At 54.7% G+C, this 212,695-nt stretch carries 151 protein-coding genes, 2 pseudogenes, 1 CRISPR repeat array and 1 riboswitch (1 of these 155 cut by a window edge); of the genes and pseudogenes, 72 read left to right on the forward strand and 81 right to left on the reverse strand.

What is annotated here, in order from left to right:
• The 4 genes from BN2106_RS01655 to BN2106_RS01670 all read right to left on the reverse strand — a co-directional run.
• A protein-coding gene (locus BN2106_RS01655; protein WP_195891750.1) for a hypothetical protein crosses the window boundary here: on the reverse strand, positions 1 to 235 show its 5' portion. The gene continues 149 nt to the left of window position 1, outside the view; only the first 235 of its 384 coding nucleotides appear in the window; its start codon is at positions 233 to 235; the stop codon falls past the left edge of the window.
• Between the two features lie 110 nt (positions 236 to 345).
• On the reverse strand, positions 346 to 1,179 hold the full coding sequence (locus tag BN2106_RS01660; protein WP_050696832.1) for a helix-turn-helix domain-containing protein: 834 nt from the start codon (positions 1,177 to 1,179) through the stop codon (positions 346 to 348).
• Between the two features lie 123 nt (positions 1,180 to 1,302).
• Complete coding sequence (locus BN2106_RS01665; RefSeq protein ID WP_050696833.1) at positions 1,303 to 2,655, reverse strand: DUF6179 domain-containing protein; 1,353 nt, start codon at positions 2,653 to 2,655, stop codon at positions 1,303 to 1,305.
• Positions 2,652 to 3,143, reverse strand: a complete 492-nt coding sequence (locus BN2106_RS01670) for a DUF6323 family protein (protein WP_050696834.1) — start codon at positions 3,141 to 3,143, stop codon at positions 2,652 to 2,654. The genes BN2106_RS01665 and BN2106_RS01670 overlap by 4 nt, the downstream gene beginning before the upstream one ends.
• 318 nt (positions 3,144 to 3,461) lie before the next feature.
• On the opposite strand from BN2106_RS01670, the gene BN2106_RS01675 reads away from it, so the two are divergent.
• A complete protein-coding gene (locus tag BN2106_RS01675) occupies positions 3,462 to 3,950 on the forward strand; it encodes a cysteine hydrolase family protein (RefSeq protein ID WP_050696835.1) in 489 nt (162 codons plus the stop codon).
• Between the two features lie 238 nt (positions 3,951 to 4,188).
• Positions 4,189 to 4,455: a hypothetical protein gene (locus BN2106_RS16575; protein WP_154666381.1), complete on the forward strand. Its 267-nt coding sequence runs from the start codon at positions 4,189 to 4,191 to the stop codon at positions 4,453 to 4,455.
• Here the strand turns inward: BN2106_RS16575 and BN2106_RS01680 are convergent.
• From BN2106_RS01680 to BN2106_RS01690, 3 genes are read right to left on the reverse strand one after another with little or no spacing between them, the layout of a single operon-like run.
• On the reverse strand, positions 4,424 to 5,338 hold the full coding sequence (locus tag BN2106_RS01680) for an alpha/beta fold hydrolase (protein WP_050696836.1): 915 nt from the start codon (positions 5,336 to 5,338) through the stop codon (positions 4,424 to 4,426). The two genes, BN2106_RS16575 and BN2106_RS01680, sit on opposite strands and share 32 nt — an antisense overlap.
• Before the next feature lie 22 nt (positions 5,339 to 5,360).
• Positions 5,361 to 5,858: a GNAT family N-acetyltransferase gene (locus BN2106_RS01685; protein ID WP_050696837.1), complete on the reverse strand. Its 498-nt coding sequence runs from the start codon at positions 5,856 to 5,858 to the stop codon at positions 5,361 to 5,363.
• Between the two features lie 37 nt (positions 5,859 to 5,895).
• Positions 5,896 to 6,756 (reverse strand): alpha/beta fold hydrolase, encoded by an 861-nt coding sequence (locus BN2106_RS01690; protein WP_050696838.1) that lies wholly within the window; start codon positions 6,754 to 6,756, stop codon positions 5,896 to 5,898.
• A 316-nt stretch (positions 6,757 to 7,072) separates the two neighbouring features.
• Between BN2106_RS01690 and BN2106_RS01695 the strand changes: the two genes are divergently transcribed.
• Complete coding sequence (locus BN2106_RS01695; protein WP_050696839.1) at positions 7,073 to 7,246, forward strand: DUF6364 family protein; 174 nt, start codon at positions 7,073 to 7,075, stop codon at positions 7,244 to 7,246.
• Between the two features lie 548 nt (positions 7,247 to 7,794).
• Here the strand turns inward: BN2106_RS01695 and BN2106_RS15490 are convergent.
• The 3 genes from BN2106_RS15490 to BN2106_RS01715 all read right to left on the reverse strand — a co-directional run bounded on the left by BN2106_RS15490 (position 7,795) and on the right by BN2106_RS01715 (position 12,928).
• Positions 7,795 to 11,928, reverse strand: a complete 4,134-nt coding sequence (locus BN2106_RS15490; RefSeq protein WP_074017371.1) for a discoidin domain-containing protein — start codon at positions 11,926 to 11,928, stop codon at positions 7,795 to 7,797.
• A 175-nt stretch (positions 11,929 to 12,103) separates the two neighbouring features.
• Positions 12,104 to 12,325, reverse strand: a complete 222-nt coding sequence (locus BN2106_RS01710; RefSeq protein ID WP_050696841.1) for a helix-turn-helix domain-containing protein — start codon at positions 12,323 to 12,325, stop codon at positions 12,104 to 12,106.
• A gap of 273 nt (positions 12,326 to 12,598) precedes the next feature.
• Positions 12,599 to 12,928 carry a helix-turn-helix domain-containing protein gene (locus BN2106_RS01715; RefSeq protein WP_050696842.1) on the reverse strand — a complete coding sequence of 110 codons (330 nt, stop codon included), beginning with the start codon at positions 12,926 to 12,928 and terminating at the stop codon, positions 12,599 to 12,601.
• Between the two features lie 153 nt (positions 12,929 to 13,081).
• On the opposite strand from BN2106_RS01715, the gene BN2106_RS01720 reads away from it, so the two are divergent.
• On the forward strand, positions 13,082 to 13,435 hold the full coding sequence (locus tag BN2106_RS01720) for a helix-turn-helix domain-containing protein (RefSeq protein WP_050696843.1): 354 nt from the start codon (positions 13,082 to 13,084) through the stop codon (positions 13,433 to 13,435).
• Between the two features lie 392 nt (positions 13,436 to 13,827).
• Here BN2106_RS01720 and BN2106_RS01725 read toward each other — a convergent pair whose 3' ends face one another.
• From BN2106_RS01725 to BN2106_RS01740, 4 genes are all read right to left on the reverse strand, one after another.
• A complete protein-coding gene (locus BN2106_RS01725) occupies positions 13,828 to 17,739 on the reverse strand; it encodes a glycerophosphodiester phosphodiesterase family protein (RefSeq protein ID WP_050696844.1) in 3,912 nt (1,303 codons plus the stop codon).
• A 312-nt stretch (positions 17,740 to 18,051) separates the two neighbouring features.
• Entirely contained in the window at positions 18,052 to 25,155 is a 7,104-nt protein-coding gene (locus BN2106_RS01730) for a 3-keto-alpha-glucoside-1,2-lyase-like domain-containing protein (protein WP_050696845.1), read from the reverse strand.
• A gap of 350 nt (positions 25,156 to 25,505) precedes the next feature.
• Positions 25,506 to 26,027 (reverse strand): GNAT family N-acetyltransferase, encoded by a 522-nt coding sequence (locus tag BN2106_RS01735; protein WP_050696846.1) that lies wholly within the window; start codon positions 26,025 to 26,027, stop codon positions 25,506 to 25,508.
• 49 nt (positions 26,028 to 26,076) lie between these two features.
• Positions 26,077 to 26,478: a MerR family transcriptional regulator gene (locus BN2106_RS01740; RefSeq protein ID WP_242846234.1), complete on the reverse strand. Its 402-nt coding sequence runs from the start codon at positions 26,476 to 26,478 to the stop codon at positions 26,077 to 26,079.
• Between the two features lie 129 nt (positions 26,479 to 26,607).
• Between BN2106_RS01740 and BN2106_RS01745 the strand changes: the two genes are divergently transcribed.
• The gene (locus tag BN2106_RS01745) at positions 26,608 to 27,459 is read left to right on the forward strand and encodes an aldo/keto reductase (protein ID WP_050696848.1); all 852 of its coding nucleotides are present in this window, start codon (positions 26,608 to 26,610) and stop codon (positions 27,457 to 27,459) included.
• A 46-nt stretch (positions 27,460 to 27,505) separates the two neighbouring features.
• Here BN2106_RS01745 and BN2106_RS01750 read toward each other — a convergent pair whose 3' ends face one another.
• Positions 27,506 to 28,513, reverse strand: coding sequence for a YeiH family protein (locus BN2106_RS01750; RefSeq protein ID WP_050696849.1), 1,008 nt, complete (start codon positions 28,511 to 28,513; stop codon positions 27,506 to 27,508).
• A gap of 117 nt (positions 28,514 to 28,630) precedes the next feature.
• Between BN2106_RS01750 and BN2106_RS01755 the strand changes: the two genes are divergently transcribed.
• From BN2106_RS01755 to BN2106_RS01765, 3 genes are all read left to right on the forward strand, one after another.
• Entirely contained in the window at positions 28,631 to 29,533 is a 903-nt protein-coding gene (locus BN2106_RS01755; protein ID WP_050696850.1) for a LysR family transcriptional regulator, read from the forward strand.
• Positions 29,534 to 29,604: 71 nt separating this feature from the next.
• Positions 29,605 to 30,084, forward strand: coding sequence for an RNA polymerase sigma factor (locus BN2106_RS01760; protein WP_050696851.1), 480 nt, complete (start codon positions 29,605 to 29,607; stop codon positions 30,082 to 30,084).
• Positions 30,081 to 30,830, forward strand: coding sequence for a hypothetical protein (locus BN2106_RS01765; RefSeq protein ID WP_050696852.1), 750 nt, complete (start codon positions 30,081 to 30,083; stop codon positions 30,828 to 30,830). Before BN2106_RS01760 ends, BN2106_RS01765 begins: the two co-directional genes overlap by 4 nt.
• A 141-nt stretch (positions 30,831 to 30,971) precedes the next feature.
• Here BN2106_RS01765 and BN2106_RS01770 read toward each other — a convergent pair whose 3' ends face one another.
• On the reverse strand, positions 30,972 to 32,234 hold the full coding sequence (locus BN2106_RS01770) for an ROK family transcriptional regulator (RefSeq protein WP_050696853.1): 1,263 nt from the start codon (positions 32,232 to 32,234) through the stop codon (positions 30,972 to 30,974).
• A gap of 317 nt (positions 32,235 to 32,551) precedes the next feature.
• Positions 32,552 to 39,178 (reverse strand): glycoside hydrolase family 3 N-terminal domain-containing protein, encoded by a 6,627-nt coding sequence (locus tag BN2106_RS16660; protein WP_074017372.1) that lies wholly within the window; start codon positions 39,176 to 39,178, stop codon positions 32,552 to 32,554.
• A gap of 538 nt (positions 39,179 to 39,716) precedes the next feature.
• On the opposite strand from BN2106_RS16660, the gene BN2106_RS01785 reads away from it, so the two are divergent.
• Positions 39,717 to 41,978 carry a helix-turn-helix domain-containing protein gene (locus BN2106_RS01785; RefSeq protein WP_050696854.1) on the forward strand — a complete coding sequence of 754 codons (2,262 nt, stop codon included), beginning with the start codon at positions 39,717 to 39,719 and terminating at the stop codon, positions 41,976 to 41,978.
• Between the two features lie 116 nt (positions 41,979 to 42,094).
• Here BN2106_RS01785 and BN2106_RS01790 read toward each other — a convergent pair whose 3' ends face one another.
• Positions 42,095 to 42,433, reverse strand: a complete 339-nt coding sequence (locus BN2106_RS01790) for a helix-turn-helix domain-containing protein (protein WP_050696855.1) — start codon at positions 42,431 to 42,433, stop codon at positions 42,095 to 42,097.
• A gap of 183 nt (positions 42,434 to 42,616) precedes the next feature.
• Here BN2106_RS01790 and BN2106_RS15965 point away from each other — a divergent pair, with 183 nt between their 5' ends.
• The 23 genes from BN2106_RS15965 (at position 42,617) to BN2106_RS01900 (ending at position 61,158) form a co-directional block, all read left to right on the forward strand.
• Positions 42,617 to 42,793, forward strand: coding sequence for a hypothetical protein (locus BN2106_RS15965; RefSeq protein ID WP_154666382.1), 177 nt, complete (start codon positions 42,617 to 42,619; stop codon positions 42,791 to 42,793).
• Between the two features lie 80 nt (positions 42,794 to 42,873).
• On the forward strand, positions 42,874 to 44,334 hold the full coding sequence (locus BN2106_RS01795) for a WG repeat-containing protein (protein ID WP_050696856.1): 1,461 nt from the start codon (positions 42,874 to 42,876) through the stop codon (positions 44,332 to 44,334).
• Positions 44,335 to 44,734: 400 nt separating this feature from the next.
• Positions 44,735 to 45,028 (forward strand): head-tail connector protein, encoded by a 294-nt coding sequence (locus tag BN2106_RS01800; protein WP_050696857.1) that lies wholly within the window; start codon positions 44,735 to 44,737, stop codon positions 45,026 to 45,028.
• A complete protein-coding gene (locus tag BN2106_RS01805) occupies positions 45,025 to 45,609 on the forward strand; it encodes a hypothetical protein (RefSeq protein ID WP_050696858.1) in 585 nt (194 codons plus the stop codon). The genes BN2106_RS01800 and BN2106_RS01805 overlap by 4 nt, the downstream gene beginning before the upstream one ends.
• 28 nt (positions 45,610 to 45,637) lie before the next feature.
• Entirely contained in the window at positions 45,638 to 46,093 is a 456-nt protein-coding gene (locus BN2106_RS01810) for a phage tail terminator family protein (protein WP_050696859.1), read from the forward strand.
• A 48-nt stretch (positions 46,094 to 46,141) separates the two neighbouring features.
• Positions 46,142 to 47,275 carry a phage tail sheath C-terminal domain-containing protein gene (locus BN2106_RS01815; RefSeq protein ID WP_050696860.1) on the forward strand — a complete coding sequence of 378 codons (1,134 nt, stop codon included), beginning with the start codon at positions 46,142 to 46,144 and terminating at the stop codon, positions 47,273 to 47,275.
• 14 nt (positions 47,276 to 47,289) lie between these two features.
• A complete protein-coding gene (locus BN2106_RS01820) occupies positions 47,290 to 47,724 on the forward strand; it encodes a phage tail tube protein (protein WP_050696861.1) in 435 nt (144 codons plus the stop codon).
• A 1-nt stretch (position 47,725) separates the two neighbouring features.
• On the forward strand, positions 47,726 to 48,097 hold the full coding sequence (locus tag BN2106_RS01825) for a phage tail assembly chaperone (protein WP_050696862.1): 372 nt from the start codon (positions 47,726 to 47,728) through the stop codon (positions 48,095 to 48,097).
• 141 nt (positions 48,098 to 48,238) lie between these two features.
• Positions 48,239 to 49,609 (forward strand): hypothetical protein, encoded by a 1,371-nt coding sequence (locus tag BN2106_RS01830; protein ID WP_154666384.1) that lies wholly within the window; start codon positions 48,239 to 48,241, stop codon positions 49,607 to 49,609.
• Positions 49,610 to 49,636: 27 nt separating this feature from the next.
• A complete protein-coding gene (locus BN2106_RS01835; RefSeq protein ID WP_050696864.1) occupies positions 49,637 to 50,278 on the forward strand; it encodes a LysM peptidoglycan-binding domain-containing protein in 642 nt (213 codons plus the stop codon).
• Positions 50,279 to 50,291: 13 nt separating this feature from the next.
• Positions 50,292 to 51,284, forward strand: a complete 993-nt coding sequence (locus tag BN2106_RS01840) for an XkdQ/YqbQ family protein (protein WP_050696865.1) — start codon at positions 50,292 to 50,294, stop codon at positions 51,282 to 51,284.
• A gap of 17 nt (positions 51,285 to 51,301) precedes the next feature.
• Positions 51,302 to 51,568, forward strand: a complete 267-nt coding sequence (locus BN2106_RS01845) for a DUF2577 family protein (RefSeq protein ID WP_050696866.1) — start codon at positions 51,302 to 51,304, stop codon at positions 51,566 to 51,568.
• The gene (locus BN2106_RS01850; RefSeq protein ID WP_050696867.1) at positions 51,565 to 52,029 is read left to right on the forward strand and encodes a DUF2634 domain-containing protein; all 465 of its coding nucleotides are present in this window, start codon (positions 51,565 to 51,567) and stop codon (positions 52,027 to 52,029) included. The genes BN2106_RS01845 and BN2106_RS01850 overlap by 4 nt, the downstream gene beginning before the upstream one ends.
• Positions 52,022 to 53,287 (forward strand): baseplate J/gp47 family protein, encoded by a 1,266-nt coding sequence (locus BN2106_RS01855; RefSeq protein ID WP_050696868.1) that lies wholly within the window; start codon positions 52,022 to 52,024, stop codon positions 53,285 to 53,287. Before BN2106_RS01850 ends, BN2106_RS01855 begins: the two co-directional genes overlap by 8 nt.
• Positions 53,284 to 53,874 carry a putative phage tail protein gene (locus tag BN2106_RS01860; RefSeq protein WP_050696869.1) on the forward strand — a complete coding sequence of 197 codons (591 nt, stop codon included), beginning with the start codon at positions 53,284 to 53,286 and terminating at the stop codon, positions 53,872 to 53,874. Before BN2106_RS01855 ends, BN2106_RS01860 begins: the two co-directional genes overlap by 4 nt.
• Positions 53,855 to 54,406: a hypothetical protein gene (locus BN2106_RS01865; protein ID WP_050696870.1), complete on the forward strand. Its 552-nt coding sequence runs from the start codon at positions 53,855 to 53,857 to the stop codon at positions 54,404 to 54,406. The genes BN2106_RS01860 and BN2106_RS01865 overlap by 20 nt, the downstream gene beginning before the upstream one ends.
• Complete coding sequence (locus BN2106_RS01870) at positions 54,406 to 55,725, forward strand: hypothetical protein (RefSeq protein ID WP_050696871.1); 1,320 nt, start codon at positions 54,406 to 54,408, stop codon at positions 55,723 to 55,725. The genes BN2106_RS01865 and BN2106_RS01870 overlap by 1 nt, the downstream gene beginning before the upstream one ends.
• A gap of 40 nt (positions 55,726 to 55,765) precedes the next feature.
• Positions 55,766 to 56,992 (forward strand): Kelch repeat-containing protein, encoded by a 1,227-nt coding sequence (locus tag BN2106_RS15500; protein ID WP_074017373.1) that lies wholly within the window; start codon positions 55,766 to 55,768, stop codon positions 56,990 to 56,992.
• Positions 56,993 to 56,994: 2 nt separating this feature from the next.
• Positions 56,995 to 57,255, forward strand: coding sequence for a hypothetical protein (locus tag BN2106_RS01880; protein ID WP_050696873.1), 261 nt, complete (start codon positions 56,995 to 56,997; stop codon positions 57,253 to 57,255).
• Positions 57,252 to 57,986, forward strand: coding sequence for a peptidoglycan recognition protein family protein (locus tag BN2106_RS01885; RefSeq protein WP_050696874.1), 735 nt, complete (start codon positions 57,252 to 57,254; stop codon positions 57,984 to 57,986). Before BN2106_RS01880 ends, BN2106_RS01885 begins: the two co-directional genes overlap by 4 nt.
• The gene (locus tag BN2106_RS01890) at positions 57,973 to 58,470 is read left to right on the forward strand and encodes a phage holin family protein (protein WP_050696875.1); all 498 of its coding nucleotides are present in this window, start codon (positions 57,973 to 57,975) and stop codon (positions 58,468 to 58,470) included. Before BN2106_RS01885 ends, BN2106_RS01890 begins: the two co-directional genes overlap by 14 nt.
• A 4-nt stretch (positions 58,471 to 58,474) precedes the next feature.
• Positions 58,475 to 60,661 carry a collagen-like domain-containing protein gene (locus BN2106_RS01895; RefSeq protein ID WP_050696876.1) on the forward strand — a complete coding sequence of 729 codons (2,187 nt, stop codon included), beginning with the start codon at positions 58,475 to 58,477 and terminating at the stop codon, positions 60,659 to 60,661.
• Positions 60,661 to 61,158, forward strand: a complete 498-nt coding sequence (locus tag BN2106_RS01900) for a hypothetical protein (protein ID WP_050696877.1) — start codon at positions 60,661 to 60,663, stop codon at positions 61,156 to 61,158. The genes BN2106_RS01895 and BN2106_RS01900 overlap by 1 nt, the downstream gene beginning before the upstream one ends.
• 69 nt (positions 61,159 to 61,227) lie before the next feature.
• On the opposite strand, the gene BN2106_RS01905 is transcribed toward BN2106_RS01900, so the two are convergent.
• From BN2106_RS01905 to BN2106_RS01935, 7 genes are all read right to left on the reverse strand, one after another.
• Positions 61,228 to 61,830 (reverse strand): cytidylate kinase-like family protein, encoded by a 603-nt coding sequence (locus BN2106_RS01905; RefSeq protein ID WP_050696878.1) that lies wholly within the window; start codon positions 61,828 to 61,830, stop codon positions 61,228 to 61,230.
• A complete protein-coding gene (locus BN2106_RS01910; protein ID WP_050696879.1) occupies positions 61,823 to 63,217 on the reverse strand; it encodes an MATE family efflux transporter in 1,395 nt (464 codons plus the stop codon). The genes BN2106_RS01905 and BN2106_RS01910 overlap by 8 nt, the downstream gene beginning before the upstream one ends.
• Before the next feature lie 407 nt (positions 63,218 to 63,624).
• Entirely contained in the window at positions 63,625 to 64,203 is a 579-nt protein-coding gene (locus tag BN2106_RS01915; RefSeq protein WP_154666385.1) for a hypothetical protein, read from the reverse strand.
• Between the two features lie 362 nt (positions 64,204 to 64,565).
• Positions 64,566 to 66,572, reverse strand: coding sequence for a thioredoxin domain-containing protein (locus BN2106_RS01920; protein ID WP_050696881.1), 2,007 nt, complete (start codon positions 66,570 to 66,572; stop codon positions 64,566 to 64,568).
• Positions 66,547 to 67,449: a hypothetical protein gene (locus tag BN2106_RS01925; protein ID WP_050696882.1), complete on the reverse strand. Its 903-nt coding sequence runs from the start codon at positions 67,447 to 67,449 to the stop codon at positions 66,547 to 66,549. The genes BN2106_RS01920 and BN2106_RS01925 overlap by 26 nt, the downstream gene beginning before the upstream one ends.
• Positions 67,442 to 68,881, reverse strand: a complete 1,440-nt coding sequence (locus BN2106_RS01930; protein WP_050696883.1) for an FAD-dependent oxidoreductase — start codon at positions 68,879 to 68,881, stop codon at positions 67,442 to 67,444. Before BN2106_RS01930 ends, BN2106_RS01925 begins: the two co-directional genes overlap by 8 nt.
• Positions 68,882 to 69,203: 322 nt before the next feature.
• Positions 69,204 to 69,452 (reverse strand): AbrB/MazE/SpoVT family DNA-binding domain-containing protein, encoded by a 249-nt coding sequence (locus BN2106_RS01935; RefSeq protein WP_050696884.1) that lies wholly within the window; start codon positions 69,450 to 69,452, stop codon positions 69,204 to 69,206.
• 182 nt (positions 69,453 to 69,634) lie between these two features.
• Between BN2106_RS01935 and BN2106_RS01940 the strand changes: the two genes are divergently transcribed.
• Positions 69,635 to 69,964: a helix-turn-helix domain-containing protein gene (locus BN2106_RS01940; protein ID WP_050696885.1), complete on the forward strand. Its 330-nt coding sequence runs from the start codon at positions 69,635 to 69,637 to the stop codon at positions 69,962 to 69,964.
• Positions 69,965 to 70,337: 373 nt separating this feature from the next.
• Here the strand turns inward: BN2106_RS01940 and BN2106_RS01945 are convergent, their stop codons facing one another.
• Positions 70,338 to 76,622 carry an MGH1-like glycoside hydrolase domain-containing protein gene (locus BN2106_RS01945; RefSeq protein WP_195891751.1) on the reverse strand — a complete coding sequence of 2,095 codons (6,285 nt, stop codon included), beginning with the start codon at positions 76,620 to 76,622 and terminating at the stop codon, positions 70,338 to 70,340.
• A gap of 412 nt (positions 76,623 to 77,034) precedes the next feature.
• Between BN2106_RS01945 and BN2106_RS01950 the strand changes: the two genes are divergently transcribed.
• The 3 genes from BN2106_RS01950 to BN2106_RS01960 all read left to right on the forward strand — a co-directional run bounded on the left by BN2106_RS01950 (position 77,035) and on the right by BN2106_RS01960 (position 92,236).
• The gene (locus tag BN2106_RS01950) at positions 77,035 to 84,312 is read left to right on the forward strand and encodes a glycoside hydrolase family 2 TIM barrel-domain containing protein (RefSeq protein WP_050696887.1); all 7,278 of its coding nucleotides are present in this window, start codon (positions 77,035 to 77,037) and stop codon (positions 84,310 to 84,312) included.
• 687 nt (positions 84,313 to 84,999) lie between these two features.
• Positions 85,000 to 91,710 (forward strand): NPCBM/NEW2 domain-containing protein, encoded by a 6,711-nt coding sequence (locus tag BN2106_RS01955; RefSeq protein ID WP_082236319.1) that lies wholly within the window; start codon positions 85,000 to 85,002, stop codon positions 91,708 to 91,710.
• Positions 91,649 to 92,236: a hypothetical protein gene (locus tag BN2106_RS01960; RefSeq protein ID WP_050696889.1), complete on the forward strand. Its 588-nt coding sequence runs from the start codon at positions 91,649 to 91,651 to the stop codon at positions 92,234 to 92,236. The genes BN2106_RS01955 and BN2106_RS01960 overlap by 62 nt, the downstream gene beginning before the upstream one ends.
• 319 nt (positions 92,237 to 92,555) lie before the next feature.
• A CRISPR array of direct repeats spans positions 92,556 to 93,052; the repeat unit is 32 nt; unit sequence GTCAGGCTCCATGCGAGCCTGCGGATTGAAAT.
• A gap of 409 nt (positions 93,053 to 93,461) precedes the next feature.
• Here the strand turns inward: BN2106_RS01960 and BN2106_RS01965 are convergent.
• Positions 93,462 to 100,049, reverse strand: coding sequence for a polysaccharide lyase family 8 super-sandwich domain-containing protein (locus tag BN2106_RS01965; RefSeq protein ID WP_050696890.1), 6,588 nt, complete (start codon positions 100,047 to 100,049; stop codon positions 93,462 to 93,464).
• Positions 100,050 to 100,456: 407 nt separating this feature from the next.
• On the opposite strand from BN2106_RS01965, the gene BN2106_RS01970 reads away from it, so the two are divergent.
• Positions 100,457 to 102,715, forward strand: coding sequence for a sensor domain-containing diguanylate cyclase (locus tag BN2106_RS01970; protein WP_050696891.1), 2,259 nt, complete (start codon positions 100,457 to 100,459; stop codon positions 102,713 to 102,715).
• Between the two features lie 338 nt (positions 102,716 to 103,053).
• Here the strand turns inward: BN2106_RS01970 and BN2106_RS01975 are convergent, their stop codons facing one another.
• The 17 genes from BN2106_RS01975 to BN2106_RS02055 all read right to left on the reverse strand — a co-directional run bounded on the left by BN2106_RS01975 (position 103,054) and on the right by BN2106_RS02055 (position 127,111).
• The gene (locus tag BN2106_RS01975) at positions 103,054 to 106,266 is read right to left on the reverse strand and encodes a lectin like domain-containing protein (RefSeq protein ID WP_050696892.1); all 3,213 of its coding nucleotides are present in this window, start codon (positions 106,264 to 106,266) and stop codon (positions 103,054 to 103,056) included.
• Positions 106,267 to 106,705: 439 nt separating this feature from the next.
• Complete coding sequence (locus BN2106_RS01980) at positions 106,706 to 109,954, reverse strand: lectin like domain-containing protein (RefSeq protein WP_050696893.1); 3,249 nt, start codon at positions 109,952 to 109,954, stop codon at positions 106,706 to 106,708.
• Positions 109,955 to 110,287: 333 nt separating this feature from the next.
• On the reverse strand, positions 110,288 to 112,078 hold the full coding sequence (gene aspS, locus BN2106_RS01985) for an aspartate--tRNA ligase (protein ID WP_050696894.1): 1,791 nt from the start codon (positions 112,076 to 112,078) through the stop codon (positions 110,288 to 110,290).
• Positions 112,079 to 112,120: 42 nt separating this feature from the next.
• Positions 112,121 to 113,410 carry a histidine--tRNA ligase gene (gene hisS / locus BN2106_RS01990; RefSeq protein ID WP_050696895.1) on the reverse strand — a complete coding sequence of 430 codons (1,290 nt, stop codon included), beginning with the start codon at positions 113,408 to 113,410 and terminating at the stop codon, positions 112,121 to 112,123.
• 1,317 nt (positions 113,411 to 114,727) lie between these two features.
• Entirely contained in the window at positions 114,728 to 115,132 is a 405-nt protein-coding gene (locus tag BN2106_RS01995; RefSeq protein ID WP_050696896.1) for a methylglyoxal synthase, read from the reverse strand.
• Between the two features lie 40 nt (positions 115,133 to 115,172).
• Complete coding sequence (locus BN2106_RS02000; protein ID WP_050696897.1) at positions 115,173 to 115,913, reverse strand: nucleotide-binding protein; 741 nt, start codon at positions 115,911 to 115,913, stop codon at positions 115,173 to 115,175.
• Between the two features lie 114 nt (positions 115,914 to 116,027).
• Complete coding sequence (locus BN2106_RS02005) at positions 116,028 to 118,247, reverse strand: penicillin-binding transpeptidase domain-containing protein (RefSeq protein ID WP_050696898.1); 2,220 nt, start codon at positions 118,245 to 118,247, stop codon at positions 116,028 to 116,030.
• Positions 118,248 to 119,577: 1,330 nt separating this feature from the next.
• The gene (gene mreD / locus BN2106_RS02010) at positions 119,578 to 120,099 is read right to left on the reverse strand and encodes a rod shape-determining protein MreD (RefSeq protein WP_242846227.1); all 522 of its coding nucleotides are present in this window, start codon (positions 120,097 to 120,099) and stop codon (positions 119,578 to 119,580) included.
• On the reverse strand, positions 120,099 to 121,061 hold the full coding sequence (gene mreC / locus BN2106_RS02015; RefSeq protein ID WP_050696900.1) for a rod shape-determining protein MreC: 963 nt from the start codon (positions 121,059 to 121,061) through the stop codon (positions 120,099 to 120,101). Before mreC ends, mreD begins: the two co-directional genes overlap by 1 nt.
• A gap of 99 nt (positions 121,062 to 121,160) precedes the next feature.
• Complete coding sequence (locus BN2106_RS02020; protein WP_050696901.1) at positions 121,161 to 122,174, reverse strand: rod shape-determining protein; 1,014 nt, start codon at positions 122,172 to 122,174, stop codon at positions 121,161 to 121,163.
• A 289-nt stretch (positions 122,175 to 122,463) separates the two neighbouring features.
• Positions 122,464 to 123,012 carry a Maf family protein gene (locus tag BN2106_RS02025; protein ID WP_050696902.1) on the reverse strand — a complete coding sequence of 183 codons (549 nt, stop codon included), beginning with the start codon at positions 123,010 to 123,012 and terminating at the stop codon, positions 122,464 to 122,466.
• 4 nt (positions 123,013 to 123,016) lie between these two features.
• Positions 123,017 to 123,283: a DUF4321 domain-containing protein gene (locus BN2106_RS02030; protein ID WP_050696903.1), complete on the reverse strand. Its 267-nt coding sequence runs from the start codon at positions 123,281 to 123,283 to the stop codon at positions 123,017 to 123,019.
• A 36-nt stretch (positions 123,284 to 123,319) separates the two neighbouring features.
• Positions 123,320 to 123,760 (reverse strand): dUTP diphosphatase, encoded by a 441-nt coding sequence (gene dut / locus BN2106_RS02035; RefSeq protein WP_050696904.1) that lies wholly within the window; start codon positions 123,758 to 123,760, stop codon positions 123,320 to 123,322.
• Between the two features lie 793 nt (positions 123,761 to 124,553).
• On the reverse strand, positions 124,554 to 125,495 hold the full coding sequence (locus BN2106_RS02045) for an IS3 family transposase (protein ID WP_082236322.1): 942 nt from the start codon (positions 125,493 to 125,495) through the stop codon (positions 124,554 to 124,556).
• On the reverse strand, positions 125,411 to 125,758 hold the full coding sequence (locus BN2106_RS15505; protein WP_074017374.1) for a helix-turn-helix domain-containing protein: 348 nt from the start codon (positions 125,756 to 125,758) through the stop codon (positions 125,411 to 125,413). The genes BN2106_RS02045 and BN2106_RS15505 overlap by 85 nt, the downstream gene beginning before the upstream one ends.
• A 316-nt stretch (positions 125,759 to 126,074) precedes the next feature.
• Positions 126,075 to 126,305, reverse strand: coding sequence for a helix-turn-helix domain-containing protein (locus BN2106_RS02050; protein WP_050697005.1), 231 nt, complete (start codon positions 126,303 to 126,305; stop codon positions 126,075 to 126,077).
• Positions 126,306 to 126,310: 5 nt separating this feature from the next.
• The gene (locus BN2106_RS02055; RefSeq protein ID WP_195891753.1) at positions 126,311 to 127,111 is read right to left on the reverse strand and encodes a U32 family peptidase; all 801 of its coding nucleotides are present in this window, start codon (positions 127,109 to 127,111) and stop codon (positions 126,311 to 126,313) included.
• Positions 127,112 to 127,239: 128 nt separating this feature from the next.
• Here BN2106_RS02055 and BN2106_RS02060 point away from each other — a divergent pair, with 128 nt between their 5' ends.
• Entirely contained in the window at positions 127,240 to 128,856 is a 1,617-nt protein-coding gene (locus tag BN2106_RS02060; RefSeq protein ID WP_050696907.1) for a zinc ribbon domain-containing protein, read from the forward strand.
• 10 nt (positions 128,857 to 128,866) lie between these two features.
• A complete protein-coding gene (locus tag BN2106_RS02065; RefSeq protein ID WP_050696908.1) occupies positions 128,867 to 129,154 on the forward strand; it encodes a hypothetical protein in 288 nt (95 codons plus the stop codon).
• On the opposite strand, the gene BN2106_RS02070 is transcribed toward BN2106_RS02065, so the two are convergent.
• Positions 129,140 to 129,532: a hypothetical protein gene (locus tag BN2106_RS02070; protein WP_050696909.1), complete on the reverse strand. Its 393-nt coding sequence runs from the start codon at positions 129,530 to 129,532 to the stop codon at positions 129,140 to 129,142. The two genes, BN2106_RS02065 and BN2106_RS02070, sit on opposite strands and share 15 nt — an antisense overlap.
• Positions 129,533 to 129,650: 118 nt before the next feature.
• Between BN2106_RS02070 and BN2106_RS02075 the strand changes: the two genes are divergently transcribed.
• Positions 129,651 to 129,896, forward strand: a complete 246-nt coding sequence (locus tag BN2106_RS02075; RefSeq protein WP_242846228.1) for a helix-turn-helix transcriptional regulator — start codon at positions 129,651 to 129,653, stop codon at positions 129,894 to 129,896.
• 137 nt (positions 129,897 to 130,033) lie between these two features.
• Entirely contained in the window at positions 130,034 to 132,955 is a 2,922-nt protein-coding gene (locus BN2106_RS02080) for a hypothetical protein (protein ID WP_050696911.1), read from the forward strand.
• A 653-nt stretch (positions 132,956 to 133,608) separates the two neighbouring features.
• Here the strand turns inward: BN2106_RS02080 and BN2106_RS02090 are convergent.
• On the reverse strand, positions 133,609 to 134,550 hold the full coding sequence (locus BN2106_RS02090) for an IS3 family transposase (RefSeq protein ID WP_082236322.1): 942 nt from the start codon (positions 134,548 to 134,550) through the stop codon (positions 133,609 to 133,611).
• On the reverse strand, positions 134,466 to 134,813 hold the full coding sequence (locus BN2106_RS15510) for a helix-turn-helix domain-containing protein (RefSeq protein ID WP_074017374.1): 348 nt from the start codon (positions 134,811 to 134,813) through the stop codon (positions 134,466 to 134,468). Before BN2106_RS15510 ends, BN2106_RS02090 begins: the two co-directional genes overlap by 85 nt.
• Positions 134,814 to 135,453: 640 nt before the next feature.
• Here BN2106_RS15510 and BN2106_RS02095 point away from each other — a divergent pair.
• Positions 135,454 to 135,867 carry a DUF3788 domain-containing protein gene (locus tag BN2106_RS02095; RefSeq protein ID WP_050696913.1) on the forward strand — a complete coding sequence of 138 codons (414 nt, stop codon included), beginning with the start codon at positions 135,454 to 135,456 and terminating at the stop codon, positions 135,865 to 135,867.
• Positions 135,868 to 135,899: 32 nt separating this feature from the next.
• On the opposite strand, the gene BN2106_RS02100 is transcribed toward BN2106_RS02095, so the two are convergent.
• The 3 genes from BN2106_RS02100 to BN2106_RS02110 form a co-directional block, all read right to left on the reverse strand.
• Positions 135,900 to 136,151, reverse strand: coding sequence for a TIGR04076 family protein (locus tag BN2106_RS02100; RefSeq protein WP_050696914.1), 252 nt, complete (start codon positions 136,149 to 136,151; stop codon positions 135,900 to 135,902).
• Positions 136,152 to 136,814, reverse strand: coding sequence for a CatA-like O-acetyltransferase (locus BN2106_RS02105; protein WP_050696915.1), 663 nt, complete (start codon positions 136,812 to 136,814; stop codon positions 136,152 to 136,154).
• 203 nt (positions 136,815 to 137,017) lie between these two features.
• Positions 137,018 to 137,305, reverse strand: coding sequence for a helix-turn-helix domain-containing protein (locus BN2106_RS02110; protein ID WP_050696916.1), 288 nt, complete (start codon positions 137,303 to 137,305; stop codon positions 137,018 to 137,020).
• Positions 137,306 to 137,492: 187 nt separating this feature from the next.
• On the opposite strand from BN2106_RS02110, the gene BN2106_RS02115 reads away from it, so the two are divergent.
• Together BN2106_RS02115 and BN2106_RS15515 are read left to right on the forward strand one after the other, a co-directional pair.
• On the forward strand, positions 137,493 to 137,744 hold the full coding sequence (locus tag BN2106_RS02115; protein WP_050696917.1) for a hypothetical protein: 252 nt from the start codon (positions 137,493 to 137,495) through the stop codon (positions 137,742 to 137,744).
• 152 nt (positions 137,745 to 137,896) lie between these two features.
• Complete coding sequence (locus tag BN2106_RS15515; protein ID WP_242846229.1) at positions 137,897 to 138,199, forward strand: hypothetical protein; 303 nt, start codon at positions 137,897 to 137,899, stop codon at positions 138,197 to 138,199.
• A gap of 30 nt (positions 138,200 to 138,229) precedes the next feature.
• On the opposite strand, the gene BN2106_RS16665 is transcribed toward BN2106_RS15515, so the two are convergent.
• On the reverse strand, positions 138,230 to 138,577 hold the full coding sequence (locus tag BN2106_RS16665; RefSeq protein WP_242846230.1) for a hypothetical protein: 348 nt from the start codon (positions 138,575 to 138,577) through the stop codon (positions 138,230 to 138,232).
• On the opposite strand from BN2106_RS16665, the gene BN2106_RS16670 reads away from it, so the two are divergent.
• The 4 genes from BN2106_RS16670 to BN2106_RS02135 all read left to right on the forward strand — a co-directional run bounded on the left by BN2106_RS16670 (position 138,564) and on the right by BN2106_RS02135 (position 143,557).
• Positions 138,564 to 139,022, forward strand: coding sequence for a hypothetical protein (locus BN2106_RS16670; protein ID WP_242846231.1), 459 nt, complete (start codon positions 138,564 to 138,566; stop codon positions 139,020 to 139,022). The genes BN2106_RS16665 and BN2106_RS16670 overlap by 14 nt on opposite strands.
• Before the next feature lie 338 nt (positions 139,023 to 139,360).
• The gene (locus BN2106_RS16390) at positions 139,361 to 139,654 is read left to right on the forward strand and encodes a hypothetical protein (RefSeq protein ID WP_050696918.1); all 294 of its coding nucleotides are present in this window, start codon (positions 139,361 to 139,363) and stop codon (positions 139,652 to 139,654) included.
• Positions 139,655 to 139,847: 193 nt separating this feature from the next.
• Positions 139,848 to 140,477 (forward strand): CatB-related O-acetyltransferase, encoded by a 630-nt coding sequence (locus tag BN2106_RS02130; RefSeq protein ID WP_050696919.1) that lies wholly within the window; start codon positions 139,848 to 139,850, stop codon positions 140,475 to 140,477.
• A gap of 368 nt (positions 140,478 to 140,845) precedes the next feature.
• A complete protein-coding gene (locus tag BN2106_RS02135) occupies positions 140,846 to 143,557 on the forward strand; it encodes a sensor domain-containing diguanylate cyclase (protein WP_050696920.1) in 2,712 nt (903 codons plus the stop codon).
• A 169-nt stretch (positions 143,558 to 143,726) separates the two neighbouring features.
• On the opposite strand, the gene BN2106_RS02140 is transcribed toward BN2106_RS02135, so the two are convergent.
• The 5 genes from BN2106_RS02140 to BN2106_RS02160 all read right to left on the reverse strand — a co-directional run bounded on the left by BN2106_RS02140 (position 143,727) and on the right by BN2106_RS02160 (position 152,009).
• Positions 143,727 to 144,293, reverse strand: a complete 567-nt coding sequence (locus BN2106_RS02140; RefSeq protein ID WP_050696921.1) for a DNA-3-methyladenine glycosylase I — start codon at positions 144,291 to 144,293, stop codon at positions 143,727 to 143,729.
• A 225-nt stretch (positions 144,294 to 144,518) separates the two neighbouring features.
• Positions 144,519 to 147,032: a hybrid sensor histidine kinase/response regulator gene (locus tag BN2106_RS02145; protein ID WP_050696922.1), complete on the reverse strand. Its 2,514-nt coding sequence runs from the start codon at positions 147,030 to 147,032 to the stop codon at positions 144,519 to 144,521.
• A gap of 21 nt (positions 147,033 to 147,053) precedes the next feature.
• Positions 147,054 to 148,361 carry an ABC transporter substrate-binding protein gene (locus tag BN2106_RS02150; protein WP_050696923.1) on the reverse strand — a complete coding sequence of 436 codons (1,308 nt, stop codon included), beginning with the start codon at positions 148,359 to 148,361 and terminating at the stop codon, positions 147,054 to 147,056.
• 497 nt (positions 148,362 to 148,858) lie between these two features.
• Positions 148,859 to 150,412, reverse strand: a complete 1,554-nt coding sequence (locus tag BN2106_RS02155) for a Na+/H+ antiporter NhaC family protein (protein ID WP_050696924.1) — start codon at positions 150,410 to 150,412, stop codon at positions 148,859 to 148,861.
• Positions 150,413 to 150,557: 145 nt separating this feature from the next.
• Entirely contained in the window at positions 150,558 to 152,009 is a 1,452-nt protein-coding gene (locus BN2106_RS02160; RefSeq protein ID WP_050696925.1) for a helix-turn-helix domain-containing protein, read from the reverse strand.
• Positions 152,010 to 152,175: 166 nt separating this feature from the next.
• On the opposite strand from BN2106_RS02160, the gene BN2106_RS02165 reads away from it, so the two are divergent.
• The 7 genes from BN2106_RS02165 (at position 152,176) to BN2106_RS02195 (ending at position 162,570) form a co-directional block, all read left to right on the forward strand.
• Positions 152,176 to 153,837: a hypothetical protein gene (locus BN2106_RS02165; RefSeq protein WP_050696926.1), complete on the forward strand. Its 1,662-nt coding sequence runs from the start codon at positions 152,176 to 152,178 to the stop codon at positions 153,835 to 153,837.
• A gap of 358 nt (positions 153,838 to 154,195) precedes the next feature.
• Positions 154,196 to 154,279: riboswitch (cyclic di-GMP riboswitch) on the forward strand.
• A gap of 158 nt (positions 154,280 to 154,437) precedes the next feature.
• Complete coding sequence (locus BN2106_RS02170; RefSeq protein WP_050696927.1) at positions 154,438 to 158,949, forward strand: NPCBM/NEW2 domain-containing protein; 4,512 nt, start codon at positions 154,438 to 154,440, stop codon at positions 158,947 to 158,949.
• Between the two features lie 237 nt (positions 158,950 to 159,186).
• Positions 159,187 to 159,477, forward strand: a complete 291-nt coding sequence (locus tag BN2106_RS02175) for a hypothetical protein (RefSeq protein ID WP_050696928.1) — start codon at positions 159,187 to 159,189, stop codon at positions 159,475 to 159,477.
• A 1-nt stretch (position 159,478) separates the two neighbouring features.
• Positions 159,479 to 159,694: a helix-turn-helix transcriptional regulator gene (locus BN2106_RS02180; RefSeq protein ID WP_195891757.1), complete on the forward strand. Its 216-nt coding sequence runs from the start codon at positions 159,479 to 159,481 to the stop codon at positions 159,692 to 159,694.
• A 48-nt stretch (positions 159,695 to 159,742) separates the two neighbouring features.
• Positions 159,743 to 160,234 carry a GNAT family N-acetyltransferase gene (locus BN2106_RS02185; RefSeq protein WP_050696930.1) on the forward strand — a complete coding sequence of 164 codons (492 nt, stop codon included), beginning with the start codon at positions 159,743 to 159,745 and terminating at the stop codon, positions 160,232 to 160,234.
• 420 nt (positions 160,235 to 160,654) lie between these two features.
• Positions 160,655 to 160,879, forward strand: a complete 225-nt coding sequence (locus BN2106_RS02190; RefSeq protein WP_050696931.1) for a hypothetical protein — start codon at positions 160,655 to 160,657, stop codon at positions 160,877 to 160,879.
• A 1,181-nt stretch (positions 160,880 to 162,060) separates the two neighbouring features.
• A complete protein-coding gene (locus BN2106_RS02195) occupies positions 162,061 to 162,570 on the forward strand; it encodes a helix-turn-helix domain-containing protein (protein WP_050696932.1) in 510 nt (169 codons plus the stop codon).
• Positions 162,571 to 162,755: 185 nt separating this feature from the next.
• On the opposite strand, the gene BN2106_RS02200 is transcribed toward BN2106_RS02195, so the two are convergent.
• From BN2106_RS02200 to dnaA, 22 genes and pseudogenes are all read right to left on the reverse strand, one after another.
• Positions 162,756 to 164,225 carry a DUF4340 domain-containing protein gene (locus tag BN2106_RS02200; RefSeq protein ID WP_050696933.1) on the reverse strand — a complete coding sequence of 490 codons (1,470 nt, stop codon included), beginning with the start codon at positions 164,223 to 164,225 and terminating at the stop codon, positions 162,756 to 162,758.
• Positions 164,226 to 165,878 (reverse strand): Gldg family protein, encoded by a 1,653-nt coding sequence (locus tag BN2106_RS02205; RefSeq protein WP_050696934.1) that lies wholly within the window; start codon positions 165,876 to 165,878, stop codon positions 164,226 to 164,228.
• Positions 165,879 to 165,890: 12 nt separating this feature from the next.
• Positions 165,891 to 166,598: an ABC transporter permease gene (locus BN2106_RS02210; protein WP_050696935.1), complete on the reverse strand. Its 708-nt coding sequence runs from the start codon at positions 166,596 to 166,598 to the stop codon at positions 165,891 to 165,893.
• On the reverse strand, positions 166,595 to 167,569 hold the full coding sequence (locus BN2106_RS02215; RefSeq protein ID WP_050696936.1) for an ABC transporter ATP-binding protein: 975 nt from the start codon (positions 167,567 to 167,569) through the stop codon (positions 166,595 to 166,597). The genes BN2106_RS02210 and BN2106_RS02215 overlap by 4 nt, the downstream gene beginning before the upstream one ends.
• A gap of 1,494 nt (positions 167,570 to 169,063) precedes the next feature.
• Positions 169,064 to 170,062: an aldo/keto reductase gene (locus BN2106_RS02220; RefSeq protein ID WP_050696937.1), complete on the reverse strand. Its 999-nt coding sequence runs from the start codon at positions 170,060 to 170,062 to the stop codon at positions 169,064 to 169,066.
• 93 nt (positions 170,063 to 170,155) lie between these two features.
• Positions 170,156 to 171,427 (reverse strand): DUF1015 domain-containing protein, encoded by a 1,272-nt coding sequence (locus tag BN2106_RS02225; protein WP_050697007.1) that lies wholly within the window; start codon positions 171,425 to 171,427, stop codon positions 170,156 to 170,158.
• Between the two features lie 139 nt (positions 171,428 to 171,566).
• Entirely contained in the window at positions 171,567 to 171,749 is a 183-nt protein-coding gene (locus BN2106_RS02230; RefSeq protein WP_050696938.1) for a hypothetical protein, read from the reverse strand.
• Between the two features lie 120 nt (positions 171,750 to 171,869).
• Positions 171,870 to 173,201: an MATE family efflux transporter gene (locus BN2106_RS02235; RefSeq protein ID WP_050696939.1), complete on the reverse strand. Its 1,332-nt coding sequence runs from the start codon at positions 173,199 to 173,201 to the stop codon at positions 171,870 to 171,872.
• Positions 173,202 to 173,742: 541 nt separating this feature from the next.
• Positions 173,743 to 174,087, reverse strand: a complete 345-nt coding sequence (locus tag BN2106_RS02240) for a TIGR04076 family protein (protein ID WP_050696940.1) — start codon at positions 174,085 to 174,087, stop codon at positions 173,743 to 173,745.
• 404 nt (positions 174,088 to 174,491) lie between these two features.
• Complete coding sequence (locus BN2106_RS02245; RefSeq protein ID WP_050696941.1) at positions 174,492 to 175,037, reverse strand: NUDIX hydrolase; 546 nt, start codon at positions 175,035 to 175,037, stop codon at positions 174,492 to 174,494.
• 993 nt (positions 175,038 to 176,030) lie between these two features.
• The gene (locus BN2106_RS02255) at positions 176,031 to 176,681 is read right to left on the reverse strand and encodes a lysozyme inhibitor LprI family protein (RefSeq protein WP_050696943.1); all 651 of its coding nucleotides are present in this window, start codon (positions 176,679 to 176,681) and stop codon (positions 176,031 to 176,033) included.
• A gap of 13 nt (positions 176,682 to 176,694) precedes the next feature.
• A pseudogene (gyrA, locus tag BN2106_RS02260) lies at positions 176,695 to 179,246 on the reverse strand (DNA gyrase subunit A).
• A gap of 53 nt (positions 179,247 to 179,299) precedes the next feature.
• The gene (locus BN2106_RS02265) at positions 179,300 to 179,845 is read right to left on the reverse strand and encodes a YcxB family protein (protein WP_050696944.1); all 546 of its coding nucleotides are present in this window, start codon (positions 179,843 to 179,845) and stop codon (positions 179,300 to 179,302) included.
• A gap of 13 nt (positions 179,846 to 179,858) precedes the next feature.
• Positions 179,859 to 180,431 (reverse strand): hypothetical protein, encoded by a 573-nt coding sequence (locus BN2106_RS02270; protein WP_050696945.1) that lies wholly within the window; start codon positions 180,429 to 180,431, stop codon positions 179,859 to 179,861.
• A gap of 911 nt (positions 180,432 to 181,342) precedes the next feature.
• Positions 181,343 to 182,026, reverse strand: coding sequence for a hypothetical protein (locus tag BN2106_RS02275; RefSeq protein WP_050696946.1), 684 nt, complete (start codon positions 182,024 to 182,026; stop codon positions 181,343 to 181,345).
• Positions 182,027 to 182,073: 47 nt separating this feature from the next.
• The gene (gene gyrB, locus BN2106_RS02280) at positions 182,074 to 184,014 is read right to left on the reverse strand and encodes a DNA topoisomerase (ATP-hydrolyzing) subunit B (protein WP_050696947.1); all 1,941 of its coding nucleotides are present in this window, start codon (positions 184,012 to 184,014) and stop codon (positions 182,074 to 182,076) included.
• Between the two features lie 75 nt (positions 184,015 to 184,089).
• Positions 184,090 to 184,536, reverse strand: coding sequence for a hypothetical protein (locus BN2106_RS02285; RefSeq protein WP_154666394.1), 447 nt, complete (start codon positions 184,534 to 184,536; stop codon positions 184,090 to 184,092).
• Positions 184,537 to 184,548: 12 nt separating this feature from the next.
• Positions 184,549 to 184,821, reverse strand: a complete 273-nt coding sequence (gene remB, locus BN2106_RS02290) for an extracellular matrix regulator RemB (protein WP_050696949.1) — start codon at positions 184,819 to 184,821, stop codon at positions 184,549 to 184,551.
• A complete protein-coding gene (gene recF / locus BN2106_RS02295) occupies positions 184,781 to 185,902 on the reverse strand; it encodes a DNA replication/repair protein RecF (protein WP_154666395.1) in 1,122 nt (373 codons plus the stop codon). Before recF ends, remB begins: the two co-directional genes overlap by 41 nt.
• Positions 185,853 to 186,092 (reverse strand): RNA-binding S4 domain-containing protein, encoded by a 240-nt coding sequence (locus BN2106_RS02300; RefSeq protein ID WP_050697009.1) that lies wholly within the window; start codon positions 186,090 to 186,092, stop codon positions 185,853 to 185,855. Before BN2106_RS02300 ends, recF begins: the two co-directional genes overlap by 50 nt.
• 1,251 nt (positions 186,093 to 187,343) lie before the next feature.
• Positions 187,344 to 188,456 (reverse strand): DNA polymerase III subunit beta, encoded by a 1,113-nt coding sequence (dnaN, locus tag BN2106_RS02305; RefSeq protein ID WP_050696950.1) that lies wholly within the window; start codon positions 188,454 to 188,456, stop codon positions 187,344 to 187,346.
• 1,464 nt (positions 188,457 to 189,920) lie between these two features.
• Positions 189,921 to 191,234 carry a chromosomal replication initiator protein DnaA gene (dnaA, locus tag BN2106_RS02315; RefSeq protein ID WP_050696952.1) on the reverse strand — a complete coding sequence of 438 codons (1,314 nt, stop codon included), beginning with the start codon at positions 191,232 to 191,234 and terminating at the stop codon, positions 189,921 to 189,923.
• Between the two features lie 430 nt (positions 191,235 to 191,664).
• Here dnaA and rpmH point away from each other — a divergent pair, with 430 nt between their 5' ends.
• The 10 genes from rpmH (at position 191,665) to BN2106_RS02370 (ending at position 202,529) form a co-directional block, all read left to right on the forward strand.
• Positions 191,665 to 191,799: a 50S ribosomal protein L34 gene (gene rpmH, locus BN2106_RS02320; RefSeq protein WP_038322395.1), complete on the forward strand. Its 135-nt coding sequence runs from the start codon at positions 191,665 to 191,667 to the stop codon at positions 191,797 to 191,799.
• 103 nt (positions 191,800 to 191,902) lie between these two features.
• On the forward strand, positions 191,903 to 192,232 hold the full coding sequence (gene rnpA, locus BN2106_RS02325; RefSeq protein ID WP_050696953.1) for a ribonuclease P protein component: 330 nt from the start codon (positions 191,903 to 191,905) through the stop codon (positions 192,230 to 192,232).
• Complete coding sequence (gene yidD, locus BN2106_RS02330) at positions 192,229 to 192,471, forward strand: membrane protein insertion efficiency factor YidD (protein WP_050696954.1); 243 nt, start codon at positions 192,229 to 192,231, stop codon at positions 192,469 to 192,471. Before rnpA ends, yidD begins: the two co-directional genes overlap by 4 nt.
• Positions 192,472 to 192,614: 143 nt before the next feature.
• Positions 192,615 to 193,676, forward strand: a complete 1,062-nt coding sequence (locus BN2106_RS02335; protein ID WP_050696955.1) for a YidC/Oxa1 family membrane protein insertase — start codon at positions 192,615 to 192,617, stop codon at positions 193,674 to 193,676.
• A gap of 53 nt (positions 193,677 to 193,729) precedes the next feature.
• Complete coding sequence (jag, locus tag BN2106_RS02340) at positions 193,730 to 194,605, forward strand: RNA-binding cell elongation regulator Jag/EloR (RefSeq protein ID WP_050696956.1); 876 nt, start codon at positions 193,730 to 193,732, stop codon at positions 194,603 to 194,605.
• A 658-nt stretch (positions 194,606 to 195,263) separates the two neighbouring features.
• Entirely contained in the window at positions 195,264 to 196,628 is a 1,365-nt protein-coding gene (gene mnmE / locus BN2106_RS02345; RefSeq protein ID WP_050696957.1) for a tRNA uridine-5-carboxymethylaminomethyl(34) synthesis GTPase MnmE, read from the forward strand.
• A gap of 1,579 nt (positions 196,629 to 198,207) precedes the next feature.
• A complete protein-coding gene (mnmG, locus tag BN2106_RS02355) occupies positions 198,208 to 200,079 on the forward strand; it encodes a tRNA uridine-5-carboxymethylaminomethyl(34) synthesis enzyme MnmG (RefSeq protein ID WP_050696959.1) in 1,872 nt (623 codons plus the stop codon).
• Positions 200,076 to 200,795, forward strand: coding sequence for a 16S rRNA (guanine(527)-N(7))-methyltransferase RsmG (gene rsmG / locus BN2106_RS02360; RefSeq protein WP_050696960.1), 720 nt, complete (start codon positions 200,076 to 200,078; stop codon positions 200,793 to 200,795). Before mnmG ends, rsmG begins: the two co-directional genes overlap by 4 nt.
• 91 nt (positions 200,796 to 200,886) lie before the next feature.
• Positions 200,887 to 201,456, forward strand: a complete 570-nt coding sequence (locus tag BN2106_RS02365; protein WP_050696961.1) for a flavodoxin family protein — start codon at positions 200,887 to 200,889, stop codon at positions 201,454 to 201,456.
• Between the two features lie 179 nt (positions 201,457 to 201,635).
• Positions 201,636 to 202,529, forward strand: coding sequence for a ParB/RepB/Spo0J family partition protein (locus BN2106_RS02370; protein WP_082236337.1), 894 nt, complete (start codon positions 201,636 to 201,638; stop codon positions 202,527 to 202,529).
• Between the two features lie 330 nt (positions 202,530 to 202,859).
• On the opposite strand, the gene BN2106_RS02375 is transcribed toward BN2106_RS02370, so the two are convergent.
• Positions 202,860 to 203,099, reverse strand: a complete 240-nt coding sequence (locus tag BN2106_RS02375; protein ID WP_050696962.1) for a helix-turn-helix domain-containing protein — start codon at positions 203,097 to 203,099, stop codon at positions 202,860 to 202,862.
• A 130-nt stretch (positions 203,100 to 203,229) separates the two neighbouring features.
• Here BN2106_RS02375 and BN2106_RS02380 point away from each other — a divergent pair, with 130 nt between their 5' ends.
• The 7 genes from BN2106_RS02380 (at position 203,230) to BN2106_RS02415 (ending at position 210,961) form a co-directional block, all read left to right on the forward strand.
• Complete coding sequence (locus tag BN2106_RS02380) at positions 203,230 to 203,469, forward strand: hypothetical protein (protein WP_154666397.1); 240 nt, start codon at positions 203,230 to 203,232, stop codon at positions 203,467 to 203,469.
• A gap of 1,080 nt (positions 203,470 to 204,549) precedes the next feature.
• On the forward strand, positions 204,550 to 205,314 hold the full coding sequence (locus BN2106_RS02385) for a ParA family protein (RefSeq protein ID WP_050696964.1): 765 nt from the start codon (positions 204,550 to 204,552) through the stop codon (positions 205,312 to 205,314).
• Positions 205,315 to 206,205: 891 nt separating this feature from the next.
• On the forward strand, positions 206,206 to 207,063 hold the full coding sequence (locus BN2106_RS02395; protein ID WP_050697010.1) for a ParB/RepB/Spo0J family partition protein: 858 nt from the start codon (positions 206,206 to 206,208) through the stop codon (positions 207,061 to 207,063).
• Positions 207,064 to 207,105: 42 nt separating this feature from the next.
• Complete coding sequence (serS, locus tag BN2106_RS02400) at positions 207,106 to 208,383, forward strand: serine--tRNA ligase (protein ID WP_050696966.1); 1,278 nt, start codon at positions 207,106 to 207,108, stop codon at positions 208,381 to 208,383.
• Positions 208,384 to 208,727: 344 nt separating this feature from the next.
• Positions 208,728 to 209,462: an acyl-[acyl-carrier-protein] thioesterase gene (locus tag BN2106_RS02405; RefSeq protein WP_050696967.1), complete on the forward strand. Its 735-nt coding sequence runs from the start codon at positions 208,728 to 208,730 to the stop codon at positions 209,460 to 209,462.
• A 27-nt stretch (positions 209,463 to 209,489) separates the two neighbouring features.
• Positions 209,490 to 210,113, forward strand: a complete 624-nt coding sequence (locus tag BN2106_RS02410; RefSeq protein ID WP_050696968.1) for a hypothetical protein — start codon at positions 209,490 to 209,492, stop codon at positions 210,111 to 210,113.
• 332 nt (positions 210,114 to 210,445) lie between these two features.
• Positions 210,446 to 210,961, forward strand: a complete 516-nt coding sequence (locus BN2106_RS02415; protein WP_050696969.1) for a VanZ family protein — start codon at positions 210,446 to 210,448, stop codon at positions 210,959 to 210,961.
• Positions 210,962 to 211,090: 129 nt separating this feature from the next.
• Here the strand turns inward: BN2106_RS02415 and BN2106_RS16675 are convergent.
• Together BN2106_RS16675 and BN2106_RS16880 are read right to left on the reverse strand one after the other, a co-directional pair.
• Positions 211,091 to 211,630, reverse strand: a pseudogene (locus BN2106_RS16675) (DUF6273 domain-containing protein); the annotation flags it as partial.
• Positions 211,631 to 212,087: 457 nt separating this feature from the next.
• A partial coding sequence (locus BN2106_RS16880) for a BclA C-terminal domain-containing protein (protein ID WP_407921735.1) occupies positions 212,088 to 212,695 on the reverse strand: 608 nt, incomplete at its 5' end.

Genomic DNA, 212,695 nt, shown 5'->3' on the forward strand with positions numbered 1-212,695 from the left:
GATCCAGACGCTCGTTGGTTTTCTGTTGGTTATCCGCTAACTTCTGCTGGTTCTCTTCCAGCTGATCCAAGCGCTTATTTGTGGCCTGCTGGTTCTCTTCCAGCTGATCCAAACGCTTATTTGTAGCTTGCTGGTTCTCTTCCAGCCTTTTTTGCCCTGATACAAGATCATTTTGTCCAGCTTCCAGAGATTCCATCTTCTTAAGGATCAGTTCTAACATTTCCTTTTCCATCATTGTATCCCCCCGTTGACGTTATTATAGCATATCTATTTATACTGAGCAATTACAATCTGGTACGATGCTTCCGTTTTTATTGTACCGCAGATTCGCTCTTTATTTTTTAATCAAATTTCTTTCCGTCTTTCCCTTCGTTTTCCAATACTAAAGAGCACGGCAGCCGTCAAAAGGCCGACCAGGACCGACAAAAGATTTTGCACCCATTCCATCGGCGTCCCCAACGCCTGCGCGACCACCAGGTCCAGGCCGAAATCCAGCGCCGGCATCAACAGCATGGCGATGCTGGCACAGCTCCAGCGGTTCCATTTTGTATAGCAGAACAGCCAGCAAAGCACCCATAGGTACGCCAGCCCCATCAGCGACGCCGGCACGCCCATCGGCAGCAGCCAGCCGGTTACCGGGCTGTTCACCTCTATGATCCATAAAAATGGTACGATCCAAACCGTCAGGGAAAGCAGGGCTTTTGCTACCCGGTGTCTTTTACACCAGATCAGTGGCGTGAGCACCAGCCATGTGAACGCAATGGCGCTGATCGGAAAAACCGACCAGGTCAGGTTCGCATGCAGCGCATAGTCGCAGATGCCGCATACGAGCATCGCCAGCAGGAACACGGTGGTCATGACGGTCATCACCAGCTCCGTTGTAATACGTTTCTTCTTTTTTACAACCTGATCCGCATATTCCAGCGCGTTTTGCACCACCCGTTCCGTCTCCGGCGCGGGCTGTTCCTCCGGTTCGCCGCTGAGCAGCTCGTTCATACTGACGCCCAGTTCTTCTGCCAGCACCGGGATCGTTTTAATATCGGGGTACCCCTGTCCCCGCTCCCATTTTGATACCGCTTTGTCCGTCACATGCAGGCGGTCCGCCAACTGCTTCTGTGTCATGCCCAGTTTTTTTCTCTGCTGCATGATCCGCAGCCCAATCTGATTTTCTTCGTTCATGGTATTCATCCTTTCCTGCATGCCCGCTCTGCGTCGGTCTGCTCTTCCAGTGTACCAGCAGCCCGCGCAGAAAACAACCGACAATGCATGGAAAACCGCCGGGTAAACGAATCGTAGAGTCGTTTATTCGTCCTCCGGCAGGGAAATATGTGCTGCCAGAGCCAAAATCCGGGCACGGCGGGCCTCCGGCTGCTGTTGGAGCCAAACTGAAAAAGCCTGCTGCCATTCTTCGTCTCCGCGCGTGCGGTGCAGGTCATTCTCCACCTGGGGGAGCTGATTCCAGAGCAGCGCCAGCTCAATTTCTTCCAGTACGGCAAACAGCGCGACGTATTCCGGGCCGAACAGGCAGCCGCCTGCCAGCGTGTCCGTCAGGTCCTGCATGCTGTGCACCCGTTCCCGGACGCGCCTGATTTTATCAGAAAGATCGCGGCAAGCGCTCACCTCATCTATGAACGCGCGGAACACCTCGTCCGGCATCCGTTCGCCATCCATAAACTGAATGACTTTCTCTGTCGCCTCCATCGGAACGACAAAAAAGCTTTCCAGTGCATTGTGGTCCAGCGCCAGCCGCAGCTTTGCCGCCAGCTGCGACGCGCTCTCCCGTACGTACCGGGCCAGCGTCCCGTCCGGTATCTGCAACTGTTCCACCGCACCTGTCAAAACCGGCCGGATTTCTTCCAGCGTTTTTCCTGTAAACTGCGCGCGCAGAGATTCCCGGTCCCCGGATGTGAGACAGAGCAGCGCCGGGTCCTTCCTGCAAAGCACACAGGCCAGCGCGTGGATCAGCACATGTTCAAAGAGGTTGAACAGAAGCTCCGGATACGATTGGTCATAGGCGCGCAGCAGCGTGTCAATCCGCTCCGGCGCAAAGCGCTGCAAAAAACGGTTTTCCTGTAGGAGGTGATACAGGTACCGGCGCAGGAAGGAACACCCCGTCTCGCCCTGCACCTCCATACAGAGCGGATAGTCGATCATTGCGCCCGGCGTCTCATGCCCGGTAAACTCTAAATCGTACGTACTGAAAAAGGGTTGGATGCCGTCTATTGTGTCGTTGTAGGCGCGGCTTTCTGTCGGCAGGCGGGTTTCCAGTACCTGCCGGTACAGGTCCTTTAACTCCTCCACCCGTTTCAGCAAACAAGCTTTTCCCCGCTGGAACAGCGTGTGCAGGGGCTCTTTTTGCAGTTGCCGCAGGGCGGACGCCGCGTCCGGCAATGTCTTCAGATACTCCCCCACGCCGTAATACACCGATTGCAGCAGGCTCTGCGCCGTTTCCACCGGCAGAGAGCTGCTCTCTCCATGCGTGAAGCGCTGAGTCTGTTCCGCCAAAAGGGCAACCAGTTCCAATTGCATGCGCTCCATCTCCGCATCGGAAAGCAAATGCGCCCGGTATGCGGCGCTCAACAGCGACTGGAGATATTGTGCGCGGTTCAGGTGTTCTCCCTTCAGCACGCTTTGGGCTTCCAGTTGGTGATTCATTCTTCTATCTCCTCCCAAAAATACGAATCCAGTTCGTCCGGCTCCTCCTCCGGAGAACCCCCAAACCGAACGCAGTGGGCCAGCCACTCCAGTTCCCGCCCCTGCAACAGCTCCACAGAGCCGCGGCACTCGCCGTCAAACGACGCTTTCATGGCGGCCAGCAGCTCGGCGTCGTTCAGCTTGTCCAGCGATTCATTTTTAAAATAGTAAAACAGTTCCAACAGCGCATGGAGGGTCTCTGTGTAATTGCGCTGATGCAGGAACGGGGAATCGCAGAACACATCGATCAGCTTGTCGATGATTCCGCCGCCGAATTCCACGCGCCCGCTGGTGCGCAGGGCCTCTCCGCGCGTCTCCACCAACGCCTTTGCGTCGGCGGGGGTCAGCGTGAGGCCAAACGGTGCGGTCCGTTCGTTGTATTGGACAATCTCCGCGACTGCCTGCCGCTCCAGCAGGCCGGGGGGAAATAAAGGAACCATCCATTCCATTGGCGCCGCCTCCTTTTGTCATCCGTTTGCTTGACAATTAAAAAAATAGTTTGCCAAAGGGGTTGACACGGCGCAAATTATATGATATAGTGTATATGTAATAGTGTTTATATTTTTAATATGTGCCGTGTTGTTTTAGTATACCATCGGTGGCGGCCGTTGTCAAGATTGTTTTTGACCGGGAATCCATGCGGGCATTTGACTCGCAATGGGTTCTTATTTTTTTTGCGCAAATTTCTATTACACCGGGTTTTGTTATACCACGCCAAGGGCGAACAACAAATGATTTAACAATCCAGAATTTAAGGAGTAAAAAACGTGAAAAACAAAGCATTAATTGTGATCGACATTCAAAATGATATTACAAAGAATTACAAGGAAATTATTGAAAATATCAACAAGGCCATTCATTGGGCAACTGTAAATAATATTCATGTTGTTTACATAAAACATAATAATTTATCTGCTGGAACAAGAACCTTCAAGCCTGGCACACATGGCGCTGAATTGGTTCCAGATATGAAAATTGAATCTGGAAATATCTTTACAAAAACCAAGGGAAATGCATTAACAAGTGAAGAATTCGCTGATTTTGTAAGGGAACATGAAATTGGTGAATTCTACATTGCTGGCGCAGATGCCATAGCCTGCGTAAAATCCACTTGCTACAATATGGCTAAAAAAGGTTACCATGTTCACGTTCTGTCTGATTGCATCACCAGTTATGATAAAAGAAAAATCGATGAAATGCTTCAATATTATGAGAGCAAAGGGTGCATGATTGAGAAACTGGATGAAGTGATGTAAGGCTTTCAAGTACCGGATTTACCAACTGGAGAAAAAAGCGTTGTAGCGCCCAACTATACAAAGCCACGCTGTTACAGATTACGCCGCATAATTCGCTGGATTTGAGAAAAGCCCATTCCATGCGGGTTTGCGGCGTCTGCCTGCGAAACGATTTCCCCCCTTATGATGGCCATTTAACGATACAGGCAATAAAAAAGCCACTGCGCGGATCAGCAAGAAAGCCACAGCAGTCCATTTTATGTTGCGCGTGGATATCTCGGAATCTTCTAAAAAACATGGGCGCAATAAAAGAATGCCTGCAAAATCCGCATCAGATTGGATTTTGCAGGCATTTTTCTATCGTTTGAGTCAATTCGTTCTCCCGGCACAGGGGGAGAAATTGACAACCGCACACGAGAGCATTTTCTCAGCTTTGCCAAAGCATACGCATCCCGCAAAGCCGGCGCAGCTTTTGCCGCTCATAACAGGCAGCTTTATTCCAGCAAACCGATCAGCAGTTTGCTGAACCGGTCGTTTTCGCTCCACTGCGGAAAATGGCAGGACTTCTCAAACCAGAAGAACTGCTTCTCCGTTTCGATCGTGTCGAAGTATTCCTTTGCAAGAGCGGACGAAACATGGCTGTCATACCGCCCTTCCACAAAAAGAACGGGCGATTGATATTGCGTTACGCCCTCAAAGTCGACCTGCATCAGCTCCTGCCACAAAGCTTGAATCGACCGCAGGCTTCCCTTCTGCCGCCGGTAGAGGTCAAAAAGCGTATAGTGCTTTGAAAACAGGAATGGTTTGATCAGATCGTTATAATTTGATCTGCCATAAAGGGAACCCTGATGCTTTACCACCTGTTTTGTGACAAAAAGCAGATCGTTCAGCCAGTTGTCCGCCGTATAGGAGCAGTCAATTTTCTCCAGCCGCTTCAGCGCCTTCTGATCCGCGTGATCGACCGCATACGCATAAGCAATCCGGCAGGATTTTTTCATATTGACCACCTGGCCACAGCCAATATACGCGCGGACCAGCTCTGGATGGGATTGGGTAAACTTCAGCCCCAAAACGCTTCCCCAGGAGTGCCCCACCAAATATAAGGACTCCTGTTTAAAGCATGCCAGCAGCGTTTCCACCAAAACTTTGAGGTCTTCTAAAAACATATTCAACGTCAGCGCGCCGCCGTCATATGCATCGTACGACTTTCCCGCGCCGCGCTGTTCCCATACCACAACGGTAAAGCGCGTCTCCAGCTCTTTGTTATACTGCAAAACCAACGGCAGCGCGGCGTCTCCCGGCCCGCCGTGGAGATAGAGCAGAAGGGGCGCATTCTTCCTTTCCGCCCGAACCGAAAGATACTGCCATGTGCCGTTTATAGGCATTTTTCCTTGTTGATTGATATACATTTTTTCTCCTGATCCCGCGTGTTCACGCGTTTGGTGTAGGGTACCGTTCCAAACGGTGAACCATGATGTATTCTTCTTCGTTTTCCGCCACAATCTGAAAACCGACCGCCAGATACATCCGCAATGCGTAATTGTCCTTTTGCACCGCCAGAGAAGCCTGCGCATAGCCGGCATTTTTTAAATGCGCCAACATTTGGCGCATCAAATCGGTCCCGATTCCGTGGCCCCGGTATTCCGGATAAAGGGAAATTGCAAACTCCGGCGTTTCACTGTCCACACTGCCGTATCCGGGGATATTGCGCACCCAGACCGCGCCGACCACCGTTTGCCGCACCTCGGCGCACAGGCAAGCATCGTCTTTCTGTTTTCCAAAATCCCTGATATACACCTGTAACTGGGGATCCTTGATGATTTCCCGGGGAAGCCTGTTCGCCGCGTCCCTCTGGAAGATTGCTTCATATAGAAAGTCTTCCAGCAGCGGATACTCCGCCCGCGTCATTTCCCGTATGGTATATTCCATAGCCGCCGCCTTTCGCGCTTCTTCCGCAGATAAAACATCACTTTAGAAATTGGATGATCCTGCTCTTTTCCTCTTCCGTCAGAATATGCATATGCCCCCGGCCCTTCAGCTCATACAGAGTATTGTCAGGAACTATTTTTTCCGCTCTTTTCAGCACCTTTCTTGCAGGGAACAAGCAATCATATTCGCCCGCCATCACAAGAACCGGCGCTGTGCATCGCCTCATCTTTTTTCCACTGACATTGGAGGGCATCCCGATCTTCGTTTTAACATACTGAAAGCTGTTCTTCACGGTATCAAGCGTGTCCGTATCCAGAACTTCCCTGGTGATCGCCATATACAGGGCCGCCCGCGTTATATATTGATCATCCTTTGTCAAAACGTATTGGAGCAACGGAAGCATCATTTTGGCAGAGCCGACCGGCAATGCGTTGTTGATTCCCGACGGAACAAGCAATACGCTCTTCACGATCTTTTCCGGGGCGACACACATGAACTTCGCCAAAACGCCGCCGCCAAACGAACCGCCAAAGCAGCGAATCTGGTTAAAACCCAGTCCGCTCACCACCTCATTTGCCCATTCTCCATAATCGTAGCCATGGGGAGACAGGCTTACTTCCGCGCTCTTTCCGGGATGGCCGATGATGTCAACCGCGTAAACATGGAACTCGTCCAGCAAAAACCTGCAAAGCAAAAGTTGATAGGCAGTGGTGGAATTCCCCCCGTGGAAGACCAACAGCGAAGGCCCATTCAAATTTCCCGTTTCCACCAGATGCGTTCGTCCATAGGAAGTCGCAACGTATTGATCCTGATAGCTACAGCCGAGCTTTTCCAACTGGCTGTCATAGAGTTGTAACACGGCATTTTTTCCGTCTTCACTCTTATAGATCGTTTTCAATTTTCTACCTCGCAATCATTCCCTTGCTCCGCCCATTCTTCCCGGCAGATTTGTTTTTATTGTAACGGCTCCCCGCCGCAATGTCAAACTGGAAATTTCCGGGCCAGCAATCTGACGCAGGCCATGCACAGCAAAGAGAGGCGGCCGGTTTTCCACCGTCCGGCGCTTTTCGGTGGAAAACATTTTTCTATCCCTCTTTGGCAGTCTGTGGAAATCCTCTAAACCCTTATGTAGGATTCCATACTACTTTGTACTATTTTAAGCGATTTGCCAGCATATAGTAGCATTCTGTGATATTCTAAAGCAGGGTGGTACAATGAAGCCTTTGAAACAAAAAGTAAGTATAACTTTGGATGAAGAGGTCATTCAGAAAGTCAATTTTTTGGCAGAAGAACACGATCGCTCCCTTTCCCAATACATAAATCTGGTTTTAAAAGACCATTTAAAACAATCCGGGGAATTCAGCACAGACATGGAACAGGTCATTTGAAACAAATCCGAAATGCTCAAGCCGTATGTTTACTTTATTGTGGGAGCAGAAAGCAAACAGATAGGGGCCGTTGCAGTTTTATTCTGCAACGGCCCCCGAAATTTGTCCGGTAGCACAAAAGATTAATAAAGGAGCATATCACTCGTTCCCACTCGCTCTTCTCAGGAAGAGAGTTCCGTTCTCTGCGGAGAACGGCAAAGGGCTCTGCCCTTTGATCCCGCCACTTTTCAGAAAAGTGGAAAAACACTCTTTAACCATTACCTGTAAGGTGAAAATGGTTCCCGCCATAGGCGCGTCCCGACTGGAAGTCCGCGAAAGACGTTGCACGTCCCGCTCCTTGCTAGGAGCGGCAAAGGGCTCTGCCCTTTGAACCCGCCGCTTTTCAGAAAAGCGGAAAAATGCATTTAAGCCGTTACCTGCAAGGTATGAAAGCCCCGGGAGCTTGTCCCGTCCGTCCTGCCACAGGCGAGGGTATGATTTCAGAAACACGACAGGGCGGGCCGTGCTGACCGCAGGTCTGGAAAAACACATTTTGCCCTACGCCACCATCAGCCAATCGTCACGATACAATGCTTTACTGCATTCTGGCCCGGCAGAGTGGTATACACGCCGGTGCTCTGGCCCGGTGCGCCAACCGCCCAGACTCTGTAATAGTAGTCGTTGCCAATCTGCGCCACGAACTGGGTCTTGAGCACACTGCCGTCACCGACGGTGAAGTTCGGAACCAGGCCGTTTCCATTGACAACGGTCATCTTGAAGCAATAGGCCGCGCCCTTCTTGAGCGTAAATGGCAGGGTCGTGTCGGAACGGACGGAAGCCGCCACGTTCTGCGCCGCCGCAACCACCGGACTGCCAACAACCGCCGTGCCCGCACCGGAGGTGCTCGGTGTGGATGAGGGCTTGGACGGTCTGCTGCTTCCACCGCTGCCGCCTGTTCCGGCGGTCTTGAGCGCGTTCCAGGCCTTGTTGGCCTTCTCACAGACTTCGTCCACATCCGCCTGGGAGGCGTTCGGGTCTTCATAGACCGCCTTTAACAGGTCGATCTGCTCCATGAAATTGCGGTAGGACGCTGTTGTATATGTGTTCGGGTTGATCGTTTCGGACTTATCAATCCAATCCTCCAGCACGCTCTTGTCCGGAATCAGACGCAGCTCCAGCAGGACCTTTGCCAGCGTATCGGCGGCTTCGTTGATTGCCGTTTGGGAAGCGTCGGGATCGTCATAGACATCCTGCGCAGCCTCGATTGCCGCCGCCAGAATCGCCTCGTCGGCGGGTACATACTGGTCGATGATTTCCATGGTCTCCAGTGCCTGGTTGAGAACGGTTTCCAAACCGGATTTATCCGCCTTGCGCACCAGATCCTCCATGGCCTTCACCAACGCTTTGCTGACGCGCTCCACATCGACCTTCAGCGCATTCGAATCTGCAACGACTTCCTTCGCCTCATCGAGGGCCGCAAGGAAGGCATCCCAATTGGTTTCGGTGTAGTCGCCGCTTTCCTTCATGATCTCGGCGGTTTCAATCAGTTTGCTGAGCGCGCTGGTGTCGCCGGCCTCAAAGCTCAGCATCTGCACCGCGCGGAGCAGGTCGTTCAGCGCCTCGTCAATTTCCGCCTGCGTGGCGGTCTTCTGATCCAGAACGTCCTGTGCGTTTTTCAGCTTTTCGTCAAGATTATCCTGGACGATCTGCACAGCGTTGTTGTACTCGTCGCCTCCTACGCAGGATTCCGCGATCCGGACGGCGGTTTCCAGCGCAAACTTGCTGACGACGGTGAAGGAATAGGTTCTCTCCATGCCGAGCGCCGCCTCGTCCGCCGGAATCACAACGGTAAAGGAATCCGCCTCAAAGTCTTTTTCCGCCAGCGCCGCGCCGTTCAATTGGACACCCGCGAACAGGCGGTTTTCCGGCGGTGTGAAGGTCAGGGTGAGTTCCTCCGCCTCCGCGGGGATGGAATACATGCCGATCTTGTCGGCAATCGGCTGCGCCACTTCATTGACGCTCAAAGAAGCGGATCTGCCGCTGTAACGAATGGTAATGGTTTTCTCAGAGGGCACCACATTCTCCAGCGCGTCGATTGCATCGCGGATGGCCTTTGCCGCCGCGTCAACCGCCGCCTGATCCGCATCCTCTGCCAGGTCCGCCGCTGCCAGCAGCGCGGTTTGCAGCGCCGCCCAGGACTCCGGCGTATAATCGGCCTGTTTCAGTGCCGACGCCTCTTTTTGTACCGCGAGCAGTTCGGAGCGATCCGCGCCGAAATAGGAGAGATCCCACTCGTCCATCCACTCGATCTTCAGGCTGCCGTCCTCGTTAAACTGCATCGGGAGCCATAAATAGCGGGAATCCTGTAAGTTGTTGGCGTTCCAGCGGTCCGCCATGAAGATGAATTTATCCGGGCGGCCCTCGACAGGCAGCACATGGGTGCTTTGGCCCCGGAAGGTGAGGTTGGCGTCCGGCCCCACGCACGGGTTGGGCAGCAGCTTCTCAAACGGGCCAAGCGGGGAATCTGCCACGCCGTAACCCGCGGCGTTCGGGCTCCAGCCGGTGCAGCCGGAGGAAACAATATAATACTTGCCGTCGTGTTTGAACATCGCCGGCGCTTCGCGGGACATATTGACAAAGTTGCGGGTATAGGTGCCGGACTGGCTCAGGTAGTCGTCGGAAAGCAGGGAGATATACAGGGTCGCGTTGTTCTCAGACGAATAAATCAGATAGGCCTTTCCGTCCTCATCCTTATACAGCGTCATATCGCGGCTCATCTGGCCGTTCGGACGCTCACTGCGGATATAGGTGAACGGGCCGGTCGGTGAATCGCTGACCGCCACGCCGGCGGCCGCCTTGCCGTAGTTGGCGCTGTCGATATGCGCCCACATGACGTATTTGCCGGTGGAGTCGTTGTAAATGACCTTCGGGCGCTCCAGTACGTTCTCCGGTCCCAGCTCGTCCGCATATTCGCCGGTCTGAATCTTCGGGTCAAGTGCCAATCCCTCGTATTTCCAATTATACAGGTCCTTGGAGGAATAGCAGGATACGCCAACAACCGGGGTGCGCGTGGTGCCCGGATCGTTGTCAATGTCTTTATTTTCGCCATACCAATAATAGGTCTCGGACTTTGTATCGTACATAATGCCGCCGCCGTGCGCCTGGATGAAATCGCCTTCCGTATCCAGCCATTTATCGCCGGGGACAAACTTTTTAAGGTTGCCAATGGATTGGATTTTCTCGATTTCTTCTTCAATCAGGGTCTTGAGGCTGACAAACTCCTCCTGCGTCGGCGTTGTGCTCTCCAGGAGCGCTTCCGCGCGAGCAATCAGGTTTTTCAGGTCGTCCAGCAGGGATTCCTTGCCAGCATAATCCTCGATAAACGATTTGCCTGCTTCAATGGCGGGCAGCAACATGGAGGTATCCAGGGTAAAATGACTCCAACGCGATACGTTGACCTCCGCCGCGGACGCGAATTCCCGGGCCTCGTTGTTCTCCGAGGTCAGGGCGGTCAGGCGCAGGTATCTTGCGGCAACCGGTGCAAAAGAGGCCGTCTTTTCGTCTTTGGTCGCTTCCCACTCGCCAGCGGCAACCTTGGTGAAGGACTCGCCGTCCATGCTGGCGCTGATCTCATATTGCAGGATCGTGCCGTTCCAGTCCTTATCCTGGCGCGGCAGGTATTTCATCTGATAGACGTCGGTGTATTCCTTGCCGAGATCCAGCGTGATGTAGTGCGGCAGGGGGGTGTAATTGGTCCAATTGGAATGCCAGTGCGTACTGTTGTTTCCGTCGAGCGCCTTGGATGCCTCGTTTCCGCCCTGGTATGAATCCGCCGTTGCGGTCATCTGGCTCTGCGGGATGGGCGTCGGCTCCGCCGCCGGAGCGATGTCCGCAAGCGCCGCCGTGATGGCCTGCGCCGCCGCGTCCAGTGTTTCCTGTGTCAGCAGCGCGCCGCCGGCCAGGTCGTCAATCAGCGACTCGCCTGTTTCCACAGCCGTTTTCAAAACAGCGACCAGGCTCTCGCCGCCCTCATAGCCGTCCAAAAATTCCCTGCCTTTTGCCGCCGCAGACTGCAAAGCGGCGGCGTCTACGGCAAAGTCCGCGCGGCGCACGATGTTGATTTCTGCCGCGGATGCAAACTGGCTGTATTCGCCCGCACTGTTGCCCATGGAGGTCAGCGCGGTCAGACGCACAAATTTTGCTCCGGTGGATGTGAAGGAAGCGGTTTTCAGATTGCGGTTTTCCGCCCACTCGCCCTCCGCCACCTTGGTAAAGGTTGTTCCGTCGTCGCTGACGGAAATTTCATAGCCCAAAATGACGCCGTTGTACTGCGGTTTTCCGCTGGATGAATCCTGGCGCGGCAAGTACCGGAGCTGGTACACGTCGTCATAGGCTTCGCCCAGATCGAGCGTGATGGACAACGGGCAGATCGGGTGCCCGGCCGACCAGTTGCTGTGCCACTTGGTGCCGTTGTTTCCGTCGATGGCCTTGTCCGCTCCTTCTCCGGAAGCGGCACTCTCTGCCGTTGCGGTCATCTGGCTCTGCGGGATGACGATTTCCTCCGCCTCCTGCTGTGCCAGCGCCACAACGCCGCTGACCGGCGCCGGAACATCCATGGTCCGCGCGGCGGCAGCCGGAACCGCGCCCGCCGCCATGGACAGGGCCAGGATCCAGGAGATTACTTTTCTTCCTTTTCTTTGCATACTCTTTTCCTCCGTTTCTTCTTTTGCTTCTTCCCTTTTCACACACGGCCCAGTGCCGCAGCATGAAAACAGTCGGAATCCATAATTTTCACAGGATTCTTTCCCTCATTATAGACATGATACCATACATTCATCGGGCAAACAAGGAAAAAACGGGATGTGATCGATTTATTTTTCAATGAAACAGAGTTTCATTTTTATCCTGTACAAAACAGACGATATCCTCCACACGGCAATCCAGAATTGCACAGAGGGTATTCAATGTCTTTAACGTGATATTTTTCCCCTGCTTCATTCGGAACAGAATATTGGCGGAAAACCGGTATTGTTTGATCAACTGGTACTCTGTGAACCTTTTTACCTTTAATGTGCGATAAAATGGTGCATAACTGATCATAGTGCGTCACCTCTTTGTCGACACTTGTCAACATCTGTCAACACTTGTCATACTCAATTAATTGACTGCTGTACCGTTATTCGCTATAATAAAACTAGGATATTTCTCATTTTCTCCGCAATTGGGTCAGCAGCTTTCTTTTCCTTTGTTTCTTTTTGCCAAAATGCCAGCGGGGGACTCCCCGCATGCATCTCTTTCCAAAATGCTGTACTGCGGAGAATCCCCTGCCATTTGCAATTCAGCTTTCCTGCTGATTGGCTAAAATGCTATCGCTTATAAATGCTTTTTCTCTTTGCTGACTCCCATCAATTTAATCAAATGCAGGACGGTTTCCGCTCGTTCATCGTCGAGCTGCCGGGTCGCCTGTATCAATTCCATTTCAAAGGTTGACGGATAGAGAATTTCCGCGTCCTGTCCGAAAAATTCGGAAAGAGTGATTCCCAGCGCCTGCAGCAGCTTTTCCAGCAGGGAGACGGAGGGTTGGCTGATGCCTTTTTCAATGCGATGGATGTGATTTTCTGAAATGCCAGTTTCTTTGGCCAAGGCATATACGCTTTTGCCTTTGTTTATACGGAGTTTCTTTAAGTACACGCCTATCTCCATTCTCTATCCTCCATGCTCTGATACTGCACTTTCTATTATAGTATGAAAAGAAGAAATCGATAATACATATTGTGGTTACTTTTCTACAACTATATAGATGTGCTATTGTGGTCAATATTTTTCACTAACAAAAAAATGAAGGTGGTTATAACCATGGAACTGAATGAAGCTTTAAAAGAACTCCGCGTCCGGGCCGGACTGACCCAGAAGCAGATTGCCGACATGCTCTCCTTGGACCGTTCCAGCTATAGCTATTATGAAACGAGCAAAAGCCTACCCACTGTCACATCTTTAAAACGACTTTCCACGCTGTACGGTGTTTCCATGGATACGATGATGGGCGGACATCGGGACAAGCTGGAGGAAGAGATTGCCAGTTCCGTGCCAATGCAGGCATTTGCCACTTCCGGCCAGGATGTGCGTGAAATCCTTCTCGCAGCACATAATATGGACAAAGAATCGTTTGAAGCCTTTGTGCGTTCCACTTTACAACCGCATAACGATTAAATTTTTTTGCGCAATTTTTGTTCCAAAAATAAGTAACAGGTATATTTCTTTCTTGTCCATATTAAACTATAATCCATCAAAAATTGCAAACAATATAACAGCGTGTCCCTGGGAGCAGCAAACCCCCTCTTTTTCTTGCTGAAACAGAACGCCCCCCACAGCTTTTGCTGTGGGGGGCGTTCTGTTGATTTGATAAAAAATTTAAGACTTGCCAGCAGATCGCAGGTATGTTCTTCCTTGCATCCCCGCGGTGTTTTTCATGGAAGCTTTTTTACAATCGGGCACATTCAAACGCTCTTTGCAAGTGGAAGGGTTCCGCCACTTCCGTGCTATGCTGGACTGGATTTTAACCCGGGACTTTCGGCCGCGACGCGCTTACCGCGAAGGCCTTTTTAAACAATTGTGATCACACAATGCTTTTGCGGTTCCCCATTGGGCATTTGGGTATACACGCCGGTGCTCTGTCCCGGTGCGCCAATGGCATACACCCTGTAATAGAAATCGTTGCCGATCCTGGCTACAAACTGGGTCTTGAGTACATTGCCGTTGCCTACCGTGAAATACGGGGCCGCGTTGCTGCCATTGACAACCGTCATCTGAAAGCAGTATGCGCTGCCTCTTTGCAGGGTACAGTCCGCTGTGGTATCGGAAACCACACTGGCTGCCCGTGAGGCGTTCACGCCCGCGACAGCCGTGCCCTCTGCGCCATATGTATTGGTGTTGACGGGTGTACGGGCAGACTTTTCGCCGCTGCGGATCCCGGTATCTTTGGAGGCCAAGCCGTTCAGCGCCTTCGTCAGGCGCCGGTTGGAAGCGTCAACCTCTTCCTGGGTTGCCTGGTCGTCTGCAAAAGTTCTGTTTGCATCCTCCAGCGCGGCCGTCAGGGTGCGCACGCTGTCCGCCGTATACGGATTGGTGTCGACAGCTTCCGCCTTGTCAATCGTTTCTTTGAGTGCCTCTTTGTTGGGGATGAGGCGCAGGCGCGCCATCGCCTCCACAAGGGCAGCCTCCGCATCGTCAATCGCTTTCTGGGCCGCGTCTGTATCCGCCAGAACGGTATGCGCCGCTGCCAGGGCCGCCGTGAATTCCGCCTTGCCGGTCTCCAGATATGCCTCGAGCTTCAGCGCCTCCGCTTCCGCAATTCGGGCTTCCAGGCCGCTCCTGTCGGAGAGGCGGACCAGATTTTCCAGCGCGTCGTTCAGTTCTTTTGCCGCCGCATCGACGTCAACCTCCAGCGCATTTTCCGCCTCGACCAGCTCCTTCGCAGCCGCATAGGCCGCATCGAGCGCCGCCAGGCTGTCCGCTGTGTAATCGCCGCGATCCAGCGCATCCGCAACTTCCATGAGCACGGTCAGCTTGGACTTGTCGCCCTCCGTAAAGCTGAGGTAATGCAGTGCGTCGATCAGCGCAAACATCGCGTCGTCAATTTCTTTCTGGGACGCGCTCGGATTGGCTTCCACCGCCTGCGCGGTTTTAAGGGCTTTTTCATACTTTCTCTGTACCGCCGGGACGGATGCCGCCGCTTCGTCGGCGCAGCCCTCCGCAATTTCGATTACGGAACGCAGATTCATCTTATTCACCACAATAAACTGAAACGCAAGGGTTGCATCTGTGTTCGGCATGGTAAAGTTGTACGCAAAGATTTCGCCGTCCGCCAGTTTCAGCGGTTCGCCGTTGAGGGTTGCGCCGGCAAGTTCCCTGCCGTCCACATAGGGGCGGAACGCCAACGCAACCTCGTCCTTTGCCATTACAACGTCCTTGTATGCGCCGATCAGATCCGGCAGCTTCTGGCTGATGCCGTCCACCGACAGGCTGACGTTTTTGCCGTAGGTAACGGTGAGCATATGCTCCGCGGGAATACCCTCGGATACGGTGAGGGTAACCGGCGCGGTGTAAAGGTCGTACTCTGTGCCGCCCATCTGGGACTTGACGCGCAGGGATACCACCGCTGTGCCCGCCTTGACGCCGGTGACGGCACTGCCGGATACCTGAATCAGTTCGCCGCCTTCCAGTACCACAATTTCCGGTGCGTCATAGCTTACAACATCCCGCGCATTGGTTTTACCCACCGCCTTGAGGGACAGGGTTTCGCCTTCCGCCAGCGTATATGCGTTCTGTTCCGCCTCAACCCCGAACACCGCATCCTTTGACCAGTCCGCGTAATTGGTGGTAAGGCCGTTGATGCCGTGGTCAATTGCCCACTGGTAGGCGCTCTGGCTGTTGTAGGTCCACGGCCAAAGCGTCATGCCGCGTCCCTGCATCTGCTGGACAAACGTCTCGTTGTGGATCGCGCCGTAGGAGGGATTGAAGGTGCTGTTCATCGGCAGAACCTGATTGAGCGCCTTACGAACGGTGACCATCGGGTTCGCCGTGTTGACGCTGCCCACGCCGCTCAGGTAGCCGATGGACATTGTGGGCATCTCGTCCAGCGTGATCGGCACGCTCTTGGCATTGAAAGTGATACAGCAGACCTGGTCCTGCATATCGAATTCTTTGATCATATCGGTGCAGGCCTTCTCAATGCCCTCGGAATTGTCCTTCAGCTCCAGGAAGAGCACGAGGTCCTTGCCTTTGATGTACTCCAGCATCTCCCGCAGGGTGGGGACCGGTTCCCCCGCAAATTCTTCCCCGTAGTAGGAGCCCGCGTCGAGCATCCGGACCTGCTCCAGCGTCAAGTCGCGCGGGCGGCAGTTCTGGCGCGTCACACCGTCTGTGAACACACTGTCTGAAATTTGGGTGTTGGTCAGGATGTCGGTCGTGCGGGCAAAGGTGTCGTCGTGCAGGACGATGACCTCTTGATCCTTCGTCAGGTAAACGTCGTTTTCAATCATTTGCGCGCCGTACTCTTCATATGCCATCCTGTAGCCCGCCATCGTATTCTCCGGCGCGCTGCCCGGGGTGCCGCGGTGTCCGATGATAAAGCTGCGGCGGGTCAGGGTGCGGCCTGTAAAACATTCCGCCAGCGCCGCCAGACGCGCCGGTTCCGCGGTAATCACGCCGTTCGCGCCGGACTGGACCGCGCGGAAAAGGCCGGTCGTCGTGTCGTCGGAAACCACCCAGACGGACAACAGCAGGCGCTGCATCTGTTCCACGACTTCCTTGTTCGCCGCGGACTGTTTGAGGATGATGTTCTTGGCGTTCGCGCGATTCGCCGCGCCGACGGCATCCGCCGCCTGCGCGCGGGTCAGGGTTTCCGCATCCAGCATCAGGCTGGCGCGCGTGGTTGGAGCTTTGGCGCGGAATTCGCGCAGCAGCTCGCCGTTTGTACCGGCAACCTGCAAATCCTCCAGCTTGTTTTCCTCAATATAAGCCGCGAGCGCGTCCGCCGTCTCCGCATCGTCCAGCTCGATCAGCAGCAGCGTTTTCCCGTAGAGCTGATCCATACAGTCCTGTATGCCGCCCAGGCGGACTTCGCCGCTGTAGAGCGCGAGTCCATCCTCTTCCCGTTCCGCGCGGAGCATCAGGCTGCTGGTCACTGCGTCGGCCATTTTGGCTTCCGCGTCGTCTAAACCGGTCAGGCCGGAGGCGATCACGGTCGGGGCAGAAACAAGGTTGTCGCTCAGGCTCTTCACCATCGCATAGTCGTTCTCCGGTTTGGGGAGATCCGGAAGCGCTTCCGGGTTCAGGTGCACGGTAAGGTTGTCGAAGCGCACCGTCACCAGATTGGATTGCAGGCCGATGTCGCCGGTAGAAAAATCGGCTGCCTTGTCGGTAAAGATCAGTTCCTTGCCGTCGATCCACTGCTTGACCCGATTGCCGGTAGCCGTCACCTTAAAATGGCGGGTCAGGCCGTCGTCCATTTTGCCGGTGAAGGAGGCGGTTTCCCGCACATCCCAGGCGCCGCCCGCCGTCATTGCCGCAAATTCCACGCCGTTGGTCGCGGTGGCATCCTGCCGAACCGCAAACTGGTAGTACGGCTTGTCCTGATCCTGCACGCGGTACATGATCGAAGCCCAGCGCGCGGAATTGCTCGCCTGCATGAAGGTCACATCTGCTTCAATGATATAGTCGCCCGCGCCCTCCGGCATCGGGATGATCAACCTTGTGTTCGGCTCCATCTCCAGGAAGTGGTTTCCGTTTTCCTCCTTGACCGCACAGCTGCCGCCAAGCTGTTTCCAGTCCGCGGGAAGCGTTCCGTCCTCAAAATCCACGGAGAGGAACGGTTCGTCGCCGGCCTGCGCATGGCTGGCCACATGGGAAATCGCCGGTACCTGTTCCTGCGCCGCTGTCGCGGGAAGAATACCTGCCAGTGCGGTCAGCTGTAAGGCCGCCAGCAATGCGCAAAGGGTTTTTCTCAGTTTCATCATTTCAACCTCCAAAAAATCGTCTCAAAATCCTTTTTGCCGGTTCTTAGGATACCGCGTTTGTATTAGGAGCAGATCAAGAACAGGTAAAGTGGACTTTAGAATACAAAATATGGCAAAAAACAGAAGGAGCGCCCCGGCCAGTTGGCCGGGGCGCTCCCCAATCGGGTTGCCGCGTCTATCAGAAGGATGATCCGATTGACTCTGCTTTGCAGAGGCTGAAAACCACTTTACTTAGCCGATAGAAACCGTACAGTGTTTGACGGGACGTACAACGTCGTTCGCACCTGCGGTGTCTTTCAGTGGCTGCAATCAGCCAATGGTTACCGTGCAGTGCTTGACAGCAGCAGCGCCCGGCAGCGCGGTATAAACGCCGGTGCTGGCGCCCGGTGCGCCGACCGCCCAGACTCTGTAGTAATACTCGTTGCCGATCTTTGCTACAAATTGGGTCTTGAGCACGTCGCCGTTGCCGACGGTGAAGCTCGGGGCTGTTCCGTTGCCGTTCACAACCGTCATCTTGAAGCAGTACGCGCTGCCTCTCTTCAGGGTGAAGTTCACAGTGGTGTCGGAGACGACGCTTGCTGCCTGTGCAACATTTGCGCCCACGATCGCCGTGCCCTCAGCGCCGTATGCGTTGGAAGGTGCGGAGGAACCGCCGGAGGTCTTGTTTCCGCTGGGCTTGCTGCTGCCCTTCGGCACCAGGCTGTTCGTGACTCTGGTCAGCTTCGTGTTGACCGCGTCAACTTCTTCCTGGGTCGCCTGCGGGTTGTTGAGGACGTCGTTCGCCTCGCCCAGCGTATCCTTCAGGTCGCGCACGCTGGCTGCCGTGTATTTGCTGGTATCGATGGCTTCCGCCTTCTCGATATTTTCTTTGAGAGCGTCCTTGTTGGGGATAAGACGCAGCAATGTCATCGCACTCGACAGTTCATTTACCGCGTCCTCGATCTCCTTCTGGGTGGCGTCCGGATTCTCCATAACCGCGTGGGCCTTCTCCAAAGCCGCCGCGAACTCCTCCTTGCCAACCTCGAGATACTTGTCGAGATCCAGGCCTTCAGCCGTGTCGATCTTGTCCGCCAGGTCGCTCTTATCGGTGATTCTCACCAGGGTGATCAGCGCTTCGTTCAGCGCTTCCGCCGCCGCGTCGACGTCCACTTCCAGCGCGTCTTCCGCGTCGACCAGTTCCTTGGCCGCCGCATAGGCTGCATCGACCTTGGCCAGGCTCTCCTCGGTGTAGAAGCTGCGGTCCAAAGCGTCCGCGATGTCCATCAGCACGGTCAGCTTGGACTTGTCGCCCTCCGTGAAGCTGAGGTAATGCATCGCGTCGATCAGCGCGAACATTGCGTCGTCAATTTCCTTCTGGGTTGCCGTCAGCTTTTCTTCCGCCGCCTTGGCTTCCTTCAGGGCTTTTTCAAATTTCTTCTGTACAGACGGAACTGTACCTGCCGCCTCGTCCGCGCAATCCTCCGCAACCGCGATCACGGAGCGCAGATTGGTCTTATCCACTACGGTGAACTGGAACGCAAGGGTGGTATCCTTGTTCGGCATGGTCAGGTCGTATACGAAGGAACCGGTGTCTTTGACCTGCAGCGCTTTGCCGTTGAGGGTCACGCCTGCAAGTTCTCTGCCGTCCAGACGCGGACGGAACTCGAGGGACAGCTTGTCGCCTGCCATCACAACGTCCTTATACGCGCCGATCAGGTCTGCAAGACGCTGATTCTCGCCGTCGATATACAGGCTGACATTGTTGTTGTAGGAGGCGGTGAGCATGTGCTCGGACGGAATATCCTTTTCATATTCATCCGCCGGAATGACCTTAAAGTTCTGTACCTGCAGACCGGAGTTGAAATTGCGCAGTCCGATCATGCCATAGCTATACGCTTCGTCTTCAACTGTGTAATACTCTACGCCGTCGACGGAAGCCGTAATCTTGTTGCCGATGACTTTGACTTCAAAATCATACCATTTGGACGGATCAATCTTGAAGCTGTGGTCGTTCATGATGGAACGCCATCCATAGTGGATGTCGCCGGTTTCCAGGCCGCTGGCCGATTCGCCGGTCAGCTCTTTGGCATTGTAGTTGATGCCGGATACATAGCCGTACTGATCGTCCTGGCCCACTCCGAAGTCGGAGCAGCGGAAAATATAGCCCGCATTGGACTTGATATCATTGCGAACATCAAGCTTGATCTTGGCCTGGATCACATAGTCGTCCCATGTGGCGTAGCCGTCGACCATCTTCTTGCCCTGCGCACTCTTCAGGTTAAGCGTATTATCCTTAACGGAGAAGTCGCCGCTGATGATGTTCCAGCCGTCCAGGCAGCCATCGGAGAAGTTTTCTTCATAGATAAACTTATCCTTGACCACGACGTTGTCAAACGCCGCCGCGCCTTCCAGAATCACAAGGCCAGCTTTGCCGTTGAGGAAATCATTGTCAATTACGGTGAGCGCCGCTTCCTTTGCACCATCCACATAGACGCGCAGCGCGTTGTTGACCGCGCGCACCTTGAGATTGTAGGCGGTATCCGCCGCGACGTCCAGATCGGTTTCCGCCAATACGGTTTCCACACCGCTCATGGAGCGGATGACCTGGAGTTTATCCGCCTTTTCATCCAGAACCACATAGTAGCCGGAGAGGCGTTCCTTCTGGGTAATGGCGCGAACCGCGAGGCCCGCTTTGCCGTCCGCCGCCGGAGTCACATCCGCGGAGAACTCGTAATCGGTCCAGCCCGCGTTGCCGACCAGCGCCGTTGCTTTGCCGCTTGCCGCCATCTGGCCGTCCTCGCTGCTCCAAGCCGCACCGGTCGCCGTCCACTCGGCGATGCTGCCGTTTTCAAAGTCCGCTTCATAGCGCGGCGCGGTGGAAACGACTACGTTGTCAAAGACGCCCTTGCAGCGGAAGCCGCGCAGTGCAACGCTGCCGCTCTGGTAGGTGCCGTCATACACATCGACGCGCGGTTCCGTCTCGTCGTCCAGATAGACGCGGATTCTGGAGCCGACCGCGACCATACGCAGTCTGTGGGTTTCGCCGACCGCGACGGGAGCCTTCACATTGGCCAGCTCCGTCCAGCCGTTGCTCATGCGTCCGACCTGAATATAGCCTTCGCCAATGCCTGCGTAATAGCCGTTGGCTCCGTCGACATTGTCCTTGTACTCGCTGCCGCGGATGATCAGGCCCATGTTGCCGTTGGTGCCGGGCTTAACTTCCGTCAGGGTAATATCCGCTTCCGCGACAAGATCGGTGGACTCGGTGTTCTTGATGATCGCCTTGTTGCCCCAATCCGCCTCGACGTAGAGGTTGTTGTTCTCGTTGGAGCCGTTCCAGACGCCGTCGGATTTGTTGGTATCGTTCGGGCGGTCTTTGTCGCCCTTGATGATCTCATAGCGCTTGCCAAAGGTTTCGTTGGGTCTGCCCTGCGTGGTGCCGGAGCCGATATTGAAGGAATCCACAAACTGGACGTCCGCCTGGACGTCGCCCGCTGTGAGGACTTCATAGCTCTCCGGCGCAACCGTCACGCTGCCGCCGATCGCCTGTACAGAACCGGTGAAACCGCTGTAATCGTAGAGATCGATGACCGGGACCGGGTTGCCATCTGCATACACGGTGACATGATCGTCAAAGAAGACCGCCTTCAGGTTGGAGGCGTCCGCTTCCGCCGTTGCTAAAACGGTTCCGTCCGCTTTGGCCAGCACGACGCTGCCGTCTTCCACGCCGACCTTGTAGCCGGTGTTCGCTTCCGCGTTGTAGCGCGCATAGAAGCCCGCCGCGCCGGACTCGACGCTGAAGTTGTTGGTTTCGGGGGTAACCGCTTCCGTTGTGGCCAGGTCTTCCGGATTCAGGATGACCATCGGGTTGACGGCGTAGCGGCCGTTGCCTTCGTTGTACATACGCACGCCGTTCGCGTTCTCCGCGTCTTCCTTGACGGAATAGGAGACGGTCAGGGCGTTGTTTTCCGCCAGCTCTGCCTTCAGAGCGTCCAGCACGTCCGCCGGAACGCTGAGGTTGAGCAGGTAACCGAAGTTGCCCGCGCTGGCGCCGTTCAGTTCGCCCTTGGGCAGAGTCAGCGTGCCGCGGATGTCTCTCGGGTTGTCCGGGAGGAACACGGTGTTGACTTCATGGCCGTTGATGGAAACGGTCACATCGGAGGGAAGTTCGCTGCCCACGGTTGTCTGAGACAGCTTGGAGTTGCTGATGCCGTGGTTGACGGTTTCATCCTTCAGGGAGGACGCTTCCGCGACGACGCGCATGCCGTTGAGGCTGTCCACATCGAAACCGGCCGGCAGGGTGTACTCGTAAGTGACCGCACCCACGCCGTTTTTCACGGTGTTGGAGGCTGCGGCGGACTGGCGCAGAACCGCTGTCTCTTCAGACAGGATGCTGACCGCCGGGGAGTCCTTGCCGTTGGTCACAATGACGTTTGCAAAGTTCTTGGAAATCTTTTCGCCGTTGCTCTCGATCCAGAGGGTGATGGTGCCGACGCACTTCTGATCGGGCAGCGTGAAGGAGATCGTATGGTTCTCACGGGTGTACGGCGCATAGGTCAGAGCAAATTCGCCGCTCTTTCCGGTGGAGATGTTGTTGCCGTAAATGTCCGTCGCGTCAAAACGCCACTTCAGGACCGGGTTCTCCAGCGCTTCGCCGGACCAGTTGATCGCGACCGCCGGTGCGGAATACTGCGTGCCGGGGGCTACGACCAGCGCCGGGTTGATGTCGAGACCGACATAATGCTCCGGATTGGTCAGGTCGTTAATACGCATGTCGCCACCGTACGCCACTTCGTCGTAGCCGAAGATCTTGTCGCGGCGGTCATAGGTCAGGATGCCGTTGCGCTCGTATTCCACGTCGAACGGCTCGGTGTAGACAAAGCCGTTCAGCTTGTCGTACTGGCGCTGGATATCGGTCTGATACTTGAAGCACCAAGATACGTCGAAGTCGCCCGCGTACGCGTCGACGCCGCCGTATTCGCTGTTCAGCCAGGGCTCGGTTTCCTGCTTGAAATCGCCCCAGAAGTTGTTGCCGGAACCGGGATAGGTGTCGCGCTCACGGTTGGCCACATCGTTTTTGGAGTTCTGATAGCCCTTCGGATACATATGGAAGGTATTCAGGTCGGTCGGCTGGATATGGTCGTTGTTGCACGGGCTCATATCCTCAACCAGCAGATTCGGGTTGATATCCTTGGTCTTGTAGTACAGGTACTGGATCCACTCGTTGGTGGTCATGCCGTCGTCGGCTTTTCCGCCGTTGTGGTTGATGCCCCATGTCTCATTGAAGAGCATGACGGCGATCACGCTGGGATGGTTGTAGTCGCGGTTGAGCATCTGCTCCAGCGCGTACTCATAGACCACGCGGCCCGGGGTTGCGCCGTTGTTGGACTTTGTATTCATATAGGTGGCGTGCGGCATATCCTGCCACACAAACATGCCCAGGCGGTCCGCCCAGTAATACTGGACCGGGTCCTCAATCTTGAGGTGTTTGCGGATCATGTTGAAGCCGCGGTCGCGCATCGCCTTGATGTCATATTTCAGCGCTTCTTCGCTGGGAGCGGTATAGACGCCCTCTTCCCAGAAGCCCTGATCCAGCAAACCGGACAGGAAGACCGGCTCGTTGTTGACATAAATGTACTCATAGTTTTTGCCGTCATAGATTTCCGTGCTGACTTTGCGCTGACCAAAATAGGTGGCAACGTTGTCCAGCTCGGTATCGCCGTCCAGCAGCTTGACGGAGCCTTCGTAGAGGTTCGGGGAATCATAGTTCCACAGCTTCTGGTCCGCGATGGCGATTGCATCCAGGGAGACCAGGTTTTCGCCCGCCTTCAGCGCGATTTCCTGCGTGCCGCTGATGGTGGAACCGGTTTCGATGTTTTCGCCCTTTTCGTCGTCCCACAGGACGCTCTTGAAGTCATACGCGACGGTGACGGTCTTGTCGGCGTCGCTCTGGACCTTCAGTTCAAACTGGACGGAGGAATTGTCCACGTCCGGGTTGGCATGCGCATACTCCAAGTAGGTGCTGCTTCTGCCTTCCAGGTAGACGGTCTGCCAGATGCCGCTGGTGTGCGTGTAGCCGCAGGGTGCGTTGTGGCCCTGCTTGCCGACCAGCGCCGGGTATTCGTCCTTGCCGTAGGAGGCCTCGTCGTTGACCATCAGGGTAATCTTGTTGTCGCCCGCATTGACAAACTCGGTGATGTCGAATTCAAACGGGGTGTAGCCGCCCTCGTGGTCGCCGACCTTTTCGCCGTTGACGTACAGGGTGCAGAACCAGTCGACCGCGCCGAATTTCAGGAAGACCTTTTCGCCGTCAGCGACCCAGGAGTCGTCCAGGGTGAGGTCTCTCTCGTACCATGCGGTGCCGAGGTAAGAGGCGTTCTGGATGCCGCTGGCCGGGGATTCCCACGGGAACGGCACATTGATCTTGAGGCCGTAATTTTTGGACTCATACCACTTGTCCGCTTCTCCGGCCTTATCCGGATCGAAATCAAAATCCCAGACGCCGTTCAGGTTCATCCATTTGTCGCGCTTCCAGTCCGGGCGGGGATGCTCGCTGCGCGCGATGCCGCTGCCGGATTCAGAGGTAACCAGAATATACTGTTCGGTATCGCTGATGTAAGCGTCCTTTTGCAGCCGGATCTTAAACGCACCGGGATTCAGGGAATCCGGAACACCGAGAACCAGTTCCGTCTCGGTTGCGGAAACGGTCTCCATGACCGCCTTCGGCTCCAGAGAGCTGCCGCCCAGGGTAACAACCTCAGCGGTGGTGTCTTCTGTAAAGTTCGAGCCAGTCAGCGCGATCGTGCCGCCCAGGCCCAGATCCTTATCGAGCTGCGCGTTGTCGGTGTTCATGTCTTCCACGATCGGGCCAGCGTAGTTGGCCGGAAGGTAGAACGCGGTGGTCGGGACCAGCGTTTTTTCCATGCCCTGGTCGTTGGACCAGCGCAGGTAAACGTGGGAGCCGCCCGTGGCTTCAAACCAATCCATCTTGAACTCGTAGGCCTGTCCGGCTTCCAGGTGGATGGGCTTGCTCTTCTGCTCAACATCCCACTGGTTGACCCACCAGTCGATGATCGGGGTTTCCATATTGTCTACATATACACGGGTTCCATTGTCCGTATAGGCATAGAACGTGTACTCGCCTGTCTCCGGCGCGACAATGCGGCCGGTCCAGCGCGCGCCGCACCAGTCGTTTTGGCCGGTGCGCTGTGTCAGCATGCTTTCTGTATCGCTGAATGCGATATTGGGGTCTACATAAATGCCCTTCAGATCGGTGAAGGGGAATCCGGATGCATCCCTTACCAGATAGTATTCCGCCTGTAAGCCCTGATGCGTCAATGCGCCGTCCTGTGCCGGAGCGGCGGACGCGACAGGCGCCAGCATGGTGAAGACCATCGCCAAGGAAAGGACCAGACTCAGCAGTCTTTTTTTCATAGAGCTCCTCCTTACAATATCATTCCTGACGGCGGCTTTTTGCGAAACTTTTGTCTCCCCCTCCCTGCCGCCTGCCGCCCGCGGCTTGGATTATTCTCGCAACAAATTGCTTGCACATTCAGTTTACACCAGATATTTCCAGAAGTATTTGTGATTTTTTAGCTGTTTCGTTCGATTTTTTGATTTCTTATGCAAGATTATAAAAAAGAACCGGCGGGGACGGCTGGGGGTGAATATGGTTGACAGGAATAAAACGGCCTCCGCATCCAAGACTGGACGCGGAGGCCGTTTTATTCTTATACCGACTGCCAAATCAGATTTCACGCCGCGCGGATTTCCCCTTCCGGCTGTCAGACGGACATCACGGTGTTTTGCAGATAGCTGTTGAAGCGCTCGTACGCTTCACCGGACAACGAAGCCGGGTGCGAAAGGACGAGCAGCTCGTGCCCGCTATTTCCCGGGTGATACGGCGGATGCACATGCGCATAGGGGTTCTCCCGGAATCCGCATCGCTCGTAAAAGCCCTTCCGCCGCACGGCGATGGCATTGACTGGCGGGTCGATCTCCAAAATAACGGTCTTACCGTCCTTTGTCAGCCGGTCCAGCGCCTGCCTGCCATAGCTTTGGTTCCGCAGGGACGGGTCGATACAAAAATGCTCGACGTACCGGAAGTCCATGGCTTCCCAATAAAGCAGCAGCCCGACGAACCGGTTCCCGTCGTACAGCAGTGTAAAATGATAGTCGTCGCAGCGGAGCGCTTCCCTTTGGGAAAGCGCGGTCCTCTGCTCATACGCGGGAAAGCTCTCCCGGTAAAGTGCCATTGCCGCCGCAAACCGAACATCCTCCGGGGAACGCAGCCTGATAAACTCCATCCGGTGTCCCTCTCTTTCTTTACATTAATATAGACACAGAAACGGGCTCTTATCCGACAGATTTTGTCGGCCAGTTGGCCGGGTTCATCCGGTCGGGAATGCGCCGTTCCACGATCCCGCGGTACAGCTCCGCTTTTTTCTCCATATATTCCAAACGGCGTGCCGCTTCTTCCAGCTGTGCCCGCGCCGTTTCCTGCTGCCGCAAAATGATCTGGTACCGCTGTTCAATGGTCGCGTCGCCTTCCAGACATAATGCGACATATTCTTTGACAAACTCGAGCGGCATTCCGCAGTCGCGGAGATATTTGATTCCCGTCAGCCAGTTAATGGATTCCTCATCAAAGAGGCGGTTGTTATTTTTATCCCGCTTCACGGACGGAACCAGCCCCTTATCCGTATAAAACCGGATGGTATGTTCCGTGAGGCCGAGAATCCTGGCAGCTTCCTTCACCGTATACAAATCCGTTCCCCCTTTTTTTCAAAAAAGCGCTTGACTTCGAGCTGCTCGAAGGTGGTAAAGTAATCGTAGCACAAAGAACCTCCCATGTAAAGACTGTCTTAAATGGAAAGGAGACCCCATATGCAAACAATATCTTTAAACAACGGTGTCGTCATGCCTCTTGAAGGCTTCGGCGTATTCCAAATTCCAGACGCCGCGCAATGCGAACAGGCTGTTTCCGACGCGCTGGAAACCGGATACCGGCTGATTGACACCGCCGCCGCTTATTTCAACGAAGAGGCCGTGGGCAAAGCGATCCAAAAAAGCGGCATTCCCCGCGAAGAACTGTTCATCACCACAAAGCTCTGGATTCAGGACGCGGGCTATGAACCCGCAAAACGGGCCTTTCAGACCTCTTTGGACAAGCTGGGCCTGGATTACCTGGATCTGTACCTGATCCACCAGCCCCTGGGCGACTATTACGGCTCCTGGCGGGCGATGGAAGAGCTGTATGAGGCCGGTAAAATCCGGGCGATCGGCGTATGTAATTTCTATCCGGAGCGGCTGGCCGACCTGTGCCTGCATGCAAAAGTCCTTCCCGCCGTCAACCAGGTCGAGCTCCACCCTTTCTTCCAGCAGGAAGAGGCCCTCAAAACCATGAAGGAATTCGGCGTGCTGCCGGAGGCATGGGGACCGCTGGCGGAAGGCGCGCAGGGGATCTTCCAAAACGAGACGCTCGCCGCCATTGCAAAGAAGCACGGAAAGACCGTTGCACAGGTCGCCCTGCGCTGGAATACACAGCGCGGTGTGGCCATCATCCCCAAATCCATTCACAAAGCGCGCATGGTTGAAAATCTGGACATTTGGGAGTTCGCACTGGACGAAAGCGATATGGCGGCCATCGCCGCGTTGGACCTTGGGCAGAGCAAAATTATTGACCACACTTTGCCCACCACCGTAAAACGGCTCAGCCAACTCCGCATTCACGCATAAACCGGTACTGCAAAACCGCCCCGGAACCGATTCCGGGGCGGTTTTGTTACAGGACGCCCAGCAGGCGCTGGAGGAGCAGGCTGACACCCGCAATGCCGACCCAGCAGCAGAACCCCATAAAAATGGGCTTTCCGCCGGTTTTGACCAGCTTGACGAGGTCGGTATTCAGACCGATGGCGGCCATCGCCATGACGATGAAAAATTTGCTCAGCTCTTTGAGCGGGCCGGTTACCGCCGCCGGCAGATGGAACACCGTGGTGACGACGGAGGCCAGAACAAAAAACAGGACAAAGAACGGAAAGATCTTCTTCATATCCACCTTTGTTCCATCCCTGGACGACGCCTTGCGCGTGCGGACAAAGGCCAGCACCAGCGTGATCGGGATAATGGCGAGCGTCCGCGTCATCTTGACGATCGCGGCAGCGTCCAGCGTATTGCTGCCGTGTATCCCGTCCCATGCCGTGGCAGCGGCGGTAACGGAGGAGGTATCGTTGATCGCGGTGCCGGCAAACAAGCCGAAGCCCTCGTTGGAGAGGCCGAGCAGCGCGCCGAGCGCCGGAAAAATTAACGCCGCGACGATATTGAACAGGAAAATCACGGAGATGGACTGCGCAATTTCCTCATCGTCCGCATCGATCACCGGGGCGGTCGCCGCAATGGCGGAGCCGCCGCAGATGGAGGACCCCACCCCCACCAGCGTGGCGGTTTTCCCGGGAATGTGCATCCCCTTGCACAGGACAAACGCGATCAGCAGAGAAACGGAAATGGTGCTTAAAATGATGGGCAGGGACTGTTTTCCCCGCGCCAACACCTCCGTCAGGTTCATGCCGAAGCCCAGCAAAACAACAGCGGCCTGCAAGACTTTTTTGGAGACATAGGACACGCCCGGCTGGACGCCGGATTTGTCCTTCCAGACCAGCGCGAGCGCCATGCCCGCCAGAATTGCAAACACAGGGCCGCCCACCACGGGCAGCAGCTTTCCCAGGAACCATGCGGGAAGGGCGATGACCAGACAGAGCAGCACGCCCTTCCCCCTCTTTTTCCATTCTTCCACGAAATCCCTCTTCTCTTTTATTTGATCCCCAGTATACCAAGTTCTCTTCATAAGGTAAAATGATAAATCTTTATTTAATCATAAGTCAATGTTATAATGTGGGAAGGAGGTGGTTTCATGTTGGATTTTCGCATTGATACGTTCCTGGCCGTGTGCCGGTTTATGAATTTTACCCGGGCGGCGGAAACACTGCACATCACCCAGCCGGCGGTATCCCAGCACATCCACTGGCTGGAGGAAAAATATCATTGCCGGCTGTTTACTTTTCAGGGAAAAAAGATGGCGCTGACCCCCGCCGGGGAAACGCTCCTGAGCGCCGCCACAACGATGAAGCACGACGCGCTGTATCTGGAGGACCGCTTGCAGCAGATACGGCAGAACACGGGCCGTCTTGTGTTCGGCGCAACACTGACCATCGGCGAATTTGTGATTCCAAAGCATCTTGCGCGGTTTTTGGAACGGTATCCCGACGTTTCCGTGCGGATGGTGGTCGCGAACACACAGGAGCTTTTAAAAGAACTGGATGCGGGAGAGATCGACTTTGCGCTGGTGGAAGGGTATTTTGCCAAGAGCGAATACGATTCCCTGGTATACGCGCGGGAACCCTACATCGGCGTATGCGGCACATCATACCCGCTGCCCGACGCGCCCCTGCGGATGGAAGACCTGCTTGCGGAGCGGCTGATTGTGCGGGAGGCCGGTTCCGGCACGCGGGAGGTGCTGGAACGCTATCTGGAGGGACGCAATTGCACGCTGCGCGATTTCCGGCGGCTGACGGAGGCGGGCAACCTGAACGCGATCAAGTCTCTTGTGGAGCAAAACTGCGGCGTCACCTTTTTATATGAGGCGGCGGTCGCCGACAGCCTGCGGGACGGCACGCTGCGGCGTATCCCACTGACGGATTTCCATATCGTCAACGACTTTACCTTTATATGGCGTAAAAACAGCGCCTTTGCCGCACATTATCACGAGCTGTTTCAGGCGCTGCACGAGGATTCCGCCACATCTCCTTCTGTTTAATAAAATTTTTATCAGCCTTTGCAGTTTTTCACGGCGGTGCGGGGTATTACGGACAGAGAGGGGGGAACGGCATGGCGGGAAACGCACCGTATACTGACGAAGAGGTTTTGCGGCGGTTCGCATCCATGGTCTACCGGCTCGCGCTGTCCCAGACCAAAAACAAGGCCGACGCGGAAGACGTGTTCCAGGAGGTATTCCTGCGGTATGTCCGCACAAATCTGGCGTTCCAGAGTGAGGAACACATTAAGGCGTGGCTGCTCCATGTGACCGTCAACCGCTGCCGTAAGCTTTGGGCGTCGGCGTGGTTCCGCAAAACCGTGCCATTGGAAGAAATACCATCCTCCGCCTTGCCGGAGGAAGCCGGCGTAGCGGAGGCGGTAGCCGCCCTGCCCGAAAAATACCGCGCGGTGGTGCACCTGTTCTATTTTGAAGACCTGCCGGTCCGGGAGATCGCGCAGGTACTGGGGCGGCCGGAATCCACGGTGACATCCCAGCTGCACCGGGCGCGGGCAATACTGCGGGAAAAACTGAAAGGAGAAGATCAGCCATGAAAGAACGGTATCAGCGCGTCTGGAACCAGGTGGAACCGGACCCGGAATTGTTGGAGCAGACTGCCCGGAGGATGGCGGAGGAAACGCGCCCAAAGCGCTTCCCCATAAAACGCGCGGCCGCTATCTGCTGCACACTGGCCCTACTGTTCGGCGTGACCGGATGGTTTGCCGGCAGCCGCAGCGACCCGTTTACACTGGTGGCCTATGCCGCGGACGGGGCGCGCATCCCGCTGGCAAAGGGAAGCGAGGTCCCCCTGCTGGCGCAGCCGGAGCTGGCCAGTGTCGAGGGATACTACACGCCGGTCCTCACGTACTGCTGGCAACTTGGATTCCGCTGTGAGGGCAAAAATCTGGAGAGCATCACCTTTACGACGGATCAGGGGGAATTCCTGCGCAAGTACCGCCTGACCTTCGAGGAACGCGCGGACCTGGATTACATGAAACAGCTTGGCATTATACACTCCGCTTACTATGGGGGAAAGGATCGATACGACGAAGGCTATGCCGACGCTTACGCATTGGAGGGACAGAGCTTTACCGTCCCCTACGACGAACAGGACAGCCGTACCTACTGTTACCAGATCGTAAAGGAAGGCGAAGAGGGTGAGGAGATCGATGAAGCGGCCTGGCTTGAGAACCTGTCCGTGGAAGTAACCGTCACCGCGCGTTTTAAGGACGGAAGCGAAGCGCGGAAAAACGTCCGGCTGACCACGGACGGCAAGGATCTTTTCGCGCTGGAACAATAGCAGGATCGAACCGCGGCCGTAAAAACGGCCTGTGGACGACCGAAAAAATACAGATGTACATGGAGAAAGCTCCCCCGGATTGGTTGATCCGGGGGAGCTTTTGTATGAAAAGGAAGATTTGGATAAGGAGGATGAGAGAGGTTATACAGCCCCGGCCTGCAGCAGCTCGCCGCAGGACTCGGGAACCTGCATCAAAGTCGTTGGATTGGAGAGAAGCTGTTGGACCGCGTACGCACCGGCGCCCAGCAGGGAGGGGCTTTCCGGAAGATGGTTCATTTCAATGGACAGGTCGCTGTAAATCAGCGGGTTCACGCTGCGCTGAACCTTCTGCTTTACAATATCCAGGAGCATATCCGGGCAAAGCTCCGCCAGCTCGTCGCCGATGACAATCAGCCCGGGGTTGAGCTGGTTGACCAGGCTGACAATGCCGGTGGCCAGCAGGTCGCAGATTTGACGATAGGATTCGGACGCGACGGGATCACCTGAGCGAATGGCGGCGGCGATCGCCCGGCCCGACAGGTTCTCCAGTGTCAGGAGGGACGGTTTTCCCGCGCGCAGAAGCTGCGCGATTCCCTCCCGCAGGGCAGTCATGGAACAGTATTTTTCCAGGCAGCCGCGGTTGCCGCACTCGCATTGGGGCCCATCGTATTTGATGCTGTTGTGTCCGAACTCCCCGGCAATCCCCCGCTGGCCGATCACCAGCTTGCCGTCGGAGATCATGCCGCAGCCGATGCCCTGGCCGGCGAGAATATAAATCATATTCTGCACGCCGGGTTCCCGGCAGCGGTACCAAAGCTGTGCATAGGCGCTCGCGTTGGCGTCGTTCAGCACATAAAGCGGCATTCCAAGCCCTTCGGAGAGCGCCGCGCGCAGGGGAAAGTTCTGCCAGCCTTCCAATTCGGTGACAAACAGCAGGCGGTCCAGGTCCTCCCGGTAGGGGCCGGGCATCGCCACACAGGCGGCCAGCAGCTCCGTCCGCGGGTTTTCCCGGATCACGGCCTGTATGGCGGTGCGGATCCGGGAGATCACGGGCCGCACGCCCTCGCGCATGCCGATTCCGTATTCCTGCACGCTGTACAGCTTGCCGGAAAGGCCGACCAGGCTGACAAAGAACGCCTTGCGGGTCATGCGGACGCCCAGCACCTTATATTTTTCGTCATTGAGGGTGACACCGATGGACCGGCGGCCCTTTTCCCCGGAAATCAAACCGGTTTCCAGGATGGCGCCGCTTTCCAGCAGTTCGCCCGCAATATTGGTGATCGTGGCTTGTTTCAGGCCGGAGAGACGGGCCAGCGTCGCGCGGGAACACACGCCCTCCTGCCGCAGCAGGCTGAGCACCAGCGCGCGGTTGTGAACCTGGGTCTTTTCCTGATTAATACTGGATACATGAAGTGCTTCGTTCATTTTTATCATTCACCTCCCGCAGGGTGAGCGCACACGCGGCCCGTCCTGTAGAATCATTCCGGCACAGGCAAAACCGTCCGGTGGTAGAGAAAAAGCCCACGGCACGCATTTGGCGAGCCGCGGGCTTGCTCAGCTTTTCGGGGGATCACAGGCGGTGTTCCGCCCGGTCCCGCTGTTCAATGGGGAAATGGATCGTGTAGGACTTCTGCGGAAACCGGATAGCCGTGGGGTTGGCTGCCCGGGTTCCGGGGGGCAGCCCCGCGGCCAGATTTTAGCCGCGGGAGCCGCTGTGCATCTTCAAGGAATTCTGTAAATGATCAGCCGATTGTCACCGTGCAGTGCTGCTGTGCAGCCTGGCCAGCCAGAGTGGTATACACGCCTGTGCTGGTTCCCGGTGCGCCGGTCGCCCAGACTCTGTAGTAATAATCGTTGCCGATCTTCGCCACGAACTGGGTCTTGAGCACGCTGCCGTTGCCGACGGTGAAGCTCGGGGTCAGGTTCGCGCCATTGACGACGGTCATCTTGAAGCAGTATGCGCTGCCTCTCTTCAGGGTGAAGTTGACAGTCGTATCGGAGACCACGCTTGCCGCCGCCTGTGTGGAAGCCGCCGCGCCGACAATCGCGGTGCCCGCGCTGCCGTAGCTGTTGCTGTTGGAAGCGGTCGTGTTGGAGGTCTTCTTGCCGCCGGAGGAGGTGTTGCCCTTATCGCCCAGGCCGTTCATCGCTGTTCTGCCTGCCGCGACCAGTTTGTCAACGCCCGCCTGATCCAGCGTTCCGCTTGCCAGGCCATCCTTCGCCTGCTTCAGGGTATCTTCCAGCTTGGAGATTGCCGCCGCGCTGCTGTTGGAAGTATCCGCATTCTCCATCTCTTCGATGATCGCTTCCAGAGCGGAGGTATCCGGGATGAGACGCAGGACGTTCATGGCGTTCGCCAGCTTATCCGCCGCCGCGTTAACCTTGGACTGGGCCGCGTCGGTATCGAGAAGCGCTTCCGCTTCTTCCAGAGCGGCCAGGAAATCTTCCACGCCGGTGTCATAGTACTTGTCGAGATTGTCTTTGATTGCCTTTGCTTCGTTAATGACGTTAATCAGGCTCTCAAAGTCCGCCTTGCGGTTGTTGAGCAGGTCCGTCATGGCCTCGTACAGGTCATCATACGCCTTCTCGACGTCGGCCGCCAGTACGTTGTCGTCGTTATAGACTTCCAGCGCCGCCTCATAGGCTGCCTCTGCGGCCGCCCAGCTGTCCGCGGTGTAGTCGTCCGGATTCAGGAGTTCATAGTCCGCAAAGAGTGCGTCCAGAATGGTCTTGTCGCCTTCTGCGAAGCTCAGGTAGTGGATGGCGTCGATCATATCCGCCCAAGCCTTATCGATGTCCTTCTGGGTTGCCTTCGGGTCTGCGAGAACCTTCTCAGCAGCCTCGAGCGCCTCGTCGAACTGATCCTTGACGGGCTTAACCGCCGTTTTGTATTCGTCGCTCATTTGCAGATCCTGTGCTGTCGCCACGACACTACGTAGAATCTGGCGGTCGACGACCGTGAAGTTCAGGCTTACGTTTGCCACTGCGTTCGGCATGGTGAAGGTGTAGGTATAGGTGCCGTCCTCGTTTAGCTCAACGGGCTTGCCGTTGACCAGGACGATCTCTCTGCCCTCTACGCGAGGCGCAAAGGTGAGTTCGAGCTCTTCGCCCGCCATCACGACGTCTTTATACGCGCCGATCAGGTTTGCAATTGTCTGCTCTTCGCCGTCGATGAAAAGGTTAACCTTGCCGACGTAACGGACGGTGAGCATATGCTCGGACGGTTCCGCGCTGCTGACGTCCGCGTACTTCTCGGTGCGGTCGTCATAGATCTGGCCATTCCAGTTGAGGCCGTAACCGAAATCGTAGGTGTTGCCAGCCGCGTCGACGTAGCATTCCATATCCTGCGGAACGTCTTCGTACTGCGCTTCTACGGTTTCCATGTTCTTCGGCTGCTGCATCGGCAGGAGGCCGGAGGGCTCTGTCGTACCGGAGATAATCTCCATGGCGGCCTGATCCTGGATGCCGTAGCCCAGAACGATTGCGTCTGCGAGCGGCTCCACTTCGGACCATACCATCGGGTTGGAAAGCTTCATGTAAACGATAACGGGTTTGTCGCCCATGGCTTCCTTGGCATTCTGGAGTCTTACGAGTTCAGAGCCGTTGGAGGCGGTAACGGTCTTGCCCTTGTAGGAGCGGTTGTCGGCGTTGTCCACATAGACAACTTCGCCGGTGGTGGAGTTGATGAACTCCGCGCCCGGATCCGACGCGATGCTCTGTGCTCTCGCCGTGTCCGCGGTGTACTCGCCGTACTGCAGGGTGATCGGCACATAGCCGTTTCCGCCGGCAGCCAAGTCAGCTGTGCTGTAGCCGGAGCCGCCCTTCGGCGCACTCATGCCGACGATTGCAAAGTCCGCTTCGTCCGGATTCTCGGTGACATTGTAATACTTGGAAACGATGTCCTTGTTCATGCAGTAAACTTTTTCGCCCTTATTGTTGAGCTCGTAGGGCAGGTAAACGGTTTCTTTCTTGTCGTCCGCTGCCGGAACAATGGCATTGTCCGCGTTCTTCAGCATGACAACGGATTTCAGCTGTGCGTTGTAGCCTTCTTCCATGAAATCTTCGTTGCCGACGATTTCAGCGGATTCGACCGGATCCAGATACGGGTTCTCAAACAGGCCCGGATTAAAGACATTGCGCAGGAGTCTCCTTGCGGAATCTTCAAAACGCTGGTCCGCTGCTTCTTTACCGAAGTTCTCAACCCACATGTCATAGGCTGCGAGAACCGGCATCTTGTCGTTGTTGCCGCCGAACTGGTCTACACCAGCCTGCAGAGCCATGTAGTGACGCTCGTTGACCGTCAGGTCTTCCACGCCCCAGCATTTGCCCTGGAACACAGCGTCGCTGGTGCTGTCCGCGGTGATCATCCAGTCTGTGCAGACAACGCCGTCATAACCGTACTTCTCACGGAGGAGGTCGGTGATGATGTACTTGTTGTAGGAGTTGCCGGTATTCTCAGGCTCTCCGCCCTGGGCCGCCTGATTGTAGGAAATGGTGTAGTACGGCATAACCGCTGTGGCATATTCCGTACCGTTGTTCAGGTTGAACGCGCCTTCTACGAAGGGCTTAATCTGCTCTTTGAGGTTGTTGCCCGGATACACGGCGTATTTGCCATAGCCGTAGTGTCCATCACGTCCGCCCTCTTCCGGTCCGCCGGACGGCCAGTGTTTGACCATCGCGTTGACGCTGGCTGCGCCCCACGGATTCTCGGAATCATAGGTGGTCTGGAAGCCGTCGACATAAGCGCGCGCCATGTCGGTATCCAGGTCGCTGTTTTCGCCGAAGGTACCGCTTACACGGCTCCAGCGGGGCTCTGTCGCCAGGTCGATCTGCGGGGACAGCGCGGTTGCGATGCCCAGCGCGCGATATTCCTGAGAAGCGATGTCGCCGAAGGTTTCCACGATGTCCGGATCAAACGTTGCCGCGAGGCCGATGGAATCCGGCCACAGAGAGATCGTGCCGCCCTGGCCCGCTGTGTATTCCACATCGGACTTGCCGCTCGCGCCGTGGCGCGGGTCGGAGCTGTTGTTTACCGGGATACCGTAGCCGAGGCCTTCTACAAACGCCTGCGCGTTGTTGTTCCACTTTGCGGCGATCTCCGGAGTTTTAAGGGATGTTACCAGCACATGGCGCACATTGTCTTCCTTCAGGAATTTTTCCTGCGCCGCTGTGAGGTCTTCACTGTTGACTGCCTGGTGGCTGCTGTACAGCATCAGGCCCGCGATTGCCGCGATGCCCTCTTCGCCGTCGTTGACCATCATTTCTGCAAGGCTCTGCGCACGGGTTTCGGTATCCAGACGCCAGTCTTCATAGGTGTCCAGCTTGCCGTTGCCGTTCAGGTCCTTAAAGGCATAGCCCTTATCGGTAATGAGCATGTCAATGTTCATCATACCCAGGGTTGCGCCGCCGTCGTTCTCCACGAGGTAGTAGCCGCCGTTTGCTTCGTCCATCTTGGTGACGGTGTAGCTGCCGACGCCGGAGATCTTGGACTTCTCAACGGTAACATAATCCTTCAGGTTGTCGAACTGCTCGGTATAGCTCTTAATATCCACACCGTGTACGCTGCCCATGTTGTTGGACTGCATGACGATGTTCAGAACGTTCATTGCGCTCTTCTGGATGTCGCCCTTGGTGATGTAATCGTCTTTCCAGGAACCCTCATACTGAATCTTGAAGGTGCCGGGATATTTGGCCAGACTGTTCTCTTCCGGCTCTACATAAACGTGGGTGTGCTTATACTTGGTTTCCGGGCAATTTGCCACGAATGTGCAGGACTCGCCTTCTGCATATTCAACCGGAACCCAGTCGTTCCACATCTCCTGCTTGGTGGGACCCCACCATCCGCTTGATTCTTTTACATAAATAGAACCGTCTTCGTTGTACTGTGCGGGAACCTTGGTCGCCGCCGCAACAATCGTGGAAGCGGAGCCGCCGGGCATGATCAGGTCGTTGCCTGCGTGCATGGACTGGCCAGGATCGGACTGTCCGCCGCCCCAGTCGGTCATGATGACGCCTTCAAAGCCCCACTCGCCGCGCGCAAAGTCGGTACACAGGTCATAGCTGTCCGCCGCCGGCACGCTGTTGATGAGGTTGTAGGAGGTCATAATGGACATGGGCTGCGCGTTCTTGACTGCCATTTCAAAGCCCTTGAGATAGATTTCGCGCAGGGCGCGCTCGCTGACAAAGGTGTCAACCGCGTTGCGGTTGTTTTCCTGGTTGTTGGCTGCATAGTGCTTGAGGGTAACGCCAACGCCCTTGTTGGACTGTACGCCGAGGGTGATCGCCGCCGCGGACATACCGGCAACCAGCGGATCCTCGGAATAATACTCAAAGTTACGGCCGCACAGCGGGTTGCGGTGAATATTCATGCCGGGAGCGAGCAGCAGCGTGACGCCCATCTCCTGCATTTCAATACCGAAGCCGTCGCCAACCTCTTCGATCAGGTCTTTGTCCCAGGTCTGGGCCAGCAAGGTGCCGATCGGCCATGCCGTACAGAACTGGTAATATTTCTGAGTCTCGCCGGTCTCGGCATTCGTTCCGTCAAAGCTTTGGGTAATACGAATACCAGCAGGACCGTCGGACAGGACAATATTCGGTACGCCCATGCTGTCAAGCAGCGTTTTTGTGGTTTCGCCTGCCGCGCCGGGCACGGAGTCGGACTGCGAACCGACGATCGGTGTTCCACCGGAACCCCAGCCAATGCCTTCCGCAAGATCAGCCAGCTGCTCGACGCTCATCTGTGCGACAAATTCTTCCATGGAGATCGTGCCGTCGTAAACGTCTTTCAGGTTGGCATCCGGAATCGCTTTTACAGTTTCTTCAACTACCGGATGGTTGTTATCGAACTGTGCGTCTTCCTTTTCCTCGCCTTCTACACGGTATGTAATGACCGTCTCATCGTCATACGCAGAGGCGTTGTTTTCAAACGCAATGTCCGCTGCCGCAATGTTGAAGACCTGGGCTGCCGCGATCTCCGCCGCTTCGCCTTCATAACTGTATGGGGTCACGTCTTTTTTGCTGATCTCGTTCAGCTCTCTGCCTTCCGGCAGGCCCAACTGGCTGCTGAGCTGCTCGGTCGTCTTCGTCTCGCCGATACGGACAACGCCGCCCACATGCGTGTTGCGGGAGGAATTGCCGCCGCGAATGACATAGTCGCCGGCCTCCAGGATATAGGAAGCGGTTTCCTCGTCATAAGAGGACATTTCTGTAACCGGGAAGGAAACGGTCAGATCCTGGGACGCGCCCGGGGCCAGCTCGTCCGTCTTTGCAAAGCCCGCCAGTTCCTGATACGGCTTTTCAAGCTTGCCGTCCGGAGCCGAGAAGTAGACTTCAAAGACTTCCTTGCCGGAGTATGTATCGCCAGTGTTTTTGATGGTCGCGTTGACGGTCACGGTCGTGGCGTCCGCTTCCACAAAGTTGATCTTGGTGTCAAAAGTGGTGTAGGAGGAGCCGTAGCCGAACTCGTACGCCGGGGTCACATTGAAGGTATCAAAGTAACGGTAGCCGACATAGATGCCGTCTTCATACTCTTCATATACGACGTTATCGTCGTTGCTGCTGAAGGTCTCAGAGGACGGGTAATCCTCATAATCGACCGCCCAGGTATCCGTCAGTTTGCCGGACGGGGTAACCTTGCCGGTGAGCACATCGGTGACGGCGTTGCCGCCTTCCATACCGGCCTGGCTCATCAGGAGCATGGAGTCGAGGCCTTCAATCTCATTAAAGAACTTGGTATCAATGATGCCGCCGGAGTTGATTACGACAATCACTTTCTCAAAGCTCTTACCCAGCTTCTCCAGATTGGCATATTCCGTATCATCCAAATAATAATCGCCCTTTGTGGCTGTGCGGTCTTTGCCCTCACCGGAGTTGCGCGCGATCACATAGATAGCAGTGTCTGTATCTGAAGCCGCTTGCAGGTTTTCATCGGTGATTTCCCGATCCGGGAAGACAAAAGTGCTCATAATGCCGCCGCCGGAATTTGCCTTCGCCTCATCGTAAGCTGCTTTATAATCGCTCAGCCAATCTTCCGAGGTGATTTCATAGCCCGCGTTTTTCAGGCCGTCCCACACGTTGACAACATAGCGCTGGTTGACGTCGCCGGAGCCGGTGCCGCCCTTGACGGTGCCATAGGCGCCGCCGCCGAACAGGGCGATTTTGCCGCTCGCCTTAATAGGAAGCGCCGCGTTTTTGTTTTCCAACAGGACCATGCCCTGTGCGCCTGCTTTACGGGCGAGCGCCGCATTTTGGACCTCACGCTCGGAAACGGTATCATCCGGGCTGGCTGCGAAGGCGCTGGTGGCACACATGCTGGCCAGCATGGAGCTTGCGAGTGCCAAAGACAAAATTGATTTGCTTAGCCTTTTCATTTCTATTCTCCTTCTTTTCTGGTTTTGGTTCGAAATACCTGCTTACTTACTATTGAGAAGCGGTAATTTCTTCCCTCCTTTCCGTTCGGTTTTGCGGCCCGTTTTCTCTTCGACCCTTTCCGATGGAAAACGTCAAAAAGTAAACGAGGAAACGTTCTCAACCAATTCATGCGATAATTGGCTTGAATATTGGAGTGAATATAGTATAATGTTGAACAGACCCAAAAATCAATAATCGCTATTTTTGCACTAACAGTCTTTGATAAAATTGTAGAAATTGCACACGTATAAAAATTGTTACTGTTAAAAAATGGTATATAGAAGGAGTGAATTGCAAAAATATCAACAGTTGCCTTGGAAATATTGTTATAAATGGCGGGTTTAATTCTGTTTAATTTTATTGGCAATCATTGGTTTTAAATCTTTTTTCTTTATTACAATAGAGCGAATTTCCTATAAAATATATTCACAAGGTAATTTTGCATGCCTGTTTTGTTGGATTTGTTGAAGATATTTCAACCGGGAAAGGGTTTTACATATGAAAAAACGGCCTTACAGAGGGAAAAGCTTTTATAAATTGCTCGGCGCATTCTTTATTGTAACGCTCATTTGCAGCGGGGCAATCCTGGGACAATACCTGCACACCGCGGATCAGGAGCGGCAGCAGCTTGAAAAATCATATCACTCCATGGTAGAGAAGAGCATGGCAAATACGGAAGCGACGCTGTCTTACTATCAGAAAACCAGCGAGCTGCTTTCTGAAATCAAGGGAATCGACCAATTGGCAAAAGCGGATGCGATCCCGCGCGAATCGAAAGAAGTGGAATCGTTCTTTAATGATTATGTATGGACCTGCCGCCTGAACCTCCCCTCCTTTGAACAGCCCATGTTCCTGTATTTTCAGAACAGCGGGCGCAGCTTCGGAAACGGGGACGCCTTTGTGGACCCGGTGGCCGACGGCATGATCACAGACGTTATGGACATGGACATGCAAACCTGGAACCGCCTGATGCAAACCGGAGATTCCGCCGTGGCTGAGATTATCCGGGATCCCAATATGGATTTTGCGCGCTTCTTTTTTGTCCGCGAGGTCTATCCGGGCGTCGTATGGCTGATCGGGAATGAAGACAGCCAGATTTCTGAAACCCTGAGCTATTATTATCTTCCGGAGGGCTCCCAAACGATTTTCATCACGCAGAACGACCGCATGATTTCCTCTGATCCGGACGGCGAGACGGCGGGGCTTCCTATTACCTACAAAGAGGTATGCTCCTGGGAGGAGCGGGAGCGGTTGGAATGGAATGGCGTCCCCTACTTCGTGTATCATCAGGGATTTGCGAATGAGACGCTGCAACAGGTGATCGTCATCCCGGACAGCAGCGCGCGCGGCGGACTTGAGATGGTGTTGACCACCTTACTGGTAACGCTGCTGGTCTCCCTGCTGGTAGGCGGCGGCTTCTCCTACCTGTTCGCGCACAAGCTGTACAAGCCCATGGAGGAACTGATGGACGCGCTTCCCGCAGAGGGAAACGAGAAAAAAGACCCGAACGAGTTCCGCATTCTCAACAGCACGGTGCAGGAGCTCTACAACCGGGCAAAAAGCTATGAGGCGCAGCTCAGCACACAAAGCGAGCTGCTGACAAACAGCCTGCTGACCCGCCTGATCACTGGAGAAATCCAGGTTTCTCCGGATATTCTGGAGGCATTGCGCCGCGGCGGGTTCCCCGTTGCACCCAAACAGTTCCTTGTATTTCTGGTGCAGCTCGATGAAACCGGAGAAGGCGACCCGTCCGCGCTGCTGCCAAAAGCGGAAACCGAAAGCCTGCTGAAGCAGACCTGCCGCTCCTTCTTCCTGAACCGGGGCTGTCCCACCTATGTGGTGCGCTGCCAGGGCCTGTATGCGGGCGTGGCGGACATGACGGACTGCTCGATCGAAGACGCCACCGCCTGCGCGGAGGAGATCCGGCATTTTATGGAGACGGAATTGCGGACCCCCATTTCTGTGGCGATCAGCGCGATGCATACGCAGATCAGCGAACTGCACGAAGCGTACGGCGAGGCGATGCAGGTGGTGGAATACAGCCTGCTGGCAGGGGAATACAACACCGTCAGCATTTACGACTCCATGGCAAACGTATTGTCGGACGGATACGGCAGCAAGGATTTCCTGGGGAAAACCAACAAACTGGCCAATACCATCCAGTCCGGCAACTATGCGCAGGCCTCCGAATTGGTTCACGAGATTGCCGGGGACTTTGCGGCGCACCGGCCCGCCTCCCTGACGCTCGGACAAATGCAGTTTTCCTATCTCACGGACGCCATTCTGCTCTCTTTATACGACAGCGGCGCGGACCCGCAGGTGCTCAGGGAACTGGACTGCGACAACTATCTGCGCAAGGCGCATGGCGTGGATTCGCTGGGGCGCCGGGCCTCCCACATCTTCGACAGCCTGGAGGCGTGCAAGGTCCGCAGCCAGCCGCAGGAACGGCGGATCGAGCAGATTACGCAGTATATTGAAGAAAATTATCAGGATATCAACCTGTCCGCCGGTGCGGTCGCGGAGCGCTTTCACATGAGCCTGCCGGTATTGTCAAATTTATTTAAGCAGGAATTGAATATCGGTTTCCTCGATTACCTGCACAAGTACCGCATCGAGCGGGCCAAGGACCTGATTTTGCACACCGACCACACGATTGGGGATATTTCCGCCATGGTTGGGTATGCAAACTCCATTACGATGAACCGCGCGTTTAAACGGTACGAGGGTGTGACGCCGGGGTGGTACCGGCAAAAGAAATAAAAAAGCCTGCCCCAAAATAGCCAAATCAAACAAAACAAGGACGAAGCTCTGTTTTCTGAGAGCTTCGTCCTTGTTTTCTTATGCCCAAAAGATCCCGTTTACAAACAGCAGGGACTTTACTTTTCCCCCTTTTGCATTTCCAGCAACTGAAGGATTTGATTTTCCACAAACTTCTTATATTTGTTGTCCAGCTGTTCGTATTTTTCCGCAATTAAAGACGCCATGTTAGTCACTCCATTCAGCGCGCTCAAGTCGTCATTGCCGTCGTCGACAAGCCAATTCCTGTCGATATGGTATGTGAGCGACACACAGTTGATGAACAGAGGGGTGGGCGTCACCTTTCCCAATTCAAGTCCGGATAGATTCCCCCGCGAAATCCCTATGGAGTCTGCAAATTCCGCCTGCGTCAGGTTATTTGCTTTTCGTATCAGCTTTAATTTATCGGCAAATGTCACGGTATGATCACCTCAGTTTTATCATATCAGACAAAAATGATTATGTCAACACAGAATGTCTTTATATAGTCATATACACTTGTATATGTGTATTGACACATGCATCTTAAAATGTTATATTGTAATCGTACAGTCACCATAACATAAAAATTTGTAATGAAGCCGTCAAGGGAGAATCATAAAATGAAGGAAGATACTACTTATAAAACTGCGATAGAAATTCAATCGTTGGCTGAAAAACTGACGCCTGCAAATCAATTCCAAATTATAAATACGATCAACACCCTCCTTTTCTGTCAAACTTCAGACAAGATAAAACCGGCTCAGCCCGGTGGTTGTTCAAAGGACAAGTCCCTATAAAAAACCCTGTTTCACAGGGCAATTTTTATATATAGAACATTCACAAAGGGGAGTATCGCAAAATGCAAGGAGGAAGAACATTGAAGAAAGTATTGGGAATCCTGCTGGCCGCTCTGTTGGTGGCAACCACCGCATGCGGCGCACAGGAAATCGAAGTCCAAACAGGCAATCCGGATTCCGGGCAGGGAACCGCACAGTCGGATTTATCCTCTGGTGGCGAGCCTTCATCCACCGAACCGATGGGATCACCCATTCCGCCCGCGGAACCCGTATCTGAGTTCTATGACAAAATGGTGACGATTCCAAAGGAATACCATATCGAAGACTACTCCAACGGGTACTTTATTGTAACAAAATCCGACGGCCGGCTTTACGGCCTTTTGGATCCGGAGGGAAAAACCGTGATTGATTTCACCTATGATGAATTGAAGTTTGATCGGGCCGGTGCAGAGACCTGTCCATTTGTCCATGCTACATACGACGGGAAATCCAGTGTTGTGGATTTGAATGGAAAGGTTTTAATTGAACCGGAATATAATTCTTTAATCTATGACTTAGATAGAGGCACATTCTCCGGAATCAAATCGGATGAAATATCCACTATATATTTCATATCGAAAGAAGGAAAAATTATTAACACCGTTGATCCTACGGAAGCGCTTTCAGTGTATAAAGACGCATATGTAAGTTCTTCTGGAAAAAATTTCTTTTGCTGTGTTGTTTTAGATAGTGCAGATCAAGTATATATTGTTTTACTTGACCTGCAAGGAAAAGAATTTGCCAAAGTAAAAGCACCTTATAATCAAATACGGAACGAATCTACCGGATTTCAACTCATAAACGCTTCTGTATTGAACCTACAGGGAGAAACATACCTTAAAATCGAAAGTTATCTAAAAAAAGTGGATGAGCAGGAAAACACGGGATTACAAACAAAAACGGGAATCCATACAATATTAGATTTATCCGGAAACTCTCATCCAGAATTAGTTGAGCAAATTAAATCGCAGAAGCCTTTCCCGAAAACTGACCCCTCGATAACATACCGCCAATTTAGTGATTTTAAAGATGGAAAAGCACTTGTTACATTCTTTAAGGAAGATACAGATACAGACCCCACGATGTACCTTGCAGTTATAAATGAAAAGGGAGAAATTATAGAAGAAATTGCATCTTTCGATCTCATATTTATATCTCCCAGCGAACAACCTCAATTTATTGGTAACAAAGCTCTATACTATAGCAATGACACTTGGAAAATTGCAAGCACCGAAGCACCTTATAAAAATTCTGAACGATATTATGGTATACAAAAATTAGAGGAAGGCGAACATTGGTGGCTGTTGGAAAACGTCGATGGAGAGAACGCCCTGTTAACTCCCAACGGGGAAATCGTCGTTGACTTTGGGAATGTAACCAAAGACAGCTTTTTAGGGAAACCTGTACTGGAGTATGTTATTTCTAATGAAGTGTGCTGTTTTATCATAGAGGGAGAAACCGAAAACGAAGTTTATGTTGTCAAGAACCAGGCAAAGGCTTAAAATAACTGCTGTTTCCTTTTCCCGGACGTACATATGGCCGCCTTGCATTTTGCAGGGCGGCTGTTTTCATGGAATAAAGCGACTATTTAAGGAGAAATCCCAGAAAAGATTCCTGTTGACATTCAGAACATATGTGCTATACTAGTTGTATCTTAATAAGAGACATCAGCAAATGAGTTTTTGCAAACATTTTTCACCTCGGAAGAGCACGAACCTTTATCGATGCAGGATTTCACGATACTTCTGCAATATTTTTTCTTAGTGCGCAGGGTTTCTCTCGTGTCTTCGGCAAAGCATCGACTTTGAACGCAAAGATAGATTCCGTTGTTCTGTCCACATATTTTATTTTTTACCCTTGGTGTATCTTATAAAGATTCAATAATGAAAAGGAGGCAGGAAAATGCGCGCAAGCAACATCACGCTGGATACCGTAAAGCAGTATCTGCGCGCCGAGGAAGAAAACGACCAGACCCTGGAAATCTTTTTGTCTGCGGCCAAGGCGTTTGTCATCCGTTACACCGGCCTGCGGGAGGATCAGCTGGACGATTCCGAAGACCTGACCGCGGCGATCCTGACGGTTTGCTCTGATCTGTACGACAACCGGCAGATGACGGCGGCAGGCAGCACGATGAATCCGGTGGTACAGAAGATCCTGGACCTGCACACGGTAAAGCCGGAGGTGGGGACCACTTGAACGCGGGAGAGCTGAGAGACAAGGTTACATTGCTTTCTGCCGCAGGCAGCGGCGAAGACCTCCGGTGGGAAACCACGGCGCAGCTTTGGGTTAAGGCAGAAACACTCCCCCCGCGCTGTCCGTGCGGGGACAATCCGGAGCTGGAAGAAGTGGCGATGACCATGCGACGCCGGGCACTGGCGCCCTGCACACCGGTCGAATGGAACGGTAAGCGGGGCATGGTGCTGGACGTCGCGCCGGTGGGGAAACAGTACAGCCGGGCGCTGGTGCGGATGGCGGAACCCAAGCTGTGTGCGGCTATGCGGCCGCAGGTGGAAAAAGGCGAGCTGAACCGGCCGGTGACAACCATGCGGGAAATCGCGGTATTCCCCGGTTATCTGGAAGAAAAAGAACCGGTATACACGCGCTCCATGCCGCAGACAGCAAGCCGGCAGGCCTGCCAGCTGACCACCCCGAAGCGGGAAGCGCTTCTGCCCGGCGACCTGGTACGAATCGGCCGCACGCATTACACGGTGGCGGCATCGTACACCATGCGCCCCGACCGCGACGTCTATGATCTGACCATCCAGCGGGAGCAGTGACAGGGGACACCGGAAAGGGGGTGAAACCATGACAACGAGCGCACAGATTCTGGAGCAGCTTAACCGCCTGCTGGCGGACGCGCACGGGGAATGCTTTTTCTATATCGGGCGCTGTCCGGCCCAGTTCCAGCGGCCCTGCTTCCTGATCGAGTTCATCTCCGAAGAGCAGCAGCCGGCGACGCGCGTCAGCGTGAAAAAGACTTCTCAATTCGCAGTGACTTACTATGGGACTCTGGACGACTACGCGGCCAGCGACACGGAAGAACTGCTGGCTGTGCAAGACCAAATGCAGTCGCTCTTTGCCTCCGGCTATCTGCGCCTGAAGGACCGCGCACTGCCGGTCCAATTGGGCAAAGGAGAGCGGGGCGAAGACTGGGTCAAGCTCGATTTGACCTTCGACTACTTCGACGACCGGCCGCTTCCGAAAGACGGCGGCGGTCCGGCGGAGAAAATGCAGGAAATCCATACGAACATGTCGTTTTAAAATCCGGGCAACACGTAACAAATATATATTAACAGGAGGAATTTACAAATGGGACTTCCCAATATTCATATCGCATTTAAAACACAGGGGGTATCCGCTGTGCAGCGCTCGCAGAAGGGTGTTGTGGCGCTGATCGTAAAGGGCGGCACGAACGCCACCGGCAAGCTGTATACGCTGACCAGCGCAAATGATATTCCGACTGAGCTGAAAGCCGGCAGCAGCGAAACCGGTATGACCAACCAGAAGTATATTGAAAACGCGTTCCTCGGCTATGTGAACAAGCCGAGCAAGGTGCTGGTTTACGCGATGAAAAATGGCGCAGCAAACTTCCAGGACGCACTGGATGTTTTGGCGACGCAGACCTTTGACTATCTGGCCGGGCCGCCGGACCTTGGCGTATCTGAAAGCGGCTCTTTGACCTCGCGCATACTCTCCGATTGGGTGAAAGCACAGAGAAGCAACAACCGCACGGTGAAGGCCGTGCTGCCGAACATGGCCGCCAACAGCGACGGCGTGATCAACTTTGCAACAGAAGGCATTGTGGTCCATGCGCCGACTGCCAGTGATCCGGATCATCGGGAAACCTTCAGCGCGGGCCAGTATTGCAGCCGTATTGCGGGCCTTCTGGCGGGCACTCCGATGAACATTTCCTGTACCTATGCGCCGCTCTCCGAGGTGGAGGACATTGCGCGTTTGTCCCAGGAAGATATGGATACAGCCATCGACGCAGGCAAGTTCATCCTGATGCACGACGGCCGCAAGGTCAAGGTCGGCAGGGGCGTCAACTCCCTGAACGCCACAAGCGAGGGCCACGGCGAGGAGTTCAAAAAGATTAAGATTGTGGAAGCGGTGGATATGATCCAGAGCGACATCCGCATGACCGCGCAGGACAACTACATCGGCAAGTACGCCAACAGCTACGACAACAAATGCCTGCTGATCACCGCGATCAAGGGCTATTTCACCCAGCTGGAGCAGGAGGGCATTCTGGACCCGGGCAAGAGCGTCGTGGACATCGACATGGACGCGCAGTCCGCGTACCTCCAGAGCACCGGCGTGGACGTCTCCGAGCTGAGTGAGCAGGAGCTGCGCAACGCCAACACGAAGGACAAGGTATTCCTGGCGGCAAGCATTAAAATTCTGGATGCGATCGAGGACATCGATCTGCAGATTGCAATTTAAGGAGGATTTACACCATGGAAAGTGCAAAAAGAGTAATTTCCGGCACCTGGGGCGAGGTTTGGCTGGACAACGAATATGTAGCGGAATGCTACGGCATGCAGCTCAAGGTTTCGTTTAAAAAAGAGGATATCAAGCGCTGCGGCATGATGGCCACGGACAAAAAGATCACCGGCATGGACTGCTCCGGCACCGTAAAGCTGTACAAGACTTCCAGCCGTATGGCGCGCAAGATCGGCAACAGCATGAAGAACGGCGAAGACGTCCGCTTTACAATCATCTCCAAACTGGACGACCCGGACGCCTACGGCGCGGAACGCGTGGTGGCGAACGGCGTCTCCTTTGACGACCTGATGCTGGCGGACTGGGAAGCGGGCGTAACCGGTAAGGTGGATGCGCCGTTTACCTTCACCGACTACGATTATCTCGATATGATCCCGGAGGCGGAATAAGATGAGCAATACATTGGACCTGCTGCTGAAAACGGAATTGCCCGGCGTGCCGGAGAAAGAATTTAAGATGAAGCGCCTGAGCGAGCTCTGCGGCGCGGACGTGATCTTCTCCCTCAAGGCGCTGTCCTACAGCCGTGTGGCGGACATTCGTGAGACCTGCAAGGGCGAAAACATGAGCGTCCACATCGTATTGGCGGGCGTGACCTCCCCCGACCTGAAGTCGAAGGAGCTGCTGGAGAAGTACCGCGCCGCCACGCCGGTGGAGCTGGTAAAGGCGATGCTTCTGCCCGGCGAGGTGGAGGACCTGGGCCGCGAGATCGAAAAGCTGAGCGGCTTCCGCCAGAACACCGTGGAAGAGGTTAAAAAAAAATAAATGAAGACGCGGAAGTACAGCTGATGTACTATCTGTTCCTGGAAAAAAACATACTGCCCGGTTCTTATTACAGCCTGCCCGCGGGGGAAAAGGCTGTAATAAGGGCCTTTTTTGAAAAAGATATGGAAAGGAGGAGATAACATGGCAGGATATTCGTATCTTCCTTCATTACCCTCTGGAGCAACCTATCCCATGTTGCCCGCAACTACAAGTACATCCCTTTCCCCCTCGGGAAACACTTCATTATCAAATTTTAATAATACACAACCATTTGTAGGCCCTCTTCCACCGCCCTCCGCAGATACTTCAAACAGCATTCCAACTGGTTCTGGAAAGGAAGGATATACTCTTCCAGAAAAACTAGATCTCCTTATAAAGGACAAAACTGCTTTAAGAACTGTCTTTAGCTCATATTTTAATAATATTGGTAGTTACATGGAGACCGCTCTAGAAGGACCTTATGGAAAAACATTTTCACGTTACGTGGGAAATGGAGTAGCAGAAGGAATGTCGACGGCTTTCTCTGTAGGAATAGCTGCAAAAAGTATTAAACATGGAGTTGCTGGTTTAGCATTAGGCATATTTAGTAGTATGATAAAGTCATATACACAAACGGAGCAAGAAAAGAACAATAAGTTTCGAAATCTTTCTGAAACTTTTTACAGTTCCGTGACAAAGCAAAGGAGCAGCTTAACAGAGTATGGGATTGATCTTGTAAACGATAAAAATAGAACCGACTTAACACAAGAAGATAGAATTGCGAAGGCAAAAGGTCAAGCATACATTGACGAACTAGGCACCAATGATAACTATTTTTCTTCCGAAGATGAAGAAATTTTAAAGACGTTAGAGCAAGCACAAGGAAAAAAAGAGGCAGAACTATTAAAAGAAAGAAAAAAAACGATAAGCAACAGAATTTCTAAGGTCATAAATAGTGATGAATTTAAAAAAGCAACACTTGCTGAACAGATAAGGATGAAAGAGGCGGCAGAACAAATCGGCGAATTGGAATTTCAACATTCACATAATATGTCAATGGAGAGAAACTTAGACGCGAATATGGTTGATTTATTCCAACAATATGCAAGTATAAATCCTGAAATATGGCGTGACGACGACAAATTAGATAAAATGCTACTGTCCACAGCTTCAGGAGCCTCTAATAGATTTTATCAAGGTGAGTATAGTTTAAAGAATCCTAAAGGATCTTATCTTTATCAATCGGGGACTACTAAAGCGTATGGATCATCATATACAACTGGAGTCTCTTATTCCAACAGTGGAGACAATAATTTTACTCCTACTGTTAAATATGATCCCAAAAGTCTTATGAATGATTTGATACGCGAAGCACCAAAACCTTTAACAATAAAAGATTTAGAGGCTTTAATAAAGGCATTTAAGGACTCTCAATCCACTTACTACATTACTATTAATGATGCACATAATACAACTGCTCAACAAGCAGAACAAATAGCACGCAATAGAAAGTTGATACATTCTGCTTCATAATGTCACTCAATTATGGGAGATTAGTAAATGCTTAGAAAATTTATTTTTAAAGACTCTAAAACCCAACAGGAACTGGCCCTGCCTGTCACCCCGGAGAGCTTCACCATCCGCCACGGCGTGAAGGTTGAAACGGTGGACATGTACACGCTGGGGGACCTGAATCTGGCGGGCGGCGGCGCGCTGGCGACGTTGTCCATCCAGTGCCTGTTTCCCGGGAAAAGCTACCCCTTCACCAGTGGCACCGCGCAGACGCCGTATGCCTATGTGCAGTTCTTTGAGCAGTGCGCGGACAACCACACACCTCTGCGGTTCGTCGTCTCCGACACGCCGGTCAACATGGAGGTGTTGGTGGAGAGCATTGAATACGGGGAGCGGGACGGCACCAACGACGTATACGCGACGCTTTCTCTGCGGGAATATCGCCTGCCGAAGATTGTGAAGACGGAGCAGGCGGCCAAAACAGAGGAACGCCGGGTGGAAACGCCGCCCGCGGCGGCGAAAACCTACACCGTTAAAACGGGCGACACGCTGAGCGCGATTTGCAGGGAGTTTTACGGAGACGGTTCCAAGGCGCTCTACACAAAAGTCGCCAGTTACAACGGCATTAAAAACCCCAATCTGATCTACGCGGGAAAGACGCTGCAGCTGCCGGACAAATCCAAACTGTAAGGAGGCGAGACGCATGTTAAAGCTTCTTGTAACGCATGAAAACAAATTATACGACCTCAGCCAGATGATTGCTTCCGTGGAGTGGTCCGGAGAATACCGGCAATGTACGCGCATTCTGGAAGTCGACCTGGTTTCCACGCCGGACGACGCCAACCTGCCAAAAGTCACCTGTGAGCTGGGCGATGCGGTAACCTTCTCCCTCGACGGAAAGGAACTGTTCCAGGGCTACATATTCTCCCGCCAAAAAGGGACGGGCGACAGCGCGATTTCCATCCACTGCTACGACCGGGGATACTATCTCAACCGCAACAAAGCGTCCTTCAAATTTACAAATGAGACGCCGGACGCGATCGCGAAAAAAATCTGCGCGGAATTTGAGGTGCCGGTGGGGCAGCTTGTCCAGCCGGGGGTAACGCTATCCCGCATTTTCTCCGGATGCTCTCTGTATGAGATGATCCAAACCGCCTATACACTGGCGGCCGCCAAAACCAAAAAACAGTATTTCATCCGGTTTTCCGGCGGGAAATTGAACGTTCTGGAAAAAAGCGCGGCCGGCAACAAATTGGTGATCGAGGGCGGCGCGAACCTGCTGCAGGCCTCCTGCTCCGAGAGCATCGAAAACATGATCAACAAAATTTCGATCCGCGATGAGAACGACAAGGAGACGGGGCAGGTTTCCAACGACCAGTACATCAAATTGTACGGCCTGATGCAGGACTATCTGTCTCAGAGCAAGGACGGAAACGCCAAGGAAAAGGCGGAAAAGCTTTTGGCGGAAAACGGCGTATCCCAAAAGGTGACGCTGGACTGTCTGGGCGACGTGAACAGCTTGACAGGCGATGCGGTCATTGTAAAGGAACCGTACACCGGACTTTCCGGCCTGTTCTATATTGAATCCGACCTCCATACCTGGAAAGACGGCATCTACAAAAATCAGCTGGTGGTCAACTTCCAGAGCATGATGGATGAAGTCGAGGCCGGAAGCAAACCGGAAGATAAAAAATAAAGAGCGGAGGGAAAACCATGGAAGACAACCCGTATTCCTCATTTTGGCAGGCAATCCGGCAGGAAATCGCGGAACAGCGCATTCCGGCCAACGTGACGGGAACCGTCACCAGCGCGGCTCCGCTGAAAATCAAAATGGGTAATATTGAACTGGATCAAAATGACGTGAAAGTGAACGCGCTGCTGCGCGGCGACGACGCTCTCCGATTGGGCGACACCGTCTTGATGACGCCGCGCGGAGATCAGCAGCTGTTCTATGTACTATGTAAGGTGGTGGGCGCATGACCCTTTTTCCAATCATCCAGCCGCCAACCGTGGAGGTGCAGAACGAACTTCCGATTTATCGGGAGGTCAAATGGGATTTCGCCGCAAACAAGCCGGTGTTTCAGGATAAAAATCCGGTGATCGTGGAGCGCGAGGAAGCCGTCCTGACCTGGGCGTGGAAGACCCTGCACACGGAGCGGTTCCGGTATAAAATCTACACCTGGAACTACGGCTGCGAGCTGGCGGCCCTGATCGGGCAGCCCTATACGGAAGCCCTGAAGCGCGCCGAGGCGATGCGGTATATCCGCGAAAGCCTGCTGGTGAATCCCTACATCGCTGGCGTGGAGGAGCTGGACGTTTCTTTTGGCAAAAATGAAGAGGAACCCGTAACAGGCCGTTATGCGGCGGATATCCTGCATATCACATGCCGGATCAAAACCGTCTACGGCGATATACAAATGGGAGGTGATATCCATGTTTGAAGAAAAAACGCCGGAAAATATCCGGGAACAAATCCTGGCGGGCATGTCGAACGAGCTGGATAAACGCGAGGGCAGCTATACCAGCGATCTGGTCAGCCCTGTCGCCTATGAAATCTGGAAGCTTTACGACACGATGAACGAGTTGATTCCGATCGCCTTTGTGGACGAAACCTCCGGTGCATACATTGACCGGCGCTGCGCGGAATACGGCATCACGCGCAAGGAGCCGCAGAAGGCGTCCGGCTATGTCAAACTGACCTGCTCAGCAGCTTCAGAAAGCCGGCAGGTGCCTGTAAACACCTGCTTTGAGACCAATGAAGAAAATGCGGGCAAACGCAGACGGTACTATTCCACAGAAGCGGTCACCATCAAAAACGGGACTGCTCTGGTGAATGTCGAGGCGGAACAAACTGGAACCGCCTACAACGTGGAACCCGGCACAATCACACAATTGCAGACCGCGCTGACGGGGATCACGGTACAGAGCATTACCAATGAAAAAGCAGTGGCAGGCGGCACGGACGACCCGGAGTCGGACAAGGATCTCGTGGAACGTCTCTACAAGCGGCTGCGCGATCCAGGCACGAGCGGCAACGCATCCCACTATCAGCAGTGGGCGACGGAGGTTCCGGGCATAGGTGACGCAAAAGTCGTGGAGGAACACATGCATCTGTATCGCGACACGGGCAGCACCGGCGCGGCGCAGTATGCGGAAGTCGATCCGATCTATGTCAAGACGACAAACGGAAGCGGAAGTACAGTCTATGAGAAAAGGGACATTCCACTGCCGCAGATTTCCGTCTATGTCATTGGGCCGGATAAAAGGCCGGTCACCGACGACGTGATTCTGCAAAACTGCTGGAAGCACATCGACGCCTGCCGTCCAATCGGCGTAAACGTAAACGTTCTCAGCGCCGCAACCAAGCGGATCGACATCAGCGTGAAAGTAGAGCTTTTGGGATTGGCGACCGTTGATCAAGTGCACGACGATTTCTGCACCGCGATGGAAGATTATATTAAAAAGATCGCATTCAAGGAGAAGTCCCTGCGCTATAACCATGTGGTGAATCTTCTGCTGAACGTTAACGGCGTCAAGGACATCGGAGACCTGCAAATCAGCGGCGTGTCCAGTGCGCCCAGTACATATGCCGCCGGCGACGCGGAGGCAAAAAACATCCTCTTTGCGGAAAACGAAGTCCCGGTGCTCGGAAACGTCGATGTGGACCCCTATGTAGAACCGGCAGGTGAAATGACATGATGAAACAGCTTTTGCCGGACTATTACCAAAATAACGGCGAGACGGAAACCGAAAAAATCCAGGACGCAATCGACCCAGCCTTTGCTGTGGCGCAGGAATCCTGGGGCATCGGGAAAGAGCTGGAGGAACAGCCGGGCGACAGCTTCGTACAGCAGCTTCTGGTGAACACCTCCACATGGGGGCTGAAGCTTTGGGAAAAGCTCTATGGGCTAGATACGGACTTATCCAAAAGCGAAAAGGACCGGCGCTCCAGAATTTTGAGTAAAATGCGCGGGAAGGGCACGACGACAAAGGACATGATTCAAAATCTGGCAGAAAGTTTTGTCAATGGTATGATTACAATTCAAGAGCATCCGGAAACCAGCAGTTTTATCATTCAATTCGGGGACATCGGCGTCCCACCGCTGCTGGACGATCTTTCCGCCGCGATTGACGAGATCAAGCCCGCGCATTTGCAGTATACCTATGATATTCGGTATCTGACGCACAGGGAAATTGCACAGGCAAAATGGACGCATCAGGCACTCCATCGATACGAACACCAACAAATCAGAAAGGGTGAAATCAATGGCACCAGAAACCAGTAATTATAAATTAAAACAGCCCTTGGAAACGGATTTTTATAATATAGAGGATTACAATAAAAATCTGGAAAAAATCGACACGCAGATGAAGCTGAACGCCAATACCGTAATGGTATCGCGCGGCGGTACGGGAAAGACAAGCTGGTCGGCATCGCGTCTGATCTATCCGTCTACTTCCACGGCGCTGACGCAGCTTTCGTATCCGTCGAAAGCCAGATCGTTTCTTCGTCAAAACACCGCGGGCGCACCGTATTGGAGCGCGCCGTCCACGACTTTGAAGGAGAATTTAATTTCCACTGAGTGGATTGGAAGCGAACCGCCGTTTACGTATACGCTTTCGGTCGAGGGTGTGACAACGTCCAGCAATCAGGATATTCTGCCTGATGTGAATATCACAGAAGAGGAACTGAACGCTTTGCAGGCGGCTAATATTCAGGATGGCGGACAGTCGTCTGGATCTATTACGCTGAAGGCGTGGGGCTATAAACCGGATCGGAATATCCCTATTCGCGTCATTATAAGAGGTGATACCTGATGGCGAACATTGTCCACTCTAACAGCAGTGGAAAAAAGCGCTTGAAGCTTAATGTATTTTGCAGACCTACAGAACCGGAAAGCAAAGATGGAATTTGGATTCAGTCTCCGGAAAGCGTTAGTATGCTCGCATTTAAAACAAGTAAATATTTTGCTCAAGTAGGAAGGTTCATGGGTGCAACTGGAAATAAGTCAATCATAATGAATCAGGGGCATACGAGTTCAAACTACTATAATCGTTTTTGTTGGAGACCTCTGATTGGTAACAATTGTGTAATATTTTCTGGAGCTGAATATTATGCTAACAGTAGGGACACTGTAGGCTTATATACAACCCTTACTTTTTATGATACAAATAAGCGCACTTTCTCAAAGAAAAATATTTTTTCAGAAAGCAGCGGAACTGATACTTCACGTGAAAGTTGTGGTTTTAATGTATTTGAATACAACGATTACTTTTATGCTTATTGTAACTTTCAAAGTTTAACTTCATCTGGTTCATTGAGAACCAGATCCAGTCTTGCTATTAAATACGATAAAAATGGTAATGAAATAGAAAGATCTACGGATTACTCAAATGCGATCCCTTTTAACTACTTTATTATTGGAACAGTCAGGCAAGAAATTTATGCACTTAGCGGCGCACAAATTTGGAGCATACCCTCTGATTACAAATCTACAACATTATACAAAGTCGTATTAAATGGCTTTACTCCTCAATTTTCGCAAGTTGCTACAATTCCGGAAGTAAACGTATCACAAGGGTGTATTGCTATATTTGGAAATTGTTTATACTTTGCACGAGCAACAGAATTGTTGGAATACAACACCATTACAAAAACGGTAAAAACCTTTCCTTACCCAACTCCATATACCAGCGAACCACAAATTTGTGTGGCAGGTAATCAAATATTAATCACTATAATGAGCTTGATAGAAAAACGGACATTTCTATTTAATATTGAGTCTAAATCATTCCAACAATTAGCTCACGATGATCCGCACCAATACAGTTTCTGCTCTATGTATGCAAACTTGGACCAAGTCCTCATTTTTCCTGGAGCCTACTACTCTGAAGAGTCGTCAAACGCTGACGATATGAACATAACAGCCTTTGATCTAACAAAAACCGTTTTAGAAAATAAAACGGTTGCTATCGAAGACAGTCCTACTTATGATGCCATATTATGCAGCGATCCTGAAGACAACGTATATCTTCGTGGATTTTTTGGAAATGTGTGGTTGTACAATCAAAATGAATATCAGGAATATCCAACCTATATAGGAGATGGGGAAAGTTGGAGAAGAGTTAAAAATTGATTCTCTGTTTATCTTTTAAAAGGCAAAAGGAGGAAATTGAATGGCGAATATCATTCAAACAGGTGGAAGTAATACAAAGCTAAATGTTTTCTGTCAACCAAACGCACCAGAAAAAGAACAGGGAATTTGGTTAAAAACCAGTGAGTATGTTTCTCCTAAAAAAGTTGTATTTGATACAAGCGTATGGTCTGAGGAACAGTGGATTCTTCCATCTCCAATAAAAGAATTGACTCCAGCAAGAACTGGAGCATGTTGTACCGTTGTCAACGATGAAATATATATTATCGGAGGACAAGTTACCTATAACACAACTACTTCTGACTCCAAAATATACAATCCAACTACTAATACATATCGTTCTGCAGGTATATCTACTAGTAGGGCAACCGCATGTTGTGCCACTAGTAATAACAAAATTTATATATTTGGTGGAATGTCTTATAGTGGAGGCAGCGACTATTTTTCTGATGCTCTCATGTACGATCCTACCACCAATATAAAGAAGTCCATAGCTTCTATGCCAAAAGCACGGTATCAAGGTGGTTGTGGCGTTATAGGAGATAAAATTTACCTTATAGGAGGAGAAACTTCATCCAATTCTCCAAACTCTTCTTCCTTAGTATATAACACTACATTAAACACTTATTCAGAGATAAATATAGGGATTAGCAGAAGGCGGTTTGCTTGTACCGCCATTGGGGGCGAAATTTTTTATTTCGGAGGAGACCGAAAATCTGGAGACAAATACTCCAGTTATAAGGACGCGTATGCTTATCTTCCTGAAACAGACACTAAAAGAACATTGGCCGAACTGCCAGAAATTTGCTATGGAATGTCCTGTGTAAGTGTGGGCGAGAATATTTATATTATTGGTGGTAGGTATGTAAGCACTGTCCTTTCATATAACATATTAACGGATACATATAGAGAAATTGGTAACTTATCCTTGGGAAGGTCTAACCCTTCATGTGCTTGTGTTAAAGACAGAATTTATATCTTTGGTGGGGAATATGATACTCAAGATTATACTGGCGTTGCGGACTGCCTTTCCCTCACCTCCAAGCAATACAACGACGATCCAACCGTCGTCATCTACTACCTCCCCAAAGACACCTCGCACTATGCTTCTCTGATGGAAAATCATCAAATGAGCTGGCACCCCACTTATTTTAAAGACGCAATGCTATATATCAACGGAAAAGTCACCTTCCCCGCCGTATACTGCGGCGATGGTGAAAGTTGGAATCTAATTCGAGAGGAGAAATAAAAATGAAGCTTACATATAAAATCTGGGACAAGCAGTCCCCAATCAATTCCTGCCCGGCAAAGAAAGCGATGACGTCGCTCAAAATCACCAAAAACGACGAGGTTTATATTATCGTCAATGAAAACGGCGCCGACTGGATCGTTCAGACAAAGCTCAACGCCCCCTATCCTGGCGCGACTATCGAGGAAAGCGCGCAGAACCACATCAATATGCTTCTGAAAGAGCATCAGGAGGAAACCGCCGTCGAACAGGTGGAAGCGTGATTGTCCGCCAATCCCTGCTCTCGAATGATCAATACCTGATCAAAGCCCCCTACACGATGATCCCCACCCGCGTGGTAATCCACAACACGGCCAACGACGCAAGTGCGGAAAATGAAATCCGCTACATGCGTTCCAATACGCAAAAAGTATCTTTTCATTATGCCGTCGACGATATTGAGGCCATCCAGGCGATTCCGGAGACCCGGAACGCCTGGCACGCGGGCGACGGGAACGGGAAGGGTAACCGGCAGGGCATCGCCATCGAGATTTGCTATTCCAAGAGCGGTGGGCCGCGGTTTGAGGCCGCCGAGCGAAATGCGGCGGAGCTGACCGCATCGATTCTGGCGCGGTACGGCTGGGGACTGGAGCAGGTGACGAAGCACCGGGATTACTCCGGAAAAAACTGCCCGCATCGCACGCTGGCGCTCGGCTGGCCACGGTTTCTGAATATGGTAAAACAGGCGCTGTACGCGGTCAAATCCGATACAACGATGGACATGCGCCTCCCCAGGGGGCAGGTCTACACGGTAAAGCTGACCAGCTACCAAAAGCCGGATTTTACCGTCGGCAACGGCGCCGTGCTGCAGACGCGGTTCGCGAAGCAGCAGGGATGGGACTGGTATTTTCAATTCAAAGCAATTGGCCCGCCCGGTGCGGGCTGCGGTGTGTACGCGAATGGTGAGCGGCTCTTCGCCGTTCAGATAGGAGAAGAAACGCATGGAACGATTTAACGAAACGCAGGTTTTGGAGATCAAGGCGGCCATTTCAGCAGCGGCGGCGGCACTTTCCGCGTGGCTGGGCTGGTTCGGGTGGCTGGCGGTGATCTATCTGGCCTGCATGGTGGTGGATTACATCACGGGCAGCGCGGCGGCGGGCAAGTCCGGCGTGTGGAGCAGCGCGGCGGCACGGGAGGGCATCTGGCACAAGGCGGGATCGATTGTCGCGGTGTCGGCATCCCTGCTGACGGACATTTTGATCGGGTTGGTGGTCAACCACCTCCCCGCGATTTCTCTGCCGTTCCAGTACACCGTTCTGTTCTGTCCGGTTGTAATCGTATGGTACATATTAACCGAATTGGGGTCCATTGTGGAAAACGCCGGCGCGATGGGCGCGCCCATCCCCGCGTTTTTGCAGAAACTGATCCTGGTTTGTAAAAATTCCGTCGATGCGGCGGGCGACCGCCTGATGGACGACGAGAAAGAAGAAAGGAAGTGATCGCTTGATTCCTGTAAAGAATTGGTTTGTGGTTGTGCCGGATGAGGACTATCTGATCGGCTATGTCGGTGAGGACAAAGTGCACCGCATCGAATTCCGAATGGACGACATGGCGGACTATCCCGGTTGGGGCTTCTGCCTGGACGTGGAAATCAACGGGGAAAAGCGCGTCATTCAGCTTAACCGCAACACCAGCGGCGATACAAGCGTTCTGTACTGCGATGTTCTGCGCGCCTATATGCCGGCGGACGGCTTTATGCTGGCGCAGATCCGCGCGGTTAAGGGAGAAAATGAAAAGGTCAAAAAAAGCAATCAATTCAGTTTTGCGGTTCATCAGTCCATCAATGCAACGGACGCGTTCGCCGATGTAACGCCGGGCTACTTCGACGAGGTCGAGGCGCGGATTCTGGCGGCGAAGGCCGAAGCGGAAACCGCCGCGCAGAACGCCTGCAACATGGCGCCGCAGATCGGCGGAAACGGCAACTGGACGGTCTGGAGCAGCGCTTCCGACCGTCTGGTAGACAGCGGCATTCTGGCACGGGGCGAAAAAGGCGAACCGGGCCCCGTGGGTCCGGACGGCCTCACCCCACGGATTTCTGTGGGGACGGTGACGACGCTCCCCGCAGGAGAACGCGCGGCAGTGACGCAGGGCGGCACAACGGAAGCACCCATCTTTAACTTCGCCATCCCACAGGGCGAAAAGGGCGATACCGGCAACGCGGGAGAGCTGGATCTCTCGCTCTACGCGACAAAGCGGTACGTTGACACCGAGATCGGACAGATCGAGCTGACGCCGGGGCCACAGGGACCCAAAGGCGACAAGGGCGACGCGGGCGCACAAGGACCGCAAGGCCTGAAGGGCAATACGGGGCCGCAGGGTGCAAAAGGCGCGACCGGGCCGGCTGGTCCTGCCGGCGCACAGGGACCAAAGGGAGATACTGGTCCGCAGGGACCCAAGGGAGACACGGGTGCACAGGGGCTGCGGGGCGCGACCGGGCCGCAGGGCGCAAAAGGTGCGACCGGGGCGTCCGGCGCATCCGGCGCACAGGGTCCAAAGGGAGATGCGGGAACCACAAAAGGTGCGACCGGGGCGTCCGGCGCATCCGGCGCACAGGGTCCAAAGGGAGATGCGGGAACCACACCTCGCATCACTGTGGGGACGGTAACCACGCTTTCTCCCGGCGCATCAGCCACTGTTACCCGCACCGGAACCGATGCGCAGCCCATCCTGAATTTCGGTATCCCGAAGGGCGACACCGGCAACGCAGGCGACATCGACCTGTCCACCTATGCGACAAAGGCGTATGTAACCAGCGAGATCGACAAGGTAGAGCTGACGCCCGGCCCGAAGGGCGCGGACGGCCTGTCCGCCTATGAGATCGCGCGGAACAACGGATTCAGCGGAACGGAGTACGGTTGGTTGAATTCTTTGATTGGTGCGACTGGCCCGCAGGGTGAAACCGGTCCGCAGGGGCCGAAGGGCGATAAAGGCGATCCTGGCCCGCAGGGGCCCAGCGGAGCCTCGACCGCCCCGGTTGTCACCACCTCCGGCAGTGGTTCAGCTTACACCGCCACGCTGGACGGCGTGACCAGCCTGTATACCGGATTGATGATTACCATCATTCCGCACGCATCAAGCACATCCACATCCCCCACGTTCAACCTCAACGGGCTGGGCGCCAAGACGATCAAGCGCCGGTACAGCTACACAAACAGCAGCACGGCGTCCGGGCAATTGAGCAGTTGGCTTTCCATCAACAAACCGCAGGTTTTGCAGTACGACGGCACCTATTGGATTGCAGTCGGCGCGAACAAGCCGTATGGGCCGGATATGTATGGAACTGTCGGTGTGAGCAACGGCGGCACGGGAAAAACGAGCTGGACCAGCAACCGACTGGTCTATGCATCCAGCACCACAGCGCTGGCGCAACTGATCCCCCCATCCACTGGAACCGGATTTTTATCGCAGAGCGCAAGCGGCGCGCCGTCATGGATCAATTCAAGTGCCATGTGCGATGTCATCGGTGCGACGCCCCTCACCCATCAGGACAGCGCTGTGGCAAACAGCGGCGGCGCGCATGGCATCCGGTACTTGGATAATACGCTGTCTGTTCTGAAGGATGGCGTGTGGATCGACCTTCTTGGAGATTTGGCCTCTGTATTGGATACGCTGAACGGGGAGGTGGTCTGATGGGGACGATTGCGGAAAAGCTTCGCCATTTAGCGGAAACCAAGACGGCAATTAAAAATGCGATTACGGCAAAGGGCGTGGCAGTTTCAGAGCGCGATACATTTCGGTCGTATGCAACAAAGATTGAACAAATCAAAAGTGGAACCGTTAACAGTATTCTTGAAATCCCAGTCGCTGGAGATCCAAATATCGTTTATCTTCGAGCAGATTTTAAAGGAAATACCTCTATAACATTTAATGTAAATTCAGGACGCTATGGGTGGAATTGCTATGTCAGCCAGGACGGAGAGTCCTGGCAAGAGATCGGTTATTATAGCGGCTTTGAACCCCTCACATATTTGATAACGTTAGATTCTTTTCCAAACGGGCAGCTCTTATTTCGAATTACAGCCGAGTCCGCAAATATCAGTATGGATGTATCCATCGTATCAGGGCAATGCAATATCGGCATTCCCATACACCAAAACAACATTTCCATCACGCGTCTTTATAACTAGTTATTAAAATCTCTCAAAAACAAATGCCGTGGGGCTGTTTCAATATTGAAACAGCCCCACGGCTATATATTAATCCCTTAACAATGTCACCACAACTTCCGCACACTTTTCCACCCCGATCACGCCGCTGTCCAGCGTCAGGTGGTAGTCCCTTGCGGCGCCCCAGTCGCGTCCTGTGTAATGTTTGCAATAGACACGGCGTTTTTTGTCCTTTTCCTCCAAGCGCTTTTCCGGACTTTTGTCCGTTTCCCCGTAGAGGCGCACGATGCGCTCCATACGCGCCTCTTTGCCGGCATGGATAAATACGTTCAGGCAGTCGCCGCGCTCCCGCAAGATATAGTCGGCACAGCGGCCCACAAGCACACAGGGCCCTTTTTCCGCCAGCTCCTGGATCATTTGGTACTGCGCGGCCCACAGGTAGTCGTCCGCGGACATGCCGTTCATCGCTCCCTGTGCGCCGCGCGCGGAAAAAGCATAGGCCAGCACGCTGGAAGCTGGCGCGTACTCGCCCTCCTGTTCGATGAAGCGTTCGTCAAACCCCGTCGCTTTGGCGGCTTGCTTGACCAGATCTTTGTCGTAATACGCGATCCCCAGCGACTGCGCGACCAGCTTCCCTACCGTCCGGCCGCCGCTGCCGAATTCGCGGCTGATGGTGACAATTTTTTTATGCATAAACGGGTTCCTCCTTCGATTGGCGGAATGTGGCGCGGTACTCCGACGCAATCAGTGCAACCGTCAGAATCAGCGCCAGTCCATCGGCGATCGGCGCGGCCCACAACATGCCCGTGACACCGAATTGTAGCGCCAGAATCACGATTCCCGGCACGAGGAATACGACGTCGCGGGAGAGTGAAAGCACCGTTGCCTTGACCGGCTTGCCAATGGACTGCAAAAAGATGCTGCTGGCCTTTTGGACGCAGCACAGCAGGATGCCTCCCAAATAGATACGGAAGCACAGGTCGGCGTATTCGTTGTACAGCGCGCTTTCGTTGCCGAACAGGCTTACAATCGCCTGCGGACAGCACTCAAACAACAGCATGGAGATGGCGCCGACCACAAGATTCGCCGCTATGATATGGCGGTACACGTCAAATACGCGCTTCCGGTTTCCCGCACCGCAGTTGTATCCCGCGATGGGCTGGCCGCCGACCGCGATCCCCACGGAAAACGCGATCACGATGCCGAACACCTTCATTACAATGCCCACGGCGGACAGCGGAATGTCCGCGCCATACGCCGACTGCGCGCCGGTCAGGACGATCATATTGTTCGCCACACTGATGACGACGACAATCGCAATCTGCGTAATGAAGCTGGAAACGCCCAATTGGCTGATCTTGCGAACGGTCCTTCCCTGTAAGCGAAAGCTGGATGGATGAAACGCAAGCATCCGGGGCCTGCGGAAATACCAGGCTGTCATGACACACGAGGCCACCTGCCCAATCACGGTGGCAATGGCCGCGCCCTGTACCCCCCAGTGAAACACAAAAATGGCGACCGGGTCCAGGATCAGGTTGAGCACCGCGCCCAGCACGGTGGCAAACATCGCATAGCCAGGCGCACCATCCGCGCGGATGGCGGAATTCATACCCGAGGTGAATACATAGAAGGGGATGCCGATCAAAATGATGCGCAGGTACTCCCATGCGTATTGGTAGCTGGCTTCCGTCACGCCGAACATCCGCAAAATGGGGTCGGAACATACAAAGCCCAACACCATCAGAACAACACCGGTGAACCCCGTCAGCACAATGCCGTTGCCGATGCACCGGCTGCCGGTCTCCCTGTCACCGCTTCCCAGCGAAAGGCTCAGCAGCGCGGCGCTGCCGTCGCCGATCAACAGGGCAAGGGCCAACGCCAACACGGTAAACGGATAGACGACGTTGGTCGCCGCATTACCCAGATAACCGACGCTCTGCCCGATAAAAATCTGATCCACGATGTTATACAGCGCGCTCACCAGCATGGAAAGCACACAGGGAACAGAAAATTTCAGGAGTAATTTTCCAATTGGCTCCGTTGCCAAATAATTGTCCGCCGGACGCTTTGTCTCTGCCATAAATAAAATCTCTCCTTTACATAAAAAAACAGCGTGTCATCCGAGGGGCGGGCAAGCCGCCGATAGATCACACGCTGTACAAAGCTGGATTTACATCTATTCAGATGGAACACTGCATCTCTCTGTTTTTATTATAGCCGGCACTTCGCCCCGATGTAAGCGGAAATTTGCAATCAGCGCCAAGTTTGGGACTTTTTGCGCAGAGAAGGGCCATCAATTTTAGACAGATTTACCAATGCAGGTCTTCTCAGTTGTCCACGGGTACTGCTTCTTTGCCATGCAAATTCCATGAAAAAGCCGCCGTTTTTCCAACAGGATTGGATAAACGGCGGCTTCTATATTAGAAGTGAAACGATACCAAGTCTCTTTGCTGCAACAAAGCCCTTCATCTCACAAAAAATGTTGATTCAATCCATCTGCCTCATCATTTCCAGTGTTTCAGACAGGCCATCAACACCGGAAATTTCAACTTTGAGCGTATAGGTCCTTCCCACCGGCGGGATGCTCCCTGTTTGGGAAGGATCCGCAGCAAACAGTTTCCTTCCAAGAGGCATTTCCCCATTCAAAGAGTCTTCCAGACCAGTTAACAGATCCTGTCTTTCCATTGTTACCATCTGTTCCCATTCCGTACCGGGAGCAAACTTGAGAAAATAACTTTGTATGTTTTCCAGATTTGCTGTGTCTCCCAGATACTCTAAATAAAGCGTTCCTGCATAGGCAGGCAGGGCCTGTTCCATCCTTTGGTATGTAGAATTGTCCCTGCCGAGATTTTTCTCAGCCGCATCCAACGCTTTTTCATAAAACGCTGCCTCGGTTTCCACATCGGCATCCACCCGGTAAGCCGCACGCCATTGTTCGCTTTCTCCAATCAATGTATAGGGAATCGCCGCAATGCTGTCGGCGTCGTGTGCGGTTTGCCGCCCCGCCAGACTGCATCCGGTTAAAAAAGACAACAGAACCGCTAAAAGAATAGAACTCATTTTCATTCTGTGCATAAACATCTTTTTATTTCCCTCTCGCCCTTATAATCCCCAGGCTTCTGCACCAATCTTGCACTTCATTCATCTGATTTCACGGATTTTGAATCGCTTTATATTGTGTTGTCTGCACCTCGACAACTGGCTCCATCAGGATACTTTGCTTTTATCAACTGCACTGGAACCATTCCTTTGATCGTTCAAATTTGAAAATATTATACGCCCGCGTTTATTTTTGTCAACAGTCATCCAGTGAAAAGGTTTATTTGCCAATCAAGCAATTGATTCGTTGCCGAATGAACGAAAAAAACAGCGTGTGATCCGAGGGGCAGGCAAACCGCCGATCGATCACACGCTGTACAAAGCTGAATTTACAAATGCAGGTCTTCCCAATTGTCCACGGGTGCGGCGCAGGTCCCGCCCCGGCAGAGATAGAACCGTGTGCCGCTTGGCGGGATGGGATACGCTTTTGTAAAGGGCGCGACACAGGCCAGTTCATCCGCATTGCGCGGGGTTTTCACCAGCACGGCGGGACGGAACAACGGCTGGCTTTGCAGTTTTTCCCGCACGTCGTCCGGCAAAGACGGGTCTGCCGTCACGCAGACCAGCTCTTCCGTTGGCGATACTTCCTCCAGAATCGCCAGCAGGGACACGCTGTATGCCGCCGGATAGTCCGCAATTTGGCCGGCCACAAAACGGAGCTGGCGCTGTGCCAGCCCGCGCCATTTTTCTTCACCCGTCAGGCGGGCCAGCCTGCCCAGCAGCAGCGCCGCCACACTGTTTCCGGAGGGCAGCGCGCCGTCATAGACCTCCTTCGGGCGGTGGATCAGTTGTTCCGCATCGGACGCATAGAGGAAAAAGCCGCCTTTGTTCTCATCCCAGAACAGACGGCGCATCCAGTCCGCCAGCGCCGCGGCGCGGTGCAGGAAGGATACGGAGAACGTTTCCTCATAGAGGTCGAGCAGCGCCAGTGCATAGAAGGCGTAATCGCTGAGCTGCCCGGCGTGGGCGGCCTCGCCGTCCCGCCAGCGCACATAAAGCCGCCCGTCCGGCTGGGAAAGGCATTGTTCCAGAAACACCTGCGCCTTCCACGCCGCTTCCAGGTAGCGTTCGTCGTGCAGGACACGGTGCGCCCGCGCGAGTGCGGAGAGCATCAGAGCGTTCCAGGACGTCAGGATTTTGTCGTCCAAATGCAAGCGCGTGCGGTGTTTCCGGTACAGGTACAGCCGCTCGCAGAGCTCATATAACGACGGGTCCGCCTCCCAGGCGAAGGATGCGATGCGGTTCGGGATGCTTTTTCCCTCAAAATTGCCCCGCTCCGTGATGTCGAACGCCCGGCAGAAGCGCGCGCCGTCCGCTTCGCCCAGCACCTCGCGGACCTCCCGCGGCGTAAAGACATAGTATTTTCCCTCCACGCCGTCGCTGTCCGCATCCTGCCCGCAGTAGAAGGCGCCTTCCGGCGCGGTCAGCTCCCGCAGCACATAATCCAGCGTGCGTTCCGCTGCCGTGCGGAACAGCGGCCTGTCCGTCTGCTCGTACGCTTCCAAATAGGCCTGTGCCAGCAGGGCGTTGTCGTAAAGCATCTTTTCAAAATGTGGGACCAGCCACTTTTTGTCCGTCGAATAACGGGAAAACCCGCCGCCCACATGGTCGAACAATCCGCCCGCCGCCATGTGTTCCAACGTGTGTTCCGCCATGCGGCGGCACGATTCGTCGCGTTCCCGCTCCGCGTAGCGCAGCAGGAACAGCAGGTTGTGCGGCACCGGGAATTTCGGCGCGCCGCCAAATCCGCCCCAGCGCGCGTCGTAACTCTGCCCAAAGAGCGACACGGCCTGCCGCAGCATCCGGGCGGACGGCTCACCCGGCCCGGGCTCCCTGCGCCCATCCAGTGCCTGCACCACCCGTTCCCCCGCCGCCAGCAGAGCGGGGCGGTTGTGCGCCCACTCCCGCGCGACGGTATGCAGCAGGTCCAGCAAACCGATCATCCCGCCGCGGGACTCCCTGGGCAGGTAGGTTCCCGCAAAAAAGGGGCGCTGCTCCGGCGTCATCAGAATGGTCAGCGGCCAGCCGCCGGAGCCGGTCATTGCCTGGCAGAAATCCATGTACACCGCGTCCACGTCGGGGCGCTCCTCGCGGTCGACCTTGATGCTGATAAAATGCGCATTCAAAAATTCCGCCACGCGTCCATCCTCAAACGATTCGTGCGCCATCACATGGCACCAGTGGCAGGTGGAATATCCGACGCTCAGGAAAACCGGCTTGTCCTCCTGCTTTGCTTTTTCAAACGCCCGCGCGCCCCAGGGATACCAGTCCACCGGATTTTCCGCGTGCTGGAGCAGATACGGCGATTTTTCATGTTGCAGATGGTTCATATGCATCCTCCCATTCTGATTCAAATCCTGCCTTGCCGCTGGTGAAGTCGAACACCACGCGGCTGCCCCGAAGCAGCCGGTAGCGCACCAGGCAGGCGCCGCTCTCATGGATGGTGCGGCCCATCGCGCCGCCCTGCGGCGCCTGCAGGGGAAGCGGGCAGTCCTTCAGGAGCTGAACGGTCAGCAGCAAATCTCCCTGCTTGACCATCAGCAGCCGCTTGCCGATGTGCAGCAGCTCTACGCCGGTATAAGTCGCCAGGCGGTATTCCTTTCCTTCCCAAAGGATACAGGCGATGCAGCCTGTGAAAGACCGCCCGCCGGCGGGGATGTCCGCGATGGAGAGCATCACACAGCCGCCGTCCGCGCTTCCCTGCGTCCAGACGTACCGGCGGGGAAACGAGCGCCCGCGGTCGCCCTCCATGTATCCTGTGCCGCGCTGGAAGACCATCTTTTTCCCGTTGACGGAAATCCAGCCGTCCACGCGGTGGGACAGGCTGAACACGCTGTGGCGGCACTGCATCCCCGGAACAAAGCGGAACGGGCCCATCACGTCGGTATCCGGCGGCGTGAACGGCCCATATTGCAGTTGTCCCTTCAGCTTCAGTTCCTCTGTCTCGCAGTCGAGCTGGCACCCGCCGCGGGTGAACACGCTTCTGCCCAACCGCACGCAAAACCGTCCTTCCGACGCGCGGAATGCCTCCGCCGGGAACGGTACGGAAAAGGATTGATCGTTTGTGATGGCCTGTAAAGACGCGGAACGCCGTCCCGTCCGGTCCACATGGAATGACGGGATCAGCGCGACGACGTCCGTCTCGTTCTGCTGTTTAAAATACCAGCCTTCAAAGTAGCTGCGCGTTTTTCTGGCGCCGTGGAAATTACGCATGTGGCAGCCCCTCCTGTGCCGGGTTATCGATTAAATTTCCCCGGTAATCAAAGCGGGAACCGTGGCAGGGGCAGTCCCAGCTTTTTTCATCCGGATTCCACTCCAGCTGGCAGCCCAAATGCGGACAGCGCGTGGAGACCATATAGACCTCGCCCTGCTCATCCTTATATACGCCCACCTTTTCGCCCTCGCAGGACACTACGCCGCCATGGCCTGTTGGAAGGGCGTCAATCTCCGCGCGCGGCGGAGCAAACGCCTGCCGGGACAGGTCCCGCACGGCATGCAGCCCCTCCTGCAAAAAGGTCTTTGCGGAAGCCGCCGGGGTAAACCGCAGCGGGGAAAAAACTTCTTCGCATGGGTTTTCCACACCGGTGATCAAATCGGTTAATAACTGCGCCGCCGCCATGGAGGTGGTCATGCCCCACTTCTGAAAGCCGGTGGCAACAAACCAGTGCGGCGTGGAGACGGAAAACTGCCCAATGTACGGCACGCCGTCCAGCGTCATGCAGTCCTGCGCCGACCAGTACGCGGCCTCGCGGCTCTCCGGCCAGAACTGTTCCGCATAACGCCGCAGCATTTCGTATTTGCCGCCAGCGCGGTTCTCGCCGGTGCGATGGCTTCCGCCGCCCAGCAGCAGGTATTTGCCGCTGTTGCGGAACGAAAGCCCGTTTTCGTCGATTCCCAGATACATACCGTCCAGCTTCGCGGCGTTTTCCAATGCCAGCACATAACTGCGTTCCTGGTGCTGCCGCAGGAAATAATAGCCCGGGAAATTCAAAAACGGATAGTGCGTGGCAAACACGATGTTCCGTGCGGTAACTGTCCCCCGGTCTGTAAAAATCCGGTCGTCCTCGACCTTGGTCACGCGGGTCTCCTCGTAGATTTCCAGTTCGTCCGCAATCTCCTGTAAAAACGCCAGCGGGTGAAACTGTGCCTGCCCTGAAAACCGTACTGCGCCCGCCACGGAGAACGGCAGCGTTGTACGGGTGGTGAAGCGCGCGTCGATGTCAAACAATCGCGCCGCTTCCGCCTCCTGTTCCAGCGGTTCCGCTTCCACGGTGGAATAGAGATACGCGGGGCATTCCTCAAACTGGCAATCGATTTTCTTTTCCCGAATCAGCGAGCGGTACGCATCGATTGCCTGCTGGTTTGCCCGCGCATACTGCCGTGCCGGTTCTTCGCCCAGCGTTTGCAGCAGTTTATGGTAGATCAGCCCGTGCTGGGACGTGATTTTTGCGGTGGTATTCTTCGTTTGGCCGCTCCCGATGCGGGACGCTTCCAGCACGATCGTCTTCACGCCGCGCTGCTGTAAAAAATAGGCGGTCAAAAGGCCCGCCAACCCGCCGCCGATCACCGCCGTCTCGGTCTGCATACTGCCGGGCAGCGGTTTTCGCGGGTGTAATTCCGTTGTTTTGCTCCATATGGATTCCATGTACTTCACCTCGCCCATAGGATTCCGCAGAAGGGGCGGAAATAACCGGGATGGGCGGGACTTTTTGGAGGGGAAAGGAAGGACACGTTACAAAGTAGCCCTATTTTGTTTATCTTGCAGGTTATTCCTTAAACGCGTTTTCACGCTTTTCTGAAAAGCGGCGGTTTCCAAAGGCAGAGCCTTTGGCCGTTCTCCGCAGAGAACGGAACTCTCTTTCTGAGAAGAGCGAGTGGGAACGAGTGATATGGTCCTTTACAATCCTTGGTGTTGACGTATGGATAAAAGCCGTTGCAGTTTATATTCTGCAACGGCCCCCTTTTTATTATTTCAACTCTTTGATACAGGCTTCACACAAGTAAAAATCCGGTGTGATTTCTTTTAACAACTCCGCCGAACCGCACTTCAGACACACGTAATCGGCCTTTTGCAAGATAATTTGACGGCTTTCCTTGTCCATATATATTGTAAAGCGGTCTTTTTCTGAGATGCCCAAAGCGGTTCGGATTTCCACTGGCAATAGAATCCGCCCCAACTCGTCCACTTTCCGGGTAATGCCTGTTGTTTCTACCATTTTACTATCCCCTGTCTTTTTAATAATACTGGAAATGATGTTTCCGAATTAATGTTAGCATACTATTTTATGGAATACAACGCCTATTTGGGGAAAAGACTACAAATAGATCATTTTATTTGATTTGCTCTATTTGTATACTATTTAGGTAAACGACCCTAAATAGATGGGCGGTGGTATTTATGAATTCAAAGAGCATTGGTAAAAAGTTAAAGGCGTACAGGGCAAAATGTGGTTGGAGTCAAAAAGATTGTGCGGAAAGAATAGGCATTAGCACAAAATATTTGGCTGATATTGAACGTGGGAATAAGGTGCCTAAACTAGAAACGTTTATTTTGATTCTAAATACTTTAACCGCTTCCGCAGACGATGTTCTTCAAGATAGTTTGATAGTGGGTTATGAAGCCAAAAGCAGTGATATTTCAAAGAAACTGGAATCCCTTGATATAACAAAAAGAAGACAGGCGTTGGAAATCTTCGATAGTGTGATTACCTCCCTGCAAAATAGTTAACAAGCCTCTGAATGATGGTTCAGGGGCTTTTTTAATAGCGTGATCCGTTCTTTGCAAAACAACGCTGGATTAAACGCTGTGGTTGCAAAAACACAAGAGCTGATCAACACACCGACGTGCTGTGGAAAAACAAAGGCGGCAGCACCCTGCCCCATAAACAACTATATCACTCGTTCCCACTCGCTCTTCTCAGGAAGAGAATTCCGCTCCTTGCGAGGAGCGGCAAAGGGCTCTGCCCTTTGATCCCGCCGCTTTTCAGAAAAGCGGAAAAACGCGTTTGATAATTACACTTTAGATGAAAAACACAAGGAAGGCCGCTTGCAGTAAGCGGCCTTCCTCTTTTCTACTATGAGATTGTGATTTTTACAAGCCTTTAGCCAATCGTCACCGCGCAATGCTTCTGCGGATTCTCATTCGGCATGGTCGTATACACGCCGGTGCTCTGGCCCGGTGCGCCGACCGCCCAGACTCTGTAATAGTAATCGTTGCCGATCTTGGCGACAAACTGCGTCTTGAGCACATCGCCGTTGCCGACGGTGAAGCTCGGCGCCGCGTTGTTGCCGCCCATAACGGTCATCTTAAAGCAGTAGGCGCTGCCCCTCTTCAGGGTGAAGTTCATTGTCGTATCGGAGCTGACGGACTGCTGTGCCGCCACGCCCTGCGCCGCCGCGACAACCGGGCTGGTTACGGCAAGCGCCGTGCCGGTACCGGACGTATTGCCGGACGGTTTCTTGTTGCCGGAGGAACCGCCGGACGGGGTGTTGTGGCGGTCGTTCTCCAGTGCGTTTCCAGCCTGATCCAGCGTATCGTATGCGCCGGAAATCTCCGCCGGGGTCGCGCCTTCCTTCGTATAGACCGCGTTCGCCGCCGCGAGGGCCGCGCGCAGCGCCGCATAACTGGACGGGGTGTAGCCGTCCGGCTGCACGTCGAGGTATTTCTCGATCAGTTCTCTCAGTGCGTCCTTGTCCGGAATCTTGCGCAGGCCGGCAAGTACGTTGGCGAGTTTGCCCGCCGCCGCGTCGATCTGCTTCTGGGTGGCGGACGCGTCATCGTAGACGGTCTGTGCCGCTTCAATCGCCGCTGTCAGGATGGCTTCGCTGCCGTCCACATACAGATCGATTTCTTCCAGGGTCTGGTTGGCCTTTTCCAGCACGCCTTCCAGCTCGCTTCGGTCTGCCAGATAGCCCATCTCGCACATTGCGTCGTAGAGGTTCTTCCACGCTTTGTCGATCTCGGCCTTCAGCATGTTGTCCGGGTCGTTGTAGACTTCTTCCGCTTCCGCCAGCGCCTTTTCAAATACGGCGACGGTCTCCGGGGTGAAGTCCGCGGTGTTGACGTCCTGTGCAATCGCAATCAGCTTGCCCAATTCGGTCTTGCTGCCCGCCTCAAAGGACAGGTAATGCAGGGAAAGCATCAGGTCCTTCCAGGCCTTGTCGACCTGCGCCTGGGTGGCGGACGCGTCCGCGAGGACCTTCTCCGCCGCCGCCAGCTTGTTGGTGATGTTCTTCTGGACCGGTTCGACCGCGTTTGCGTATTCGTCGCCTTCCATCAGTTCCTTCGCCGTGTCGATAACCATGCGCAGGATGGAGGTCTTGACGATGGTAAACTTGAAGGTGAGCTGTGCCGCTTCGCCCGGCATGGTGTAGGTGTAGACCGCGCTGTCGGCGGAAATATTCTCCACCGGCTCGCCGTTGACTTCAACCGCGAGGAAGCGGTCGTTCTCGTCCGCAGGCGCAAAGTTAAAGGTCAGCTTGCTGCCCTCTTCGATGCGCGCCGCATACAGGCCGCCGCGTTCAATGAGCACATCGTCCCCGCCGCCGGTGACGGTAAGGTTCGCGCCCACGCCGTAGCTGGCGATCAGCAGGTTGGTGGCCAACGGAATCTTTTCAAATACAGCGGTTACCGTCACGTTGCCCTCCGGCATCACAAAGCTGCCGCCGGTGATGTCCACGGGTTCGCCGCCGTCCGCCTGATAGGACAGGGAGGCAAGGCGCATGCCCTCATCCGGCAGAGCGAATACGTCAACCGTCTCGCCCGCCGCAACGGACGCGCGGCCCACGCGGACTCTGCCGCCCGCGGCTGGAGCGGTTTCCACGCTGTAAAGCTCGTTGAGCAGGATCGCGGTGATGCTGAAGTTGCCGGCTGCATTGGTAATCGCCTTGTTATAAATGCGCACATGCACGTCCTCATCGGACTGGTAGGTCAGGGTATACATGCCGTATTTGACCGGCTGTCCCACCTGATAGGTATAGGAAGCGGTCTTGTCTTTGGAAGTCATTTCGACGACCATCTGGGAATTCCAGTCACCGAAGGTGATCTTCGCCTGCTGGCGGTTCGGGCCGCCGGGCAGGGTGAAGTCCACGCCGTTGCCGACTGTTTCGACGACGACATACGGCTTCTGGTTCTCCATGCTCGCCGTGGGCGTGCCGTCCGTAAAGGAATAGACGGTCTTGTATTCGCTGTTCTTTACGCGGTGCGGCGCTTTGTCCGGATTGGTAATCGCAAAATCGCGGATCTGCGGTTCCACATTCTTGCGCTCGTAGGCCGCTTTGCCGTCCACGCTGTTGAACAGCATCCAGTCCTTGCCGCCTTCCGCGGTCAGATCGATCTTGTCGGGCAGGGTGTTCGTCATGGTGATATTGAAGGACTCGTCAAACGGAGGATCTTTTTCCGGAACCTCCGCGTCCGTCTCGCGCAGGGTGACTCCGGCGAGCGCGATGCTGCCGCCGACGCCTCCCGTGTGCGACTTGGTCATGACCATGCGGAACTCGACCTCATCGTCCGGGTTGTCCGTATAGTAGTCGATGCTGCACTTCTGCACGGACCAGTTGGACCCGCCGTACTCGCCGGTATACCGGACCTTGCCGCCGATCAACAGTTCCACCTTGCAGGTGCCGTTCCAGGAACCCAGATAGACGTTGACGTTCTGCATCTTGTCGCTGGTCGGGAGATTGAAGGCGAAGCCCGCCAGCTGCTCCGGGCCGCGGCAGGTGATCGCCCACTGGTTCTTCGGCTGTGTGCCCGCCGCCGCGTCGGACGCGTTGAAGCTGATCTTCATATCCTTGGCGACGTCCACCGCCAGCTCCGTGCTGTCCGGCACCAGGCGGTGCAGGTTGGTGATGGAGCTGGTCTCCACGTTCTTCTTCGCGTAGTCGCTCACCAGCTTGGTGGGGAACTGCGCCCAGTCCTTGGTTCCCTCGGCGGTCAGGCTGACCGTCGCGTTGTTCGCGTCGGAAATCACGCCGGAAGCGTAAACGTTGTCGTCCGGCTCCGGAATCACGCCGTCGGTCTCCGCCAGCGTCACCGCGGGCAAACCGATGCTGCCGCCGGAACCGCCGGTATTGGATTTGACCAAAATCTGCCGTACGGTAACCACATCGTCCGGATTCGGAACCTTGTAGTCCACGCCGATCTTCTGGACGTCCCAGCCGTTGCTTCCGCCGTAGGTGGTGCTGTACAGCACGGCGCCGTTGACCAGGAAGTCCACGCGCGTGGTGGCGTTCCAGGAGGATGCATAGATGTTCACATGCTGCATCTTCTCGCTGTACGGGAGCTGGAACTCAAAGCCCGCTTCGCCCTCCGGCCCGCGGGAGGTGATACAGGTGCGGTCCACCGGCGCCTTGTCCTTGGCGTCCGTCGCACTGTACCGGAACGGCATGTCTTTGGCATGGTCCACGCCGCCTTCCGCCAGACGGCGCAGGCCGGTGATGGTATTTTCCGTGTCTTTCTTTGCGTAATCATTCACATAGTCGGTGCAGAACTGCGCCCAGTCCTTAGTTCCCTCCGCGGTCAGGTCCGCGGTGGTGTTCATGGCGGAAACCATGGTGCCGAAGACGTAGGGCTGCTGGTCATACGCCAGCGACTTGACCACAACGTTCTCCACCAGGGTGATGGTCTCACTGCCGCAGGTGGCGGAAACTGTCAGCTCGCACTGGCGGTCCGGCTCCGGCAGCGTCGGGGACAAAACGGAGCCGTCGTTCATCAGGCCGGCCGGGTATCCGTTCGCGGTGCTGGAGAAAGTGAACGTCGTGCCGTAGACCGGGCCGGTGACGTTGAAGTTCAACGGCCTTGTCACAGCGTCAAAGCCCGCGTTTCCGTTCAAGATGGCTTCTTTGACGGACTCGTAATCCGCATAGGCACGCTCACGCTCGGTGCGCGGCGTCTTCTCCGGCACGTTGCTGACGGTCTCGGAAAGAGCGCCTTCCACACCGCCCTTGACGCCGGAAACGGCGACATAGTAGCGCTTGTAGTTGTCCAGGGAAGCGATGGTATACGGCAGCGCGGATGCGGTGCGCACCTCGGTCAGCTCGCCCGCTTTTTCACCGATGTATACCTTATAACTGTCATAGGAAGCGCCCTCCGCCGCGTCTGCGGAGAGGACCAGCTGGCCGTCGCCGGACGCAAGGGACGGATTCTCCAGCACCTGCGGCAATGCGGTGCCGCCCTCTTCATAAATAATCCCCTTGAGGGAAACGGAACCTTCCGTCCCTCTCTCCGCAGTGTACTCGACCAGCAGGGACTGGCCGTCGCCGCCCGCGCGGTACGGAATTTCAATCACATAGGTCTGTTCCGCCGCGCCGCCGGTGATCTGGCGGATGGCACGCGGCGCGGACGCGTCGGACAGTGCCGCCGTCACGGTCGCCGTGGTATTCTGCACGCCGACGATCAGTTTGACCGTGCTGAAGGCATTGTCCGCCGGGACATTGAGCATAAAGCCTTCTTCGCCGTCGGTAAACGCCTTTTTGGTCAGGCTCTTCGCGCCCTCAAAGCCGAGGGCCGCCAGCTCCGCGCTGTCGGAGAGCTTGACCGGGCTCTGGGTGCTGTTGTAACGGTAGCCAATGGTATTGACGTTGGTGATCGCGCCAGCGCGTTTGCCGGTCTGATACAGCAGGCCGTCGTCGATGCTCTCATCCTTCGCGTCGGTGAACGTAACGTAGTCCGCCGCGTTCGCGTCGACGGCTTCCTTTGCCAGTGAATCGTCGTTTGCCTGTAACGGGCGCGCCGCCGCATCCAGATACGCGTCTTCTTCTTCCACACCGTCGATGTGGTAGGTATGTTTGCCAGCGGGAACCTCAATGGTTTCTTTGACGTCGCCGTTTGTCACATACAGCGTAAACGGCACGTTCGCGGTGACGGTGATGTCCGCCGGGGAATCGGAGCCGCTGCGCTCCGCCATCTCCAGGGAAGCGCGGACCGGCTGTCCCTCGTGGCACATATACAGGTTTGTAATGCCGCAGGCCTCCGTCAGGCGGAGGTCCCAGTCGATCTCGTTCAGCGGGGCGCGCAGTTCCACGCCCAGCAGGTCCTCGATGATCGTACCAATGCCCAGCGCGCCGGTCCAGCCGACAAAGTTGCTGCGGGCCGGGGAGCCCTGGCGGGCGTATTCGCTGGCGTAGTTTTCCCAGAGGGTCGCCGAACCGACGACGGAGTCGGTCTTGCCGGCCTCGTATACGTCGGAGAGGGCTTCCACATGGCGCAGCGCCTCGGAGAACGCCAGGTCGTCGTAGCCGTAGTAATCCAGTCCCTTGATGTACTGGAAGGAGGTCGGCGCCCAGATCGCGCCGTTCCAGTAACCGCCCGTCGTCTTAAAGGTGGGCCAGTCGTAGGTGACGGTGGACAGGCCCTGCGGGCGGTACATCTTTTCGGAATTAAGGCCGTAGTTTTTGACCATCGCGTCGGCGCGCTCCGGCGTCGCCACGTGTCCGGCCAGCGCCCACAGGCCCGTCGGGGTCGGGACGTTAGTGAATTGCTGGTTCTTGTCGAGGTTGAAGTAGAACTGCCCCTCTTCGGACCAGAGCAGCTCGTTGATCAGCGCGCTGATCTCCTCGTATTCCTTATTAAAGCGCTCTTCTGTCGCGGTATCGCCGATCTCATGCGCAATCTTGGCGATATAATAGGCGGACTGCGCCTGCTGGATGCTCAGGTCGTTGTACGTTTGCTCCTTGCGGCTGTTGTCCTGGTTGGGGGTGTTGTCCAACCCGTTGGCCAGGCCGCTGGTCTTGCCGTACAGGCCATTTTCTTCCATGGTGCGCGTGCGCTTGATAAAGTCAAAGTGGGAGACGATGCGCTCCAGCACGGTCTTGCCATCGATGACCTTGGAAAAACGCGATTTATCGCCGTGAATCTGGTACTGCTGCCACTCCGCCCAGGCCCACAGCGGCGGGTTGACGGAAAGCGGGTTGTCGTACTCGCCGTTATAGGAGGCGTGCACGCCGGTCTTTTCGCTGATTTCCCTGGCAATGAAGCCGTCGTCCGGCTGGCCGGGGTTGTCGACCTGGAAATAATAGAAATTATCCAGCGCCTCCTGGACCGGGAACTGATGCATGCCGTACTTGTCGAACATCATCATGAACAGTGTGTCCCACGCAAAGATCATATCGCTGAACGCCTCGTCCACGTAGTAGACATCCTCCGGGTTCAGGATGGTGTTCGCCTTGCGGATATTGCTTTTATGGGACTCCCATGCGGCCTCGTAGAGCTCCTCCCACTCGGGATGCTCTGCAAAATACACCTTCGGCAGGTCGTCCATATCGATCTCGTAGCCGCCCGCTACAATTTCCTTTTCCCGCGCGGCGGCCGTCGCCATCCCCGCCGGGATGGAGCTGAACAGCATCGCCGCGGACAGGCACAGGGCCAGAATCCGTTTACCTTTTTTCATTTTCTCCTCCTTGTGTTTCCAATCCTCTTTGTCTGCCGGCCCCGTTCCCCCTTTCCCCGCCGGCTCGTTTTGTTCCATTCTTCGCTCCAATGAATCACTCAAGCACGTTTATCCATTAGACGATTTCATACAAATATATCATAACTGTGCCGCGCGTGCCGGTCAAGCGGCAGGTTCCCCAATAAATGCCAGCAATTTTGCACAAATGACACAATTATTCCGCAAAAACTTTATGGATTTTATAAATTTTTAATTGAAAAGGCACGCAAAAAAATTTACAATATTTCATATGCCAAGGTTGAAAACATTTGGTTATTATGATAGGATAAATCTGTAAACGCCGCCAATTTTTAGAGCAATTGCGGCTATGTCCCATACATTGTGATGGGGAAGGAAAGAAAGGGAGGAACCTATGAAAAAAAAGAAAGCACTCGCAGTGCTCCTGGCGCTGGTTATGGCGCTGACGGGCACAGGACTCACCCAGGCGCTGGCCGACACCGGCAGCGCGCGCACCCCGGCGGACCCCGCCTTTGACGGGGAATACTGGTACAACGCCACCAAACCGGTGGAGGGCGACAGCCGGTTTTCCGTGACCAAGGTTTACGAGGAAAACCGCGAGCCGCAGCGCAGCTATTTTATCCCGTACGACACGGAGGAAAAGGCGCTGGCGCGCGACCGCGAAGCGTCCGACTACTACATGCTCCTGAACGGGGACGACTGGAAATTCAAGCTGGTGGACAAGCCCGCCGACGCGATCATGGATTTCCAGAACGACGACTACGACACCGACAGCTGGGACAATATCATGGTCCCCTGCAGCTGGCAGATGGAAGGGTACGACGTGCCCATCTACACCAACATCAAATACCCCTGGACCAACTATGAGCCGCGCGGCGACTGGCAGACCGCCCTCGCCCCGACGGTGTACAATCCGGTCGGCCACTACAAAAAGACCTTTACCCTGCCCGAGAACTGGGATGGCCGCGAGGTCTTCGCCTCCTTCCAGGGCGTGGAATCCTGCTTCTACCTGTATATCAACGGGCAGTACGTGGGTTATTCCGAAGACAGCTTTACCATGCACGACTTCAACATCACCCCGTACCTGAAGGCCGGGGAAAACACCATGGCCCTGCGCGTTTACCGCTGGTGCGACGGCACCTGGCTGGAAGACGCGGACTACATCCGCCTGTCCGGTATCTTCCGCGACGTGGAGCTGTACTCCAAGGACAAGGTGGAACTGCGCGATTACTTTGTGCGCACCACCTTTACGGACGATACCTATACCGACATGAACCTCAGCATGGAAGTCGATGTGCGCACGCACGACGATGTTTCCGCGGAGGGCTACACCGTCAAGGCGAAGCTGCTGGACGCGGACGGCAAGGTCGTGTTTGACGACGTCTCCCTCCCCGTGAACGCGATCCCGGCGGGCAAAGACGAAGTCAAGATCAGCAAAAACCTGGTGATCGACAATCCGCACAAGTGGTCCGCGGAAGATCCCTACCTTTATAATCTGCTGCTCCAGCTGGTGGACGCGGACGGCAACGTCGTGGAGAACATCGGCCAGCGCGTGGGCTTCCGCCAGATCGAGCTGAAAGAGATCGGCATGTACAACGGCAAGGACTACGGCAGCAAGCAGATGATGACCATCAACGGCGAGCGCATGATGCTGCGCGGCTTCAACCGCCATGAGGTGCATCCGGAGTACGGCCGCTACCTGCCCCGCGACTTCCTGGAAGAAGACATCAAGCTGATGAAGCAGAGCAACGTCAACGCCATCCGCACCTCGCATTATCCGAACGACCCGAACTTCTATGACCTGTGCGACGAGTACGGCATTTATATCTGTGACGAGGCGAATGACGAATCCCACGATGTGCGCGGCAACTTCCCGTCCAACATCGAGGAATGGCGCGCGCCGACGCTCGACCGCATGATCAACATGGTCGAGCGCGATAAGAACTTCCCCTCCGTCGTCATCTGGTCCTTGGGCAATGAGGCCAGTGAGGAGTGGACGCCCGCCAACGGCAACGCCTTCAAGCTGATGAGCGAGTGGACCAAGGAGCGCGACGACGGCCGCCCGATCAAGTACGAGCGCGACAACCGCTGGACGGACATCATGAGCGTGCAGTACCCGGCCTACAGCAGCGTGACCAGCTACTGTAACGGCAACAACATCAAGCCGTATATCATGTCCGAATACGCACATGCCATGGGCAACAGCACCGGCTATTATAAAAAGTATTGGGACATCTTCCGCGTGGAGCCCCAGGCGCAGGGCGGCTTTATGTGGGACTGGGCGGACCAGACCCCGGTTTGGGACCTGCCGACCTCCACGGAGGGCACCGGCCTGCTGGACGAGGCCTCCAACCTGCGCAACTCCTACACCGGCTCTTTGGAGCGGGTCAGCACCACCCCGATTGTCAACAATGTGCTGCGCGGCGGCGCGGTCTTTGACAGCACCCCATACCTGAACTTCTACACCGGCAATACGGACATGGCGGACGGCGTGGTGGTCGGCAAGACCTTCACCATCGACGTATCGCTCACCCCGGAGAAACCCGCCGGCTACGACAACGCCTCTGACCGCGTGTTCAATTATATCGTCGGCAAGGGCGACCAGCAGTACGCATTGCAGCACCTCAAGACCAAGGACGGCGAGGAGCTGGTCCAGTTCTACTTCGGCAAAGATTGGGAAGAGGTCAACGCGCCCGCGCCCGCCGACTGGTTCGGCAAAGAGCACCGCGTAACCGTCTCCTACAACTATGACGAAAGCGCATCGAAACCCACTTCCATCAACATTTACATCGACGGCGCACTCCAGGGCAGCTACAGCGGTTCCACCGCCATGGATCAGAGCAGCCAGAAATTCTCCATCGGCGTCAACAGCCAGTATCCGGACCGCGGCACGTTCAGCGGCGCGATCGACTCCGTGCGCATCTTCAAGGAAGTGCTCACCCCGGCCGCGATCGACGAAGCGAACATCGAGCCCGGCAACCAGTACCGCGTGTTCTTCTGGGCCGACTTTGACGACGAAGAGGGCGTCATCCCCACGCAGGCCGTCGACAAGGGCGGCTACGGCTACAACGGCACCCTGCGCTCCGGCAGCACCATCGTGCCGAAGGACGCGGCTAACACGGTGTCCGTTCCGGACGGCACGGAAGGCAAGCCCGGCGCGGCCTCCGGCGACAAGGCCCTGCGCGGCACCATGACGCTGGAAAGCGCGGACGACCTGGACATCACCGGCACAACGCCGCTGACCCTGGAAGCCTGGGTTAAACCGGAGGCGCTCTCCGGCCACAAGACCATCATGGGCAAGGGCGACAACCAGTTTGCCTTGAAGACCAACGGCAAGAAGTTGGAATTCTTCATCTATGACGAAACCAAAAAGAACAACAATTACGACCAGTATATCAGCGTTGCCGCGGATCTGACCGATGAAGGCTGGATCAACAAGTGGCAGCATGTGGCAGGCGTTTACGACGGCGCAAGCCTCAAGCTCTACCTGAACGGCGAGCAGGTTGGTGAGACCGTCCTGGACGGCCAGACCATCGTACCCGGCTCCAGCCATCCGTTCTCCATCGGCACCTGCACGCAGGAAAGCGGCCGGGCCTTTACCGGCCTGATCGACGACGTGCGCGTGTACGACAAGGCTCTGACGCTGGAAGAGTTCAACAGCACCAGCCGTAAGCCATCCGACGTGAACACCCGCCTGTGGATCGGCTTTGAGCAGATGCGCGCGGGCGATCCGATCGAGGCGACCGGCCCGGTCGCGGCTCCCGGCAAATACTACGCCTACGGCGGCGACTGGGGCGAGACGGTCCACGACGACAACTTCCTTGCGAACGGCGTCGTCTCCGTAGACCGCATCCCGCATCCGGCCCTGGCGCAGGTCAAGCAGGTACAGCAGGAAATCAACTTTAAGGATACCGACGTGGAAAACGGCGTGGTCCGCATTGTCAACGAGTTCCTGTTCACCACCACGGAGGATTACGACTTCCACTGGACGCTCATGCAGGACGAAAAAGAGATCGCCAGGGGCAACTTTAACGCCGTCGTAGACCCGCTGAGCGAGCAGGATTACACCATTGAAAACTTCCCCGTCGTGACCGATCCGGCCCCCGGCGCGGAATACTGGCTCAACTTCAGCGCGACGCTCAAGAGCGATACCTCCTGGGCGGACGCGGGCTTTGAGGTCGCCAAACAGCAGTTCAAGCTGGATGTCGACGCACCCAAGCACGCCAACAAGTCCCTGGCCAGCCTGCCGGACCTCACCTATACCGAGGACGGCAACACCGTGACGATCACCGGCGACGATTTCAACGCCGTGTTCGACAAGACGCAGGGCACCCTGACTTCCTACCAGTTCCAGGGCGACGAGTACCTGGTGGACGGCCCCGCGCCGAACTACTTTAAGGCTCCGGTCGACAACGACCGCGAAAATGGCTTTGTAAGCCGCACCGCAACCTGGAAAAACGCGGGCAAGAACCGCACCGTAACCGGCGTGCAGGTCGCGCCCGTGGCAGAGACAAAGGGCGTCAGCTTCACCGTGAACGCCACCCTGCCCACCTCCACGCAGTCCACCTACCAGGCCGTGATCACCGTGTACGGCAACGGCGAAGTCGTATTTGACCAGACGCTGCATCCCGGCTCCTCCAGCCTGTCCGAGATTCCGGAGGTCGGCACCCTGATGAAGATCAAGGGCGACTACGACCAGATCACCTACTACGGCAGAGGCCCCGAGGAAAACTACCGCGACCGTCAGGACGCGTACGACATCGGCGTCTATGAATCCACCGTCATGGACCAGTTCGTCCATTATGTGGAGCCGCAGGAGCACGGCAACCGCAGCGACGTGCGCTGGATTGCCCTGACCAACGAGGCCGGCAAGGGCTTTATGGTCAGCGCGGCAAACGGCGAGGTCCTGGAGACAAACGCCTCCTACTTTGAGCAGAATGACCTGGCAACCAAGAAGCATCCGTACCAGCTCGTGCAGGAAGACGACATCTACCTCAAGATCAACCAGCTCACCTCCGGCCTTGGCGGCCAGCAGAGCTGGGGCGCCAGAGCGGAAGAATATGTCACCATCCGCCCGAACAAGGATTACAACTACAGCTTCCGTCTCAGCCCGATCGCGGAAAAGAACGTTGGCGACATGATGCGGAACAGCAAGAGCGGCATCACCGACAAGCTGGTGGAATCCATTTCCGTGGACGGAACCCCAATCGCAGGGTTTGACCAGAACCAAAAATCTTACGACGTGATGATCACAGACACCACCCGCTTCCCGCAGGTGGACATCGTGGTCAGCGATTCCGAGAGCAAGGCGGAAATCACCCAGGCGGATTCCCTGCCCGGCACCGCGACCATCAAGGTTATCCCCGCAAACGCGGACGAAGCGGACGCGTGGGTCTACACCGTGAACTTCACCGTGGCGCAGTTCACCTACATGAGCGACCTCGACTGGACCTCTGCCACCACAGGCTGGTCCGGCTACCAGCCCAGCAAGGATTCCCATGCCGGCGAGGGCAAACTGACCCTGATGGGCGAAAACGGCGAGGAAGTCCAGCATGACAAGGGCATCGGCACCCATGCGACCTCCGACATCGTTTACAACCTGGACGGCGCGTTTGACCGGTTTGAAGGCTTTGTGGGCGTCGACCGCTCGCAGTCCCACAACGACAACGCGACGATCAACTTCCAGATCTTCCTGGATGGCAGCGATACCCCCGCCTTTGAGAGCGGCGTCATGCGCGTTGGCACCGTGCAGAAGAAGTTCTCCATCGACATCTCCGGCGTGGACGAAATCCGTATGCACGCGGACATGGTCGATCGCGACGCCAACGACCACGCCGACTGGGCGGACCTGAAACTCTTTAAGAACGAAGAAACCAGCACCATTTACGCGATCAACAAGGAAGTCTTTGGCGGTGAAGCGACCGTCACAGTCGACAAGGCAGCGGCAGCGGCAGGTGAGACCGTAACCGTCGCCATCTCCGATATCGAGGAAGGCAAGCAGTTCAAGTCCATCGTCGTCTTGCTGAAGCGCGGAATAAATATGAAGCCCGTCCCGGTCAAGCCGGGGGAGGTGTATACCTTCACTATGCCTCCCGAACCGGTAACGGTTGCAGTCCGTCTGGAGCCGAAGAGCACCGAGCCGGCAAAAGCACACGTGCTGAATGTCCAGTACGGCGGCAACGCGGCGCTGGAAGTCTCGGGCGAAACAGAGGTCATTCTCGACGGCAACGGCATCTACGGCGCGAAAGTCATGGCGGACAAGGAAATCACCCTGACATTTGCCCCGGCGGACGGCCCGTTTGCCACCGCGCAGCTCAACGGCGAGGATATCCCGTTTGAGGCCGACGGCTGCACCTACACCTTCACCATGCCGAACGAAAACACTGTCCTGCGCTTCACCTTCACCACCGTGAAAAAGGACGTGCTGGAAACTCTGTTGGAAAAGGCAAACGAAGTCACCGACGAACAGCTTAAAAAGCTGGTCAAGTCCGTGCGCGATCGCTTCATCGCGGCGCGCGACAACGCACAGACCGTCTTTGAAAACGACAAAGCAACCCAGGACGAAGTAAACGACGCCTGGAAGGAACTGCTTGACGCGATGCATCACCTCTCCTTCGAGGAAGGCACGAAGGATGAGCTGGAATACTGGCTCAACTACGCGGACAATCTCAATCTGGACAACTTCACCCCGAAGAGCCAGGAGGGCTATGCCGAGGCGCTTGCCTACGCGGAAGAAATCTACAACGACGAGGGCGAGACGCTGAAGGCGGAAGTCGAAAAGGCGGCGAAGAACCTGTATGATGCAATCATGCGTCTGGAATTCAAGGCGAACAAGGAGACGCTGGAGACGTTTGTACAGCAGGCACAGGAAATCAACGAGAACATCGGCAAGTACATGGACGGCGACGAGAAGGACGCCTTTGTTAAACTTCTGCCGCAGGCGGAGTCCGTACTGGCAGACGCCAATGCAACCCAGACAGAGGTCGACGAGATGGCGGCAGCCCTGTACAACGCAATTCAGAACCTGCGCATGACGCCGGACAAAGAAGCGCTGAAGGAACTGATCGATACCTATGAAGCGCTCGACCCGGCGGACTACACCGAGGCAAGCTATGCGATCCTCCGTGCGGCGCTGAATAACGCGCTGGACGTCTACCACAACGACGCGGCAACCCCGACGGAAATTGCGGCGGTTTATACCACCGCGGAGCAGGCCTATGACGGCCTGGTTCCGGCAGACCCGTCGGAAGAGCCCGAAAAACCCGGCAACAATCCGTCCAACAAACCGAACAAGGGCGGCAGCTCGGGCAGCAAGAAACCGGTCATCAATACCTCCGGCGACGGCACGGCGGTTGTGGCGGCAAACCCGGTGATCAGCGCAGCACAGAACGTGATGGGCCAGAAGTCCGTCCGTTCCGACACGACGATGAACTTCACCCTGAAGAGAGGCAGCGCCTACTGCTTCAAGATGACGGTCGTCAACGGAAGCAGCGCGATCCCGAACTTCACCGTAGGCAACGGCGGTGTGCTCAAGACCCAGTATGTCACCAAGATCGGCAACGACTACTATTACAGAGTCTGGGCGGTCGGCGCACCCGGCCAGAGCACCGGCGTGTATACCACTATGGCGGGCGAAGCACCGCAGCAACACTGTGTGGTAACGGTTGGCTGATTGCTGCCACTGAAAATCACCGTAGGTGCGAATGACGTTATACGTCCACAGCAGCACTGTGTGGTAACCATCGGTTAACAATCCATCCGGTTTTCTAACCAGAAAACCGCGATCCCAGATTTTCCCGCGCTTACAAAACCCGTATGATTACAGGAGAAGGCCGCTTGCAACAAGCGGCCTTCTTTGTACCTGTTTCGTGTTTTTCGGGACGCGGCGGTGCGAATGATCCGTGCAGATCAAAGCCCATCCATAAAATCTCCCCGTTTGGATAACACCGGACGGGGAGATTTTTTGATATAAAAGATCACGCAAGCCATATAGAGTTTAAAATATATTACATTCATTAATTATATATAACAGAATGCATAAATAGCCGATAAATATAATCGCATTTTTCTTTTTGCGTTACTATAATTCATAAAAAGCACTTTACAATGAGCTAAATTAACTGGCATATACGCTGAAATTCCTTCCACAAGCATAGACAAAGCAACATATTTTATGATTGGCAAGCACACTTACTTTCCAGGGACTGAAAGGAGGTATTTGAGCCCTGCCTGGAAAACCGTGAATCCAAACGATTTGTTTGGGAAGACAACCGATGTGGATACAGCGCGACAACATTTATGATCTGCCGGTTAATTGGAGAAGAGTTGAAATGAGGAAAAGACGAAAAGGAGCAACAACATGATAAAAGCAAAGAGAGGCAGGAGAATCCTCGCGCTTGCTTTGGCTGCCGCGATGGCCTTTAGTTCGACAATCGCGTACGCCGCAGAAAAAGGGCAAGCCGCTGATGTTCCCCATCAGGTGCAGAGTACGCAGCCCCCGGGGAGAGAAAAGCTCAATTTTAACCAGGGCTGGAAGTTCTCGCGAAACTATTTTGAAGACGCCATCCAACCCGACTTCGACATGGACGTCCTGAAAACCTGGGAAAACGTCTCCCTTCCGCACACCGTCCGGCTGGAAACATATATCAACAGCGGTGCGGGAAACACCTATCAGGGCGACGCCATGTATGTCAAACATTTTCCGCTTTCTCAGGAGTATGCGGGAAAAAAGCTTTATATTGAATTCGAAGGAATCATGGGCGTATCCGACGTATGGGTCAACGGCGTGCACATGACGTCCAAGCTTGCGGCAAAAACAGGCAGCAACACCATGTACGGCGGATTTCTCCCCTTTATTATCGATATCACAGACGTTGTAAAGCTGGACGGTACGGACAACGTCATTACGGTCCATGCAACCAATGAAGACAACCCGAACGTCCCGCCGGGAAAACCGGCGGCAAACCTGGATTTCACCTATTTCGGCGGCATCTACCGGGATGCGTGGCTGGAAGTGCTTCCAGAAGTACATATCACAAACGCAAATTATGAGGACATCGTAGCCGGCGGCGGCATTCTGGTCGATTATCCGGAAGTCAGCGAGGCGTCCGCGACCGTCGACGTGCAGACGCACGTGCGCAACGAAGAGGCGGAAGCGGTGGAAATCTCCGTCACAAACGAAGTGATTGACGCCGATGGAACCGTCGTCGGCAGCGCCGTAACCGAAGGAATTTCCGTGGACGCCGGGGCGGATCACACCGCCTCCCAGGAAATCATTGTGGAAAACCCGAAGCTTTGGAACCTCAAAACACCGTATCTGCATACGCTGCGTTCCACGGTTTTGGTAAACGGTGCCGAGGTCGACCAGGTGGAAACACGCATCGGCATTCGGAAAATCGAAATGCACAAATCGTACGGACTGAAAATCAACGGAGAAGTGCAGGACGACCTGATCGGCGTCAACCGCCATCAGGAATTTGTCTATCTCGGCTTTGCCGGTTCCTCCGCTTTACAGCGGCGCGATGCAATCAAATTTAAAGAGGGCGGCGTCAACGTCGTGCGCACCGGGCACTATCCACAGTCCGTTGATTTTCTGGACGCGTGCGATGAGCTGGGCATTCTGGTCCTTGAACCCACGCCCGGCTGGCAGAACTTTACAAACAACGACACGTTCAAAAACCGGGTGTTTAACGACATTCGCCAGATGGTCCGGCGCGATCGGAACCGCCCCTGCATCCTGGCGTATGAGACGGTGCTGAATGAGACAAACGTCACGGGAACCTTCACCCAGCAGATGGCACAGACCGCCAAGGAGGAGCATCCCTCCGCAAAGGTTGCTACAGAAAACTCCCTGATGAGCCTTCCTTCCAGCGCAAAGGACACCATCAGCGATATCATGTATAAGGACGCCAACCGGTCCGACAAGGCGGTGGGCTTCCAGCGTGAATACGGAGACAGCTACCGCGAGCAGTACTCTCCGCAGAGCTTCCACAACCGGCGCGCCGCAAGAGGGCCGGACACCTTCTATCCCGGAGGCGAAGGCGCCATGTTTATGCAGGCGATCAAGCGGTTGGTCGGCAATCACCCGGGAACCCAGTATTACGAGCCGAAAGACGCGGCGGCCTCCAACAGCGGCGGCGCGGTCGGTTCCGGGCGCGCATTCCTGTCCATGGCGGAGCGTGCGCATGCGGATCCGGGCTTCATCGGGTCCACCAGCTGGGTCGGCATCGACCACAACCGTTCCTACGACCCCAGCATTTCCGCCTGCGGCCTGTGGGACCTCTACCGTATTCCCAAATTCTCCTATTACGCGATGGCGAGCCAGCGTTCCGCAGAGCCGGACCCGGCGCTCACCGCACAGAATATTGATAACGGCCCCCTGCTGTTTGTGGCCAGTTATTGGACGGAACACGCTCCCGTCATCGACAAAAGCGTGGAAGATAAAAAAGGCATCGGCACAGACGACGCCCGCTATATCTTTGTATACAGCAACGCGGACATGGTCAAGCTTGCGGTTATGAAGGACGGAGAAGCGCTCTGGTCCCAGGAAAAGACGCCGATGACGGAAAACAACACCGACATTCTGCCGCACGCGCCGTTTGAGTTTATCGACGTGCCTTATACAGCGGGCTCCTATCTGGTCGCCACGGGGTACGACGCGGAAGGGAACGAAATCGCTTCACAGACCGCACGGCCGGCCGGCGCACCGAAGAAGCTGCAGCTGGAGGCCGACGACAAGCAGATCGGGCTCACCGCGGACGGCTCCGATGCCATCATGGTATACGCGTCCGTTCTCGATGAAAACGGCACCATCTGCAACACCGCGACCAACGAGCTGACGTTCAGCATCCTTTCGGGCGATGCATCCATTGTCGGCGACGGGGACAAGCGGATTGGCGCGAACCCGATCAAAGCGGAAGCAGGCATCACCGGCGCATACATTCAGGCCGGCGAAGAGCCGGGCGAAATCCGCATCCGCGTAGAGGCGGAGGGATTGGAACCGGCGGAACTCACCATTACGTCCCAGCCGATGACGGAAAAAGCGGCGCCCTTTACGGAGATCGAATACACGGGCGGCGGAGATTCCGCGTCCGCGTACCTGAAGGATTTGGAACAGCTGAATGCGGAAGCCCAAAGCTATTACCAGGTTGGCTCCCTGACCATTGGCGGCAAGAAATACGGGCAGAGCATCTCTCAGCAAAACAACACCCGCCTCGTTTATGATCTGGAGGGAACCCGCAGGAGATTGACCGGTTCCGTAGGCGTTCCGAACGACGCTTCCAGCAACGCGGAAGCCGTCTTCTATATCTATTTGGATGGCGTGCTGAAATTTGCCAGCCAGCCTTTACAGGCAGGCCAGACGGAATCCTATGACATTAACGTTTCCAACGGGCATAAGCTGGAGCTGAAAGCTGTTGCACAGCATATGGATACCAGCTATGACAAAGCATACGCATGGCTGTCGCCCTATGTCTATGAAGGCGTGACGCCCGACGACGAAAGCGACCTGTACCAGAACCTTGCCCTTGGAAAACAGGCGGAAGCCACCAGCAGCGTCGATGGGGCCACACCGGATCTGGCCGTCGACGGCAGCGAATCAACCATCTGGCGCGGCGAGGAAGTCGGCGTGGGCGAAGACGCCAACCCGCAGGAATGGACGGTTGACCTGGGCGCGGCGTACAGCGTGCGCAACGCCAGAGTCGGCCTGGAGCACGACAGTATCATCTACAAGTATGAGATTTACACTTCCGCCGATAAAAAAGACTGGACCAGACGCGTGGAAAACGCAAAGACCTCCCAGGCCAACGGCGTTCTGGATTATTTTACCGCGGAAAACGTCCGCTATGTGAAGGTCCGGTTTACGGAAATAGAGGAGCATGCGGACCGGGAACAGTTCTCCAACGCAACCCTGTCCGAATTTGAAATCTACCGCGACCTGGGCATTGATTCGGTTCGGGCGTATAATTTGAAAGGCCTCTCCATCGAAGGAAAATCATTGGCCTTCGCCAGTGACACCAAGGAATACACGATGGATCTGCAGGGCTTTGAGACGGACTTGACGATCCGTGCGCTTCCGTTCGATGCGGCTGCCTCCGTGACCATCAACGGGACAGAGCTGCAAAAGCCGGAGGAAGGACAGGGCCTGTCCGATCTGCAGCCCGTTGTGCTGTTCGACCTGGGCGAGGAAAATGCTATCCGGATTTCCATCACCTCAGCAAATGGAAATGCAAGCACGGAATACGTAATTCATGTCAACGGCGAGCTGAACAAAATCTACCGCTCCAACGCACTGGAATCCTATGTCCCGGGCCACAACGGCGCCAATGGCTGGTATTACCAGGCAATGAAACTCTCCAACAACGAAATCGCCACGATTCAGGGAGCGGAACTCTTTGTTAAAAACGGCGATTACGTGTATGAGGACAGCAACACCTATGAGAGATACTGCCGCTCCGGCCCAAGATACATCCACCCGGGCAAACAGAACGATGCGGTCCGCACCTATGTCGCGCCGAAGGACGGCACGCTCAATATCGCGATGGAACTGAAAAAATATCAGAACGAAGCCGGGCTGGTCAAGGCCTATGTTATGAAAAACGGTGAACGGATCTGGCCTGAAAACGCCGATTGGCAGCAGCTGGGCAGCGCAGCCGGATCAATCAAAATGAACGCCACTGTCGCAGTGCAGGAAGGCGACCACATCCAGTTCGCACTGAAAGCACATGCCAGCAATAACAACGGCGGCGACGCGTCCTGTATGGACACCACAGTCTATTACGAAGAGGATGTCGACGTAAAGAGCATGGAAGTGCAGGGTCCCGGCAGCGTGGCTCTGGTGAATGGGCAGGGCGCCAGCGAGTCGTATCGCCTGTCCGTAACAATGAGCAACGACACGGTTTATGAAAATGTCGACGCACATTGGAGCTTGCTCAGCGCGCCGCAGGGCGTTACTCTGGAGGATGGTCTTCTGACTGTTCCTGCTGGCACGAAGCCCGGCACTGTACGCCTGCGCGCCGTCAGCAAAGAGGACGAAACGATCTCTGCTGAAAAAACCGTATCCATTACAATCGGCAGCTATGTCTATCTTTCCGACCTAGATTGGGCGGACGATTCCACTCCGACCGGCTGGGGAACAGTAGGCCGTGACCGTGTGCTGAGCTATGACGGTTCCGATTCGACGAAAATCAGCCTCTATAAAAACGGTGGCAGAGTCTATTATGATAAGGGCTTGGCGACGAACTCGTATTCCGAACTCATTTACGATATCGAGGGAATGGGCTACACCCGGTTTATGAGCGACGTCGGCATTGATTATCAGAAATACAATATGACAAATGCAAGCGTCAATTTCCAGGTCTGGCTGGACGGCAAGCTGGTCTACGACAGCGGGAACATGGGCGGAAAAACGCCGGCAAAGACCGTTAATTTGGACATCACCGGTGTAAAACGCATCAAATTGGTCGCAACGCTTGGCAGCGACGGAGCCAATGGCAACGATAACGCCGACTGGGCAGACGCAAAATTCCTGAAAATGGAAGAGGCTCCCATTGTTTACGCGATCAACAAGCGTGTGGACGGCGGCATTGCAACGGTAACCACGGACAAAACTGAAGCCGCGGCAGGCGAGACCGTAACCGTTGCCATCTCCGATATCGAGGAAGGCAAGCAGTTTAAGTCCATTACAGTTAGCGCAGAAGACGGAACCACGGTTCCCACCCAGACGGTCAAGGCAGGCGAAGCGTACACCTTCACCATGCCCGCACAGCCGGTCGCCGTTGCAGTTGTTCTGGAGCCAAAAGGACCTGCGAAGGCTCATGTGCTGAGCGTCCAGTACGGCGGCAACGCGGCGCTGGAAGTCACGGGCGAAACAGAGGTCATTCTCGACGGCAACGGCATCTACGGCGCGAAAGTCATGGCGGACAAGGAAATCACCCTGACATTTGCCCCGGCGGACGGCCCGTTTGCCACCGCGCAGCTCAACGGCGAGGATATCCCGTTTGAGGCCGACGGCTGCACCTACACCTTCACCATGCCGAACGAAAACACCGTCCTGCGCTTCACCTTCACCACCGTGAAAAAGGACGTGCTGGAAACCCTGTTGGAAAAAGCAAACGAAGTCACCGACGAGCAGCTTAAAAAGCTGGTCAAGTCCGTGCGCGATCGCTTCATTGCGGCGCGCAAAAACGCACAGATCGTCTTTGAAAACGACAAAGCAACCCAGGACGAAGTAAACGACGCCTGGAAGGAACTGCTTGACGCAATGCATCACCTCTCCTTCGAGGAAGGCACGAAGGATGAGCTGGAATACTGGCTCAACTACGCGGACAATCTCAACCTGGACAACTTCACCCCGAAGAGCCAGGAAGGCTATGCCGAGGCGCTTGCCTACGCGGAAGAAATCTACAACGACGAGGGCGAGACGCTGAAGGCGGAAGTTGAAAAGGCGGCGAAGAACCTGTATGACGCAATCATGCGTCTGGAATTCGAGGCGAACAAGGAGACGCTGGAGACGTTTGTACAGCAGGCACAGGAAATCAACGAGAACATCGGCAAGTACATGGACGGCGACGAGAAGGACGCCTTTGTTAAACTTCTGCCGCAGGCGGAGGCCGTACTGGCAGACGCCAATGCAACCCAGACAGAGGTCGACGAGATGGCGGCAGCCCTGTACAACGCAATTCAGAACATGCGCATGACGCCGGACAAGGAAGCGCTGAAGGACTTGATCGATACCTATGAAGCGCTCGACCCGGCGGACTACACCGAGGCAAGCTATGCGATCCTCCGTGCGGCGCTGAATAACGCGCTGGACGTCTACCACAACGACGCGGCAACTCCGGCGGAAATTGCGGCGGTTTACTCCACCGCAGAGCAGGCCTATGACGGCCTGGTTCCGGCAGACCCGCCGGTCCAGCCCGACAACAAGCCGAACCAGAAACCGTCCAACAGCGGCGGGTCCCGCCGCCAAAAACCCGGTGGGAACAACCCCCGGGGCCGGGCGGCGGGTGGTGGGGGGGGAACACGCGGGGAGCGCGCGGCAACACAAGGGGGGCGAGCAGGACGCCCGTAACAGCCCTCCCCGTTGCACCAATACCCCCGCTCGTTCTTCTTATCCACATCTAGATGGTAAAAAGACACGGGAGCGGCCCTACGCCGGCTGGGTCCCGGCAGACCCGCCGGTCCAGCCCGACAACAAGCCGAACCAGAAACCGTCCAACAGCGGCGGTTCCGGCAGCAAGAGACCGGTTGGCAACACCTCCGGCGACGGTACGGCGGTTGTGGCGGCGAACCCGGTGATCAGCGCGGCACAGAACGTGATGGGCCAGAAGTCCGTCCGTTCCGACACGACGATGAACTTCACCCTGAAGAGAGGCAGCGCCTACTGCTTCAAGATGACAGTCGTCAACGGAAGCAGCGCGATGCCAAACTTCACTGTGGGCAACGGCAGTGTGCTCAAGACCCAGTATGTCACCAAGATTGGCAACGACTACTATTACAGAGTCTGGGCGATTGGCGCACCCGGTCAGAGCACCGGCGTGTATACGACCATGCAGGGTGAGAACGCACAGCAGCACTGTGTGGTAACCATCGGTTAACAATCCATCCGGTTTTCTAACCAGAAAACCGCGATCCCAGATTTTCCCGCGCTTACAAAACCCGTATGATTACAGGAGAAGGCCGCTTGCAACAAGCGGCCTTCTTTGTATCCATCCGGTGTTCTGCGGAATGCGGCAGTGCGAATATCAAGCACACATAAAATATTTGGGGGATTCGCACCTGAAAAAGCAAATTTTATTTCCAGTAACGTTGCGTTTTCAGCAGGAATCAAATAGAATAAGACTAAAGTCACATCAAGTTCTGATTTCTTTGTAAACGTCGCACTATACGAAAGGAAATTTTTGGGTGACTTTTGCTGTCAGGCTCCATGCGAGCCTGCGGATTGAAATTATTTGGACAGCTAGGTGGAGCTTCATCTACGAGTCAGGCTCCATGCGAGCCTGCGGATTGAAATTATTTGATGAAACCCTTTATCTTAAAAACATAAGGTCAGGCTCCATGCGAGCCTGCGGATTGAAATTCTGGAAATAAAATCATCGCGCTCAGAAACCGGCGTCAGGCTCCATGCGAGCCTGCGGATTGAAATGGGAGAAACGAAAAACCCGACAGGGAAAACCGCAAGTCAGGCTCCATGCGAGCCTGCGGATTGAAATGAGCTGCTTGCAAAAGGCCACGATGGGGTACGCCTCGTCAGGCTCCATGCGAGCCTGCGGATTGAAATATGCTCCGCCAGACGTCCCACGGGACGCGGTAGAGTCAGGCTCCATTCGAGCCTGTGGATTGAAATAGTTGAGAAAAGATGTACTACACGATATAATTTAAGTCAGGCTCCATGCGGGCCTGTGAGTTGAAACACCAGCTTCAAAATGTCCTTTTCCGAGCGGATATAGTCAGGCCCATTCGGGCCTGCGGATTGAAAAACGATTCGGATTCTGGCGGCAACGCCTTTTTCCACCTTGCAATCTCCGCATTCATGGGGAGATTGCAAAACACGTCAGTTCATCAAAAAAGCAGAGAGCCTCCCGCGGCAAATCCGGCCGCGGGAGGCTCTCTGCTTTTATAAAATGATCTGGATTTCTTTGTAAACCGACGGTGACCACACAGTGCCGCCGCAGCGCTTCGCCGGGGACCTGCGGTCAGCACGCGGACGCGCAACGTCCATCACACCTACGGTGCTTTTCAGTGGAAGCCTCTTTCAAACCAGGGTATTTCCAAGCTCTGTTCGCCAAGAGGCGATTCTCTTAATTGGTTTAAACGAATCTCTTAGCCAACAGTCACTACACAGTGCTTCTGGGAAGGTTCGCCTGCCATTGTGGTATACACGCCGGTGCTCTGGCCGGGTATTCCAATCGCCCAGACCCTGTAATAATAATTGCTACCGATCTTCGCCACAAACTGCGTTTTGAAAACAGAGCCGTTGCCGACCGTAAAGCCCGGCACGGCGCTTGTATCGGCAACCGTCATCTTAAAGCAGTACGCGCTGCCTCTCTTCACGGTAAACGGCGCGGTGGTATCGGAGATCACGGAGCGGGCCGCCGCCGCAAGCGGGGAAGCCGGAAGCACCTGTGTTCCAACCGTGCTGCGCTGCGGTTTTTTGGAGGAACCGCCGGAAGAAGAGCCAGTATTTTGATCCGCCGGTTTGAGATTGCCCTCCGCGACCAGATAGGATTTTACCGCCGCGTCCGCTTCCTGCTCGGAAACTTCGGTGCGGTTGACCAGTGCACGCAGCACGTTGCGGTCGGCAAGGAACTGTGCCGCGCTGGAAGAAGTGTAGAGGCTCAGGTCCTTCGCGTCCGCCTCCTTCAGCAGCTCCTCCAGCTGGGTTTTGTCCGCCAGCTTGCGCAGGGCCGCCATGGCGGAAGCCAACGATGATGCTGCCGCGTCGAGTTCCTTCTGGGACGCGGTGTTGTTCTCCAGGGCTTCTCTCGCATCCGCGAGGGCTTCGGTAAACGCCTGCTTTCCGTCTGTCAGATAGAGGTTCAGGCTGTTTTCAATCTCCGCCGCCTTGGCAAGCAGGCTTTCCAGCTCTGTGCTGTCTGCCGTGCGGTCCAACTGATTCAGCGCGCTGTACAACGCGTCATACGCGTCCTGTACATCCTTTACAAGCGCGTCTTCCTCCGCCAGAACATCGTACGCCGCTTCCAGCGACGCCGTCATACGGGCGAAGCTCGCCTCTGTGAAATCGGCCGCCTCCAGGGTTTCCGCCAAAGACGCCAGATTTTCCAACTGGGTCTTGTCGCCCTTTGCAAAGGACAGGAAATGAATGGCCTTGAGCAGGTCGCTCCACGCGCCGTCAACCGCTTCCTGTGTGGCGGTATCGTCCGCGTAGACGGCCCGCGCCGCTTTCAACGCCGCCGTAAACTTCCTCTGTACGGAGGGAACCGCGTTTTGAAATTCTTCGCCGTCCGCCAGTTCCCCGGCGGTATCCAGGATGGTCTTCAGCGTCGCTTTGCGGACCACCTCAAAGACAAAGGTCAGATTGGTATTGCTGTTTTTCATTGCATACGCAACGGTCAGGCCGTGAGGCTGTACGCCGTCCACCGGTTCCCCGTTCAGGGTAGCGGAACGGAAGCTTACGTCCTCCCCCTTCGGGGCAAATTGCAGGGTCAGCTCTGTGCCGCCGACCACCGACGCGGCATACAGGCCATCCCTTACAAGGATTTCTTTTTCCACGTCGCCGGTCAGCTCCATCGTCGCGTTGGCGCCGTATTGTACGGACAGCACATGGGCGGAAGGCGCTTCCTTCGGTTCCACAGTCAGTTCCACGCGCCCTGCATAGTCGGAAACGACGCTCCGGGCGGTAATCACCGCCGTACCCTCTCCGACCGCGGTCACAACGCCACGGCTGTTAACCCTGGCGACGGACGTGTCGCTGCTGGCCCACTGCACATTCCGGTTGGAAGCGTTTTCCGGCAGGACAACGGCGGTCAGGTTCCATTGCTCGCCCGTCTTCAGTGCATTTTCCGGCGCGCCGGAGATGCTCACGGACTCCACCGGCACCGGGACGCCGCCGTACGGCGCGACTGTGACGGTGCATTCCGCCTTGACCGCCGGGTTCAAAACCGCGCTCGCGGTAATCGTCGCCACACCCTCTGTGCGGGCTGTAATGAAACCGTTCGCATCGACGGACACAACCGCGGGATCAGAGGATTCCCACGCAATGCTCGCCGCGCTGACCTGCTTCGGCTCGGTCGCAACGTCCAGTTGGACCGTCCTGCCGCACAGAATCTTCACCGCTGTCTGCTCCATCGCAAGAGCGGTCACTTCCACCGGCTCCGCGGAAGAGGCATTATAGCCCATCACCTCGAATTCGTACAGGCTGACACCGTAGGTGGTGCCCCGCTTGACGCACTGCATTTTGACATACCGGGCCTCCACCGGTCGTTCCAGCTCATGGCGGTTCCAACCGGCAGCGCCCGCGTTGTTGGCCAGCAGGTCCGTCCAATGGGCCCCATCGTCGGAAATCTGAATTTTGTACTCCTTGGCGTACGCCGCCTCAAAATTCAGGTTGACGGCGGCCACGGTGGAGCGTTCGCCCAGATCGACGGCGATCCACTGGGTATCGTCGCGGTGGGATTTGTCCACATCCCAGCGGGTTTCCAAATCGCCGTCCACGGCGTTTTTCGCCGGATAGCCGCCGGAGGTATTTTCATTGCTGCAAAGAGTCTGCTGGTTCAGCGCAAGATTGGTGACGGCGTTTTCTGAACCGCTGTCCGCGTTTTCGCTGTTCAGCAGCCGCCATTCGATCAGGCCGTAGACGGCGTTGTCCGTCAATCCGGTCAATTTGGCGTAGCGCGCTTTGGTTCCCGGCGTTTCAATGGCAAGGGTTTTGCCGTCCGCCGCCGCGCACACGACCGGTTCGCTCCAGTTTTCGCCGTCCTCGGAAAATTGGATCTGATAATCCGCAACGGTATCCCAGAAGAGGTCCATTCTTTCAATCTTCGTCGGCTTGCCCAGATCCACCTGAATCCAAGCCGCGCCGTTTCCGGAGGACTGCCAGCGCGCGGAATCGTTGAGGTTCCCGTCAAACGCTTTGTCAGGCGTGTAATTCAGCGTATTCTCACTGCCGGCGGCGGCCTTTTTCAGCGCCGCATTGTTATAGACCGACACGGACGCCGTGTCAGATACATTTCCTCCTAAAACGAAAACGGTCAATTCTGCTTTTCCAGCCGCCCTGCCGTACAGCACGCCGTCTGAATAAGAAGCAACCTCTTCATCAGAAGACATATAGAGCAATTCGCCCGTGCCGTTCATCGGGGCTTTTTTCACCACAGGGGTCGAATGGTACTGCGCTACGGCACAAAGGCTTTCTTCTTCAAAACGGATGGCTTCAACCGGCGCGATCTCGTGCAGGTAGTCGATCTGCACCCCGCTGACCGACGCACCGTCTTCCAGGGTGAGCCTGCAATAGGAGGCGCCGTTCAGGGCCGCACGGTATGTGCCGTCCACCGTCTCAAGCGCGGCATCCGTGTATGCTTCGCCATCGTTGGAAACGGAAAGTTTCACGTCGCCGGACAACTGCACGGCGATCTCCCGCATATTCGTCATGCTGTAGACAAGGGAAGCAGGGCTCCCTTCCGCCGCGGTCACCGTCCCGTTTTGCAGAACGGCGTTGTCCGCGCGGTACAGCTTGGAGAAGTCTCCCATGGAATCCACGAGCCGGCGCTCCTTGACACCGTTGGCAACGGTCGCCGTCAGGCTGGAAAGCTGCGGGCTCCACGCCTTTTTATTGCCGGACAGGACAATTTTGAGGTAATTGGTTCCCTCCGGGACGCCGTTTTTCGGCGTTAAGGTATGGCGGACCCAGCCGCTGCCGGAGGTTTTGTCGCTCGTCTCCACCTGTGTCCATGCCGCATTGTCCGGGGAAGCGAACAGCGTCACCGTACCGGGGCCGGTGGAGTGGATATAGGAAACCAGCGTAAAGTCGGAGAGGGACGGCAGGGAATAGGCCAGCCAGCCGTCGTCCATTGTACCGCGTTTGAGCGTGGACGTATCGCCGCCAAAGTTTGCGCCGTCGGACGCTTCCAACAAAATGTTGGAACTGTAGTCCAATATCTTGTCCAGTGTGTCGTACGCATCGGTAAACTGCGTGGTCAGCGGCACGGAGAAGCTCTTTTCCTCCGCCGCCGGGCCCTCGCCGGACCCGTTGAACGCGACCGCCGTAAAGTAGTAGGTCTGGCCCGCCGTCAGGCCGTTCAGGCGTACGGTCGTGCCGCTCGTGGACTGTTCATAGGGATAGACGCCCGGCTCGACACCGTATTGCAGCGTGTAGCCGGTGGCGCGTGCCGCGGGAGCCAGCTCCACCACAACCTCATCGCCTTCGGAACGGAGCGACTGGATCGCGGTCTGTTCCGGCACGTCTAGCGAGTCTGTAAAGGAAAGTTTTACCGAGAAGGTTTTGCCTTTTGCTTTGTTGACATTTACCTTGAGCTGGATCGTCGGAGAAGTCGAAAGCACCTCCACGCCCGGGTCGGCGGAAAGCACATTGTATGCCGAGCGGTTCAGCTCCAGGCGGATGCTTCCCGTATTTTCCTGCGTCGGGTCAGAGACGGAGAGCGTCAGCTCCCTGTCGTTCTCGCGCACCATGACGGAGGCAGCCGCGTCCGCGGAGAGATAGTCCGTCATTCCATTTGCGTCAAGAGACGCCGCTTCCCAGAAGTTCGCGCCTACCAGGTTGAGGTTTTTCTCATAAGCGGCCTGTACCTGCGCGTCATTGCGCAGGACGGTTATGTCGCTTCCCTGCGCATAATCGGCGGTCTCATCCGCTGAGCGGTTGGGCAGCAGGACATAGGCGTAGCGCCCGTTTTCGGGATTGACGCCGTGGTCTTTCCAGAGGGTGATATAGTTTGCCGAGACAGGGGTCGTATCCGTGTTGTAGCCGCCGAGGTCCGTCCATTTCCCGGTGCGCGCTTCGCGCTTGGCCTGCACGGTCTCTTTTTCCGGGAAATAAACGCCAAGGTCCGCGCCATCCGCATTCGCCTGGATGTTCAGCCAGCCGACATTCTCCAGTTGCGCGTTCCAGCCGGGCGCCGCCGGCTGTTCCTGTCCGTCGACGACCAGGCGGTTGTTGCCTGCATCCCCGATCATATAGTTTTCAAACGTGGTTTCCGTGGAAGCGGAATCGCCGCTGGAACGAATATCCGCGCCCAGCGCGACAACCTCATCGTCAAACAGGAACCAGGATTTCTTCGCCTTCAGGTTTGTACCGGGCGCGGCAAGCTGCATGCCGGACACGCCGTACGCCCCATCGGTGACGCCGCCCGCAAACGCGGCGGAGGAGGTTCCCTGTCCCACTGTTTTGTTGTAGACAGAGGTGGTTCCGGGCAGCCGGTTCCAGTCGATGGTCGGCTTATTGTTCCCGTCGTACCGTTCCAAATCGCCGTTATAAAGGTAGGTCATCCCGCTCCCGAGGTTCCAGCCCTTTACGTTGACGTCCCAGCTGGTGCTCTCCGAATGGGCAATCCGTTTGGAGGACATCGTCACGGCAGCGGAATAGCCGTCCCCGCGCTGTACCGCGCGGTCGCCCTGCGCAAACTGGATATACTTCCCGGTCAGATTGCGGGGCTGGATGGACGGGTCGTCCACAATGTTCAGGATGCGCACCACCGTATCCATCGGGAATTTATGCCACGGCAGGTCCGCGCTTTCGTTCAGGTTATTCAGCGTGTAATCATTGCCCGCGTACCACTGCTTGATCATGGCTTTGAAATTTGCGGCGTCTTCCGGCTCCGCCATTTCGATTGCCATCAGCATGGAGTTGGCGATGATGATGGCCGCATCCGCCTGCTTCATATCGGTCCGGGCAACCTCCCTGCCGCGGAACGCGTCCATCAGCAGGCCGTTGTAAATGATGGCCTCATAGGAATCATAAATCCACTGGAATACATTTTTCGACTTTTCGTCCTGAATCTCCCAGGGCGTGCCGTGGAGCATGTACAACAGGTGGCAGGATTCGGAAAGGGCCGTGTAGCCATAGCCGCCGTTGTATGTAATGTTCCCATGCGCAATATAGGTGCCATCCTTATAATAGCCGTCTCCGCTGGTCACATAGCCCAGATAATCCGGCACTTTGGACTGCACGCGCTTGAGCATCTCGCCGCCGGTCATCCGGGAGCCCTTGTAATTGCCCTGGTTGTCCTTTAAAAGAATGCCCGCGTACATGCTGGCACGCAGCTGCCACAGGGAATTGGCGGCGCCGCCCATGTTGTTCTCCGCCCATTTGCGGGAAACGGATGCGTATGTTTGAATGCTTTCCTGCGGGAGGGAGTCATACAGGAGAATCAGCGTCTCGTTCAGGTAGACCGGCCCGCCGATGCCCCAGCCGAACCAGTTGCTGTAGCTGCTGACGCTTTCATTGAAGTGGTTGGTGTACAGGTAATCCAGGCCGCGTTCGATATCGGCCAGCAAGTCCGCATTTTGATAGAGCGCACAGCCCTTTGTCTCGTGCGCCAAAGCCATGGCGCGCAGATACTGATAGGTAAAGTGGATACTGTTGGAATCGATCGACCCGCCGCGCCAGCCCAGCGGATATTCCTCCCACAGGTAATCCTGGGAGGAATCGCCCGCACCGGACGCGCCCTGATACCGTCCGTTGACCGCGTTGCACACGGGATTGGGATTCATGCGTTCCCAGTAGCCCTGCGCCGTGTCGCTGATCGACTGGATCATCGGCTGCAAAGCGGGATCATTCTCGTCGTATTCCCCGCCAACCGCCATATCGTACCATTTCAGCCGCAGTTGGTCATACGCGTCCAATTCCTCCCGCGCGCCGAGCGCGGCGGGCGCGCTGAACCCGGTACCGGTCAGCAACATAACCATTGCCAGCAAAAGCGCCAGCCAGTTCTTTTTCATCTTTGTTCCTCCATTTCGCATCTTTCAAGTATGAGCGTCCTTCGTCTCTTCGTCAGTTATGTATCCCCCCTTAAAACATCATTCAACATACTATTAAACCAAAAAAGTAATTTAACTCTATTTAAACATACCTTTTTTACATTGTCAATAAAATCCTTTTTCATTCCATAAAAAAACAGTGTTTGTTGCACGAGATTGCACCGCTTGCTGATCATCCATAAGCCATAGTGTTTCATTGGAAAACATTTTACAATTGGATGTAAAATCCCTTTACACCGCATGTAATTGTGTTTGACTTATCTTTATTTCGGCAGTATAATTTATCTATCTAACAGGATAGAGCATGTATGCAGTCCCTGTAAAGGCAGGGGCGTTTTACCGGGGAAGGAACGAAAAGGGGCGGCGGAATGAACCAAGAACAGCGTTATCCCTCTGCTGGGAATCTGGAGACACCCAGGCTGGTCAAAAGCGAATTCCCGGGCGGGATGTACCGCTGCCGGGCGGACGGGGACTGGCAGATTCTGGAGGTCAACTCCGATTTTCTGCAGATGTTCGGCTATACCTGCGAGGAAATTCGGCAGAAATTCCAGAACAGCTACCACCGCATAATTGATCAGCGTGACCGTGCCATTGTTGAAAAGGAGATTACATACTGCCTTGAGCTGGAATCGGACTGCGAAATTGAGTACCGGGTCCCGCGGGCAGACGGGCGGATTATCTGGGTTCGGGAGCAGGGAAGGCTGAGCCGGGACCGGGACGGTCAGGTTTATTACTGCTGTACGCTGATGGACATTACCAACAGCAAACGGATTCAGGAAGAACTGCGGCTGAGCCTGGAGCGATACCAGATCATTATCGACCAGACGGACGATATTATTTTGGAATGGGATATGGTACTGGATACCTTCAGCTATTCCCCCAATTGGAGCAAGAAATTCCAGTATGTGCCGATTTCCCGGGAAGTCAGTTCCCGGCTGCCCTGCGATTCCCATATTCTTTCGGACGATATTACGTATTTTTTGGATGCGCTGCGTGCGCTGCGCAAAGGTACGCCGTATATAGAGGTGGAATTCCGCCTGCAGGCACTGGAGGGTTCCTATCTGTGGTGCCGCGCACGCTTTACCACACAGTACGACGAGACCGGACGGCCCATCAAGGCGGTGGGCGTCATCATCGATATTGACGACGAGAAGCGGCAGGCGCAGAAGTTGATGGACATCGCCCAGCGCGACCCGCTGACCGGACTGTACAATAAAGGGGCCTCCCAAAAATTAATTGAGGAACGTCTGAAAATGTGCGCGCAGCAAAAGGCAAATTGCGCGCTGCTGATCATCGATATCGATAACTTCAAATATGTCAACGATGCCATGGGCCATCTGTTCGGCGACGCCTTCCTGGTGGAAGCGGCCCACGCGATTGAATCGCAGTTTCGCCGGACGGACATTGTGGGGCGCATCGGGGGAGACGAATTCCTCGTCTACATGTGCCACATCAACAACAGGGAAATTGTAGAAAAGAAAGCAGCGCAGGTGATCGACGCCATCCGCCACATTCAGGTTGACGGCGCGGGCATCGAGCTGGTCTCCTGCAGCATCGGCTCCGCTCGCTTCCCGGAGGACGGGAAAGTCTATAAAGAACTGTACCACCAGGCGGACCTGGCCCTCTATCAGGCGAAAAACGCGGGGAAAAACTGCCATATTTCCTTTAATTCGGAGGAGCAACAGCACCACTTCCCGGGTATGCCCTCCAAAATCCGTACCTTTGTCAGCGCAAAGATCGATTCCGACAACGAAAACCGGACCATGCGGGAGCTGTCGGAATACGTGTTTCACATTCTCTACCAGGCGACGGACACAGAAGCCGCCGTCAACACCATATTGGAAATTGTCGGCAGGCGGTTTGACGTCAGCCGTGCCTATATCTTTGAGAATACGGAAGACAACCTCTACTGTTGCAACACCTTTGAATGGTGCAATGAGGGCGTCTCTCCGGAAATAGAAAACCTGCGTCAGGTCGCCTATGCGGACCTGGGCACGGACTATCTGGAAAACTTTAATGAGGACGGCATTTTTTATTGCAGGGATATTGCCACGCTGGTTCCGGAGCAGTACGAAATTCTGAAAGCACAGGGCATTAAAGCCCTGCTGCAAAGCGCCATCTACAACGACGGCGTATTTTGCGGGTACGTAGGCTTTGACGACTGCCGGAGCAACCGTTTTTGGGATAAGGAGCAGATCAATGCGCTGGCGTTCATCTCCGAGATCCTCAGCATCTTCCTGCTGAAATGGCGCGCGCAGGAACGCGTTGAGCGGTCGGCCCTGCTGCTGCAGACCATTCTGGACAATCAGAATTCCTGGATTTACGTGATCGATCCCAACACCTATGAAATGCGGTATATCAACCGGCGGACACGGGAACTGGTACCGGACGCAAAGTTGGGGATGCGTTGTTTTGACGCCTATTTCCACCGGGAGCAGCCATGTGAGAACTGTCCCATGCGCATGCTGACGGAAGAGCGGGACAACTATACGGAGGAAGTCTACAATCCGATCCTGCATCTTTGGACGCTTGCCGACGCAACCTATATCCGCTGGGAGGGAAACCGGGCGGTCCTGCTCAGCTGCCACGACGTTTCACAGTATAAACTAAAAGAGGATGAACCCTGAGGACTTTGTATCGGCACGCTGGGTTTGTATAAAAATTTCAGGCTTATTTCCCTGCTGAAAGCGGGGGAATAAGCCTGTTTTGATGCTGTTTTTATATGGGGTATCATCCGCAAACCTGCCGTTCTGCCCCTTATTCAGTCAGGGAGGGCTCCGGCCAATGGCCGGAGCCCTCTCTGCTCTTTTGACTTTTACCGTCTGCCGCAGCCTCCGCCGGCCGGGCCGTGGACAGCGCGTTCCACACGCCTGCGGGGGCTTTCCAGTGGACCCGCCTTCCTAACAGGGCGCCTGCAGGCGCTGTTCATCAAGCGGCGATCCTCTCCGGCAGCAGTTTGTTTCTTTTAAGCGATTGTCACCGCACAATGTTTCACTGCGGAAGCACCCGCCAAAGCGGTATACACGCCGGTGCTCTGGCCCGGTGCGCCGACCGCCCAGACTCTGTAGTAGTAATCGTTGCCGATCTGCGCCACAAACTGGGTCTTGAGCACATCGCCGTTGCCGACGGTGAAGCTCGGAACCTGGCCGTTGCCGTTGACGACGGTCATCTTGAAGCAATATGCCGCGCCTCTCTTCAGCGAGAAGTTGACCGTGGTATCGGAGACAACGCGCGCCACCTGTGCGACGTTCGCGCCGACAACCGCTGTGCCCGCGCCGCCGTAGGAGGAACCGCCGCCGGAAGAACCGCCGGAGCCGCCGCTGGGCTTACTGGGCTTGGAAGCCGGCACATTCGGATTGGCCGCCAGCTCGTTTTCTTTTTCGATCGCCTCATAATACGCTTCGGTTACCGCCTCCGGGGAAGCGCCGCTGTTGACCAGCTCCGCGAGAGCCGCGACGCTGGCGCTGTACGCCGCATAGGTCTCTTCCGTGTAATCGGATGCGTTCATATTTGCAAAGCGCTCCAGCAACTCGTCCAGCTCAGCGCTGTCCGGAATCTTCCGCAGGGCCGCCATCGCGATCGCCAGACGGGATTCCATTACATTGTAATCGCTCTGTGTCGCGTCGGCATTCTTGAGCAGCTCCACCGCCGCGGCAAGGGCCGTCTGGAACTCCGCTTTACCGGTATCCAGATATTTTTCGAGGTCGTAGGACTGCGCCTCTTTTACCAGGTTTTCAAGGGATTCCTTGGTTGCTTTGTACACCAGATTGGTGATCGCTTCCTTGAGTTCCTTCGCCATCGCGTCGATGTCTTCCTGCAGGGAATCCTTTGCGTCGAACATCGCCTGCGCCTTGTCGCGCACCGCGATCATCGCGTTCCAGCTGTCCGCGGTGAAGTATGCGGGATCCATCTGGCCGGCCATCTCGAGCTGGAACGCCAGCTCCGTCATGTCGCCGTTGCGGAACTGCAGCAGCTGAATTACATCAATCAGGTCCTTCCAGGCCTTGTCAATCGCCGCCTGGTCCGCCGTCTTGGACTCCGCCACTGCGACGCCTGCCGCAAGCGCTTCATCAATCAGCTTCTGCACGGTCGGCATTGCCGCCGCGTATTCCTCGCCCTTCTGGGCTTCCTTCGCAAACTGGACCGCTGTATTCAATACCAGCTTGTTGACAATGGTAAACGAGAAGTCCAAAGCGGTATCCTCTTCGCCGCCTTTTACCTCGTAGGTATACAGATTCTTTTCATAGGCTTCATCCGCTGTGCCGTTCACGGTGACGCCCGCAAACTCCCTGCCTTCTGCATAGGGAACAAAGGACAGGACCGCGGTATCGCCCGCATAAACTTTGCCTTCGTAATAGCCCGGGAAATCATAGGTCTCGTCGATGTCGCCGTTTGCCTTGATGTCCGCGCCGACACTGTATTTCACTTTGACGCTCGGTGCTTCCACCGGATCAAAGCCCTCCTGGCCCTCTGTGGTAAACGCCTTCAGGCAGACATTGCCGAGCGCGCCCCACATGTCGCCGTCGAAATCGCCTGCGACTTCAATATTGACGCCGCTGGTGCCGGGCTTGCCCTGCAGATCTTCCGCGGAGGAGGAGCCGGCGTTTCTCTTCGGAATGGCTGTGTAATTGGTTCCAATGGTTTTAACGTCCTGCCAGTCCTCGCCGTCGATGCTCAGATAGCTCTGGCGCGCGTTGATTGCGGCCACGCAGCGGACGTTGTCAAAGTTGCCGTTCATCTCGGTTGCGATCGGGAACGCCCGGCCCAGTGGGTTTTCCAGCGTCACAACGACGGCATATTTTTCACCCTTGGAGAGGTTGACAAACTGGTCTTCGTCCAGCGCAACCGTATGGTAGCCCGGATACGCTTCCGTGCCGGTGATGGGTTCTTTATAGGCCTTGATGCCCTGCGTCGGCTTGTAGAAGCCGGTCGGCAGCTGCGTATAAACCTGAATGGAGTATTCCGCGTTTGCATCCGTGGTGTAGAAGGAAACCGCCTTCAACGTCTCGTCGCTGGTCGCGGTAAAGACGTTCGCCATGGAAACCGGCGCATCCTTTTCTTCCGCGCCCGCGGACATGGACCAGCCGGTGCCGTCGTACTGATAGAGGTGATCGTATTCCTGCCCGGACTTGTCCAGGTTGTACTGCATCACTTCGGTGATGGAGCCTTCGTCATAGGACATATAGAAATAGCCGCCGTACTCATCGACGCCCCAGCTGTTGCGGATGATCCACGCGCCGTCATTTTCCGGCGTACCGTAGTAGTTGGTAAACAGCTCCTTCGGCACGTTGTCGTCCCAGCCGACAATCTGCACCGCATGGTTGCAGTCTCCGAACTTCATGCCGCCAAACTGTGTCTTAATTTTTTGTCCATTGTAATCCACATTGTAGTTATACCCTCTGGTATTGTAAGAGATGCCCAAGCTTCCGCCCTCCAGCAAAGCTTTCTTTACCGCGGTGCCGTCCAGCTTTCCATCCGCGTCGCGGGTGGGCAGGTAATTGGTACTCTCCAGACGATACTCCTGGTTGAACTGAATCTCCGGGTCCAGATCTTCATAAGCGTCTCTTTCCGCCGCCGTTGTCGGGTAAGGAAGGTCTTCTTCCAGCACCGGGCCTTCGCCTCTGCTCAACGTCGCAGTCGCAATAAAGGTATTGCCGCCCATGACATATTCCTGGAATTTCTTGTCCGCGTCGGACTCTTTGTACTCGAACGGGCGATAGGTGTCGCCGTCGGTCTTATCCGCCGGATCGCTTGGATTGGAGCGGCCATGGAATGCAAAATACGCCAGATGAACCGGCGCCAGCACTGGCGCGTCGTCGCCCATGTCCGCATAGAGGTCGGAGGCCATTGCGCCGTTGGCGCTGAAGGACCAGCAGGTGCCCCAGCTCCCCTGGTTGCGCACTTCTGGGGTCACAGCGCCGCTCTCCACGGCGTTGTATGCTTCGGGAAGTTCTTCACTTGCCGCGCGCGCCAGCGCTTTTTTTGTGACCGGCGCACCGTTCAGCATGTAGGAGATGTCCATTTTTCGGGAAGAATAGGAGCTGACTCTTTTTCCCATGGCAGCCCCTTCTTCGGGGTCTTTGCGGTTTGCCGCCGCAAACGCCGCCGTTCCCGCAAAGGAACTGGTCAGCAGCGAACAGGCAATCATGACGGATAATACCTTGGATCCTGCTTTCATAAACTCGACCTCACTTTGTAGTAAATTTGCCCTAAAATCGGGCATATGGACGTCAATTATCGTCCATTTATATCAACGATTTTACTCTGGTAATGTTTTCCTGTCAAGTTGGTTTACTAATTCTTTTGTATCTTTATACAAATCAGATTATAAAAAAAATCAAATCGATACGATTAAGGGCGTTAAATTTTGATGTTCCGACAAAAACAGTGCATAAAATTCGTGAAAACGCCGCAAACACTTGACTAATCTACCAATTTAACGTCCTAAAATTTTACTTCTTATTTTCTTGTATTTGACCGGCCAAAAAGCAAAAGGAACCGCCTCGGACAGACCATCCTTGGCAGTTCCTTTTTCATTTCTGTTTTTTAACGATCACTTGCCGGCAGATACCTGCCAGTTGGAAATTGTGCCTGCAGCAGCTGACCGGGGCCAGCTTTTAAGCAATTGTCACCGCGCAATGTTTCTGCGGCGCCGCGTTGGAGATTTGGGTATAGACGCCCGTGCTCTGGCCCGGTGCGCCGATTGCCCAAACTCTGTAATAGTACGCGTTGCCGATCTGTGCGACAAACTGGGTCTTGAGCACATCGCCGTTGCCGACAGTAAAGCCCGGAACCTGTCCGTTGCCGTTGACAACCGTCATCTTAAAGCAATACGCCGCGCCTCTCTTCAAGGTGAAATTGACTGTCGTGTCGGAGACAACGCTCGCCGCCTGTGCAACGTTTGCGCCAACAACCGCCGTACCCGCGCCGCCGTAGGAGGAACCGCCGGTGGAACCGGAGCTGCCACCCTTGTTGGAATCCGGCGTGGAGGTCTTCGGCGCCAGTTTCTCTTCGTTGTCAAGCGCCATATAGTACGCCGCGCCGATTTCTTCTTTGGAAGCGCCGCTCTTTACCAACGCATCGAGCGCTTCCACGCTGGCACTGTATGCCGCATAGGTCTCTTCTGTGTAATCAGAAGCATTTGTGTTTGCAAAACGCGCAAGCAGCTCGTTCAGCTCGGCGCTGTCCGGAATCTTCCGCAGGGCCGCCATCGCGATTGCCAGACGGGACTCCATCACATTGTAATCTGCCTGGGATGCACTGTCGTTTTTGAGCAGCTCAACCGCCGCCGCCAGAACCTTCTGGAATTCCGCCTTGCCGGTTTCCAGATACTTCTCCAGATCATACGTGCGTGCCTCGTCAACCAGACGCTGGAGAGAATCCTTGCTTGTCGCATGGACCAAAGCGGTAATCGCTTCCTTCAGCTCCTTTGTCATCGCGTCAATGTCTTCCTGCAGGGAATCCTTCGCGTCGAACATCGCCTGCGCTCTGTCGCGCACCGCGATCATCGCATTCCAGCTGTCAACGGTGAAATCCGCTTCATTCATCTGCGCTGCCATCGTGAGCTGGAATTCCAGCGCCGTCATATCGCCGTTGCGGAATTGCAGCAGCTGGATCACGTCGATCAGGTCTTTCCAGGCCTTGTCGATCGCCGCCTGATCCGCCGTCTTGGAATCCGCCACCGCTTCCGCCGCTGTCAGCGCTTTGTCGATCAGCTTCTGTACGGTCGGCATTGCCTCCGCGTATTCCTCGCCGCCCTGTGCTTCCTTCGCAAATTCGATCGCTGTGTTCAACACCAGCTTGTTGACAATGGTAAACGAGAAATCCAAAGCGGTATCTTCTTCGCCGCCTTTTACCTCGTAGGTATACAGGTTCTTTTCAAAGCTGTCGTCCGCTGTGCCGTTCACGGTCACACCCGCAAATTCTCTGCCTTCCGCATAGGGGACAAAGGACAGGACCGCGGTATCGCCCGCATAAACTTTGCCTTGGTAATAGCCCGGGAAATCATAGGTTTCTTCGATGTCGCCCGTCGCCTTGATGTCCGCGCCGACGCTGTACTTCACTTTGACGCTCGGTGCTTCCACCGGGGTGATGCCTTCCTGGCCGTTTGTCGTAAACGCCTTCAGGCAGACGTTGCCGATTTCATCCCATACGTCGCCGTCAAAGTCGCCCGCGACTTCGATGTTCACGCCGCTGGTGCCGGGCTTTATGTTGCCGGTCCAGTCGCCCTGGTTCTCAGAAGCCGGGTCCACTCTCTTGGAATGCGCCGTGTAGTTCTTGCCAACGCTCGCCATGTCGATCCAATTCTTGCCGCCGTCCACGCTGATAAAGCTCTGGTGCGGTTTGATCGCCGCTTCCACGCGGAAGTTGTCCAGGGTCGCGTTCATTTCCGTTGCAACCGGGAACGCCCGTGCAAGCGGGTTCTTCAGGGTGACGACGACGGAATAATACTCGCCCTCGTTCAGATTGACCGGCTCGTCCAGATAAACGGTATGGTAACCCGGATAAGCTTCCGTTCCGGTTTGCGGCGCTTTGTACGCCTTGATGCCGCTGGTCGGATTGTAATTGTTGGTGTTTGTATACACCTGGATCGCATATTCCGCGTCCGCGTCCGTGGTGTAGAAGGAAACCGCCTGCAGGGTCTCGTCGCCAACCGCTTTGAAGATGTTGGCCATCGGGACCGCCGCGCCCTTGTCCTCGCCGCCCGCGGACATGGACCAGCCGGTGCCGTCGTACTGGTAGTTGTGGTCGAATTCATCGGCGTCCGCTACCGTGTACTGGGAAACCTCTGTGATGCTGCCTTCGTCGTAAGACATATAGAAATAGCCGTGCATGTAGGACCAGTCGCCCCAGCTGTTGCGGATCAGCCAGCCGCCGTCATGCTCCGGATTTTCGTCCTTACTGTTTTTAAAGTATTCCTTCGGAATGTTGTCGTCCCAGCCGACAATCTGTACCGCATGGCCGCAGTCTGTAAATTCAGACCCGGTATAGTGGGTCATGATGACTTTCCGGCCGTTAAACTCACCGATCATGGCCGGCTCATATTCTTCCTCATAATAAAGTGCGTTTGTCCCGCTGGCGTTGTAGGCCACCTCCAGGCTGCCGCCGTTTTCATACAGCGCCTGTTTGATGGCAGTGGTGTCCAGCTCACCCTTCGTGTTGAATTTGGGCAGGTAATTGCTGTTGTTCAGACGATACTCCTGATGGAACTGCAGATCGGGGTCCAGATCCAGCCACGGGGTCTTGTCCACATCATAGAAGGGTTCCGGATACGGGGCCTCTTCTTCCAGGACCGGGCCCATGCCTCTGGCAAAGGTCGAGGTGCTGGCAAAGCTGTTGCCGCCGCCGGTATACTCAACGTAGGGCTTCTCTACATCGCTTGCGTTGTACTCATAGGGCAGATAGGTATCGCCGTCCGTCTTGTCCGCCGGGTCGTCCGGGTTGGCGATCGCGTGGAATGTAAAATACGCCATATGGACCGGGGAAAGCACCGGCGTGTCCTCCTGGAGCTCATCGTACAGGCTGGACGCAATCGCGCCCGTTGCGGCAAATGCCCAGCAGGTGCCCCATCCGGCCTGGTCGCGCACTTCCGGCGTTACACGTCCATCGTCGACCGTGTTGTAGGCGGAGGGCAGTTCCTCCGCTGCGGCGCGGGCGAGCGCTTTCGATTTGGGCACATCCTGCAGCATGTAGGAGGTGTCCATGCCGGAGCTGGAATACCCCATCACGGTCCCCATTTCCACTTCGCCCTCAACCGGTTCCGGCGTGGGCCTGTCCGTCTTTGCAAACGCCATGGTTCCGCTGAACGATGTGGTCAGCATGGAACACGCGATCAGCAAAGAGACAATCTTGCTTCCTGATTTCATAAACTCGACCTCGCTTTTCCTTAAATTTACTCCGCGAAGGAGCAGGACGGACAATCTTTTTCTGTCCGTTTACACCCCCGATTGTACTCCGGAAAAATTTTCCTGTCAAGTTTCTAATTGAAATATTTATGAATTTTCTTGCATTTTATTAAATTTAATCGAAAAATAAACGCCCATATCTTTCAATATCGAGAACATTAAGACGACAGACATTTTTTATCCTGCATAATTTTCAATATTTTATAAGATTAGCTCAGTAAAATATATAAAACCCAAAGGAGGGCCCATATAAGAAAAACCGGACGGCAAGCCGTCCGGTTTCATTTTCTGTTTTTACGCCTGTTCCTGCGGGTTGCCGATGGAAATGCCCAGCTCTTCCAGCTGTTTGGCGTCCACGCCCGCCGGGGCCTCCATCATCAGGTCGCTGGAGGACGCCACCTTCGGGAAAGCGATGACCTCGCGGATACTGTCGCAGCCGAGCATCAGCATGACCAGGCGGTCCAGACCGAACGCCATGCCGCCATGCGGCGGCGCGCCGTAGCGGAACGCATTGATCAGGAAGCCAAAGCGCTTCTGCGCCTCCTCCGGCGTAAAGCCGAGCGCCTCAAACATCTTCTCCTGTAATTCCGGATCGTTGATTCGGATGGAACCGCCGCCGACCTCGTTGCCGTTGAGCACCATGTCGTAGGCCACGGCGCAAACCTCGCCGGGATTCGTGTTCAGCTTTTCAATGTCCTCCGGGCGCGGCATTGTAAAGGGATGGTGCATCGCAACCCAGCGGTTGTCCTCTTTGCTGTACTCAAACATCGGGAAATCGGTGATCCACAGCAGGCAGGGTTTGCTCGTGTCGATCAGGTCAAAGCGCGCCGCCAGATTGCAGCGGAGTGCGCCAAGGGAGCTGTAAACCACCGCGTTTTCGTCGCTTGCCACCAGCAGGAGCACGTCGCCCGGCTCCGCGCCCATGGTGGAACGGATCGCGGCGACCTCGTCCGCGGAGAGGAACTTCTCATAGGAGGAGGTTTCCTTCTCCGCCAGGCGCGTCCAGGCCAGCCCTTTCGCGCCGTAGGCCTTGATCCACTCGGTCAGTTTGTCAATCTCTTTGCGGCTGAGCGCTTCCGCCTTGCCCTTGAGGTTGATGCCGCGCACGGAACCGCCGCCCGCCAGCGCACCGGCAAATACCTTGAACTCCGTGTTCCGCACACAATCGCTCAGGTCCGTCAGCTCCATGCCGAAGCGCAGGTCCGGCTTGTCCGAGCCAAAGCGGTCCATTGCCTCATGCCAGGTCATGCGGCGGAAGGGCGTTTCAATGTCGATATCCAGCACTTCCTTGTAAACCTTCTTCATGAACCCCTCGCCGATAGCCATGACGTCGTCCTGATCGACAAAGCTCATCTCCAGGTCGATCTGGGTGAATTCCGGCTGGCGGTCCGCACGCAGGTCCTCGTCGCGGAAACAGCGCGCAATCTGCATGTAGCGGTCAAAGCCGGAAAGCATCAGCAGCTGTTTCAAAAGCTGCGGGGACTGGGGCAGGGCAAAGAACTCGCCCGGGAACACGCGGGAAGGAACCAGATAATCGCGCGCGCCCTCCGGCGTGGACTTAATCAGGTTCGGCGTCTCGATTTCAATGAATCCGTTCTGATCAAAATAGTCGTGCGCCACCTTGACAATCTTGTGGCGGCCGATGATCTTTTCCTGCATGTCCGGACGGCGCAGGTCCAGATAGCGGTATTTCAGGCGGGTATCCTCCTTGACGTTGGAATCCTCCACAATCTCAAACGGCGGCGTTTCGGCCTTCGCCAGTACGCGCAGGTCGGTCACTTCCATTTCAATGTCGCCGGTCGGCAGCTCCGGGTTCTTGGATGAGCGCTCACGCACCACGCCCTTCGCGGCGAGCACGAATTCCGCGCGCGCAGCAAACGCCTTGTCAAAAACAGCGCGGTCGGTGTGGTCGTCAAACGCAAGCTGGATCAGGCCTGTGCGGTCGCGCAGGTCGATAAAGATCAGCTGGCCCAGATCGCGCTGGCGTTGTACCCAGCCACAGACCGTCACTTCTTTTCCAATTTCCGTACCGCGGAGCTCCCCGCAGTAATGGGACCGCTTCAGGCCCGTCATTAATTCCGCCATGGAATGGCACCTCCAAAATGTATTTCTAAAAGTATTTTTTCTTTAAAATGCAAGGTCTCCCTGTTCTGTTTGCATACAGACGAACTGCTCCACGAAATTTCCCGCCAGATTGATCTTTTTCTTTTCTCCGGTCTCCATATTCTTGAGTTCGGCGGACTGGTTCGCCAGCTCGTCGTCGCCCAGCACCATACTGTATTTTGCGCCGATCTTGTCCGCATATTTCATCTGCGCCTTCAGGCCGCGGTCGTTTTCGTCGCACGCCGCCATAATCGAGCTCTTGCGCAGCTCCGCAGCCAGCTTGAACGCTTCCAGATGCGCCGCCGCGCCCAAAGAAGCTATAAACAGGTCGCAGCGCTTCGGCTCCGGCATCTCGATCTTCTGCTTTTCCATCACCATCATCAGGCGCTCGATGCCCATGGCGAATCCAAGCGCGGGCATCTTCTGGCCACCCATCTCCTCGACCAGCCCGTTATACCGGCCGCCGCCGCAGAGGGTGCTCTGCGCGCCAAGATCGTTGCTGATAAACTCAAACACCGTGTTGGTGTAGTAGTCCAGTCCACGCACAATCGTCGGGTTGACGGTATATTCGATGCCAACGGCATTCAGATACGTCTGCACCTGTTCAAAATGCGCTTTGCAGTCATCGCAGAGGTAATCCAGAATCTTCGGCGCGCCCGCCGCGATCTTGGAGCAGACCGGACTTTTGCAGTCCAGAATGCGCATGGGATTGCGTTCAAGACGGCCACGGCAGGTCTCGCACAGCTCGTCCTGATACTGGGCAAAATACGCCTTGAGCGCGTCGTAGAATTTTGCGCGGCAGGTCGGACAGCCGATGGAATTGATCTCCAAACGCAGGTTCTGGATATTCAGCCGGTCAAAGATACCCTTCGCCAACCCGATCAGCTCTGCATCCGTGCTGGGGCTGTTGCTGCCGAACAATTCCGCGCCAAACTGGTGGAACTCGCGCAGGCGGCCCGCCTGTGTGTTCTCGTAACGGTAGCAGGTGGTAAAATAGTACATCTTGACCGGCAGGCCGTTGTTGTAGAGCGCATGTTCCAGCAACGCGCGCACGACGCCCGCTGTGCCCTCCGGCCGCAGGGTAATGGACCGGCCTCCCTTGTCGTTGAAGGTATACATCTCCTTCTGCACCACGTCGGTCGTTTCACCGACGGAACGCTGGAACAGGCGCGTATCCTCAAAGACCGGCGTCCGGATTTCCCCGAATCCGTGGAGCGCCGCCTCGTCGCGCATGACGTCTTCCACCGTCTGCCAGTTTCCGCTCTGTCCGGGCAGGATATCCTGTGTGCCTTTTTGTGCTTTGATCAGTTCCATCTGGATCCCTCTCTTTTATTGTACTTTTTCTGTAAAAGTTACTCTTAAAATGTATTTTCCCACTTTTCACCTTGCAGGGAATGGCTAAAATGTGTTTTTCCGCTTTTCTAAAAAGCGGCGGTTTCCAAAGGCAGAGCCTTTGGTCGTTCTCCGCAGAGAACGAAACTCTCTTTCTGAGAAGAGCGAGTGGGAACGAGTGATAGGGTCCTTTACGGACCTGTTGTGCTGCCGCACGGGTTTTCGTGACCCCGGCTTTCGCCGGGGGTTACGTCGCTTTGAAAAGCGACAGCAAAGATTGTTTACTTTAAAAAAGTAAAACAAATTTTATTAAAACATTTTTTACACTGCGGAAGCAATGAGACTCGTTGCTTTTGAAATGCAAACGAAACTTTATTACATGTACTGCATTTCTTTAAAACTTTTATTTTACTTCATACGCAATTACAGCAGATGTTGTTGCATAGGCAATTTTGCATAAAAAAAACAAAACCAAAAACGCTTTGCATAAAACAAGCAAATTGATTGCATGTGCAACATTATACCTTTTACGCATTTGATAAAGCGGGAGAAAACCGCTGGTTGCCCTCATGCCGGGCGGCACCAACTTTCGGTCTTGCCACGAAAGTTGGACAAAGGCACGCGTAGGGGGGCGCGAGAGCTGGGCTCCGTATTAGTTCGACTCACGCCCCCCTACACCCCCGGTATCCTCATATACCTGGGATGCTCAGGGAGGACGGCGTGCTTTTCATTGCCGGTGGAGCTTGGGCTGCGTTTGCTTTTTATGGGTTTTATGCAAATTATCAGCTGGGCTTTATCATTTTTCATGAGGACGTTGTTGGGGGGAACCTCTGCGTTTTTTTATAGCATTCAACCTTATGGGATAACCACCGTAGGTGCGGAAGACGTTGCACGTCCTGTCGCGGGCATCCGTGGGTTTGTGCTTACACTAAGCTTCCGCCCGCGCCGTCCCGACCGGAGGTCCCGGCTGGAAACTAAAAAAGCCCCTCGTCCCTTGGTGAAAGGGACGAGGGGTATTCCTCGTGGTGCCACCCTTTTTCAGGAGCAGGACGCTTGTCCGGACGCTCCTCTCAAAGCTTCCCAGTTTACTGCGCGGGAAATACGCCGGCTCGCGGATGTCTTCTCCGGACCTCCTGACGCAGCGCGCTTCCACCAATCGCGCGCCTCTCTGTGGCGGGAGTTTCCGAATACTCTTTCCGTGTCGTCGCCAAGGGATTCCAGCCGGAATCACCTGTTCTGCAAGTGATTTTACACGGTTCCGGCCGATTTATAATTCTTATTTCCGCATATGTGCGAAAATTATGCTTTCGGATTTAAAATATTGCGCCAATCGAGGTCGCCGCGCTCCAGCCCGTGAATCAGCACCTCCGCCGTGGCGATGTTCGTCGCAACCGGAATGTTGTGCATATCGCACAGGCGCAGCAAGTTCATATCGTTCGGTTCATGCGGCTTCGGATTCAACGGATCGCGGAAAAATAACAGCAGGTCGACTTCGTTACAGGCGATGCGCGCCGCAATCTGCTGGTCGCCGCCCTGGGAACCGCTCAAAAAGCGCTGGATCTCCAGTCCGGTCGCCTCCGCAACCATTTTGCCGGTGGTCCCTGTTGAACAAAGGAAATGACGGCTGAGGACCCCGCAATAAGCAATACAAAACTGTACCATCAATTCTTTTTTCGCGTCGTGTGCAATGAGTGCAATGTTCATCTATGATTTCATTCCTTTCAATAAAAAAGCGCACAGGCTGTTACCCTTTGATTGCCAAAGGCACCTGTTCTCCCTCTAATCTGGCCGCCAACCGGCCAAACGCCATGGACCCCGCGGATTTCAGCGGCGCGGGCCCGCTGGAAGCGGCAGCCGCCGCAAGCGCCGGATCCTCCGGGATGATTGCAATCAGGCGGATGCCGGAAACGTCGATGACGGCGTCCAGGTCCCGGTACGCGCCCAGGTTGCGGAAGCTCTTTTTGTTGAAACGGTTGACCACCAGCCGCTGCTGCCGCACGCCCGCATCCTCCAGCGCCATCCGGGTCTTGTTGCAGTCCCGCAGGCAGACCGGATCCGGCGTGGACACCACCAGCGCGCGCTGCGCCGGTGCGACCGCACTGTAAAAGCCGCTGCCGACGCCCGCCGGGCAGTCGATCAGCACATGGTCGTAATACTTTGCCAGGGCGGCAACCAACTGTTTCATAATTTCGGGGCTGATGATATCTTCTTCACGGCTGGGAGCCGGCAGCAAAAACAAGCCCGGCGCCCATTCGCAGGCATAAATTGATTTGACCGGATCGGCCTCCCCGGCGGCAACATCCGCAATGGTGAAGACCTGCCGCTCCACAACGCCGAGCATAAGGTCCAGCGACGAAAGGCCCGCGTCGCCGTCGATCAGCAGAACGCGCCTGCCGCGGCGGACCAGAGCCAGTCCCAGACCTGTTGTCAGCGTGGATTTTCCCACGCCGCCTTTTCCCGATGTGATCACTGTAACAGCACCCATAAATAAAACCTCATTATCATACTACCACAAATTTTTGGTGTAGTCAAAGTATTTTTCTTGTTCATTTTTCCCATTTCCCATCGGATTGGGATGTATTTTGTAAAATTGACAGGTTTAGCCCTCTGAAACGGGCTGGTTTTCGTTGGAAGCATCGTTTGCGCTTGCCGACGACCCTGTCCGCGCGTTCCCCTGCGGTGTTTCGCCGGAGGAAGACGTCCCGTTCTGCCCGGAGGACGTCCCCGATGCCACACTGGACGCGGTCTGATCCTCCGGCATGACGAGGTTGCCTTCCTCATCCACCGTTTTTCCATAAAAATACGCATCCAACAGATCCTTGACCACCTGCTGGCAATAGGTGCCGGTGGCGCCATGCTGTAAGACGACCGCGACCGCAACCTCCGGGTCGTCGTACGGCGCAAAGCCGATGAACGCCACGTTATCAGAGCCGGGCCCCTGCGCGGTACCGGTCTTGCCCGCGATGGGTACCGGATAACTGCCCAGCATCCGGTGCGCGGATCCGCGGTTTTCCGTGATGACGGCTCGCATCCCCGCTTTGACATAATCGATATTTTCCTGCGAAACGCCGGTTTCCGCCGCGATGACAGGATTGTTCGGATCGTTTTCCATGATCGTGGTCTTGCGCGTGTAGTCCGTGATTTTATCGACAATGTGCGTCTGGTAGCGCACGCCGTTGTTTGCAATGGTGGAGGCATACGCCGCGAGCTGAAGCGTTGTAAACTGGTTGTCGCTCTGCCCAATGGCGGCCTGAATGGTATCGCCCTGCACCCAGGCCTTGCCGACGGAGGCGCTGTACTCCTTGCCAGCGAGAATGCCCGCGTTTTCGTTCAGTTCCACACCGGTCTTGACGCCAAGGCCAAACCGCTTGCTGTACAGGTTCATTGTCTCGATTCCGGTGTAAAACCCTGTCTCGAAGAAGAAAATATTGCAGGATTCGGACAGCGCACGCCGGAGAGAAAGCGTGCCGTGTGTTCCCAAACATTTCGGCGTAAAGTTCACATCCGCAAACCGCTGATACACGTGGGCGCAATGGAATGTGGTATTGTTGGTAATGATCCCTTCTTGCAGTGCGGCGGCGGCCACCGCGGGTTTGAAGCAGGAACCCGGCGTAAAGATGCCATTGAACGCCTGGTTGACCAGCGGATGGTCCGGATCCTTCAGCACCTCGCTTTTGTAAGCGGTATCCGTCATATATTTGCCCAAATCATAATTGACGTTTCCAGCGGCGGCCAGCACGGCGTTGTCTTTGACGCGCAGCACAACGGCGGTTCCCAGCACACAGTCCTGCCCGTTCCATCCGCCCTTTTTGGCGGCGAGCTTCTGCCCGTTTTCGCGGGCGGCAATCACATTTTGATCCAAGGAAACCTGCGCCACCTTTTGCAGATTGCTGTTAATGGTCAAATAGACGGTATGCCCGGATTCCGGCGGCTTGATGACGGTTTCCGACGCGACGCCGCCCCGGCTGGTGGTTTCCACCTGTTTTTCTCCGGCTTTGCCGCGCAATTCTTTTTCAAACGCGGCTTCCGTGCCGCTCTGTCCCATGCGGTCGTTGTACGCGTATCCCTCGTCCTTCTTAGCGTCGTACTGCTCCTGCGACAGCGGACCCATCGTACCGATCAGGTTGGAACCGATGTCCCCGCTGGGATACGTGCGCGCGGTGGTAATCTTGATGCTCGCGCCCGGCAGGAGCTGTGTATTTTCACTGACGATACCGACGGTATCTCCGGAAATATCCGGCGCAAAAATATACGGCGTAGAGGAGTTGAACCCTGATTTTACCATATTATAGCGCACCGATGCAACATTCCGGATCTCTCTTTGTGTGTAGGATGGATCGATGTCATATTTCTCGATCAACGCGTTCATGCAGTCCTCCGCCGTGGCGTAGGAGTTCAAATCAGCGTAATCCTTGCCCTTGAGCCGCTCCACGGCGGCCTCGCTGTCCGGCAGGAACTCGTATTTGTCCGCCGCATTGATGAAAATGGGCAGCTCGTCCGTCCACTGTTCCTTCCTGCCGTTCAGCAGGTTGGTCAGGCGGCGGATGGTTTCGTTCTCCGTACCGCGCGGCATATACGGGCGTTCAAACTGGATGGCGTAGCCGGTTTTATTCGCCGCCAGCGGGTTCCCGTGGATGTCGAGGATTTCCCCGCGCGCGGCGTCCATGGCAACGATGGACGCGCTGGTGGCGTCGGCTTTTTTGCGGGTATCCGCACCGTTTAAGATCTGCCAGTCAATCAGGCGCAGGATATAGACGGCAAGAATGCCGAAGACGATGCCGATCAGCGCGACACTGCGCAATGTTACTTTATGTTTCATCTTTTCACCTCCAGACCTGCGGTCAGCACGGCCCGCCCTATCGTGTTGCCGAAATCACATCCGCGCAGTGGCGGGACGGACGGGACAAGCTCCCGGAGCTTTTCCTTTATAGATTTTTTTAACCTTACAGGTTATTGCTCAAACGTGTTTTTCCACTTTTCTAAAAAGTGGCGGTTTCCAAAGGCAGCGCCTTTGGTCGTTCTCCGCAGAGAACGAAACTCTCTTCCTAAAAAGAGCGAGTGGGAACGAGTGATATGGTTGTTTACGAGGCACTAAGCTGCCTCTGGGGCTTTTCTTTGGTTCCCCGGCGAAAGCCGGGGAATGTACGTCGCTTTATAAAAGCGACAGCAAAAATTGTTTACTTTAAAAAAGTAAAACAAATTTTTATCTTTCAAAACAATGGGATTCTTTGTTTTAAACAAGCAAAAGTAAATTTTCACATTGCGAAAACAACGGGTTCCTTCACTTTAAGAAAACAAAAGAAGATTTATTGCATAAGCAACATTTCGTTTAAAACTTCTACCTTACTACATAACACGATTATAATAGAAATTGTTGCATTAACAATCTTGTGTTAAAAAGTAAAACTAAAAACGCTTTACAGGAAATAAGCAAATTGATTGCGCGTGCAATCTTATCCCTTTTTACGCTTTTGAAAAAGCGGGAGAAAACCGCTGGTTACCCTCATGCCGGGCGGGCACCTCCGGTGGGGACGCTCTCTTGAGGCTAAAGCCTCGCTCGATGCTCCAAACGACCATCGCCGTAGGCGCGTTAGACACTGCGTGTCCGGTCTTGCCACGAAAGTTGGACAAAGGCACGCGTAGGGGGGCGCGAGAGCTGGGCTCCGGATTACTTCGACTCACGCCCCCCTACACCCCCGGTATCCCCATATACCTTAAATGCTCAGGGAGATCAGTGTGCTTTTCATTGACGGCGGAACTTCGGTTTTTCTATGCTTTATGGGGATTCTTTGCCCAGGGTCAGCTGGGTGTTTTTAACTTTCAACAAGAAAATTTAATCAAGTTACCGGCTAAGATGTCACACGGGAGCTGGTACTTTCTGTCGCGGGCATCCGTGGGACTGTGCTTGTATAGGCGTCCGCCCGCGCCATGCTGACCGCAGGTCCGCCTCCCTAATCCCCCGGTATCCTCATATACCTGGGATGCTCAGGAAGGGCGGCGTGCTTTTCATTGCCGGCGGAGCTGAAGTTTTCTTTTCTCATTGAGATTCTTTGCCCAGGGTTGGCTGGGTATTTTTCATTATTGGCGAAGTTTCTTTGCCTATTTAATTATCAATTCTATGGGATTTACTGAGGGCTTCGCCTTATGATTTATATCCCATCCTCGGCGGTCCCGCGGATCTGGAGGGCGAGGGCGCGGTTGAAGAAATAGCAAAGGGGCATCGCGAAGAAAGAATAGGCCATACGGGGGAGATAGTGCTGCACCAGCGCATAGCCGCTGTGGTCGTAGCCGTACAGCAGGAAAAAGAAAACCCACTGCAAAAACAGGATGATCCCGACGGACGCCAGTCCCAGCAGGACGGCTGTCAGGAAATTGGTCTGGATCAGGTCCGCCGTCAGAATGCCCACCAGATAACAGACCGACGCTAACAGCAAACCGTGAAATCCCAGCACGCCGCCCATTCCGAAATCGATGAACAGGCCGCACAACAGACCGACGCCGATGCCCGCGAACTCGCTCTCAAACATGGCGATGGAAACCGCGGCGGGAATCAACAGCACGGGCCGTGCACCGAAAAACGGCGGCAGCAGGCCCGGTGTCTCCTGCACCATGAACAGAATCAGGATTTCAATGGTATAGGCAAAATAGCGGATCAGCTTATAGCGGTCCATCATTGGCCCTCCGTTTCATCGGAGGAAACGCCGAACGCCTCGTCCAGCGCCTGGCCCTGCCCTTCAAACTCTGTAATAACCATCACATCGCGCACGTTGTTGACGTCGACAAAAGGTTTGACTTCCGCGTAGAGCGAAACGTCATATTCCTCATTTTTTACCGTCACCACTTCGCCGATCGCCAGCCCGCTGGGATACACGCCGCCCAGCCCGCTGGTCGTCACGATGTCGCCCGCCTTCGCGGGCGTATCCGCCGCCAGGAATCCCAGCTTCACCAGCCCGTTGTCCGCCATTTTGATGTCCGTGCCGACCACGCCGCTGTCCCGGCGGAACGCCGGTTCCGCGCCGGTTTGCCCGGTTGTGCCCGCCCCTGTCTCACCGGCAGCCTCCGGCTTCTCTTCCTCGGTCGTCGTGACCAGCGCGGCAATCTTCGTATCCGGGGAGAGGATGGTCGTCACCTGGCTGTAGTTGGTATTGACCGCGGAGATAAAGCCCACCACGCCCGCATCCGTAATGACCGGGTCGTTCTGGGCAACGCCGTCGCTGGTGCCCTTATCGATCGTAAATTTATACAGCACATTCGGGTCACGGCCAATGACCGCCGCCGGCACCGGCTTGAAATCGCGGTTTTCGTCTTTTAATTCCAGATATTTACGGAGCTGGGCGTTCTCCATACGGTATTGGTCGTAATGGACCAGCTTGGCGTTCAGCTCCTCTATTTTCTTTTTCAGCGCGGCGTTCTCGTCAATCAGCTCCTCCTTGGAGCGCATGACCGGTTCCGCCGCGACCACGGCGTTGTTGGTAACAATGGTACTCACGCGCTGCATCGGCGTGGCGACCAGTCCCATTGCATCCGCCGCAATGGAACTTCCTGTTGAAGCCGTGTAGAGCATCAGCCCAAACATGACAAAAATAAGCGTCAGCAGCACCTTAAAGCTTCTGCCGTGTACAAAGTCTTTCATCTGTGAACACCTCCCGTACCAAAATGATCAAAAAAAGGGCTCAGGCCGCCGTTCCGCACGGCGTCTGAACCCTCTCCGGGGCCGGCGGGTTCCGCCGGTTTATCTGCGGGCTTTGTAATAGGAGGAAGGCATGACGACCTCCAGACGCTTGCCGGTGCCGTCCACCACGCAGTCCAGCGGGCTGTCCGCCACATGGACCGGCATGCCGGTCTCCTGCTCCACCAACTGGTCCAGACCGCGCAGCAGCGCGCCGCCGCCTGTCAACATAATGCCGTGGTCGATGATATCCGCGGAAAGCTCCGGCGGGGTCTTCTCCAGCGTGCTTTTGATTGCGTCGATGATCACTGCCAGCGGATCGGAGAGCGCTTCGCGCACCTCTTCCGCGCTGATGCTGACGTTCTTCGGCAGGCCGTCCACAAGGTTGCGGCCCTTGATGTCCACGGACGCGCTGTCCGCCTCATCGCCGGTGGGGAACGCGGAACCAATGGCAATCTTGATCTCCTCGGCGGTGCGTTCACCGATCAGCAGATTGTATTTCTTTTTCACATAGGAAATAATTGCTTCGTCGAATTTATCGCCCGCCACACGAACGGAGCAGGAGGTGACAATATCGCCCAGAGAGATGACGGCCACTTCCGCGGTACCGCCGCCAAGGTCTACAATCATGCTGCCGGTCGGGTCCGCGACGGGGAGTCCCGCGCCGATCGCGGCGGCCATGGGCTCCTCGATCAGCTCCACCTGGCTGGCGCCTGCCTGACGGGCGGCGTCCTCCACCGCGCGGCGCTCGACTTCCGTAACGCCGGACGGGATGCACACCACGATATGCGGGCGGCTGAACGCGGTGGACTTCACCGCCTTTTTGATGAAATGCTTGAGCATCGTCGCGGTGATATCAAAGTCCGCGATGACGCCGTCTTTCAGCGGACGTACCGCCACGATGGAACCGGGCGTACGGCCGATCATATCCTTCGCGTGGGAGCCGACCGCCAGAACGGTATCTGTGCGGACGTCCACGGCGACAACGGAGGGCTCGCGCATGACGATACCCTTTCCTTTCATATATACAAGCGTATTGGCAGTCCCCAGGTCAATTCCGATATCCTTTGAAAACATTCCAAAATTCCCCTTTCAACGTCAGGCCGGCACGGCGGCAAAGCGAGTATCCGCAAGGTCAGTTTTATCGAAAAACCCGCGCCGCATCCGGTCTTACAGGCGGCAACAGGCGGTTTTACATAAGATTTATTATAACCGTTGCACCCGCATTACTCAACAAAAAAATTGTGAACAAAAATAAGTTTGTCAGAATCCACATTTTGCCAGCAGGCAAAGGGAAGTTTGCCGCCAATTTTTTGTAAAAGAATGCCTTTTCATTAACAGGAGACAGCCCGCCTGCCGGCAGGCTTTACTCCTGTGCAAGCAGCCTTACGACCCGCGCAATGGGCAAACCCATCACATTGTAGTAGTCCCCGGCAATCTCTTTTACCAAGAGTGCGCCGCGTCCCTGAATGCCGTACGCGCCGGCCTTGTCCATCGGTTCGCCGGTCGCGACATACGCGTCAATCTCCCGATCTGTCAGGGGATAGAACGTGACCTCCGTGCGAACCGCCTCCACAACGCAGCGTGCCGGGGTGCGGATGCAGAATCCCGTAAAGACCTCGTGCGTCCTGCCGGAGAGCAGGCGCAGCATTTCCGTGGCGCGCGCCGGGGTCTTTGGCTTGCCCAGAATGGTTTCTCCCAGCGCAACAACGGTATCCGCCGCCAGAATCGTCCCGTCCGGATACCGGGCAAACACGGCGTCCGCCTTGCGGCGCGCCAGCAGCTTGACCGCTTCTTCCGGCTGCGTACCGTCGGCAAAACGCTCGTCCGCGTCGGCGGGTGCGACGGTAAACGAAATCCCCGCCAGCTCCAGCAGCTCGCGCCGGCGCGGGGAAGAGGATGCAAGATAGATCATGGAACTACTCCTTTACCCGGATTTTCAGATACGACAAGATTGCGGCAAGCAGGAGAATCGCCTGCGCCACGTTGATATTGACCGAAAGGCCAAAGGTCAGTTTTACGATCGCGAGATCCAGCGTAGCGGGCTCCAACCCGAACCCGGCGCTCATTCCCAGCCATGAGAGGAACCCGATCCCCTGCACCGCCGTCCCGATCACGCTGCCCAGAACGACCGCCAGCAGCAGAAGGACAATCAACAGCAGGGTTTTGACCAGCCCTTTTTTCATACATGCATCTCCCGTTCTTGGGGCATTTGCCCCAGATTACCGGCCCGTGGAGCCGAATCCGCCCGCGCCGCGCTCTGTCTCGTCGAGGACGTCCGTCTCTTCCAGCGGCAGATTCAGAACCGGCATGACCACAAGCTGCGCGATGCGTTCGCCCGGCTCGACGGTATACGGCTTTCCGCCGACATTACATAGCCCGACGCAGAGCTCTCCGCGGTAATCGCTGTCAATCACGCCGACGGCATTGGACAGCGAAACACCGTGTTTGACGCCCAACCCGCTGCGCGCAAAAATCAGCGCGACGGTTTGGGCGTTCGGCAGGGCGATCGCCAAACCGGTCGGGATCCGCACCAGCTCATGCGGCGCGATGGTAACGGGGGACGGTATGCAGGCATGGAGGTCCAGACCGGCAGACCCGCTGGTTCCCCTGCGGGGAATGATGGCATTTTCATTTACTTTTTTGATTTTTAAGGTATCCATTTGACCTCCGGTCGGGACGGCCCGCCCTCTTCTGTTTCCAGAATTGGTTCCGCGCAGTGGCGGGACGGAAATAAATTTCTCCCGAATTTCTTAGTTAATTTTTTAGGACTATTTTCACCTTGCAGGGAAGGGCTAAAACGTATTTTTTCACCTTTCTAAAAGGTGGGACCTGCGGTCGGCTCGCGCCTACGGCGAGGATCATTTTTTACCTTATTAGGTAATGGCCCAAACATGTTTTTCCGCTTTTCTAAAAAGCGGCGGGATCAAAGGGCGGCGCCCTTTGCCGTTCTCCGCAGAGAACGGGACTCTCTTCCTGAGAAGAGCGAGTGGGAACGAGTGATAGGGTCCTTTATGAGGCAGGGGGCTGTCTCTGGGGCTTTTCTTTGGGACCCCGGCTTTCGCCGGGGTGTACGTCGCTTTGAAAAGCGACAGCAAAGACTATTTACTTTAAAAAAAGTAAAACAAATTTTTATCTTTTAAAACAATGGGATTCTTTGTTTTAAACAAGCAAAAGTCAATTTTCATATTGCGAAAACAATGGGTTCCTTCACTTTTAAGAAAACAAAAGAAGATTTATTGCATAAACAATATTTCTTTTATAACTTCTATTTTATTTCATAATTATAGCAGAAATTGTTGCATAGACAATCTTATGTTAAAAAACAAAACTAAAAAACGCTTTACTTGAAATGAGTAAATTGATTGCATATGCAATCTTTTTCCTTGTTCGCTTTTACAAAAGCGGAAAAAAACCGCTGGTTGCCCTCATGCCGGGTGATGTGAACCCAAAAGATTAGACAGCAAAGTACGCAGAAATTATATCGGAAAAACGAGAACGGAACGAACAAGGACTAAGCCCCCGAAGCCGAAGTTTTATGCGGTCATGGTTATAATAATCGATATAGCATTCCAATTCAGAAACAAACTGTGAAACACTTTGAAAGGTATTTGTGGACCAGAGTTCTGACTTCAAAACACTAAAGAAGTTTTCAGCCATTGCATTGTCCAAACAGTTTCCCTTGCGTGACATGCTCCGCCGAATCCCCTTGTCCCGCAGCATCTGATCATATGACCGCATCTGGTACTGCCATCCCTGGTCCGAATGAAGAATTAAATTCGTGTTGTCTGGAGTTTTAGAAAAAGCTTTCTCCAGATTCCGGGTAACTAATTTGAAATCTGGATTGGCACCAATGTTATAGGCAACCACTTCATCATTAAAAAGATCCAGGATTACAGAAAGGAATATTTTTTCTGAACCCAACCGGAATTCTGTTACATCCGTTACCCATTTCTGGTTTGGACGGAATGCAACGAAGTTCCTTTGCAACAGGTTGGGTGAGAACGACCCCACGCATCCATGAAACGCCTTGTAACGCTTTGTTCGGACTTTACAGGTTAAATCCATCTCTTTCATCAGCTTGCGGACCGTTTTGTGGTTTAGACGCCAACCTTGACTGCGCAATTCCACTGTTGTCCTGCGGTATCCGTAACGGCCCTTGTGCTTTTGACATATGAAACCGATGGCTTCCCGGGCATCTGCATATTTATCTGCTCTTTTCATCGCTTTTGTTTGATAGTAGAATGTGCTGCGGGCAATCCCTGCGATGCTCAGCAAATCTGACAGCTTGTATGTTTGCCTCAGTTCATGGATTATTCTGATTTTTTCGTTCGCTTTTGCCTCTCCTGAACCAAGGCCTGCAATTTTTTTAAATATGCATTCTCCATTTCCAGCCATTCTACCCGTTTTTCCAGATCTTCCTTTTCTTTTTCTGTCAGCTGCCTCCTCCGTCCTTCCGGATTTCCTCCCCGACGGTCCTTATACAGACCTTCATATCCTTCTTTTTCATAAATCTTTTCCCATTTTCTCACGACTGAACTGCACTTTATTCCATATCTTTTCGCTGCTTCCCGCTGACTCATGTGCTCTTTATGCATGCTTTCCAATACTTCCTGTTTGAATGCCCCACTGTACTTTCGATATGTCTTTTTTTCTTCCATATCGTTCACCCCTTCTTATTTTACCACTTTTGTCCAACTTTTGGGGTGCATTGCAGGGCGGCACTTCCTTTCGGTCTTGTTTCGAAAGGAAGCAAAGACCGCGTAGGGGGGCGCGAGAGCTGGGCTCCGGATCACTTCGACTCACGCCCCCCTACACCCCCGGTATCCTCATATGCCTGAGTGGCTCAGGGAAACTGAGGTGCTCTTCCTTGCCGGCGGAGCTTTGGGTTTCCCTTTTTTATGGGGATGCTTTGCCCAGAGTCGGTTGGGTGTTTTTTAAATGGTAAAACCATGATCTATTTTTAGCTAGCTGCGATTATTCTGCAAAGAATTCATCGTAGCTTACGTTAAAAAGCGTTCTCAACGCTTTCAAATCGCTGGCTTTGATATTGCGGCGGCCGGTTTCGATATTGGCGAGGGTTGTTCGGGACATGGTACTGCCCATGAGCTGCAATTGTTCCACAACCTGCTGCTGCGTCATTTGTTTTTCCATGCGGATGGTTTGGATGTTTCTGCCCAGCGGCACATCCTGCAAAATCCACTGCATGGCGCTCAACCCCGGTCTCTGCCTGCTGGTTCCATCTGAAACCCTCTATAATACAACCCGCGGGTAAAAGAGCCGGGCGGGGGCGGAGCCGCGTTTCCGGAGCGGTACGCTTCCAAAACGCGCTGGCGCTCGTCCATGGACTCCGTGGTGAAGCGGAGGGTCAGGAAATCCATATTGCGGATTTCGTTCAAACGGTCCGCCATCCAGACCGGCACGGAGTTGACCACTTCGCTGCACGCCCCGGTGCAACGGATGGGAAACTGCACGCCCTTGCGGTCGGTCAGCACCGGCGGCGTTTTGCACTTCAAACAGCCCTGCGGTCCATTTGCCGCCGGGCAGTTGCGCGTTAGCATCAGCGGTACGCGCCCGTAGGCGATTAAGCCGCGCGGCAGGGCGCCGCCCAGTGCGGCGGCCTGGTGGACCGTCAGCTCAAAGCTCAACTCCGCGTCGGACAGGCCAAACGCAGTATACCATTCGATCGCCGCGGAATTGGTCAGATTTAAAGAAAAACCGCCATGGACGCGCAGGCCCGCTTCCTTTGCCAGCGCCGCCGCGTCCAGCGTTCCGGCCCAAACATCCGTGACGCCCGCTTCTTTCATCTGCCGCAATCGCTTTTGCACCTGTGCCTCCATGCCGAACAGGCCGCGCGGCAGCTCCAGCGCGCAGGGGATGTCCCTTATACCCCTCTCCACGTCCTGCTGTGTACCAGCGACCGCAACCTCGCCGCCGCCCTGCGTTTGCTTTTCATGGTTTCTCCTCCTATCCTGCGGCGGCGACCCCGCCGGTTTTTGTGCGTTTCTATCCATAACACAATACCGGACGTGAAAATTTTTCATGGTTTCGGTTACAAATGATGACAAAGTGATAAAATATTTCCTGGAAAATCCAGAGCGTGCTATACTGGAAGCAATATCAGGATAAGGGAGGAAACGTCATGAAGTGTCGAACCTGCGGAACGGAAAATCCGGATCATGCAAACTTTTGTAAAGAATGCGGCACCAAGCTGAGACCGGCGATCTCTTTGAAAAAAGATGACCCGCCGGCATTTATAGACCGTACATACACAAGGGACAGCGACCGGCCTGTGCCCGCGCCCGAACCAATGGCGGAATCCTCCGCGTCGACGGTGGAACCGGAGCAAACACCTCCTTCTGCTGGTGCGCCCGTTTTTTTCCCCTCGTCCACATCAAACCATCATTCCGCGGATTTGCCGCGCAGCGCTTTCAGCGAGCCACCGGTCACGGGCAGAAAAACCGCTGTCCCGGATGTCCTTCCCAATCCGCGGCTTGCGTGGGGGGAAGAGGACGACGAGGATGAGGGAGCGGAACCCTGGTATGAAAACACCTGGGTCTGCATCGCCGCGCTGTTTCTGCTTTTCCCGTTGGGCGTCTTTTTGCTGTGGAAGTTTCATAAAGACTGGGGCCACACGGTCAACACTGTCATCACTTGCAGTTTCGGTGCAATCTTTGCGGCCATTATCCTTTCATGGTCTACGGCCTGTTTCATAGATTACATGGATTCTTTGGTCATACGGCCGGAACAACTGCAAATCCTCAATGGTCCCCTCACGCTGAACCTCAACGAATCGGAATATATTGACTTCAAAATCACCCCGCCAAATGCGTCCTGCGACGATATTTGTTTCCTCTCCACGGAAGACGGCGTTCTGTTATTGCAACAATTTCTCGACGATGGGGTATTGCGTGGAAAGATTACTGCCACAGGCGCGGGGAAAACCTATATCTATCTGTATGGTAATGGGGTGAAAAGTGAAGCCATTCAAATTTCCGTAAGAAATCCCGAAGAGCTACAGAGAAAAGCCGACAGATTCTCTGAAAAAATAAAGTCATTGGGGCCTGTTACCTTGAATGACGCCTTGCGGATCAAGGAAATGCTGAGGGAATACAATGCTTTTCCCGACCATATCAAAGAAACCATACCCAACGTGGACGTTCTAATGGAAGCCAAACGCACAGTGGAACAGTTGGAAAAAGAGGAGCAGGAACGCGTTGATCAAAGCATTCAGGAAGTCGTCGCGGCGATCGACCAGATCGGGGATGTCTCGCTGGAAAAGCAGGATTTGGTTTCCAACGCACGCGCGAAATGTGAAGGTTTACCACAATCGGAATGGTCAAATATCTCCAATTACAGGACGCTGATGAACGCGGAACGGGCAATCAAAGAATTGCTTTTCCGGCAGGACTTTATTTCTCACTGTAAACCGGTCACGCCTTCTCTCTACAAGCAGTACCTTCGCAAACCCAACGCTTATCAAGAACAGTCCACGCATTTCCGAGGAACTGTTTTTCAAGTTGTGGAGGAAACAGAGAAAAGCAGCTCCTATCTGGCCCGTTTGACGGATGAAACCGGCGATACGGATATGGTTATTTGCTTTGTCTATCAGCCGGGCAACCAACCCCATATTTTGGAGGGTGATCTCGTCTCCGTTTATGGAACCTACGACGGAACGATGCGCTACTTTACCAGCGAAACGACGACTGCAACCGTGCCGCAGATCACAGCGGAAATTGTTGATGTGGAATCAAACTGAAGGAGACCATATGGCAAAGATACAGTGGAAAGATAACTATATACTCGCCGGGTTACGACAGAGGCCTCAAATTTCCGTACCAAAGCAATATATTGGCGCGCTTCGAGAGGAAATCAAAAATGTAAAAGAAAAAATCGTTTCCGGCAAGCAATCTGTTATTGATAATGTGGACGCGCTTGTTTCAAACGCTGGCGGAATAGCAGAATGCAACGGCTCCCCTGTTGGCGATTTACACCGCCAACAGGGGAGCCGTGTTTACATTGTTCACTTTAGAAAATCGGATTTACTGCCGCTTTGATTCCCACAGCGCTGTAAACTCTTCCGCCGGATGCTTGGACACAATCATCTGGGACGGAATATCCGGGAACGCGGGCGTTTCAAACACAAGCTTTCCTTCCACCATCCAGACCCGGTATTCCGCCACGCCGTTCTTCGCGTCCACGGGGCCAACGGAAATGATATAGTCCGGGTGGTCCGCGTCCACATCGCCGTCGAACGCTTCATACTCGTTGACCAACGCCATGAACCGCACCTGCAAATCGGAATCCGTGGTGGAAAGCACCTGTTCCGTCCGATCACTGGAGTAGATTTCCAAATGGTTTTCGTCCACATGGCGGCAGGCGGTACAGCAGAACATGCATGCAACAACTAGGAGCGACAAGGCCAATCTTTTCATACAAAGCCTTCTTCCTCTGTACGTCTTTTCGTTTCCATCAAATGTTTGTAACCCTCACGCTTCATTGATGTGGAAATTTAAAAAGAACATGGTATTCTATTTCCGAGGTGAATTGCCATTGGATTACTTACGCAATAGAATTCGGGAGTTACGGATTGACAACGACCTGACCCAGCAGCAGCTTGCGGACATCCTGCATGTGTCACAGAGCACCTACTCCTCTTATGAACTGGGCGTTTACTCTATTTCGGTCCAGGCCTTGGTGACGCTGGCAGCATTTTACCAGACCAGCACGGACGATCTGCTGGGCGTTTCTCCCGTGTCCTCCAGAAGAAAAAAACTGTTCGAGCAATTGCGGAAATAGGGTATGCCCGGCATCTTCATTATACCCATCTGGAAAATTTTAGCAATTTGTTTTTATGGTTTCATACCGCCCCGCAGGAATGGTAAGGTATAAGGGAACGAATCCCACAACAATACAAACAGACAGGAAGATGCTTTATGAAACACAACCGTTCCCGCTTGCAAGCCTTTTTAAGCCTGGTTCTTTCCCTGTCCCTGCTGCTGCCCGCGGCGGCAGGCCCGCTGGCGATGGCGGAGACCGCACCGGAGATTGAACCGGCGCCCGTTGCATCTGTCAAAATCGCGCTCACCCCGGACCAGATCACCGACGAATCCATCGCGTTTATCGCGGACTCGTACATCACCCCGGCACAGGTTTTGCTGGACGAGCAGGACAAGCTGCCGGACACGCCGGACGAAAAGTTGCCGGAAGCGCCCACGTCGCGCAACTGGAGCCCGCTGAAAAAGAACGACTACTGCCCGATCTCCTGTTACATCGATCTGGGCGCGTACTACTTCATCACGGACATTGGCCTGTTCGACAACAATGGTTCGTGCGACGTGACGTTCCGCACGGGCGAACCGTTCCAGTGGGAGGACGCATTCACCGTGACAACCAACATGTATCGGGCGTGGCGCGTGTTCCCGGTTGAGGCGGAAAGCACCCGCTATGTGCAGATCGAGGCCAACTCCTGCGACGGCGGCATGAACGAACTGGCGCTGTACGGCTACCGCGACGACTCCAAAGAGGTCACGGACGACGGCTATGTTTCGGAGGAAAAGCCCATCACAACGGCGGACGCGGCTTCGGGCGTGAACGCCTTCATCGACGATCCGCTGGACATTTTGCAGACGCTCGGCAACGTGCGCGAGTACCACAATCTGACTTTTACCACCAAGGACGGCCTGAACTACTTCTCGCCCAGCGCCAACGGCTACTGGGATTTTGACGCGTACTACCGCGACCTGTATGAGCGCGGGGTGGAGGTCATCCCGTGCATTCAGGGAACGGCAGACTGGATTCTCGGTGACGGCGGCAAATACGAGAGCAGCAACAACATCCCGATCCCCGCCGGGGCGGACGCGTCGGACCCGCTGTCCTACGAGGCGCACGCCTCCGTGATGTACCAGTACGCGGCGCGCTACGGCGCGGAGCAGGTGGACGAGAGCACCCTCATTTTGGGTGAAAACCAGGAGCCGAAGACCGGCCTTGGTTATTTGCGCATCTATGAGGATTTCAACGAGCAGAACAAGGACTGGGAGGGCAAAGCCAGCTACATGACCCCCTACGAATACGCGGCGATGTGCTCCGCCGACTACGACGGGCACGAAAGCGCGCTGGGGGACACCTACGGCATCGCCAACGCGGACCCGGCGGCAAAGCTCGCGATGGGCGGACTGGTCGGCAAAAGCGTGATCCCCTATCTGAACGCCATGAAGTTCTGGTTTGAACACAACCGCAGCGACGGCAAATTTGTGCCGGACATCATCAACTTTCACAAATACGTGACGGAGGACTGTCCGGAGGAATCGGACTTCAAGCCGTATCTGGAAGAGCTGGCATCGTGGCGCGACGAAAACCTGCCGGACAAGGAGCTGTGGTGCTCCGAATTTAACGTCGTCGCGTCGGACAAGGTCAAGGAGAGCGTTTCCAACCGCGAGAACGCGGACTATCTGGAAGCGCGCGGCAGCCGGTTGACCCGCGCCTATTTACTGGCACTTTCCGCGGGCATCGACAAGCTTTCCATGTTCATGAGCCGCGACACGAGCTGGGGCGTCTACGCCGACGATGGCCTGGTGACGGAGAAGGGCGCGTGGGTGAAAAAGCCCGCGTGGTACTACGTGTCCACCATGAAGGACGCGCTGACCAACATGGTCTTTGATGAAGTCGTCTGCGAGGACAACAATCTCTATATTTACAAATTCCGCGATGCGGACGACTCCTCCAAGGAGGTTTACGCGCTCTGGAGCCCGACCATCGACGGCTCCGCGATCGACGGGTACACGCTCGACGTGGGCGGCGCGGAGAAAGCCACTTTGACGGAGCTGGAACCCGGCTTCTCCGACGGCGTCAAGCGTCATTTGGACATCACAGACGGCACGGTTTCCGTCGACGTGAGTGAGCGCCCCATTTTCGTGACGGTCAGCGGGAACGAAGTCCTGCGCCCCGACCCCACGATGCAGAAAATCCCGGTTTCCCCGGAAATGATCGCCACCGACGACACATACATGCAGAGCTTCCAGAACCTGTTCGACCAGCAGGACGATGTGCCGCGCGGCCCGACCATGGCGCTGGACAAAAACGTGAAATTTGAAACCTCGTTTGGCAACTACCATCATGTTCCTTTTCCGATCAGCGCGACCATCGACCTTGGGGAAGAATACGTGATCACGCACATCGGTTTTTACGACACCTACGGCACCGGCAAGATCGAGCTGCTGGAGGGTGAACCGGGCAGCTGGAACGAGGACACGGCGGTTTCCTACGGATTAAGCACCTATATGAGCTGGAAAGTGCTTGAAACCGACCTACGCACGCGCTACCTTCAAATCAACAAATACGACAACGCGGAGCTGACGCAGATCGGCCTGTTTGGCTACCGTGTGTCCGAGCTGGACACGGAAACGCCCATCGATACCACGCCGCGGCTGCTGTCGCTCAGTCCGGCGGACATTGCGCCGAACAAGGAGAAATACGCGGACGACGTGCGGAAGTTCCTTGACGAGCAGGCCCTTGTTCCGGAATTCCCGGACGGAAAGCTGTTGTCCGCGCCCGTCACGCGCCACCAGTCCTACTGGGGCAAAAGCGCCGACTTCCCGATGACCGGGATCATCGATCTGGGCGGGGAATACGTCATTACGCACATCGCGTTCTACGACACGTTCGACGTGGGGCGGATTGATTTTACCGCCGGAGACGGTGAGAACTGGGACACGGACCACACGCTGACCAATGGGTTGGGGTATTACCAGCACTGGACGGTGCTGGAAACGAACATGCGCGGCACGCATTTGAAGGTCGATAAATTTGACAATGCCGTGGTGAATGAAATCGCGGTCTATGGCTACCGCGTAAAATAGTGGAAAGAGGGGCGTGTTGCAGAACCGCCCCTCTTTTCATTTACCTCACAGGTAATAGTTAAAACCTGTTTCCCCACCTTTTAGAAAGGTGGGACCTGCGGTCAGCTCGCGCCTACGGCGAGGATCATTTTTTACCTGACAGGTAATGATTAAAATGCGTTTTTCCGCTTTTCTAAAAAGCGGCGGGATCAAAGGGCAGAGCCCTTTGCCGTTCTCCGCAGAGAACGGAACTCTCTTCCTGAGAAGAGCGAGTGGGAACGAGTGATATGGTTCTTTGAGAGACATTAAGCTGCCTCTGGGGCTTTTCTGTGGTTCCCCGGCTTCCGCCGGGGATGTACGTCGCTTTGAAAAGCGACGGCAAAGACTTTTTACTTTCAAAAAGTAAAACAAATTTTTATCTAATAATTTTCACATTATAGGAACAATGTGGTTCTTTGCTTTAGAACGCAAAAGCAACTTTGTTGCGAGCAATGTTTCTGTCAAAGCTTTTATTCTGTTTCATGTACAGCTCGTTTCATAAGAAGTTTATATTTACGTGTTTAAACTGGGCAAAACGATTAATTGCGCGTGCAATCATATACCCTTTTCCGCTTTTGAAAAAGCGGGAGAAAACCGCTGGTTGCCCTCATGCAGGGTGATGTGAACCCAAAAGATTAGACAGCAAAGTACGCAGAAATTATATCGGAAAAACGAGAACGAAACGAACAAGGACTAAGCCCCCGAAGCCGAAGTTTTATGCGGTCATGGTTATAATAATCGATATAGCATTCCAATTCAGAAACAAACTGTGAAACACTTTGAAAGGTATTTGTGGACCAGAGTTCTGACTTCAAAACACTAAAGAAGTTTTCAGCCATTGCATTGTCCAAACAGTTTCCCTTGCGTGACATGCTCCGCCGAATCCCCTTGTCCCGCAGCATCTGATCATATGACCGCATCTGGTACTGCCATCCCTGGTCCGAATGAAGAATTAAATTCGTGTTGTCTGGAGTTTTAGAAAAAGCTTTCTCCAGATTCCGGGTAACTAATTTGAAATCTGGATTGGCACCAATGTTATAGGCAACCACTTCATCATTAAAAAGATCCAGGATTACAGAAAGGAATATTTTTTCTGAACCCAACCGGAATTCTGTTACATCCGTTACCCATTTCTGGTTTGGACGGAATGCAACGAAGTTCCTTTGCAACAGGTTGGGTGAGAACGACCCCACGCATCCATGAAACGCCTTGTAACGCTTTGTTCGGACTTTACAGGTTAAATCCATCTCTTTCATCAGCTTGCGGACCGTTTTGTGGTTTAGACGCCAACCTTGACTGCGCAATTCCACTGTTGTCCTGCGGTATCCGTAACGGCCCTTGTGCTTTTGACATATGAAACCGATGGCTTCCCGGGCATCTGCATATTTATCTGCTCTTTTCATCGCTTTTGTTTGATAGTAGAATGTGCTGCGGGCAATCCCTGCGATGCTCAGCAAATCTGACAGCTTGTATGTTTGCCTCAGTTCATGGATTATTCTGATTTTTTCGTTCGCTTTTGCCTCTCCTGAACCAAGGCCTGCAATTTTTTTAAATATGCATTCTCCATTTCCAGCCATTCTACCCGTTTTTCCAGATCTTCCTTTTCTTTTTCTGTCAGCTGCCTCCTCCGTCCTTCCGGATTTCCTCCCCGACGGTCCTTATACAGACCTTCATATCCTTCTTTTTCATAAATCTTTTCCCATTTTCTCACGACTGAACTGCACTTTATTCCATATCTTTTCGCTGCTTCCCGCTGACTCATGTGCTCTTTATGCATGCTTTCCAATACTTCCTGTTTGAATGCCCCACTGTACTTTCGATATGTCTTTTTTTCTTCCATATCGTTCACCCCTTCTTATTTTACCACTTTTGTCCAACTTTTGGGGTGCATTGCAGGGCGGCACTTACTTTTCGTCTTGCCACAAAAGTAAGCAAAAGCACGCGTAGGGGGGCGCGAGAGCTGGGCTCCGGATGAGTTCGACTCACGCCCCCCTACACCCCCGGTATCCTCATATACCTGAATAGCTCAGGGAGAGCCGTGTGCTTTTCATTGCCGGGGGAGCTTTGGCTTTCTGCTTTTGCTTTAGCCTTACTGTGGTTGTCGGCTGAGATGTCACACGGGAGCTGGTACTTTCCGTCGCGGGCATCCGTGGATCTGTGCTTGAATAGGCGTCCGCCCGCGCCGTCCCGACCGGAGGTCAGCCCCCCTACACCCCCGGTATCCTCATATACCTGAATCACTCAGGGAGGGCGGCGTGCTTTTCATTGCCGGGGGAGCTTTGGCTTTCTGCTTTTGCTTTAGCCTTACTGTGGTTGTCGGTCAGGTTTGCTTTTTACGGTTTCCTGCGTTTGCCAGCTAAAACTTATTATTTATAAGGACGTTGTCAGGTAAAATCCTTTATACTCTTTATATCATCCGGCTTTGGAGAAACCCGCCGTCAGGCGGCAACACTTTTGCATCAGGAAGGCAGGGAAATACCATGTATGAAAGAATGCTGGACAAGCAGACCGTTCCAACCGTCGAGGAGATGACGGCCTTTTGCGGGGAGACCGCGCCGCTGTTCGCGCAGCTCAACGAGTGGCTGTCGCAAACCTGCGGCACTGAGACAAGCGTCGTATTTCCCTACGGCAACCAGTACGGGTGGGGCATTGCGCACCGGAAAAAGAAAAAACTGTGCTGCAACATCTTTGCGGAAAACAACGCGTTTACCGTGATGCTGCGCTTGTCGGACGCGCAGTTTGCGTCCGTCTACGGGCAGGTGCGGGACGGCACGCGGGAACTCATCGACGGGCGGTATCCCTGCGGCGACGGCGGGTGGATTCATTACCGCGTGACCGGCAGGGAAGAGCTGGACGACGTTCAAACTCTGCTGGCGGTCAAGTACGCCATCTGAGCCGCCGTTTCTTCCGATTGAAACCGGGCTGGTTATTCCTCCGTTACTTCCCCGTGGATACAGACACGCCCGCCGTCCGGGCACTTTGCGTCAAATTGCTTTGCGCGTTCCGTCCCGTAGTCGAGGTCCGCGCCGTTTTGCAGGGCGTACATCAGCGGATAAATGGTATTCCACAGCTCATGGCACAGGGGCGGACAGAGTTCCTTTACGAAAAACACGTCCCCTTTTTGATGGTATCCGCACCTGCATGCGCTGTCCGTTATGGTCAATTTCACGGTCGCCATTCAGGATTCCTCCATCTGCGGCAATTTGATAACGCCGGTCAGCTCCCTGATCTGCTGACGCAACGCGTTGTAAAATTGCGAAATATGGGCTCCGTCCACCAACGCGTGGTTGCACAGCACGGATACGGGAAGCAGCCGTTTGGAATCCTGTTCAAAAAATGCGCCCCATGTGATCCTCGGGTTGCTGTCCGCCGGCATGGGGACCGGCTGTACCAGCGAGGTATAGGAGAGCCAGGGCAGAGTGGATATAAAGATCAGCTCGTTTCCGTCGTCCTGATCCTGTACGCTCCTATCCCGTTTGGCTTCCTCCTGCGACCGGACGGCATCGGGCAGATACGCGCGGAATGGCAGGTCGCAGTTAAGCGTACAGTAACAATAGGTTCCATCGTCCAGCGCAACGGTGTGCGACGTTTTACAATGATCATATTCTACGATCCCGTCGCCTGAAATCCGCTGCCGAAACTCCGGAACCTGATTCGCCGCACGCGCAACACAGTAAAGAAAGGTCAGGAAAAAGGGAAGCTTTTGCGCCTTGACCACGGCATACAGTTCTGTGATTTCCACATTGACACTTACCCCCACATACGGGTAGGCCAGGTTTTTAAAATATTGAAAATGGTCTTTTCTTTTGTACGCATCCATGTCGATATTGTGATAACACATATGCAAATTCCTCCTGCTCTGCGGTTGGACGCCGTATATTGTCCTGACGCGGACACGTCCTGTTTCTGACAGTGTAGAGGATTCCACACGGCTTGTCAATGCGTCGTTTTTCTATGTATCAACGCTGGATTTCAGCCCGGAATCCAGCGCGCGTATCCTTTAAAAACAAAGAATAACGGCTTGCCTCTTACCCAGGCAAGCCGTTATTCTTCCCGCAACATGGAGATGTGGTTTTTGATCAATTCGACCTTCCGTTCCGATAAGCCGCTGACGTCCACCGTCTTTTCACTCACGTCATAGAACCTGGAAACAGGTACGTGAAAAAAACCCGCCAGCCTCACTAAATTTTGCGGCGAGATATTTGTTCTTTGGCTTTCGTAATTTGCAATGGTCGACTGCGGTATCCCCACCGCTTCGGCTAAGTCTTTCTGGGAAAGCTGCCGCGCTGTCCTTAATTCATATAAGGCTTGGCTGAATGTTGGATAGATCATTGACGCTCACTCTTCTCCAACATCAATTCTACAGAAAATCTTAACCGAAGTGCGGATAATTTTATGCTTAGATTGGAGTATTTTGGCATTTTTCTTGAATTTTAAATATTTTTAGAATAAGATAAGTCTGCTTCTCATTGAAATTGCCTTTATTTAAGTATCGCCAATGTGAGAGGGGGCCGCTTTGTTGAAGCTTCTCATGCAGATCGAAAATATCAAAGAAGAGATGGACCGGCTGACAACCTGCATCCTGAAACAGCAGAAACCCCTGTACACCAGCAGGCACTATCAAAAGCTCCTGCGGCTCAGCCGGCGGCTGGACATGTACTATAAGGAGCTTTCCCTGATCAATCCGGAGCTGTATTTTCGGATCATGGAAGCCAACGTGACAAGGAGCGACATCGTCCAGCAGGTCGCAAAGGAGAGACAGTCCAAATAACACACTGAACGCCAGCGCGCGGCCCACGGAGCAACCGGGGCCGCGCGCGCTTTTTCGCGCCGGACAGAGATGAAACCCGGGTGGCGGGTTCCTCCCTTTTGCATATTTTGATAGCAAGGACATTCATGTCCTCAGATAGGGAGGCTTTTGCCGTGAATATATATCCCAACGAAATCAGACAGCCGAACGGCTGCTGCTGCCCCTGCCCCTGTCCTGTTCCCTGTCCCGGGCCGACGGGACCTACCGGCCCAACTGGGCCAACCGGACCGACCGGGCCGACGGGTACAGGAGCAACGGGGCCGACCGGACCGACCGGGCCAACGGGGGCAACCGGCAGTACCGGCGCAACCGGGCCGACCGGTACAACAGGCCTGACCGGCGCGACCGGACCGACGGGGCCAACCGGCGCAACCGGCTTTACAGGCTGTCTCTTCTACCCCTCTCGATGGGTATAAGAGACCGGGTCTAGGACACCAATTCATCTTTTATCCACATCTGGACGTGAATAAGGCACGGGGCCCAACCGGTTGGGGGGGGGGAGCGGCCGGGCCAGCGGGAGCTACCGGCGCGACGGGTGCGACCGGTTCCACGGGGCCAACCGGCACAACGGGCGCAACTGGATCCACGGGGCCGACTGGCGCAACGGGCATAACCGGAGCCACGGGGCCGACCGGCACAACGGGCATGACCGGTTCCACGGGGCCAACCGGTGCAACAGGCATGACCGGAGCCACGGGGCCGACCGGCGCAACCGGCGCGACCGGCGCGACCGGACCGTCAGATAATACGAATTCTGGCTGTTGCGCCTGCAAAGAGCAAATGAGAAATATCATCCAACAAATTATCACGCTATATCCAAATAACAACCTGTTTGTGACTTTGGACAGCGGCGATGCGGTTGTTGGACTCCCCGGCTCTTTGATATTGGGGCCAGACGGCCGCACCGGTGTATTTCAAGTGACAAATCCGCAGGATTTCCCGCAGTATTTGTCTATATGCAGTATCGACACGATTAGAATAGACAACGCAACGTATAATGACGCCATTGTTTATCTGCCAGAACCGACTCCCGTTCCAACAGACTGCTGCGCTGATTGCGAAGCAACCATTCGTTCTCTTTTGCCTGTCGGAACCAACGCGAATATCATAACAAGTACGCAGCCCCCAACAGTGGGAACGGTCATAAGAAATGAATACGGCATGATCGTACTTGCCAATGAAACGGCTGCCACTATAACCTTTATATCATCCTGTAGTATCGATCTGTTTTACACTTAAAACGATCAGCGGGCGGCTTCTGGAACACGTTGCAGGAGCCGCCCGCCCTTTTTGTCCGGGCCGCATGCCGGTGCGGCATTTTTCCTGTGACCATATCTCCCTTTCCGCATATTCTGATAATAAGGACAGTTATCTTGTTTGACAGGGAGGTTTTGCAATGAATATCTATCCAAATGAAAGCTTGCAGAAGAACTGCTGCTCGCCCTGCTATGTCCCCTGCCCGTACCCCGGGCCGGAGGGGCCAACCGGCCCAACCGGGCCGACGGGGCCAACGGGACCTGCCGGAGGGCCAACCGGGCCGACCGGATCGACGGGAGCCACCGGCGCGACCCCCCGACGTGGTGATCAACCAGCCCGGCGTTTACCAGGCGACGTTCCAGGCGACCGCCACACCGGCCCCCGGCGCCACGATTCCGGCGACGGCGACGGTCCGCCTGTACCAGGACGGCGTCCCCGTGCCCGGCGGAACGGCGACGCATACGTTTACCTCATCCAACGAGATTGCCACGTTGTCCTTCAGCATCCCGTTCCGGGCAACGGCTACGCCTTCCAATATCACGGCGGTCGTGGAAACGGACGACATCACCTTTGAGAACACGGCAATGACCGTGGTCCGCTTGGGCGACGCATAACCGCTTCACCAGACATGCAGCCAAACACACAACCGATGAAAAAAGCCGCTCCAGAAAATGGAGTGGCTTTTTTCGCGCGTTCGCGCTATACTGAAAGAACAAATATGCCTGTAAAGGGAGTGGTGAGGTGAAACGCTGCATAGCAGTTGCTGGAATAGCCGTCAAAGCCAAATAAAAAACAGGAGGAATTCCCATGGCTGTTCCAGAAAAAATTTATCCGCGCACCAACGACCCGGCGACGGTCTATTTAAAACCGGTGATTACCAACCCCAACATCCTTGTGGGGGAGTACACCTTTTACAACGACTTTGTTTCCGACCCCACGCAGTTTGAGAAGAACAACGTCCTGTACCACTATCCCGTCAACGGCGACCGCCTGGTGATCGGCAAGTTCTGCTCGATCGCCTGCGGCGCAAAATTCCTGTTTACCAGCGCCAACCACGCGCGCAAATCGCTGTCCACCTTCCCGTTTCCCATCTTTTTTGAGGAATGGGGGCTGGATCAAATGGACGTCGCGTCCGCGTGGGACAACAAGGGCGACATCGTGATTGGAAACGACGTGTGGATTGGGTACGAGTCCGTGATTCTGTCCGGCGTCCACATCGGCGACGGCGCGATTATCGGCACGCGGGCCGTGGTCACAAAAGACGTGCCGCCGTACACCATTGTCGGCGGCGTCCCGGCCAAACCGATCAAAAAGCGGTTTGACGAACCGACCATCCGGCGCTTACAGCAGCTCAACTGGTGGGACTGGCCCCCGGAACGGATTCAGCGCTTCCTGCCCCAGATCATGAACGGGGAAGTGGAGCAGCTGCTTCCCTGAGGGGCGCGTTTCCGTATCAACCCTGCAAAAAGATGGAGCAGGTACGCCAATGCGCGTGCCTGCTTCGCTTTTTTGTTCCCGCGCCCAGCGGCCCATTCCCGGGCGGCAGAACGCGGGGCATTCCATCTGCAAGGCAGTAACCGCAGCTTTTTCAAATTGGCGAATTTATACCAAATAGGGGAAAGAACGGCACAATCCGTCACATTTGAATTGCATTCGGCAGGTGGGAACGGTATAATGGTTGCAATACTGCCGTTATGATTCGGCAACGCAACCATATTCAGCAGGACCCCGTAAGGCGCGGAAAGGAAAACGGAACTCCTGTCCCCCTGCTTTTCTCAAAAAGATGATAGGAATGATCGTACATTATGAAAAAGAAAATGATCCCCGTGACCTTATTGGCCGTATTGCTTTTATCGGGAATATGGTTACTGTTGTCTGTACGCAATATCCATGGCAGCGCCCGGGCCGCCAACTGCACCGGCATGGTGCGCGAGGCATCCCAGCTGCTGGTCAAGGAAGAACTGTACGGAGAGCCAAACGACGCGCTGATCGACCGTCTGGACCGGATGATCGACGAGCTGGTGACCGGAGAAGGGGAAAACAACCTTGTCAAACTGGCCGATCCGGGCTATCAAGCCGCGCTGGGGACGCTGAGCGGGAACTGGCAGGCGCTCAAAAATGAGATTTTGCAGGCGCGGCAGAGCGGCAGCCAGGAGGCGCTCTACCGCCTGAGCGAAACGTTCTTCCAGGACGCCGACCGGGCGGCGTCTCTGGCGGCGGCATATACAGAGAAGCAGGCGCGCCAGGCGGCGATGCTGTTTTATGTCCTTCTCGGCCTGATCGCCGTGGGAACCTGCGTCTTCGCCGCTTATGCATATCAAAACCGCCGGACGCGCAGGCAGGCGGAGGCCGCCGCCGCGGACAAACAGAAGGAAAAAGAGACGCTGGAAAAAATGGCCGCCGCGCTCCACTCGCCGCTGGACGATCTTTCGGAACTGATGTACATAGCGGATCTGGAAACCTACGACCTGCTGTTTTTCAACAAAGCGGGCCTGCGGAACTTTGAACTGGATTCGTATGAGGGCAAAAAGTGCTATCAGGTGTTAAGAGGGCGGGACACGCCCTGTGAAGCCTGCAGCTCGCATGTATCCCCCGACGGCGACACCTACACCTGGGAGGACACCAACCCCGTCACAGGCCGCCATTATGTGTTGAAGGACCGGGAAATCCTGTGGGAGGGCCGCCCCGCGCGGCTCGAAATTGCCTTTGATATCACAGAGGCGGAAACCGAAAAGCAAAGCCTGCGGTATACCCTGAAAATGGAAGCCCTGATCATGGACTGTGTGCGCACGCTGTACCAGGGGCACAAGCCGGCGGAAACGGTCCCCAAAATTCTGGAGAGCCTGGGGCAATTCCTGGACGCGGAGCGAAGCTATATTTTCCTCGTCCACGACGGCCTCGCCTACAATGATTTTGAGTGGTGCAAACCGGGCATCACGCCGCAGCGGGACAACCTCCAGTCACTGCCGCTCTCCTTCTTCGACAGCTGGATGCCCCGGTTCAACCGGCGGGAATGCGTCCTGATTCCGGATCTGGAGCTGTTGAAAGAGTCTTCCCCGGAGGAATACGAGATTCTGCACAGCCAAAATATCCACAGCCTGGTGGCGGCCCCCATGGAATGCGACGGCGTCTTCTGCGGCTGTCTCGGCGTTGACAATCCGCCGCGGGAACGGCTGACCTATATCAGCACCATGCTGCAAACCCTGTGTTATTTCCTGATGCTCTCTATTAAACGCGCGGAGGATGAGGAGCAGCTCTCCCGCCTCAGCTTCCACGATACGCTGACCTCCTTCTTTAACCGCAACCGCTTTATCAAGGATTCGGATGCGCTGGAAAACTCCCATATCCCGGTGGGCGTCGTCTATCTCGACGTCAACGGCCTCAAGGATATGAATGATAAACGAGGGCACGCATACGGCGACAAGCTGCTGATGGAAGCGGCCAGGCGGCTCAAAGAGGTATTTTATAACGCGGACCTTTACCGGATCGGCGGCGACGAATTTGTTGCGGTCTGCCGGTATATTGAGGAACAACGATTCAACGAGCAGGTGCAGGAGCTGAAAAACCGGTTCCAGCAGGGCAGCGACTGCTGCGCGGCAATCGGCAGCCAATGGTGCGCGGCGCTTCAGGACATGAACGAAATCACCTCGCAGGCCGACGCGCGCATGTATGAGGATAAAAAGCTGTTTTATCGAAAAAATCCAACGTCCAAGCGCTACCGGCACCAAAGCGACGACCTGCTGGAGCTTTCCAACCCCAATATTTTGGAATCGGAGATCAATAAAAACCGTTTTGCCGTCTACATGCAGCCCAAAGTCTCTTCTGTCGACCGCACGGCAATCGGGGCCGAAGCGCTGATCCGCTATTACTCCGAAGCGGGCGTTCCGGTCCTGCCCGGCAGTTTTTTGCCTCTGCTGGAGGAGGCGGAGACGATCAGCCAGATCGACTTCTTCGTTTTTGAATCGGTCTGTTCCCGGATCAAACGATGGCTGGACACGGGGAAAGAGGTCTATCCCGTCTCCATCAACTTTTCCCAGCACTCGCTGGCCCAGCCGTCCTTTGTCAAACAAATCAGCGCCATCTGCGAAAAATACGAGGTCGCGCCCAGGTTTTTGGAAGTGGAAATCACAGAGATGGTTCTGGAATCCGGCGAATACGACCTGCTGGATTTGATCCATCAGCTGCGGCGGGCCGGTTTTATCGTCGCCCTGGCTAACTTTGAAACAAGCGCCGACGGGGTCCATTTCCTGAGCTCCGCGGAATTTGACGTTTTAAAGCTGAACAAAGCGATGATTGTAGACGTACTGCAAAACCTCGACACCATCTCATCCATTGTGGATATCTGCCATGAAAAAGGCATACGGCTGGTCGCGGAGGGGATTGAAACAGAAGAACAGATGTGTGAACTTTGCAAATGCGGCGTGGAGCTGCTGCAGGGCTTCCTGTTCAGCAAACCGATCTCCATGGAAGAATACGAGGAAAAGTATCTGTCCAAGCCGCTATTAAAAGAGTCTTAACGCAAAAAGGGCTGCCCGCATCGCGGGCGGCCCTTTTTCATGGACTCAAAAAACGCAGGCTGGTTGTACCGCGGCGTACCCGCTAAAACCGGCGGGGCAGGACGGTTTGCGCCGCAGCCCTTGTCCAGCCTTCCATTCCCGCCCCGCATCAGCGGGTGCGTGGCCGCACTTACTCTTCCTGATAAACAAAACAGTCTTTTACATGGTCATTTACCATGCCTGTGGCCTGCATGAACGCATAGACAATCGTCGAACCAACAAATTTAAAGCCCCTCTTTTTCAGATCTCTGCTGATTTGGTCCGAAAGCGGCGTTGTAGCCGGGATGTCCTCCATCCTTTCCCAATGATTTTTTACCGGCGTATGGTCCACGTATGCCCATAGGAACGCATCAAAGCTCCCGCATGTTTTCTGCACTTCCAAAAATGCTTTGGCATTCGTCACGGCGGCGTTCACTTTCAGGCGGTTTCGGATGATCCCCTTGTTTGCCAGCAGCGACTGTATTTTTTCTTCCTTGTAAAGCGCAACCTTACCCGGATCAAATCCATCAAAGGCTTCCCGGAACGCCTCCCGCTTTTTGAGGACGGTAATCCAGTTAAGCCCGGCCTGCATCCCTTCCAAAACCAGCATTTCAAATAACTTGTGATCGTCGTGTACGGGCCGTCCCCACTCATTATCATGGTAATCTATGTATATGGGGAGATTTCCCGCCCACGCGCATCTTATTTTTTCACACATAGCGCCGTCCCTTTCCCATCCATTTTTTGATATCGTACCATATTGATTGTGACATGTACAGGTCAAGTTTATCGATTTTTTCTGGATATGTCCCACGCACCCGGTTTTTGTGGAATCTGGTATCGCAAGCTCATCGCAGAAAATCACCGGATTTTGACAGACGGGAAAGGGCCGCCCGCAATGCGGGCGGCCCTTTTTTGCTGCTGGCACCGCTCAAATGCTGTTTTAAGCAAGGGGCGCCATTTTTTCGTTCAGCACCTGATATAAGCGCGCCAGGTCAATCGGTTTGGCAACATGGGCGTCCATGCCCGCGTTTTTGGCCGCCAGGACATCCTCCGCAAACACGTTGGCTGTCATGGCGACGATCAAAATACGCTTTGCCTGCGGATGGCCGCAGGCTCGTATTTCTCTGGCGGCCTCATACCCGTTCATGACCGGCATTTGGATATCCATCAGGATCGCATCATAACAGCCGGGCGCGGAAGCGGCAAATTGCTCCAGCGCCTGCTTCCCGTCATGGGCGGTATCCACCTTCGCGCCATATGCGGAAAGAAGCTCCACGGCGATTTCCCGATTGAGCTCATTGTCCTCCGCCAGCAGGAGCCGCCTGCCCGCAAAGGAATTTTCATCCAGAGACACCGCCTCCGGGGCAGCGGCTTCCTGCGCCTCTCCTTCCTGCATGGGCAGGTCCAAATCCACCATAAAGGCAGCGCCTTGCCCGGGCGCGCTTTTCAGTGTGATCTGGCCGCTCATGGCGGAAATCAGATTTTTGGCGATGGCCAACCCCAGGCCGGTCCCCTCGATCTGGCGGACCACCTCTCCGGGCGCCCGCTCAAAGGGGGTAAAAATATGTTTCTGCGTTTCCAACGGGATCCCGATGCCGTTGTCCGCAACCGTAAACCGGAAGGTCACGGAACCCGCACGCTGCTCCTGTTCCTGTGCGGTAAAGGAAACCGTTCCGCCCTCCGGCGTAAATTTCACCGCGTTCGATAGCAGATTCATAAAGATTTGATTCAGGCGCAGCGTGTCGCCCACCAGCTTTGTATGACGGACGTCAACGGTAAACGTCAAAGTCTGTTCTTTCGATTCGCACTGCGGCCGCAGAAGCGCCTCCAGCCCCTGAAGCAATTCGGAAAGGTCGAATGGTTCGCTGACCAGCGCCAGCTTGCCGCTTTCAATTTTGCTCATGTCCAGCACATCATTGATGAGGCCCAGCAGATGTCTGGAGGAAAGGTCGATTTTATTCAGGCAGTCCAGCACCCGCGCCCGGTCGTCCAGGCTCCGTTTTGCAATGGCGGTCATCCCCACGATGCCGTTCATGGGCGTGCGCATATCGTGGGACACACTGGAAAAGAAACTGCTTTTTGCGGCGTTGGCCTGCTCAGCCGCTACGACGGCAGCCGCGATCTTCTCCCGGTCCTGATGCTCCTGCGTCACATCCGTGACGGCATAGAGGCATTTCGGTTCCCCGCCCAGGAGGAACGGGCAGATCAATACTTTCAGCCACATATCCCGATGAAGCCGGTCGTTATAAGTGTGCATCTCCCGCTGGCATCCCTCCGCCGGCCACGGCTCCCACAAAAGCGCCTGCAGCTTATCCCTGAATGCGCTGGCCCGCTCCTGCTGCGCTTCCTTCTTCAGGAACTCTTCGGCGGAAACGCCCAGAATCCGTCCGCTGTTTTCAAACACATAATCCGGCGCGGCGGCCTTGTTGTTGAGGATGAAGATAACCGTATCCGTATTCTCCGAAATCGCCTGATAGATGTTCAAAAGAAAGCGGTCGTTTTCCTTCTGTTTGCGCTGCATGGACCAGTAGAAAAGCGAACCGGCTGCCAACGCCGCAATCACAACGGCGATGATAATGGAAGCCATGACCATCGCTGTCCGGATAATCTGGGCCCCGTCCTTTTCTACCGCGTCCAGAGAGACCACCGTAACAAGCTGCCAGTGCCGCTCCTCCTGTACCGGCTCAAAGCAAAAGAGCTGTTCCTTCCCATCAACACAGAAGACCACGGACCCGGTCGCCCCTGCGTCCAGCGCCTCAATAAAACGCTCAATTTTCTCATCGGAATTATCGGTATGTGCCAGAACATTGCGGATATTTTCATAGACCTGCTCATAGCTGTAGCGGACCGGCGGGATGACGATTTTACCGTTCCGCCCCAGAATATAACTGTACCCCTCTCCCAGATAGGTGGTTTCGCCGCAGGCCTTCTGCATGGAATCCGTGGGAAGGCTGGCATAGAGGATCTGACCGTTGAAAAGGACCATCCCAAACAGAACGATGCGGTCCCCGTCCACACTGATCAGGGTATTCGACATGGCAAAGCCGTCCGCCGCCGTCTGCCGTGCAAAGTCGGCTGGGATTCCTTTTAACAAATACGCGTCGGCTGACCCATATATTGTATTGCCCTGCCGGTCAATGATCGTCAAACCGGTGAGCGTGTAGTCTTTGTCAAACCGTTCCAGCAGGGAAGCCGCCGTCTGCCGGTCCAACGTTTCAAGAGAGGCCGCCAGGCTGCGCAGGTCCTTCTCCGCCTCTTCCAGAATGGCGGCAAGCATCTGGCTTTTGCTGTTTGTAATCTCCTGAATCACCTGGACCGTGGTGCTGCGTACGTTGGAACGGATCCCCTGGATGGCTATGATGCCGACCAGAAAAGAGCCTATAAATGAAGCGGCTATCACAACAGCGAGTACGATCCGCCAGCACGGATTCCCTTTCCGCTTTTCCCTCTTCAACTTGCAGCACCCCCATTTCCATTACGGCGTATTGGCCGCAACGGCTTCAAGCTGTATGCGGTCGTATTCCGCCGCCGCTTCCTCCGGCGTCGCCCCGCCGATGATATCCAGGCACAGCTGCCGGGTCGTTCCCCAATAATCGAAGCAGAGCGTCATATCCTCAATGGGGATCTGCCCCGGGGAACAGGTGTCGTCATAAAGTTCCTGAAGCCTGGGATTCCGGTCATATTCCTCATTCTGGAAGACCGGCATGATCCCGCCTGCGTCTTTGTTCAGCTCGTCCTTTTTATGTGTGGTCAAATACGCCAATACCTTCAGGGCCTCCGCCACATGCTGCCCCTTGGCGTTGACACAGATGCGGGTACTGATGGAAGGCAGGCTCACCGTGCCGTCCGGCAGGGCGGGAATCCCCTGCATGAGATACTCCATGTTTGGGGCCTCCCGCTCTATGTCGATTTCCTTTCCGGCTGGAAATACGATGAAAGCCGTTTTCTCGTCCCTGAAAGCCTCCCAGTCGCTGGTATTGGCCCTGATAGCATCCACACCCTCCACCGTCAGGCCGTCTCCGTAGTATCCCTTGTCCACCAGTTCTTTAAAGAAACGAAACCCTTCCAGCATATATTTGCTGATCCGGATGCTGCCGTCGTTGAGCCCTGCGAGAATTTCCTCGTGATTCTCCGCCTGATAAACGGGGTAGAGGCCCCGGGCCATCGCAAATACCGTCATGGCATACCAACGGTTGATGCTGATGGGCGTCACGCCGTTTTTCTTGAGGACCTCGCAGCAGTGTAAAAACGCCTCCGCATTTTTGGGAGGCTCCAGCCCATACCGGTGCAAAAGCCCTGCGTTGACATAAAGGCCGTAAGCCGTCATTTTAGTGGGGAGACAGTAGGCCGTTCCATTTACCATGGCCTGCCGCCTGGCGGACTCATTCAACTCCTGAAAGACCGCCTGTTCCGAAAGGTCATAAAAATATCCCTTGGCCTGGAGCTCTTTCACCGTATCCGCGTTGACCACAAACAGGTCCACTTCTTTTCCATTGTCCAGCCGGTTTTTCAGCGCCTCGTTATAGCCTTCCGCGGTGGAAAGCCCGCTGACCCGGACCTCAACGGCCTCGCTCTGGGCGTTATAGTCGGCAATCAAATCCCGGTAAAGGCTGGCGCTGGAGGACTCAAAGCCCTCGATCGTAGTAAACAGATTGATCAATATCTTGTCCGGCCTCTGAGAGACCAGCTGCATGTCATTGGAATGTCCGCCAATACCGCAGCTGGTCAAAAGCACCCCTGCCAGGGAAAACAGCAGCAACAGGCAAACAAAAGGTTTTTTCATCGTTTCTCCCTCTCAGCAAAAGGCTTTTACGGAAAACGAAGGCGCCTTGGCGCCTTCGCACCGGGTTGCTTCTTTATAAAGCGACGGCAAACTGAAATTTTGATCACATACCAATGAATTAAATTATAACAAATCCGAAGAGAGAGCGCAACAAACGAAGGGAATTTGTCGAAGAAGCAGCGTGCCGCATGGCGGTATAAGCCCGTACCCTTTTAAAAAGGGACGCTATCATGAAAGATGGCCCGGAGTTGCACCGGCGCTGCGGATGCACCCTGCGGGCCGGGCGGTATCCAGAGAGGCCAAACACGGGCCGGACGTATTTCCAGCGGCACGCACCAAAACAAAGCTGCTGGAGCCTACACTGCACGGACAGCGAAATGATCCGCCGGTATTTACAGCCGCTTGGGCGGCGGAACGGATTCCCACACAAAAACGGCCTCCAAGGAAGCTCCTCGGAGGCCGCCGCTTATATATCGCAGATTTTCAAATTTGCAGCATCAGGAAGCGTCCGCCGCCTTTGACGCTTTCGCCTTCTTCATGCTCAGGCGATGGAGAACCACCAATGCGCCCACCAGGAGCAAAATGCCGCTGCCAAGCGTCAGCCAGACGTTCGCACCGCTCAAACCGGCTACCAGATAGCCGACAAAGCAGCAGCACGCCACAACAATACAATACGGGAGCTGCGTGGACACATGCTGGATGTGGTTGCAGCCCGCGCCCGTGGAGGACAGGATGGTCGTGTCCGAAATCGGGGAGCAGTGGTCGCCGAAGACGCTGCCCGCCAGCGTCGCGGAGAGCGCCACCACCAGAAGCTCCGGCGCGATTGCCACGCAGGTGGGGACGACAATCGGGATCAGGATGCCGAAGGTGCCCCACGCGGTACCCATGGAGAAGCTCAGGAACGCCGCCACAGCAAAGATGATCGCCGGAAGCAGGGCCGCCGGCAAGGCGCTGCCCGCCACCATGTCCTTGACGAACTCGCCGGTCATGAGCAGGTCGCGGCACACGCCGCTGATGGTCCACGCCAAGGTCAGGATGATAAACGCCGGAACCATGGATTTTACGCCCATGGTGATGCCCGCCATAAAGTCGCGGAACTTCACCACACGGCGCGGGACAAACAGCAGGAACGCCACAACCAGCGCCGCAAAGCCGCCCAGCACCAGGGCCTCCGCCGCGACGCAGTTGCCGAACGCCGCGCCGATGGAATGATACGCCGGGTCGTCGCCCCAGAATCCGCCGTTGTACAGCATCGCCAGAATAGAAAAGACGATCAGCGCGAAGATCGGGATCAGCATGTCGAACACACGGCCCTTCTCGTTGACGGGCATGGCGTCCGCTTCCTCTTTATCGATCGCACCCAGATCGCCCGCCTCCGCGGCTTCCTCCACACGCTCCATCGGGCCGAAGTCCAGATTGACAAAGCAGAGCAGGAAAACCATCAGGATGCTCAGAATCGCATACAGGTTGTACGGGATCGTAGCGACAAACGCCGCAATATCGCTCTCAAATTCCCCGGTGATCGCCAGGTTGGAGCCGACCGCCGCCGCCCAGCTGGAAATCGGGGCAATGATGCAGATCGGCGCGGCCGTGGCATCGATGATGTATGCCAGCTTTGCCCTGGAAATATGGTACTTGTCGGTGACCGGCTTCATCACCGTGCCGACGGTCAGGCAGTTAAAATAGTCGTCGATGAAGATCAGGGAACCCAGAACGCCCGTCGCCACCATGGCGCTGCGCTTGGATTTGAGCTTGTTGCCGGCCCAGCGCCCATACGCCTGGGAGCCGCCGGCCATATTGACCACCGCGACCAGCGCGCCCAGCAGGGCGAGGAACAGAATGATGTTGATGTCCACACGGTTCGCCATGAGTTTGAACGCATAATCGACGGTTCCCACCACCGGGTTTCCGCCGCTCATGCAGGCATAGATCAGCGTTCCGGACAGAATGCCGATCATCAGCGAGGAAATGACCTCCTTGGTCATCAGGGCCAATGCGATTGCAATGATGGGCGGCACAATCGAAAGCCAGCCCGCGTAAATTGGATCCATGGACTCTTCCCCTCCAAATTCAGGCCCGCGGCGGTCCGCGCGGCCCTTTTTTCCTATTTTACCGGACTAAAGCGGGGAAAGTCAATAAATTTTGACAATTTTTTCATAATTTATTCATATTTTTGGGAAATGTTGCGAAATTAAATCAAAATTGAGATTTTAAAACCTCCATTTTCCGCTGGAGGATCGCGCGCGTCTCCTCTTGGGTGTATGTGCCGCCGCTCTTTTCCAGGAAGGCCAGCAGGTCCTTAAAGCAATAGGAGAGGGATTTTTCGCGCAGGGTAAACGATGCGTACGCATTGGGATGGTGCTCCTGTATGAGATGCACCGCGCCGTCGCGGTAGACCACCGCCTCCAACCCGATGGAAAGCCGCGGCATACCGGGGCGGTACATCAGGTGGACGCGGGAATCGTTCCACATCGTGTCATACCGGCGCAGAAGCTCGTAACGGTCGCGGACCTGCAGCGGCGCGCAGTCAAACTCCGGAATCTGCCAGAAACGGCCGGTGTTGCAGAAATAGTCCAGGCCCTCCAACGTGAAATAGTCAATCTGGATACTGCGCTTGCTCCATTCCTCGTTCTGTCCGCAAATATACTCCATGAGCTGGTCCATCAGTGCGCCGATGCCGGGCAGGTTCCAATTGACGTTTCGCTCCAATATGTCCCGCGTCAGATAGGGAACCAGGCACGGCTCCGCGGAAATACTGTACCGCGGCGGCTCCCTGCTTGGAGCAATCTGCCCGTCAAACGCCAAATTTTCCGCCGCCGTATGGATTTTACCGCACAGCGGCTGCGTTTTTGTCACGGCCTCCGCAAACAGCTTTTGAAAAAACGCGACCTGTTCCTTCCCCCGGTGGCAGAGCGCGTACTCCAGCCGGCTGGAAATCTGGATGGCACTGCCCCCGGCGACCACCAGATAGGGCAGCAGGTTGTTGTTGGAAAAATGGGCGTGCACGTTGTCGTAATAGTAGTACGGCACATAGGCGCAGCCGGCACCGGCCGCCTGCATGGCCGCGCGCAGGCAGCGCAGGTTGTACCGGTTGTCTCCGTTTTTTTCCGTCCCCTCCAGGCAGAGGATGTGCCGGATCGTACAGGTTCCCTTTTTGGGTGCCAGCTCCGGCAGCGCCTGGAACAGGGAATCGTATTCCGGCTGTACCATCAGCAGGATTTCGCCGTTCTTCTGTTCCATCTCCGTCCGGATGGCGGACAGTACCGCGTGGTTGACCCCCAGGCTTCCATACAGCGGCCCTTCCGGAACCGAACCCCATTGCGCCAGCTCCGGAAGAACGGCGGAATCGGATTCTTCCGCGGACGCGACCCGAAAGGAACTGAGGAATTCCGACGTGCAGCTTCTGCGCAGGTATTCCTCCTCGCCCATATCGGCGATGTTGAAGCAAGCCGTCAGTTCCGCCTGTTCCTCGGGACTGAGCCGCAGCCCCTCCGCCAGCTGGCGGAATGCTTCCACGGGAATCTTCCGGTCTCCGCTGACGTATTTGTAGAGCGTTGCACGGTCGATCCTACAGAGGGTTGCCAGTGCATACATCTTGATCTGCTTTTTCTGGATGATCTCTTTTAATTTCTCCGACAGCATAGACATTGTGAACGCCTCCTTCCTCACCCTCATTTTAACATTCTTCAATCCTATTTTAACAGCTTTTATTTCTTTTGGGCCGACGGGTGCATTTTTTTCGCAAACGTGCTATGATTTGGGAGTATCCGACGCAGACTTTCCCCATACTATTCCCAGAGAAGGAGCGAAAACATTGAGTAAGAAAAAAAGAGTGATCTGGAATATCCTGCTCGCCGTGCTGTTTGCCGGCTGGGTCTTTGCTACAAACCCGAATCTGAACCCGCTCTATCCGGACGGCGCATTCATCTGGCTGGCACTGTTCAGCTGCTATCTGGCGCTGAACTTCATCATCGGCCTCGGCGGCCTGCATATGGAGCAAAACGCAAACGGCGTGCCCGTGGTCCGCATCGGCCACGACGCGCACGGAACCAAACGCACGCTCAAGGTGCTGGCGGTGCTGTGGGGCCTGTTTGTCCTGCTGAACCTGGCCTCCACGGTGATCGTCAATTACGGCGCGTACCGCGACCAGCTCGGCACGCCGGAGAAGGCGCAGTTTACCGACACGGTGCAGCCCATCTCGCAGGACCAGCTGCCCATCGTAGACAAAGCGCTGGCGCGGGAGCTGGCGGATAAGAAGCTGGGAGAGAACCCGGGCCTGGGCAGTCAGGTGGTGCTGGGCGAACCGGTGATCCAGCAGGTGCAGGGCAAGCTGCTCTGGGCCGTGCCGCTGGAGCATTCCGGCTTTTTCAAATGGCTGAACAACATGGACGGTTCCGCGGGCTACATTGTCGTATCCGCGACGGACGTCAACGACGTCACGCTGGTGGACGACTACAAGATCAAATACCAGGCGGGCGCGTACCTGCTGGACAATCTGGACCGCCATGTGCGTCTCGCGGGCGGCGGGATGTTCCGCGGCGTGACGGACTACTCCTTTGAACTGGACGACAGCGGCCGCCCGTTCTGGGTTGTCACCACCTATAAAAACAACTGGCTGTTCGCCCTGCCGGAGGCCAACGGCATCATCACGGTGGACGCGCAGACCGGCGCGGCATCCTCCTACGGCATGGACGAAATCCCGGAGTGGGTGGACCGCGTCCAGCCGGAAAGCTTCATCACCACGCAGATTGCCAACCAGGGCGAATACGTCCACGGCTTCCTCAACTTTTCCAATCAGGATAAATTCAAGCCCAGCGCGGGCCATATCATCGTCTACAACGACGGCGACTGCTACCTCTTCACCGGTCTGACGAGCGTCGGCTCCGACGAATCCGCCATTGGGTTCATGATGGTCAACATGGTGACCAAGGAGACAAAGCTTTACCAGATGAGCGGCGCGACGGAGTCCGCCGCGATGAGCTCCGCGCAGGGCAAGGTACAGCAGTACGGCTACCAGGCGGCGTTTCCAATGATCATTAACCTGGACGGCCAGCCGACGTATTTCATGACGCTCAAGGACAACGCGGGCCTGATCAAGCAGTACGCGTTCGTCTCCGTCGCCACGTACACCAACGTCGGCACGGGCGAGTCCATCAGCGCGGCCCTGCGCAACTACCGCCAGACCCTGCGGGAAAACAACAGCGGCAAGGTGGACACCAGCGTGGGGGACGAAGCCGTCACCGGCACGGTGCTCCGCATCGCGGGCGAAGCGCTGGGGGATACCATCACCTATCGCGTCATTTTGGAGAATGAACCGCATCTGATCTTCACTGTCCCATACGACATGAGCGCGGAGCTGTCCCTCACACAGCCCGGCGACCGCGTAAAGCTGCGGTATCTGCCGAGCGGGAACGGCGTCTGCACCGCGACGGAGTTCGACAATCTGGAGTTTACCCAGGAGGGGACAGGAGAATAACCAAACGCAACGGAGCGGTCGCGTAATCCATTCGTAAAACAGGGCCGGCGCGTCACTCTCAGCAAATCCAAAACAATAAAACACCCGCGCAATCCATGCAGGTTGGATTGCGCGGGTGTTTTTGTGGTTCCTGCAGCGTTTTTTTTACGCAACCGCCTGATAATGATTTTAAAACAGGGGCTCCCGGTTAAAAAAATAACAAAAACAGTAATTATTCCCAACAAATACGACAAAAGTTTATGGGACCTTACAAAGTTCAATAAAAACGATAATACCTCTTGCTCTTGGTGGAAATCTCTGGTATACTGAGGCCAATCGATAACCTAGTGGATCACTCGAGTATCCAAACCGAAACAATTTCATGTTTTGGCAAACCTGTCGAAAGGCAGGGACGCAAAGCCACGGGTCTAAGCCGATGAAGGTATGACAGCCGGTTGCAGCTTTGAACGGGATTTTTCCGTTCTGAGTTTTTAACTGACGCTCTCAGACTGTCCATTTGCGGACCGGTATGAGGGTGTTTTTTTATTCCCAAAATCGCACGAATGGGGCAGATCGCCGCCCCTTCCGCGTGCAAACTGAAGAGAAATGGAGAGAAAAGAGATGAAACGTCATCAATTATCCAAGGCATTATCCCTGATCCTAACGTTCGCACTGGCAATCCAGGCGGCCGGCCCGGCCTTCGCCGCCGAACAGCCGCTCACCGGGGAAAAGGACAGCGCATCCTTCACCGAAGGCTACGAGGCGCCGGAGGAGGAAGCCGCCCCGCTCATCATGGACTATGACACCACAGCGGAAACCGAGCCCGTACAAAACGACGTGGTGGACCTGGCCGCAGAACCGCTGGAGGAAGCGGAAGTGGCGCCCACCGGCACGGTGGGAAGTTTCTCCGTCCCCGACGCGTATACCGACGCCTATGACGCGGCGTTTGCCGTGCAGGCCGCTTCCGTAGCCACAAACGGCGGAAAATACGGATCCAGCGTGGTCACAAACGTGATTGACGGAAATACAAACACCCATTGGGAGACCGGCAAGGCCAACGGCGGCAATTTTGTCAATCATCTGACCTTTACCTTCGCCGAGCCGGAGACGCTGGGCAGCGTGGTATACTATCCGCGCGTGCAGGGCGCGGCCAACAAGGGCTTCCCGACCGCGTTTTCCATCTACGCCTCCCAGAGCGACAGCGGGGAGGACTTTTCCCTGGTGTTCCAGGGGACGGCTAAGGCCGCCGCCGGCGGTACACAGATCGCCTTCCCGGAAACCTCTTTCAAGCGCCTGCGCTTTGTATTTGATACCTGCCAGGCCAACTGGGCCGCCTGCGCGGAAATGAAATTTTACCGCGCCGACCTCCTTCCCGCACAGGTGGACAAGCTGTTTGCCGACGGGACCTGGAGCGCACTGGCGGACGGCATGACGAACGAGGACGTCGATGCGCTGGTAAACGGCATGGCGGAGCATCCCCTGCGCGACCTGTATGCAGACGCGCTGAATCTGGCCGCACAGCTGGCCGACGGCCAGACCGCGCCGGGCGTCACCGTATATGATGTGCCTGCCCGCGGCCCCTACGGCGACGACATCGGCCGCGCCGCCACCTGGAATCAGCTGTTCCCCTACCAGCCCACCGGCTACTACGCCGTACCGGGCACCACGCTGGATGTCTATGTGGAACCCGGCTTTGCGGATGGCCAGTCCGGCTCGCTGCCGCAGATCGTCTTCGGCCAGATCGCCAAGGACAAGAACGGCTGGGGCCGCCGCTTTAACCTCAAAGAGGGACACAATGTCATCAAAGTGCCGGGCGTCGAGAATATGAACCCGGGCGCGATCTACTTTGTCAACCACAACTACGGCTACACCGGCATTGCTCCGGACATCCGCTTTGTGGACGCCTCCGGCGGGGACGGCGTGCGCCGCTTCCCGCTCTTCTACCAGGATGACTCCACCGCCAACACCGGCTATCTGCCGGACCGCCGCGATGAGGCCGCTTTCCTGGAGGAACTGGAAGCCTATATTCCCACCCTGTCCGAAACCGACGCACAGGCCGCGGCAGGTGAAGGCAACTACAACATCTGTGAGCTGGGCTCCGAAAACGTGCTGGTTTCCACCAGCGCCACCGGCGCGCGGAACGGCCTCAAACAGAACGGACTGGACCGCCGCACCGGCGAAACCCTGAGCGGCCCCTCCGATATGATGACCCTGCACGAAGAAAACTACAACCACATGATGACCTACGCCGGATACGAGCCGGAGCGCTTGGGCGAAACCGCCGCTCCCAACCAGTCCGACCCGCTGTACCGCCAGTACCGTCCGATCGGCCGGTTTATGATCCGCGTCTTCTGCCAGGGGCCGTTCGGCTGGGGCGACGCCGGTTACATCGGCTTTAACGGCGGCTTCTCCGAGAACAACAAGCGCGGCAACGATATGTTCTCCGCCGTGGCCTCCTGCGCACAGATCACCGGCGCGGGCTGGGGCCTTGAGCATGAGCTGGGCCACCTGCTGGAAGGCAGCCGTGTGGGCCGTGCGGAATACACCAATAACCTGTTCTCCCTGCAGTTCCAGAACGAATTCCAGGTAGCCAACCGCGTTTCCGCCAGATTCCGCGAGGATATCCTGAAATATAATAACAACGATTATAAACTGGACGCACGTCCCGGATACATCGGCGGCAACTTCGTACTGCTCGCCATTCTGTATCAGCTGGAGGCCGTTTACGGCGACCACGGCAACGCCTTCTCCGCCGATTCGGTCTACGCCAAAACCCTGCGCTGGTCCCGCGACCACAGCGGACGCCTCGGCGGATTGGAAAACGGCAACACGCTGCACATGAACCGCTTTGCGGTAGCCGCCTCCAACGCACTGGGAATCGACGTCACCAACCACTTTGAGTACTACGGCATCGAAATCACCGACGCGGCGCGCAAGCAGCTCGACCCCGGCCTGGCGCCGAATACAAAGAAGACCTGGCTGGCCACCAGTGCCGCGGACGCCAGGGAGGTACAGACGCTGCCCGAAAACGCGGCCGCTTCTGTGGAACTCTCCCGCAAGGATGGCAAAGCCGTTTTGACCATGGACGTTCCCGGCGCTGCCGACGGCGCCGTGCAGACCTATGAAATCCTGCGCGACGGCGAATTCGCCGCCTATGCGCTGGCGGGCAACGCCTCCAACGTCCCTGTCGCCGTCCCGTCCAACCTTTTGACCTGGACCGACGAGAACGGAACCGACGGCGCGGACCATGTTTACACTGTGCGCGCTTACGACGCGCGTCTCAATGTCTCCGCGGACAGCGAGCCCGTCACCTTCCATGCCAACGAGCCTTACCTTGTGCTGGACGGCTCGACACTGCTCTCCATCCACCAGGAATTTGATCCTCTCTCCGTGGTCAAGGCCCACGCCGCCGACGGCCAGGATCTGACCGGTTCCATCGCCATCGCGGAAAGCGATCTGGACGTGGACGCGCGCGGCAGCTACACCGTCACCTATACAGTTGCCGACGAGGCGGGCAACGCGACATCCCTGACTGTTCCGTTCACTGTCATCAGCGGCTTCGTTTATGCCTCCGACGTGGAAGAGCAGAGCGCCAAGGTCGGCTGGGGCCAGTTCCGGAAGGATAAAAACATCCAGGGCGGCGCGATCAAGCTGCTGAAGGACGGCGCACAGGTGCCCTTCGACAAGGGATTGGGCGCGCACGCCTCCTCCGAAATCGTCTATGACCTCACCGATACCGGTTACAGCTGGTTTGAATCCTATGTGGGCATCGACCAGTCCATGAAGAATACCGCCGCCAAGGCCAAATTCCAAGTCTATGTGGACGGCAAGCTGCGCTATGACAGCGGCGCGATGCTGGCGAATACCCCCATGGATTACGTGGCAATTGACCTAACCGGGGCGCAGGAGCTGCGTCTGGTGACCGACAGCATGGGCGCAACTGCCAACGACCACACTGTGTGGGCAGGGGCCCGCTTCTCCGTGACCAGTTCTGCTCCCGTCATCCATGTACAGGATGTCGCGTTCACGGATCCGGCGGACGTCGATCTGGATGAAATTGCTGCCGCTGTCACCGCCACGGACGTGGAGGACGGCGACCTGACGGACAGCCTCACCTACGACACCGACTACGTGCCCGGCAAAACCGGCGCGTTTACCATCACTTACTCCGTCACTGATTCCGACGGCAACACCACCGAGGCCGAGCAAAGCCTGGTTGTGGTCAACAGCTTTGTTTATGTCAGCGACCAGGACTGGAAGAGCGCCAAGGTCGGCTGGGGCAGCATCAAGCGTGACAAATCCCTGAACGGCAACGCGATCAAGCTGGCCACCAATGACGGCGTGCAGACCTATGAAAAGGGTCTCGGCATCCATGCCACTTCCGAGGTGGTCTACGACCTGACCGGCAAGGATTTCTATTACTTTACCTCTCAGGTGGGCGTGGACAACACCGCCGGCAACAACCTTTCTTCCGTCGTGTTCCGCGTGTTTGTGGACGGCGAACTGATGGCGGAAACCCCCGTCATGCGCAAGGGAACGCCCGCTGAAACGCTGACCGTCTCTCTGGCCGGCGCAAAAACTCTGAAGCTGGTCGTCACCGACGGCGGCAACGGAAACGCAAACGATCACGCCAACTGGGCCGACGCGAAATTCCTCACCGCTGTAGCGGAAGCCGACAAGGCCTCCCTGTCCGAATTGGTTGAGCGCGCCAATGCGATGGACGAATACCGCTATACCGCTGAGAGCTGGGAGGCGTTGACCGACGCCCTGGCGGCGGCGGAAGACGTGCTCTCCCGCCCCGACGCTTCACAGGAAGAAACCGACGAGGCCCTTGCGGGCCTGACCGAAGCCATGGACGCCTTGGAGACGCTTCTGGACACCGAAGTATTGGAGGATATCGTGGAGCTGGCCCGCAGTGTGGCGACGCTGGAGAATGTCTCCCCGATCAACACCAAGCACCAGCAGGCCATCGTCGATAACGTGCTTGCCGCCGTCGCGGGCGCGGAAGAAGCGCTTGCCGACCCGGACCTTACACAGGAAGAAATCGACCGCCAGTATGCCATTGTCCGTTATTATCTCTGGGATATGAACCCCGAATTCACCCCTGGCTGGGAGCCCTTCCCGTCCCGGTAATCTGATAAAATGTCCTTTCATCCTGGTCCTTACAGAGAGGCCGCGCCAAACCGTATGGTTTGGCGCGGCCTCTCTTCCTATTTTGTATGGTTCTTTAAAAAACAGGCGTTCCGCCATTTTGGAAGGGATTTCGCAAAGAATGTCAAAAACTCTTGACATTCTTTGCGCGATATACTATGATAATGTCAAATTCATTTGACATTATCAACGACCGTTATCTACGAAAGGAGAATTTCTATGTCTGTATCCGCAATGGTATTTCTCGGAATCGTCCTGTTTGTCTTCGCTGTTCTGGACATCGCCATGATTGTGTCGCTGATCAAACCGGGGGATGAGCGAAACCAAATGATCGTTTGGAAAGCCGGCACATACACACTGCTCGTAACCGTCGGCGCAATCATCCTCGATATGGTTGCAGACAGTATCAACGGTCAGGCAAGCTCAATCCATTCCCTGATTCATCTGGAACTGACGGTTATCATTTATTTTATTGCACTGCTGTACTTTAAAAGAAAACATGGTGGCTGACATGGAAAACACAATACGAATCAGGCGAAAAGAAATCGGGCTGTCACAGGAAGAACTGGCCAAAAAATGCGGGGTTTCCCGGCAGACGATCAACTCCATAGAGAACAATAAATACGACCCCACTTTATTGTTGGCTTTTAACCTTGCAAAAGAATTAAATACAACCGTTGATTGCCTCTTTTCTCCTTTTTCCTCAAAAGAGAAGCGTCCATCCTGAAAAGAAGCCTTACAGCGGCTGGAATATACAAAGAAAGAAGGGGAGCGGATGGAACTTAAAATCAAAGCTTATACAGAAGCCGACGCCGCGGCCGCGGTCAAAATCTGGAATCAGGTCGTGGAGGAGGGGAACTCCTTTCCGCAAACGGACCTGCTGACGGAACAGGAGGGGAATGCGTTCTTCTCCGGGCAGTCCTTCACGGGGCTTGCCTGTGACGCGGAGAGCGGGGAGGTTGTGGGGCTGTACATCCTCCATCCAAATAATATTGGGCGGTGCGGGCACCTTTGCAACGCCAGCTACGCCGTCCGGTCCGACCTGCGCGGGCGCCGGACCGGCGAGGCGCTGGTGCGGCACTGCCTTGAAAAAGGGAAAGAGCTGGGCTTCCGCATCCTGCAATTCAACGCGGTGGTACAGAGCAACACCGCCGCCCTGCACCTGTATCAGAAGCTGGGATTTACGCGTCTGGGGACCATCCCCGGCGGGTTTTTGATGAAAGACGGCCATTACGAGGACATTGTCCTGCATTACATCGCGCTATAAAAAACAACTGATTCCGAAGAAACTTTCGCGCGAAACGATGGGAAAGCCACAGCCGTCCATTTTTTGTTGCGCGTGGATGTCTCGGGATTTTCTATAAATCATGGGCGCAATAAAAAATAGCGTCGGTTTTAGATTGGATTATTGGGGTCACGTAAAGACAACGAGGCTGGAAAGGCTGATGAATAGGGCAATTATCAACTCTTTTCAGCTTGTAATGTAAAATGTTTACAGGTTATGATTTGAGCAAAATTCCGCCCGATTCCCGCCTTGATTATATAAAGACTTGGGGCACAATATAAGAATAGATAAAGGAACTTGACAGATTTGACATTAAAATTTAGAGTATAAGAAACAAGAATATTAGCCTTAGGCGGATTAGGCGTAAAATTGAAAATTTGAAATTTGCATGGAGACAGGTACATGAAAAAAGTAATTTTAGGTTCAATAATATTTTTAGCAGGAGTAATTTCTGTTGCTATGGTTTTGGCTGGTTCAATGGCGAATGAATGGACGGTAAATGGACGGTTTTCAGCATTATGGAATATTCAGCAATACGGTCTTATGCCAGTTGTTTATATTTTTGGCGGCATAGCCGTTATTGGTCTTGTTCTCGCTATTTGGGGGTTGCTTGATAAGAAAAATTAAAACATAAACCCCATTTTGTCTGACTGGTTTAATGCGCCTTATTGGTATAATACGTACTTCCATTTTAACCGTTCTTAATAGTGGCAAGCAGTGCAAAGTGGTACACACTTTGCGATTTTGCCCCGGCGAATAAATGGAAAATCTGCTTGTTGGGGGCCTCCCCCAATCCCCCGGCAAGGGCCGCTTGCGTTGCCTTGCCAAACGCTCCACCTGTGGAGCGGCTACGCGCCTTTTCGGGCGCTGAATACGAGCGACTTGACCGGCTGAAAAGAAGTATGCTTACAGCGTCCGGCAGGACGCGCAGCCGCCCCGTTAAGGGCGATGAAAAAGGCCGCCGATGGCGGCTCTTTTTCGGGGTTTGGGTTCCAGCACCCAACAAGCGTTATGCAGGAGTGTATATACTCTTGCCCTGTTTGCCACGATTGTTTTCAGTGGAATTGGGATTTCCGCCGCACATGAAAACAGCCCCGGCATGAGATGAGGGCAGTCTCATGCCGGGGCTGTCTTGCGGAACGATAGAAATCCGTTTTCGGGGATTCAGGTGAAAGGATACAGGCCCCTCGGTTCCGCGCCCGCAGAGGCCCATTTTGCAGGTAAGAAAATCCCGCCCAACTTTACAAAAGTATGTTGCAAGAACTTTTTACACAGTACGGGGCTGATATGCGCAAACCCGCATAAAATCAGGGGCTTCTGCATGACGGTATAAAATCCTATATGGCCTTTTTAGCTTTTTTGCTATTTGGGTAATAAAAAATAGTTGAGATTTCTAGGATTCCGGGTTCTCCCTGATTAGGTCGGCATAAACGGATTTTTTTGTTACGTTTAAAAGTGGAAAATCCAAGGATTTTCTGAATGTAAAAAACAGTAAATATTCGGCGGCGATAACATCCCTTTTCCAGCCGGAAATGCTCTTAAACTCAGCATTTCTGCTGTGTGCAATACAATTCTGGAAAGGGTAAAATGGTGCCCACGCGAACAACCAGGGGTATGAACAGCAGCATGAAGTAATGAAACGAACTGAGCTGTTTGACAATTCCATCCTCTAATATTGCAATGAGAAAAACGAGTTATATGTTTATCCGCCTTTGGCAAAAAAAGCGCAGAATGATAAATGTTAATCTGCGTTGCTTGCCGCAATGGGCTTTCCTCCGTATAATGGCGGTGAAAGGAGGTCATCCCTGATGCTAAATGAAAACATCAAAATAATCAGAAAATCCAAAGGGTTTTCGCAAGAGGAACTTGCAATCAAGTTGAACGTGGTGAGACAAACGATCTCTAAATGGGAACAAGGTTTGTCGGTTCCAGATGCCGACATGTTGATTTCCATATCAGAGGTATTTGAAACACCTGTAAGCACACTGCTTGGAGAAACCGTTGTCGAGACAAAGGCTGATGACTTAAAAGCAATTTCTGAGAAACTTGAGATCATAAACCTGCAACTTGCGCATCGGAAAGTAACGAGGCGAAAAACAATTCATTGGCTTTTCATCTCATTGTGTGCGGTTATAGTGGCTATTTTTGCAGTCCTAATCATATTAAATAGTCCTTACCTGGGTTGGGATTATAGCCACCCCGAAACGGCAGTTTCTGGTGTAATGTTTCACGCATTTGAGTGGCTGTTTGTTAGAGTAGCACCGCCTGCCTTGATTGGATCAATCGTTGGGGTTTGCCTGACACGGAAGAAAGTGTGAAATTGCCCAACTGTTTGTGGAATCGTTCAGATAAACGGGACAACCTTTGTAAAAACGCATATGCATCCAAAAAACAGGCTGCTTTCCCCAAAGCCGGGGAAGCAGCCTGTTTTTACGTTCTTTTCTGCAATTGATAATTGGGATGCCTTTTTAACCGTCAGCAGCTTTTACAGATCATCGCCTGTTTACGCCATGCCCTGGACGGCGGCGGCGAGGGCATCCACATCCGTGCGCGGGACACTGCCCCGCACGGAGCCGTTCAGCACGGCGACGCAGGCGCGCTCGCCGGAGGAATAGAATACCAGCTCCTGCGCGGCGGAACCGTCCTGTGTCTCCACCTTCACGGTCAGGACCGGATCGGTTTCCGGCTGGCCGTCCGCTTCTTCCAAAACGGTTTCCGCGGCAAACTGGCGGTACAGCGTCTGGAAGCGGTCGTAATCGACCGGCGCGCCGGTCGCGTCCGTTGCCGCGTAATTGTAATAGGGGGTGTCCTCCGTGGATTTTTCCTCATCTTTTGTGCGTGCCACATCCCAGCGGAAAACCATGCCGCCTTCCATTGTGACGCTTAGGCTCTTCACATTCTCCACGCCGCCGGTCAGCAGGGCCTTGTCCTGCACGTCAAACGGCTTGAGGATATTGACCCACGGGGCAATGACGTCCTCCGCCACGCGGTAGACAATGTCCACGCCGTCCAGCATCAGGAACCGGTCGCCCTCCCGGCCCGCGCCGGCCTTCAGCAGGTAGGTGTTGCCGTCAGTGCAGTACAGCTCCACGGTGTTAATCGGGTTCTCAAGCCCGTATTCCCGCAGCTGTGTGGTGTCGGGATGGAGGGCCGCCACCTCGCTGGCGGTCAGTGTGGAAAGCATGTCGGTCAGGCCGGAAATTTCCGCCTCGTCGGTCTCCATCCGGTTGGGCTCGGTCATAACGTACAAGCCGTCCTGCCCCTGCTCCAGCGTGATGGGCTGCGTCAGGGCCTTGCCGTCCAGCACCAGCCTGCGGAAGGGGGCGGCGGTCCCGTCGCCCAGCGCGGAAAAGTCCAGCACCTGGCGGGAAAGGAACGTCCGCTTGTCATCGAGGTAGGTTTCCGGGAGTTTTACCACGTAAACCTCCTCGGAATCGACTCCGCGCAGATAATAAGCGGCGCTGTCCTCCGCGGAGGTATTGCCGATCACATAGCCGTAGGTGCTGCCATCCTGAAAACGGATATGTACCGTGGCGCGCGGCGTGGAAAGGCCGAACTCGCTGGGGTTGCTGACCGTGCCGATCTTCTTTGTCGCAAAGAGCTTCCAGCCGCCCTCCGCCGCCGAGTTGACGGTATAAGTATCCTGCGGCAGGCCCTCCAGTTCCGCAATAGTGAATGTGACGCTCTCCTCCCCGGAGGAAGCATCCTGTGAGGAAACGCCCGCCGCACTGGTCTCCGGCTGTTTTTCCGCCGGGACAATGGTGAACAAACCGTTGGTATTGCTGATCTCAATGGAGGAAATATCCGACTCCTCCTTGTTGAGCAGCGCGATGTCCTCGGAGGGCTGTTCCAGAACGCCGGAGGATACAACGTCCCCCTCGCTGCCGCCGGTCATCAGCAGACCGGCCAGCACACCGCCCAACACGACGATGCAAGCGCCGAGAACGGCAAAATTTCGGGTCGCCGGTTTCATTTATAATCGCCTCCTCCGGATGTAAATCACCAGACCGATCACCGCCACACAGAGCGGCAGCAGGATCGTAAAGACGCCGAGTCCCAGCAGGGTGACGTTCAGCAGGCTCATGGAGATATCCAGTTCCGCCGTGCGCACCTGCGCGTTTTCCATGGAAACCGCTTCGCTGCCGGTCACGCCGGTCACGTACCGGGACAGGTCGGTAACAAAGGAACCGTTTCCATAGGTGTTGACGTTCAGGATCCCGTCGTCAAACATAAAGGTACTGCCGATGGCCACCACGTTGGCGGTATTCTGACCCACCTGCTTCTGTGCCATGGCCGCGACGTTGTAGGAGCCCATCTGTGGATTGTCAAAGCTCTCCTGCGTACCGTCGAACAGGTAGGAAGTACTGTTGCTGGTGGCAAGGGAATGCGTTGTGATCCCGTTGCGCTCATCAAACAGCAGGTTGATGGGGCTGCTCTGCGGCATGACCACAAGATTGTAGCCCTGCGCATTGCTGTTCAGCACCACGTCCGACCCGATATTGACCAGAATATTGCCCGGGCCGGAGGGAATATAGCTGTTGGCGTCACTCTCGACAACCTCCGTCGCCTGCTGCACGTCGAGGCCCCATTCTTTCAAAAAGGCCGTCAGGTTCGGCAGCGCCGCCTGATTGGGATGGAAGGTCACCAGCAGAGAGCGGTCCGTGCCGCGCGTCTCGTCGTTGAGGAAAGCTTCCAGTTTTTCGATCTCGTCCGGCGTACAGTCCGTGGTGGGGGTGCCCAGGACCAAAAGCTGCGCGTTTTCCGGAATTTCTTCGGTCAGGAGCTGGAAGTCCTGCGTCTCAAAATTGTTACCCTCCAACAGGGTGCGGTAGACGGCGAGGTCCACCGCTTCGCTGTGGCTGCCGTCAAAGACCGCGAGCGGCAGGGTGTCCGCATTGACGGAGCTGACCGCGGATGCCAGCGCGCTGTCCACTTTGGAATACGTCACCATGCTGCCGTCCATGGAATACTGCGTGCTGAACAGGTCTCCATAGTTGAGGACGCGGTGACGCTTCTCCGTCTCCACCAGCACGCTGCCCGTCGTGATGTTTTCGTCCTGGTACTGCGACGCAAACGCCGGGTTTTTATCGAGTTCCAGATAGGCGACGGTGATGTTGGAATTGCGCTCCGCCATCTTATCGGCCAGAATGCTGACCTGCTGATAATTCGTATCGGACCGGGCGATGTCCTCGCCCGCCATGATCGTGATGGTGGTCGGGGTCTGCACGTTGGAAGCAACCTGCGCGGCGCTTTCGGAAAGGGTGTTTACTTTACCCGTCGTCAGGTCCAGGTTCATGGAGGGGTAGCGCTCGCCCAAAATGCTGACCACCACGTTCAGCAAAACGATCAGTACAATCAATCCCGCGGTAAACGCGAAGGAGATTCCCCGGAACTTACCTTTGCGGGAGTCTTTCTTCGGTTTTTTGGGCTTCTTTTTCTGAATCGGCTCCACGGGGGCCGCCTGTTCCTCTACCGCTGTTTCTTCCACTATTTCCTCGGTCAAAACCGGGGCTTCCTCCCCCTGTTCCGGGGCGGAGGCCGCGGCCGGCTCCTCCGTTACCGCCTCATTCATTGCAGCCGGGGTTTCTTCTTCCGGCTGGACGCCGTTTTTCTTCTCGTGATCCATCTGCCTGCCTCCTTAGTTCCAGCGCCGGCTCTCCAGCTTGCGGGCCGTCAAAAACAGGAAGACCGCCGCAACGCTGAGGAAGAACACGATGCTTGCAAAGTTGAAGATGCCGTTGGTAAACGGGGTGTAGCGGCTGTTAAAGGACAGCCAGTTCAGGATTTTCGCAGCCGTTTCGTTGCCTGCCATACCGGAAAACTGGTCCACGATCACCAGCAGGATCGACACGCCGAACGTACCGATGGCCGCGACGATCTGGCTCTGTGTCAGGGACGAGATAAAGATGCCGATGGCGAGCATTGCCGCGCCGTACAGGAACGAACCGAACACCGTGCCGGCGATCAGCGCCCAGTTCGGGGCGGAAAAGAACGAGAGGACCACCGCCGGGACCAGACTTCCCAGCATGATGATGCCATACACGGCGGCGGAAGCCAGAAATTTGCCCAGTACGATTGAACCGGTCCCGACGGGGGCAGTCAAAAGCGCTTGGTCGGTCTTGTTTTTCTGCTCTTCACTGAAGCTGCGCATCGTCAGGATGGGGAGGATCATCATGCTCCAGATGAACATGGAACTGTATACGCCCGCCGCGATGTAATAGGTGGACCCGACGAGCATCACGGAATAATAGTAGAAGCCGTACAGTGCGAACAGCACCGCCGCGCAGACATATCCCACGGGGGAGGTAAAGTAGGAACGCAGTTCCTTTTTGAAAATTGCCGTCATACCGCCGCCTCCTTTTCCTCCGGTTCCGCTTCTTCGGATGTTTCCCCGCCGATCAGGCGCAGGAAGACTTCTTCCAGCGTCAGGTCGCTGCTCTTCATGCCCAGGATAGGCCAGTGATGCTGTGCGGCGGCGTCAAAGACCGGACGGCGCAGGTCGGTGTGCTCCGCGCCCTCTACGGAAAACTCATAGACGCCCGGTTCTTTTTCGCCCAGGTTTGTGACGTGTTCCACGCCGGGAATCGCTTGCAGCGCCGTATGCAGATCGGATTCCGCGCCTTCCATGCGGACCAGCAGGCGGTTTTCCCGGGAAAGATCGTGCGCCAGGCTGTCCGGTGTGCCGTCCGCGACAATCGCGCCCCGGTTAACGACAATGATGCGGTCGCACACCGCCTGCACTTCCGGCAGGATGTGGGAACTCAGAATGACCGTGTGCTTCTGGCCCAGGCTTTTGATCAGATTGCGGATTTCAATGATCTGTTTGGGGTCGAGCCCGACAGTCGGTTCGTCGAGAATCAGGACCGGCGGATTTCCCAGCAGGGCCTGTGCGATGCCGACACGCTGTTTGTAGCCTTTGGACAGGTTGGCAATCAGCCGGTTCATCATGTCGTCGATCTTGACCAGCGCGCAGATTTCCGCGATATGTTCCTTTTTGGGGAGCTTGACTTTTTTCAACTCATACATAAAGCTGAGGTATTCCCGCACGGTCATGTCGTTGTAGAGCGGGGGAATTTCCGGCAGGTAGCCGATGCGCTTTTTGGCTTCCATCGGGTTTTCCAGCGTATCGAATCCGCCCACTGTGACGCTGCCTTCCGTGGGGGAAAGGTAGCCGGTGATGATATTCATGGTGGTGGATTTTCCCGCGCCGTTCGGGCCAAGAAACCCCAAAATAGTGCCCTCCTCCAACGTAAAGCTGATATGGTTCAGCGCCAGGTTGGACCCGTACCGCTTGGTGAGGTTTTTCACCTCGATCATATGCGTCCCTCCATTTTCTGGAATGTAAATACTGCAAAGTTATCTAATTTTTATAGTGTAGCAAGTGAATGTGATGATTGCGTGAAAATCCCTTGAAGGCAGGCTGACCTCCGGTTGGGACGGCGCGGGCGGACGTTGAGCAAAACAAAATACCACGGATACCCGCGACGGGACGTGCAACGTCTTCCGCACCTCCGGTGGTTATCCCATAAGGTTGAATGCTATAAAAAAACGCAGAGGTTCCACCCAACAACGTCCTCATGTAAAATGATAAAGCCCAGCTGATAATTTGCATAAAACCCATAAAAAGCAAACGCAATCCAAGCTTCGCCGGCAATGAAAAGCACGCCGTCTGCCCTGAGCATCCCAGGTATATGAGGATACCGGGGGTGTAGGGGGGCGGACCTCCGGTCGGGACGGCGCGGGCGGAAGCTTATATAAGCACAGATCCACGGATGCCCGCGACAGAAAGAACCAACTCCCGTGTGACATCTTAGCCGGTAACTTGATTAAATTTTCTTATTGAAAGTTAAAAACACCCAGCTGACCCTGGGCAAAGAATCCCCATAAAGCATAGAAAAACCGGAGCTCCGCCGTCAATGAAAAGCACATTGCTCTCCCTGAGCATTTAAGGTATATGGGGATACCGGGGGTGTAGGGGGGCGTGAGTCGAACTAATACGGAGCCCAGCTCTCGCGCCCCCCTACGCGTGCCTTTGTCCAACTTTCGTGGCAAGACCGAAAGTTGGTGCCGCCCGGCATGAGGGCAACCAGCGGTTTTCTCCCGCTTTATCAAAAGCGCATAAGAGAAAAATTGCGCATGCAATCAAATTATTTGTTTCCTGTAAAGCGTTTTTTAGTTTTGTTTATTAACACAAGATTGTCTATGCAACAATCTCCATTATAATCGTGTTATGAATTAAAATAGAGGTTATAAAAGAAATGTTGCTTGTACAACAAATCTTCTTTTGTTTTCTTAAAGTGAAGGAACCCGTTGTTTTCGCAATGTGAAAATTTACTTTTGCTTGTTTAAAACAAAGAATCCCATTGTTTTTGAAAGATAAAAATTTGTTTTACTTTTTGAAAGTAAAAAGTCTTTGCTGTCGCTTTTAAAAGCGACGTAACCCCCGACGTAACCCCCGGCGAAAGCCGGGGAACCAAAGAAAAGCCCCAGAGGCAGCACCCTGCCTCATAAAGGACCCTATCACTCGTTCCCACTCGCTCTTCTCAGGAAGAGAGTTCCGCTCCTTGCGAGGAGCGGCAAAGGGCGCCGCCCTTTGATCCCGCCGCTTTTCAAAAAAGCGGAAAAACACATTTTAGTCATTACCTGTCAGGTAAAAAATGATCCTCGCCGCAGGCGCGAGCCGACCGCAGGTCCCACCTTTTAAAAAGGTGGAAAAACACGTTTTGTCTGCTCCCTGTAAGGGTAACAAAAAGGGGCTGTTCTCCAACAGCCCCAAACCCCTGTCATTTTAAGTTCTTTCAAAAAAGGCCCTCACCCCGCTAGGCTGATCGCATCAATCGCCCGCAGCTCTTCCTCCGTAAACGCGGTCTTTTCCACAATCCCGATGTTCTCCAGAATCTGCGCCGGTTTCGATGCGCCGATCAACACGCTGGTCACTTCGCCGTCGCGCAGAACCCAGCTCAGCGCCATCTGCGCCAGCGTCTGCCCGCGGTTTGCCGCAATCTTGTTCAGCGCGGCAATCTGGCCCAGTTTTTCCGGCGTCAGCTGGTCGGCGTGCAGGAAACGTCCGTCGCGCTTGATGCGACTGTCCTCCGGAACCCCTTTCAAATATTTGTCTGTCAGAAGGCCCTGCGCCAGCGGGCTGAACGCGATAATCCCGCAGCCGTTCTGCGCCGCAAACGATTTCAGGCCGTCCGTCTCAATGTGCCGGTCAAAAATGGAATAGCGGCTCTGGTTGATAATGAACGGACATTTCAGCTCCTGTAAAATTTCCATCGCCTTCCGAGTGGTCTCCCGGTTGTAATTGGAGATCCCCGCATATAGCGCCTTGCCGCTCTTAACGGCGGTATCCAGCGCCATCATACTCTCCTCCAGCGGTGTATTCGGGTCCATGCGGTGATGATAGAAGATATCCACGTAATCCAGGCCCAGGCGCTGTAAACTCTGGTCCAGGCTGGCGAGCAAATATTTGCGGCTGCCCCAGTCGCCATAGGGGCCGTCCCACATCGTATACCCGGCCTTGGTGCTGATCACCAGTTCGTCGCGGTACCCGTGCAGCTCCTCCCGGACGATTTTCCCAAAGTTGGACTCCGCGCTGCCCGGCTCCGGACCGTAGTTATTCGCAAGGTCAAAGTGCGTAATCCCGTTGTCAAATGCGGTGAAGCACATGGCTTTCATGTTCGCATAGTCGTCGTTCGTGCCGAAATTGTGCCATAATCCCAAAGACAGCATCGGCAGCTTTAATCCGCTTGCCCCGCAGCGGTTGTATGGGATTTGCCCATACCGTTCTTTACTGGCCGTATAAGACATACCAATTCCTCCCTATTGTAAATCAAACGAGTCCATTTTCATCTGTAAAACCAGTTTACATCTTCAAGCACACTTGAAGTCAAGGGGAATTTTTTAATCCGTCAATGGATTGATCAGGAATCCCGTGATCAGCTTGGGATAGAACCAGGTGGACTTCTGCGGCATCTTTTCGCCCGCGTCTGCGATCCGGCGGATTTCCTGTATGCGCGCGGGATTGACGAAAAACGCGCACTGGCTTTCTCCGTCGCGAACAGAAGAAAGCGCCTCCTGAAAATCGCGGGTATAGGTCAGGGTTTCCTGCTTCGCCATATTATCCGCGTCGATGCCGAGCATGTCCTCCAGGATGACCTTGTGCAGCAGTGACACATTCAGGTTCCGTGTTGCCTCACTCTGCTCTGGGCAGAGGCGGTCCATCAGGGTTTCGTCCTTCAGAATCAGCAGCAGCCACTTGTTCCCGCCGGAATAATACGCAAACGCTTTCTTTGCCTGCCGGTGCAGAGCATCCATATTGGTCTCAATGTTTTCCGGCGTGTCCATCTCATAGACGTGAAAACAGGTACGGCAGCGCTCCAAAAGAGCATCTTCGTCAAAATGGGGAAGACCGTGCAGCAGCCGGTGAATCGGCAGCACTGCCAGTCCCGGCCCGTCGATGTCCGCCAGTCCCATCATGATCGTTTCCGCGCCGGGGCAGTCCTTTCCCTGCTCTTTACACCAGCGCCGGAATTCCAACGCCGTCGCATATCGGTGATGCCCGTCGGCAATGTAAATCTTGCGATCCTGGAAGTCGTCGCGGAACGCCCGCAGTACCACGAGGTCGTTGACCACCCACAGGCGGTGCGTCACACCGTCCAGCGTGCAGGTGTAGCGCGGCTTGCAGTCGGATAGACGGTCGATCCGCTCCTTTGTCTCGCGTTTTGGGTCCTCATACAGGCCGTATACGGGGCTGATATTACAGAAGGTGGACTGCATCAAACGCAGGCGGTCCCGCTTGGCCTCGTCCAACGTTTTCTCATGCGGCAGAATCATTCCCTCCTGCGGCTCGGAGAGCTTGACTCGGCAATACAGGACCTTGTTGCGCAGCGTTTCCCCATGCAGACGGAACTCCTGTTCATAAAGAAACATCGCCGGCAGCAGGTCGCGCTTCAACACAGCTTCTTCCGTCCACTGCCGCAATTGCTCCGCGGCGGCCCGGTAAGGATCGTCTCCATCGGGAACCTCCAGATGCATACAATTGTACGGATTCCGGGCGGCAAAACGCTCCCGGTCGCCGGGAGCGAGGACGTCGTACGGCGGGCAGAGCAGCGTCTCCATTTCTCCCGCCTTTGCGGTATAGCGCAGCGCGCGCAGGGGTGCGATTTCCGGCATAAGGTCCGCCTTTCCGGCCTCATTTGGCCAATGAATATAAGTATTTCCATAGTACCCCATTTGCCAACACAAAAGATTCTTTAAAAACAAAAAGCGCATGCGGGAATCCCCACATGCGCGGCTGCTCAATCTATGTAATTTATGCGCCCTTCATGGCGTTCAATTCCTGACGTTGCATCTTAGCGATGTTTTCGAGCGTACTGACGCGTTCTTCCAAATCGCGGACTTTATCGACGTCGGGGAGCTTTTCCAAAATATCCTGATGGCCTTCCGCCAGCAGTTGAATCTGTTTTTCCACGCGGGATTCTATGATAACATTCATCTGTTCGATGATTTCGGTTTTAAAATCCGCAATCTTTTGATCCTGACCCGTTTTTTATCCATTATAGCACAGCCCCCATGCCGGGACAAGGCGAAACACGGATTGCCCACGTGAAAGATATTAACTTGCCTCCGGAATGGAACGAGCAATCCATTTGCCGCTGTGGAAGCGCCACGCAAACAGCGCGGCCCGGAACGCCCAATCGATAAACATGGCGATCCAGACGCCCATCACGCCCCAACCGCATACCAAAACCAGCACGTAACTCATGCCGATGCGGAACGCCCACATCGAGAAGATCGAGGTCAGCATGGTGAATTTGACATCTGTTGCCGCGCGAAGCGTATTGGGAAGCGCGAAGGAGATCGGCCAGACCAACATAGCCACGCTGTGTACAAGGATAAGCTGTTCCGCAATGGACGCCGCCTCCGGAGACAGATTATAAATGCTGACAAGCGGCCCGGCGAGCAGGGAGAGCAGAACGGCCAGCGCCGCCAGGATGAGATAGTTAAATTTGATCAGGCTTTTTGTGTATTGCCTTGCCTGTTCATATTCGCCCGCGCCGACACATTGTCCGATCACCGTAACCATTCCCAGTCCGATGGCAGTCCCCGGCAGATACTCAAAGTTGACCAGGTTGCCCGCGACGGCAAAACCCGCGATAGACGCGGTTCCAAGCGTGGCGACAAGACTCTGCACCAGGATTTTCCCCAGCTGAAACATGCTGTTTTCCATCCCGGCGGGAACACCGATCCTGAGAATGTTTCGAATCATGGTAGGATGAACGCCCAGACGCAGTTTCCGGTCGATATGGATCACATTGTTTTCATTCCGGACGATCACCAACATGATGATCGCGGCAGTTGCCCGGGAAATCACCGTTGGGATTCCCACGCCTTCGACGCCCATGTGCAGACCGAACACACAGATGGCGTTGCCCGCAATATTGATGCCGTTCATGCAGAGGGAGGTTTTCATGGATACCTTGGAATTGCCCATGGAACGGTATAGCGCTGCACAGGAATTATAGACTGCAAGAAAGGGATACGACAGCGCCGACAGGAAAAAGTAAATCTCCGCGTTCTGCATGACGTCCGGCGCGATATTGCCAAAGATCAGGCGGAGCAGCGGTTTACTTCCGATCAGCGCAACCGCCATGATGACAACGGAGAGCAAAACCGTGGACAGCAGGAGCTGGTTGGCGGCAACACATGCCTGTTTGGGTTCTTTCCGTCCCAGATACTGCGAACAGACCACTGCACCGCCCGTCGCCAGCGCAGCGAGCAGCTGAATGATCAGCAAACTGATGGAATCCACCAGAGAGACGCCGGAAACCGCCGCTTCTCCCACTGCCGCGACCATCACAACGTCGGCCATACCGACCAGTACCGCCAGAACCTGCTCGATGATCAATGGGACCAGAAGCCGGGATAAATCTCTTCTTGAGAACATCGTTTCACCCGCATTTCAAAATAGGCAGGTTCCCTTTGTCGGAATCTGTCGTTGTTTTTCAGGAGACTATTATAGAACAAGCGGCAGATAAATGCAATTCTAAGGCCTTCGGTCGGTACGTGCCTACGGCGAGGATCATTTTTACCTCACGGGCAATTCTTAAAATATGTCTTTCTCTGTTTCCGAAAAGCAGGGATGGTCGTTTGGAACATTGAGTGAAGCTTTAGACTTAATCGAGCATTCTGACCAGAGATCCTCTTCCTGAGAAGAACAAGTGGAAACGAGTGATAACGATCTTTACGGATATTTTGTACTATCGGGTGATTTCCGGGGCCGTTGCAGAATACAAGCTGTAACGCGCCCGTCACACAAAGTGTTATTTTAGCTTACAAAAATATAGGGGAACGAGCGGGACATATCCCCGGGACTATCTATCTGACAGGTAACGGATGAAATATGTTTGTCTACATGAATCCATAACAAAACGGCGGTCTGAATAAATCCAGCCGCCGTTTACTGTCTGTTTATTTTTACATGTATTTTATCGAACCGGTATGTAGTCAACCTGGGAATCTTCGTCCGTCGCTTCCAGTTTGAAAATGACAGGACGAAGGCCGTCGTTGCAGCTGCAAATCGCAACGCCTGGCTTCCGGATCCAATCGCCGTAATAGAACAGTTCCTTGTCGGCGCCGTGCGACAGGGCAAATACATACTGATAGATCGCCTTCCACGCCTCGTCGCAGAAACCGTCCGGCTTGGCATATTCGGCATAAAACACTTGACCCTTCATCAACATAGGGCAGGCAGTCAAGCCTTCCGCGCCGTATTCTTTCGCCAGCTCCCGGTCCAGCGTCGTTTTCAATACGGTGATTTTTACTTTTTTCACCAAGCCCACTTCCTTTTTGATTAAAACACCATTGCCATTCGCATATCCTAACGAAGAAATAAAAATCCGGGCTACACTGATTATCACTGTACAAATAAAGCAAAGGCAGGTTATCACCCTCACACTCCGTAATAACTAACCTGTTTTATACAAATAGTTTTTATAATTCGAGGTTTTATAGCGCTGAGAAGAAAGTAAACTATCCTTTCTCACTCCGCTTGATATGAAATATAAGACCATTGGATTCCGTCCATATTTACCGATTCTACAGAATATCTGTCCAATTTAGCAATTGGCATTTATATCTGCTAGCTGCTTTAAAAATAACAACACACCAAATATACCGTCGATTATGCGCGAAACAGGGGGATTTTTGTTATAAACACCGCTGATTATACAGACCGTTAAAGCTTTCCCTCCGCCACAAGGCGGGCAGTCTTTAAAATCAGCACCTGGGTCTTGGCGTCGGCAATCTCGTTGTTCATAACCATTTCCACCGCCTTGTCAAGCGGAATACGCTCGACTTCCAGAAACTCATCCTCGTCAAAGTGCGTTTCGCCGAAGCCGGTCACGCGGCAGGCATACAGATGAATAATCTCGTCACAATAACCGGGCGTGGGGTAGAGCTTTCCCAAACTGAGGTATTGCTCCGCTGTCGTTCCGGTTTCTTCTTTTTGCTCGCGCTTACCCGCCTCCAGCGGGTCTTCGCCGCGTTCCAGCTTGCCCGCGGGCGTTTCCAACACGACCTGTGCATAGGGATACCGGTACTGGCGGACAAACAGCAGTTCATTTTGATCGGTCAGCGCCGCAATGCTCACGCCGCCCGGGTGGGACACAACCTCGCGCTTTGCTTTCGCGCCGTTTTCCAGCTCCACGTCATCCACAAACATGTCGATGATGCGGCCCCGGTAAATCTCCGTACGGCCCAGCTTTTTTTCCGTCAGTTTCATAAAATCGGCCTTCCTCTCTCTACGATTCGTATAAAAATCACCCGGATTTTCCGGTTGTAAATTGACATATTCAGCATTCGGTTGAAAACTCTGTGGATAATACTGAAAGTTGACCTGCGGTCGGCACGCGCCTACGGCGATGGTCGTTTGGAGCATCGAGCGAGGCTTTAGCCTCAAGCGAGCGTCCCCACCGGAGGTGCCGCCCGGCATGAGGGCAACCAGCGGTTTTCTCCCGCTTTTGTAAAAGCGCAAAAAGGTATAAGATTGCACATGCAATTAATTTGCTTGTTTCATGTAAAGTGTTTTTAATTCTTCTTTTTTAATACAAGGTTGCTACGCAACAACATTTACTGTAATTGTGTTATGGAATAAAAGCTTTAAAAGTAAAATTTTTAAAAGAAATGTTGCTTGTCCAATAAATTCTCTTTTGTTTTCTTAAAGTGAAGGAACCCGTTGTTTTCGCAATGTGAAAATTTACTTTTGCTTGTTTAAAACAAAGAATCTCATTGTTTTTAAAGATAAAAATTTGTTTTATTTTTTTAAAGTAAACAATCTTTGCTGTCGCTTTTCAAAGCGACGTACACCCCCGGCGAAAGCCGGAGAACCAAAGAAAAGCCGGGGAACCAAAGAAAAGCCCCAGAGGCAGCACCCTGCCTCATAAAGGACCCTATCACTCGTTCCCACTCGCTCTTCTCAGAAAGAGAGTTCCGCTCCTTGCGAGGAGCGGCAAAGGGCGCCGCCCTTTGATCCCGCCGCTTTTTAGAAAAGCGGAAAAACATGTTTGGGCCATTACCTATAAGGTAAAAAATGATCCTCGCCGTAGGCGCGAGCCGACCGCAGGTCCCACCTTTTAGAAAGGTGGGGAAACAGGTTTTAATCATTACCTGTCAGGTAAAAAATGATCCTCGCCGCAGGCGCGTGCCGACCGCAGGTCCCACCTTTCAGAAAAGTGGGAAAACACAGTTTATTCGTAAGCACAAACTGTTTGTAAACTCAACCTGCAAAATCATACGAATACCCAGGTTCCACCTGATACAATTCCTCATAAAGCTTCGCGGCACGGCTGCGGTAATAATCCATCACGCGGCTGGACGCGTCCACCTGCGCCATGGTGCCGCCAACGGCGGCGGCCTCCTCCTCGATCTCTTGAAGCGCTGCTTCCGTGCCGTCGCTCCATGCCTTCTGCTCCGCTTTCAGCGTCTCGCGGCGGTCAGCGGAGACCTTCTCCAGCAGCTTTTCATAGGCAGAGGACACCTCTTTTTTCCAGATTTCCGCGTATTTGTCGGAAACCTCCACCATGTCGCGGTTGGAAATCGCGTTGTTGTTGTCCTTGATATAGGCCTTGTCAATGGGATTATTGGCAAATTTCGTATCAAAATCCTTATTCTCCGTCTCCACCGGCAAAACCTGGCCCGGACTGCTTTCCGCCGGCTGGGAGGCGGGGGGAGTGGAGGAAACCGGCGCTCCCTCAGAGGATTCCCCTTCAACCGTTCCCTCGACACTGCTCGAGGGCGCGTCGCTGGAGGAAACCGGCAGCGCGGAGCTGTCCGGCGCCGGTTCCGGTTTCTGCTGATTGGTACAGCCCGCAAACAGGGACGCAGCGATACAAACCGCCAATAAAGAAACAAATAGACGTTTTTTCATACGCAAGCCCCCTTTATTCTTCTACAGGCGCGTCGGAAACGGCGGCTTCCTGTTCCATCTCTTCGGGCGTCAGCGCGCCGTCGGTGGCGTCGCCATCGTCTTCTGGAAGCTCATCCGCCTCGTCTTCGTCCTCCTCATGCGCGGTGCGGGCCAGCGTCACAACACGGCTGCTCTCGGTCAACCGCATGACGCGCACACCCTTGCTGGGCCTTGCGCATTCGCGGATCGAATTGGCGCGGATGCGGATAATCACGCCGTCGCTTGCAATCAGGATGATGTCGTCATCCAGGTCGACCACCTTGATGGCGGCGACATCCCCGTATTTTTCCACATGATAGTTGGTCAGTCCCTTGCCTCCGCGCGACTGGATGCGGTAATCGTCGATGGAAGACAGGCGGCCATAACCGGTCTCACTGACAGTCAGCACCAGCCCGCCCTCGCGCAGGATACTCATGCCGACGACGCAGTCGCCCTCCCGGAGCGTCAGCGCCTTCACGCCGCGCGCGGTGCGGCCCATGGCGCGCACATCCGTCTCACGGAAGCGGATTGCCATGCCCTTCTTTGTCGCGACCATCAGCTCGTCGCTGCCGTTGGTCAGGCGCACCCAGCAGAGCTCGTCGCCCTCGTCCAGATCGATGCCGATCACGCCGCCCTTGCGGGTGGTGTTGTACGCGGCAAGCGGCGTGCGCTTGATGATGCCGTTGCGCGTGACCATAACCAGATAGCTGTCCGCGTCGAACTGCGGCACGCGGATCATCGACGTGACGCGCTCGTCCGGCGAGATGGGCAGCAGGTTTGCGATGTTCATGCCCTTGCTGGTGCGGGAGCCCTCTGGCACCTCGTAGCACTTCAGGCGATAGACGCGGCCCAGGTCGCTGAAGAACATGACATAGTCGTGGCTGTTGATGACGAACATCTCCGTCGCCACATCCTCCTCCCGGCGGGTCATGCCGGACACACCGCGCCCGCCGCGCCGCTGGGTGCGGTACGTGTCGGTCTTCTGGCGCTTGACGTAGCCGAAGTTCGTCAGCGTGAGAACGCACTCCTCCTCGGGAATCAGGTCTTCTATATCGACCTCGCCGCTGATGGCGGCGATTTCCGTACGGCGCTCGTCGTTGAACTTCTTTTTGACCTCCAGCGCTTCATCCTTGACGATTGCCAGCAGGCGGTCGCCGTTGCTCAAAATATCCTTCAAGTCCGCGATCTTTGCCAGCAGGGCGGTCAGCTCGTCCTCCAGCTTCTGGCGGTCCAAACCGGTCAGAGCGCCCAGCTGCATCTGTACGATGGCCTGCGTCTGTATGTCGTCCAGGCCGAAGCGCTCGGTCAGCCGCTGTCTGGCGTTGGAGCGGTCCTTGGACGACCGGATGATATTGATTACCTCGTCGATATTATCGACGGCAATTTTCAAGCCCTCCAGGATATGCGCGCGGTCCTCCGCCTTTTTCAGCTCAAACTGGGTGCGGCGGGTCACAACGCTCACCTGGAAGGTGATGTATTCGTCCAGAATCTGCTTGAGCGTCAGCGTCTTCGGCTCGCCGTTGACGATCGCCAGCATGATCACGCCGAACGTCGTCTGCATCTGCGTGAACGAATACAGCTTATTCAATACGATCTGCGGGGACGCGTCGCGCTTGACAGTGATCACGATGCGCATGCCCTCGCGGTCGGAATGGTCTTCGATGTTGGAGATGCCGTCGAGGCGCTTCTCCTTGATCAGCGTGGCGATATTTTCAATCAGCCGCGCCTTGTTGACCTGGTACGGCAGTTCGGTCACAATGATGTGATAGCGGCCGTTCTTTTCCTCTTCAATTTCCGCGCGGGCGCGCACGGTGATGCGGCCGCGGCCCGTCGGCCCGTCGCGTAGGCGGCGCGGATCCCCGCACGGCCCATGATGATCGCGCCGGTGGGGAAGTCCGGACCCTTGATATGCTGCATCAGGTCGTCCAGAGTCGCGTCGGGGTTGTCGATCAGACAGCACATGCCGTCGATGACTTCGCCCATGTTGTGCGGCGGGATATTCGTCGCCATGCCGACCGCGATCCCTGTGGAACCGTTGACCAGCAGGTTCGGGAAATGGCTGGGCAGGACGGCGGGCTCCTTCAGACGGTCGTCGTAGTTCGGCATGAAATCGACGGTATCCTTGTCGATATCCTGTAACATCTCCACGGCAATGTGACTCATGCGGCTCTCCGTATAACGATAGGCCGCAGGGGGGTCACCGTCGATGGAACCGAAGTTTCCATGCCCGTCCACCAGCATATAGCGCATGGAGAAATCCTGCGCCAGACGGACCAATGCGTCATATACGGACGCGTCGCCGTGCGGGTGGTAACGTCCCAGAACGGAACCGACGGTATCCGCGCATTTGCGGTACGCCTTGTCCGGGGATAAGTTGTTCTCATACATCGTATAGAGGATTCTTCTGTGTACCGGCTTCAGACCGTCGCGCACGTCCGGCAGGGCGCGGGACACGATGACGGACATGGAGTAGTCCAGAAAAGATTTTTTCATTTCCTTTTCCAGGTCCACGTTGATAATCCGGTTATTTTCCTGCATTTCTTCCATTTAGAAACCAACCCTTTCCTGCGGGGAACAACCCTCCGCTTTGATGGATGCTTTTATCGTACGAATTTTTCCTGTAAGCTTTCCTGTAGCAACCGGTGCAGCGTCTCGCAGTCTTCACCGGACAACGCGCGTTTGGGAATATACCGGGACTCCCACGGCCCCAAACGCAGTAAAAAGAGGTTTTTGTCCTCATACGCGCCATACAGCAGCGCATAGGGGAGCGCGGCCTCATACCGGTCCGACCGGATTTCCGCACGGTCCTCATAGAACAGCAGCGTTTGCGCGGTCATTCGTTCCTGCGCGCGGTCGAAAAACGACTGCGCCCTGCTTCGCACAAACAACGGCTGGATTGCATCGTGATAAAACCCCACGGCAAGCCCCGCCAGCACCAGCAGGGAACACAACAGGGTATTGTAGGGGTCTCCCAACCCGAAAAACAGGCAAAGGACGAATCCGGTAACAACCATCAGGAACCCGACGGCGCGCAGCGCAAGCCGCTCTTTGGGACTTGCCGCCGCTTCGACCGCGGCAAGCTGATAATCTGCGTAATCCTGCTTTGTCGGCAGAAAGCTGACGGTCAATTGTGCATGTTCCTCCAACCGAATCCCTCCTTTACCGTTTTGATGTGACGCGGCGATACTTGGACGCGAAGGTATTCTGCATATGCGCGGACACGGCCTCGCGCCGCTCCTCCGGAATATTTTTCTTTGCCAGAATCAGCAGATTGCGGTCCCATCCGCCCGCACAGACAATATACTCCCGGTTTTCATAACAGGCGCAATAGTCGGTCCAATAAGCGCGGAGCTGTTCGACCTGCGATTCCGCCGCAACGCTGTCGCGGTAAACGGAGATGGTCACCGACTCCGCCAACACATGGGTTTCACGAAAGACGGCGGCTTCATGCGCTTTTTTGCGTTTCGGCTGTGTAAAGAAAAAATACGCCGCCAACAGAAGCGCCAGCCCCGCAAAAACAAAAGGAATCCACGCGGTGGCATACTGGTTCAGATACGCGGGGACGGAAGACAGCGCCAGCGCCGCCGCCGTCAGACAGATCGCCGCACGGACGCCTTTTCGATTGATGACCGCGCGCATGGAATCGGCAAAGAGCGCCGCCTGCGCATATTCTTCTTCTGTCAGAGTTTGCTGAACAACGGCGATCGGTTCGCCTTCGTAGAAGGTTGGCAAAATGGCAGGACTCCTTTCCCTTTTGTAAAAAGTGGACCTCCGGTCGGGACGGTCCGGACGTGTAACGTCTTTCGCGCCTCCGGCGGTTTTCCCAGCAAGTCTTTATAAAAAGATGATCTTTTATATCCCACTATACGGGGTATCCACACCTGAGATGGAATCGCAGTGGCGGGACGGACGGGACAAGCTCCCGGGGTGTGTTTTACCTTACAGGTTATTTTTAAAATGTGTTTTTCCGCTTTTCTAAAAAGCGGCGGGATCAAAGGGCAGCGCCCTTTGTCGTTCTCCGCAGAGAACGAAATTCTTGTTTCTGAGAAGAGCGAGTGGAAACGAGTGATATTGTTGTTTATGAGGCATGGTGCTGCCTCTGGGGCTTTTCTTTTTAGCCCCGGCTTTCGCCGGGGCTGTACGTCGCTTTGAAAAGCGACAGCAAAAACTTTTTATTTTTAAAAGTAAAACAATTTTTATTTAGTAATTTTTAGAAAACTTGATTGCAGATGCAATCTTTAAATCTTATTTGCTTTTGCAAAAGCGGGAGAAAACCGCTGGTTTGCCCTCATGTCGGGCGGGCACTTCCTTTCCGTCTTGTCGAAAAGGAAGCAAAGACCGCGAAAGGGGGGCGCGAGAGTGGGCTCCGGATGACTTCGACTCACGCCCCCCTTACAACCCCCGGTATCCCCATTGGGACGCTTTGCCCAGGGAGGGCGGCGTGCTCTTCATTGCCGTCGGCACTGGAGTTTTCTCCGCTTTATTGGGATGCTTTGCCAAGGGTCGGCTGGGTTGTTATTCTTTGACAGCAGGCTTCTATTGGGTAGAACCTATATGTTTTTATATTATTGGGCTTTATGAGAAAACCGCCGCAGATGCGAATGACCTTGTTATATCCCGCGCTGTGCGGAGGGGGTTTTTATTTACTCTTTACTCCGGGATGTTCCCGCCTGAATAATCGCTTCGATTTCCGGCAGGATATCGGGTTCCACACAGCGCATGGGGAGGATCACCATATCGTCGCCCTTAAAATAGACAACGAGATTTTGCTGGATTACCGCGCTGCGGCAGGAGCCGTCCAGCGGGATTTTCCATTTGCGTTCGCCGCGGCCCATTACAATTTCGTCGGGGTAGACCTCCATGCAAACCTCTTTGTCATCGGCATTGCGTTTGGCATCCTGTTTGATGCGGATTCCCGGCAGGAAAATCATGATAAAGATAAACGCCGCGCAGACCGTGGCAAAAAACAGGTTATCCGGCTGGCGGTACAGGAAGAAGGATACCAGAAAAAACAGCAGCAGGGCAGAAAAGATGCAAAGTTCGACCGCTGTGCGGCGCTTCCGCTTTTGGTCGTATTGCGTCTCCTTCATGCAGGCGTAAATTTCTTCCTCGCGGAGTATGTACGAAAATTTAAAGCCGGTCACCGTGTCTTTATATTCCTGGTCGGCGCCATCCGCCACCAGCTCGGCTTCGCTTCCGTCCCACTCCACAGGTTCTTCCTGTTCTTCTTCCGGCTCCGCGGGGTACCCTTCGGACGCGGGGGACGGGTCCCCCTGCCGTTCCGGAGGCTGCCCGGCCTCCTCGTTTTCCTTTTCAAATGGTTTCATTTGGCTGTTTCGCTCCTTCAATCTTGTAAAAGGTATTTCCACAATCGTTATACGTCGAGATTCTGCACATATTTGGCGTTCTTTTCAATGAACGCGCGGCGCGGCTCGACCTTATCGCCCATCAGGACGGTGAACGCCTCGTCCGCGGCGGCGGCGTCCTCCACCTCCACGCGTAGCATCGTACGGGTCTCCGGGTTCATAGTTGTCTCCCAAAGCTGCTCGGAGTCCATTTCACCAAGACCTTTGTAGCGCTGGATCTCATAGCCGCTGACCATTTCGGCCATCAGCTGGTCGCGCTCCCGGTCGGAGAACGCGTAGAAATGCTTTTTCCCCTTGCTGACGCGGAAGAGCGGCGGCTGCGCCAGATAGATATGCCCTTCCTCAACCAGAGGCTTCATAAAGCGGAAGAAGAACGTCAGCAACAGCGTGCGGATATGGGAGCCGTCGACGTCGGCATCCGCCATGATGATGATTTTGCCATAGCGCAGCTTGGACAGATCGAATTCGTCTCCAATGCCGCAGCCCAGCGCCGTCACAACCGGCATCAGCTTTTCATTGCCGTACACTTTGTCCAGACGCGCCTTTTCCACGTTGAGCATCTTGCCCCAAAGCGGCAGGATCGCCTGATATTTACGATCGCGTCCGCCCTTGGCAGACCCTCCTGCGGAATCACCCTCGACGATGTAGATTTCTGTTTCGTCCGGGTTGCGGCTCTGGCAGTCCGCCAGTTTGCCGGGCAGGGAAGCCGTTTCCAACTCGGATTTCCGGCGCACCAGTTCGCGGGCTTTGCGGGCCGCTTCTCTTGCGCGGGACGCCGCCAGCGCCTTATCAAAGATCGCGCGCGCCGTCGCCGGATTTTCCTCCAGATACGTCGCCAGTTTGTCGCCCATCAGCTGGCTGACCATGGTGCCGATCTCCGTATTGCCCAATCGTGCCTTGGTCTGGCCTTCAAACTGGGCTTCCTTCATCTTGACGCTGATGATCGCCGTCAATCCCTCGCGGACGTCGTCGCCGGAAAGGTTTTTGTCGTTTTCCTTGATGATGTTGTATTTGCGCGCATATTCGTTCATCACACGGGTCAGCGAGCGCTTGAAGCCGTCCTCATGCGTGCCGCCGTCGGTCGTGTGGATGTTGTTTGCAAAGCTCAAAAGCAGCTCGTTATAGGAGTCGTTGTACTGCATCGCGACTTCCGCTGTCGCGCTGTCGTCCGGCGCCACACAGGAGAAATGAATGACGTCCTCGTGGATCGGTTCCTTCTCCTTGTTGATGAACTCCACAAAGCTGGAGATGCCGCCGGCATACCGGAAGTCGTCGATCACCAGACGCTCCGGGTCGCGCTCGTCGCTCAGCTCGATGCGCACGCCCGCATTCAGGAACGCCTGCTCGCGCAGACGCTTCTGCAGCGTCTCATATTCATATACCGTGCTTTCTTTAAATATTTCCGAATCCGCCTGAAACGTGACGTGCGTGCCGGTGCGGCCCGGGTCGCAGTCCCCGATGACATGCAAATCCTCCACGGACTTGCCGCGTTCAAACCGCTGGTGATAGATTTTCCCTTCATGGAATACCTCAACCTCCAGCCATTCGGACAGCGCGTTGACAACAGACGCGCCCACGCCGTGCAGGCCGCCCGCCACTTTGTATCCGCCGCCGCCGAACTTGCCGCCGGCGTGCAGGATGGTAAAGACCACCGTCACCGCCGGAAGGCCCGTCTTCTGCTGGATGCCAACCGGGATGCCGCGGCCGTTGTCCGTCACACGGATGACATTGCCGGGCAGAATCTTCACTTCGATTTTATCGCAGTAGCCCGCGAGCGCCTCGTCAATGGCGTTATCCACGATCTCATACACCAGATGGTGCAGGCCGCGCGGCCCCGTGGAACCGATATACATGCCGGGACGCTTCCGGACGGCCTCCAGGCCTTCCAAAACCTGTATTTGGTTTTCATCATACGCCTGGGTCGTTTGGGTCATTTCATTTATTTCCATGTTTGTGATCTCTCCCACTCAAATGTTACTCCATTCATCGGCGGAAACAGGTGGTTTTCGCCGTCCTTCCATTCGCTAAAGCGGTCTCCGGGTTCCGCCGTTCCGCGGCGGCGGGGTCCTTCGCACCGGCGCGTTTTGCCGCGGCGCCTGTTTCCGTATGGGCGCGCGCTCCGGATTCGCCGGATGCCGCCGGAGTTCCGACGGTTGCCTCTTTGGCACCGGAGGCCGCAGCTGCACAAAGAACGGACTGGCCAGAAAGAAAAGCAAAAACGGCAGCACGATCCAGAGCAGCGCGAGAAAATCAAATTCCCGCACAAACGCCACCAGTACCAGAAACAACACCGCGCTGACGCCCGCCGCGACGATTGCCAGAATATACAGCAGCCGGTTCAGCACCACGTTGGAACAGGTCCCGCACCTGCCGCAGCGAAACTCTCCATGCGTTTTTACCGCCCACGCGCGGAACCAATTCAATCTTCTGCCGCAGCACGGGCATTTCGGCAACCCGAATTTCACCATCATTTCCTTCTCCCTTTACACGTTTGCGATCTCGTCCATGTAGCCGGTGCGCTTGAGCAGCGTCGCCGAAGAGATCTGCGAAATATAAACGGTTTCTTTCCCATGTTTGTCACAGCACAGCACAAAGGATTTCGGCAGTTCCATGCTCACATTGAACACCTTGCCGCTCTTTTGCACGTCCGCCAGATAGTTGCGCGTCGTTTTAGAAATGGTGGACGTCTCCATATTGAAGATGCCGACGATCTCGTCAACCCGGACCACTGTGTCCTGTCCCAGGTGTAGATACATAAATTTCCCCTTTCCGCACTTCAAACCGCGCGCCCGCTTCCAGTCGGGCGATGGTCTCCGGCTCACAACAGGTGATGAATACCTGCCTGCCATCCAGCCGGTTCAACAGGTAATTCTGCCGCCCGGCGTCCAGCTCGCTCATCACATCGTCCAACAGCACAACGGGCGGTTCCCCGCCCAGTTTTTCCAGTGTGCCGGCTTCCGCCAGCTTCAACGCCAGCACCAGCGACCGCTGCTGCCCCTGCGACCCGAAGGACCGGGCGGAAACGCCGTTGAGCGTCACGTCCAGATCGTCCCTATGCGGACCGACGGTGGTATGCCCGTACTGGATTTCTTCCCGGCGGGCGGCGCGCAGCGCCTCACTGAGATTTTCGGCGCTTTTGCGGTACTGTATACCAAATCTTTCCTGATTTTCAGAAATGCCCGCGTAAATCTCCGCCGCGGACGGTTCAATCTTTTCTATGTACGACGCACGCTCCTTTGTAACGGCCTCCCCATACCGCGCCAGCCGGTCGTCCCAGATTTCCAGGGTATCCAGCAGCTCGGCATGGCGGGGAATGTCCTTTAAAAGCGCGTTTCGCTGATTCAGCGTGTGGTTATAATGCGAAAGCAGGGATGCGTACGCGGGCTTGATTTGGCACATCGCCGCGTCGATAAACGCGCGCCGCAGCGCCGGGCCACCCTTGATCAGAGACAGATGTTCCGGGGAAAACAGCACCGCGCGGAAGGTTCCCACCAGCTGTGCGGGCGACTTTTTCGGCACGCCGTTCAGCACGGCGCTCCTCTTCCCGTTCACAACGGCAAGTTCCGCTTCCTGTTCGCGCCCTTCACTGTAAAACCGGAGGGACAACGACGCCTTTTCCTGTTCAAAACCAACCAGTTCCGCGTCTTTTGCGCCGCGGAAGGACCGGCCACCGGTAAACAGCCACATCGCCTCCAGCAGGTTTGTTTTTCCCTGCGCGTTTTTCCCGTAGATCACATTCATCCCATCACAGGGTTCCATCGACCCTGTACACAGGTTGCGAAACCCGTCAAACGCCAGACTGCATATCTTCAGAACCACACACCTCGTAACATACATCGTTATAGACGGCGCGGTCACCCGGCCGCATCTTTTTGCCGCGCATTTCGCACGGCTCGCCGTTGACCAGCACATCCCCGGCCTGGATCACCCATTTGGCGCGGCCGCCGGTATCCACGGCGCCGCCGAGTTTCAATAACGCATCCAGACGAATGAATTCGGTATCGATTTGGATTTTTTCTGTCTTCATTGTTGTTTGACCTGCGGTCAGCACGGCCCGCCCTTTTATGTTACCTGAATCGCACCCGCGCTGTGGCGGGACGGACGGGACAAGCTCCCGGAGCTTTTCCTTTATAGATTTTTTAACCTCACAGGTTATTGTTCAAATGTGTTTTTCCACTTTTCTAAAAAGTGGCGGGATCAAAGGGCAGAGGACGTGCAACGTCGTTCGCGCCTCCGGCGATGGTCGTTTAAAACTTCGAGCGAGGCTTTAGCCTCAAGCGAGCGTCCTGACCGGAGGTCCTCTTCCTGAGAAGAGCGAGTGGGAACGAGTGATAGAGTTTTTTACGAGGCACTAAGCTGCCTCTGGGGCTTCTTTGGTTCCCCGGCTTTCGCCGGGGGTTACGTCGCTTTGAAAAGCGACAGCAAAGATTGTTTACTTTAAAAAAGTAAAACAAATTTTTATCTTTCAAAAACAATGGGATTCTTTGTTTTAAACAAGCAAAAGTAAATTTTCACATTGCAAAAACAACGGGGTTCTTCGCTATAAGAAAATAAAAGAAGATTTGTTGTACAAGCAACATTTCTTTTAAAAGTTTTACTTTTAAAGCTTTTATTCCATAACGAAATTACAGTGAATGTTGTTGCGTAGGCAACCTTGTATTAAAAAGAAGAATTAGAAACACTTTACATGAAACAGGCAAATTAATTGCATGTGCAATCTTATATCTTTTTGCGCTTTTACAAAAGCAGGAGAAAACCGCCGGTTGCCCTTATGCCGGGCGGCACCTCCGGTGGGGACGCTCGCTTGAGGCTAAAGCCTCGCTCGATGCTCCAAACGACCGTCGCCGTAGGCGTGTTAGACACTGCGTGTCCGGTCTTGCCACGAAAGTTGGACAAAGGCACGCGTAGGGGGGCGCGAGAGCTGGGCTCCGGATAAGTTCGACTCACGCCCCCCTACACCCCCGGTATCCTCATATGCCTAAGTCGCTCAGGAAAGGCCGTGTGCGTTTCATTGCCGGCGGAGCTTGGGCTTTCTGTTTTTGTTTTGGCATTACTGTGGTTGTCGGTCAGGTTTGCTTTTTATGGGTTTTATGCAAATTATCAGCTGGGCTTTATCATTTTACATGAGGACGTTGTTGGGGGGAACCTCTGCGTTTTTTTATAGCATTCAACCTTATGGGAAAACCACCGTAGGTGCGGAAGACCTTGCACGTCCTGTCGCGGGCATCTGTGGACCTGTGCTTGAATTAGCGTCCGCCCCTGCCGTCCCGACCGGAGGTCAGCCGACTTCGCTTTTGAGACGGACGGGGAGAACAAGGAACAGGAAGGAATTCCCCTCGCGGGGCAGGACTTTCATCGGGCTGAGTGGACCATTCAGCTGGACGCGGACTTCGTCGCCGTCGGCATTGCGCAGGGCGTCAAGCAAATACCGGTTATTAAAGCCGATCTCCACATTTGGTCCGGTGATTTCCGCTTCCAACTGATCGTTGGCGCGTCCCATCGCGGTGGAACAGGAAATCTTGATTTCATGATCCTGAAACACACAGCGCACCGGGCTTTTCAACCGGTCCGTGATCAGCAGGGAGACGCGTTCCACACTGTCCATCAGGCCGCGCGTTTTTACCAGCACCTCTGTGCCGCTTGCCGTCGGAATCGCGGCTTTATAATCCAAAAACTCGCCTTCCAGCAACCTCGATATTACAGTATAACATCCAATCTTGAACAGAATATGGCGACGGCCCACCAAAATTGAAAGTGTTTCTTCATCGCTGTCGCTCAACAGCTTATTTACTTCGCTCAATGTCTTACCCGGTACCACAAAGCTAGTCGGCTCGGCACACTGTACCGGTTCCTCGCGGATCGCCAGCCGGTATCCATCCACAGAAACCAGCCGCAGCGCTGTTCCATCCAATTCAAACAATGTTCCGGTGTGAATTGGTTTTGCGTCCGTATCCGCAACGGCAAATATGGTCTGCCGGATCATGCTTTTCAACAGGTTGTGCGGCAGATCAATGCTCGTTTCACTGGTAATGGACGGAATTTCCGGATACTCCTCCGCCGGAATGCCGACGATAGAGAATTCGCTCGGCCCACAGGTGATTGCCGTGATGTGCTTTTCGTCGGAGGCGATGCAGACCTGCTCCGCGGGCAGACGGCGCACAATATCGCCGAACAAACGTGCGCTTAAAATCAAACTGCCCGGCTGTTCAACGGCCGCTTCAATGACCGTCGTCATACCCAGTTCTAGGTCATATCCGCATAAAGTGACGCTGTTTCCTTCCGCGCGAAGCAGGATGCCTTCCAGCGCGGGGATGGACGATTTTGTAGAGACCGCGCGCTGTACGTTGGAGACGGCCTCCGTCAATTGTTGTTTGTTACAGATAATTTTCATGATTTCACCCTTTTTTCTTCGCGCGGACGGGATTTGCCTGCCGATATGGTTATACAAATAGTAGATATACCACGCGTATAACCGTCAGCTGCATAAATATGCAGAAGGGAGAAGTTCCGTTCTGTTCAGCAAATTGCGGTCCGCTTTTTGTTTTCCACATGGTTTGCTGGGTATCCACGATGTCTGTTGGTTTATTTTAATATAGCATTGCTATGGAATAGCTATTGATTTAGTTTTAGCAGTAGGGAGGCCGGAAATGTTGATAACTGGACAAACTCCAGGCAGGGTGCGGAAATTCGACCCTGAATTTTCCAAATCGCAATGTGGACGGATTGTGAAAGGATTTTGGCGTTTCACCGAAAATCAACAGAGTGTTGAAAACTCTGTGGGGAAAGTTGAAAACCGGTGAAAAGATTTTTGTGTACAAAAAGACGTGCTTCCATGGGTGTCAAATAAAAAGATACATGAAAGTAGACGGTTTTACTATTTATAAAAAGTTGTTTTTGAAATTTGCAGGGGTTTGAAAAAATCCTGCAAGAGGATCATTTTTTACGTTCAAAAAGTAAAACAAAGTTTCTATATGATTGCGGAAGCAATGAGATTCTTTGCTTTTAGAACGCAAATAAACCTTTCTTGCACTAAGAAACATTTCCTTTATAGCGTCTATTTAAATTCATAACACGATTATAATAGAAATTGTTGCATAGACAATCTTGTGGTAAAAAGTAAAAATAAAAACATTTTACATCAAGCAAACAAATTGATTGCATATCCAATCTTTCTCTTGTGCGCTTTTGAAAAAGCGGGAGAAAACCGCTGGTTGCCCTCATGCCGGGCGGCACCTCCGGTGGGGGCGCTCGCTTGAGGCTAAAGCCTCGCTCGACGCTCCAAACGACCATCGCCGGAGACGTGTTAGACACTGTGTGTCCGGTCTTATTTCAAAAGAAAGTAAAGATATGGACGTGCAACGTCGTTCGCGGACCTCCGGTCGGGACACGGACTTCCAGTCGGGACGCGCCTCCGGCGAGGAACATTTTCACCTTGCAAATCATGCTTAAAATAGGTCTTTCTACGTTTCTAAAAGCGGCAGGAACCGTTTTTATCTTGCATACCATTCTTAAAATATATTTCTACATTTCCAAAAGCGGCGGGAAACAGTGGCCGCTTATCATTAGTTTGTCACTTGGTGCGTGCCAATTGTTTTTTGGGACGCGAGAGTTGGGCTCCGGATCACTTCGACGCGCGCCCTCCTACACCCCCGGTATCCTCATATACCTGAATCACTCAGGGAGGGCGGCATGCTCTTCATTGCCGGTGGAATTTTGGCTTTCTATATTTTACTTTGGCCTTACTGTTGTTGTCGGCTAAGATGTCACACGGGAGTTGGTTCTTTCCGTCGCGGGCATCCGTGGTATTTTGTTTTGCTCAACGTCCGCCCGCGCCGTGCATGCAGGCTCAGCCTGCTCAGCGGTCGCGGATGTTTTTGACGATGTCTTCGACGGTGGCTTTAATTTTAGGGTCGCGGGCCATGCTCTTCTCGACCTGCTGGATCGCATAGACCACAGTGGAATGATCGCGCCCGCCGAACTCCTCGCCGATGGCAGTCATCGGCATCTGGGTGATCTCGCGGACGATGTACATCGCCACCTGCCGCGCGTTGGAGATGTTTGCGGACCGCTTGCTGGACCGGATGTCCTCCGGTGTGGAACCAAACGTGCGCGCAACCTCTTCAATGATCTTCTCGACGGTCACCGGAACAGGCTGATCGTTGTTAATGATGTCGCTCACTGCCATCTGTGCGGTCGTCAGGCTCGGCGCGTCGCCGTTGAGCAGGTAATACGCCTTTAGCTTCTTGACGGTTCCCTCCAGCTGACGGATGTTGTTCTTCAGCCGGTTGGCGATGTATTCCACGACGGTGTTCGGCACGTCGATACCCAGCAGCTCCGCCTTGCGCTTGATGATTGCAATGCGCGTTTCAAAATCCGGCGGCTGAATGTCCGCCGTCAAACCCCACTCAAAACGGGTCAGCAAACGCTCTTCCAGCGTGGCAATGTCCTTCGGCGGCCGGTCGGATGTCAGGACGATCTGCTTTTTCGCCTCATATAAGGTATTGAAGGTATGAAAAAATTCCTCCTGCGTGGATTCCTTGCCCGCGATAAACTGAATATCGTCGACCAGGAACACGTCCGCCTTGCGGTACCGCTGGTGGAACTCCGCCGTGGTGCCGCGCCGGATCGCCTCGATCAGCTCGTTGGTGAACTCGTCGCCCTTGATATAAATGATGTTCATTTCCGGATGCGTCCGGGCAATCTCGTTGCAGATCGCGTACAACAGGTGCGTTTTACCCAACCCGGAATTTCCGTAGATGAATAGCGGGTTGTACAGCGTGGCGGGTTTGGTCGCCACCGCCATCGACGCCGCGTGCGCGAATTTGTTGGACGGGCCGACGATGTAGGTGTCAAAGGTATACTCGTAATCGTCGTTCTTGTCGGACGTGTCCTCCTGCTTTTCTGAGGAAGCCACCTCGTCCGGTACACAGATCTGCACCTGGATACCCGCGCCAAAAATTTCGGAAAACGCGTCGTTGAGCAACGTGGTATAGCACCGGTTCAGCGTCTGCCGGTGAAATTCATTGGGCGCCTGCAGAAGCGCCACACCCTTTGCAAAGTCCAGGTTGACCGGCTCAATGCGGCTGATCCATGTGGTGTAGGCGACTTCTGTGATATGGCTTTTGCAGTAATCGCATATCAGGCTCCATGCCTCGGTGAAAGATTCCATTTGTTGAACCTCCGTGTTGTATAATCGTCCCGGCCTGCTGGTGCAGGCCTGTAAAACCGCGCCGGACGGCGTCTCAGCGCCCCGCCTGATACGGGACCGCCCGGCGTTCCGCCGTTTTTTCACAGGGGTGCCATCAGACAGTATATATCTTATAGTATCACATTTTTGGTTCCATTACAACTTTTCCACGGGTTTTCCACAGAGATTTCCCACACGCTGTGGAATGTAAAAAAAATTTTTTCCGCGATTTTCCTTACACTTGTACATGATATTGTGGTATGATAAAAGCGTATCCCTAAAAGCTGGGGAATCCGCGGCGCTTCGCGGATTTTTGCGGCCTGAAAAATACAAAGAAAAGGTTGACAGGCCGCTGGTAAATCATATATAATGCTAAATTGCAAGGTTTGTACCCTGAAAGGAGGGTTTTTTCATGCTGAGAACGTATCAGCCTAAGAAGCTCCACAGAAAAAAGGAGCACGGCTTCCGCAAAAGAATGTCCACCAGCAATGGCCGTAAAGTCTTGGCCCGCCGCAGAGCAAAGGGCAGAGCGCGCCTGAGCTACTAAGACAAAAGGCCACCGGAGAGTGGCCTTTCTTTTTACAACCAATCAAACGGCAGGGGAACCGCCCCGCCGGCACGGCGCCCGCTTTAGAAGGTGAGGAACGGAATTGTTTATCGCGATCAAGGAGAACCGGGATTTCCGGCGCATATATACGAAAGGGAAATCGTATGTTTCCCCGATCGTTGTCACATACGTCCTGAAAAACCGCAGCCGCAATCTGCGCGCGGGAATCACCACGAGTAAAAAGACGGGCAATGCTGTCCTGCGCAACCGCTCCCGGCGGATCATGCGGGAAGCTTTCCGCCAGGCGTCCCCCCAGATAAAAGAGGGCTACGATTTTATCCTGGTGGCCAGGGGCCGCACGCCGTTTGTCAAAAGTACCGATATTTACCGCGTATTGATGCGGCAACTGAAGGACGCGGGTGTTTTGAAGTGAAACGCCTGCTTATTTTGCTTATCCGGTTTTATCAGCAGGCGATCTCCCCATACAAGAAGCCCTGCTGCAAGTATTATCCAACCTGTTCCAATTACGCCCTGGAGGCCGTGGAGCGCTTTGGCGCGTTTAAAGGCTTCTTTTTGGCGGCGTACCGTATCCTGCGATGCAATCCCTTCAGCCGCGGCGGGTATGACCCCGTCCCGGAACGGAAGAACAAGCGGAAGGCGAAGGAAGGCTGAACACAGCCCCGCGCGTTCCGGTCACTGGGAGCGTTAAAACCTGTTTTTATGAGCGCTTTCCATGCAGTCTAGATGAAAGTTCCGGATACAATAGAGAAAAACCGGGCGTCTTGGCCCGGATCACAGTCAGGAGCATTGGTTACATGACGAGTATTTTTAACTGGTTCGGCGGGATCCTCGGCTATCTGCTCTGGTTCTTTTACACCCTGATCCACAATTACGGGATCGCGATTCTTCTGTTCACTATTGTGACAAAGATCATCCTGTTCCCGTTCTCGATCAAGCAGCAGAAATCCATGGCGGCCAACAGCAAGATGGCGGCGAAACAAAAGGAAATTCAAAAGCGCTACGCAAACGACAAAATGAAAATGCAGGAAGAGATGCAGAAGCTGTACGACCAGGAGGGGGTCAGCCCCGCCAGCGGCTGCCTGCCGATGCTCCTTCCGTTCCCGATTATGATCGGTATTTATTACACGGTGCTGTATCCGCTGCAGAACGCGCTGCACATCGGCATCGACTCCATCAACAAGGCGACGACGCTGCTCTCCCAAATCCCGGGCGTTGGCACGACGTTTAATTCCATGTATGGCCAGATGGAGATCATCAAACACTTCGATCAGCTCCGCCCCCACCTCACCATGTTTACCGGCGATGAGCTGGACAGAATCGCTTCCTTGAGCTCAGGTTTCAATTTCCTTGGATTGAACCTGCTGGATACCCCGCAAAGCAGCGGATTTTTCTCCTTTATGTGGTTGATCCCCGTACTGTGCCTGGCGACGTCCCTGATTTCTCAGGTGGCCATGACAAAGATGCAGCCGGGTATGGATCAGCAGCAGGGCTGCATGAAGGCGACGCTTTACATCATGCCCCTTTTCAGCGCATGGATCGCATATACCCTGCCGGGTGCCGTCGGCTTCTATTGGATCATCCAGACGGTGGTCAGCTTTATTCAGACGCTGGTCCTGCGCAAGTTCTACAGCCCCGCGCTCATCGGCGCAAAGGCGGAGGCGCAGCGGATCGCGCTGCGTGAACAGGAGGAAGCCCGCATTCCGCGTTTGACCGTGCCGATGAAGCTTGCATCCGGTGCGCCGGCCAAACAGCAGGCAAACAAAAAAGAAAAGGCATTGCCCCAGCAGAGCCAGGGACAGAAACCCAAGGGAAAGAGCAAACAGAACAGCGACAATTATCGCGGAACCAAAAAATAAGGACGCCGCACGGCACGAAAACCATGCGGTGAAACGCCGGAAGGGGTTTTAACGTGATTAAAGAAGTAATCGGCACGGGCGCGACAGTGGAAGAAGCCTTTGAGGCCGCATGCAGGGAATTGGGCGTCGAGTCCCACGAAGCAGAGTTCGAGATTCTGGAAATGCCGGTCCGCAAGACATTCGGTCTGTTCGGCGGCAATCCTGCAAAAGTGCGCGCATTTATCAAGAGCAGCCCAGCAGACGCGGCAGCAGCGTATTTGAAAAAGATTTTGGAAAACATGGGCCTGACCTCCGTTGCATTTGACATTCAGGAGGAGGAGAGCGGCGCGATGATCTCCCTGACAGGGGACGACATCGGCTTTATCATCGGCCACCGCGGCGAAACGCTTGACGCGCTGCAATATCTGGCGGGCCTGGTCGCCAACCACATCGACAATACCTATTATCGGATTACATTGGATATCGGCAATTACCGTGAGAAACGCAAGGATACGCTGGAAGTGCTGGGCCGAAAGATGGCCGCAAAAGCTGTCAAGACCGGCCGCAACTGTTCCTTGGAGCCGATGAATCCGTACGAACGCCGCATCATTCATACCGCGGTACAGCAGGTGGAGGGTGCAAAGAGCTGGAGCGAGGGAGAGGACCTCAACCGCCATGTGGTCATTGGTCCCGAGGGCGGCGAGAAGCCGCTGCCGCGCAGGCCCTACAACAACACCCGCGGACCCCGCAAGCCCTTTGGGGACAAGCCGTATGGAGATAAGCCGCGCGGCGATTTCCATAAGAACGGCGGCTACAACAACCGCGGTCCGCGCCCGCAGCAGAGCGGCCCCAGACCGCCGCGCCCGAACAACAGCGCGCCGCAGGCACCGAAGCGCGAGACAAACGGCCCGCTCTATGGACGCATCGACGTCAAAAAAGAGGACAATTGACGGATAACTGAACAAAGAAACCGGCGCTGCCGGAAGGGGGACGGTTCGTGGGAATCGTCCCCTTTTTGTTGCGGAGAAACTGTGGATTTGAGCCGGTTGTGGATGGCCTTTCAGTTTTACAATCTGATCTTTGTTGTCTATATTCTTTTGCGTCGGGCTGTTTATGGACCTGTGAATTGAAATGACAGCTCCATCCGTTTTCAGCTCTTGGTTTTCAATGAGATCTGGTCGTGCCTGTGGGTTGAAAGGATTGGTTATCTTGCCTTTACGGGCGTTAATGAATCAGTGCCCGTGGGGCACGGTGGATTGTAACATAGCAAAACTTATAAATTTCGCTGCTTTTTGGGATTCAGGCTCCGTGCGAGCCTGTGAATTGTAACCCTAATTGACAACCTGCATATGCCCCGAATACAGCGATTCAGGCTCTATGCGAGCCTGTGGCTTGAAATCCGTAGGTCGTCTATCCCAGCTTGGCTTTCATTTTGTCAGTGCCCGCAGGAGCACTGTGAGATGAAATTACATTTCAGACGGCGTAAAAGTAATCATCGCGGAGTCGGCGTCCCTTTGGACGCCGTGGATTGTGACACAGTTAATTTGCCCTCACGGCAGCAAAGTTGATGTCAGCGTCGTTTGGACGCTGTGTATAAAGGAGAACAATATGGCAAAGACAATCGCGGCGATTTCCACGCCGCAGGCGGCGGGCGGCATTGGTGTTGTCCGTATTTCCGGCCCGGAAGCCCGTGCGGTTGCGGGGCGGGTGTTCCGTTCCGCGCATGGAAAAAACCTGGACGAGATAAAGGGTTATACCGCGCTCTATGGGCGCGTGTTCGACGAAGGGGGAGACATCGACGAAGCGATTGCCCTGAACTTCAGAGCGCCCGCGAGTTTTACCGGGGAAGATGTGGTGGAGCTTTCCTGTCATGGCGGCCTGTATGTGATGCGCCGTGTGCTCAAGGCGGTATTTGCCGCGGGCGCGTCCCCGGCGGGACCGGGGGAATTTACACGCAGGGCGTTCCTTAATGGGAAGATGGGCCTGACGGAGGCCGAATCCGTGATGCAGATCATCTCCGCGCAGGGGGTGGAGGCGGGAAAGGTTGCCTTGGCAGGACACGACGGCGCGCTGGAAAAGCGCATTCACGCCATCCGGGAGACGCTGCTCTCCGCCGCCGCGCATCTGGAAGCCTGGGCCGATTATCCGGACGACGATATTCCGCAGGTGGACGAAGCTGAATTGAAACAGACGCTGGCCCGGACAAAAAACGATCTGGAAAAGCTGCTTGCGCAGTTCGACGCGGGAAAAGCAATTCGCGAAGGCGTCAATACCGTGATCGCGGGCCGTCCGAATGTTGGAAAATCCACGTTGATGAACCTGCTCTCCGGCTGCGAACGCTCCATTGTGACGGAGTACGCCGGAACCACACGCGACATTGTAGAGGAAACCGTACTACTGGGCGGCGTGCCATTGCATCTGGCGGATACAGCGGGCATCCGGTCCACTTCCGACCCGGTGGAACAGATCGGCGTCGACCGCGCGAAAGAACGCGTCCAGACGGCCCAGCTCGTGCTGGCGGTGTTTGATTCCTCGCAAAAGCTCAATGAGGAGGATCTCGCCCTGATGGAGGCGGTCAAAGACGCGCCTGCCGTCGCGGTCATCAATAAAAGCGATCTGGAAAACCAGATTGATCTCCCGTATATTGAAAAAATCTTCCAGCAGGTAGTTTATATTTCCGCTCTCTCCGGTGAGGGGCTGGAAGCCTTAAAAGAGGCGGTTGCCTCCATCCTGAAGACAAATGAGCTGGACCCTTCCGGGGGAATTCTTTTTACAGAACGCCAGCGCGATGCGGCCCGGCGTGCGCTTGATTGTGTGTTGGAGGCTTCCGACGCACTGCATGCGGGAATGACCCTCGACGCCGTCACCGTCTCCGTGGAAGGCGCCATTTCCACACTCTTGGAGCTTACCGGCGAGCGCGCCACGGAGGCCGTCGTCGATCAGGTCTTCGCCCACTTCTGTGTGGGGAAATAATAGACTGTTTTATAAAAGGATGAAGAAGATTTTTCTGGTTAGTGCTGTCACCGCCGATAGCTTGTAGAAGGATGAAAAAACAAATTGGGCCCAAGTACCACCAGCTGTGAAAAGCGCAGTGCCCTGTTTGGGCAAAGAAACCCAATAGGGATACCAGGGTGGGCCTGCGGCCAGCACCAGCTCAGCCGGGACCTCCGGTCGGGACGGCGCGGGCGGAAACTTAGTGTAAGCACAAACCCACGGATGCCCGCGACGGATCGTGGAACGTCTTCCGCACCTACGGTGATTTTCCCATAAGGTTGAATGCTATAAAAAAACGCAGAGGTTCCACCCAACAACGTCCTCATGAAAAATGATAAAGCCCAGCTGATAATTTGCATAAAACCCATAAAAAGCAAACGCAACCAAAGCTCCACCGGCAATGAAAAGCACATTGCCCTCCCTGAGCAATTTAGGTATATGGGGATACCGGGGGTGTAGGGGGGCGTGAGTCGAAGTGATCCGGAGCCCAGCTCTCGCGCCCCAAAAAACCCAATTGACACGCATCAAGTGACAAACTAGCGGAAAGCAGCCACTGTTTACCGCCGTAGGCGCGAAAGACGTTGCACGTCCGTGCCTTTGTCCAACTTTCGTGGCAAGACCGAAAGTTGGTGCCGCCCGGCATGAGGGCAACCAGCGGTTTTCAGCTGCTTTTTCAAAAGCGTAAAAAGGCATATAATTGCACATGCAATTAATTGTTTCTTTCATGTAAAGCGGTTTGGTTTTGTTTTTTAACACAAGATTGTCTATGCAACAATTTCTATTATAATTGAGTTATGAAATAAGATATAAATTATAGAAGAAATGTTGCTTGTACAACAAATCTTCTTTTGTTTTCTTAAAGTGAAGGAACCCGTTGTTTTCGCAATGTGAAAATTGACTTTTGCTTGTTTAAAACAAAGAATCCCATTGTTTTAAAAGATAAAAATTTGTTTTACTTTTTAAAAGTAAAAAGTCTTTGCTGTCGCTTTTCAAAGCGACGTACATCCCCAGCAAAGCTGGGGAACAAAAGAAAAGCCCCAGAGGCAGCACCCTGCCTCATAAAGGACCCTATCACTCGTTCCCACTCGCTCTTCTCAGAAAGAGAGTTCCGCTCCTTGCGAGGAGCGGCAAAGGGCGCCGCCCTTTGATCCCGCCGCTTTTTAGAAAAGCGGAAAAACATGTTTGGGCCATTACCTATAAGGTAAAAAATGATCCTCGCCGTAGGCGCAAGCCGACCGCAGGTCCCACCTTTTAGAAAGGTGGGGAAACAAGTTTTAATCATTACCTGTCAGGTAAAAAATGATCCTCGCCGTAGGCGCGAGCCGACCGCAGGTCCCACCTTTTGGATAGGTGGGGAAACACATTTTAACCATTCCCTGCAAGGGAAAAAAGCCCTAGGAGCTTGTCCCGTCCGTCCCGCTACAGCGCGGGTACGATTTCGGAAACAGAAAAGGGCGGGCCGTCCCAACCGGAGGTTTAACACTCGATCATTTCATCCAATGAAGAAAAAGAAGCCTTTATGGAGAAATTTGTAATAAAAAGAAGGGGGAACCCCATTTTGACCTATCAAGCGGGAAATTACGACGTTGCCGTGATCGGCGCGGGCCACGCGGGAATTGAGGCGGCATTATCCTCCGCGCGGCTTGGCTGTAAGACGGTCGTCTTTACCATCAATTTGGATGCCGTGGGCAATTGTCCGTGCAATCCGTCCATCGGCGGGACGGCAAAAGGCCATCTTGTCCGTGAAATCGACGCGCTCGGCGGAGAGATGGGCCGGACAGCCGACGTGACGTTTATCCAGAGCCGGATGCTCAACCGCGGGAAAGGCCCGGCGGTGCATTCCCTGCGCGCGCAGATTGACCGCCGCGCCTATAGTGCCGTGATGAAACAGAAACTGGAATTACAGCAAAACTTGCAATTAAAGCAGGCGGAGGTGGTGGACCTGTCCCGCGACGGGGAAGAATGGCTCCTGACCACCCGCATGGGTGCGCAATACCGTGTCAAGGCGGTGATTATTGCGACCGGAACCTTTCTCGGCGGGCGCATCTATGTCGGGGAAGTCGCCTATGACAGCGGGCCGGACGGCATGTTCCCGGCGGCTTTTCTGGGAGAATCCCTGAAAAAGCTGGGTTTGCGCCTGCGCCGCTTTAAAACGGGAACCCCCGCACGCGTCTTGCGTTCCAGTATCGATTACACCGATCTGGAAGTGCAGGAGGGGGACGAGCCTGTGGTCCCCTTCTCCTACGATACCCTTCATCCCGGCAAAAACAAAGCAGTCTGCCACGTCTCCTGGACAAACGAGCGGACCAAAGAAATCATCTTGGAGAACATTCATCGTTCGCCGCTTTATGGCGGCAAAATCGAAGGCGTCGGCCCGCGCTATTGTCCCAGTCTGGAGGACAAAATTGTCCGGTTTGCGGATAAAAAGCGGCATCAGCTCTTTATCGAGCCGTGCGGCCTTGACACCGAAGAAATGTATTTGCAGGGAATGAGTTCTTCCCTGCCGGAGGAGGTTCAGCTCCAGTTTTACCGCTCCATCAAGGGACTGGAGCATGTGGAAATCATGCGCTGCGCCTACGCGATTGAATACGACTGCGTGGACCCGCTCCAGATGGATGCCACGCTGGAATTTATGGATCATCCCGGCCTCTACGGTGCCGGACAGTTTAACGGCAGCTCCGGTTATGAGGAGGCAGCCGCGCAGGGCCTGGTCGCGGGAATCAACGCCGCGCTGAAAGTGCAGGGAAAGGACCCGCTGATCCTCGACCGCGCCGGTTCCTACATCGGCACGCTGATCGACGACCTGATCACCAAAGGCGTGACGGACCCTTACCGCATGATGACTTCCCGTTCGGAATACCGGTTGGTTCTGCGGCAGGACAACGCCGACGAACGGCTTACGCCAACCGGCCGCGCTCTGGGTTTGATCGGGGAGGAACGCTGGGAGCGGTACTGTTTAAAGCAGGAACGCATTCAAAAGGAACGCGCCCGTGCGGGAAAGGTGGTTCTGCCGCCCTCCGAGGTGCTGAACGACATTCTTGTTTCACGTGGAACAGCACCGATTACAACCGGCGTCAAGCTGGCGGACCTGCTGCGCCGTCCGGAATTAAATTATGAAGTTTTGACGCCTGTGGATATTACGCGTCCGGAGTTGCCCGCGGATATTTTTGAAAACGTGGAAATTGAAATCAAATACGAAGGCTATATCAAACGCCAGAAGGCGGACATCGCGGAAATGCGGCGGTTGGAGGGCAAGAAGCTGCCGCGCCACGTGGATTACCGCACCATTGTCGGTTTGCGCACGGAAGCACAGGAAAAGCTGGAGAAGGTCAAGCCGGCAAACATTGGGCAGGCGTCGCGAATCAGCGGGGTCAGCCCGGCGGACGTGTCCGTGTTGCTGATCTGGCTGGCAAAAGGGGAGGCAATATGAGCGAGGATATAAGAAGTTACTTGCGGGAAATCGCCCAAAATGATCACATTGAAGTAACGGAAGAACAGGCCGGGCAGTTTCAAACCTATTTGGAGCTGCTGGTAGAATGGAATCAGAAGATGAACCTGACGGCGATTACAGAGCCGAAAGATGTGGCTGTCAAACATTTTTTGGACAGTATCCTGTTATTGCCCTATATCGATGCGTGCAAAGGGCCGGTTTCGCTGATCGACGTGGGAACGGGCGCGGGATTCCCCGGTGTTCCGCTGAAAATCATGCGCCCGTCGTTGAAACTGACGTTGCTGGACAGTCTGAATAAGCGGCTGACCTTTTTAAAAGAGGTCACGGATCGGCTGGGGCTGGATGCACAGATCATCCATGCGCGGGCGGAGGAAGGCGGGCGGCAAAAGCCTCTGCGCACACAGTTTGCCTTTGCCACGGCCCGCGCGGTTGCGCCGATGAACCTGCTGTGCGAATACTGCCTGCCGTTTTTAAAGATGGGCGGGACGTTTCTCGCGATGAAAGGGCCCGGCGCGGAGGAAGAGGTGCAGGCGGCGAAGCACGCCATCGGCGTACTGGGATGCGAGTTGGATGGGGTAGACGCCTTTGCACTGCCCGGCGGCGACGCGCGCAGTGTCGTTCGCATCACCCGTGTCAAGCCACTGGACCCGGCATATCCGCGCCATGGTTCAAAAATCGCAAAAAAGCCGCTTTGATTGCGTGGATTCTTTGAGAGCGGTAAGGTTTTCCACCAAAAATCGGACGATTGTGGAAAACTCACGCGAGTCAATAGAAAGGAAGAATGGTTTGAAGGCTTTACTCATCAATGCGAGTCCAAAAAAGAACGGCAATACGGCGCGTCTGGTCGGGTTGGTCGCGGACGCGTTCCGGCAAAAGGGGATTCAGGCGGAGACACTTTGCCTGGGGGAACAGTCGTATTCCTTTTGTAAGGGCTGCCGTGGCTGTTACAAGACGGCGGAATGCGTTCAGCGGGACGACATGCAGAAAATATTGGAACAAATGGCGGGCGCGGATGTCATTCTGATTGCTTCTCCGGACTACTGGGGAGACGTCACCGGCCATTTAAAGGTATTTATAGATCGTTGTACGCCGTACAGCAAGGCACATGAGCCGCACGCGGCGCTGCCGGGCGGAAAGCGCGGTATTTCCCTTGCCTTGAGCGCGGGGGAAGATCCGCGCGAATGCAAGGCGATCCTTATGAAGATCGACAATCTGTTCCGGACGCTGGGAATCAAACCCGCCGCAAGCTTTTACACCTGTGGAATTCTGACGGAACAGGATCTGGAACGCGACGAGGGAAAGCTGGCGGAAGCAGCTTTTTTCGCGTCGGAAATCGCTAAAGCGCTGGTTCCCTGATTGGTTTTCCACAGGAAACCCGCAAACGGTGGAAAACTCGCAAAATAAATGATTTTTCGCGTACAGATTGTTACAAAAAATCACGCCTCCCATATGGTATTCTATAAGCACAGAAGGACAAGCCCCACGGGGCGTTGACCATAAACGTGCGAGGAGAATCTCAGATGGGAGGTTTTTTGATGGGGATCCTACAGGAAAAGCGGCGCGTCATCGAGGTGCCGTTGGAAGAGATCATTCCAAACCCGGCGCAGCCGCGGCGGACGTTCCCGGAAAAGGAATTGCTGGAGCTCAGCCGCAGTATCAAGCAGAACGGGTTATTGCAGCCGTTGAGCGTGCGGCGGACAAAAGATGGATATGAACTGATCGCGGGGGAACGCCGTCTGCGCGCCTGCCGGATGGCGGGGCTGGACAGCGTATCGTGTATCGTCAATGCGTGCAGCGATAAGCAGAGCGCGGTGCTGGCGATGACGGAAAACCTGCAGCGGCAGGATTTACAGATATTCGAGGAAGCGGAAGGCATTCGCCGCCTGATTGAGGAGTGGGGCGTAACCCAGGAAGAAGCGGCGCTTCGTCTGGGAAAAAGTCAGTCCACCTTGGCGAACAAGCTTCGGCTGCTGCGCCTGACGCAGGAGGAACGCAAAAAAATCAGCGAAGCGGGATTGACGGAACGCCATGCGCGCGCGCTCCTGCGCATCGAAGACAGCGACCTGCGCGGGAAAGCGTTGCAGTCGATCATTGAGCATCATTTTAACGTACAGCAGACTGACGAGTATATCGAAAAGCTTTTATCCGACAAAGAGGAAAAGCCAAAGAGCAAGCGGCGCGTCATTGTGAAGGATATCCGTATCTTTATGAATACGATCAACCATGCGGTGAAGACGATGCAGATGTCGGGCATTCAGGCAAAGACCATCCGCAATGAAACCGACGAATACATAGAATGCGTTGTCCGCATCCCCAAGACGGCTTCCAGCCGGGTCGGCGCGGGCGGAAGCGTATTCAAGCAAGAAACCCCGGAAGGCCGCGACGGAAAGGACCAGCTCCCGGAACTTGCTTTAACGGCAACCGCTTAGACCTCCGGTCAGGTTAACGCAGGCGAGAGCTTACTCAAGCGGGAAACCTAGAAAGTCCGCGACAGAAAGAACCTGCTCCCGAGCTCCCGGAAATCGTTTTGATGGCAACCGCCTGAAAAACTTTTTATGCTTATATATCCTCAATTGGATTGTAGATAGATTTTGCAGCATGGGCGAGGCTGGGTAAAAAACGCCCCTGAAACAGCGTACAAGACTACTCCCATTTCCCTTATATTTTCCCTGTGAAGAAAACCGGCGCAGGGCGGCTATATGTCGCCTTGCGCCGGTTTTCTGTTGGTCTGCTTGTTAAAACAACATCTTTTACGATGATTACAATCCTTCAAAGAAAGCGTCAAAGGTGCTGACCCCATAAATCTGCTTGAGTGCCAGCAAAACGCTGATCCTTACACTGTACTTGCCTTGCTCCATTTTCGCCAATATGTCTTCGGTCATGGGAAGTTCCAGCAGCTCTAACCGGGCGGAAGCCTCGCGTTGGGATAAACCTGCTTTTCTTCTCAGTGCTTTAAGATTAGTACCAATGGAAATATCTTGTTTCAGTCCGTTCGACATAATACCCTCCCAAAATAAATGACTGGATGAATATATCCATCTTTATGTTATCTTAGTTTTTTTGCTGTAATTGGATAAATACATCCAGAAAGCAAAGTAAATGCAAAAAAGTAAGGGAGAAATGATGTCAATGAATAAGAAAGAGGAACAGATTGGTAGAATGAAAGAACTTATGAAGGGAGCGCCCCCAAAGCTGCAATATGCAATCATACGCATTATTGGCAATTACGATTTTTTTGAAAAGATTTGTCAACATTCAGGACTGACAGAAAATGAAATGCAAAAGTATAAGGAAGAAGCGCTCTTAAAAGAAGATTATTTGATGTTTGCCATGCTGTGTTTCTCTCAAGTGCTAGAACAGGAAGAATAAAAAACGAATGCTCCAATCTTCGGATAATGGTTTCCACTGATGCTGCCGCTCAACCGCTGACAGAAGAAAACATGAAAGCTTCCAAAACAATATGAGAATTTTACCTTCTTTAATCGCAAGAGTGGATACGAAAAATCTAACGCGACTCCCTCCAGTTAGGCAAACGGCAGTAAGCATTTTTATCAGATGGACAATTTTTTAAATATGGGTTTCTACGTTTCTGAAAAGTGGAAATGGTCGTTTGGAGCATTGAGAAAGAGTGTCACCTCAAACGAGCTTACTCGCCAGCCGTCAGATATGAGGAAAAACCAGTGAATTTTTAAAAGCATAAAGTGATACGATTTCACTGATATGGAATCCCATTGTGGAAGGTGACTTTATTTGTCCGTTTCATATTCTGTTCATTTTCCTATGTTTCGATGGAGGAGTAAAGATGGACCTGGAATAGGAGGGAGAAAAATGGATCACCAGCAATACAAAACTGTTAAGGCTTTTTGGAGTTTACTCGCTACCATTATGTTTGTACTTTCAGTAGTCCTTTTGTTGTATTTACGGATTATGCAATATCCAAATAGGATTGTAAATTTAGTTGTTTATGGATTAATGATAGGATCATTTATTTTGGATTTTACAAAATGCCGGTGTCCCTATTGTCATTCCATAAAAGTTACAGGGTGTTATCATCCCAAGGGAAGTATGGAGCACTGCCCGAAATGCAAGCACCGGATCTACTACGATTGATCGCCAAACAAATCGCTAAATACGTTGCGCCCTCAAGGCCATGATCGCTTAAAAGCGATTTGGCCCTGAGGGCTTTTTTATAATAAGAGAGTAACGGGCTGGAATGCCGGACAAATCTGCAAAAAGAAGGAGTGCGTTCCATTGATAAACAACCCAAAACAACGCAAAGTTTCACGTGAAACAGCAGTTTTTAGACGATAAACCTTTCCCTTGCTGCTTGTCCGTGCTATAATAGGAAACACGAGGAAGATGGCGCGGCCATCTTTTATCCTTTTTGGAAGTCCGGGACAGCTTTGGTTCGTCCTGAGAGAAAAAAGGCAGGGAAACGGAGGCCGGTTCATGGGGAAAATACTCGCGATTGCAAACCAGAAAGGCGGCGTTGGCAAGACGACCACCGCGGTCAACCTTGCGTCCGCGCTGGGGGCGAAGGGGCAGAAAACGCTGCTGGTGGACGTGGACCCGCAGGGGAATTCCTCCAGCGGGGTGGGCGTCGATCGCCGCAGGCTGAAAAGCACCATGTATGAAGTCCTGATCGGCGAGGTACAGGCGAAGGACGCGCGCATTCACACGGAGTTTGCCAACCTGGACCTGCTGCCCTCCAGCATGGACCTGGCGGGGGCGGAGCTGGAGCTGATCGAGATGGAGCACCGCGAATCCATCCTGAAAAGCGCGCTGGTGCCGCTCCGCGCGGAATATGATTACATTGTCATCGATTGTCCGCCGTCTCTGGGAATCATTACAACAAACGCGCTCTGTGTGGCGGATACGCTGCTGGTGCCGATCCAGTGCGAATATTACGCGCTGGAAGGACTGTCCCAGTTGATGAATTCCGTGCGGCGTGTGAAACGGCAGTATAATGAACAGCTGGATATTGAAGGCGTGCTCCTGACAATGTACGACGGGCGGTTGAACCTGACACAACAGGTGGTGGAAGAGGTAAAAAAATACTTCCCACGCAAGGTTTTTGCGACGGTAATCCCGCGCACGGTCCGCCTGAGTGAAGCGCCAAGCTTCGGCAAGCCGATCGGCTATTTTGACCGCAGCAATAAAGGCGCTCTTGCCTATGACGCTCTCGCTGACGAAATCCTTCTGCACAACCGCTGAGCAGGCTGTGCCTGGACCTCCGGTCGGGACCTGCGGTCAGCATGGCGCGGGTGGAAGTTTATACAAGCACAAATCCACGGATGCCCGCGACGAAAAGAACCAACTCCCGTGTGGCATCTTAGCCGATAACCACAGTAAGGCTAAAGCAAAAGCAGAAAGCCAAAGTTCCGCCGGCAATGAAGAGCAAGCCGCTTTCCCTGAGCATCCCAGGTATATGGGAATACGGGGGTGTAGGGGGGGCGTGAGTCGAAGTGATTCGGAGCCCATCTCTCGCGCCCCAAAAAAACCAATTGACATGCACCAAGTGACAAACCAGCGGAAAGCTGCCACTGTTTACCGCCGCTTTTGGAAATGTAGAAATATATTTTAAGAATGGTATGCAAGATAAAAATGGTTCCCGCCGCTTTTAGAAACGTAGAAAGACCTATTTTAAGCATGATTTGCAAGGTGAAAATGTTCCTCGCCGGAGGCGCGTCCCGACTGGAAGTCCGCGTCCCGACCGGAGGTCCGCGAAAAACGTTGCACGTCCGTGCCTTTGTCCAACTTTCGTGTCAAGACCGGACACACAGTGTCTAACGCGCCTCCGGCGATGGTCGTTTGGAGCATCGAGCGAGGCTTTAGCCTCAAGCGAGCGTCCCCACCGGAGGTGCCCGCCATGAGGCAACCGGCGGTTTTCTCCCGCTTTTTTAAAAGCGAATAAGCAGTAAAGATTGCATACGCAATCTATCTCCACTGGTTTAGAAAAATTAGAATGAAGATAAACCTCCCCAAATATGCCCATACTGATTAAAGTATCGATGTTTTAGCAGATATAAATTAATGTAATTAAAAATACGGTTTCTCTTGCTTTCTCAAAGCAAAATCCCCCTTAGGAGGTGAAACACATTGGCAATGAAAAAGAAAGGCGGCCTGGGCAAGGGCCTGGACGCCATCTTCGCAGAAAACGATATGGAGGACGCAAACGCGACCGTCAAGCTGAAAATCAGCGAGATTGAACCGAACCGCGCACAACCCCGTAAAGAGTTCAACGACGAAGCGCTGGCGGAACTGGCGGATTCCATCGCACAGCACGGCGTGTTACAGCCGCTTCTGGTCCGTCCGCTGTTGGGCGGCGGATACCAGATTGTCGCTGGGGAACGCCGTTGGCGCGCCGCGCGCATGGCCGGCGTTTCTGAGGTACCTGTATTGGTGCGGGAAATGAGCGACAGCGAAGTCATGGAACTCGCGCTGATTGAGAACCTTCAAAGGGAGGACCTGACCCCGCTGGAAGAGGCGCAGGGCTATCAGGCGCTGATTGAGTCCTACAGCTTTACACAGGAGGAAGTCTCCAAAACGGTCGGCAAATCCCGCCCCGCCGTGGCGAACGCGCTGCGCTTGCTGCACCTGCCGGAAGAGCTGCAATCGCTGGTCAACGTGGGGAAACTCTCCGCCGGTCACGCGCGCACGCTGTTGAGTTTCCAGGACCCGGAGGAAATGCAGAAGGCCGCAAAGCTCGTTGTGGAACAGGGTATTTCCGTGCGGGAGCTGGAAAAACTGGCGAACCAGGCGAACGGCAAAGAAGCCGCGCCGCGTCCGCGCAAAGCGAACCGCGTCCACTATTTTGACGAGGTGGAATTGGCGCTCCATGAGCACCTGGGCCGCAAAGTACATGTCAGCGGAAGCAAGAAACGCGGCGTCCTGCAAATTGAGTTTTACGGCGAGCAGGACCTGGCGGATCTGATCAAGCTTTTCCAGGAGGAAGACACATAAAAATTGTTTCACATGAAACACTGATAAAAGGAGTTAACGAACATGCTGGATATCAAACTGATTCGGACGGAGCCGGACCTGGTTAAGGCGGCGATTAAAAAGCGCGAGATGGACCTCGACGCGGTGGTGGACGATATTCTCAAGATTGACGTGGAGCGCCGCGAAGTCACCGGCAAGGTGGAGGCGAAGAAGGCGGAGCAGAACGCCGCCACCAAACAGATTCCCGTGATGAAAAAAGAGGGCAAGGATGTCTCCGCTCTGATGGCGCAGATGAAGGCGCTTTCCGCGGAGATCAAGGAATTTGACACGGAGCTGGGCAAGCTGGAAGACCGGCAGAAGGAACTGATGCTGTCCCTGCCGAACCTGCCGGACGAGGACGTCGCCGCGGGCGGCAAGGAACAGAACGTCCCGGTTCGCTATTTCAAGGAGAAACCCGTCTTTGACTTTGAGATGAAAAACCATGTGGACCTCTGTGAAAGCCTCGGCATGATCGATTATCAGCGCGGCGCAAAGATCGCGGGTAACGGCGCGTGGCTGTACCGCGGCTGGGGCGCGCGCATGGAGTGGGCGCTGCTGAATTTCTTTGTCAACGAACATTTGGGGGACGGCTACGAGCTGATCCTCCCGCCGCACATGCTCAACTACGAGTGTGGTTACGTCGCGGGCCAGTTCCCGAAATTTGGGGACGAGGTCTACTGGATTCAGAACCCCACCAGCGCGGATCGCAAATTCATGTTGCCCACGGCGGAGACGGCGCTGGTCAACGTGCACCGCGACGAAATCCTCACAGAGGACGAGCTGCCGCGCAAATATATCGCGTACACGCCCTGCTATCGCCGCGAGGCCGGTTCCTACCGCGCGGAGGAGCGCGGCATGATCCGCGGACACCAGTTCAATAAAGTGGAAATGGTCCAGTACACCACGCCGGAGGGTTCCGACGCGGCGTTTGAAGAGATGGTCGGCAAGGCGGAGCGCCTCGTCCAGGAGCTGGGGCTGCACTACCGCCTGAGCAAGCTCGCCGCGGGTGACTGCTCGTTCTCCATGGCCCGGACCTACGACATCGAGGTCTGGATTCCCAGCATGGGCATCTATAAGGAGGTTTCCTCCGCGTCCAACGCGCGCGACTATCAGGCGCGCAGGGGCAACGTGAAATACCGCGGCGCGGACAAGAAACTGCACTTCGCCCACACGCTGAACGCGTCCGGTTTGGCGACCAGCCGCATCATGCCCGCCATTGTGGAACAGTACCAGAACGCCGACGGTTCCGTCACTGTTCCGGAGGTTCTTCGTCCGTACATGGGCGTCGATGTGATTAAATAAAAGAAAAGAAGAGACGAAGGCCGTTGCAGGTTATACTCTGCAGCGGCCTTAATCCACACGGCAACATAAAGGGTTATAAAGAACATATCGCTCGTTCCCACTGACCTCCGGTCGGGACGTTCGCTTGAGGCGAAAGCCTCGCTCGAAGTTCTACGACTATCGATGTTTTTCAGAAGCATGGAAGGACATTTTTAAGAATTGCCCGCAAGGTAAAAATGATTCCCGCCGTAGGCGTGTCCTGACCGGCGGTCCCGCTTTTCTGAAAAGCGGAAAAACACATATTACCCTACACTACAATAAAACAGGGGCTGTTTTACAACACGCCCATTTTTCAGGAGGGTTTCATGATAACAACCGAAGAATATGTCCGCACAGAATCCGTGGCCAGCTATGAGGTGGGCGCGCAGGGTGTTTTAAAGCTCAGCGTCCTGCTGCGGATGGCGCAGGAGACCAGTGAACAGCATTTGGGCGCGCTGGGTCTCGGCTACGAAAAACTGAAAGCGGACGGACTTGTCTTTCTGATTACAAATAATCTGGTCAAAATCAAGCGCATGCCGCGTCACAACGACGTGCTGACCATCAAGACGCATCCGCGCGGCACGGCGGGCGTGCAGTTTTACCGTGACTTTGTGTTCTATATCGGGGAGGAAGAGGTTATCCGCATCATGCAAACCTCCGTATCCGCCGATCCGGAGTCGCACAAAATCCTGCGCCCCAAGGTGTTTTTGGGTTACAACATCTTTGCGGATGAAAAGATGGAAAAAGAAGGCCGCGTCGAACGCGTCACGCCGCCGGAGGGGCTGCCGCTTTTGGGCGAACGCTCGATTCGGTATTCAGACCTTGATTTTAACCACCACCTGAACAACGCCATCTACGGAGATATCCTGCTGGATTACCTGCCGGAAGAAATCCGCGCGCGTGGGATTTCTGAAATCCAGGTCAGCTATGTCAACGAAAGTGTACTGGGAGAAACCCTTCGGATCTTCGGCGGTGCGACAGGGGAGAACGAGTATCTTCTCTACGGAGAAAATGCGCGCGGCCTCGGGTTCTCCACCCGGCTGCTTTACGGATCATTGTAGTATCACATGGAAAAGGGGAGAGGTTGTATGTGTAAGAAGGGCATTCAGATCGAAATTGTCAACGAGACGAAGCAGACCCAGCAGGGGCTGCTCTTTCTGCCCGCGTTGGAATGCAATGTAAAAGGCGTCCGGTTGGCCGCGCTGGGAAAGATTCAGTTGGCCCCAGGTGCGCGCTTTCAATGCGAATGGTCAACGCAGATTTTGATCAGCGCCATGACCGGTCTGGACAAGGCGTATATCGAAACACAGCGAATGGAAGCGCCATGTGGCAGCAGCTGGGAGGCATTCAGCAATGAATCGGCGCTGGATCTCCGCGCGGGAAGCGAACGTGCCAAGGACAACTGTATCCAGGTGGTCAATCGGTATATGGAACCGATTTATGTTGCCGGGAGCCAGGGCGATAACCACCTGTTTGCCTGTCCGGTTCCGCCGGAATGTATGGTGGAAGTGCAGCTCAGGCCAAAATGTGCAGCGGCCCTTGGTGACGGGACAACGGAAGAGCGGTTTTATGACATGGAGACCTTAAAGGAACGCTTTGGTGAAAATTGGAGCGAAGTGAATCTGACGTCGTTAAAGAATGTCCGGTTCACGATGCAGCAGGACCAGGAAACCGGAAAAGTGACTCTGCACGGTGACTGCGTAAACAGATAAAGATTCAATCGCAGCCATTCGGCTGGCTTGTCGATGTGCGCGCCCGCGGCAGGAAATGCCGGACGAATGCGGACAGAGGCCGAAATTTTATAAGGTTGCATATGCAATGAAGCTCTCCGAAAACCGGAGAGCTTTTTCTTTTAAGCCGATACCGCCGGAAAGGACGGTCCTGTGTGCGAAAAGGAATTCCGCAGCTTTGGAAACGGGTGCGGGCTGGCAATCTCCGCAAACATATGGTAGAATGAATCCAATTTAAAGCGGGGGCGGCTGCTGCTTTTGCGCAAGGGAACAGACTGCCAGACCCGTGCGGCAGAATGGAAAGGAAGAGATGGATGAAGAGGAACCAGCGCAGCAGGCTGTATGACATGCTGCTGTATGTCGTTTTTGCATTTTATATCGTTTTTCTGGGGTTTGCTTTATTCCGAACCCACCATTCAACCCGGTCGCTCAACTTGATTCCGTTTCAGTCGATTACAGCGTATTTGGCGGGCGGGGACCGAATATTGTACGCCTTTGCCCTCAGCAATGTGCTGGGCAATATCGCCCTGTTCATCCCCTTGGGCGTGTATATCTTCCTGTTCCGCCGGGAGAAAAAAGTTCTGCCCTGTACATTGTGGGTGGTCCTCGTCAGCCTGTCGGTCGAGATCGTACAATATGTCAGCAAAATGGGGATCGGTGACATCGACGATGTGATTTTAAACGGGCTGGGCGGCTTCATTGGGGCCGTGATCTGTAAACTGGTGTGGAATGGGTGCAGGGATGCGGATCAGCTGCGGCGCGTGGTTGCGATTGGTGCGCCGGTCGGCGCGGCGGTCTGTTTTGGCATCCTGTTCCTTTATAATAGATAACATGGAAAGGCCTGTGAAAAAGCACAGGCCTTTGATATGAAGCTTATGAAATGGGGCAGGACAGCATACAAGAAGCGTCTCGGTTCAAGGTACATGCCGGAACCAGCCAGAAAAATCAAACTGGGTCAACTACAGTTTCATCCACAAAACGGGGCGGACGCCGCCGCTGGGATTACCGGTTGATGGATGAGTGGTGTTGCTGTTGTATCGGAAGGTGCCGTTTCCCTGAATCCCGATACTGCCGTTACCCCAAATATACACAGCTCTGTTGTTGGCGCGTCCGGGCGAGCGAAGCCACCACCACCATCCGCACCCGTCATAGGTTGTGGCGCGTCTGCTGTTGTTTTCATCTTTTCTCTGAAACCAGTATTTCTGGTTTTTCCTCGGATGATACAGAAACGCGCTGCTGTCTCCAAAATAATGGCATGCAGCTTCTGCGAGAGATAACAGGAAGATCCGATCTTCGGTATTATCTCCGCCTTTTACGCCATACCAGGGCTTGTCCGCCGTTTTGTTGACGGCCGGCACGATTTTTGCCCGGTCCGCTTTGCTGAATGTCTCCTAGAATGCACCGTTGAGATAAGTTCTCAGCGCGCAATCAGCCCATGTGACGTCACCAAATTTATCATGGTAAGCGCGTTGGTCTATAATATGTTCAGTTATCAAGAGGGCGGTATTGTTTTGGGTGTTTTAAACCCGCCAAAGATGGCCCCCGAATACGATTTGATCACCAGCCTGCGTCATTTTACCTCTATAAACGTTTATTTGGATGGATGTCTTTTTCATACTCTAACGGCAAAGGACGGAATCTGTCAAGATATTCCGTGCCGTTTACAATAAACACCTTTGTAGTTTGACGGTTTGATAAAACCGGGCGAGAGGAAGGGAAGTTTGCGGCCCGTATGAGACCTAAAACAGCGGTGGGAAAAGGCGTCTGCCAGCGCGTCCAGTGCCGTTGTACTCACACGCAGCGGACAGTAAAAGAAAGCCCGCGGTTGTTTGATGGATACAATAAAAATGTCCCCTTCTATCCGATGAACAGGACGGAAGGGGACGTTTCTTTGGCGAAGAGTATTCCAAGTCGGTTTGCGTATTTCGTTGCCTGGAAAAAAGAGAACAGAAAGGGTCAGGACAGCCGCACCACGGTGAAATTCGCGCCGTTCCCGCTTTGTAGTACCGCCGTTCCCAGAAGGCCGAAAAGCTGCAAACTCAGGGTGTTGCCTTCCGCGAGGCTGGCAAACAGCGTCGCCTGGAAGGTGGTGCCCGCCAGCGCGGGGGTAAAGGTGGAACCAGCCAGGGCGGCGCCGTTCAACAGCACGCGGGAGGAAAGCAGCAGGGAAGCCGTTGTGCTCACCCGGTACATAATCAGATATGTGCCCGATGTGGGGACGGTGAAGACCTGATTGGCGGCGTCCACGGTAAAGCCGTCCAGAATCTGGTTGTTCGGCAGGGGGACCAGCGTTCCGCCGAGGATGACGGCAATGGTGGAACCGGAAGTGTTCAACGCGTTCATACTGTTGGTGGTGGGAGCGGACCCGGTCTGTCCCCGTGCGCCCGTAGGGCCTGTTGCGCCCGTTGGCCCTGTGGGTCCCGTCGGGCCGGTTGTGCCGGTGGGCCCTGTCGCGCCGATGGCGCCGGTTGCCCCGGAAACGCCAGTCGGCCCGGCAGGCCCGGTTGCTCCGGTTGGCCCGATTGAACCGGTGGACCCGGTCGCACCCGTCGGCCCGGTGGCGC

It is taken from the genome of Anaeromassilibacillus senegalensis (assembly GCF_001261775.1).
GTDB lineage: Bacteria > Bacillota > Clostridia > Oscillospirales > Acutalibacteraceae > Anaeromassilibacillus > Anaeromassilibacillus senegalensis.

Bases quoted from the DNA above. Each gene is read 5' to 3' on its own strand.
- BN2106_RS01660 (WP_050696832.1), bottom strand. From the start codon at position 1,179: ATGAACGAAGAAAATCAGATTGGGCTGCGGATCATGCAGCAGAGAAAA.
- BN2106_RS01665 (WP_050696833.1), bottom strand. From the start codon at position 2,655: ATGAATCACCAACTGGAAGCCCAAAGCGTGCTGAAGGGAGAACACCTG.
- BN2106_RS01670 (WP_050696834.1), bottom strand. From the start codon at position 3,143: ATGGAATGGATGGTTCCTTTATTTCCCCCCGGCCTGCTGGAGCGGCAG.
- BN2106_RS16575 (WP_154666381.1), top strand. From the start codon at position 4,189: ATGTTGCGCGTGGATATCTCGGAATCTTCTAAAAAACATGGGCGCAAT.
- BN2106_RS01680 (WP_050696836.1), bottom strand. From the start codon at position 5,338: ATGTATATCAATCAACAAGGAAAAATGCCTATAAACGGCACATGGCAG.
- BN2106_RS01685 (WP_050696837.1), bottom strand. From the start codon at position 5,858: ATGGAATATACCATACGGGAAATGACGCGGGCGGAGTATCCGCTGCTG.
- BN2106_RS01695 (WP_050696839.1), top strand. From the start codon at position 7,073: ATGAAGCCTTTGAAACAAAAAGTAAGTATAACTTTGGATGAAGAGGTC.
- BN2106_RS15490 (WP_074017371.1), bottom strand. From the start codon at position 11,928: ATGCAAAGAAAAGGAAGAAAAGTAATCTCCTGGATCCTGGCCCTGTCC.
- BN2106_RS01710 (WP_050696841.1), bottom strand. From the start codon at position 12,325: ATGATCAGTTATGCACCATTTTATCGCACATTAAAGGTAAAAAGGTTC.
- BN2106_RS01715 (WP_050696842.1), bottom strand. From the start codon at position 12,928: ATGGAGATAGGCGTGTACTTAAAGAAACTCCGTATAAACAAAGGCAAA.
- BN2106_RS01720 (WP_050696843.1), top strand. From the start codon at position 13,082: ATGGAACTGAATGAAGCTTTAAAAGAACTCCGCGTCCGGGCCGGACTG.
- BN2106_RS01725 (WP_050696844.1), bottom strand. From the start codon at position 17,739: ATGAAACTGAGAAAAACCCTTTGCGCATTGCTGGCGGCCTTACAGCTG.
- BN2106_RS01730 (WP_050696845.1), bottom strand. From the start codon at position 25,155: ATGAAAAAAAGACTGCTGAGTCTGGTCCTTTCCTTGGCGATGGTCTTC.
- BN2106_RS01735 (WP_050696846.1), bottom strand. From the start codon at position 26,027: ATGGAGTTTATCAGGCTGCGTTCCCCGGAGGATGTTCGGTTTGCGGCG.
- BN2106_RS01745 (WP_050696848.1), top strand. From the start codon at position 26,608: ATGCAAACAATATCTTTAAACAACGGTGTCGTCATGCCTCTTGAAGGC.
- BN2106_RS01755 (WP_050696850.1), top strand. From the start codon at position 28,631: ATGTTGGATTTTCGCATTGATACGTTCCTGGCCGTGTGCCGGTTTATG.
- BN2106_RS01760 (WP_050696851.1), top strand. From the start codon at position 29,605: ATGGCGGGAAACGCACCGTATACTGACGAAGAGGTTTTGCGGCGGTTC.
- BN2106_RS01765 (WP_050696852.1), top strand. From the start codon at position 30,081: ATGAAAGAACGGTATCAGCGCGTCTGGAACCAGGTGGAACCGGACCCG.
- BN2106_RS01770 (WP_050696853.1), bottom strand. From the start codon at position 32,234: ATGAACGAAGCACTTCATGTATCCAGTATTAATCAGGAAAAGACCCAG.
- BN2106_RS16660 (WP_074017372.1), bottom strand. From the start codon at position 39,178: ATGAAAAGGCTAAGCAAATCAATTTTGTCTTTGGCACTCGCAAGCTCC.
- BN2106_RS01785 (WP_050696854.1), top strand. From the start codon at position 39,717: ATGAAAAAACGGCCTTACAGAGGGAAAAGCTTTTATAAATTGCTCGGC.
- BN2106_RS15965 (WP_154666382.1), top strand. From the start codon at position 42,617: ATGAAGGAAGATACTACTTATAAAACTGCGATAGAAATTCAATCGTTG.
- BN2106_RS01800 (WP_050696857.1), top strand. From the start codon at position 44,735: ATGCGCGCAAGCAACATCACGCTGGATACCGTAAAGCAGTATCTGCGC.
- BN2106_RS01810 (WP_050696859.1), top strand. From the start codon at position 45,638: ATGACAACGAGCGCACAGATTCTGGAGCAGCTTAACCGCCTGCTGGCG.
- BN2106_RS01815 (WP_050696860.1), top strand. From the start codon at position 46,142: ATGGGACTTCCCAATATTCATATCGCATTTAAAACACAGGGGGTATCC.
- BN2106_RS01820 (WP_050696861.1), top strand. From the start codon at position 47,290: ATGGAAAGTGCAAAAAGAGTAATTTCCGGCACCTGGGGCGAGGTTTGG.
- BN2106_RS01825 (WP_050696862.1), top strand. From the start codon at position 47,726: ATGAGCAATACATTGGACCTGCTGCTGAAAACGGAATTGCCCGGCGTG.
- BN2106_RS01830 (WP_154666384.1), top strand. From the start codon at position 48,239: ATGGCAGGATATTCGTATCTTCCTTCATTACCCTCTGGAGCAACCTAT.
- BN2106_RS01835 (WP_050696864.1), top strand. From the start codon at position 49,637: ATGCTTAGAAAATTTATTTTTAAAGACTCTAAAACCCAACAGGAACTG.
- BN2106_RS01840 (WP_050696865.1), top strand. From the start codon at position 50,292: ATGTTAAAGCTTCTTGTAACGCATGAAAACAAATTATACGACCTCAGC.
- BN2106_RS01845 (WP_050696866.1), top strand. From the start codon at position 51,302: ATGGAAGACAACCCGTATTCCTCATTTTGGCAGGCAATCCGGCAGGAA.
- BN2106_RS01850 (WP_050696867.1), top strand. From the start codon at position 51,565: ATGACCCTTTTTCCAATCATCCAGCCGCCAACCGTGGAGGTGCAGAAC.
- BN2106_RS01855 (WP_050696868.1), top strand. From the start codon at position 52,022: ATGTTTGAAGAAAAAACGCCGGAAAATATCCGGGAACAAATCCTGGCG.
- BN2106_RS01860 (WP_050696869.1), top strand. From the start codon at position 53,284: ATGATGAAACAGCTTTTGCCGGACTATTACCAAAATAACGGCGAGACG.
- BN2106_RS01865 (WP_050696870.1), top strand. From the start codon at position 53,855: ATGGCACCAGAAACCAGTAATTATAAATTAAAACAGCCCTTGGAAACG.
- BN2106_RS01870 (WP_050696871.1), top strand. From the start codon at position 54,406: ATGGCGAACATTGTCCACTCTAACAGCAGTGGAAAAAAGCGCTTGAAG.
- BN2106_RS15500 (WP_074017373.1), top strand. From the start codon at position 55,766: ATGGCGAATATCATTCAAACAGGTGGAAGTAATACAAAGCTAAATGTT.
- BN2106_RS01880 (WP_050696873.1), top strand. From the start codon at position 56,995: ATGAAGCTTACATATAAAATCTGGGACAAGCAGTCCCCAATCAATTCC.
- BN2106_RS01890 (WP_050696875.1), top strand. From the start codon at position 57,973: ATGGAACGATTTAACGAAACGCAGGTTTTGGAGATCAAGGCGGCCATT.
- BN2106_RS01900 (WP_050696877.1), top strand. From the start codon at position 60,661: ATGGGGACGATTGCGGAAAAGCTTCGCCATTTAGCGGAAACCAAGACG.
- BN2106_RS01905 (WP_050696878.1), bottom strand. From the start codon at position 61,830: ATGCATAAAAAAATTGTCACCATCAGCCGCGAATTCGGCAGCGGCGGC.
- BN2106_RS01910 (WP_050696879.1), bottom strand. From the start codon at position 63,217: ATGGCAGAGACAAAGCGTCCGGCGGACAATTATTTGGCAACGGAGCCA.
- BN2106_RS01915 (WP_154666385.1), bottom strand. From the start codon at position 64,203: ATGAAAATGAGTTCTATTCTTTTAGCGGTTCTGTTGTCTTTTTTAACC.
- BN2106_RS01920 (WP_050696881.1), bottom strand. From the start codon at position 66,572: ATGCATATGAACCATCTGCAACATGAAAAATCGCCGTATCTGCTCCAG.
- BN2106_RS01925 (WP_050696882.1), bottom strand. From the start codon at position 67,449: ATGCGTAATTTCCACGGCGCCAGAAAAACGCGCAGCTACTTTGAAGGC.
- BN2106_RS01930 (WP_050696883.1), bottom strand. From the start codon at position 68,881: ATGGAATCCATATGGAGCAAAACAACGGAATTACACCCGCGAAAACCG.
- BN2106_RS01935 (WP_050696884.1), bottom strand. From the start codon at position 69,452: ATGGTAGAAACAACAGGCATTACCCGGAAAGTGGACGAGTTGGGGCGG.
- BN2106_RS01940 (WP_050696885.1), top strand. From the start codon at position 69,635: ATGAATTCAAAGAGCATTGGTAAAAAGTTAAAGGCGTACAGGGCAAAA.
- BN2106_RS01945 (WP_195891751.1), bottom strand. From the start codon at position 76,622: ATGAAAAAAGGTAAACGGATTCTGGCCCTGTGCCTGTCCGCGGCGATG.
- BN2106_RS01950 (WP_050696887.1), top strand. From the start codon at position 77,035: ATGAAAAAAAAGAAAGCACTCGCAGTGCTCCTGGCGCTGGTTATGGCG.
- BN2106_RS01955 (WP_082236319.1), top strand. From the start codon at position 85,000: ATGATAAAAGCAAAGAGAGGCAGGAGAATCCTCGCGCTTGCTTTGGCT.
- BN2106_RS01965 (WP_050696890.1), bottom strand. From the start codon at position 100,049: ATGAAAAAGAACTGGCTGGCGCTTTTGCTGGCAATGGTTATGTTGCTG.
- BN2106_RS01970 (WP_050696891.1), top strand. From the start codon at position 100,457: ATGAACCAAGAACAGCGTTATCCCTCTGCTGGGAATCTGGAGACACCC.
- BN2106_RS01975 (WP_050696892.1), bottom strand. From the start codon at position 106,266: ATGAAAGCAGGATCCAAGGTATTATCCGTCATGATTGCCTGTTCGCTG.
- BN2106_RS01980 (WP_050696893.1), bottom strand. From the start codon at position 109,954: ATGAAATCAGGAAGCAAGATTGTCTCTTTGCTGATCGCGTGTTCCATG.
- aspS (WP_050696894.1), bottom strand. From the start codon at position 112,078: ATGGCGGAATTAATGACGGGCCTGAAGCGGTCCCATTACTGCGGGGAG.
- hisS (WP_050696895.1), bottom strand. From the start codon at position 113,410: ATGGAACTGATCAAAGCACAAAAAGGCACACAGGATATCCTGCCCGGA.
- BN2106_RS01995 (WP_050696896.1), bottom strand. From the start codon at position 115,132: ATGAACATTGCACTCATTGCACACGACGCGAAAAAAGAATTGATGGTA.
- BN2106_RS02000 (WP_050696897.1), bottom strand. From the start codon at position 115,913: ATGGGTGCTGTTACAGTGATCACATCGGGAAAAGGCGGCGTGGGAAAA.
- BN2106_RS02005 (WP_050696898.1), bottom strand. From the start codon at position 118,247: ATGAAACATAAAGTAACATTGCGCAGTGTCGCGCTGATCGGCATCGTC.
- mreD (WP_242846227.1), bottom strand. From the start codon at position 120,099: ATGGACCGCTATAAGCTGATCCGCTATTTTGCCTATACCATTGAAATC.
- mreC (WP_050696900.1), bottom strand. From the start codon at position 121,061: ATGAAAGACTTTGTACACGGCAGAAGCTTTAAGGTGCTGCTGACGCTT.
- BN2106_RS02020 (WP_050696901.1), bottom strand. From the start codon at position 122,174: ATGTTTTCAAAGGATATCGGAATTGACCTGGGGACTGCCAATACGCTT.
- BN2106_RS02025 (WP_050696902.1), bottom strand. From the start codon at position 123,012: ATGATCTATCTTGCATCCTCTTCCCCGCGCCGGCGCGAGCTGCTGGAG.
- BN2106_RS02030 (WP_050696903.1), bottom strand. From the start codon at position 123,283: ATGAAAAAAGGGCTGGTCAAAACCCTGCTGTTGATTGTCCTTCTGCTG.
- dut (WP_050696904.1), bottom strand. From the start codon at position 123,760: ATGGATACCTTAAAAATCAAAAAAGTAAATGAAAATGCCATCATTCCC.
- BN2106_RS02045 (WP_082236322.1), bottom strand. From the start codon at position 125,495: ATGGCTGGAAATGGAGAATGCATATTTAAAAAAATTGCAGGCCTTGGT.
- BN2106_RS15505 (WP_074017374.1), bottom strand. From the start codon at position 125,758: ATGGAAGAAAAAAAGACATATCGAAAGTACAGTGGGGCATTCAAACAG.
- BN2106_RS02050 (WP_050697005.1), bottom strand. From the start codon at position 126,305: ATGCAGTGGATTTTGCAGGATGTGCCGCTGGGCAGAAACATCCAAACC.
- BN2106_RS02055 (WP_195891753.1), bottom strand. From the start codon at position 127,111: ATGGATAGAAACGCACAAAAACCGGCGGGGTCGCCGCCGCAGGATAGG.
- BN2106_RS02060 (WP_050696907.1), top strand. From the start codon at position 127,240: ATGAAGTGTCGAACCTGCGGAACGGAAAATCCGGATCATGCAAACTTT.
- BN2106_RS02065 (WP_050696908.1), top strand. From the start codon at position 128,867: ATGGCAAAGATACAGTGGAAAGATAACTATATACTCGCCGGGTTACGA.
- BN2106_RS02070 (WP_050696909.1), bottom strand. From the start codon at position 129,532: ATGAAAAGATTGGCCTTGTCGCTCCTAGTTGTTGCATGCATGTTCTGC.
- BN2106_RS02080 (WP_050696911.1), top strand. From the start codon at position 130,034: ATGAAACACAACCGTTCCCGCTTGCAAGCCTTTTTAAGCCTGGTTCTT.
- BN2106_RS02090 (WP_082236322.1), bottom strand. From the start codon at position 134,550: ATGGCTGGAAATGGAGAATGCATATTTAAAAAAATTGCAGGCCTTGGT.
- BN2106_RS15510 (WP_074017374.1), bottom strand. From the start codon at position 134,813: ATGGAAGAAAAAAAGACATATCGAAAGTACAGTGGGGCATTCAAACAG.
- BN2106_RS02095 (WP_050696913.1), top strand. From the start codon at position 135,454: ATGTATGAAAGAATGCTGGACAAGCAGACCGTTCCAACCGTCGAGGAG.
- BN2106_RS02100 (WP_050696914.1), bottom strand. From the start codon at position 136,151: ATGGCGACCGTGAAATTGACCATAACGGACAGCGCATGCAGGTGCGGA.
- BN2106_RS02105 (WP_050696915.1), bottom strand. From the start codon at position 136,814: ATGTGTTATCACAATATCGACATGGATGCGTACAAAAGAAAAGACCAT.
- BN2106_RS02110 (WP_050696916.1), bottom strand. From the start codon at position 137,305: ATGATCTATCCAACATTCAGCCAAGCCTTATATGAATTAAGGACAGCG.
- BN2106_RS16670 (WP_242846231.1), top strand. From the start codon at position 138,564: ATGAGAAATATCATCCAACAAATTATCACGCTATATCCAAATAACAAC.
- BN2106_RS16665 (WP_242846230.1), bottom strand. From the start codon at position 138,577: ATGATATTTCTCATTTGCTCTTTGCAGGCGCAACAGCCAGAATTCGTA.
- BN2106_RS02130 (WP_050696919.1), top strand. From the start codon at position 139,848: ATGGCTGTTCCAGAAAAAATTTATCCGCGCACCAACGACCCGGCGACG.
- BN2106_RS02135 (WP_050696920.1), top strand. From the start codon at position 140,846: ATGAAAAAGAAAATGATCCCCGTGACCTTATTGGCCGTATTGCTTTTA.
- BN2106_RS02140 (WP_050696921.1), bottom strand. From the start codon at position 144,293: ATGTGTGAAAAAATAAGATGCGCGTGGGCGGGAAATCTCCCCATATAC.
- BN2106_RS02150 (WP_050696923.1), bottom strand. From the start codon at position 148,361: ATGAAAAAACCTTTTGTTTGCCTGTTGCTGCTGTTTTCCCTGGCAGGG.
- BN2106_RS02155 (WP_050696924.1), bottom strand. From the start codon at position 150,412: ATGGATCCAATTTACGCGGGCTGGCTTTCGATTGTGCCGCCCATCATT.
- BN2106_RS02160 (WP_050696925.1), bottom strand. From the start codon at position 152,009: ATGTCTATGCTGTCGGAGAAATTAAAAGAGATCATCCAGAAAAAGCAG.
- BN2106_RS02170 (WP_050696927.1), top strand. From the start codon at position 154,438: ATGAAACGTCATCAATTATCCAAGGCATTATCCCTGATCCTAACGTTC.
- BN2106_RS02175 (WP_050696928.1), top strand. From the start codon at position 159,187: ATGTCTGTATCCGCAATGGTATTTCTCGGAATCGTCCTGTTTGTCTTC.
- BN2106_RS02180 (WP_195891757.1), top strand. From the start codon at position 159,479: ATGGAAAACACAATACGAATCAGGCGAAAAGAAATCGGGCTGTCACAG.
- BN2106_RS02185 (WP_050696930.1), top strand. From the start codon at position 159,743: ATGGAACTTAAAATCAAAGCTTATACAGAAGCCGACGCCGCGGCCGCG.
- BN2106_RS02190 (WP_050696931.1), top strand. From the start codon at position 160,655: ATGAAAAAAGTAATTTTAGGTTCAATAATATTTTTAGCAGGAGTAATT.
- BN2106_RS02195 (WP_050696932.1), top strand. From the start codon at position 162,061: ATGCTAAATGAAAACATCAAAATAATCAGAAAATCCAAAGGGTTTTCG.
- BN2106_RS02200 (WP_050696933.1), bottom strand. From the start codon at position 164,225: ATGAAACCGGCGACCCGAAATTTTGCCGTTCTCGGCGCTTGCATCGTC.
- BN2106_RS02205 (WP_050696934.1), bottom strand. From the start codon at position 165,878: ATGGATCACGAGAAGAAAAACGGCGTCCAGCCGGAAGAAGAAACCCCG.
- BN2106_RS02210 (WP_050696935.1), bottom strand. From the start codon at position 166,598: ATGACGGCAATTTTCAAAAAGGAACTGCGTTCCTACTTTACCTCCCCC.
- BN2106_RS02215 (WP_050696936.1), bottom strand. From the start codon at position 167,569: ATGATCGAGGTGAAAAACCTCACCAAGCGGTACGGGTCCAACCTGGCG.
- BN2106_RS02220 (WP_050696937.1), bottom strand. From the start codon at position 170,062: ATGTCTTATACGGCCAGTAAAGAACGGTATGGGCAAATCCCATACAAC.
- BN2106_RS02225 (WP_050697007.1), bottom strand. From the start codon at position 171,427: ATGCCGGAAATCGCACCCCTGCGCGCGCTGCGCTATACCGCAAAGGCG.
- BN2106_RS02230 (WP_050696938.1), bottom strand. From the start codon at position 171,749: ATGAATGTTATCATAGAATCCCGCGTGGAAAAACAGATTCAACTGCTG.
- BN2106_RS02235 (WP_050696939.1), bottom strand. From the start codon at position 173,201: ATGTTCTCAAGAAGAGATTTATCCCGGCTTCTGGTCCCATTGATCATC.
- BN2106_RS02245 (WP_050696941.1), bottom strand. From the start codon at position 175,037: ATGAAACTGACGGAAAAAAAGCTGGGCCGTACGGAGATTTACCGGGGC.
- BN2106_RS02255 (WP_050696943.1), bottom strand. From the start codon at position 176,681: ATGAAAAAACGTCTATTTGTTTCTTTATTGGCGGTTTGTATCGCTGCG.
- BN2106_RS02275 (WP_050696946.1), bottom strand. From the start codon at position 182,026: ATGAAACCATTTGAAAAGGAAAACGAGGAGGCCGGGCAGCCTCCGGAA.
- gyrB (WP_050696947.1), bottom strand. From the start codon at position 184,014: ATGGAAATAAATGAAATGACCCAAACGACCCAGGCGTATGATGAAAAC.
- BN2106_RS02285 (WP_154666394.1), bottom strand. From the start codon at position 184,536: ATGATGGTGAAATTCGGGTTGCCGAAATGCCCGTGCTGCGGCAGAAGA.
- remB (WP_050696949.1), bottom strand. From the start codon at position 184,821: ATGTATCTACACCTGGGACAGGACACAGTGGTCCGGGTTGACGAGATC.
- recF (WP_154666395.1), bottom strand. From the start codon at position 185,902: ATGTATGTTACGAGGTGTGTGGTTCTGAAGATATGCAGTCTGGCGTTT.
- BN2106_RS02300 (WP_050697009.1), bottom strand. From the start codon at position 186,092: ATGAAGACAGAAAAAATCCAAATCGATACCGAATTCATTCGTCTGGAT.
- dnaN (WP_050696950.1), bottom strand. From the start codon at position 188,456: ATGAAAATTATCTGTAACAAACAACAATTGACGGAGGCCGTCTCCAAC.
- dnaA (WP_050696952.1), bottom strand. From the start codon at position 191,234: ATGGAATCTTTCACCGAGGCATGGAGCCTGATATGCGATTACTGCAAA.
- rpmH (WP_038322395.1), top strand. From the start codon at position 191,665: ATGCTGAGAACGTATCAGCCTAAGAAGCTCCACAGAAAAAAGGAGCAC.
- BN2106_RS02335 (WP_050696955.1), top strand. From the start codon at position 192,615: ATGACGAGTATTTTTAACTGGTTCGGCGGGATCCTCGGCTATCTGCTC.
- mnmE (WP_050696957.1), top strand. From the start codon at position 195,264: ATGGCAAAGACAATCGCGGCGATTTCCACGCCGCAGGCGGCGGGCGGC.
- rsmG (WP_050696960.1), top strand. From the start codon at position 200,076: ATGAGCGAGGATATAAGAAGTTACTTGCGGGAAATCGCCCAAAATGAT.
- BN2106_RS02370 (WP_082236337.1), top strand. From the start codon at position 201,636: ATGGGGATCCTACAGGAAAAGCGGCGCGTCATCGAGGTGCCGTTGGAA.
- BN2106_RS02375 (WP_050696962.1), bottom strand. From the start codon at position 203,099: ATGTCGAACGGACTGAAACAAGATATTTCCATTGGTACTAATCTTAAA.
- BN2106_RS02380 (WP_154666397.1), top strand. From the start codon at position 203,230: ATGAATAAGAAAGAGGAACAGATTGGTAGAATGAAAGAACTTATGAAG.
- BN2106_RS02385 (WP_050696964.1), top strand. From the start codon at position 204,550: ATGGGGAAAATACTCGCGATTGCAAACCAGAAAGGCGGCGTTGGCAAG.
- BN2106_RS02395 (WP_050697010.1), top strand. From the start codon at position 206,206: ATGAAAAAGAAAGGCGGCCTGGGCAAGGGCCTGGACGCCATCTTCGCA.
- serS (WP_050696966.1), top strand. From the start codon at position 207,106: ATGCTGGATATCAAACTGATTCGGACGGAGCCGGACCTGGTTAAGGCG.
- BN2106_RS02405 (WP_050696967.1), top strand. From the start codon at position 208,728: ATGATAACAACCGAAGAATATGTCCGCACAGAATCCGTGGCCAGCTAT.
- BN2106_RS02410 (WP_050696968.1), top strand. From the start codon at position 209,490: ATGTGTAAGAAGGGCATTCAGATCGAAATTGTCAACGAGACGAAGCAG.
- BN2106_RS02415 (WP_050696969.1), top strand. From the start codon at position 210,446: ATGAAGAGGAACCAGCGCAGCAGGCTGTATGACATGCTGCTGTATGTC.